At 70.9% G+C, this 230686-nt stretch carries 193 protein-coding genes, 7 tRNA genes and 7 pseudogenes (2 of these 207 cut by a window edge); 133 read left to right on the top strand and 74 right to left on the bottom strand.

Translation table 11 applies throughout. From position 1 onward, the window contains the following. Both ACIO3P_RS30105 and ACIO3P_RS30100 read right to left on the bottom strand, forming a co-directional pair. Positions 1–2178, bottom strand: partial view of a helix-hairpin-helix domain-containing protein gene (locus ACIO3P_RS30105; RefSeq protein ID WP_401854490.1) — the 5' portion only. The gene continues 3 nt to the left of window position 1, outside the view; only the first 2178 of its 2181 coding nucleotides appear in the window; its start codon is at positions 2176–2178; its stop codon lies off the left edge, out of view. Positions 2179–2213: 35 nt separating this feature from the next. Then, the gene (locus ACIO3P_RS30100; protein WP_329824510.1) at positions 2214–3197 is read right to left on the bottom strand and encodes an aldo/keto reductase; all 984 of its coding nucleotides are present in this window, start codon (positions 3195–3197) and stop codon (positions 2214–2216) included. A gap of 204 nt (positions 3198–3401) precedes the next feature. On the opposite strand from ACIO3P_RS30100, the gene ACIO3P_RS30095 reads away from it, so the two are divergent. Continuing rightward, positions 3402–4454, top strand: coding sequence for an LLM class F420-dependent oxidoreductase (locus ACIO3P_RS30095; protein WP_329824509.1), 1053 nt, complete (start codon positions 3402–3404; stop codon positions 4452–4454). A gap of 238 nt (positions 4455–4692) precedes the next feature. Next, positions 4693–5478 (top strand): ferritin-like domain-containing protein, encoded by a 786-nt coding sequence (locus tag ACIO3P_RS30090; protein ID WP_329824508.1) that lies wholly within the window; start codon positions 4693–4695, stop codon positions 5476–5478. Positions 5479–5581: 103 nt separating this feature from the next. On the opposite strand, the gene ACIO3P_RS30085 is transcribed toward ACIO3P_RS30090, so the two are convergent. Continuing rightward, positions 5582–6574: a magnesium and cobalt transport protein CorA gene (locus ACIO3P_RS30085; protein ID WP_329824507.1), complete on the bottom strand. Its 993-nt coding sequence runs from the start codon at positions 6572–6574 to the stop codon at positions 5582–5584. Positions 6575–6659: 85 nt separating this feature from the next. On the opposite strand from ACIO3P_RS30085, the gene ACIO3P_RS30080 reads away from it, so the two are divergent. The 4 genes from ACIO3P_RS30080 (at position 6660) to mshC (ending at position 10353) form a co-directional block, all read left to right on the top strand. Beyond that, entirely contained in the window at positions 6660–7346 is a 687-nt protein-coding gene (locus ACIO3P_RS30080) for a histidine phosphatase family protein (protein ID WP_329824506.1), read from the top strand. Positions 7347–7466: 120 nt separating this feature from the next. Beyond that, positions 7467–8057, top strand: coding sequence for a DUF3090 domain-containing protein (locus ACIO3P_RS30075; RefSeq protein ID WP_329824505.1), 591 nt, complete (start codon positions 7467–7469; stop codon positions 8055–8057). Continuing rightward, positions 8021–8986, top strand: coding sequence for an SCO1664 family protein (locus ACIO3P_RS30070; RefSeq protein WP_401854223.1), 966 nt, complete (start codon positions 8021–8023; stop codon positions 8984–8986). The genes ACIO3P_RS30075 and ACIO3P_RS30070 overlap by 37 nt, the downstream gene beginning before the upstream one ends. Before the next feature lie 137 nt (positions 8987–9123). Beyond that, entirely contained in the window at positions 9124–10353 is a 1230-nt protein-coding gene (gene mshC, locus ACIO3P_RS30065; protein ID WP_329824503.1) for a cysteine--1-D-myo-inosityl 2-amino-2-deoxy-alpha-D-glucopyranoside ligase, read from the top strand. 122 nt (positions 10354–10475) lie between these two features. On the opposite strand, the gene ACIO3P_RS30060 is transcribed toward mshC, so the two are convergent. Further along, positions 10476–11558 (bottom strand): PAC2 family protein, encoded by a 1083-nt coding sequence (locus tag ACIO3P_RS30060; RefSeq protein WP_401854225.1) that lies wholly within the window; start codon positions 11556–11558, stop codon positions 10476–10478. 306 nt (positions 11559–11864) lie between these two features. On the opposite strand from ACIO3P_RS30060, the gene ACIO3P_RS30055 reads away from it, so the two are divergent. The 5 genes from ACIO3P_RS30055 to ACIO3P_RS30035 are packed head-to-tail and all read left to right on the top strand — an operon-like array spanning position 11865 to position 17726. Next, the gene (locus ACIO3P_RS30055) at positions 11865–13184 is read left to right on the top strand and encodes an enolase C-terminal domain-like protein (protein WP_401792943.1); all 1320 of its coding nucleotides are present in this window, start codon (positions 11865–11867) and stop codon (positions 13182–13184) included. Next, the gene (locus ACIO3P_RS30050) at positions 13181–13957 is read left to right on the top strand and encodes an SDR family oxidoreductase (RefSeq protein WP_329824500.1); all 777 of its coding nucleotides are present in this window, start codon (positions 13181–13183) and stop codon (positions 13955–13957) included. The genes ACIO3P_RS30055 and ACIO3P_RS30050 overlap by 4 nt, the downstream gene beginning before the upstream one ends. Before the next feature lie 48 nt (positions 13958–14005). Beyond that, positions 14006–15082, top strand: coding sequence for a sugar ABC transporter substrate-binding protein (locus tag ACIO3P_RS30045; protein WP_329824499.1), 1077 nt, complete (start codon positions 14006–14008; stop codon positions 15080–15082). A gap of 2 nt (positions 15083–15084) precedes the next feature. After that, positions 15085–16701 (top strand): sugar ABC transporter ATP-binding protein, encoded by a 1617-nt coding sequence (locus ACIO3P_RS30040; protein WP_401854229.1) that lies wholly within the window; start codon positions 15085–15087, stop codon positions 16699–16701. After that, entirely contained in the window at positions 16698–17726 is a 1029-nt protein-coding gene (locus tag ACIO3P_RS30035) for an ABC transporter permease (RefSeq protein ID WP_329824497.1), read from the top strand. Before ACIO3P_RS30040 ends, ACIO3P_RS30035 begins: the two co-directional genes overlap by 4 nt. Before the next feature lie 24 nt (positions 17727–17750). Here the strand turns inward: ACIO3P_RS30035 and ACIO3P_RS30030 are convergent, their stop codons facing one another. The 5 genes from ACIO3P_RS30030 to ACIO3P_RS30010 all read right to left on the bottom strand — a co-directional run bounded on the left by ACIO3P_RS30030 (position 17751) and on the right by ACIO3P_RS30010 (position 23619). Next, on the bottom strand, positions 17751–18422 hold the full coding sequence (locus ACIO3P_RS30030; protein WP_329824496.1) for a FadR/GntR family transcriptional regulator: 672 nt from the start codon (positions 18420–18422) through the stop codon (positions 17751–17753). 154 nt (positions 18423–18576) lie between these two features. After that, positions 18577–20187 carry a glycerol-3-phosphate dehydrogenase/oxidase gene (locus ACIO3P_RS30025; protein ID WP_329824495.1) on the bottom strand — a complete coding sequence of 537 codons (1611 nt, stop codon included), beginning with the start codon at positions 20185–20187 and terminating at the stop codon, positions 18577–18579. A 54-nt stretch (positions 20188–20241) separates the two neighbouring features. Next, on the bottom strand, positions 20242–21789 hold the full coding sequence (gene glpK / locus ACIO3P_RS30020) for a glycerol kinase GlpK (RefSeq protein ID WP_401854233.1): 1548 nt from the start codon (positions 21787–21789) through the stop codon (positions 20242–20244). A gap of 46 nt (positions 21790–21835) precedes the next feature. Then, positions 21836–22627, bottom strand: coding sequence for an MIP/aquaporin family protein (locus ACIO3P_RS30015; protein WP_329824493.1), 792 nt, complete (start codon positions 22625–22627; stop codon positions 21836–21838). Positions 22628–22854: 227 nt separating this feature from the next. Next, the gene (locus tag ACIO3P_RS30010) at positions 22855–23619 is read right to left on the bottom strand and encodes an IclR family transcriptional regulator (RefSeq protein ID WP_329824492.1); all 765 of its coding nucleotides are present in this window, start codon (positions 23617–23619) and stop codon (positions 22855–22857) included. A 237-nt stretch (positions 23620–23856) separates the two neighbouring features. Here ACIO3P_RS30010 and metH point away from each other — a divergent pair, with 237 nt between their 5' ends. The 3 genes from metH (at position 23857) to ACIO3P_RS29995 (ending at position 30385) form a co-directional block, all read left to right on the top strand. Continuing rightward, entirely contained in the window at positions 23857–27366 is a 3510-nt protein-coding gene (gene metH / locus ACIO3P_RS30005; RefSeq protein ID WP_401854235.1) for a methionine synthase, read from the top strand. 214 nt (positions 27367–27580) lie between these two features. Then, complete coding sequence (locus ACIO3P_RS30000; protein WP_401854238.1) at positions 27581–28294, top strand: HAD family hydrolase; 714 nt, start codon at positions 27581–27583, stop codon at positions 28292–28294. Between the two features lie 492 nt (positions 28295–28786). After that, a complete protein-coding gene (locus tag ACIO3P_RS29995) occupies positions 28787–30385 on the top strand; it encodes an ABC transporter substrate-binding protein (RefSeq protein ID WP_401792969.1) in 1599 nt (532 codons plus the stop codon). A 96-nt stretch (positions 30386–30481) separates the two neighbouring features. On the opposite strand, the gene ACIO3P_RS29990 is transcribed toward ACIO3P_RS29995, so the two are convergent. Together ACIO3P_RS29990 and ACIO3P_RS29985 are read right to left on the bottom strand one after the other, a co-directional pair. Further along, positions 30482–31153, bottom strand: coding sequence for a response regulator transcription factor (locus ACIO3P_RS29990; RefSeq protein ID WP_329824488.1), 672 nt, complete (start codon positions 31151–31153; stop codon positions 30482–30484). A 54-nt stretch (positions 31154–31207) separates the two neighbouring features. After that, a complete protein-coding gene (locus ACIO3P_RS29985) occupies positions 31208–32104 on the bottom strand; it encodes a PD-(D/E)XK nuclease family protein (RefSeq protein WP_329824661.1) in 897 nt (298 codons plus the stop codon). 94 nt (positions 32105–32198) lie between these two features. On the opposite strand from ACIO3P_RS29985, the gene ACIO3P_RS29980 reads away from it, so the two are divergent. The 3 genes from ACIO3P_RS29980 (at position 32199) to ACIO3P_RS29970 (ending at position 35476) form a co-directional block, all read left to right on the top strand. Beyond that, a complete protein-coding gene (locus tag ACIO3P_RS29980) occupies positions 32199–33407 on the top strand; it encodes a site-2 protease family protein (protein WP_329824660.1) in 1209 nt (402 codons plus the stop codon). Positions 33408–33795: 388 nt separating this feature from the next. Next, positions 33796–34701 carry a tRNA (adenine-N1)-methyltransferase gene (locus ACIO3P_RS29975; protein ID WP_329824487.1) on the top strand — a complete coding sequence of 302 codons (906 nt, stop codon included), beginning with the start codon at positions 33796–33798 and terminating at the stop codon, positions 34699–34701. A gap of 181 nt (positions 34702–34882) precedes the next feature. Beyond that, a complete protein-coding gene (locus ACIO3P_RS29970) occupies positions 34883–35476 on the top strand; it encodes a hypothetical protein (protein ID WP_329824486.1) in 594 nt (197 codons plus the stop codon). A 33-nt stretch (positions 35477–35509) separates the two neighbouring features. Here ACIO3P_RS29970 and ACIO3P_RS29965 read toward each other — a convergent pair whose 3' ends face one another. After that, a complete protein-coding gene (locus ACIO3P_RS29965; RefSeq protein ID WP_329824485.1) occupies positions 35510–35830 on the bottom strand; it encodes a ferredoxin in 321 nt (106 codons plus the stop codon). A 254-nt stretch (positions 35831–36084) separates the two neighbouring features. Here ACIO3P_RS29965 and arc point away from each other — a divergent pair, with 254 nt between their 5' ends. The 5 genes from arc (at position 36085) to prcA (ending at position 41865) form a co-directional block, all read left to right on the top strand. Next, complete coding sequence (gene arc / locus ACIO3P_RS29960) at positions 36085–37851, top strand: proteasome ATPase (protein ID WP_329824484.1); 1767 nt, start codon at positions 36085–36087, stop codon at positions 37849–37851. A gap of 261 nt (positions 37852–38112) precedes the next feature. Further along, positions 38113–39624, top strand: a complete 1512-nt coding sequence (gene dop, locus ACIO3P_RS29955; RefSeq protein ID WP_399294800.1) for a depupylase/deamidase Dop — start codon at positions 38113–38115, stop codon at positions 39622–39624. Positions 39625–39758: 134 nt separating this feature from the next. Beyond that, entirely contained in the window at positions 39759–39977 is a 219-nt protein-coding gene (locus ACIO3P_RS29950; protein ID WP_030754525.1) for a ubiquitin-like protein Pup, read from the top strand. Between the two features lie 141 nt (positions 39978–40118). Continuing rightward, positions 40119–40964 carry a proteasome subunit beta gene (prcB, locus tag ACIO3P_RS29945; protein ID WP_329824483.1) on the top strand — a complete coding sequence of 282 codons (846 nt, stop codon included), beginning with the start codon at positions 40119–40121 and terminating at the stop codon, positions 40962–40964. 55 nt (positions 40965–41019) lie between these two features. Next, complete coding sequence (gene prcA / locus ACIO3P_RS29940) at positions 41020–41865, top strand: proteasome subunit alpha (RefSeq protein ID WP_329824482.1); 846 nt, start codon at positions 41020–41022, stop codon at positions 41863–41865. A 63-nt stretch (positions 41866–41928) separates the two neighbouring features. Here prcA and ACIO3P_RS29935 read toward each other — a convergent pair whose 3' ends face one another. Further along, the gene (locus ACIO3P_RS29935) at positions 41929–42966 is read right to left on the bottom strand and encodes a LacI family DNA-binding transcriptional regulator (protein WP_401854240.1); all 1038 of its coding nucleotides are present in this window, start codon (positions 42964–42966) and stop codon (positions 41929–41931) included. 136 nt (positions 42967–43102) lie between these two features. On the opposite strand from ACIO3P_RS29935, the gene ACIO3P_RS29930 reads away from it, so the two are divergent. From ACIO3P_RS29930 to ACIO3P_RS29880, 11 genes are all read left to right on the top strand, one after another. Then, on the top strand, positions 43103–44377 hold the full coding sequence (locus ACIO3P_RS29930; RefSeq protein WP_401854241.1) for an MFS transporter: 1275 nt from the start codon (positions 43103–43105) through the stop codon (positions 44375–44377). Positions 44378–44386: 9 nt separating this feature from the next. Then, a complete protein-coding gene (gene pafA, locus ACIO3P_RS29925; protein ID WP_329824479.1) occupies positions 44387–45748 on the top strand; it encodes a Pup--protein ligase in 1362 nt (453 codons plus the stop codon). Positions 45749–45877: 129 nt separating this feature from the next. Beyond that, complete coding sequence (locus ACIO3P_RS29920; RefSeq protein ID WP_329824478.1) at positions 45878–46816, top strand: FKBP-type peptidyl-prolyl cis-trans isomerase; 939 nt, start codon at positions 45878–45880, stop codon at positions 46814–46816. Positions 46817–46861: 45 nt separating this feature from the next. Beyond that, positions 46862–47233 carry an FKBP-type peptidyl-prolyl cis-trans isomerase gene (locus tag ACIO3P_RS29915; RefSeq protein WP_329824477.1) on the top strand — a complete coding sequence of 124 codons (372 nt, stop codon included), beginning with the start codon at positions 46862–46864 and terminating at the stop codon, positions 47231–47233. Between the two features lie 162 nt (positions 47234–47395). Continuing rightward, positions 47396–48352 carry a WYL domain-containing protein gene (locus ACIO3P_RS29910; protein ID WP_329824476.1) on the top strand — a complete coding sequence of 319 codons (957 nt, stop codon included), beginning with the start codon at positions 47396–47398 and terminating at the stop codon, positions 48350–48352. 16 nt (positions 48353–48368) lie between these two features. Beyond that, entirely contained in the window at positions 48369–49325 is a 957-nt protein-coding gene (locus ACIO3P_RS29905; RefSeq protein ID WP_329824475.1) for a WYL domain-containing protein, read from the top strand. A gap of 60 nt (positions 49326–49385) precedes the next feature. Beyond that, on the top strand, positions 49386–49667 hold the full coding sequence (locus ACIO3P_RS29900; RefSeq protein ID WP_329824474.1) for a hypothetical protein: 282 nt from the start codon (positions 49386–49388) through the stop codon (positions 49665–49667). A 5-nt stretch (positions 49668–49672) separates the two neighbouring features. After that, complete coding sequence (locus ACIO3P_RS29895) at positions 49673–49870, top strand: hypothetical protein (protein WP_401792988.1); 198 nt, start codon at positions 49673–49675, stop codon at positions 49868–49870. A 257-nt stretch (positions 49871–50127) separates the two neighbouring features. Further along, positions 50128–50418 (top strand): Sec-independent protein translocase subunit TatA, encoded by a 291-nt coding sequence (tatA, locus tag ACIO3P_RS29890; protein ID WP_329824472.1) that lies wholly within the window; start codon positions 50128–50130, stop codon positions 50416–50418. Between the two features lie 63 nt (positions 50419–50481). Continuing rightward, complete coding sequence (tatC, locus tag ACIO3P_RS29885; RefSeq protein ID WP_329824471.1) at positions 50482–51435, top strand: twin-arginine translocase subunit TatC; 954 nt, start codon at positions 50482–50484, stop codon at positions 51433–51435. 83 nt (positions 51436–51518) lie between these two features. Then, a complete protein-coding gene (locus ACIO3P_RS29880; RefSeq protein WP_329824470.1) occupies positions 51519–54347 on the top strand; it encodes a DEAD/DEAH box helicase in 2829 nt (942 codons plus the stop codon). Between the two features lie 76 nt (positions 54348–54423). Here ACIO3P_RS29880 and ACIO3P_RS29875 read toward each other — a convergent pair whose 3' ends face one another. Next, complete coding sequence (locus ACIO3P_RS29875) at positions 54424–55074, bottom strand: fasciclin domain-containing protein (protein ID WP_401792996.1); 651 nt, start codon at positions 55072–55074, stop codon at positions 54424–54426. 109 nt (positions 55075–55183) lie between these two features. Next, complete coding sequence (locus ACIO3P_RS29870) at positions 55184–56806, bottom strand: molybdopterin-dependent oxidoreductase (protein WP_401854245.1); 1623 nt, start codon at positions 56804–56806, stop codon at positions 55184–55186. Between the two features lie 233 nt (positions 56807–57039). Between ACIO3P_RS29870 and ACIO3P_RS29865 the strand changes: the two genes are divergently transcribed. Genes ACIO3P_RS29865 through ACIO3P_RS29845 form a run of 5 tightly spaced genes read left to right on the top strand, consistent with a single transcriptional unit; the run spans position 57040 to position 62603 of the window. Further along, positions 57040–58359: an NAD(P)/FAD-dependent oxidoreductase gene (locus ACIO3P_RS29865; RefSeq protein ID WP_401854247.1), complete on the top strand. Its 1320-nt coding sequence runs from the start codon at positions 57040–57042 to the stop codon at positions 58357–58359. Beyond that, on the top strand, positions 58353–59138 hold the full coding sequence (locus ACIO3P_RS29860; protein WP_401854249.1) for a DUF1365 domain-containing protein: 786 nt from the start codon (positions 58353–58355) through the stop codon (positions 59136–59138). The genes ACIO3P_RS29865 and ACIO3P_RS29860 overlap by 7 nt, the downstream gene beginning before the upstream one ends. Continuing rightward, complete coding sequence (locus ACIO3P_RS29855; protein ID WP_401854252.1) at positions 59135–60442, top strand: class I SAM-dependent methyltransferase; 1308 nt, start codon at positions 59135–59137, stop codon at positions 60440–60442. The genes ACIO3P_RS29860 and ACIO3P_RS29855 overlap by 4 nt, the downstream gene beginning before the upstream one ends. Beyond that, entirely contained in the window at positions 60439–61785 is a 1347-nt protein-coding gene (locus tag ACIO3P_RS29850) for a class I SAM-dependent methyltransferase (protein ID WP_401854255.1), read from the top strand. Before ACIO3P_RS29855 ends, ACIO3P_RS29850 begins: the two co-directional genes overlap by 4 nt. Next, positions 61782–62603: a DUF1295 domain-containing protein gene (locus ACIO3P_RS29845; RefSeq protein ID WP_401854257.1), complete on the top strand. Its 822-nt coding sequence runs from the start codon at positions 61782–61784 to the stop codon at positions 62601–62603. The genes ACIO3P_RS29850 and ACIO3P_RS29845 overlap by 4 nt, the downstream gene beginning before the upstream one ends. 95 nt (positions 62604–62698) lie before the next feature. Here ACIO3P_RS29845 and ACIO3P_RS29840 read toward each other — a convergent pair whose 3' ends face one another. From ACIO3P_RS29840 to ACIO3P_RS29825, 4 genes are all read right to left on the bottom strand, one after another. Next, positions 62699–63454, bottom strand: coding sequence for an anti-sigma factor (locus ACIO3P_RS29840; protein ID WP_329824462.1), 756 nt, complete (start codon positions 63452–63454; stop codon positions 62699–62701). Continuing rightward, positions 63451–64035: a sigma-70 family RNA polymerase sigma factor gene (locus ACIO3P_RS29835; RefSeq protein ID WP_329824461.1), complete on the bottom strand. Its 585-nt coding sequence runs from the start codon at positions 64033–64035 to the stop codon at positions 63451–63453. The genes ACIO3P_RS29840 and ACIO3P_RS29835 overlap by 4 nt, the downstream gene beginning before the upstream one ends. Positions 64036–64282: 247 nt before the next feature. After that, positions 64283–65131 carry a siderophore-interacting protein gene (locus ACIO3P_RS29830; protein WP_329824460.1) on the bottom strand — a complete coding sequence of 283 codons (849 nt, stop codon included), beginning with the start codon at positions 65129–65131 and terminating at the stop codon, positions 64283–64285. A gap of 52 nt (positions 65132–65183) precedes the next feature. Next, on the bottom strand, positions 65184–66089 hold the full coding sequence (locus ACIO3P_RS29825; protein ID WP_401854494.1) for a 5'-3' exonuclease H3TH domain-containing protein: 906 nt from the start codon (positions 66087–66089) through the stop codon (positions 65184–65186). Positions 66090–66383: 294 nt separating this feature from the next. Here ACIO3P_RS29825 and ACIO3P_RS29820 point away from each other — a divergent pair, with 294 nt between their 5' ends. From ACIO3P_RS29820 to ACIO3P_RS29810, 3 genes are all read left to right on the top strand, one after another. After that, on the top strand, positions 66384–67562 hold the full coding sequence (locus tag ACIO3P_RS29820) for a glycine betaine/L-proline ABC transporter ATP-binding protein (RefSeq protein WP_401854260.1): 1179 nt from the start codon (positions 66384–66386) through the stop codon (positions 67560–67562). Further along, on the top strand, positions 67555–70173 hold the full coding sequence (locus ACIO3P_RS29815; RefSeq protein ID WP_329824458.1) for an ABC transporter permease/substrate binding protein: 2619 nt from the start codon (positions 67555–67557) through the stop codon (positions 70171–70173). Before ACIO3P_RS29820 ends, ACIO3P_RS29815 begins: the two co-directional genes overlap by 8 nt. Positions 70174–70338: 165 nt before the next feature. After that, complete coding sequence (locus ACIO3P_RS29810) at positions 70339–70884, top strand: helix-turn-helix domain-containing protein (RefSeq protein WP_329824457.1); 546 nt, start codon at positions 70339–70341, stop codon at positions 70882–70884. 21 nt (positions 70885–70905) lie between these two features. Here the strand turns inward: ACIO3P_RS29810 and ACIO3P_RS29805 are convergent, their stop codons facing one another. Next, complete coding sequence (locus ACIO3P_RS29805; RefSeq protein ID WP_401854262.1) at positions 70906–72072, bottom strand: TDT family transporter; 1167 nt, start codon at positions 72070–72072, stop codon at positions 70906–70908. Between the two features lie 70 nt (positions 72073–72142). Here ACIO3P_RS29805 and ACIO3P_RS29800 point away from each other — a divergent pair, with 70 nt between their 5' ends. Then, complete coding sequence (locus ACIO3P_RS29800) at positions 72143–73090, top strand: LysR family transcriptional regulator (protein WP_401854264.1); 948 nt, start codon at positions 72143–72145, stop codon at positions 73088–73090. Here ACIO3P_RS29800 and ACIO3P_RS29795 read toward each other — a convergent pair. The 3 genes from ACIO3P_RS29795 to ACIO3P_RS29785 all read right to left on the bottom strand — a co-directional run bounded on the left by ACIO3P_RS29795 (position 73046) and on the right by ACIO3P_RS29785 (position 76302). Further along, positions 73046–73810: a gamma-glutamyl-gamma-aminobutyrate hydrolase family protein gene (locus ACIO3P_RS29795; RefSeq protein ID WP_401854267.1), complete on the bottom strand. Its 765-nt coding sequence runs from the start codon at positions 73808–73810 to the stop codon at positions 73046–73048. The two genes, ACIO3P_RS29800 and ACIO3P_RS29795, sit on opposite strands and share 45 nt — an antisense overlap. Before the next feature lie 86 nt (positions 73811–73896). Further along, a complete protein-coding gene (gene eat / locus ACIO3P_RS29790) occupies positions 73897–75366 on the bottom strand; it encodes an ethanolamine permease (protein WP_329824453.1) in 1470 nt (489 codons plus the stop codon). Between the two features lie 204 nt (positions 75367–75570). Beyond that, entirely contained in the window at positions 75571–76302 is a 732-nt protein-coding gene (locus ACIO3P_RS29785) for a FadR/GntR family transcriptional regulator (RefSeq protein ID WP_401854496.1), read from the bottom strand. 99 nt (positions 76303–76401) lie between these two features. Here ACIO3P_RS29785 and ACIO3P_RS29780 point away from each other — a divergent pair, with 99 nt between their 5' ends. From ACIO3P_RS29780 to ACIO3P_RS29765, 4 genes are read left to right on the top strand one after another with little or no spacing between them, the layout of a single operon-like run. Beyond that, positions 76402–77766, top strand: coding sequence for a glutamine synthetase family protein (locus tag ACIO3P_RS29780; RefSeq protein WP_401854269.1), 1365 nt, complete (start codon positions 76402–76404; stop codon positions 77764–77766). Between the two features lie 13 nt (positions 77767–77779). Further along, positions 77780–79168, top strand: a complete 1389-nt coding sequence (locus ACIO3P_RS29775; RefSeq protein ID WP_401854272.1) for an aldehyde dehydrogenase family protein — start codon at positions 77780–77782, stop codon at positions 79166–79168. Positions 79169–79173: 5 nt separating this feature from the next. After that, positions 79174–79983, top strand: a complete 810-nt coding sequence (locus ACIO3P_RS29770) for a 3-oxoacyl-ACP reductase (protein ID WP_401854274.1) — start codon at positions 79174–79176, stop codon at positions 79981–79983. Positions 79984–80001: 18 nt separating this feature from the next. Continuing rightward, positions 80002–80163 carry a DUF2510 domain-containing protein gene (locus ACIO3P_RS29765; protein ID WP_329824449.1) on the top strand — a complete coding sequence of 54 codons (162 nt, stop codon included), beginning with the start codon at positions 80002–80004 and terminating at the stop codon, positions 80161–80163. A gap of 2 nt (positions 80164–80165) precedes the next feature. Here the strand turns inward: ACIO3P_RS29765 and ACIO3P_RS29760 are convergent, their stop codons facing one another. Beyond that, positions 80166–81380 (bottom strand): amino acid deaminase/aldolase, encoded by a 1215-nt coding sequence (locus ACIO3P_RS29760; RefSeq protein WP_401854276.1) that lies wholly within the window; start codon positions 81378–81380, stop codon positions 80166–80168. A 197-nt stretch (positions 81381–81577) separates the two neighbouring features. Between ACIO3P_RS29760 and ACIO3P_RS29755 the strand changes: the two genes are divergently transcribed. Both ACIO3P_RS29755 and mycP read left to right on the top strand, forming a co-directional pair. Next, on the top strand, positions 81578–83332 hold the full coding sequence (locus tag ACIO3P_RS29755; RefSeq protein ID WP_401854278.1) for a hypothetical protein: 1755 nt from the start codon (positions 81578–81580) through the stop codon (positions 83330–83332). A 55-nt stretch (positions 83333–83387) separates the two neighbouring features. Further along, positions 83388–84596, top strand: a complete 1209-nt coding sequence (mycP, locus tag ACIO3P_RS29750) for a type VII secretion-associated serine protease mycosin (RefSeq protein ID WP_401854280.1) — start codon at positions 83388–83390, stop codon at positions 84594–84596. Positions 84597–84617: 21 nt separating this feature from the next. On the opposite strand, the gene ACIO3P_RS29745 is transcribed toward mycP, so the two are convergent. Beyond that, positions 84618–85319, bottom strand: coding sequence for a serine hydrolase (locus ACIO3P_RS29745; RefSeq protein ID WP_329824445.1), 702 nt, complete (start codon positions 85317–85319; stop codon positions 84618–84620). A 41-nt stretch (positions 85320–85360) separates the two neighbouring features. On the opposite strand from ACIO3P_RS29745, the gene ACIO3P_RS29740 reads away from it, so the two are divergent. Further along, entirely contained in the window at positions 85361–86092 is a 732-nt protein-coding gene (locus ACIO3P_RS29740; RefSeq protein WP_401854282.1) for an SseB family protein, read from the top strand. A gap of 7 nt (positions 86093–86099) precedes the next feature. On the opposite strand, the gene ACIO3P_RS29735 is transcribed toward ACIO3P_RS29740, so the two are convergent. Further along, positions 86100–86480 (bottom strand): DUF1844 domain-containing protein, encoded by a 381-nt coding sequence (locus ACIO3P_RS29735; protein WP_329824443.1) that lies wholly within the window; start codon positions 86478–86480, stop codon positions 86100–86102. Between the two features lie 364 nt (positions 86481–86844). On the opposite strand from ACIO3P_RS29735, the gene infC reads away from it, so the two are divergent. The 10 genes and pseudogenes from infC to ACIO3P_RS29685 all read left to right on the top strand — a co-directional run bounded on the left by infC (position 86845) and on the right by ACIO3P_RS29685 (position 98547). After that, positions 86845–87519 carry a translation initiation factor IF-3 gene (infC, locus tag ACIO3P_RS29730; RefSeq protein ID WP_329824442.1) on the top strand — a complete coding sequence of 225 codons (675 nt, stop codon included), beginning with the start codon at positions 86845–86847 and terminating at the stop codon, positions 87517–87519. A gap of 130 nt (positions 87520–87649) precedes the next feature. Beyond that, complete coding sequence (gene rpmI, locus ACIO3P_RS29725) at positions 87650–87844, top strand: 50S ribosomal protein L35 (protein WP_003947156.1); 195 nt, start codon at positions 87650–87652, stop codon at positions 87842–87844. Between the two features lie 102 nt (positions 87845–87946). After that, entirely contained in the window at positions 87947–88333 is a 387-nt protein-coding gene (rplT, locus tag ACIO3P_RS29720; protein WP_041991468.1) for a 50S ribosomal protein L20, read from the top strand. Between the two features lie 241 nt (positions 88334–88574). After that, a complete protein-coding gene (locus tag ACIO3P_RS29715) occupies positions 88575–89414 on the top strand; it encodes an RNA methyltransferase (RefSeq protein WP_329824441.1) in 840 nt (279 codons plus the stop codon). A gap of 83 nt (positions 89415–89497) precedes the next feature. After that, complete coding sequence (locus ACIO3P_RS29710) at positions 89498–90697, top strand: ATP-binding protein (RefSeq protein ID WP_401854285.1); 1200 nt, start codon at positions 89498–89500, stop codon at positions 90695–90697. A 150-nt stretch (positions 90698–90847) separates the two neighbouring features. Further along, a complete protein-coding gene (gene pheS / locus ACIO3P_RS29705) occupies positions 90848–91975 on the top strand; it encodes a phenylalanine--tRNA ligase subunit alpha (RefSeq protein WP_329824439.1) in 1128 nt (375 codons plus the stop codon). Beyond that, a complete protein-coding gene (gene pheT, locus ACIO3P_RS29700; protein ID WP_401854287.1) occupies positions 91975–94503 on the top strand; it encodes a phenylalanine--tRNA ligase subunit beta in 2529 nt (842 codons plus the stop codon). Before pheS ends, pheT begins: the two co-directional genes overlap by 1 nt. A 399-nt stretch (positions 94504–94902) precedes the next feature. Next, positions 94903–95835: pseudogene (locus tag ACIO3P_RS29695) on the top strand (PP2C family protein-serine/threonine phosphatase); the annotation flags it as partial. Positions 95836–96586: 751 nt separating this feature from the next. Then, positions 96587–97927 (top strand): transcriptional regulator, encoded by a 1341-nt coding sequence (locus ACIO3P_RS29690; protein ID WP_329824437.1) that lies wholly within the window; start codon positions 96587–96589, stop codon positions 97925–97927. 86 nt (positions 97928–98013) lie between these two features. Further along, positions 98014–98547 carry an NUDIX hydrolase gene (locus ACIO3P_RS29685; protein ID WP_329824436.1) on the top strand — a complete coding sequence of 178 codons (534 nt, stop codon included), beginning with the start codon at positions 98014–98016 and terminating at the stop codon, positions 98545–98547. Between the two features lie 40 nt (positions 98548–98587). Here the strand turns inward: ACIO3P_RS29685 and ACIO3P_RS29680 are convergent, their stop codons facing one another. Both ACIO3P_RS29680 and ACIO3P_RS29675 read right to left on the bottom strand, forming a co-directional pair. Then, the gene (locus ACIO3P_RS29680) at positions 98588–98845 is read right to left on the bottom strand and encodes a hypothetical protein (protein ID WP_329824435.1); all 258 of its coding nucleotides are present in this window, start codon (positions 98843–98845) and stop codon (positions 98588–98590) included. A 154-nt stretch (positions 98846–98999) separates the two neighbouring features. Beyond that, a complete protein-coding gene (locus tag ACIO3P_RS29675) occupies positions 99000–99860 on the bottom strand; it encodes a 3-hydroxybutyryl-CoA dehydrogenase (RefSeq protein WP_329824656.1) in 861 nt (286 codons plus the stop codon). 307 nt (positions 99861–100167) lie between these two features. Here ACIO3P_RS29675 and ACIO3P_RS29670 point away from each other — a divergent pair, with 307 nt between their 5' ends. Further along, a complete protein-coding gene (locus tag ACIO3P_RS29670; RefSeq protein ID WP_401854501.1) occupies positions 100168–101454 on the top strand; it encodes a glycoside hydrolase family 10 protein in 1287 nt (428 codons plus the stop codon). Here the strand turns inward: ACIO3P_RS29670 and ACIO3P_RS29665 are convergent. Further along, the gene (locus ACIO3P_RS29665; protein WP_401854289.1) at positions 101437–102405 is read right to left on the bottom strand and encodes a DMT family transporter; all 969 of its coding nucleotides are present in this window, start codon (positions 102403–102405) and stop codon (positions 101437–101439) included. The two genes, ACIO3P_RS29670 and ACIO3P_RS29665, sit on opposite strands and share 18 nt — an antisense overlap. Between ACIO3P_RS29665 and ACIO3P_RS29660 the strand changes: the two genes are divergently transcribed. Then, the gene (locus ACIO3P_RS29660; RefSeq protein ID WP_401854292.1) at positions 102404–103846 is read left to right on the top strand and encodes a PLP-dependent aminotransferase family protein; all 1443 of its coding nucleotides are present in this window, start codon (positions 102404–102406) and stop codon (positions 103844–103846) included. The two genes, ACIO3P_RS29665 and ACIO3P_RS29660, sit on opposite strands and share 2 nt — an antisense overlap. 160 nt (positions 103847–104006) lie before the next feature. Continuing rightward, positions 104007–104582 carry a histidine phosphatase family protein gene (locus ACIO3P_RS29655; protein WP_329824432.1) on the top strand — a complete coding sequence of 192 codons (576 nt, stop codon included), beginning with the start codon at positions 104007–104009 and terminating at the stop codon, positions 104580–104582. A 28-nt stretch (positions 104583–104610) separates the two neighbouring features. Here ACIO3P_RS29655 and recQ read toward each other — a convergent pair whose 3' ends face one another. Then, positions 104611–106533, bottom strand: a complete 1923-nt coding sequence (gene recQ, locus ACIO3P_RS29650; RefSeq protein ID WP_401854294.1) for a DNA helicase RecQ — start codon at positions 106531–106533, stop codon at positions 104611–104613. A 219-nt stretch (positions 106534–106752) separates the two neighbouring features. Here recQ and ACIO3P_RS29645 point away from each other — a divergent pair, with 219 nt between their 5' ends. Further along, a complete protein-coding gene (locus ACIO3P_RS29645; protein ID WP_329824430.1) occupies positions 106753–107529 on the top strand; it encodes a VOC family protein in 777 nt (258 codons plus the stop codon). A 53-nt stretch (positions 107530–107582) separates the two neighbouring features. On the opposite strand, the gene ACIO3P_RS29640 is transcribed toward ACIO3P_RS29645, so the two are convergent. Next, positions 107583–107774: a DUF1059 domain-containing protein gene (locus ACIO3P_RS29640; RefSeq protein WP_329824429.1), complete on the bottom strand. Its 192-nt coding sequence runs from the start codon at positions 107772–107774 to the stop codon at positions 107583–107585. 224 nt (positions 107775–107998) lie between these two features. Between ACIO3P_RS29640 and ACIO3P_RS29635 the strand changes: the two genes are divergently transcribed. Both ACIO3P_RS29635 and ACIO3P_RS29630 read left to right on the top strand, forming a co-directional pair. Next, positions 107999–109264 carry a glycosyltransferase family 4 protein gene (locus tag ACIO3P_RS29635; protein ID WP_401854297.1) on the top strand — a complete coding sequence of 422 codons (1266 nt, stop codon included), beginning with the start codon at positions 107999–108001 and terminating at the stop codon, positions 109262–109264. Beyond that, complete coding sequence (locus ACIO3P_RS29630; RefSeq protein ID WP_401854300.1) at positions 109261–110175, top strand: transferase; 915 nt, start codon at positions 109261–109263, stop codon at positions 110173–110175. The genes ACIO3P_RS29635 and ACIO3P_RS29630 overlap by 4 nt, the downstream gene beginning before the upstream one ends. A 109-nt stretch (positions 110176–110284) precedes the next feature. Here ACIO3P_RS29630 and ACIO3P_RS29625 read toward each other — a convergent pair whose 3' ends face one another. The 3 genes from ACIO3P_RS29625 to ACIO3P_RS29615 all read right to left on the bottom strand — a co-directional run bounded on the left by ACIO3P_RS29625 (position 110285) and on the right by ACIO3P_RS29615 (position 115488). Continuing rightward, positions 110285–112504, bottom strand: coding sequence for an NADP-dependent isocitrate dehydrogenase (locus ACIO3P_RS29625; protein ID WP_329824426.1), 2220 nt, complete (start codon positions 112502–112504; stop codon positions 110285–110287). Between the two features lie 151 nt (positions 112505–112655). Further along, positions 112656–114269 (bottom strand): VWA domain-containing protein, encoded by a 1614-nt coding sequence (locus tag ACIO3P_RS29620; protein ID WP_401854303.1) that lies wholly within the window; start codon positions 114267–114269, stop codon positions 112656–112658. 19 nt (positions 114270–114288) lie between these two features. Beyond that, on the bottom strand, positions 114289–115488 hold the full coding sequence (locus ACIO3P_RS29615; RefSeq protein WP_401854504.1) for an AAA family ATPase: 1200 nt from the start codon (positions 115486–115488) through the stop codon (positions 114289–114291). 185 nt (positions 115489–115673) lie between these two features. On the opposite strand from ACIO3P_RS29615, the gene ACIO3P_RS29610 reads away from it, so the two are divergent. From ACIO3P_RS29610 to ACIO3P_RS29575, 8 genes and pseudogenes are all read left to right on the top strand, one after another. Then, positions 115674–116027, top strand: a complete 354-nt coding sequence (locus tag ACIO3P_RS29610) for a hypothetical protein (protein ID WP_401854304.1) — start codon at positions 115674–115676, stop codon at positions 116025–116027. A gap of 802 nt (positions 116028–116829) precedes the next feature. Then, positions 116830–117264, top strand: a complete 435-nt coding sequence (locus ACIO3P_RS29605; protein WP_401854305.1) for a hypothetical protein — start codon at positions 116830–116832, stop codon at positions 117262–117264. Then, positions 117264–117440, top strand: a pseudogene (locus tag ACIO3P_RS29600) (recombinase family protein); the annotation flags it as partial. The gene ACIO3P_RS29605 and the pseudogene ACIO3P_RS29600, both read left to right, overlap by 1 nt. A gap of 55 nt (positions 117441–117495) precedes the next feature. Further along, positions 117496–117666 (top strand): annotated as a pseudogene (locus ACIO3P_RS29595) (winged helix-turn-helix transcriptional regulator); the annotation flags it as partial. A gap of 94 nt (positions 117667–117760) precedes the next feature. Next, the gene (locus tag ACIO3P_RS29590; protein ID WP_401854306.1) at positions 117761–118687 is read left to right on the top strand and encodes a helix-turn-helix domain-containing protein; all 927 of its coding nucleotides are present in this window, start codon (positions 117761–117763) and stop codon (positions 118685–118687) included. A 298-nt stretch (positions 118688–118985) separates the two neighbouring features. Then, the gene (locus tag ACIO3P_RS29585) at positions 118986–120233 is read left to right on the top strand and encodes an MFS transporter (protein ID WP_401854308.1); all 1248 of its coding nucleotides are present in this window, start codon (positions 118986–118988) and stop codon (positions 120231–120233) included. A 39-nt stretch (positions 120234–120272) separates the two neighbouring features. Beyond that, the gene (locus ACIO3P_RS29580; RefSeq protein ID WP_401854311.1) at positions 120273–120893 is read left to right on the top strand and encodes an NAD-dependent epimerase/dehydratase family protein; all 621 of its coding nucleotides are present in this window, start codon (positions 120273–120275) and stop codon (positions 120891–120893) included. A gap of 15 nt (positions 120894–120908) precedes the next feature. After that, positions 120909–121244, top strand: a complete 336-nt coding sequence (locus ACIO3P_RS29575; RefSeq protein ID WP_401854312.1) for an oxidoreductase — start codon at positions 120909–120911, stop codon at positions 121242–121244. A 97-nt stretch (positions 121245–121341) separates the two neighbouring features. Here ACIO3P_RS29575 and ACIO3P_RS29570 read toward each other — a convergent pair. Next, a pseudogene (locus tag ACIO3P_RS29570) lies at positions 121342–121747 on the bottom strand (Tn3 family transposase); the annotation flags it as partial. Positions 121748–121948: 201 nt separating this feature from the next. Here ACIO3P_RS29570 and ACIO3P_RS29565 point away from each other — a divergent pair. Next, positions 121949–122293, top strand: coding sequence for a hypothetical protein (locus ACIO3P_RS29565; RefSeq protein WP_401854314.1), 345 nt, complete (start codon positions 121949–121951; stop codon positions 122291–122293). Positions 122294–122816: 523 nt separating this feature from the next. Here ACIO3P_RS29565 and ACIO3P_RS29560 read toward each other — a convergent pair. From ACIO3P_RS29560 to ACIO3P_RS29550, 3 genes are all read right to left on the bottom strand, one after another. Next, positions 122817–124877: a Shedu anti-phage system protein SduA domain-containing protein gene (locus tag ACIO3P_RS29560; protein ID WP_401854316.1), complete on the bottom strand. Its 2061-nt coding sequence runs from the start codon at positions 124875–124877 to the stop codon at positions 122817–122819. 158 nt (positions 124878–125035) lie between these two features. Then, positions 125036–127759 (bottom strand): dsDNA nuclease domain-containing protein, encoded by a 2724-nt coding sequence (locus ACIO3P_RS29555; protein WP_401854318.1) that lies wholly within the window; start codon positions 127757–127759, stop codon positions 125036–125038. A gap of 189 nt (positions 127760–127948) precedes the next feature. Then, complete coding sequence (locus tag ACIO3P_RS29550) at positions 127949–129061, bottom strand: hypothetical protein (protein WP_401854319.1); 1113 nt, start codon at positions 129059–129061, stop codon at positions 127949–127951. A gap of 488 nt (positions 129062–129549) precedes the next feature. Between ACIO3P_RS29550 and ACIO3P_RS29545 the strand changes: the two genes are divergently transcribed. From ACIO3P_RS29545 to ACIO3P_RS29525, 5 genes are all read left to right on the top strand, one after another. Next, positions 129550–130974 carry a hypothetical protein gene (locus ACIO3P_RS29545; RefSeq protein WP_401854320.1) on the top strand — a complete coding sequence of 475 codons (1425 nt, stop codon included), beginning with the start codon at positions 129550–129552 and terminating at the stop codon, positions 130972–130974. Further along, the gene (locus ACIO3P_RS29540; protein WP_329824422.1) at positions 130971–131789 is read left to right on the top strand and encodes a hypothetical protein; all 819 of its coding nucleotides are present in this window, start codon (positions 130971–130973) and stop codon (positions 131787–131789) included. The genes ACIO3P_RS29545 and ACIO3P_RS29540 overlap by 4 nt, the downstream gene beginning before the upstream one ends. A 23-nt stretch (positions 131790–131812) precedes the next feature. Continuing rightward, positions 131813–136273: a hypothetical protein gene (locus ACIO3P_RS29535; protein ID WP_329824421.1), complete on the top strand. Its 4461-nt coding sequence runs from the start codon at positions 131813–131815 to the stop codon at positions 136271–136273. Continuing rightward, positions 136270–137418, top strand: coding sequence for a Wadjet anti-phage system protein JetD domain-containing protein (locus ACIO3P_RS29530; protein WP_329824420.1), 1149 nt, complete (start codon positions 136270–136272; stop codon positions 137416–137418). Before ACIO3P_RS29535 ends, ACIO3P_RS29530 begins: the two co-directional genes overlap by 4 nt. Positions 137419–138653: 1235 nt before the next feature. Next, a complete protein-coding gene (locus ACIO3P_RS29525; protein ID WP_401854507.1) occupies positions 138654–138812 on the top strand; it encodes a viroplasmin family protein in 159 nt (52 codons plus the stop codon). Positions 138813–139246: 434 nt separating this feature from the next. On the opposite strand, the pseudogene ACIO3P_RS29520 reads toward ACIO3P_RS29525, so the two are convergent. The 7 genes and pseudogenes from ACIO3P_RS29520 to ACIO3P_RS29490 form a co-directional block, all read right to left on the bottom strand. Further along, positions 139247–139696 (bottom strand): annotated as a pseudogene (locus ACIO3P_RS29520) (TniQ family protein); the annotation flags it as partial. A gap of 14 nt (positions 139697–139710) precedes the next feature. After that, a complete protein-coding gene (locus ACIO3P_RS29515; RefSeq protein WP_401854324.1) occupies positions 139711–140994 on the bottom strand; it encodes a TniB family NTP-binding protein in 1284 nt (427 codons plus the stop codon). Continuing rightward, positions 140991–143279: a transposase gene (locus ACIO3P_RS29510; RefSeq protein WP_401854327.1), complete on the bottom strand. Its 2289-nt coding sequence runs from the start codon at positions 143277–143279 to the stop codon at positions 140991–140993. Before ACIO3P_RS29510 ends, ACIO3P_RS29515 begins: the two co-directional genes overlap by 4 nt. Next, entirely contained in the window at positions 143279–143920 is a 642-nt protein-coding gene (locus ACIO3P_RS29505) for a TnsA-like heteromeric transposase endonuclease subunit (protein ID WP_329824416.1), read from the bottom strand. The genes ACIO3P_RS29510 and ACIO3P_RS29505 overlap by 1 nt, the downstream gene beginning before the upstream one ends. A gap of 323 nt (positions 143921–144243) precedes the next feature. Continuing rightward, positions 144244–144392, bottom strand: a pseudogene (locus ACIO3P_RS29500) (IS5/IS1182 family transposase); the annotation flags it as partial. Positions 144393–144614: 222 nt separating this feature from the next. Further along, entirely contained in the window at positions 144615–146675 is a 2061-nt protein-coding gene (locus tag ACIO3P_RS29495) for a serine/threonine-protein kinase (RefSeq protein ID WP_401854329.1), read from the bottom strand. An 11-nt stretch (positions 146676–146686) separates the two neighbouring features. Further along, a pseudogene (locus ACIO3P_RS29490) lies at positions 146687–147061 on the bottom strand (hypothetical protein); the annotation flags it as partial. Positions 147062–147399: 338 nt separating this feature from the next. Here ACIO3P_RS29490 and ACIO3P_RS29485 point away from each other — a divergent pair. Both ACIO3P_RS29485 and ACIO3P_RS29480 read left to right on the top strand, forming a co-directional pair. Then, positions 147400–147837, top strand: coding sequence for a hypothetical protein (locus tag ACIO3P_RS29485; RefSeq protein ID WP_401854332.1), 438 nt, complete (start codon positions 147400–147402; stop codon positions 147835–147837). After that, positions 147838–151188, top strand: a complete 3351-nt coding sequence (locus ACIO3P_RS29480) for a hypothetical protein (protein ID WP_401854334.1) — start codon at positions 147838–147840, stop codon at positions 151186–151188. A gap of 246 nt (positions 151189–151434) precedes the next feature. Here the strand turns inward: ACIO3P_RS29480 and ACIO3P_RS29475 are convergent, their stop codons facing one another. The 4 genes from ACIO3P_RS29475 to ACIO3P_RS29460 form a co-directional block, all read right to left on the bottom strand. Beyond that, positions 151435–152907, bottom strand: a complete 1473-nt coding sequence (locus ACIO3P_RS29475) for a UvrD-helicase domain-containing protein (RefSeq protein ID WP_401854337.1) — start codon at positions 152905–152907, stop codon at positions 151435–151437. Positions 152908–153132: 225 nt separating this feature from the next. Continuing rightward, a complete protein-coding gene (locus ACIO3P_RS29470; protein WP_316735422.1) occupies positions 153133–153393 on the bottom strand; it encodes a helix-turn-helix transcriptional regulator in 261 nt (86 codons plus the stop codon). A 923-nt stretch (positions 153394–154316) separates the two neighbouring features. Next, positions 154317–155297: an NADPH:quinone reductase gene (locus tag ACIO3P_RS29465; RefSeq protein ID WP_401854339.1), complete on the bottom strand. Its 981-nt coding sequence runs from the start codon at positions 155295–155297 to the stop codon at positions 154317–154319. A gap of 20 nt (positions 155298–155317) precedes the next feature. Then, positions 155318–155896: a PadR family transcriptional regulator gene (locus ACIO3P_RS29460; protein WP_401854341.1), complete on the bottom strand. Its 579-nt coding sequence runs from the start codon at positions 155894–155896 to the stop codon at positions 155318–155320. A 126-nt stretch (positions 155897–156022) separates the two neighbouring features. Between ACIO3P_RS29460 and ACIO3P_RS29455 the strand changes: the two genes are divergently transcribed. The 6 genes from ACIO3P_RS29455 to ACIO3P_RS29430 all read left to right on the top strand — a co-directional run bounded on the left by ACIO3P_RS29455 (position 156023) and on the right by ACIO3P_RS29430 (position 161714). Further along, on the top strand, positions 156023–156415 hold the full coding sequence (locus tag ACIO3P_RS29455; protein ID WP_401854344.1) for an ester cyclase: 393 nt from the start codon (positions 156023–156025) through the stop codon (positions 156413–156415). A gap of 449 nt (positions 156416–156864) precedes the next feature. Next, entirely contained in the window at positions 156865–157893 is a 1029-nt protein-coding gene (gene argC / locus ACIO3P_RS29450; RefSeq protein ID WP_401854346.1) for an N-acetyl-gamma-glutamyl-phosphate reductase, read from the top strand. Continuing rightward, positions 157890–159044 (top strand): bifunctional glutamate N-acetyltransferase/amino-acid acetyltransferase ArgJ, encoded by a 1155-nt coding sequence (gene argJ, locus ACIO3P_RS29445; protein ID WP_329824411.1) that lies wholly within the window; start codon positions 157890–157892, stop codon positions 159042–159044. Before argC ends, argJ begins: the two co-directional genes overlap by 4 nt. Further along, positions 159041–159970 carry an acetylglutamate kinase gene (gene argB, locus ACIO3P_RS29440; RefSeq protein ID WP_329824410.1) on the top strand — a complete coding sequence of 310 codons (930 nt, stop codon included), beginning with the start codon at positions 159041–159043 and terminating at the stop codon, positions 159968–159970. Before argJ ends, argB begins: the two co-directional genes overlap by 4 nt. Continuing rightward, the gene (locus ACIO3P_RS29435) at positions 159967–161154 is read left to right on the top strand and encodes an acetylornithine transaminase (protein WP_329824409.1); all 1188 of its coding nucleotides are present in this window, start codon (positions 159967–159969) and stop codon (positions 161152–161154) included. Before argB ends, ACIO3P_RS29435 begins: the two co-directional genes overlap by 4 nt. A gap of 23 nt (positions 161155–161177) precedes the next feature. Then, complete coding sequence (locus tag ACIO3P_RS29430) at positions 161178–161714, top strand: arginine repressor (RefSeq protein WP_329824408.1); 537 nt, start codon at positions 161178–161180, stop codon at positions 161712–161714. A gap of 121 nt (positions 161715–161835) precedes the next feature. On the opposite strand, the gene ACIO3P_RS29425 is transcribed toward ACIO3P_RS29430, so the two are convergent. The 6 genes from ACIO3P_RS29425 to ACIO3P_RS29400 form a co-directional block, all read right to left on the bottom strand. Further along, a complete protein-coding gene (locus tag ACIO3P_RS29425) occupies positions 161836–162609 on the bottom strand; it encodes an FAD:protein FMN transferase (RefSeq protein ID WP_401854349.1) in 774 nt (257 codons plus the stop codon). Further along, positions 162609–163502: an FMN-binding protein gene (locus ACIO3P_RS29420; RefSeq protein ID WP_401854351.1), complete on the bottom strand. Its 894-nt coding sequence runs from the start codon at positions 163500–163502 to the stop codon at positions 162609–162611. Before ACIO3P_RS29420 ends, ACIO3P_RS29425 begins: the two co-directional genes overlap by 1 nt. Positions 163503–163510: 8 nt before the next feature. Then, positions 163511–164878 (bottom strand): ferredoxin reductase family protein, encoded by a 1368-nt coding sequence (locus tag ACIO3P_RS29415; protein WP_329824653.1) that lies wholly within the window; start codon positions 164876–164878, stop codon positions 163511–163513. Positions 164879–164972: 94 nt separating this feature from the next. Next, entirely contained in the window at positions 164973–165767 is a 795-nt protein-coding gene (locus tag ACIO3P_RS29410; protein ID WP_329824405.1) for a L,D-transpeptidase family protein, read from the bottom strand. Between the two features lie 52 nt (positions 165768–165819). After that, positions 165820–166440, bottom strand: coding sequence for a pyridoxamine 5'-phosphate oxidase family protein (locus ACIO3P_RS29405; RefSeq protein WP_329824404.1), 621 nt, complete (start codon positions 166438–166440; stop codon positions 165820–165822). 138 nt (positions 166441–166578) lie between these two features. Continuing rightward, positions 166579–167523 (bottom strand): hypothetical protein, encoded by a 945-nt coding sequence (locus ACIO3P_RS29400; RefSeq protein WP_401854354.1) that lies wholly within the window; start codon positions 167521–167523, stop codon positions 166579–166581. A 218-nt stretch (positions 167524–167741) separates the two neighbouring features. On the opposite strand from ACIO3P_RS29400, the gene ACIO3P_RS29395 reads away from it, so the two are divergent. Together ACIO3P_RS29395 and argH are read left to right on the top strand one after the other, a co-directional pair. Beyond that, positions 167742–168935, top strand: a complete 1194-nt coding sequence (locus tag ACIO3P_RS29395; protein WP_329821466.1) for an argininosuccinate synthase — start codon at positions 167742–167744, stop codon at positions 168933–168935. Positions 168936–169064: 129 nt separating this feature from the next. Then, positions 169065–170495 carry an argininosuccinate lyase gene (gene argH / locus ACIO3P_RS29390; RefSeq protein ID WP_401854356.1) on the top strand — a complete coding sequence of 477 codons (1431 nt, stop codon included), beginning with the start codon at positions 169065–169067 and terminating at the stop codon, positions 170493–170495. Between the two features lie 39 nt (positions 170496–170534). Here argH and ACIO3P_RS29385 read toward each other — a convergent pair whose 3' ends face one another. Further along, positions 170535–171044, bottom strand: coding sequence for an HAD domain-containing protein (locus tag ACIO3P_RS29385; protein WP_401854359.1), 510 nt, complete (start codon positions 171042–171044; stop codon positions 170535–170537). A 71-nt stretch (positions 171045–171115) separates the two neighbouring features. Between ACIO3P_RS29385 and ACIO3P_RS29380 the strand changes: the two genes are divergently transcribed. Further along, the gene (locus ACIO3P_RS29380; RefSeq protein WP_401793085.1) at positions 171116–171664 is read left to right on the top strand and encodes a TetR/AcrR family transcriptional regulator; all 549 of its coding nucleotides are present in this window, start codon (positions 171116–171118) and stop codon (positions 171662–171664) included. Beyond that, a complete protein-coding gene (locus ACIO3P_RS29375) occupies positions 171661–173205 on the top strand; it encodes an MFS transporter (protein WP_401854361.1) in 1545 nt (514 codons plus the stop codon). Before ACIO3P_RS29380 ends, ACIO3P_RS29375 begins: the two co-directional genes overlap by 4 nt. Before the next feature lie 21 nt (positions 173206–173226). Here the strand turns inward: ACIO3P_RS29375 and ACIO3P_RS29370 are convergent, their stop codons facing one another. Beyond that, complete coding sequence (locus tag ACIO3P_RS29370; RefSeq protein WP_329821467.1) at positions 173227–173856, bottom strand: lysophospholipid acyltransferase family protein; 630 nt, start codon at positions 173854–173856, stop codon at positions 173227–173229. A gap of 280 nt (positions 173857–174136) precedes the next feature. Here ACIO3P_RS29370 and ACIO3P_RS29365 point away from each other — a divergent pair, with 280 nt between their 5' ends. The 3 genes from ACIO3P_RS29365 to ACIO3P_RS29355 all read left to right on the top strand — a co-directional run bounded on the left by ACIO3P_RS29365 (position 174137) and on the right by ACIO3P_RS29355 (position 176481). Continuing rightward, positions 174137–175288: a glycerophosphodiester phosphodiesterase gene (locus ACIO3P_RS29365; RefSeq protein ID WP_401854362.1), complete on the top strand. Its 1152-nt coding sequence runs from the start codon at positions 174137–174139 to the stop codon at positions 175286–175288. 74 nt (positions 175289–175362) lie between these two features. Further along, positions 175363–175941: a sigma-70 family RNA polymerase sigma factor gene (locus ACIO3P_RS29360; protein ID WP_329821460.1), complete on the top strand. Its 579-nt coding sequence runs from the start codon at positions 175363–175365 to the stop codon at positions 175939–175941. A gap of 36 nt (positions 175942–175977) precedes the next feature. After that, positions 175978–176481 (top strand): GNAT family N-acetyltransferase, encoded by a 504-nt coding sequence (locus ACIO3P_RS29355; RefSeq protein WP_329821459.1) that lies wholly within the window; start codon positions 175978–175980, stop codon positions 176479–176481. A gap of 96 nt (positions 176482–176577) precedes the next feature. Here ACIO3P_RS29355 and ACIO3P_RS29350 read toward each other — a convergent pair whose 3' ends face one another. Both ACIO3P_RS29350 and ACIO3P_RS29345 read right to left on the bottom strand, forming a co-directional pair. Further along, the gene (locus tag ACIO3P_RS29350; RefSeq protein ID WP_329821458.1) at positions 176578–177009 is read right to left on the bottom strand and encodes a hypothetical protein; all 432 of its coding nucleotides are present in this window, start codon (positions 177007–177009) and stop codon (positions 176578–176580) included. A gap of 4 nt (positions 177010–177013) precedes the next feature. Further along, the gene (locus ACIO3P_RS29345) at positions 177014–177373 is read right to left on the bottom strand and encodes a hypothetical protein (protein ID WP_401854365.1); all 360 of its coding nucleotides are present in this window, start codon (positions 177371–177373) and stop codon (positions 177014–177016) included. 604 nt (positions 177374–177977) lie between these two features. Here ACIO3P_RS29345 and ACIO3P_RS29340 point away from each other — a divergent pair. The 8 genes from ACIO3P_RS29340 (at position 177978) to ACIO3P_RS29305 (ending at position 189091) form a co-directional block, all read left to right on the top strand. Then, the gene (locus ACIO3P_RS29340) at positions 177978–179060 is read left to right on the top strand and encodes a methionine ABC transporter ATP-binding protein (protein ID WP_401854367.1); all 1083 of its coding nucleotides are present in this window, start codon (positions 177978–177980) and stop codon (positions 179058–179060) included. Next, on the top strand, positions 179057–179728 hold the full coding sequence (locus ACIO3P_RS29335; protein ID WP_329821455.1) for a methionine ABC transporter permease: 672 nt from the start codon (positions 179057–179059) through the stop codon (positions 179726–179728). Before ACIO3P_RS29340 ends, ACIO3P_RS29335 begins: the two co-directional genes overlap by 4 nt. A 77-nt stretch (positions 179729–179805) precedes the next feature. Next, positions 179806–180669: a MetQ/NlpA family ABC transporter substrate-binding protein gene (locus ACIO3P_RS29330; protein WP_329821454.1), complete on the top strand. Its 864-nt coding sequence runs from the start codon at positions 179806–179808 to the stop codon at positions 180667–180669. Between the two features lie 106 nt (positions 180670–180775). Further along, positions 180776–181453, top strand: coding sequence for a GNAT family N-acetyltransferase (locus tag ACIO3P_RS29325; protein ID WP_401793379.1), 678 nt, complete (start codon positions 180776–180778; stop codon positions 181451–181453). A gap of 160 nt (positions 181454–181613) precedes the next feature. Continuing rightward, positions 181614–182834, top strand: coding sequence for a precorrin-6y C5,15-methyltransferase (decarboxylating) subunit CbiE (gene cbiE / locus ACIO3P_RS29320; protein WP_329821452.1), 1221 nt, complete (start codon positions 181614–181616; stop codon positions 182832–182834). 348 nt (positions 182835–183182) lie between these two features. Continuing rightward, positions 183183–186587, top strand: coding sequence for a nicotinate-nucleotide--dimethylbenzimidazole phosphoribosyltransferase (cobT, locus tag ACIO3P_RS29315; RefSeq protein ID WP_401854369.1), 3405 nt, complete (start codon positions 183183–183185; stop codon positions 186585–186587). Between the two features lie 396 nt (positions 186588–186983). Next, entirely contained in the window at positions 186984–188207 is a 1224-nt protein-coding gene (cobA, locus tag ACIO3P_RS29310) for a uroporphyrinogen-III C-methyltransferase (RefSeq protein WP_329821634.1), read from the top strand. Between the two features lie 65 nt (positions 188208–188272). After that, positions 188273–189091, top strand: coding sequence for an RNA methyltransferase (locus ACIO3P_RS29305; protein WP_329821635.1), 819 nt, complete (start codon positions 188273–188275; stop codon positions 189089–189091). 67 nt (positions 189092–189158) lie between these two features. Here ACIO3P_RS29305 and ACIO3P_RS29300 read toward each other — a convergent pair whose 3' ends face one another. Then, positions 189159–190427 (bottom strand): serine/threonine-protein kinase, encoded by a 1269-nt coding sequence (locus ACIO3P_RS29300; RefSeq protein ID WP_329821681.1) that lies wholly within the window; start codon positions 190425–190427, stop codon positions 189159–189161. Between the two features lie 629 nt (positions 190428–191056). Between ACIO3P_RS29300 and ACIO3P_RS29295 the strand changes: the two genes are divergently transcribed. The 3 genes from ACIO3P_RS29295 (at position 191057) to ACIO3P_RS29285 (ending at position 193007) form a co-directional block, all read left to right on the top strand. Beyond that, positions 191057–191263, top strand: a complete 207-nt coding sequence (locus ACIO3P_RS29295) for a hypothetical protein (RefSeq protein WP_329821636.1) — start codon at positions 191057–191059, stop codon at positions 191261–191263. Between the two features lie 311 nt (positions 191264–191574). Further along, positions 191575–192618 carry a phosphotransferase gene (locus tag ACIO3P_RS29290; RefSeq protein WP_401854371.1) on the top strand — a complete coding sequence of 348 codons (1044 nt, stop codon included), beginning with the start codon at positions 191575–191577 and terminating at the stop codon, positions 192616–192618. 77 nt (positions 192619–192695) lie between these two features. Next, entirely contained in the window at positions 192696–193007 is a 312-nt protein-coding gene (locus tag ACIO3P_RS29285; protein WP_401793112.1) for a zf-TFIIB domain-containing protein, read from the top strand. Between the two features lie 52 nt (positions 193008–193059). Here ACIO3P_RS29285 and ACIO3P_RS29280 read toward each other — a convergent pair. The 5 genes from ACIO3P_RS29280 to ACIO3P_RS29260 all read right to left on the bottom strand — a co-directional run bounded on the left by ACIO3P_RS29280 (position 193060) and on the right by ACIO3P_RS29260 (position 193571). Continuing rightward, positions 193060–193134, bottom strand: a tRNA-Val gene (locus ACIO3P_RS29280). 88 nt (positions 193135–193222) lie between these two features. Continuing rightward, positions 193223–193294, bottom strand: a tRNA-Val gene (locus ACIO3P_RS29275). A 21-nt stretch (positions 193295–193315) separates the two neighbouring features. After that, a tRNA-Val gene (locus ACIO3P_RS29270) sits at positions 193316–193387 on the bottom strand. A gap of 1 nt (position 193388) precedes the next feature. Next, a tRNA-Cys gene (locus ACIO3P_RS29265) sits at positions 193389–193462 on the bottom strand. Positions 193463–193498: 36 nt separating this feature from the next. Then, positions 193499–193571: transfer RNA gene (locus tag ACIO3P_RS29260), tRNA-Gly, on the bottom strand. 158 nt (positions 193572–193729) lie between these two features. Here ACIO3P_RS29260 and ACIO3P_RS29255 point away from each other — a divergent pair. From ACIO3P_RS29255 to ACIO3P_RS29245, 3 genes are read left to right on the top strand one after another with little or no spacing between them, the layout of a single operon-like run. Then, positions 193730–194851, top strand: coding sequence for a chorismate-binding protein (locus tag ACIO3P_RS29255; protein ID WP_329821639.1), 1122 nt, complete (start codon positions 193730–193732; stop codon positions 194849–194851). After that, on the top strand, positions 194851–195672 hold the full coding sequence (locus ACIO3P_RS29250) for an aminodeoxychorismate lyase (protein WP_329821640.1): 822 nt from the start codon (positions 194851–194853) through the stop codon (positions 195670–195672). Before ACIO3P_RS29255 ends, ACIO3P_RS29250 begins: the two co-directional genes overlap by 1 nt. A gap of 49 nt (positions 195673–195721) precedes the next feature. Then, on the top strand, positions 195722–196561 hold the full coding sequence (locus ACIO3P_RS29245; protein WP_329821641.1) for a GNAT family N-acetyltransferase: 840 nt from the start codon (positions 195722–195724) through the stop codon (positions 196559–196561). A gap of 15 nt (positions 196562–196576) precedes the next feature. Here ACIO3P_RS29245 and ACIO3P_RS29240 read toward each other — a convergent pair whose 3' ends face one another. Then, complete coding sequence (locus ACIO3P_RS29240) at positions 196577–197095, bottom strand: DsbA family protein (RefSeq protein WP_401854375.1); 519 nt, start codon at positions 197093–197095, stop codon at positions 196577–196579. 212 nt (positions 197096–197307) lie between these two features. On the opposite strand from ACIO3P_RS29240, the gene ACIO3P_RS29235 reads away from it, so the two are divergent. Together ACIO3P_RS29235 and ACIO3P_RS29230 are read left to right on the top strand one after the other, a co-directional pair. Further along, positions 197308–197766 carry a hypothetical protein gene (locus ACIO3P_RS29235; protein WP_329821643.1) on the top strand — a complete coding sequence of 153 codons (459 nt, stop codon included), beginning with the start codon at positions 197308–197310 and terminating at the stop codon, positions 197764–197766. 176 nt (positions 197767–197942) lie between these two features. Continuing rightward, positions 197943–198095 carry a hypothetical protein gene (locus tag ACIO3P_RS29230; protein WP_329821645.1) on the top strand — a complete coding sequence of 51 codons (153 nt, stop codon included), beginning with the start codon at positions 197943–197945 and terminating at the stop codon, positions 198093–198095. Between the two features lie 3 nt (positions 198096–198098). Here the strand turns inward: ACIO3P_RS29230 and ACIO3P_RS29225 are convergent, their stop codons facing one another. Both ACIO3P_RS29225 and ACIO3P_RS29220 read right to left on the bottom strand, forming a co-directional pair. Next, entirely contained in the window at positions 198099–198668 is a 570-nt protein-coding gene (locus ACIO3P_RS29225; RefSeq protein ID WP_329821646.1) for a CGNR zinc finger domain-containing protein, read from the bottom strand. Positions 198669–198874: 206 nt separating this feature from the next. Further along, positions 198875–199288 carry an SsgA family sporulation/cell division regulator gene (locus tag ACIO3P_RS29220; RefSeq protein ID WP_003959770.1) on the bottom strand — a complete coding sequence of 138 codons (414 nt, stop codon included), beginning with the start codon at positions 199286–199288 and terminating at the stop codon, positions 198875–198877. A gap of 190 nt (positions 199289–199478) precedes the next feature. On the opposite strand from ACIO3P_RS29220, the gene ACIO3P_RS29215 reads away from it, so the two are divergent. Both ACIO3P_RS29215 and ACIO3P_RS29210 read left to right on the top strand, forming a co-directional pair. Beyond that, positions 199479–199949, top strand: a complete 471-nt coding sequence (locus tag ACIO3P_RS29215; RefSeq protein ID WP_329821647.1) for a TIGR02611 family protein — start codon at positions 199479–199481, stop codon at positions 199947–199949. Positions 199950–200003: 54 nt separating this feature from the next. Continuing rightward, positions 200004–200075 (top strand) — tRNA-Val (locus tag ACIO3P_RS29210). Positions 200076–200159: 84 nt separating this feature from the next. On the opposite strand, the gene ACIO3P_RS29205 is transcribed toward ACIO3P_RS29210, so the two are convergent. Beyond that, positions 200160–202670, bottom strand: coding sequence for an SCO7613 C-terminal domain-containing membrane protein (locus tag ACIO3P_RS29205; RefSeq protein ID WP_401854377.1), 2511 nt, complete (start codon positions 202668–202670; stop codon positions 200160–200162). 123 nt (positions 202671–202793) lie between these two features. On the opposite strand from ACIO3P_RS29205, the gene ACIO3P_RS29200 reads away from it, so the two are divergent. Further along, a tRNA-Val gene (locus tag ACIO3P_RS29200) sits at positions 202794–202865 on the top strand. A gap of 59 nt (positions 202866–202924) precedes the next feature. Here ACIO3P_RS29200 and ACIO3P_RS29195 read toward each other — a convergent pair. After that, positions 202925–203761 carry a 3'-5' exonuclease gene (locus tag ACIO3P_RS29195; protein WP_329821650.1) on the bottom strand — a complete coding sequence of 279 codons (837 nt, stop codon included), beginning with the start codon at positions 203759–203761 and terminating at the stop codon, positions 202925–202927. 256 nt (positions 203762–204017) lie between these two features. Between ACIO3P_RS29195 and thrS the strand changes: the two genes are divergently transcribed. Further along, positions 204018–205994 (top strand): threonine--tRNA ligase, encoded by a 1977-nt coding sequence (gene thrS, locus ACIO3P_RS29190; RefSeq protein WP_329821651.1) that lies wholly within the window; start codon positions 204018–204020, stop codon positions 205992–205994. A 31-nt stretch (positions 205995–206025) separates the two neighbouring features. Here thrS and ACIO3P_RS29185 read toward each other — a convergent pair whose 3' ends face one another. Next, positions 206026–206691 carry a potassium channel family protein gene (locus tag ACIO3P_RS29185; protein WP_401854380.1) on the bottom strand — a complete coding sequence of 222 codons (666 nt, stop codon included), beginning with the start codon at positions 206689–206691 and terminating at the stop codon, positions 206026–206028. Between the two features lie 66 nt (positions 206692–206757). Between ACIO3P_RS29185 and ACIO3P_RS29180 the strand changes: the two genes are divergently transcribed. Beyond that, a complete protein-coding gene (locus ACIO3P_RS29180) occupies positions 206758–207321 on the top strand; it encodes an HIT domain-containing protein (RefSeq protein ID WP_329821654.1) in 564 nt (187 codons plus the stop codon). A gap of 69 nt (positions 207322–207390) precedes the next feature. On the opposite strand, the gene ACIO3P_RS29175 is transcribed toward ACIO3P_RS29180, so the two are convergent. After that, entirely contained in the window at positions 207391–209046 is a 1656-nt protein-coding gene (locus tag ACIO3P_RS29175) for a hypothetical protein (protein ID WP_329821655.1), read from the bottom strand. A 222-nt stretch (positions 209047–209268) separates the two neighbouring features. After that, on the bottom strand, positions 209269–211485 hold the full coding sequence (locus tag ACIO3P_RS29170) for an elongation factor G-like protein EF-G2 (protein ID WP_401854383.1): 2217 nt from the start codon (positions 211483–211485) through the stop codon (positions 209269–209271). A gap of 268 nt (positions 211486–211753) precedes the next feature. Between ACIO3P_RS29170 and pgsA the strand changes: the two genes are divergently transcribed. The 18 genes from pgsA (at position 211754) to ACIO3P_RS29080 (ending at position 230100) form a co-directional block, all read left to right on the top strand. Next, a complete protein-coding gene (pgsA, locus tag ACIO3P_RS29165; RefSeq protein WP_329821682.1) occupies positions 211754–212458 on the top strand; it encodes a phosphatidylinositol phosphate synthase in 705 nt (234 codons plus the stop codon). Beyond that, entirely contained in the window at positions 212455–213360 is a 906-nt protein-coding gene (locus tag ACIO3P_RS29160) for a phosphatidylinositol mannoside acyltransferase (protein WP_329821657.1), read from the top strand. Before pgsA ends, ACIO3P_RS29160 begins: the two co-directional genes overlap by 4 nt. Continuing rightward, a complete protein-coding gene (locus tag ACIO3P_RS29155) occupies positions 213357–214517 on the top strand; it encodes a glycosyltransferase family 4 protein (protein ID WP_329821658.1) in 1161 nt (386 codons plus the stop codon). Before ACIO3P_RS29160 ends, ACIO3P_RS29155 begins: the two co-directional genes overlap by 4 nt. Before the next feature lie 330 nt (positions 214518–214847). Continuing rightward, a complete protein-coding gene (locus ACIO3P_RS29150; RefSeq protein ID WP_401854511.1) occupies positions 214848–215399 on the top strand; it encodes a hypothetical protein in 552 nt (183 codons plus the stop codon). Positions 215400–215491: 92 nt separating this feature from the next. Then, positions 215492–216394 (top strand): pyridoxal 5'-phosphate synthase lyase subunit PdxS, encoded by a 903-nt coding sequence (gene pdxS, locus ACIO3P_RS29145; protein ID WP_329821660.1) that lies wholly within the window; start codon positions 215492–215494, stop codon positions 216392–216394. Then, positions 216394–216984 (top strand): pyridoxal 5'-phosphate synthase glutaminase subunit PdxT, encoded by a 591-nt coding sequence (pdxT, locus tag ACIO3P_RS29140; RefSeq protein WP_401854387.1) that lies wholly within the window; start codon positions 216394–216396, stop codon positions 216982–216984. Before pdxS ends, pdxT begins: the two co-directional genes overlap by 1 nt. A gap of 63 nt (positions 216985–217047) precedes the next feature. Further along, positions 217048–217800 carry a YebC/PmpR family DNA-binding transcriptional regulator gene (locus ACIO3P_RS29135; RefSeq protein WP_249951051.1) on the top strand — a complete coding sequence of 251 codons (753 nt, stop codon included), beginning with the start codon at positions 217048–217050 and terminating at the stop codon, positions 217798–217800. Between the two features lie 120 nt (positions 217801–217920). Beyond that, positions 217921–218466, top strand: a complete 546-nt coding sequence (gene ruvC, locus ACIO3P_RS29130) for a crossover junction endodeoxyribonuclease RuvC (RefSeq protein ID WP_329821663.1) — start codon at positions 217921–217923, stop codon at positions 218464–218466. Then, positions 218463–219086 (top strand): Holliday junction branch migration protein RuvA, encoded by a 624-nt coding sequence (ruvA, locus tag ACIO3P_RS29125; RefSeq protein ID WP_329821664.1) that lies wholly within the window; start codon positions 218463–218465, stop codon positions 219084–219086. The genes ruvC and ruvA overlap by 4 nt, the downstream gene beginning before the upstream one ends. A gap of 86 nt (positions 219087–219172) precedes the next feature. Continuing rightward, positions 219173–220240 carry a Holliday junction branch migration DNA helicase RuvB gene (gene ruvB / locus ACIO3P_RS29120; protein WP_329821665.1) on the top strand — a complete coding sequence of 356 codons (1068 nt, stop codon included), beginning with the start codon at positions 219173–219175 and terminating at the stop codon, positions 220238–220240. 164 nt (positions 220241–220404) lie between these two features. Beyond that, complete coding sequence (gene yajC, locus ACIO3P_RS29115) at positions 220405–220920, top strand: preprotein translocase subunit YajC (protein ID WP_401793162.1); 516 nt, start codon at positions 220405–220407, stop codon at positions 220918–220920. 144 nt (positions 220921–221064) lie between these two features. Then, positions 221065–222855, top strand: a complete 1791-nt coding sequence (secD, locus tag ACIO3P_RS29110; RefSeq protein WP_401854391.1) for a protein translocase subunit SecD — start codon at positions 221065–221067, stop codon at positions 222853–222855. 1 nt (position 222856) lies between these two features. Next, positions 222857–223978, top strand: a complete 1122-nt coding sequence (secF, locus tag ACIO3P_RS29105) for a protein translocase subunit SecF (protein WP_329821668.1) — start codon at positions 222857–222859, stop codon at positions 223976–223978. After that, on the top strand, positions 223975–224520 hold the full coding sequence (locus ACIO3P_RS29100; RefSeq protein ID WP_329821669.1) for an adenine phosphoribosyltransferase: 546 nt from the start codon (positions 223975–223977) through the stop codon (positions 224518–224520). Before secF ends, ACIO3P_RS29100 begins: the two co-directional genes overlap by 4 nt. Positions 224521–224702: 182 nt before the next feature. Continuing rightward, positions 224703–227198, top strand: a complete 2496-nt coding sequence (locus tag ACIO3P_RS29095) for a RelA/SpoT family protein (protein ID WP_329821670.1) — start codon at positions 224703–224705, stop codon at positions 227196–227198. Between the two features lie 34 nt (positions 227199–227232). Then, complete coding sequence (locus tag ACIO3P_RS29090; protein WP_329821671.1) at positions 227233–228561, top strand: serine/threonine-protein kinase; 1329 nt, start codon at positions 227233–227235, stop codon at positions 228559–228561. Between the two features lie 11 nt (positions 228562–228572). Next, on the top strand, positions 228573–228974 hold the full coding sequence (locus tag ACIO3P_RS29085; protein WP_329821672.1) for a hypothetical protein: 402 nt from the start codon (positions 228573–228575) through the stop codon (positions 228972–228974). Then, on the top strand, positions 228958–230100 hold the full coding sequence (locus ACIO3P_RS29080) for a caspase family protein (protein WP_401854394.1): 1143 nt from the start codon (positions 228958–228960) through the stop codon (positions 230098–230100). The genes ACIO3P_RS29085 and ACIO3P_RS29080 overlap by 17 nt, the downstream gene beginning before the upstream one ends. 93 nt (positions 230101–230193) lie before the next feature. Here ACIO3P_RS29080 and ACIO3P_RS29075 read toward each other — a convergent pair whose 3' ends face one another. Then, a protein-coding gene (locus ACIO3P_RS29075; RefSeq protein ID WP_401854397.1) for a DUF349 domain-containing protein crosses the window boundary here: on the bottom strand, positions 230194–230686 show its 3' end. It continues 737 nt past the right edge of the window; the window shows 493 of its 1230 coding nt (coding positions 738–1230); its start codon lies off the right edge, out of view; its stop codon occupies positions 230194–230196.

Genomic DNA, 230686 nt, shown 5'->3' with positions numbered 1-230686 from the left:
GCTCGGCTGTGCCGCCGGGGCCAGGAGCGATTCCAACTGGCCGCGCAGCCGGGTGGTGCGGTCCTGGGAGGGGACGTCCGACACCGCCTTCGGGAGAGCCTGGTCGACCCCGTGGACCACGGAGAGATGACGGTCCCCGCGGCTGAAGGCCGTGTAGACCCAGGGACGGCTCAGGCCCTGCGCGGCGTCGCCGGGCAGGACCACGACCGCGGCGGGCCAGCGCATCCCCGCCGCCTGGTGCGCGGTGAGCGCCCAGCCGTGGCGTACGGCGTGCTCCACCCGGTCCTTGGGTACGACGACCGCCGCGCCCCCGCACTCCAGCCGCAGCCCCTCGGCGTCGGCGGAGACCACCGCGCCCTGGAGCGTTCTGCCGGGGGAGGGGACGTACGCGACCCGGTCCCCCGGGTCGAAGCCGCCGAACCGGCCGGGGCCGGGGTTGAGCCGCTGCTTGAGCGCCGCGTTCAGCGCGCGGGTGCCGGCCGAGCCGCCGTGGCCCACCGTGATCACCTGCGTCTGCCCGGCCTCCGTACCGAAGGCGCGTGGTACGGACTCCGCGACGAGCTGGACCGTACGGTGCACCGCCTCGCCCGCGTCCCGCACGGGCACGATCACGACCTCCTTGCCGGGCGCCGCCACCTGGTTCAGCTCGCCGACGCCGATCCCCGACACCAGCTCGCCGATCGGTCCGGGGTCGGGCGTACGGGAGCTGATCCGCGGGCACACCCCGGCGGCCAGCAGATCGGCGAAGACCCGGCCGGCACCCGCCGACCAGAGCACCCCCGGATCGCCGCTGAGCACCAGCCGTCCGCCGTCCGCCAGCGACTCCACCAGCACCGCGGCCGTCTCCACGTCGAGCTGCGGCGCGTCCAGGACCACCAGGAGATCCAGCGCGAACAGGCCGTCCGCGTCCCGCCCCGGGCCCTCGGCGCCGGTGAGCAGTCCGGCGACCGTGACCGCCTCCGCGTCGGGCGCCAGCCGGTCGCGGCCGTTCTCGCTGTGGACCGCGACGACCGCGCGCACCCCGAGCGCGCGGGCCGCCACGGCCAGCGCGACCGGCTCGGCGCGCGCCGCCTCCCCGCCCGAGTGCAGGACGAGCCCGTGGACCGCCACCGCGCGGATCAGCTCGGCCGCCGAAGGTGACGGGGCGCCCGCCGCGGCCTCCTCCCAGGAGGCGTCCTGCCCGGTCCTCGCCAGCCGCGCGAGACCGTCGGCGAGACTGTCCTCCGCCAGCGCGTACCGGTCGAGCCCCAGCAGCACCGGGCCCGGCTCGGCGGCCGGCTCCCCGCCCTCGCCGGCCTCGTCGGGTTCACCCTCGGCCGACTCCTCGGCCTCCGGGGACTCGTCCGCGTCCTCCTCCGGGAACCTCAGCACCACGGAGTCCTCCACCGCGTGCCGTACGGCCCCGTCCGGGTCGGGCACGGAGTGACCGGCCAGCGCGCTCCGTACCGCCGACGCCTCCAGCGCGGTGTGCCCCTGGAGCGCGGCGCGCTCCAGCAGCCAGCTCACCAGGGCGGCGGCCCTGCGCTCGTCACCGGGGCCGCAGGCGGCCCCCAGGAGCGCCCGCGCGAACCCGTCGGCCTGCTCGGGCCGCACCCCGGGCACGGCGAGCAACTGCCAGGGGTTCTCCCGCAGCAGCTCCGGGGCCTGCTCCCCGAGCGCCTCGGAGACCTGGCCCGCCAGCGCCTCGGGCGCGCCGCCCTCCGTGAGCACCGCCCGTACGGCGGAGACGGTCCCGGGAGCCACGGCGCGCGGCTCCTGAGCCTGCGGCTCCACCCGTGAGGGTGGCTGCGGCTGTGACGGGGCCCGGGGGCGGTCAGGGGCGGCGGCGGGCGCCGCCGTACGGAGCAGCGCCGGATCGACCGGCTCGCCGCTCTCCATGGCCCGTACGGCCGCGAGCAGGTCGGCGGCCTGCCCGCTCAGCTTCGCCCCGGCGGCGATGGGCCCGGCCTTCTCGGCCTTCCGCTGCTCGATCCGCTCCCGCAGCTCCCGCTGCGCGGCCAGCTCGGCCTGCGCCTCGGAGACCGCGGCGGCCTCGGCGGCCTCGGCGGCGGTGGCTTCGGTGGCGTCGGCCTCGGGTGCGTCGGCCTCGGTCGCGGAGTCGGCGGCGGCACCCGTATCGGTCGCGGCGGCCTCGCCGTCCGACTCCGTACCGCTCTCGGCGGCAGCGGCGTCGGCCATGGGCCCGGCCTCCTCGGCGGGGTCGCGGTCCGTACTCACAGCGTGCTCCAGTCCTGGTCGGGATAGCGGTGCACGGGCGCCGACACATCGTCGAGCGCCTGGCAGATCTCGTCAGGAAGACTAAGGCTCTCCACTGACAGAGCGGCCGTGAGCTGCTGCGCGTTGCGCGCGCCGATGATCGGCGCCACCACGCCCGGCCGGTCCCTGACCCACGCCAGCGCCACTTCCAGTGTCGTCGTCGCGAGCCCTTCCGCGGCCGTCGCGACCGCGTCGACGATCCGCCCCGCCGCCTCGTCGAGATAGGGCTCGACGAACGGCGCCATCTGCTCGGACGCGCCCCGCGAATCGCTGGGCGTGCTGTGCCGGTACTTGCCCGTGAGCACCCCGCGGCCGAGCGGCGACGACGGCAGCAGCCCCACGCCCAGATCGACCGCGGCGGGCAGCACCTCGCGCTCCACCCCGCGCTGGAGCAGTGAGTACTCCATCTGGGTGCTGGCCAGCCGGGTCCGTATCCCGGGTGAGGCGAGCTGCCAGGTGGCGGCCTTGGCGAGCTGCCAGCCGCAGTAGTTCGACACCCCCGCGTACCGCGCGCGGCCCGTGCTGACCGCGATGTCCAGCGCGTGCAGGGTCTCCTCCAGCGGGGTGTCGCTGTCGAAGGCGTGTATCTGCCAGAGATCCACGTAGTCCGTGCCGAGCCGCTCCAGCGACTCGTCCAGCGCGGCGAGCAGATGCCCGCGCGACCCGTCGAAGCGGCGGTACGGATCGGGCACGCTGCCGGCCTTCGTCGCGATGATCAGATCCCGGCGCGGGACCAGCCGCTCGACGAGCTGACCCAGCAGATATTCGGCCTCCCCGCCGCCGTACACGTCCGCCGTGTCGACCAGCGTTCCGCCCGCCTCCCAGAAGACCTTCAACTGATCGGCGGCGTCATGCTCGTCGGTGTCCCGGCCCCAGGTCAGGGTGCCGAGCCCGATCCGGGACACACGCAGGCCGGTACGGCCGAGATGCCTCTGCTCCATGCGGCTTGAGATTACTGGCCATGGCCCCACGCGGAGAGAGCCTGTGGACAACCCGCCCCCCTGACGGATCCCCGTGTCGCGCGCTAGAGTCCCCGGAACAGGGACGTTACTCATCGGTAATCGCTGATCGGCCGCCGCCCGTCGCACACCGGCGACGGACGCGGCGCCCGGCCACCGGTGATCGCAATCGGCAAAGGAGTGGTTATGCGGCTCGGCATCAACCTCGGCTACTGGGGCGCGGGGATGGACAGCGACAACCTCGCGGTCGCGCAGGAGGCCGACCGGCTCGGCTACGACGTCTGCTGGGCCGCCGAGGCGTACGGCTCCGACGCCCCGACCGTACTGAGCTGGGTCGCCGCGCAGACGGAGTCCATCGACGTCGGCTCCGCCATCCTCCAGATCCCCGCGCGGCAGCCCGCGATGACCGCCATGACGGCGGCCACCCTCGACTCCCTCTCCGGCGGCCGGTTCCGGCTCGGCCTCGGCGTCTCGGGACCGCAGGTCTCCGAGGGCTGGTACGGCGTCAAGTTCGACAAGCCCCTCGCCCGCACCCGCGAGTACGTCGAGATCGTCCGCAAGGCCATGACCCGCGAACGGCTCGCGTACGAGGGCGAGCACTGGACGCTGCCGCTGCCCGGCGGCCCCGGCAAGCCCCTCAAGCTGACCGTGCACCCGGAGCGCGAGCACATCCCGCTCTACATCGCCGCGATCGGCCCCAGGAACCTGGAACAGACCGGCGAGATCGCCGACGGGGCGCTGCTGATCTTCCCCTCCGCCGAGCACCTGGAGGACACGGCGATCCGCCCGCTCCGGGCGGGCCGCGAGAAGGCGGGCCTCACCATGGACGGCTTCGACGTCTGCCCCACCGTGCCGATCGCGGTCGGTGACGACGTCAAGGCCCTGGCCGACGTCTTCCGCCCGTACACCGCCCTCTACGTGGGCGGTATGGGCAGCCGCAAGCAGAACTTCTACAACCAGCTCGCGCGGCGCATGGGGTACGAGAAGGAGGCCACCGAGATCCAGGACACGTACCTCTCCGGCGACAAGGACGGCGCGGCGGCGGCCGTACCGCACGAGCTGATCGACTCGACCACGCTGCTCGGCCCCGTCGAGCGGATCGCCGACCGGATGAGCGCCTACGCCGCCGCGGGCGTCACCACGCTGACCCTCTCGCCGGCCGGCTTCACCCTCGACGAGCGGATCACGGCGCTGCGCGTCGGCACCCAGGCCCTGGAGCGCGCCGGTCTCGTCTCGTAGGCCGGACGAGAGGCCGCGGGGCGAGGTCCGCGGCCGTGGTGGGGGCTCGGAGGTCTTCCCCGCCACGGCCGTCGCCTACTACAACGCGGCCACGCGCGCCCGGTTACGCGCCGGGCGCGCCACCACGCTCCTTCTTTCGGCTCAGTCTTTCGGCTCAGCGGGGCGCCGCTGCTGTTGCCGCCCGTCGCGCGCGCCCGTTGACTCGTTTTGGGCGGACGCCTGCAAGGAGGTGGCAGTGATGCTCTCGGCCCGAAGCCTGTTCCAGGAGATCCTGGACGACGATCGTTCCTTCCGGCTGTTCTGCTCCATCGCGGCCAGCGGCGAGGCCCAGGGCGGCTGGGAGAACGGCCGGATCGCCGCCCTGGTGCCCGAGTCCCTGCGGTACCTCGCCCCGAAGATCACCCGCCACGGCGCCGACGAGGACAAGCACGGCCGGATCTTCCACGCCCTCCTGAAGAAGCGCGGTCTCGAACCGGTCGAGGTCCCGCCCGAGGCCGACTACACCATGCTGCTGGAGGGGCGCGGCATCGGACTCACCCATACGAAGCTGCGCCGTGACGAGACGCTGACCGAGGACGACATCCTCGTGTACCTCGCCCACAGCAGGATCACCGAGCAACGGGCCGCCGAACAGATGGAGATGCTGGTCAGGTACTTCGGTGACCACCCCGAGGTCGGCAAGGCCGTCAGGATGATCCGCGCCGACGAGGACAACCATCTCGCCTACTGCCACGAGGAACTGCTCTGGCTGGCCCGGCGGGGCCACGGCCGCGCCATCCAGCGCGCCCTGCGGGAGTGCGCCCTCGCGGAGATCCAGGTCTACCGCGAGGTGAGTCTCGCGGTGATGGACCGGATGGGCCGGCTGCTCGGCTGGCCGGCGCCGAAGGCCGCGCTGCTCGCCGCCGGTATCCACGCCGCGTACGGGTACGAACGGCTCGTCGGCTGGCGCCGGATGGTCGGCCTCACGATGCCGGAGCGCCGCGACCCGCTGGGCGGCCCCGTGACGCCCGCACCGGCCTTCTGAGCGGCTTACGGGGCCACGGGCGGCCCCGGACACGGTCAGGGGGGCCGCGGCACGGTCAGGGCCCCGCGGACACGGTCAGAGGCGCGGGCGCCCGCGCCTACGGTCAGAGCCAGCCGCGCCGCTTGAACTGCCGGTGCAGTCCGACGACCGCCACCGCCATCAGGGCGACCACCGTCGGGTACGCCCACACGTACCTCAGCTCCGGCATGTGCTTGAAGTTCATGCCGTAGATGCCCGCGACCATCGTCGGTACGGCGGCCATGGCGGCCCACGCCGAGATCTTCCGCATGTCGTCGTTCTGCCGTACGCCCATCTGCGCCAGATGCGCGGACAGGATGTCGGTCAGCAGCCGGTCCAACCCCTCCACCTGCTCGTTCACATGCAGCAGATGGTCGTTGACGTCCCGGAAGAACGGTTGCGCGTGCTCGTGGACGAACGGCACGCCCGCGCCCGCCAGCCGCGCCACGGGGGCCGCCAGCGGCCCGGTGGCCCGGCGGAACTCCAGTACCTGCCGCTTGAAGTTGTAGATCCGCGCCGCGGTCGGCGCCGAGGAGCCCGAGTCCGGGGCGAAGACATCCGCCTCCAGTTCCTCCAGGTCCAACTGGAGTTCGTCGGCGACCTCCACGTAGTGGTCGACGATCGCGTCGCTGACCGCGTACAGCACGGCGGTGGGGCCGTGCTTGAGGACCTCGGGTTCGGCTTCGAGACGCGTGCGGACGGCCGCCAGCGGGGCGCCCTCGCCGTGCCGCACCGTCACCACGAAGGAGTCGCCTATGAAGACCATCAGCTCACCGGTGGTGACGGTGTCGCCCTCCGGCTCGTACACCACCGGCTTGAGCACCACGAAGAGCGAGTCGTCGTAGACCTCCAGCTTGGGACGCTGGTGTGCGTGGAGCGCGTCCTCCACCGCCAGGGGATGCAGCCCGAACTCGCTGCTCACCATGGCGAACTCCCTCTCCGTGGCCTCGTGCAGCCCGAGCCAGAGGAACGCGTCCCCTTCGGCGCGCGCCTCGGCGAGGGCGTCGGAGAAGTCGGCGGGCCCGTCGGTGCGGCGTCCGCCCCGGTAGATGGCGCAGTCCACGATCACGGCGGGCATTCTTCCCTTTTCTGGCGACGGCCGCATCCCCTCGTCCCTCGGGCGGCCCGGTGCGCTGTCGTACCGAGCGCCTACCCTTGCGGACATGGCCACGTTGATCCTCGTACGTCATGGACGGTCCACCGCCAACACCGCGGGGCTGCTCGCCGGCTGGACGCCCGGCATCGCCCTGGACGAGCGGGGCGCCGAGCAGGCCGCCGCGCTGCCCGGGCGGCTCGGGGGCATCCCGCTCGCCGCCGTCGTCAGCAGCCCGCTGCAACGGTGCCGGGAGACCCTCCAGCCGCTGCTGGACGCCCGTCCCGGGCTCGCGGTACGGACCGACGACCGGATCGGCGAGTGCCACTACGGCGACTGGTCGGGGCGCAAGCTGGCCGAGCTGGCCGACGAGCCGCTGATGACGGTCGTGCAGCAGCACCCCTCCGCCGCCGTGTTCCCCGGCGGCGAGTCGATGGCCGCGATGCAGGCGCGCGCCGTCGAGGCGGTCCGGGAGTGGAACGCGCGGATCGACGAGGAGCACGGCGAGGACGCCGTCTTTCTGATGTGCTCGCACGGGGACATCATCAAGGCGCTCGTGGCGGACGCCCTCGGGATGCATCTCGACCTTTTTCAGCGGATCCATGTGGATCCGTGCTCGCTGACCGCCGTCCGTTACACCCGGTTGCGCCCGTTCGTGCTGCGCCTCGGCGACACCGGCGATCTCGCCGGACTGGCGCCGCGCGGGAGCGCGAGCGGTGGCGACGGCGTGGTGGGGGGCGGCGCGGGAGCACCGTGATCGCTCCGCGCAGTAGGGTGGACGGGCCGTCCGAGCGATCCGGGCGGCCCTTCCGGACCTCCGGTCCGCCCCATGCCGTTCCCCATTGCCTTTTCCGACGATTTCCAAGGGAGACAGAACGTGTCCCGTCAGGTGTTCCTCTACGATCCACCGGACCGTTTCGTGGCCGGTACGGTCGGGCTGCCTGGACGCCGTACGTTCTTCCTCCAGGCGTCCGGCGCGGGGCGCGTGACCAGCGTCGCCCTGGAGAAGACGCAGGTGGCCGCACTCGCCGAGCGGATCGATGAACTGCTGGACGAGGTGGTCCGCCGTACCGGCGGCAACGCCCCCGTACCGGCCATGGCGCCCTCGGAGATCAGCGACTCCGCCCCGCTCGACGCCCCCGTGGAGGAGGAGTTCCGGGTCGGCACGATGGCGCTGGCCTGGGACGGCGACGAACAGCGCATGATCGTCGAGGCGCAGGCGCTCGTCGAGCTGGACGCCGACACCGACGAGGATCTCGCCGAGGCCGAGGAGCGGCTGCTCCAGGACGAGGAGAACGGCCCGCCGATGCTCCGGGTCCGGCTCTCCGGCGCCCAGGCCAGGGCCTTCGCCAAGCGCGCCCTGGACGTGGTCAACGCGGGCCGGCCGCCGTGTCCGCTGTGCAGCCTGCCGCTCGACCCGGAAGGACACGTATGCCCGCGCCAGAACGGATACCGGCGGGACGCGTGAGCGCGCCCGCGGCCGGTCCGGCCGCCCCGGGGAAGGCCGGCCACGGTCAGGACGGCCAGACTCCGGACGGGCACGCTCCGGACGGACATGCTCCGGACGGCCAGGCCCCGGACGGGCACGGTCCGTCCGACAAGGACCTGATCGCCCACGGGGAGCTGACCGCACTCGGCCGGATCCGTGAGGCGTCCAACGCCGTGCTGTACTGCTCCGTCTCGCACGAGGGGCGTACGGCCCACTGCGTCTACAAGCCCGTCGCGGGGGAGCAGCCCCTGTGGGACTTCCCCGACGGGACGCTCGCGCAGCGCGAGGTGGCGGCGTACGAGGTCTCCGAGGCGACCGGATGGGGGCTCGTCCCGCCGACGGTGCTGCGCGAAGGGCCATACGGCGAGGGCATGTGCCAGCTCTGGATCGAGCCGGCCGAGGACGACGGCGGCGAGGAGGGGGCGCCGCCCCTGCTGGCCCTCGTCGAGGACGACGAGCCCGGCGACGGCTGGAAGGCCGTCGGGTCCGCCGAGGTGGGCGAGGGCAGGACCGCCCTGCTGGTGCACGCCGACGACGAGCGGCTGCGGCGCCTCGCCGTGCTCGACGCGGTGATCAACAACGGTGACCGCAAGGGCGGCCATCTGCTGCCCGCGCCCGGCGGACGGCTCTACGCCATCGACCACGGCGTCACCTTCAACGTGGACGACAAGCTGCGCACCCTGCTGTGGGGCTGGGCCGGCGAGCCCCTGACCGAGGAGGCGCTGGACGTGCTCGCCCGGCTGGCGGACGCCCTCGCGGACGGCGCGCCCCTCGCCACCCGGCTGGCCGAACTCATCACCCCGGCCGAGACCGACGCCGTACGGTCCAGAATCCGTGAGCTGCGCCACACGGGCCGTCACCCCGAGCCGTCGGGGCAGTGGCCCGCGATCCCGTGGCCGCCCGTGTGACACCGGGGACGGCGCCCCGGGACGCTCCGCGCCCTTCTCCGCGAAGCACGCGGGGACGGATCGCGCAAGAGCGCCCAACCGGCCAACCGCGCGTATCCGGTTCGTATCCGGAAGTTCCGTCCGGTTACGCTCATGACATGCATGCCTGGCCCGCTTCCGAGGTCCCCGCCCTGCCTGGCAAGGGCCGCGACCTCAGGATTCATGACACGTCGACCGATGGCCGAGTCACGCTTGAGCCCGGTCCCGTCGCCCGTATCTACGTCTGCGGCATCACGCCGTACGACGCGACCCACATGGGTCACGCGGCGACCTACAACGCGTTCGACCTCGTGCAGCGCGTGTGGCTCGACACGAAGCGGCAGGTCCACTACGTCCAGAACGTGACCGACGTCGACGATCCGCTGCTGGAGCGGGCGCAGCGCGACGGAGAGGACTGGGTCGGGCTCGCGGAGCGCGAGACGGCGCTCTTCCGGGAGGACATGACCGCCCTGCGGATGCTGCCGCCCCAGCACTACATCGGCGCCGTCGAGGCGATACCGGGCATCGTGCCCCTGGTGGAACGGCTGCGCGACGCCGGCGCGGCGTACGAACTCGAAGGCGACGTCTACTTCTCCGTGGCGGCCGATCCGCACTTCGGCGAGGTCTCCCGGCTGGACACCGAGGCGATGCGGCTGCTTTCGGCCGAGCGCGGCGGCGACCCGGACCGGCCGGGCAAGAAGAACCCCCTCGACCCGATCCTCTGGCTGGCGGCCCGCCCCGGCGAGCCGAGCTGGGACGGCGGCTCCCTGGGCCGCGGCCGGCCAGGCTGGCACATCGAGTGCGTGGCCATCGCCCTCGACCATCTCGGCATGGGCTTCGACGTCCAGGGCGGCGGCAGCGATCTCGCCTTCCCGCACCACGAGATGGGCGCCTCGCACGCGCAGGCCCTCACCGGCGAGCACCCGTTCGCCCGGGCCTATGTGCACGCCGGCATGGTCGCCCTGGACGGCGAGAAGATGTCCAAGTCCAAGGGCAACCTGGTCTTCGTCTCGGCGCTGCGCCGCGACGGCGTGGACCCGGCGGCGATCCGGCTCGCGCTGCTCGCACACCACTACCGCTCCGACTGGGAGTGGACGGACCAGGTCCTCCAGGACGCCGTCGACCGCCTCGCGCGCTGGCGGGCCGCGGTGTCCCGGCCTGACGGGCCTTCGGCCGAGGCGCTGGTCGAAGAGGTCCGCGAGGCACTGGCCGACGATCTGGACGCGCCCACCGCGCTCGCGGCCGTCGACCGCTGGGCGGCGCTCCAGGATGCCACGGGCGGTACGGACGAGGGGGCGCCCGGCGTGGTGTCCCGTACCGTCGACGCCCTGCTGGGCGTCGCGCTCTGACACGTCGTACCACGAGGGAGGGCGGCGCCGACCGGCGCCGCCCTCCCTCGCTCTGTCACCCGGTCTCTGTCACCCGGTCCGCTCCGTAAGCCGGTCCGCTCGGTCACCCGGTCCGGCGGTGGTCAGTCCTCGGACGAATCGTCGTCGTCGCCCTGTTCCCGTTCCTGAGCCGGGCCTTGACCCTGGTCCTGGTCCTGGTCCGGTCCCCGGTCCTGCCCCTGTGCGGAAGGACCCGTGCCCTTGTCCGTGCCGGCCCCGCCGCGCTGCGGTCGCTGCGGACGGGTACGGCCACCGGACGCGTCCCGCAGGAATGACGGCCCGTCACCGCTCTCCGTGGCATGGCCGCCCGGCGCCTGGCCGAGGCCGCCGTCCCTGCGTCGCAGATACCGCTCGAACTCCCGGGCGATGGCCTCGCCGGTGGCCTCCGGAAGCTCCGCGGTGTCCCGCGCCTCCTCCAGCGACTGGACGTACTCCGCCACCTCGCTGTCCTCGGCGGCCAGTTGGTCCACGCCGAGCTGCCAGGCCCGGGCGTCCTCGGACAGTTCGCCCAGCGGGATCCGCAGACCGATCAGGTCCTCCAGGCGGTTGAGGAGCGCCAGCGTCGCCTTGGGGTTGGGCGGCTGCGACACGTAGTGCGGTACCGCGGCCCACAGGCTCACCGCCGGCACGCCCGCGTGCGTGCACGCCTCCTGGAGGATGCCGACGATGCCGGTCGGCCCCTCGTACCGCGTCTCCTCCAGATCCATCGTCCTGGCCAGGTCCGCGTCCGAGGTGACCCCGCTGACCGGCACCGGCCGGGTGTGCGGGGTGTCGCCGAGCAGCGCGCCCAGGATGACCACCATCTCCACGCCCAGCTCATGGGCGAAGCCCAGCAGCTCGTTGCAGAACGAGCGCCAGCGCATGGACGGCTCGATGCCGCGGACCAGTACCAGGTCACGGGGTTTCTCGCCGCCGACACGCACCACGGAGAGCCGGGTGGTCGGCCAGGTGATCTTGCGCAGGCCGCCCTCCAGGAAGACCGTGGGCCGGTTGACCTGGAAGTCGTAGTAGTCCTCGGCGTCGAGCGCCGCGAACACCTCGCCCTTCCACTCCCGGTCCAGATGACCCACCGCTGTGGAGGCGGCGTCGCCCGCGTCGTTCCAGCCCTCGAACGCGGCCACCATGACCGGGTCGATCAGCTCGGGAACCCCCTCGAGCTCGATCACCCAGTGCCTCCTTCCGAAGTTACCTCTTGTACGCACCAACCTTACGGCTTCACCTGTGCCCGCCCGCAGCCCTGTGCACGCTCCGCGCACGGCCGGGTGAACCCGGGGTCTTTCGTCCGGATCTTGCCGGATCCGGCGGAAAACCCTTGCCCGCACCGGGACATGGTGCCGAGAGCGTATCCATTTCCCTCCCGATTCATCCGAGCTGTGGCCGTGAATTGACGCGAGGCTCTGGACGGACGTGCCTCCAGGGCGCTATACATCGGATGACTGAAGAGATCCGATGTTCTTCTCAAAGGGGCGTGCATGAGCCAGACCGTCACGGGGTTCGAGGTACACGACATCCGGTTCCCCACCTCGGAACAGCTCGACGGCTCCGATGCCATGAACCCCGACCCCGACTACTCGGCCGCCTACGTGGTGCTGCGTACCCAGGACGGCACCGAGGGACACGGCTTCTGCTTCACCATCGGGCGCGGCAACGACGTCACCGCCGCCGCCATCGAGGCGCTGCGGCCCTATCTCACCGGCAGACCGGCGCCGCTCACCGCGGGGGACCTCGCCGCCCTCTACTTCGAGCTGACCCACGACTCCCAACTGCGCTGGCTCGGCCCCGAGAAGGGCGTCATGCACATGGCCGCCGGCGCCGTCGTCAACGCCGCCTGGGACCTGGCAGCCAAGAGCGCGAACCTGCCCGTCTGGGAGTTCCTCGCCGCGATGACCCCCGAGGAACTGGTCTCGCTCGTCGACTTCCGCTACCTCACCGACGCCCTGACCCCGGACGACGCGCTGGCCATCCTGCGCGCCGCCGAGCCCGGCCGCGCCGAGCGGGCCGCCCTGCTGCGTACCGACGGCTACCCCGCCTACACCACCTCGCCCGGCTGGCTCGGCTACTCCGACACCAAACTGGTCACCCTCGCGGAGCAGGCCGTCGCCGACGGGTTCGAGCAGATCAAGCTCAAGGTCGGCGGCGATCTGGCCGACGACGTCCGGCGCATGAAGCTGGCCCGCGCGGCCGTCGGCCCCGCCATCCGGATCGCCGTCGACGCCAACCAGCGCTGGGACGTGCCCGAGGCGCTGCGCTGGATGTCCGCCCTCGCCCCGTACGACCCGCACTGGATCGAGGAGCCCACCAGCCCCGACGACATCCTCGGCCACGCCGCCGTACGGGCGGGCCAGCCGGTCAAGGTGGCCACCGGCGAACACGTCGCCAACCGGGTCGTCTTCAAGCAGCTCCTCCAGGCCGGCGCCGTCGACTACGTCCAGATCGACGCGGCCCGCGTCGCCGGCGTCAACGAGAACCTGGCGATCCTGCTGCTCGCCGCCAAGTACGGCGTCCCCGTCTGCCCGCACGCCGGCGGCGTCGGCCTCTGCGAACTCGTCCAGCACCTCGCGATGTTCGACTACGTCGCCGTCTCCGGCAGCCAGGAGGGCCGGGTCATCGAGTACGTCGACCACCTCCACGAACACTTCGCCGACCCCGTGGTGATCGTCTCCGGACGGTACGCCGCCCCCGCGGCGCCCGGCTTCTCCGCCCGGATGCTCCCCGAGTCGATCGCCGCGCACCGCTACCCGGAGGGGCCCGTCTGGCAGGCCCGCCGTACCACCGAGGAGGTCACCTCATGACGGCCGCACGCGACTTCGAGGGGCTCTGCGCCCTGGTGACCGGCGGCGCTTCGGGCATCGGCGCGGCCGTCGCGACCCTGCTCGTGGAGCGCGGCGCCCGGGTCGCCGTACTGGACCGGGAGACGGCCGGGGCACCCGCGGGGACCCTGCCGCTGACGGCCGACGTCACCGACGACGCGGCCGTGAAGGCGGCGGTCGACGCGGCGGCGGCGGAGTTCGGCGCCCTGCACACCCTCGTCTCCAACGCGGGGATCGGCGCCGTCGGCACCGTCGAGGACAACCCCGACGACGAGTGGGGGCGCGTCCTCGACGTCAACGTCCTCGGGATGGTCCGTACCGCCCGGCACGCCCTGCCCCATCTGCGCCGCGCGGTCCCCGGCCGACCCGGCGCGGTCTCCATCACCCACACCTGCTCCATCGCCGCCACGGCGGGGCTGCCCCAGCGCGCCCTGTACTCCGCGAGCAAGGGCGCGGTCCTCTCGCTGACCCTGGCGATGGCCGCCGACCACGTACGGGAGGGCATCCGCGTCAACTGCGTCAACCCCGGTACCGCCGACACGCCCTGGGTCGGCCGGCTGCTCGACCAGGCCCAGGACCCCGCGGCCGAGCGCGCCGCCCTCGAAGCGCGCCAGCCCACGGGACGGCTGGTCGGCGCGGACGAGGTCGCCGCCGCGGTCGCCTACCTCGCGGGACCCGCCGCGGCGGCCGTCACCGGAACGGCGCTCGCGGTCGACGGCGGAATGCAGGGACTCCGCCTGCGCCCCGCCCCCTGAGAACAGCGCATCCCGCACGCACACCGAAGGGACAAGGACGGGACTTCCATGCCGGGACACACCGTGGGGCGCTCCCCACTCCGCAGACCCCGTACGGCCACCACCTCGGCCTGCGCCTTATTACTTGTCGCGGTGGCGGCCCTGACGGGCTGCAATCGCGACCAGGAGGCGGGGAAGGGGAGCGGCGGCACGGTCGGCATCGATCTGCCGCGCAGCGACAGCGACTTCTGGAACTCCTACCAGCAGTACATCGAGAAGGGCGTCAAGGCCGGTGAGGTCAGCGCGCTCCCGCTGACCAACTCGCAGAACGACATCGGGAAGCTCGTCTCCAACGTCCAGGTCTTCACCGACCAGGGGGCCAAGGCCGTCGTCATGGCACCGCAGGACACCGGCGCGATCGCCGAGACGCTGCGGACGCTCGCCGAGAAGAAGATCCCCGTCATCAGCGTCGACACCCGCCCCGACCAGGGCGAGGTCTACATGGTCGTACGGGCCGACAACCGCGCGTACGGCGAGAAGGCATGTCAGTTCCTGGGCGAGCGGCTGAAGGGCAAGGGCAAGGTCGCCGAGTTCCAGGGCGACCTGGCCTCGATCAACGGCCGGGACCGCTCCGAGGCGTTCAAGAGCTGCATGGCCCAGAAGTTCCCCGGTATCCGGGTCTTCGAGCTGGCCACCGAGTGGAAGGGCGATGTCGCCTCCGCCAAGCTCCAGTCCACCCTCGCCGCCCACCCCGACCTGGGCGGCATCTACATGCAGGCCGGCGGCGTCTTCCTCCAGCCCACCCTGGCGCTGCTCGAACAGAAGAAGCTGCTCAAGGCGCCGGACGCGCCCGGACACATCGCGATCGTCTCCAACGACGGCATCCCCGAGGAACTGGACGCCATCCGGGCCGGGAAGATCGACGCCACGGTCTCCCAGCCCGCCGACCTGTACGCGACCTACGCGCTCCACTGGGCGAAGGAGGCGATCGCGGGCAGGACACCCAAGGCCGGGCCGACCGACCACGGCTCCACCGTCATCAAGATCCCCGGCGGCTTCGAGGACCAGCTCCCCGCGCCCCTGGTGACCAAGGAGAACGTGGACGACCCGAAGCTGTGGGCCAATCAGCTCGACGCGGGGGAGTAGCCGTGGCACCGGCAAGCGCATCCCCCGAGGCCACCGGGGCGGCGGCGCCGCCCGCCGTACGGGCCGAGGGCATCGTCAAACGCTTCGGGCCCACCGTCGCGCTCGACGGGGTCGGCATCACGGTCGCCCCCGGCGAGTCGCACGCCCTGGTCGGCCGCAACGGCGCGGGCAAGTCCACCCTGGTCGGCGTCCTGACCGGGGCGCACCGGGCCGACGCGGGCGAGGTGCGCTTCGGCGGCGCGCCCGCGCCCGCCGCCGGGGACACCGCCGCGTGGCGGACCAGGGTCGCCTGCGTCTACCAGAGACCGATGATCGTGCCCGATCTGACCGTCGCCGAGAACCTCTTCCTCAACCACTACGGCCTGGGCGGACCCGGCTCCGGAACCGCCGGACGCCGCCTCATCGACTGGCGCGGACTGCGCCGCCGCGCCCGGGACCTGCTCGCGGAGTACGGCGTCGAGGTCGACCCGGACACCCGCGCCAAGGATCTCCCGGTCGAGCAGCGGCAGTTCGTCGAGATCGCGCGGGCGCTCTCCTTCGGCGCCCGGCTGATCATCCTGGACGAGCCCACCGCGCAGCTCGACGCCCGCGGCATCCAGCGGCTCTTCGTCAAACTCCGCGCACTGCGCGGCCAGGGAGTGGCGTTCCTCTTCATCTCCCACCACCTCCAGGAGGTGTACGACCTGTGCGCCACCGTCACCGTCTACCGGGACGCGCGCCATGTCCTGACCGCCCCGGTCGCCTCCCTCACCCGTACGGAACTGGTGGCCGCGATGACGGGGGACGCCGCGCGCACGGCCGCCGCCCGGCACGCCCGGCGCCCGGACGCACCGGACCCGGCGGCCGGGCCGCCCGTACTGGAGGTCCGGGGACTGGCCCTCGCCGGGGAGTTCGGGCCGCTGGACCTCTCCGTACACCCCGGTGAGGTGCTCGGCGTCGCGGGCGCCGCGGCCGGCGGCACCACCGCGCTCGGCGAGACCCTGGCCGGGATGCGGGCGCCGACCGCGGGGCGGATCGCCGTACACGGCCGTACGGTACGGCCGGGCAGCGTCCCGGACGCGCTGGACGCGGGCATCGGCTACATCCCCGAGGACCGGCACCGCCAGGGCCTGATCCCCGACCGCAGCGTCGCGGAGAACGCCACGCTCACGGTCACCGGCAGGCTCGGCCCGTGGGGGACCGTTCTGCCCGCGCGGACCAGGGAGTTCGCCCAGTCCATGATCGACTCGCTGGACATCAGGACACGCGGCCCCGGCCAGCCGGTCTCCGGCCTGTCGGGCGGCAACCAGCAGAAGGTCGTCGTCGCCCGCGCCCTGGCGCGCGACCCCGGCGCGCTGATCGCCGTACGCCCCACGGCCGGTGTCGACATCAAGTCCAAGGACGCGCTGCTCGGTGTGGTGCGCGGGGTGGCCGACGAGGGCCGCGCCGCCGTGATCATCTCCGACGAGCTGGACGATCTGCGGGTCTGCGACCGGGTGGTCGCGGTGTTCCACGGGCAGGTGGTGGCCTCGTTCGGGAGCGACTGGACCGACCGGGAACTGGTGGCGGCCATGGAAGGCGTGGACGGGACCGACTGCGGCGCCGAGGGCCGTACGGACGACACGGGGGAGCGGGCATGACGCAGACCGTACGGACCGGGGCGGTGGCGCCCGTCGAGGAGACCAGCCCGCTCCACCGGCTCCGGATCATCCGCTGGAGCGACTTCTCCCTCGTGCCGGTGATCCTGGTGCTGATGGTGATCGGCTTCATCGTCTCGCCGGTCTTCCTCACCTCCGGCAACCTGATCAGCGTCGTCCAGCAGTCCTCGGAGCTGAGCCTGCTGGTGCTCGGCCAGGCGCTGATCCTGATCTGCGGCCGGATGGACCTGTCGCTGGAGTCGACGATCGGGATCGCGCCCGTCCTCGCGATGTGGCTGGTGCTCCCCTCGGAGGGCGGCCGCTTCGCCGGGCTGGACCTGCTGCCCGTCTGGGCGGCCGTACCGGTCTGTCTGCTGGCCGGGATGGCCATCGGCGGGATCAACGGCTTCCTCATGCTGAAGCTGCGCGTCAACGGCTTCATCGCCACGCTCGGCATGCTCACCATGCTGCGCGGGCTCCACATCGGGATCACCGAGGGCAAGTCGATCACCGAGGTGCCGGAGTCCTTCCGGTACCTCGGCAAGACCGACTGGCTGGGCGCCCCGGCCGCCGTCTGGATCTGTCTGGCGCTCTTCGCCGTGGGCGGCGCGGCGCTGGCCTGGCTGCGCCACGGGCGGGCGCTGTACGCGATCGGCGGCAACCCGGAGGCGGCGCGCGCCGCCGGGATCCGGGTGGACCGCGTCACCTGGGTCGTGCTGGCGATCGGCGGGCTGCTGGCGGCGTTCGCCGGCATCCTCTACACCGGTCACTACGGCTCGGTCGCGGCCACCCAGGGCAACGGCTGGATCTTCCAGGTCTTCGCGGCGGCGGTCATCGGCGGCATCAGCCTCCGGGGCGGGCGCGGCACGCTCTTCGGCGCGCTGACGGGGGTGCTCACCCTGCAACTCGTGGTCAATGTGATGACGCTCGGGGGTGTGCCGGCGCTCTGGAACCAGTTCCTGAACGGCGCCATCATCATCGTCGCCCTGGTCATCTCGCGCTTCGCGAGCGGCGAGAAGCAGGACTGACCGCCCCTCACGCCCGGTGGGGCGTCAGAGCGTCGACCTGAGCCACATCTCCACGCTCGCGATATGGACCGTGGCCCAGGACCTGGCCGCCTCGGCGTCCCGGTCGCGCAGCGCCGAGAGGATCGCCCGGTGCTCGTGGAGCGTACGGCTGACGGCGTCCTCCTGGGTCAGCCCGCGCCAGATCCTGGCCCGGGTGGTGGGCCCGGAGAGCCCGTCCAGCAGGGAGCAGAGCACCGCGTTGCCGGACTGCCGCACGATCCCGTGGTGGAACTCCAGGTCGGCGGCGACCAGTTCCTCCACCGAGGGCGACGGGCCGAGCGCGTCGAGCTGGGCGTCGAGCGCGTCCAGCTCCTCCGCGGTGATCCGGGTGCTCGCCATCGCGGTGGCGGCCGGTTCGAGTATCCGGCGTACGGCCAGGAATTCCAGCACGGTGTCGTCCCGGTGGAAGTCCACCACGAAGCTGAGCGCCTCCAGCAGGAGCTGGGGGGCCAGGCTGGTCACATACGTACCGTCGCCCTGCCGCACGTCGAGGATACGGATGAGCGACAGCGCCCGTACCGCCTCGCGCAGGGAGTTGCGGGAGAGCCCCAGCTCGGCGGCGAGCTCGCTCTCCTTGGGCAGCCGGTCGCCCGGGCGCAGCGCGCCGGAGACGATCATCCCCTTGATCCGCTCGATGGCCTCGTCGGTGACAGCCATGGGCACCCCTCCATACATCCGATGTATCGGCCCCCATTATGCGTCCCTCAACGCCCGGACGGCGCATGAAAAGGGACGCACCCGGGAAGGATGCGTCCCTCTCTCGTCCACGCGTCGCACGTATGTGCTGATGTGTGGCTGTGTCGCTGTACGGTCAGTCCCGCTTGCCCAGCAGGTCCTCCACCCGGGCGCGGACCTCGTCCGTGTCCAGGCCCCGGATCGTCAGCGTCGTACGCCGGCGCAGTACGTCGTCGACCGTCTCGGCCCACTCGTGGTCCCGGGCGTAGACGACCTGCGCCCAGATCTCCGGGGCGTCCGGGTGGATCCGCTCGGCCAGCTCCGGGTACTCGTTCGCCAGCCGCACGATGTCGAAGGCGAGCGAGCCGTAGTGGGTGGCGAGATGGCGTGCGGTGTCCACGGCCATCGAGGGGCCCGTACCGCCGCCGTCGATCAGCAGCCGGTGCGCGACCGCGTTCGGGTTGGCGATGCCGGGCAGCGGGAGCTTCTTCGGCAGGTGCGAGATCGGCTCCATGCCCTCGCCGAGCGGGTGGCCCGGCAGGGTCGCCAGCTTGTGCATCACCGTACGGCCGATGTGGCGGAAGGTGGTCCACTTGCCGCCCGCGACCGACAGCATGCCGCCGCGGCCCTCGGTCACGACCGTCTCGCGCTTCGCCTTGGAGGTGTCGCCGGGGCCGCCGGGCAGCACGCGCAGGCCCGCGAAGGAGTACGTGATCAGATCGCGCGAGAGCTGCTGGTCGCGGACCGAGAACGCCGCCTCGTCCAGGATCTGGTGGATGTCCTTCTCGTTGACCGCGACGTCCTCGGGCTCGCCCTCGTACTCCTCGTCGGTCGTACCGAGCAGCAGCATGTCCTCCCAGGGGAGGGCGAAGGTGATGCGGTACTTGTCGATGGGGGTCGCCAGCGCGGCCTTCCAGGGGGAGGTCCGCTTGAGGACCAGGTGCGCGCCCTTGGAGAGCCGGATGGAGGGCGCCGCGTCCGGGTTCTCCATCTTCCGCAGGTGGTCGACCCAGGGGCCGGTCGCGTTGAGGACCAGCCGGGCGTTGACGCCGAACTCCGTACCGTCGGTCCTGTCGCGCAGCTCGGCGCCGGTGACCCGGCCCTGGGTGAAGCGCAGCCCGGTGACCGTGGCGTGGTTGAGGACGGTGGCGCCGGAGTCGACGGCGGCGCGGACGGTCATCAGCGCCATCCGCGCGTCGTTCATCTGGTCGTCGCCGTACACGGCCACGGCCTTGAGGTTGTCCGTACGCAGCTCGGGCACGGCCTGGCGGGCCTTGGCCGGGCTGATCACATGGCCGACGCCGTCGCCGAACGCGGAGAGCGCGGAGTAGGCGAAGACGCCCGCGCCGAGCTTGGCGGCGCCGTGCGGGCCGCCGTTGTAGACGGGCAGGTAGAAGGTGAGCGGGTTGGCCAGGTGCGGCGCCACCTGCCGGGACACCGCCCGCCGCTCGAAGTGGTTCTCGGCGACCAGCTTCACCGCGCCGGTCTGGAGGTAGCGCAGACCGCCGTGGAGGAGCTTGGAGGAGGCGGACGAGGTGGCGCCGGCGAAGTCGCCGCCGTCCACCAGGGCCACCCGCAGTCCCGACTGGGAGGCATGCCAGGCGGTGGAGATGCCCAGAATGCCGCCGCCTATCACCAGGAGGTCGTACGTCGCGTTGGACAGTTGTTCCCGGGTTTCGGCACGGCTCGGCAGGGAACCGCCGGCCGGGTGCGTCCCCAGGGCGGGGACGCTGTGCGGGGTGCTCATTCGTAACTCCTCTTCAGCTCGTCCCGGCTTCTCGCGCCGGTGGCTGTTGGTCGGTCAGCTTGCGTCGTCGACGTCGAGCCAGCCCTTGGTCCGCTCGACGGCCTTGAGCCAGCTCTTGTACTCGCGGTCACGGGTGGCCGCGTCCATCCGGGGTGTCCACTCGGCGGCCCGGCGCCAGTTGGCGCGCAGCGCGTCGGTGTCCGGCCAGAAGCCCACGGCCAGTCCCGCGGCGTAGGCGGCGCCGAGGCAGGTGGTCTCGGCGACCATCGGGCGCACCACGGGGGCGTCCAGGACGTCGGAGAGCGTCTGCATCAGCAGGTTGTTGGAGGTCATGCCGCCGTCGACCTTGAGCGAGGTCAGCTCGACGCCGGAGTCCTTGGTCATGGCGTCGCTGATCTCCCGGGTCTGCCACGCCGTGGCCTCCAGCACCGCGCGGGCGATGTGCGCCTTGGTGACGTAGCCGGTGAGACCGGCGATGACACCGCGGGCGTCGGGGCGCCAGTGCGGGGCGAAGAGCCCGGAGAAGGCGGGCACGAAGTACGCGCCGCCGTTGTCCTCGACCGAGGACGCCAGGGTCTCGATCTCGGCCGCGGACTTGATCAGGCCCATCTGGTCGCGCATCCACTGCACCAGCGAGCCGGTGACGGCGATGGAGCCCTCCAGGGCGTACACCGCGGGCTCGTCCCCGATGCGGTAGCCGACCGTGGTCAGCAGGCCGTTGTACGAGTTGACGGGCTTGTTGGCGGTGTTCATCAGCATGAAGGTGCCGGTGCCGTACGTGGACTTGGCCTCGCCCTCGGCGAAACAGGTCTGGCCGAAGAGGGCCGCCTGCTGGTCACCGAGCGCGGAGGCGACCGGGATGCCGTCCAGGACGCCGCCCTTGGCGTGTCCGTACACCTCGGCGGAGGAGCGGATCTCCGGCAGGAGCGCGGCCGGGACCTTCATCGACTCCAGGATCTTGGCGTCCCACTTGAGGGTGTGCAGGTTCATCAGCATCGTGCGGGAGGCGTTGGTGACGTCGGTGACGTGCACACCGCCGTCGCTGCCGCCGGTCAGATTCCAGATGACCCAGGAGTCCATGGTGCCGAAGAGGATGTCGCCGCGCTCGGCGCGCTCGCGCAGCCCCTCGACGTTGTCCAGCAGCCAGCGCGCCTTCGGCCCGGCGAAGTAGCTGGCCAGCGGGAGGCCGGTCTCGCGGCGGAAGCGGTCCTGGCCGACGTTGCGGCCCAGCTCGCGACAGAGCGCGTCGGTACGGGTGTCCTGCCAGACGATGGCGTTGTGGACGGGCTCGCCGGTGTTCTTGTCCCACAGCAGCGTGGTCTCGCGCTGGTTGGTGATGCCGATGGCCTTGACGTCGGCGGAGGTGATCCCGGCCTTCTCGATGGCGCGGGCCACGACCTCCTGGACGTTGGTCCAGATCTCGGTGGCGTTGTGTTCCACCCAGCCCGGCTTGGGGAAGATCTGCTCGTGTTCCTTCTGGTCGACGGAGACGATCCGGCCGTCCCGGTCGAAGACGATGCAGCGGCTCGACGTGGTGCCCTGGTCGATGGCGGCGATGAACGGGCCGGTGCCGTGGGAGGAGGTGGTGTTGGTGTCGCTCACGGTGTCTGCTCCTGCTCGGTTCGAAGAGAAGATTCGAGAAAGCCGCTCACGCGAGGGCCAGGTTGTAGTACCCGCCCGCCAGTACGGCGCCGATCAGCGGGCCGACGACCGGTATCCAGGCGTAGCTCCAGTCCGAGCCCCCCTTGTTGGGCAGGGGCAGGAGCGCGTGCACGATACGGGGGCCGAGGTCGCGCGCCGGGTTGATGGCGTACCCCGTCGGGCCGCCCAGCGAGAGACCGATGGCGACCACGACGAACGAGGTGATCAGCACGCCGAGGGTGCCGAGCCCGTTGCCCGAGTCGTTGAGACCCTGCGTGAGGATCGCGATGACCAGCACGAAGGTGGCGATGATCTCCGTCAGCATGTTCTGCGCCACATTGCGGACCTCGGGGCCCGTGGAGAAGACGCCGAGCACGGGGCCGGCCTTCGGGGCCGTCTTCTGGTCGACGAGCCCTTCGACCGAAGGCTGCGCCGCGAGGATCTCCGGGTCGGTGAGATGGGCCTTGAACTGGCCCAGGTACGCCACCCAGACGAGGAAGGCACCGATCACCGCCCCCAGCATCTGGGAGCCGATGTAGAGGGGCACGTCGCCCCACTTGAGGCCACCCTCGACCGCGAGGCCGACGGTGAGCGCCGGGTTGAGCACGGCCCCGGAGATCGGCGCGGAGAGATACGCGCCGACCATGACGGCGAAGCCCCAGCCGAAGCTGATGGCGACCCATCCCGCGTTCTGCGCCTTGGAGCGCTTGAGCGTGACTGCGGCACACACGCCGCCACCGAGCAGGATCAACAGGGCGGTGCCTGTGACCTCGCCTATGAAGATGTCGTAGTTGGACACCCGAGACTCCTTCGTCCAGGGGGAGGCAAACCTCCGGTTCGCACCAGTGGTCCGCGCCTTCAGATGAGGGCGTTACCCGCCGGTTGGCGCTGTCACACACTAACTCGTATTACCGGTAAGTGTTCGACAATGCCGACCGACGAACGGCAGTTTTCTCCTTCGGGCAACGTGCCGTCAAGGGTGCTGTGGCCGAAACCTCGCTCTATACCGATGATCGGGCATCTCGCTCAGAACCGCCCGGCGCCGATGTCCCGCGAAACGGCGCGGGCGCACTCGCGTACCGCCGTCACCAGCTCCGACCGCACTTCTCCCTCAGGGCAGATCCGTTCCACCGCGCCGGTGATCGCGATCGCCCCGACCGGCATCCTGCGCCGGTCGTGGATGGGCGCCGCGACCGCCGCCACGCCCTCCCAGGTCTCCTCGACGTCGGCGGCCCAGCCGCGCGCCCTGGTCAGATCGAGCACCGCCTCGAACTCCGCCAGACCGGTGATCGTCCGGGGTGTGAAGGCCGTCCGCTCGCTCTCCACGGCCTCGCTGTGCGCCACCGGGTCGTACGCCGAGATGACCTTGCCCAGCGCCGTGGAGTGCATCGGCTGCATGGCCCCCACCTCCAGGACCTGCCGGCTGTCGTCCGGGCGGAAGACGTGGTGGACGATGAGCACGCCCTGCTGGTGCACGACCCCGAGATGGACGCTCTCACCGCTGGAGCGGGCCAGGTCGTCCGTCCAGACCAGGGCGCGGGCCCGCAGCTCGTGCACGTCCAGATAGCTGTTCCCGAGCCGCAGCAGCTCGGCGCCGAGCTGGTAGCGCCCCGACGCGGCGTCCTGCTCGACGAACCCCTCCGCCTGCAGCGTGCGCAGGATCCCGTGCGCCGTCCCCTTGGCCAGCCCCACGGAGGAGGCGATGTCGGACAGACCGAGCCGCCGCTCGCCGCCCGCGAGCAGCCTCAGCATCGCCGCCGCCCGTTCCAGCGACTGGATGTTCTTCGCCATCGGACCCGGACCTCCACTACGTTCGACAATGCTGAACACTATCGGTCGATGCCGACCTTTTCTCTTCGTCGAGAGGATCTGTCAAGACCCGGCACGCCGAATGTTGCAGAGGACAGGATGCCGTCCGCCCGCTGGGACGACGCACCGTGACGAGGCGCGCCCGGCTACGCTGGCCGGGTGTGCCTGCCATCAGCACACGCAGAAGCCGACAGCCGTCGCAGCCCCGGGAGTACTTACATGGCCTCGTCGCCGACCCCCACCACCGACAGCCGGACCCGCACCGCCGCCCTCCGAGAGGCGCTCGCCACCCGTGTGGTGGTGGCCGACGGTGCGATGGGCACGATGCTCCAGGCACAGGATCCGACGATGGAGGACTTCCAGGATCTGGAAGGCTGCAACGAGATCCTCAACGTGACACGCCCGGACATCGTCCGCTCCGTCCACGAGGAGTACTTCGCGGTCGGTGTCGACTGCGTGGAGACCAACACCTTCGGTACGAACTACGCCGCGCTGGCGGAGTACGACATCCCCGAGCGCGTCTTCGAGCTCGCCGAGTCCGGCGCCAGGATCGCCCGTGAGGTGGCCGACGAGTTCACCGCCTCGACCGGACAGCAGCGCTGGATCCTCGGCTCCATGGGCCCCGGCACCAAGCTGCCCACCCTCGGACACGCCCCGTACCTCACGCTCCGCGACGCCTACCAGCAGAACGCCGAGGGCCTGATCTCCGGCGGCGCCGACGCCCTGCTCGTGGAGACCACCCAGGACCTGCTCCAGACCAAGGCCGCCGTCCTCGGCGCCCGCCGCGCCCTGAAGGTCACCGGCGCCGACCTGCCGATCATCTGCTCCGTGACGGTGGAGACCACCGGCACGATGCTGCTCGGCTCCGAGATCGGCGCGGCCCTGACCGCGCTGGAACCGCTCGGCATCGACATGATCGGGCTGAACTGCGCCACCGGTCCCGCCGAGATGAGCGAGCACCTGCGCTACCTCGCCCGGCACTCCCGTATCCCGCTCTCCTGCATGCCCAACGCCGGCCTCCCGGTCCTCGGCAAGAACGGGGCCCACTACCCGCTGTCGCCCGGCGAGCTGGCCGACGCGCAGGAGAACTTCGTCCGCGAGTACGGGATGTCCCTGGTCGGCGGCTGCTGCGGTACGACACCGGAGCACCTGCGCCAGGTCGTCGAGCGGGTACGGGGCGCCGCCCTCACGGAGCGCACCCCGCAGCCCGAGCCGGGCGCCGCCTCGCTCTACCAGACCGTCCCCTTCCGCCAGGACGCCGCGTACCTCGCCATCGGCGAGCGGACGAACGCCAACGGGTCGAAGAAGTTCCGCGAGGCCATGCTGGACGGCCGCTGGGACGACTGCGTGGAGATGGCCCGTGACCAGATCCGCGAGGGCGCCCACCTGCTCGACCTCTGTGTCGACTACGTCGGCCGGGACGGCGTCGCCGACATGGCCGAGCTGGCCGGCCGCTTCGCGACCGCCTCCACCCTGCCGATCGTGCTGGACTCCACCGAACTGCCCGTGCTCCGGGCCGGCCTGGAGAAGCTCGGCGGGCGCGCCGTCATCAACTCGGTCAACTACGAGGACGGCGACGGCCCCGAGTCGCGCTTCACCAAGGTCACCGAGCTGGCGGTCGAGCACGGCGCCGCGCTGATCGCGCTCACCATCGACGAGGAGGGCCAGGCCCGTACCGTCGAGCACAAGGTCGCCATCGCCGAGCGTCTGATCACCGACCTCACCACCACGTGGGGCGTGCACGAGTCGGACATCCTCATCGACTGCCTCACCTTCACCATCTGCACCGGGCAGGAGGAGTCGCGGGGCGACGGCATCGCCACCATCGAGGCGATCCGCGAGCTGAAGAGCCGTCACCCCGACGTCCAGACCACCCTGGGCCTGTCGAACATCTCCTTCGGTCTCAACCCGGCCGCCCGTATCGTGCTCAACTCCGTCTTCCTGGACGAGTGCGTCAAGGCCGGTCTGGACTCCGCGATCGTCCACGCCTCGAAGATCCTGCCCATCGCCCGGCTGGACGAGGAGCAGGTCAAGGTCGCCCACGACCTGATCTACGACCGGCGCGCCGAGGGGTACGACCCGCTCCAGCGGCTCATGGAGCTGTTCGAGGGCGTCAACACCAAGTCCATGAAGGACGGCCGGGCCGAGGAACTCCTCGCCCTGCCGCTGGACGAGCGCCTCCAGCGCCGCATCATCGACGGCGAGAAGAACGGCCTGGAGGCCGACCTGAACGAGGCGCTGGAGACCCGGCCGGCGCTCGACATCGTCAACGACACGCTCCTGGAGGGCATGAAGGTCGTCGGCGAGCTGTTCGGCTCCGGCCAGATGCAGTTGCCGTTCGTCCTCCAGTCCGCCGAGGTCATGAAGACGGCGGTGGCCCATCTGGAGCCGCACATGGAGAAGACGGACGACGACGGCAAGGGCACCATCGTGCTCGCCACCGTCCGCGGCGACGTCCACGACATCGGCAAGAACCTCGTCGACATCATCCTCTCCAACAACGGCTACAACGTGGTCAACCTGGGCATCAAGCAGCCCGTCGCCGCGATCCTGGACGCCGCCGAGGAGCACCGGGCCGATGTCATCGGCATGTCCGGGCTGCTGGTGAAGTCGACCGTGATCATGAAGGAGAACCTGGAGGAGCTGAACCAGCGCAGGATGGCCGCCGACTACCCGGTCATCCTCGGCGGCGCGGCGCTCACCCGGGCCTATGTCGAGCAGGACCTGCACGAGATCTACGAGGGCGAGGTCCGCTACGCGCGGGACGCGTTCGAGGGCCTGCGCCTGATGGACGCGCTGATCGCCGTCAAGCGCGGCGTCCCCGGCGCCACGCTCCCCGAGCTGAAGCAGCGCCGCGTCAAGGCGACCACGAACACCGTGGTGGAGGAGCGCCCCGTGGAGGGCGCGGCCCGCTCGGACGTCTCCGTCGACAATCCCGTGCCCACGCCGCCGTTCTGGGGCACCCGCGTCGTCAAGGGCATCCAGCTCAAGGAGTACGCCTCCTGGCTGGACGAGGGCGCGCTCTTCAAGGGGCAGTGGGGGCTGAAGGAGGCCCGAAAGGGCGGCCCCAGCTACGAGGAACTGGTCGAGAGCGAGGGCCGGCCCCATCTGCGCGGCTGGCTGGACCAGTTGCAGACCAGGAACCTGCTGGAGGCGGCCGTCGTCTACGGCTACTTCCCCTGCGTCTCCAAGGGCGACGACCTCATCCTGCTCGGTGAGGACGGCTCCGAGCGCACCCGCTTCACCTTCCCGCGCCAGCGCCGCGGCCGGCGGCTCTGCCTGGCGGACTTCTTCCGCCCGGAGGAGTCCGGCGAGACGGACGTGGTCGGCCTCCAGGTCGTCACCGTCGGCTCGAAGATCGGCGGCGCGACCGCGGAGCTGTTCGAGGCCAACTCCTACCGCGACTACCTCGAACTGCACGGGCTCTCCGTCCAGCTCGCCGAGGCGCTCGCCGAGTACTGGCACGCCCGGGTCCGCTCCGAGCTGGGCTTCGCCGGTGAGGACCCGGCCGAGGTCGAGGACATGTTCGCCCTGAAGTACCGGGGCGCGCGCTTCTCGCTCGGATACGGTGCCTGCCCGGACCTGGAGGACCGCGCGAAGATCGCGGAGCTGCTGGAGCCCGAGCGGATCGGCGTACAGCTCTCGGAGGAGTTCCAGCTCCACCCCGAGCAGTCCACCGACGCCATCGTCATCCACCACCCCGAGGCGAAGTACTTCAACGCGCGCTGAGCCCGTCGGCCGACGGGCCCATGGGCCGCCGAGCCCATGGGCCCGCGCCGGACCCCGTTTCCTCCCCGCCCGCCCCGGCCGAGGGAAACCGGGCGGCGCGGGGTCCGGACGAGTCGTACACTTGTCGGTCCAGCGCAGGCCGGTCGCCTGTCCCGGCGGGAATCCCCCGTGGGGAAGGTGACCGGCCTTCTCGTCCCTCACGGAGGTGTGCCGGATGACCAGTACGGTCCCCGCGTCCTTGACCCGAACGGCCGAGGGCTCCGCCCTTCAGGCCGTCCTTCTCGACATGGACGGCACCCTGGTCGACACCGAGGGGTTCTGGTGGGACGCGGAGGTCGAGGTCTTCAAGGACCTCGGGCACGTCCTCGACGAGGCATGGCGCGATGTGGTGGTCGGCGGTCCCATGAGCCGCAGCGCGGGCTTCCTGATCGAGGCCACCGGCGCCGACATCACCTTCCCCGAGCTGACCGTCCGGCTCAACGACGCCTTCGAGGACCTCATCGGACGCGGCGTCCCGCTGATGCCGGGCGCGCGCCGGCTGCTCACCGAACTGGCCGCGCACGAGGTGCCCACCGCCCTGGTCTCCGCCTCGCACCGGCGCATCATCGACCGCGTCCTGGTCTCGCTGGGACCGGAGTTCTTCGCCCTCACCGTCGCGGGCGACGAGGTGCCCCGTACGAAGCCGCACCCCGACCCGTATCTGCTCGCCGCGCGCGGCCTGGGCGCCGATCCGGCGCGCTGCGCGGTCATCGAGGACACCGCCACCGGAGTCGCCTCCGCCGAGGCCGCCGGGTGCCGGGTCGTGGCCGTACCGTCCGTGGCGCCGATCGGCCCGGCCGACGGGAGAACCGTCGTGGGCTCTCTCGAAGAGGTGGACCTGGTATTCCTGCGTGCTCTGATGACACACGGAGACCGTCCGGTGCACTGAGCGTCGCCATGAAATGCGCTACGGGAACTGTCGGCATTGGCCTGGATATTTTCCGTCACTTCACGTGGCGCATTCATGATCCCCGCAAAAGGGTGGGGGAGTGACCTTTATCACCTGCGCACTCATCGACAGCGGCGGAAGGTGCTGATCCACGGCCGTCCCCGCTGGGGCTGCCTGTGCCCATGTGTCCCCCTTTGGGGCGGCCCGGAAGAAAGGTGCCCCCGCCCGGATATCGACGCGCCGCTATTTCCGATCACTGTCCGATTGCGATTCCGATCGGCCCGGGTCCGGCATTACCGGCGCGTCCGACTAATCTCGTCGCGAGCACTTCGCCGTATCAACGACGTGTCCCCGACGGCCACCAAGTCGCCATGTACACAGGACCGATCGCCCTGTATCCCGGCCCGATCGCACTGCCCCGACCGGGTGGAACGCGGCGGAGTCTCGTCAGCACCGCTGTATCTCAGTGCCGGATGAGGGAGTACGTCCAGGATGAACCGCAAGACTTTGGCGCTGTCGGCCGCGCTCGGCCTGCTTGTGCCCGTGCTCGCCGGTTGCGGGGGCTCGGACGGTGGCTCCGGCGGCGGGGAGGCCATTGTCGTGGGCACCACGGACCAGTACATCGCCACCAAGGACGGCCCCGCGCCCCTGGACCCGGCCTTCGCGTACGACACCGGCACGTGGAACGTGCTGCGCCAGGTCGTGCAGACGCTGGTCTCCGTCCCGCGCGGCGGCGGCAAGCCGATACCTGACGCGGCGTCCGAATGCGGCTTCACGGACCGGGCGAACGAGAGCTACCGCTGCACGCTGCGCGAGGGGCTCAAGTTCCCCGGGGGTGACGCGATCACCGCCGACGACGTGAAGTTCTCCATCCAGCGCGCCCTGGACATCCAGGACGAGAGCGGTGTGGCCACCCTGCTGGGCAACATCGACACGATGGAGTCCGACGGCGCCCGCAAGATCGTCTTCCACCTCAAGTCGCCGGACGCGACCTTCCCGTACAAGCTCACCACCCCGGTGGCCGGCATCCTCAGCGCCAAGGACTACTCGCCGAAGAAGGTCCGGAAGGGCTTCGAGCTCTCCGGCTCGGGCCCGTACACGCTGAAGACCGAGGTCAAGGGCGACGCGGTCGTCAAGGCCGTCTTCACCAAGAACCCGGACTACAAGGGCAGCGTCAAGCTCCAGAACGACAAGGTCGAGCTGCGGCCCTTCAAGACCCCCGACGACATGGGCAAGGCGCTCGACGCGGGGGACATCGACATGATGACCCGCGCCATGTCGCCCGAGCAGGTCCAGGCACTCGTCGAGAAGCCCAGGGACGACATCCAGCTCACCGAGATGCCGGGTCTGGAGATCCGCTACCTCGCGTTCGACACCGACGACCCGCTCGTGAAGGACAAGGCGGTACGCCAGGCCATGGCGTACATCATCGACCGCGGCCAGATCGTGACCAAGGCGTACGGCGCCATGGCCGAGCCGCTGTACTCGCTCGTCCCGTCCACCGTGGCCACCCACACGAACCCGTTCTTCAACAAGTACGGCGACGGGGACGTGTCCAAGGCGGTGAGCCTGCTGGAGAACGCGGGCGTCACCACGCCGGTGAAGCTGACGCTGAACTACACCACCGACCACTACGGCTCGGCCACGGGCAAGGAGTTCGAGACCCTCAGGGATCAGCTCAACGCCACCAAACTCTTCGATGTCGACATCAAGGGCCATGAGTGGAAGGAGTTCCGGCCGAACGGGCAGAAGGGCGAGTACGCCGTCTACGGCATGGGCTGGTTCCCCGACTTCCCGGACCCGGACACCTACGTCGGCCCCTTCTTCGACAAGCCCAACTTCCTGAACAGCCCGTACGACAACCTGAAGATCCGCACCGAGCTTCTCCCGGAGTCGCGGAGGCAGGCCGACCGCAGCGCGGCCACCAAGGCGTTCGGCCAGATCCAGAACCTCGTCGCCGACGAGGTTCCCGTGCTGCCGCTCTGGCAGGGCAAGCAGTACGTGGCGTCCCGGACCGAGATCTCCGGCGTGGAGTGGGCGGTCAACTCCTCCGCCGAACTCCACCTGTGGGAGCTCGGCCACGGAAACTGATCCTCCGGATCCACCGACGACGAAGGGCTGCCGGGACGACCCGGCAGCCCTTCGCGTATGTCGTGCGGTACGTGTCCTGTGACGCCCGTACGGCCGCTACTGGGCGCCGGGACGCACCAGCCCGCTCTCGTACGCGTACACCGCCGCCTGCACCCGGTCACGCAGGCTCAGCTTCGTCAGCACATGCCCCACATGGGTCTTGACCGTCGTCTCGCTGACGAACAGGTCCGCCGCGATCTCCGCGTTGGACAGCCCACGCGCCACCAGCTTCAGCACCTCGACCTCCCGCTCGGTCAGCGTGTGCAGCGTGTCGGGGACCGGCTCCTCACCCGACGGAAGGTGGTCCGCGTACTTGTCGAGCAGCCGGCGCGTGATGCTCGGCGCGAGCATCGCCTCGCCCGCCGCGACCACCCGGATGGCCTGCACCAGCTCATTGGCGGGCGCGTCCTTCAACAGAAAGCCGCTGGCCCCCGCGCGCAGCGCCTCCACCACGTACTCGTCGAGGTCGAACGTCGTCAGGACCAGCACCTTCGCCGGACCGTCCCGGCCGGGGCCGGTGATCTGGCGGGTCGCCTCCACCCCGTCCATCCGCGGCATCCGGATGTCCATCAGGACCACATCGGGCTGGAGCGCACGGACCTGGTCGATGGCCTGGAGGCCGTCCCCGGCCTCACCGACGACCGCGATGTCCTGCTCGGCCTCCAGGATCATCCGGAAACCGGTGCGCAGCAGTGGCTGGTCGTCGACCAGTAGGACGCGGACAGTCACGGGGCAACTCCTTCAATAGACAGCCCCATTCTGCCCTGACGGCCCCGCCCCGGGTCAGCCGGGCGCGGGTGCCTCCACCGGCGTCTCCACCGGCCGCACACTCAGCGGATAGACCGGAGGCGTACCGCCGAACTCCGGACACACCGCCCGGTGGTCGCACCAGCCGCAGAGCTTCGTGGGCCTGGGCCGCCAGTCGCCGGTCGCCGTGGCCAGCTCGATCGCCTCCCAGAGCGCCAGCAGCTTGCGCTCCACCCGCTCCAGATCCGCCTCCACCGGGTCGTACGTCACGACCTCGCCGCTGCCCAGGTAGACGAGCTGGAGCCGGCGCGGCAGCACCCCCTTCAGCCGCCGCACCACCAGGGCGTAGAACGTCATCTGGAACAGCGCGCCCTCCGCGTACTCCGGACGCGGCGCCTTGCCCGTCTTGTAGTCGACGATCCGCACCTCGCCGGTCGGCGCGACATCCACCCGGTCGATCACCCCGCGCAGCCGCAGCCCCGACTCCAGCTCCGTCTCCACGAACAGCTCACGCTCGGCGGGCTCCAGACGCGTCGGGTCCTCCAGCGAGAACCACCGCTCCACCAGCCGCTCCGCCTGCCCCAGCCACGCCGCCAGCCGCTCGCCCTCCGCATCCTCCGCGAACAGCTCGCCCAGCTCGGGCCTGGCGGTCAGCAGCCGGTCCCACTGACCGGGCACCAGCGCCTTCGCCCGCGGCGCCGTACGCTCCACGGCCGGCGCGTCGAAGAGACGCTCCAGCACCGCGTGCACCAGAGTGCCGCGCGTGGCCGCCTCGCTCGGCTTCTCCGGCAGCTTGTCGATCACCCGGAATCTGTACAGCAGCGGGCACTGCATGAAGTCGCTCGCACGCGACGGTGACAGCGAAGTGGGCGGCTTGCTCGTACTCATGACGCAGACCCTACGGCCCGCCACTGACAGCGAGCCGAATACCATCGACCACAGAGCCACTCGCACCGCATCATCGAGCGAGCGACGCTGCCGACGAAGGGAACCCGTGAAAGAGGACGACGAGAGCGGCGAGGGCAGGATGCCGCAGCCCGGCAAGGGGGACACGGGCCCCGGTGGCAAGCCGCCGCGCCGTGAAGACCCCGGCGGTGGCATTCTCATGGGCCGCCCCTTCGGCGTGCCCGTCTACGTCGCCCCGAGCTGGTTCCTGGTGGCCGCGCTCATCACCTGGATCTTCGGCGGCCAGCTCGAACGGGTCCTGCCGGAACTGGGCAACCTGCGGTACCTGGTCTCCCTGTTCTTCGCGGTCGCGTTCTACGCCTCCGTACTCGTCCACGAACTGGCCCACACCGTCGCGGCGCTCCGCTTCAAGCTGCCCGTGCGCCGGATCCAGCTCCAGTTCTTCGGCGGCGTCTCCGAGATCGAGAAGGAGTCCGAGACACCCGGCCGCGAGTTCGTCCTCGCGTTCGTCGGGCCGCTCCTCTCACTGGTCCTCGCGGGCCTCTTCTACCTCGGCCTGCTGGCCGTGGAGGCCCGCACGGTCCCCGGCGTCCTGCTCGCGGGACTGATGATCTCCAACTTGATCGTCGCCGTCTTCAACCTGCTGCCCGGCCTCCCGCTGGACGGCGGCCGGATGCTGCGCGCGGTCGTCTGGAAGATCACCGGAAAGCCCATGAGCGGCACCATCGCCGCCGCCTGGGTCGGCCGCGCGCTCGCGGTCACGGTCCTCATCGGCCTCCCGCTCCTCACCCGTACGGGTGCACTCGGCACCTCCGCCGCGAACGTCAGCGGCATGGAGACGGTCATGGACGCGCTGCTCGCCGCGATCCTCGCCGCGATCATCTGGACCGGCGCGGGCAACAGCCTGCGGATGGCCAGGCTCCGCGAACACCTCCCCGAACTCCAGGCCCGCGCGCTCACCCGCCGCGCCGTCCCGGTCGAATCCGCCACCCCGCTCTCCGAGGCGCTGCGCCGCGCCAACGAGGCGGGCGCCCGCGCCCTGGTGGTCGTGGACGGCCACGGCGACCCCACGGCCCTCGTACGGGAGTCCGCGATCGTCGGCGTCCCACAGCACCGCCGCCCCTGGGTCGCGGTGAGCGGCCTCGCCCAGGACCTCACAGAGGGCATGAAGGTCCCGGCGGACCTCGCGGGAGAAGCGCTCCTGGAACGCCTCAGGGCGAGCCCGGCGACGGAGTACCTGGTCCTGGAGGAAACGGGCGAGATCTACGGAGTCCTCTCCACGGCCGACGTGGAACGAGCCTTCGTCTCCGCCATGGCCCGGCCCAGCTAGCTTTTGAGGCTCGGTTCGCCTCCGGGGCGCTTTAAGTCGGCGCCGACGGTCGACCGTGCTCGGTTCGTTCGTTCCTCACGAACCTGCGCGCGCTCTCTCTTACGGCGCCGACGCGCCCCTTCGGCTCACTCGCCGCAGGGTCGGGGAGGCGGGCCTATGGCTGGGGCGCCGTTTCCGATCGAGCGCCGACCAGGTGGTGCGGTGCCGGAATCTTCGGCCCGAGTGCGCGCCTGGCCGGCGAGTGAGCCGAAGGGGCGCGCCGCTGTCGAAAGGGAGAGCGCGCGCAGGCCCCGAGGAACGAGGGGCCGAGCACGGTCGACCGTCGACAGTGGCATAAGGCGCCCCGGAGGCGAACCGAGCCCCAAAAAAATACAGCTAAGCTTCGAACATGTCCGAACCGACCGGTGCCGCCCGACGTCGCGGCCCCTTCAAGGTCGGGGACCAGGTTCAGCTCACCGACCCCAAGGGACGCCACTACACCTTCACGCTCGAAGCCGGGAAGAATTTCCACACCCATAAAGGGTCCTTCCCGCACGACGAGCTGATCGGTGCTCCCGAGGGCAGTGTTGTCCGTACCACGGGGAACGTCGCCTATCTCGCGCTGCGCCCCCTGCTCCCCGACTATGTCCTGTCCATGCCCCGCGGTGCCGCCGTGGTCTATCCGAAGGACGCCGGCCAGATCCTGGCCTTCGCCGACATCTTTCCCGGCGCCCGCGTCGTCGAGGCGGGGGTGGGTTCCGGCTCGCTCAGCAGTTTTCTGCTGCGGGTCATCGGCGACCAGGGCATGCTGCACTCGTACGAGCGCCGTGAGGACTTCGCCGAGATCGCACAGCAGAACGTGGAGCGCTACTTCGGCGAGCCGCATCCCGCCTGGACGCTGACGGTCGGTGACCTTCAGGACAATCTGTCGGACACGGATGTCGACCGCGTCATTCTGGACATGCTCGCCCCGTGGGAGTGCGTGGAGGCCGTCTCCAAGGCGCTGGTTCCCGGCGGCATCCTGTGTGCCTATGTCGCGACGACGACGCAACTCGCGCGTACGGTCGAGACGATCAGGGAGTTCGGCACGTTCAACGAGCCCGCCGCCTGGGAGTCGATGATCCGTAACTGGCACGTGGAGGGGCTGGCGGTCCGGCCGGACCACCGGATGATCGGGCACACCGGCTTCCTGGTGACCGCGCGTCGGCTCGCGGACGGTGTGGAGCCGCCGCTGCGCCGCCGCCGTCCCGCCAAGGGCGCGTACGGCGACGACTACAGCGGTCCGGGCAGCGCGAGCGGCGGAGCCGCTCGCTAGACCCCACGTACGACGCTGCCGCCGCCCGGTTCCCGTTCCGTACGGGCAACTGGGCGGCGGCATCTTTACGTTGGGCTTACGCACCCCGCTGTTCCGTCGCCCTGTGACGTGTGGCACGATGCTGACTCCCTCACACACCGTTGGTTACTCACCGGCACCGCCTTCACAGGAGAGACTCCGCGTGCAGATCTCCGACGCTCCGGACCTCGCGCACACCCGGCCCCGACCGATCCACTGGCTGTCGACGGCCACCGCGATGGCTGCCGTCGTGGCGCTGGCGGGGCTGCTTCAGCCGGGGCCCGCCACCGCCTCCCAGACGGACCCGCAGGGGCTGAGAAACGCCTCGGGGCCCGCCGCCGCGGCCCCGCTGCCCGCGCCCGACCCCGCCGACGCCGACTTTCCCCTGGAGTGCGGGGCGGTGCCCTCGGTCGTCGCCCAGAAGGCCACGGGGGATCTCGACGGGGACGGCAGCCCGGAGACCGTGGCGGTGGTCCGCTGCGACGCTGGCCTGGGCACCCCGCCGAGCGGGGTGTACGTGCTGACCAGGGCGGAGGGGGACGCGCCCCGGGTCGTGGCCACCCTGGTGGACCCGGGGGAGAAGTGGACCGTCGGGCCCGATCTCACCGTCCACGACGGTGTGATCCTGGCCACCCTGTTCGGCTACTCGGAGCCTTCCGTGCCGCGCTGCTGCCCCGACGAGGAGGAGCATGTCTCCTGGCAGTGGAAAAATGGCGCGTTCCTGCGCACCGAGCTGCCTGAGGCGCGCAGTAGCTGACCGGTGGCTCCGGGTGTCCGGAGCCGTACGGGATCAGGCCGCGTCCGGTCCGTACACCTCGACCTGGTCCGCCACCCGGCGTACATGGATGCAGTCGCCGGGGCATTCTTTGGCCGAATCCACCACATCGGTCAGAAGCGGCAGCGGTACGCGTGTGGTCGCGCCGGGCGACTGGAGCAGTTCGTCGTCCGCGCTCTTCACGTAGGCCAGGCCGTCGATGTCCAGCTCGAAGACGTCCGGCGCGTACTGGGCACAGATCCCGTCGCCGGTGCAGAGGTCCTGGTCGATCCAGACCTCCAGCGGCTCACCGGTCTCGGTGACGCCTTCGGTGGGAGCCTCCTGCTGCACGGTCATCTCTCCTGCCGTTTTTCTGCGCCGGACGGCACGTGACGGGGTAAGTCGCGCCAGCCCTGACGGGTGTTGAACACTTCGACGATACAACCGGCCGCTTTCCGATGTCCCTGGGTGGGTATTCCCCTGGCGTGAGGGAGAGCGCAAGGGTGAAGATCGGTACCACCCCGACAGTCTTTGTGATCTAGGGGTTTCAATCATCACCCACCCAGGTAGGGTCAGGAAGCGTCCAGCTCCCCTTGGAGGAGGTGAGGACCGTGGCAGCCCACGACGACGACATCAACCGCGGCATCCGGCCCGGGCGGGGGTCCGAAGACCCAGCCGGCCAGGTTGCCTATCTCGAGCAGGAAATCGCCGTCCTGCGACGTAAGCTCGCCGACTCTCCGCGGCATACGAGAATTCTCGAAGAGCGGATCGTCGAGTTGCAGACGAACCTGGCGGGTGTGTCCGCGCAGAACGAGCGGCTCGCCAATACGCTGCGTGAGGCCCGCGACCAGATCGTGGCCCTCAAGGAAGAGGTCGACCGGCTGGCACAGCCGCCCGCCGGTTTCGGTGTCTTCCTGCACAGCAACGAGGACGGCACGGCCGACATTTTCACCGGTGGCCGAAAGCTCCGGGTGAATGTCAGTCCCGGCGTCGAGCTCGATGAGCTGCGGCGTGGCCAGGAAGTCATGCTCAACGAGGCGCTCAATGTGGTCGAGGCCATGGAATTCGAGCGTGCCGGGGACATCGTCACCCTCAAGGAGATCCTTGAGGACGGCGAGCGCGCCCTGGTGATCGGGCACACCGACGAGGAACGTGTGGTGCGGCTCGCCGAGCCGCTTCTGGACATCACCATCCGCCCCGGCGACGCCCTGCTTCTCGAACCGCGCTCCGGCTACGTCTATGAAGTGGTTCCCAAGAGCGAGGTCGAGGAGCTGGTCCTCGAAGAGGTCCCCGACGTCGACTACAACAAGATCGGCGGTCTGGGCGGCCAGATCGAGATGATCAGGGACGCGGTCGAGCTTCCGTACCTCCACCCGGACCTCTTCAAGGAGCACGAACTGAGGCCGCCGAAGGGCATCCTGCTCTACGGTCCGCCCGGTTGCGGCAAGACGCTGATCGCCAAGGCGGTGGCCAACTCCCTCGCGAAGAAGGTCGCCGAGGTGACCGGGCGTCCGGCGGGGAAGAGCTACTTCCTCAACATCAAGGGTCCCGAGCTCCTCAACAAGTACGTCGGTGAGACCGAGCGCCACATCCGCCTGGTCTTCCAGCGTGCCCGGGAGAAGGCGAGCGAGGGTACCCCCGTCATCGTCTTCTTCGACGAGATGGAATCCCTCTTCCGCACCCGTGGGTCCGGTGTCAGCTCGGACGTGGAGAACACCATCGTCCCGCAGCTCCTCGCCGAGATCGACGGGGTGGAGGGCCTGGAGAACGTCATCGTCATCGGCGCCTCCAACCGAGAGGACATGATCGACCCCGCGATCCTGCGGCCCGGCCGGCTCGATGTGAAGATCAAGATCGAGCGTCCGGACGCGGAGGCGGCGAAGGACATCTTCGCGAAGTACCTGACCGCCACACTGCCGCTGCACGTGGACGACATCTCCGAGCACAACGGCTCGAAGGAGGCCGCGGCCCACGGGATGATCCAGTCCGTCGTGGAGCAGATGTACGCGGAGTCCGAGGAGAACCGCTTCCTGGAGGTCACGTACGCCAACGGCGACAAGGAAGTCCTCTACTTCAAGGACTTCAACTCCGGCGCGATGATCCAGAACATCGTGGACCGGGCCAAGAAGATGGCCATCAAGGCTTTCCTCGACCACGACCAGAAGGGCCTTCGGGTCTCCCATCTCCTCCAGGCGTGCGTGGACGAGTTCAAGGAGAACGAGGACCTGCCGAACACCACCAACCCGGACGACTGGGCCCGTATCTCCGGCAAGAAGGGTGAGCGGATCGTCTTCATCCGCACCCTGGTGACCGGAAAGCAGGGCGCGGACACCGGACGCTCGATCGACACGGTGGCGAACACCGGTCAGTACCTGTAGAGCGCGGACCGGCTGCGGATGCCTCGAAGGGCGTCCGCAGCCGGTTGCTTTCCCCGTACCTCCCACCACACCCGCACACCGGGCCAACCACCACACCAGGCCAATGAAGAAAATGATCTCCCCGTCGGCGCGGAGGCGTTCTAGGCTCTTTCGTACCGCCACGTCGCGCAGTGCGGGACCGGGCACCGCACACGCGTCGGAGAGACAGCGGTACTTGAGCGCCGCTCCCGGAGGGGAGCGCCGCCGGGCAAGGAGGGCCGCATGACCGTACGGCGAGTAATGGGCATCGAGACGGAGTACGGCATCTCCGTCCCGGGCCACCCGAACGCCAATGCCATGCTCACCTCGTCCCAGATCGTCAACGCCTACGCGGCGGCGATGCACCGGGCGCGGCGCGCCCGCTGGGACTTCGAGGAGGAGAATCCGCTCCGGGACGCCCGTGGCTTCGACCTCGCCCGCGAGACGGCGGACTCCAGCCAGCTCACCGACGAGGACATCGGTCTGGCCAATGTGATCCTCACGAATGGCGCGCGGCTCTACGTGGACCACGCCCATCCGGAGTACAGCTCTCCCGAGATCACCAACCCGCGGGACGCCGTCCTGTGGGACAAGGCCGGCGAGCGCATCATGGCGGAGGCCGCCGAGCGCGCGGCGCTGCTGCCCGGCGCCCAGCCCATCCATCTGTACAAGAACAACACCGACAACAAGGGCGCGTCCTACGGCACGCACGAGAACTACCTGATGAAGCGGGAGACCCCGTTCTCGGACATCGTGCGCCACCTCACGCCGTTCTTCGTCTCCCGGCAGGTCGTCACGGGCGCGGGCCGGGTCGGGATCGGCCAGGACGGCCACGAGCACGGCTTCCAGATCAGCCAGCGCGCGGACTACTTCGAGGTCGAGGTGGGGCTGGAGACGACCCTCAAGCGCCCGATCATCAACACCCGGGACGAACCGCACTCGGACGCCGAGAAGTACCGCCGGCTGCATGTGATCATCGGCGACGCGAACCTCTCGGAGATCTCCACCTATCTCAAGCTGGGCACGACCTCGCTGGTCCTCTCCATGATCGAGGACGGCTTCATCAACGTCGACCTGGCCGTGGACCAGCCGGTCCGTACGCTGCACCAGGTCTCGCACGACCCCACCCTCGGCCAGTTGGTCACGCTGCGCAGCGGCCGGACACTCACCGCGGTCCAGCTCCAGATGGAGTACTACGAGCTGGCGAGAAAGTACGTCGAGGAGCGGTACGGGGCCGACGCCGACGAGCAGACCAAGGACGTGCTGGGCCGTTGGGAGGACACGCTCAACCGGCTGGAGAACGATCCGATGAGCCTCTCCGGCGAGCTGGACTGGATCACCAAGCGTGAGGTCCTGGAGGGCTACCGCCGCAGGGACGGCCTGGACTGGGACGCGGCACGGCTGCACCTCGTGGACCTCCAGTACGCCGACGTACGCCCCGAGAAGGGCCTGTACAACCGTCTGGCGGCCCGCGGCAAGATGCGGCGCCTGCTGGACGACCAGGATGTCGAGCGGGCCAGGACCAAGCCTCCTGAGGACACCAGGGCGTACTTCCGGGGCCGCTGTCTGGAGCAGTACGCCGACGACGTGGCCGCGGCATCCTGGGACTCGGTCATCTTCGACCTGCCCGGCCGTGACTCGCTGCAGCGGGTGCCCACGCTGGAGCCGCTGCGGGGCACGCGCAACCACGTCAAGGAGCTGCTCGACCGCTGCCGTACGGCGGAGGAGCTGGTCCAGGTGCTGTCCGGAGGCTGAAACGGTCCCGGCGGGGGAATGATCAGAGTGGCCCCCATACGTTGGCACAAGTGCGGGGCCGATGTCCGACCCTCCTTGTAGGGTCGGATCTTGTAGGTCACATCCAGCGGGGCGAACCGAGCGGGGTGAGGGTTATGGCGACCAAGGACACCGGCGGCGGACAGCAGAAGGCGACGCGTTCCACGGAGGAGACCGAGGAGCAGGCGCAGGAAGCGCAGGCATCCGAGGACCTCAAGGAGCGCCAGGAGAAGCTGTCGGACGACGTGGACTCCGTCCTCGACGAGATCGACGACGTGCTCGAAGAGAACGCCGAGGATTTCGTGCGGTCCTTCGTCCAAAAGGGCGGTCAGTAGGCTCCGTTGTCCGTCCCCGGGGCCTCCGGCGAAAGCCGGTCGCACCGGGGCGGATGACCGGCGACGGCGCGGGTAAGGTCCGTGCACAGATCTAAGATCGGCCCGGTCCGAGCGGGCCGCCGCCCATCCGGAAGGAAACGTGTGGAAGCCAACCCTCGTACCACCGGGCGTCTGCCGGCAGCCTTCCTGACGCCCGGCTCGTCCTCGTTCATGGATTTCCTCTCCCACCAGTCGCCGGACATCCTGCCGGGCAAGCGGGTCCTGCCGCCCGTGCAGGGCGCCGTCGAGGCACCGCACGGCACGACGATCGTCGCCGTGACCTTTCCCGGTGGGGTGATCCTCGCCGGTGACCGGCGGGCGGTCATGGGGAACATGATCGCGCAGCGCGACATCGAGAAGGTCTTCCCGGCCGACGAGTACTCGGCCGTGGGCATCGCGGGCACCGCCGGCCTCGCCGTGGAGATGGTCAAGCTCTTCCAGCTCGAACTGGAGCACTTCGAGAAGGTCGAAGGGGCGCAGCTCTCGCTGGAGGGCAAGGCCAACCGGCTCTCCACGATGATCCGCGGCAATCTCGCCATGGCGATGCAGGGCCTGGCCGTCGTCCCGATCTTCGCCGGGTGGGACGTGGAGCGCGGGAAGGGGCGCATCTTCTCGTACGACGTGACGGGTGGCCGCTCCGAGGAGCGGGGCTACGCGTCCACGGGCTCCGGTTCCGTCTTCGCCCGCGGGTCGATGAAGAAGCTCTACCACGAGGATCTGACGGAGCAGCAGGCGTGCACCCTGGTCGTCCAGGCGCTGTACGACGCGGCGGACGACGACTCCGCGACAGGCGGCCCCGACGTGGCCCGGCGGATCTATCCGATCGTCACCGTCATCACCGAAGAAGGCTTCCGGAGGATGGCCGACGACGAATCCGCCGAGATCGCCCGGTCGATCCTGGAGCGCCGACTCGAACAGCCCGACGGCCCGCGCGCCGCGCTGCTCTGACGCCGCTGCTCTCTTCTGAACAAACATGTCACTGACAGAAAGGGACGGATAGCCGGTGTCGACGCCGTTCTATGTCTCACCCCAGCAGGCCATGGCCGACCGGGCGGAATACGCCCGCAAGGGCATCGCCCGCGGTCGCAGCCTGGTAGTGCTCCAGTACGCCGACGGCATTGTCTTCGTCGGCGAGAACCCGTCCCGAGCGCTCCACAAGTTCAGCGAGATCTACGACCGGATCGGCTTCGCCGCCGCCGGCAAGTACAACGAGTACGAGAATCTGCGCATCGGCGGCGTCCGCTACGCGGATCTGCGCGGATACACCTATGACCGTGACGATGTGACGGCCCGTGGTCTCGCCAACGTCTATGCCCAGACGCTCGGCACGATCTTCTCCAGCTCCGCCGAGAAGCCCTACGAGGTCGAGCTGGTCGTCGCCGAGGTGGGCGCCACGGCGGACGGGGACCAGATCTACCGGCTGCCGCACGACGGTTCGATCGTCGACGAGCACGGCTCGGTCGCGGTCGGCGGCAGTTCCGAGCAGATCAGCACCTTCCTCGATCAGCGGCACAGCGACGGCATGTCGCTCGCCGAGGCGCTGAAGCTGGCCGTGCAGGCGCTGTCCCGGGACACCAACGGCGGCGAGCGGGAGATCCCCGCCGAGCGGCTGGAGGTCGCCGTCCTGGACCGTACGAGACCACAGCAGCGCAAGTTCAAGCGGATCGTCGGCCGGCAGCTCTCCCGCCTGCTGGAGGCGGACGGAGCGGCCTCGACCCCGACGGACGCGCCGTCGGACACCGAGGAGCCCGACGGCGCGACCCCGGTCGCGGCGGACGACGCCCCGGACACGGACGCCTCCGACAAGCCGGATGCCTCCGACAAGCCGGACGGCACCGGCAAGAAGTAACCGTTCCGCTCCTGCCCCGGACCGCTCACGCGCTCCGGGGCGCGGGCGTGCCGGGGCCGGGGCTCAGGGCCCGTCGGCGGTCGGTGGGGCCGGGGCCGTGGAGCCCCGGACCACCAGCGTGACCGGCAGGTCGCCGGTCTCCGGACGCTGCCCGTCCAGGACGCGCAGCAGCGCCGCCATCCCGCGCCGCCCCACCTGCTCCGCGGGCAGCCGTACGGTGGTCAGCTCCGGCTCCACCGCCCTCGCCAGGGCCAGATCGTCGAAGCCGGTGACGGAGATGTCCTCGGGGACGCGCAGCCCGAGCCGCCGTACCGCCTTGCAGGCCCCCGCCGCCAGGACGTCGCCGTCGCAGACCAGGGCCGTGGGGCGGGGCCCCGGCGCCGCGAGGGCGCGCTCGGCGGCCGCCCGGCCCGCGTCGACCTCCAGGGGCGCGGAGACCGTCGTCACGACCGCGTCCGGCACGTTCCCCACCGCCGCGGCGATGGCCTCGGCGCGTACCCGGAAGGTCCAGGAGTCGACGGCGGACGCGAGATGGACCAGCCGCCGGTGGCCGAGGCCGAGAAGATGCTCCGCCACCCGGCGCATGCCGTCGGCGATGTCGACATTCACCCGGGCGGCGGCGCCCGGCGCCGCGGGATCGCTGTCGAGCATCACCAGCGGCAGGTCCGCGCCGTCCGTGCCGCTGATCGCGTCGAGCGCGGCGGTCGCCATCGAGGAGGCGATCACCCCGTCCAGCGCGGCCCGCGCCGAGGCGAAGGGGTCCCTGGCGGGGCCCATCCCCTCGGGCGAGGGGTACAGGACGACCCCGAAGCCGTGCTCGGCGGCGACCTCGGCCGCGCCGGTGTAGACGCGGGCGAAGAAATCGTTGGTGAGCGCGGGGACGACCAGGAGCGCCGTCCTGGTCGTCCCCATGCGGAGATTGCGGGCGGCGAGATTGGGCCGGTAGCCGAGTTCGCGGGACGCCTCCCTGACGACGCCGGCGGTCCGCTCCGAGACCCTGCCCCGCCACTTGTCGCCGAGGACCAGCGAGACGGTGGCCTGGGACACGCCCGCGGCCCGGGCCACGTCCCTGCTGGTGGGCCTGGCCGAGTGCTCTGTCATGACTGCCGTTCTCCGACGCGGGCGGGAATCGCGGTGGACCCGCGCACTGCGCACATGGTACGTATGAGCCCAGACGTTATACGTAAAACCCGGCGTGCCGGGAAACGGGTGAACAGGGAAGCGGGGAGAGGCGGCCATGGCCGACGGAGCCACCGGGTACGCAGACATCATCAAGGCGCCGCATGCCGCGCGGCTGCTCACCGGCACACTCGTGGGGCGGCTGCCGAACGCCACGGCCCCCATCGCGATCGTCCTGCTCGTCCGGGCGGGCGGCGGCAGCTACAGCCTCGCCGGAGCTCTCGCGGCGGTCTACGGCATCAGCAACGCGGTGGGTCAGCCGCTCCTCGGCCGCGCCGTCGACCTGTACGGCCAGCCCCGGATCCAGCTCCCCGCCGCCCTCGTGTCGGCCCTGGGCGCCGTCCTGCTCGTCGTCGCGGGCACCAGCGGCGACGGCCCGGTCCTCGCGTACGCCGCCGTGGCGGTCTCCGGGCTGTTCACCCCGCCGCTGGAAGGCGGACTGCGGGCGCTGTGGCCCAGCGTCCTCGGCGGCGAGGAGCGGGTGCACCGGGCGTACGCGATGGACGCGATCGCCCAGGAGATCATGTTCACGGTCGGGCCGCTGCTCGTCACCCTGCTGGTCGCACTCTGGTCCCCGGCCGCCGCGCTGCTCGTCATCAACGCGATCGGCGTGCTCGGCGCGCTCTCCGTCGTCCTGTCCGAGCCCTCCCGCGCCTGGCGCTCCGCACCCCGTGAGGCGCACTGGCTCGGAGCCCTGCGCTCGCCGGGACTGCTCGCCCTGCTGGGCGCGTTCCTCTTCATCGGGATGGCCCTCGGCTCCATCACCGTCGCGGCGGTCGCGTACGCCGACGACCAGGGCCGCGAGTCGGTCTACGGCTGGCTGATGGCCGCCCTGGGCCTGGGCGCGCTGGTCGGCGGACTCGTGTACGGCGCCCGCCGGTGGACCAACACCCCCGAACGCAGGCTGCTCTCCATCACCGCCCTGCTCGCCCTCTGCTACCTGCCGCTGATGCTCACCCCCGGCGTCCTCGCCATGACCGCGCTCGCCGCCCTCGCCGGTGTCTTCCTCGCCCCCGCCCTCGCCTGCGCCTTCGTCGTCGTGGACCGGCACGCGCCCCACGGCACCGTCACCGAGGCGTTCTCCTGGCTCGTGACGACCTTCGGCGTCGGCGCCTCGCTCGGAACGGCCGTGGCGGGCCCGGCCGTGGAGATCGGCGGTACGTCCACCAGCTTCGGGGTGGCGGGGGCCGCGGGCACCGTCGCGCTGCTGGTCCTGCTGGCCACACAGCGGGTCCTCGCACGTCCCGGCGGTGCGCCCGACGACACCGTTCCGACGGAAAATGATCCAAGCGGTGCGGTCGAACCCGGTTTCAGCTCAGGTCATCAGGCGTAATGTTCAGACATGGACCGCCGCATTTTCGGGCTGGAGAACGAGTACGGCGTCACGTGCACGTTCAGGGGACAGCGCCGACTGTCACCTGACGAAGTGGCGCGCTACCTCTTCCGCCGTGTTGTGTCATGGGGCCGCAGCAGCAATGTCTTCCTGCGGAACGGCGCCCGCCTCTACCTCGACGTGGGATCGCATCCGGAATACGCGACACCCGAATGCGACAACGTGACCGAACTGGTCACGCATGACAAGGCAGGCGAGCGCATTCTCGAGGGCCTGCTCGTCGACGCCGAACGCCGCCTGCACGAGGAGGGAATCGCGGGCGACGTCTATCTCTTCAAGAACAACACCGACTCGGCGGGAAACTCCTACGGCTGCCACGAGAATTACCTCGTCGCCCGCCACGGGGAGTTCTCCCGGCTCGCGGACATTCTCATCCCCTTCCTCGTCACCCGTCAGCTCCTCTGCGGCGCGGGCAAGGTGCTCCAGACCCCGCGGGGCGCCGTCTACTGCGTCAGCCAGCGCGCCGAGCACATCTGGGAGGGCGTCAGCTCCGCGACGACCCGCTCCCGTCCGATCATCAACACCCGGGACGAGCCGCACGCCGACGCGGAGCGCTACCGCCGGCTCCATGTCATCGTCGGCGACTCGAACATGTCCGAGACGACCATGCTGCTCAAGGTCGGCGCCACCGATCTCGTGCTGCGCATGATCGAGGCGGGCACGGTGATGCGCGACCTCACCCTGGAGAACCCGATCAGGGCGATCCGCGAGGTCAGCCACGACCTCACCGGGCAGCGCAAGGTCCGCCTGGCGAGCGGCCGGGAAGCCTCCGCCCTGGAGGTCCAGCGGGAGTACTACGAGAAGGCCGTGGACTTCGTGGACCGCCGGGGCATCCGCACCGGCACCGTGGAGCAGGTCCTCGAACTGTGGGGCCGTACGCTCGACGCGATCGAGGCCGAGGATCTCGACCGGATCGGCACGGAGATCGACTGGGTCATGAAGTACCAGCTCATCGAGAGGTACCGGGCCAAGCACAACATGACCATGTCGCATCCCCGGGTCGCGCAGATAGACCTCGCCTACCACGACATCCACCGTCGCCGCGGGCTCTATTACCTGTTGGAGAAGAAGGGCCAGGCCGCCCGTATCTGCAACGACATGAAGATCTTCGAAGGCAAGTCCGTGCCTCCGCAGACCACCAGGGCCCGACTGCGCGGCGATTTCATCCGCCGCGCCCAGGAGCAGCGCAGGGACTTCACGGTCGACTGGGTGCATCTCAAGCTCAATGACCAGGCACAGCGCACGGTGCTCTGCAAAGACCCGTTCCGGTCGGTGGACGAACGGGTGGAAAAGCTCATCGCCGGTATGTGAGCGTTTCCGTCAACCGGTGGCTGACACGCAGTGGTGGAATGCGGCGCGGGCCCCGTACGTATCGCGTACGGGGCCCCTGTCACGCCCTACAGTGGGCAGCTACTGTGCCGTCTGAGATCTGAGGAACACGTGCGCCGACTTGCCGGCCTGATCGTCGTCCCCTTGCTGCTGTTGTCGACAGCGGCCTGCGGTGGCGACGGAGGCTCCGACTCCACCTCGTCCAAGAACGGACTCCCCGCGATCAGCGAGGGCGCCAAGTTCGGACAGAAGCCGACCCTCGACAAGGGGGAGGGGGATCCGCCGAAGAAGCTGACGGTCGATGTCCTCAAGGAGGGTGACGGCGCGAAGGTCGAGAAGGGCGACGCGGTCCAGGTCAACTACCTGGGCCAGGCATGGAACTCGACCAAGCCCTTCGACAACAGCTTCGACCGGAAGCAGCCGTTCGACCTGACGCTCGGCGCCGGCATGGTCATCAAGGGCTGGGACCAGGGCCTCGAAGGCCAGAAGGTCGGCAGCCGCGTCGAGCTGGGGATCCCCCCGGAGCTGGGATACGGCGCGCAGGGCCAGGGCGACATCAAGCCGAACTCCACGCTGGTCTTCGTCGTCGACATCCTGAAGGCCACCAAGGTCCCCACCTCGGCCAAGGGCACCGCGGTCCCGCAGGACGACAAGGCGCTGCCGCAGGTCGGCACCAACGACGACGGCAAGGAGCCGAAGGTCACGATCCCCAAGGGGACCGACCCGCCGAAGAAGCTGGTCTCCGACTACGTGCTGGAGAGCAAGGGCGACGTCGTCAAGGACTCCGACACCGTCGTACTGAACTACTCGGCGTACCTCTGGAAGGACGCCAAGCAGTTCGACAGCACGTACAAGACCGGCCGCACCACGACGTTCCCGCTGCCGCAGCTCACGCTGAAGGGCCTCAAGACGGGCATCGTCGACAAGAAGGTGGGCAGCAGGGTCCTCATCGTGATCCCGCCGGACCAGGCTTTCGGCAACCAGGAGCAGCAGGGGATCCCGAAGAACTCCACGCTGGTCTTCGCCGTGGACATCCTCGCGAAGGTGTAAGACTGTCCCGGTTGTGCCGTTCATCATTTAGAGGAGCAGTTTCACGTGAGCATCGAGAAGCCCGAGATCGACTTCCCGGGCGGCGAGCCGCCGGCCGACCTGGAGATCAAGGACATCTGGGAGGGTGACGGCGAGGTCGCCACGGCGGGTGCCAATGTCAAGGTCCACTACGTCGGTGTGGCCTTCTCGACCGGCGAGGAGTTCGACTCCTCCTGGAACCGCAGCGGTCCGCTTCCGTTCACGCTCGGCGCCGGTCAGGTCATCGCGGGCTGGGACCAGGGCGTGCAGGGGATGAGGGTCGGCGGACGCCGTCAGCTCACCATCCCCCCGCACCTCGCGTACGGCGACCGTGGCGCGGGCGCCCGCATCGCCCCGGGCGAGACGCTGATCTTCGTCTGCGACCTGGTCTCCGTCTGATACGGAACGGTCCGGCCCCAGGGCGTGTTTCGAAACGCGCCCCAGCCGGGTCCACCGAGGGTCCATGCCGTACGGCATGGACCCTCGGCTTTGCCGCGACACCCCGGGACGGTACGGTCAGCGGGCGGAGGCGGCACGATCAATGAGGGGTGCGAGGCGTCGATGGCCATTGCCAAGGCCGAGCGGCTGATGAATCTGGCGCTGTGTCTGCTCGGGACCCGGCGGCCGCTCAGCAAGCGCGAACTGCGTGGCTCCATCGAGGCGTACCTGGAAGCCGGCACCGACGAATCCTTCAACCGGATGTTCGAGCGGGACAAGGACGACCTCCGCGAACTCGGCCTGGTCATCGAGACGGTGGAGAACCTCGACGGCGAGACCGGCTACCTGGCCCGGCGCGACAGCAACCGGCTGCCCCCCATCACCCTCGACGCCGAGGAGGCCGCGGCCCTCGGCCTGGCCGCCAAGGTCTGGCAGCAGGCGCGGCTGGCCGGCGCGGCGAGCGGCGCCCTCCAGAAGCTGCGCGCCGCCGGGATGCCCGAGGCCGAGGACAGTTACGAGGCCCACCACGGCGCCCTCGAACCCCGTATCCCCGTCCACGAGGCCGCCTTCGAGCCGCTGATGCTCGCCTGCCGCGACCGGCGCCCCGTCTCCTTCGACTACCGCAAGGCCAACGCGGCCCGCGCCGAACAGCGCCAGGTCGAGCCGTGGACGCTGGAGTGCTGGCGCGGACACTGGTACCTGGCCGGCTGGGACCGCGACCGCGGCGCCGAGCGGGTCTTCCGGCTCTCCCGGATCTCCGGCCGGGTCCGCTCACGCGTCGGCACGTTCGGCGCGCCCGTACCCGACGTGGTGACCGTGCGCGAGACCGTGGAGAGCTGGGCGGGGGAGACCGCGACGCGCTCCGCGCTGATCAGGCTCCGCTCCGGCTGCGGCTACCCGCTGCGCTCCCGGGCGCTGTCCACCCGGGAAGTGGCCGACGGCTGGGACGAGCTGGAGATCCCGTACGGACACGGCCTGGACGCCTGGCTGGTGGAGTTCGGCCCGGACGTGGTCGTACTGGAGCCCGCGGATCTGCGGGCCGATGTCCTGGACCGGCTGCGCGCCGTGGCCAAGGGCTGAGAGGGGCTCGGACACCGTGGCAGTCAACGCGATCGACCAGACCCGGCGGATGCTCTCGCTGGTGACCTATCTGCGGGAGCGCCCCGGCGCCCATGTCGGCGACGTGGCCCGCGCGTTCGGGATCAGCGAGGACGAGCTGATCTCCGACCTCGATGTCCTGCCCATGTGCGGTACGAGCTTCCGCGGCGGCGACCTGCTGGACATCGACACCGACGGCGACCGCATCTGGTGGCACAACCCGGACGATGTCGCCGAGCCGCTGCGGCTCGCCGCCGACGAGGCGACGGCGCTGCTCGTCGCGGCCCGCGCGGTCGCCACCCTGCCGGGGCTGCGCGAGGGCGACCGGCAGGCGCTGCTGCGCGCCACCGCCAAGCTGGAGACGGCGGCCGGCGAGGCCGCGGGTGCCAGCTCCCGGCTCTCGGTGACCTTCGAGTCCGAGGGCGGTGTGTTCGCCGAGGTCGACCGGGCCATCTCCGAGCGGCGCCGGCTGTGGCTGCGGTACTACTCCCCGGCGCGGGACGAGCTGACGGAGCGCGAGGTCGACCCCATCCGGCTCTTCGCCGTGGGCCACACCTACATGGAGGCATGGTGCCGGCTCTCCGAGGCGCGGCGTACGTTCCGGCTCGACCGGGTGGCCGAGATCCGGCTGCTGGACGCCCCGGCCGCGCCCCCGGAGCTGGAGCTGCGGGATCTGTCGGAGGGGCTGGTGCAGCCGTCGGCCGAGGACCCCGAGGTGATCGTCGAGGTGGGCCCCGGCGGCCGGTGGGTCGCCGAGTACTACCCGCACGACAGCGCGGTGGAGCTGCCCGACGGAGGGCTGCGGATCACGCTGCGGACCCCGGTACCGGCCTCGCTGCGGCGGCTCGCGCTGCGGCTCGGCGGTGACGGGCGGATCGTCGCCCCGCCGGAGCTGGCGGACAGCGCGCGGCGGGCCGCCGCCGAGGCGCTGGCGGCGTACGAGCTCCACGACTGACCCGGCGGGCCGGACCGAACGGGCGAGAGCGAACGGCTGAGGACAAGGAGAAAGGGAAATATGTCGGCAATGTCTGGGCCGTCTGGTTTTTCGACGGTGGTCCCGGTCCTCTTCAAAGCGGCCTGCCCCGAGTGCCGGGCCGCCTTCGAACTGTCGGCGGGCGCGCTGCGCCTGGCGATCGGGGCCAGCCGGCGCACCACCTTCTACTCCTTCGTCTGCCCCGAGTGCGAGGCCCCGGTCCGCAAGCCCGCGGGCGAACGCATCATCGAACTCCTCACGGGCGGCGGGGTGCGGACGATGCGTCTGCACTCCACGCTCCAGGACCTGCCGGGAACGGTCTGAACACCATGCTCTGGCCCATGATCGCCATCGCCCTGGGTTTCCTCGGGACCGCCGTGCTCGGCGTCCTGGCCGTCCGGGTCTTCCTCGAAGCGCGGCGGCTCGCCCGCCAGGTCGCCACCACCACGGAGCGGATCAGCCTCGCCGCCGAGGAGCTGGAACGGTCCGCGACGCGGCTCGCCGCCACCGGTGACGCACTGCGATAGGGCCTCCCGTTCGGATCCGGCTTGATCAGAACGGAGGACCCCGGTCCCCACGCCCCCTGCTCAGCGCGATTCCGGAGAGGTACGCTGCACGATGTGGCCCGGGCAGCGAGGCGTGGGCCGCAGCGCTTGACGTACGCACGGGGATTGCCCTCTGTTCACCCCCGCGCGTTACGATCGCTGGGCAACCCGTCGGACACACGTCCGGCCCTATCCACGCAGGCCCGTTCCGTGCCGCCTCGGTGAGAAGGTAAAGACTTATGCTGTTCGGAAAGATCGGTGCCCCCGAGATCATTCTCATCCTCGTCGTGGTCATCCTCCTGTTCGGCGCCAAGAAGCTTCCCGACATGGCACGTTCGCTCGGCAAGTCGGCCCGCATCCTCAAGAGCGAGGCCAAGGCCATGAAGTCCGAGGGACAGCAGACCGCCCCGGCCGAGCCTCCGAACGACCCCGCTCAGGACCAGACCGCGCCCCGTACGATCCAGGCATTCCCCGGCGACGTGACGAACGCGCGCCCGGTGAACGAGCCCACGGACTCGACCAAGCGCTGACACCACCTGGGCCGGAGCGGGCACTGCCACGAGGCGGCCCGCCGCACGAGATGAGGACGTGGGTTGCTGAAGTCCGCCCGCAAGAAGGAGACGGACCCCGAGGGGCGGATGCCGCTGGTCGAGCATCTGCGCGAGCTGCGCAACCGGCTCGTCAAGGCGCTCATCGGCATCGTCGCCGTGACCATCGTCGCGGCCTTCTCCTACAAGGAGATCATCGAGTTCTTCACCGACCCGGTGCTGAAGTCGGTCGGATGTTCCGTGAGCTTCACCGACCTCGCCAAGCAGGAAGGGGGCACCTGCGCCCGGATCGTCCTCAACGGTCTGGTGACGCCCTTCACCCTCGCCCTCAAGGTCTCCCTGACGGCCGGTGTCGTCCTGGCCTCGCCGATCTGGCTCTACCAGCTCTGGGCGTTCATCGCGCCCGGGCTCCACAGGAACGAGAAGAAGTACTCCCTCGGCTTCGTCGCCGCGGGGTTCCCGCTCTTCCTGGCCGGTGGCTTCTTCGCGTACAAGACGCTGCCCACCATGGCGAGGGTCCTCCTCGACTTCTCGCCCGCCAACCTGGACAACCAGCTCCCGCTCGACGATCTGCTCGACCTGATCACGCGCATGGTGGTCGTCTTCGGCCTCTCCTTCGAGCTGCCGCTCCTCCTCGTGATGCTCAACTTCGGCGGAGTGATCAGCGGCAAGCGGATGGCCGGCTGGTGGCGCGGCATGATCATGGGCATCACGGTCTTCGCGGCGGTCGCCACCCCGAGCACCGACCCGGTCAGCATGCTCGGCCTGGCCGTACCGATCTGGGTGCTCTACTTCTTCGCCACCGGCATCTCCTTGATCAACGACCGCCGCAAGGCGGCGCGCGACGCGGCGGGCCCCGGTGACGACGAGGCGTCGGACCTGGACCTGACGCCCGAGGCCATCGGCGAGATCGAACCCGTCTCGACCCGGCCCGCGCTCCCCGAACAGTCGGACGGCGCCCGGAACAACCGGGTGAACGGGTACGACGACATCACCTGACCGGGGTCGGCGGAGCGGTGCCGCCCAAAGACGATTAAAGATCGGGCTGACTGTCAGAGGTGGCGGGTAGGCTCGACCGCAAGATGACAGAGGACCTCTCACCAGCCGAGCGCTACGCCGCCGCCCGGATCCGCGCCGCGGAACGGGCCACGGCGCTCACGCCCTTCCGCGAGATGTACGAATTCGGTCTGGACCCGTTCCAGATCGAGGCATGCCAGGCCCTGGAGGCGGGGAAGGGCGTGCTCGTCGCGGCGCCCACCGGCTCGGGCAAGACGATCGTCGGCGAGTTCGCCGTGCACCTCGCCCTGGCCGAGGGCCGTAAATGCTTCTACACGACCCCGATCAAGGCGCTCTCCAACCAGAAGTACGCCGACCTCGCCAAGCGGTACGGGTCCGACAAGGTCGGCCTGCTCACCGGTGACAACAGTGTGAACGCGGACGCGCCGGTGGTCGTCATGACCACCGAGGTCCTGCGCAACATGCTCTACGCGAACTCCCGGGCGCTCGTCGGCCTCGGCTATGTGGTGATGGACGAGGTCCACTACCTCTCCGACCGCTTCCGCGGCGCCGTCTGGGAAGAGGTGATCATCCACCTCCCCGCCTCCGTCACCCTCGTCTCGCTCTCGGCCACCGTGTCGAACGCGGAGGAGTTCGGTGACTGGCTGGACACCGTACGGGGCGACACCGAAGTGATCGTCTCCGAGCAGCGGCCCGTACCGCTGTGGCAGCACGTGATGGCCGGCCGCCGGATGTACGACCTCTTCGAGGAGGAGACCGACCACGGCGGCCGAGGCGTCGCCAAGCGCGAGGTCAGCCCGGACCTTGTCCGGCTGGCCCGGATGGAGAACCAGCGCACGTACAACCCGCGCGACCGCCGCCGCGGCAAGATGGTCCGTGAGGCGGACCGGGAGCGCGAGCGCCGCCAGCGCAGCCGTATCTGGACGCCGAGCCGGCCCGAGGTCATCGAGCGGCTGGACGCGGAGGGGCTGCTCCCCGCGATCACCTTCATCTTCAGCCGGGCCGGCTGCGCGGCCGCCGTACAGCAGTGCATGTACGCGGGCCTGCGGCTCAACACCGACGAGGCGCGCCGCCGGGTCCGGGAGATCGTCGAGGAGCGTACGGCCTCCATCCCCGGCGAGGACCTGCACGTCCTCGGCTACTACGAGTTCCTGGAGGGCCTGGAGCGGGGCATCGCCGCGCACCACGCGGGCATGCTGCCCACCTTCAAGGAGATCGTGGAGGAGCTGTTCGTCCGCGGTCTGGTCAAGGCCGTCTTCGCCACGGAGACACTGGCCCTCGGCATCAACATGCCCGCCAGGTCCGTGGTGCTGGAGAAGCTCGTCAAGTGGAACGGCGAGCAGCACGCCGACATCACCCCCGGTGAGTACACCCAGCTCACCGGGCGGGCCGGACGCCGGGGCATCGACGTCGAGGGCCACGCGGTGGTGCTCTGGCAGCGCGGCATGGACCCGGGCGCGCTTGCCGGGCTCGCCGGGACCCGTACGTATCCGCTGCGCTCCAGCTTCCGGCCCTCGTACAACATGGCCGTCAACCTCGTGCAGCAGTTCGGCCGGCACCGGTCGCGCGAGCTGCTGGAGACCTCCTTCGCCCAGTTCCAGGCCGACCGGTCCGTCGTCGGGATCTCCCGGCAGGTCCAGCGCAACGAGGAGGGCCTGGAGGGGTACCGGGCGGGGATGACCTGTCACCTCGGGGACTTCGAGGAGTACGCGCGGATGCGCCGCGACCTCAAGGACCGCGAGACGGAGCTGGCCAAGCAGGGCGTCGCACAGCGCAGGGCCGCCGCGGCCACCTCGCTGGAGCGGCTCAAGCCGGGCGACGTCATCCATGTCCCGACGGGCAAGTTCGCCGGCCTCGCGCTCGTGCTGGAGCCGGGACTTCCCGCGGGGCGCGCCAACGGGCACCGCGGCTTCGACTACCAGGAAGGCCCGCGTCCGCTCGTCCTGACCGCCGAGCGCCAGGTCAAGCGGCTGGCGGCGATGGACTTCCCGGTGCCCGTGGAGGCGCTGGAGCGGATGCGGATCCCCAAGTCGTTCAACGCGCGCTCGCCGCAGTCGCGCCGCGATCTGGCGTCCGCGCTGCGTACGAAGGCCGGGCACATCGTGCCCGAGCGGCACCGCAAGCAGCGGGCGACGGCGGCCGACGACCGGGAGATCTCCCGGCTCCGTACGGAGCTGCGCGCCCACCCGTGCCACGGCTGCGACGAGCGCGAGGACCACGCCCGCTGGGCCGAGCGCTACCACCGGCTCCAGCGGGACACCCGCCAGTTGGAGCGCAGGATCGAGGGCCGGACGAACACCATCGCCCGCACCTTCGACCGGATCGTCGCGCTCCTGACCGAGCTGGACTATCTGCGCGCCGACGAGGTCACCGAGCACGGCAAGCGGCTGGCCAGGCTCTACGGCGAGCTGGACCTCCTCGCCAGCGAGTGCCTGCGGGACCGGGTGTGGGAGGGGCTCTCCCCGGCCGAGCTGGCCGCCTGCGTCTCCGCGCTGGTCTACGAGGCCCGGCAGGCCGACGACGCGGTGGCGCCGAAGCTCCCGGCGGGCGACGCGAAGACCGCGCTGGCCGAGATGGTCCGTATCTGGGGCCGGCTCGACGCCCTGGAGGAAGACCTGAAGATCAGCCAGACGGAGGGCGTGGGCCAGCGTGAGCCGGACCTCGGCTTCGCCTGGCCGGTCCACATGTGGGCCTCCGGCAAGGGGCTCGACGAGGTGCTGCGCGAGGCGGAGATGCCGGCCGGTGACTTCGTGCGCTGGTGCAAGCAGGTCATCGACGTCCTCGGCCAGATCGCGGCGGCGGCCCCCCGGGAGGACAGCACGGTCGCGAAGAACGCCCGCAAGGCGGTCGACGCGGTGCGGCGTGGAGTGGTGGCGTACAGCTCGGTCGGCTGACGGCGGAGCGCCGCGGGCCCGCACCCCTCTCGGGGGTGCGGGCCCGCGCCATGCCCGCCGTTCGGCAGGGACCGGATCACATCTTCGGCATCAGGACCGTGTCGACGATGTAGACCGTGGCGTTGGAGGTCGGCACGTTGCCGCAGACGACCTTCGACGTGTCGTTCACGGTGTAGGACTCGCCCGAGCCGGCCGTGGTCAGCGTGGACTTCTCCAGGGTCGGGAAGGTGCCGCTCTCCAGCGCCTTCGGGTCCAGCTTCTCGCCCACCACGTGGTACGTGAGGATCTTGGTCAGCATGGCCTTGTCGGCGAGGACCTTGTCCAGGTCGGCCTTGGGGATCTTGGCGAACGCCTCGTTGGTCGGCGCGAAGACGGTGATGTCCTTGGCGTTGTTCAGGGTGTCGACCAGACCTGCCTCCTTCACCGCGGTGACCAGGGTGGAGAGGTCGGGGTTGTTCGAGGCGGCGGTGGCCACCGGGTCCTTCGACATGCCGTCGAAGGAGCCCGCGCCGGACTTCGGCACGGAGGCGCACGCCGTGCCGAAGGGCTGGTCGCCGGTGCCCGCCGCGTTGTCCGCCGGGGTCTCGGCCGTCTCGGTGGCGGCGGAGGCCGCGTCCGACGACTTGGTGTCCTTGCTGTCGTCGCTGGAGCAGGCGGTGAGGGCGAGCGGGAGTACTGCGGCGCCGACGAGGGCGATGGCGGCGCGCTGGAAACGGGTGGCGTTCATGGTGGATCTCCTTGGGAAAGGCGGTGCTCGCCGGAGTGCGGGCACAGGGGGGTAGGGACAGGGGTGAAGTGGCTTGTGGAGTGCGGTGGGACGGCCGTGCGGACGGCGGTCAGGTGACCGCGACGACCACCGAGTGCCAGCCGGTCGCCCCGTTGGGGACGGTGCCGACGCGTTTGCCGGTCTGGGTGTAGCCGTCCTGGTCGGTGGCGCGGACCTCAAGGGTGTGGTTGCCGGTGGTGGCGGGCCACTCCCAGACCCACTGGCGCCAGGTGTCGCGGGTGTCCTGGGCCGCCAGCCGCGCCGTGTGCCAGGGGCCGCCGTCGACCCGTACCTCCACCCGGGCGATGCCCCGGTGCTGAGCCCAGGCGACCCCGGCGACCGGGACCGTGCCGGGTTTGGGGCTGGCGAAGGGGCGCGGGGTGTCGATCCGTGACTCGGTCTTGATCGGTGCTTCCTGCGACCAGCTCCGCTTCACCCAGTACGCGTCGTAGTCGGCGAACGTGGTCAGCTCCAGGTCCTGGATCCACTTGCAGGCCGATACGTAGCCGTACAGTCCGGGCACCACCATCCGGACCGGGAAGCCGTGGTCGAAGGGGAGCGGCTCACCGTTCATCCCGACGGCGAGCAGCGCGTCCCGGCCGTCCATGACCGTCTCGACCGGGGAGCCGATGGTCATGCCGTCCACCGAGCGGGACACGAGCTGGTCGGCGGGACCGCCCTTCGAGGGCGGCCGTACGCCCGCCTCGCGCAGCAGGTCCGCCAGGCGTACGCCGATCCAGCGGGCGTTGCCCACGTACGGGCCGCCCACCTCGTTGGAGACACAGGTCAGCGTGATGTCCCGCTCGATCAGCTCGCGCCTGAGCAGATCGTCGAAGGTGACAGTGAGGGGGCGGGTGACCCCCTTGCCGTGGATCTTCAGCCGCCAGCCGGTGGCATCGACCCGCGGCACCACCAGCGCGGTGTCCACCCGGTAGAAGTCCTTGCTGGGCGTCGTGAACGGGCTGAGACCGCGGATCCTCAGATCCGCGTCCGCCGGTACGGGACGGGCCGGGGAGGCCGGCGGCGGCAGGACGACGTCCTTGCGCGAGGCGACGGCGCCGGCCGAACCCGACGCGTTGAGCCCGCGTCCCAGCGCGCCCGCCCCGGCCGATGCCGCCACCGCCGCCGTCGCGGCGATCACGAAGCGACGCCGGTCGAACGTACCGTCCGTTCCGCCGGCCGCGGGGGACGGACGGAGCGCGAGGGCGCCGGCCAGCAGGTAGAGCACCCCGCAGGCCACCACCGCGCCCACGAGTGAGGGCAGCGCGTCGACGGGGCCGCCGCCGGGACGGCTCACCGCCGCCACCGCGCCGATCGCCCCGAAGACCAGCACCGCCGCGGAGCCCGCCCGCCGGTGGTGCAGCGCGAAGACACCGACCGTCATCGCGAGGAGCGCCAGGACGATCACGATGCCGAGCTGGAGCACCAGCTTGTCGTTGGTCCCGAAGTTCCGTACGGCGAAGTCCTTGAGCCACGGGGGAGTGCGGTCGATGAACGCGCCGCCCACCGCCGTCACGGGACTCGCCTCGGGCCGGACCGCCGCCGCGGCCAGCTCCGCCACGGCCAGCGCGGAGAAACCCGCGATCAGCCCGCCGAGCGCGCCGAGGCCGCGGTGCAGCAGGCGCGCTGTCGGACCGTCGTGCTGACGGGCCTCTGGTTCCGGCACTTTCCGATCTTCGCTCACACCGGCCATTCGGCACCGGAAGCAAGGCGGATTGGTCGGACACCCGAAGGAATGAAAAAAAGTACCGCCGACGGCAGGACAGGCCCCGGAACAGGGCGTCCTCTCCGAAAGATCGCGCCGCGCACCAATCCCCGGCCCGCGCCGCCCCGAATGCCGGGTGAGGAAGGGCCGCGCGCAGCACCTGGGCGCGAGGCCCGGATCGCCGGACGAGGGCGATCGACGCACCAGGGCGAGGGAGCAGCATGAGCGGGGAACGTCGGCGTACCGCCGTGGTGGGCGGCGGGGTGGCGGGGCTGACCGCCGCGTACGTCCTGCGGGACGCGCACGAGGTGTCGCTGTACGAGGCGGACGACCGGCTCGGCGGCCACGCGCACACCCATGAGATCCGCTCGGCCGACGGCCGGGCGCACCACGTCGACTCCGGCTTCATCGTCCACAACGCGCGCACCTATCCGCATCTGCTGCGGCTCTTCGGGGAGCTGGACGTGGCGACCCAGGAATCCAGCATGAGCATGTCGGTCCGGTGCGACGGCTGCGGGCTGGAGTACGCGGGGGCCCGCGGCGCCGCCGGTCTCTTCGCCCAGCCGCGCAACGCGCTCAGCCCGCGCTATCTGCGGCTGCTCACCGAGGTGCCCCGCTTCCACCGGGCGGCCCGCCGGCTGCTCGCCGCCGAGGACGCCGTACGGAGCGGGGAGGTCGGGGGAGAGAGGAGGGACGGGGAGGTCGGGGGAGACGGGCGGACGCTCGGTGAGTTCGTCGCGGAGGGCCGCTTCTCGCCGTACTTCCTCTCCCACTTCCTGACCCCGCTGGTCTCCTGCGTCTGGTCCTGCGACGCCCGGACCGCGTTGCGCTACCCCGCCCGGTACCTCTTCCGCTTCCTGGCCCACCACGGGCTGCTGACGATCTCGGGCTCGCCGGTCTGGCGGACGGTCACCGGCGGTTCGCGCGCCTATGTCGACCGCGTCGGCGAACGGCTCACCGCCGTCCGCACCGCCACCCCCGTACGGTCCGTACGCCGCCACGCCGACGGCGTCGAGCTGACCACCGGGGACGGCACCACCCGGCGGTACGACGCGGTGGTCATCGCCGTCCACCCCGACCAGGCGCTGCGGCTGCTCGCCGACGCCACCGAGGACGAGCGCAGGGTGCTCGGGGCGTTCCCGTACTCCCGTAACGCCACGCAGTTGCACACCGACACCGGGGTGCTGCCGCGCAGCGCGGGCGCCCGCGCCTGCTGGAACTATCTGATGCCCGCCTGCGACGCGGGCGCCGACGCCGTACGGGTCAGCTACGACATGAACCGGCTCCAGCGGCTGGACGCCCCCGAGACCTATGTGGTCACCCTGAACGGCGCGGACCGCGTCGCCCAGGACCGGGTGCTCGCCCGCATGGTCTACGAACACCCGGTCCACACCCCTGAGTCGGTCGCCGCCCAGCGCGAACTGCCCGCGCTCAGCGGCCCGGTCACCGCGTACGCCGGCGCCTACCACGGCTGGGGGTTCCACGAGGACGGCTGTCGCGCCGGCGTGGCGGCGGCCGAGGCCCTGGGGGTGACATGGTGACCACCGGACCCGGCGCCCGCGCCACCCCGCCGGCCTCCGTCGCGCCCGCCTCCGCCGTACCCGCGCTCTACACCTGCGACGTCCGCCATGTCAGGACCGCGCCGCGCCGCTACAGCCTGGGCCTGCGCACCTACATGTGGCTGATCGACCCCGACCGGCCGCCGCGGCTGCCCCGGCCGCTGCGCCCCCTCGCCCGCTTCGACCCACGCGACCACTTCGGCGGGACCCGGCCCACCATCCGCGCCGGGCTGACGACGTTCCTCGCCGCCGAGGGCGTCGACCTGGCCGGCGGCCGGGTGACGATGCTCGCCCACGCCCGGGTCCTCGGACATGTCTTCAACCCGCTCAGCCTCTTCTGGTGCCACCGCGCCGACGGCACCCCGCTGTGCGTCGTCGCCGAGGTCCACAACACCTACGGCGAGCGCCACTGCTATCTGCTGCGCCCCGACACCACCGGGACGGCCACCGTGGACAAGGAGTTCTACGTCTCGCCGTTCTTCCCGGTCGACGGCGGCTACACCATGCGCCTCCCCGAACCGGACGAGCGGCTGCGGCTGACCATCCGTCTGGAGCGCCCCGAGGGCAGCCCGTTCACCGCGACCGTACGGGGCGAACGCCGCCCCGCCACCGCCGGGAACCTGGTGCGCGCCGCTCTGCGCCATCCCTGGTCCACCGCCGTCGTCTCCGCCGGCATCCGCTTCCACGGCATCCGCCTCCGCCTGCGCGGGCTGCCCGTCCAGCCGCGTCCCCGTCACCAGCCCCAGGAGGGTCTTCAGTGAGCGTCTCCGTCTCCCCGGCTTCCGCCCCGTCCCCCGGCGCTCCCGGTTCCCCCCGCCCCGCCGCCCCGGCGCCCGCCCCCGACCCCGACCCGCGGCGCTGGCCCGATGTGGCGGCCCTGCCGCGCGCCTCGTCGCTCCGTACGGCCGTGGCGGAACGGCTCGTCCGGCACGCCTTCGGCCGGCTCCCGCTGCGCGTACGGTTCGACGGCGGCGCGACGATCGGCCTCGGCGGCCCGCTGATGGAGATCCACGATGCCCGCGCCTTCCACCGCCGGATCGGCGCGGGCGGCCTGATCGGCTTCGGCGAGTCCTACATGGCCGGCGAATGGGACGCCCCCGACCTGGTCGGCGTGCTGACCGTCATGGCCGAACGCCTCGCCGAACTCGTCCCCCGGCCGCTCCAGAGGCTCCGCGCGCTCTGGGCGCCCCGGCAGCCCGCCGCGCAGCGCAACACCCCCGAGGGCTCGCGCGACAACATCAGCCGCCACTACGACCTCTCCAACGACCTCTTCGCGCTCTTCCTCGACGACACCCTCTCGTACTCCTCGGCCCTCTTCCGCGGCTTCCCCGCCGACCGCTCGCTGCTCGCCGCCGCCCAGCACCGCAAGATCGACCGGCTGCTGGACGAGGCCGGGGTCGGCCCCGGCACCTCGCTGCTGGAGATCGGCACCGGCTGGGGCGAACTGGCGCTGCGCGCCGCGGCCCGCGGCGCCCGCGTCCGTACCGTCACCCTCTCGGGAGAACAGTGCGCGCTGGCCCGCGAACGGATCCGCGAGGCCGGTCAGGAGGACCGCGTCTCCGTCGAACTGTGCGACTACCGCCTCGTGGAGGGCGTCTTCGACGCCGTCGTCAGCGTCGAGATGATCGAGGCCGTCGGCGCCGAGTTCTGGCCCGAGTACTTCATGACCCTGGACCGGCTCCTCGCCCCCGGCGGCCGGATCGCCCTCCAGGCGATCACCATGCCGCACGACCGGATGCTCGCCACCCGCGACACCCACACCTGGATCCAGAAGTACATCTTCCCCGGCGGCTTCTGCCCCTCCGTCGAGGCGATCGAACAGATCACCGCCGACCGCACCGCCCTGCGCGTGACCGACCGCGACACCTTCGGCCCGCACTACGCGGAGACGCTGCGGCTGTGGCGCGAACGCTTCACCGAACAGGCCGAACGGGTCGACGCGCTCGGCTTCGACGCCGTCTTCCGCCGGCTGTGGACCTTCTACCTCGCCTACTCGGAAGCGGGCTTCCGCTCCGGCTACCTCGATGTGCAGCAGATGCTGCTGACCAAGGAGACCTCCCGATGACCTCCACCCGGAAGGCCCCCCTCCCGGTGCCCGCGCCGCCCACCGGCGCCGCCCCGCGCCTCCACGCCCTCGCCGGACAGCTCCTCGGCGGCCGGCTGCCGCTGCGGCTGCGCGCCTGGGACGGCTCCGTCGCCGGGCCAGCGGACGCGCCCGTCGTGGTGATCCGCAACCGCCGCGCCCTTCGCCGGCTGCTCTGGCAGCCCGACGAACTCGGTCTCGCCCAGGCGTACATCACCGGCGAGCTGGACATCGAGGGGGAACTCGCCGACGGGCTGCGCACCCTCGGGAGCGCCGTGCGCGACCGGGGCCCGCGCCCCTCCCGGCTCACCGCCGCCGACCGCGTCAGGGCGGCCCGTACCGCGCTGAGCCTCGGCGCCGTCGGGGTGCGCCCGCCCGCGCCCGCCGCGCAGGCCCGGCTCACCGGCTCCGTGCACAGCAGGGCCAGGGACCGGGCGGCGATCAGCCACCACTACGACCTCTCCAACGACTTCTACGCGCTGCTGCTCGACGAGACGATGGCGTACTCCTGCGGCTACTGGACCGGCGAAGGACCCGGTTACGGGGCCGCCGACGCCCAGCGCGACAAGCTGGAGCTGATCTGCCGCAAGCTCGCGCTGGTACCCGGCGCGCGGCTGCTGGACATCGGCTGCGGCTGGGGATCGCTCACCCTGTACGCGGCCGAGGAGTTCAAGGCCCGGGTCACCGCCGTCACGCTCGCCGCCGAACAGGCCTCGTACGTCCGGGCCCAGGTCACTGCCCGGGGGCTGGAGGAGCTGGTCGAGGTACGGCTGTGCGACTACCGCGACATCGAGGGCGGCGGCCACGACGCCGTGTCCAGCGTCGAGATGGGCGAGCACGTCGGCGACGCCGAGTACCCCGCCTTCACCGCGCTGCTGCACCGGATGGTCAGGCCCGGCGGCCGGGTCCTCGTCCAGCAGATGTCGCGCGCCGCCACGGCCCCCGGCGGCGGTGCCTTCATCGAGTCGTACATCGCCCCCGACATGCACATGCGCCCGCTGGGGGACACCGTGTCGCTGCTGGAGGGGGCGGGCCTTGAGGTACGGGCCGTGGAGGCGATGCGCGAGCACTACGTCCGGACGATCCGGGCCTGGCACCGCACGCTGGAGGAGCGCTGGGACGAGTTCGCCGCGCTGGTCGGTCTCCAGACCGCCCGGGTCTGGCGGCTCTACCTGGCCGGTTCCGCGCTCGCCTTCGAGGAGCGCCGGATGGGCGTGGACCAGATCCTCGCCGTACGGCCGACGGCCACGGGGGAGAGCGGGATGCCCGCGGGCGGCCCGGCCGGAGCGCTCCGGGAGTGGTACCAGGGCGGTGTGCCGCGGTGAACGGCTACCCGTGGGCCGCGTTCGGGGAGGGGGTCGGCGCCGCCGCGGCGACGGCCCTCGCCGTCATGCTCGTCACCTTCGCGCTCGCCCTCGTCAAAGGGATGCACCGGATCGTGGACATCGCCTGGGGCCTCGCCTTCACGGCCGTCGCGCTCGTCTCGTACGCCGTGTCGGCCGGTGACGGCGGCGACGGGACACGGCGGCTGCTGATCACCGTCCTGACCGCCGTGTGGGGGCTGCGCCTGGCCGCCCATATCGCCGCGCGCGGCCGGGGCCACGGCGAGGACGCGCGGTACGAGGCGATGCTCGCCCGCGCGCCCGGCGACCGGAACCTGTACGCCCTGCGCATGGTCTATCTGCTCCAGGGCGCCCTGGTCGTGCTGGTCGCGCTGCCCGTGCTGGCCGCGCCGTACGTGGCGGGACCGCTCGGCCCGGTCGCGTACGCGGGCTGCGCGCTCTGGCTGGTCGGGCTGGTCTTCGAGGCGGTGGGGGACCGGCAGCTCGCCCGGTTCAAGGCCGATCCCGTGCACCGGGGGCGCATCATGGACCGCGGGCTGTGGAGCTGGACCCGGCACCCCAACTACTTCGGGGACTTCTGCGTGTGGTGGGGGCTCTTCCTGATCGTCTGCGACGAACCGGTGGCCGCCGCCGCGACCGTGGCCGGCCCCGTGGTGATGAGCCTGCTGCTGATCAAGGGGAGCGGGAAGCGTCTGCTGGAACGTCATATGGCGGACCGTCCTGGCTTCGCCGAGTACACCGCCCGTACGAGTGGTTTCTTCCCGCTGCCGCCGAAGAGGCCCCGGGCCGGCGCGCGCTGACCCGACGGGCGCCGACTGACCGGCCGGCGCCTGTCGGCGGTGGATCGGGCGGGGCCGCAAGGTCATGGCCCGCGGCTCCGCCCGATCCGCCGCCCTCACGCGGCCGGGAAGTTCATCAGGGCCAGCGGGGTGGAGGTGGGCTGCTCGGAGCCGCCCGCCGGTTCCACCGTGATGCCCATGCCGGACGCGCCGTCCACCGGCCCGTCCATCAGTACGGAGGCGGAGCCGGTCGCGGGGTTCAGCAGCCCCGCGGCGCGCATCGTGCCGCCGTCGTTGTACCAGAGCTCGTAGACCTTGCCGCTGGGCGGTTTCGGCATCCCGGTGGCGACGAACGCAGCCCGGTCCCGGGCACGGGAGACGATCACGCTCCCCGTCGCGCCGTTCGTCAGACCGCCCGTGGCGACCTGGGCGTCCGGGGCCGCGAGGACGGCGGTCAGTTCCTCGGAGTGCCGCTGCGCCGCCCGTGCCTCCTGGCGCGCGTCCCGCGCCTCCTGGTTCTGCCAGACCGCGACCCCGCCGAGCCCCGCCACGGCGGCCAGACACGCGGCCAGGGCGAAGCGGGAGAGCGCGCGGCCACGGCCGCCGCCGCCGGACCGGGCCTGACGGTGGGTCACCTTCGGTGGGTCCTGACGCTCGGCGGCGATCCGCCGGAGCACCTGCTCCTTGAGCGCGGGCGGCGGGGTCACGGCCACGGCCCGGCCCAGCCGGGCGGCGGTCGCCGAGAGTTCCCGTACCTCCTGGGAGCACGCGTGGCACGCCTCCAGATGGCGTTCGAACTCGGCGCGCTCCTCCGGGGCCAGGGCGTGCAGCGCGTACGCGCCGGTCAGCGTGTGGAGATCCGCAGTGGTCATGCGTTCACCCCCAAGCAGTCGCGCAGCCGGATGAGCCCGTCGCGCAATCGGGTCTTGACCGTGCCCAGCGGCACCGAGAGCAACTCGGCGACTTCCCGGTAGGCCAGGCCCTGGTAGTACGCCAGTGTGACGGACTGGCGCTGGAGTTCGGTGAGAGTCCGCAGACAGCGGCGCACCTGCTCGCGTTCGAAACTGGCCTCCACCTGCTCGGTGACCTCGTCGAAGGCGGGCGTACGGTCGAGCAGCGCGGCCCGGTGCTCCCGGTCGCTGGACGCCTGCGCCGAGCGCACCCGGTCCACCGCGCGGCGGTGCGCGAGGGTCAGCACCCAGGTCATGGCGCTGCCGCGGGACGGCTGGAAACGGGTGGCCGTCCGCCAGACCTCCAGCAGGACCTCCTGCGCCACCTCCTCCGACTGGGCCGGATCGCGCAGCACGCTGCGCACCAGGCCCAGTACGGGTCCGCAGACCTGGTCGTACACCCGGGAGAACGCCTCCTGGTCGCCCCTGGCCACCTGGCTCAGCAATTCCTGAAGATCGGGCCCCGCCGAAGCGGGGCCGCCGATGTGTACGGCTTCTTTCACGCGGCTTTCCTCCACGGTGCGCACATGCGTGCGAGCTTCCATTCGTGCTGGTCGGCGAGTGGTCCGAACAGACTCCACCATGGATTCGGAGCCGGGGTGCCCGCGGATTGGTCCGGCCCGCACCGAAGTGGCTGCCGAGACAGGTCTCGGCAGCCACTTCAAGAAGGTCGTACAGGGAACGTCCACGGGCCCCGGTACGGGCGGACCGCCCGTACCGGGCCCGTGGACGGAGCCCGGCGGTGGTGCGTCAGGCCGCGGGGCGCTGCTCCTGCTCCTTCTCCACCTGCTCGTTCCACTCGCGCTTGACGGCGCGCCACGCCTCGTCGGTCTGGCCGAGCCGCCAGTACCCCGAGATCGACAGCCGCTCGCGCGGTATGTTCCGCTCCAGCCGGAGGTGGCGGCGCAGCTCCTTCACGAAACCCGCCTCGCCGTGGACGAAGGCCAGGACATCGCCGGGCGGGAAGTCGAGCGCGCGCACGGCGGCGGTCAGCGCCTCGCCCACCGGGCGGGAGCCGCGGTGCAGCCAGGTGATCCCGACCCCGTCCGGTGTCGCGATCTTCTGCTCCTCCTCGGGGCCCGGGATCTCCACGAACGCGTGCACCACGGCCCCGGGCGCCACCCGCTCCAGGGACGCGGCGATCGCCGGCAGCGCGCTCTCGTCGCCGACCAGCAGATGCCAGTCGGCTGCCGGGTCCGGCGCGTAGAGGCCGCCGGGCCCCAGCAGTCGTACCGTCTCGCCCGGCTGCGCACGCGCCGCCCACGGGCCGGCCAGCCCCTCGTCGCCGTGGACCACGAAGTCGATGGCCAGCTCCAGGGCGGCCGGGTCCCAGGCGCGCACCGTGTACGTACGGTTCAGGGGCCACTGGTCGCGGGGGAACTCCGCCCGGATCCGGTCCATGTCGAACGGCTCCGGGTAGGTCACGCCGTCCGGGGTGAAGAGCACCTTGACGTAGTGGTCCGTGAACTCCCCGGCCCGCACCGAGGCCAGCCCCTCGCCCCCCAGGACCACACGCACCATGTGCGGGGTGATCCATTCGGTGCGCAGGACCTGTCCCTCATGGACCTTCGGTGCTTGGCGGGCCGGCTGTTCTGCCACGGCGGTCTCCCTCGACTCCACGACGCTTAGGCTTACCTAAGTAAGCTAACACTCACCGTGGAAGTGTGGCGAGCAGACGTTGCAGCGCCCCGCCCAGACCCCACCGCGTGGCCAGCGCGTCGACCATGGCCGGATCGCGCGGTCCCGCGGGCAGCGCCGGGTCGAACTCCGGCAGCGGGACGTCCCCGGCGACCCGGACCACCGTGGGCGCGACCGCCACGTACTCCCGCGCCCCGTCCAGCCGCTTGCGCTGCGACGGGGTGAGCCGGGAGGACGGGTCGTCGACCGCCGCCATGATCCCGGCGAGATCGCCGTAGGCGTCCAGCAGCTTGGCCGCGGTCTTCTCGCCGATTCCCGGTACGCCGGGCAGCCCGTCGCTCGGGTCGCCGCGCAGCAGCGCCAGATCGACGTATCCGGCGCCGTCCACCCCGTACTTCTCGCGCAGCGCCGCCTCATCCATGAGCTGCAGCGTCCCCACGCCCTTGACCGGGTAGAGCACCCGTACGCCCCGGGAGTCGTCGATGAGCTGGAAGAGGTCCCGGTCGCCCGTGACGATGTCGACGGGGCCCGCGGCGCGGCCCGCGAGCGTGCCGATCACGTCGTCCGCCTCGTACCCCGCGACACCCACGCGCGCGATGCCCAGCGCGTCGAGGACCGCCTCGATCACCGGGACCTGCGGACCCAGGGTGTCCGGGGTCTCCTCCTCGTCGGGCCCCTCGGGGCGCTCCTGGGCCACCCGGTGCGCCTTGTACGAGGGGATCAGCTCCACCCGCCAGGCGGGCCGCCAGTCGGCGTCCATGCAGGCGACCAGGTCGTCCGGATGGTGGTCCTGGACCAGCCGGGCGATGAAGTCGAGCAGACCGCGCACCGCGTTGACCGGCGTGCCGTCCGGGGCCCGTACGGAGTCGGGGACCCCGAAGTAGGCGCGGAAGTAGAGGGAGGCGGTGTCCAGGAGCATCAGGCGTCGTGTCACACCCCCGATGATGCCCTGTACCACTGACAGTGCCGGTTCGCGCCGGTCCGTGACCGGGCGGCCGGGTGCGAAAGGGGGTTTTGCGCCGATCCGCTTGTGATCTTGTGTGACCTGTGTCACTTAATTGTTTGCCTTGTGTAAGGACGGGCAGGCGCGCTCCCGGAGCCAGCCAGAGGGCGATTTCACGCATCGTCCCCGGTGGACGGACCGAATCCGCCCGCTCCACGGCCCGCCCGCGGGGGTGACGGGCCGTTTTTCCGTTCAAACCGTGAGGTGTATGTGACCAGGCTGCAAGCCGATCACCTGTACAAGGTATTCGGCAGACGACCGGACGAAGCCGTGACGAAGCTCAAGAACGGTACGGACCGTGACGAGCTCCGCGCCGACGGTACGACCGCAGCGGTGATCGACGCCTCGTTCTCGGTCGAGCCCGGCCAGATATTCGTGGTGATGGGTCTCTCGGGATCCGGCAAGTCCACGCTGCTGCGCATGCTGAACGGACTCCTGGAGCCCACCTCGGGCCAGGTGCTCTTCGACGGCCAGGACCTGACCGCCCTGCCCCCCGCCGAACTGCGGCACGTCCGTTCCACCAAGATCAGCATGGTCTTCCAGCACTTCGCGCTCTTCCCGCACCGCAGCGTTCTGGAGAACGCCGGATACGGACTCGAAGTGCAGGGCGTGCCCCGCGCGGAGCGCGAGAAGCGCGCCGCCGAGGCCCTGGAGATGACCGGTCTGGGCGGCTGGGAGAAGTCCTGGCCCGACGAGCTGTCCGGCGGCATGCAGCAGCGTGTCGGCCTGGCCCGCGCGCTCGCCACCGACGCCGATCTGCTGCTGATGGACGAGTCCTTCAGCGCGCTCGACCCGCTGATCCGCCGCGACATGCAGGATCAGCTCCTCGAACTCCAGAAACGGCTCAAGAAGACCATCGTGTTCATCACCCACGACCTCAACGAGGCCATGCGCCTCGGTGACCGGATCGCGGTCATGCGCGACGGGGAGATCGTCCAGCTCGGCAGCGCCGAGGACATCCTCGTCACCCCGGCCAACGACTACGTCGCCTCCTTCACCCAGGACGTCGACCGCTCCCGGGTGCTCACCGCGGGCGCCATCATGGCCGACCCGGAGACCGCCTTCGGCACCGTCACGGACGGCGGCAAGGAGCTGCGCGACGCCCAGGACATCCTGGCCGCCGCGCCCGCCACCGTCACCGAGTCCACCCCGATCATCGAGCTGTTCACCCCCTGCTCGACCAGTGGGGTGGCCGTCGCCGTCGTCGACGACGAGGGCACCCTCGTCGGCGTCGTCCCGCGCTCGCGGCTGCTCGCCGTCCTCGGCGAGCCGATGACCCCCGCCGACGCGCTCGCCCCGGTCGCCACGGACAAGAACGTCGAGTCCACGGCCGCCAAGGGTGCGGCTGTCAAGGGCACCGGTACGGACAAGGCGGTCGCCAGTGCCTAGGCTGCCCCTCGGTGACTGGGTCGACAGCGCTGTCGACTTCCTTCAGAACCACTTCGCCTGGCTGTTCGACGCGATCGGCTGGGTCGTCTCACACCTGTACGACGCCATCAACGCCGTACTCTCCGCGCCGGAGCCGCTGCTCCTCGCGGGGATCTTCGCCGTGCTCGCCTGGTGGATGCGGAGCCTCAGCGCCGGTCTCCTCGCCTTCGTCGGCTTCGCGCTCATCGACTCGATGGAGCTGTGGGCCGAGGCGATGGAGACGCTCTCGCTGGTGCTGGTCGCGACCATCGTGGTGCTGGCCATCGCGATGCCGCTCGGCATCTGGGCGGCGCGCTCCAAGACGGTCAGCTCGCTGATCCGTCCGGTGCTCGACCTGATGCAGACCATGCCCGCCATGGTCTACCTGATCCCCGGTGTCGTCTTCTTCGGCATCGGCGCGGTGCCCGGCATCATCGCCACGATCATCTTCGCCCTGCCGCCCGGCGTCCGGATGACCGAGCTGGGCATCCGGCAGGTCGACGCGGAGCTGGTCGAGGCCGCCGAGGCGTTCGGCACCACGCCCCGTAACACCCTGCTGCGGGTCCAGCTCCCGCTGGCCCTCCAGACGATCATGGCGGGCATCAACCAGGTCATCATGCTGGGCCTGTCCATGGTGGTCATCGCGGGCATGGTCGGCGGTGGCGGGCTCGGTGGCGCCGTCTACCGCGCGCTCGGCAACATCGACGTCGGCCTCGGCTTCGAGGCGGGCCTCTCCGTCGTGATCCTCGCCGTCTACCTGGACCGGATCACCGGCGCGCTCAGCCTCCAGGTCTCCCCGGTCGGCCGCCGCATCCTGGCCAAGGCCAAGGAGGCCGCGGGCGGTCTGAAGATCTGGCAGCACCGTCCGCAGCCCGTCGTCGCGATCGCGGGCGTACTCGTCCTCGCGCTCGTCGCGGGCGGCATCGGCCTCTTCGGCGGCTCCTCGTCGTCCACCTCGAACGACGCCGGCAACGTGGGCCAGGGCAAGAAGATCAGCATGGGGTACATCCCCTGGGACGAGGGCATCGCCTCCACGTTCCTGTGGAAGGAGCTGCTGGAGCAGCGCGGCTACGAGGTCGACGCACGGCAGTACGAGGCGGGATCGCTCTACACCGGCCAGGCCAACGGCCAGATAGACATCCAGACCGACTCCTGGCTGCCGGTCACCCACGCGTCCTACTGGGCCAAGTACAAGGACGACCTGGAGGACATGGGGGCCTGGTACGACAAGACCTCCCTGGAGCTCTCCGTTCCCTCGTACGTGAAGGGCGTCAACTCCCTGGCGGACCTCAAGGGCAAGAGCTCCACGTTCAAGGGCCGCATCATCGGCATCGAGCCGAGCGCGGGCGAGATGGGCCTCCTCAAGGACAAGGTCCTCAAGGCGTACGGTCTCGACAAGGAGTACAAGCTGGTCGACGGCTCCACGTCGGGCATGCTCGCGGAGCTGAAGCGCGCGTACGCCAAGAAGGAGCCCGTCGTCGTGGTGCTCTGGTCGCCGCACTGGGCGTACGACACGTACGACCTCACCAAGCTGGCCGACCCGAAGAAGGCGTTCGGCGCGGAGAGCGACGGCGTCCACACGCTGGCCCGCAAGGGCTTCTCCGAGGACAACCCGCAGGTCGGCTCCTGGCTCAAGAACTTCAAGATGGACGAGAAGCAGCTCACCAGTCTTGAGGCCGAGATCCAGAAGGCCGGCCAGGGCAAGGAGCAGGACGCCGTACGGACCTGGCTCAAGGCCAACCCCGGTCTCGCCGACAAGTGGACCCCGGTCGAGAAGTCCGGTGCGTCGGGCAAAGGCGAGACCGAGCGCGCCCTGAACGTCGCGTGGTTCCCGTGGGAGGAGGACATCGCCGCCACGTACCTGTGGAAGGCGGTCCTGGAGGAGCGCGGCTACAAGGTCAACCTGAAGCAGTTCGAACTCGGCCCGATGTACGAGGCGATGTCCCGGGGCCAGATCGACGTGCAGTTCGACGCGTGGCTGCCGAACGCGCAGAAACGGTACTGGGACAAGTACAAGAACGACCTCACCCAGCTCGGTTCCTGGTACGGGCCCACCACCCGTGAGGTCGCCGTTCCCTCGTACGTCAAGGGCGTCGAGTCCCTGGACGACCTGAAGGGCCGCGGCGGCGATTTCCAGGGCCGGATCGTCGGGATCGAGCCCGGCACCGAGCAGATGAACGTCCTCAAGGAGGACGTGGTGCCCGGGTACGGCCTCGGCGGGGAGTACAAGGTCGTCGACAGCTCCACGCCCGGCATGCTCGCCGAGCTGAAGCGCGCGTACGCCAAGAAGGAGCCGATCGCCGTTTCCCTGTGGAGCCCGCACTGGGCCTACAAGGAGTACGAGCTGACCAAGCTCAAGGACCCGAAGAAGGCATTCGGTGACGGTGACCGGCTCACCACCGTCGCGCACAAGAGCTTCACCGGGAACTATCCGCAGCTCACGAAGTGGTTCAAGAACTTCAAGCTGAGCGAGGAGCAGCTCTCCGGCCTGGAGAACGAGATCCAGAAGGCCGGTACGGGACACGAGGAGGAAGCCGTGAAGACCTGGATGGGTGAGAATCCGGGCATCGCGGACAAGATGGCCCCGGTGTAGCCGGAAGGCATCACAGAGGTTGACCCGGAAGGGTGGGTGTCGCACCGCGCGACACCCACCCTTCCGGCGTTTCCGTTCCGTCTCTGCCGCGCGCATCATGGAGGACAGCTCTTGTAGGGGCGTCAACTCTGAGAGGATGACGATCCGGTCGGGAGGGAGCCAGTCATGGACGACAAGGAAGCGCTCAGGGTGGGCGCCGCCGTCCGCAGGCGGCGCAGGTCCCTCGGCCTGACCCTGGCGGCGGTCGCGGGCCGCAGCGGGCTGTCCGTGCCCTTCCTCAGCCAGATCGAGAACGAACGGGCCAGGCCGAGCACCCGCTCCCTCGACCGGGTCGCCGAGGCCCTGGAGACCACCCCCGCGCAGCTCCACGCCGCCGCCGACTCCGCCCGTACGGTCGATGTCGTCCGGGCGGCGGAGCCCGGCCCCGGCGTACGGCGCGTGGTGCGCGGCGGGCACCAGCTCAACGCCAAGGAGTTCACCGGCGAGCAGGACACCGGCCGGGAGTACATGCACCGTAACGACGAGGTCATGTACATCGCCGACGGCGCCGCCGAGGTGGAGGCGGAGGGCCGCGCCTACCGGCTGGAGCGCGGCGACACGCTGTACCTCTCCGGTGGCGTACGGCACCGGTGGCGCGCCACCGAACCCGGCACCCGCATCCTGGTCGTCGCCGTGGCGGAGGACGTCGACGCCACCTTCGACCGGCGCTGAGCCCCGGACGGCCGTACGGGGTCACACGGCGCGCACCGGCTCCGGCGCGGGCGCCTCGGGCGCCCCCGGCAGGGCCCCGCCGAGCAGCCCGCGCACCGTGCACCACGCGGCGACCGCCCAGGCCGTCACCAGCAGCGCGAACAGCCCCACGGCCAGCCACGAGAGCGCCACCAGCCCCGTGTGGCGCGCCAGCCCCGCCGCGCCCGTCACACACGTGCCGACCGGGAAGGTGAAGGCCCACCACGTCATCGTGAACCGCATCCCGCGCCGGGCGGCCCGTACCACCAGCGCCGCGGCGAGCGCCAGCCACAGCAGCGCGAACCCCATCACCGGCACCCCGTACACCACGGCGAACGCGGACAGCGCGGCCGCGTACGGGGCGCCGACCGCCGAGGGCGCCACCTCCGCGAGCCGGCCCACGGCGGTGGTCGACTGGCCCAGCGGGCCGAGCACCAGGAAGAGCGCCGGGGTCAGCGCGAGCGGCAGCGGACCGTGCACCACCAGCCGGGCGAAGACCAGCGGCAGCATCATCAGCGTGGCCAGCAGACTCAGCCCGAACAGCGCGTAACAGCCGAACAGCAGCGCCGCACGCCCCTGACCCGCCGGGAGGTACGGCACCAGCGACGGGCCCACCGCCGCCGAGACCATCGGGGCGACCACCGGCAGCAGCCACACCGGCGACGCGTCGGCGGCGGCCGGCCGGTGTCGTACGGCCATCAGGTACGGGATCCCCACCGCGACCACGAGGCCGAGCAGCGTCCCCGCGCCGAACAGCACCGCGTCCACGGCGAGCGCCGCCCGCTCGCCCAGCACGTCGCGGCCCACGGCGAGCGTCGCGGCGCCGACGGCCAGCAGCGCCATCGCGAGACAGCCGTGGAACGGGGCCACGGCCGGGTCGAGGAGATGCGCGCGCGCCTGGTCGCGGTGGTGCAGCCAGTGGCCGGCGCGGGCGGTCAGGACCGCGGCGAGCGCCACCACCGACAGCGCCCACACCGCCACCCAGACCGCCCGCGGCACCGGCAGGGCCGGCGGCAGGGCGGCGCCCGCGGTCGCGACGATCGCGGTGCCCATCACCGTCGCGTACCAGTTGGGCCCGAGATGGCGCAGCGCGGGGCGCCGGGCACCGGGCAGGGCACCACCGGGCAGGGCGCCGGGGACGGGGCGGACGGGGTGCGCGAGGACGGCCATACGCCCAGCGTCCCGCCCGGCCACGGCCCCCACCAGCCCCGCTCTCCCTATGGGGACATAACCTGGACTTATGTCCGAAGACCCGCTCGCCGCCCCGCTCTCGCACCGGGTGCCCGACCTCGGCGCGCTGGAGCTGCTGCTTGCCGTCGCCCGGCTGGGCAGCCTCGGCCGGGCCGCCCGGGAGGTGGGCATCAGCCAGCCCGCCGCGAGCAGCCGGATCCGGGCGATGGAGCGACAGCTCGGGGTGGCGCTGGTCGACCGCTCACCGCGCGGTTCGCGGCTGACCGACGCGGGCACCCTGGTCACCGACTGGGCCCGGCGGGTCGTGGAGGCCGCCGAAGCCTTCGACGCGGGCGCGCAGGCGCTGCGGGACCGCAGGGACTCCCGGCTGCGCGTCGCCGCCAGCATGACGATCGCCGAGTATCTGCTGCCGCGCTGGCTGATAGCGCTGCGCCGGGCCCGTCCCGACACCGCCGTCTCGCTGCACGCGGGCAACTCCGTCGCCGTCGCCGAGCGGCTGCTGAGCCATGAGGCGGATCTCGGCTTCGTGGAGGGGCTGGCCACGCCCGAGGGGCTGGACTCCGTGGTCATCGGCCATGACCGGCTGCTGGTAGTGACGGCGCCCGGTCATCCGTGGGCCCGCCGCAGGAACCCGCTCGAACCGGCCGAACTGGCCGGGACGCCGCTGATCCTGCGGGAGCCGGGCTCCGGTACCCGCCAGGTGCTGGACGCGGCGCTGAGCGCGTACGGAGGCCCGGCCAGGCCGCTGCTCGAACTGGCCTCCACCACCGCGCTGAAGGCCGCCGCCGTCAGCGGGGAGGGCCCCTGCGTGCTGAGCGAGCTGGCGGTCGGCGAGGAACTGGCCGCGCGCCGGCTGGTCCGGGTGCCGGTGGCGGGCGTACGGCTCCGCCGTGACCTGCGGGCGGTCTGGCCGGCCGGCGCCCGCCCGGCCGGGCCCGCGCGCGATCTGCTGTCACTGACGCGCGGCGCCGCCCCCGACCCGCCCGTCGGGCTCTGAGGCGGCCTGGAGCGAGGCGGCCCGCACCGAGGCGCCCCGGTCGGAGGCGGCCCGGACCAGCCAGGACATCACACGGGTGTCCTCGCCCATCTCGGGGTGCCACTGGACGCCCAGCACCGGCCGCGGTTCCGGCAGCTCGACCGCCTCGACCGTGCCGTCGGCGGCGAACGCCGAGACCGTCAGCCCCGCACCGAGCTGGTCCACCGTCTGGTGGTGGTGCGTCGGTACGGCGAACTCCTCCGGCACCAGTTCCCCGTAACGGGTGAACGGCACCGGCTTCACCGGGTGGGAGCCGAAGGAGCCGACGACCGGGGAGCTGTGCCCGTCCACGTGCTGGACGAGCGTCCCGCCCAGCGCCACGTTGAGGAGCTGCATGCCCCGGCAGATCCCCAGCAGCGGGGTGCCGGAGGCCAGCGCCGCCTCGATCAGGGCCAGCTCCCACGCGTCCCGCTCCAGGGCGGGCGGCCCGGTGCGGGGGTCGGTCTCGGCCCCGTACCGCACGGGCTGTACGTCGGGGCCGCCCGCGATCACCACCCCGTCGAGCCGGGCCACCACCGAGGCCGCCGCCTCCGGGGCGTCCGGCGGGAGCATCACGGCCGTACCGCCGGAGCGCTGGACGAGCCGGGGGTAGCCGGCGGGCAGCAGCGCCGCCGGCAGCTCCCAGATGCCCCAGGCGGTGGACTCCTCCAGATAGGTGCTGATGCCGATGAGCGGCTTCACTGTGCCTCCGTGCGGGTGGTTCGTGTGCGGGTGGCGCTGGTACGGGCGGGTGCCGGTGCGGCGGCTCGGGTGCGGGCCGGTCGTGGTCAGCCGCGTTCGAGTTCGGCCTCGGCGGCGGCGAGCGCCGCGAACTCCTCCTCGGGGGCCGCGGCGACCAGCCGGTGCCGACTGTAGAAGGTGAAGTAGGCGAGGGCGACGACATAGACGCCCAGCGCGATGAACGCGGCGTCCTTGTCCACCAGGAACGTCGCCACCAGCGCGGACAGCGCGAGCACGAGGGCGACGCCCGAGGTCAGCATGCCGCCGGGGGTCCGGTACGGGCGGGGCAGACCGGGCTCCCGGCGGCGCAGCACGAGGTGCGAGAGGGCCATCAGCGCGTACGAGATGGTGGCGCCGAACACCGCCACGTTGAGCATCCGCCCGCCGTCGCCGGTGGACGCCGCGAGCGCGAACCCGATCGCGCCGGGGATCAACAGACCCGGATAGGGGGCTTTGCGGCTGCTGGTGAGGGAGAGGAATCGTGGCAGGTATCCGGCGCGGGAGAGCGCGAAGAGCTGCCGGGACCCGGCGTAGATGAGCGAGAAGAAGGAGGCGACGAGACCGGCGAGACCCGCGTAGTTCACGAACCGGCTGAGGGCGGTCGGCTCGCCGTCCCCCTGGAGCGCGACCACCAGCGGGTTGCCCGCCTCCTGGATGGCCGCCGAGCCCCGGGCGCCCGTCGCGGCGAAGAAGGTGAGGAGGGCGAGCAGCACCAGCACACCCATGGAGATCGACAGCGCCTTGGGCATCGAACGCACCGGGTCCTTGGCCTCCTCGGCGGCCAGCGGTACCCCCTCGACCCCCAGGAAGAACCACATGCCGAACGGGAAGGCCGCCCAGATGCCCAGCACGCCGTACGGCAGCCAGGAGGTGGAGCCGAAGGCGTCCGGGTCGGCGGGGATGTCGTTGAGGCCACCGGCGTCGAACTCGGTGAACGCGCCGACCGCGAAGATCAGCAGCGCCGCCACGGCGACGGCGGTCACGACGAGGCTGAAGCGCAGCGCCTCGCCGACGCCCCAGAGATGGATCCCGATGAAGATCACGAAGCAGGCCAGATAGACCGGCCAGCCGGCCGTCAGACCGAAGAGACGGAGGGACTCGACATACTCACCGATGAAGATGGAGATCGCGGCCGGCGCCAGGATGTACTCGATGAGGATGGCCGTGCCGGTGAGAAAGCCGCCCCAGGTGCCCAGCGCGCGCCGGGCGAAGCCGTAACCGCCGCCCGCCGTGGGCAGGATGGCGGACAGTTCGGCGAGCGAGAAGACCAGACAGGCGTACATCACGCCCATGAGGAGGGTGGCGATGGCCAGACCGCCGAAGCCGCCCTCGGAGAGGCCGATGTTCCATCCCGAGAAGTCCCCGGAGACGACGTAGGCGACGCCCAGACCGGTGAGCAGCAGCCAGCCCGCGCTGCCCCGGCGCAGCGCGCGCCGCTGGAGGTAGTCGCTCTCCGGGGGAGCGGCGCCGTCCGCCACGCCGGCCGGTGGGGTGCGCGAGTCCGTGCCTTCGGACATGATCGGCTCCTGCCTCGGGTAAGGGTGCGAGGTAATGGTGTGGGGCCATACCATTGCCGTCGTAACGGCCGCGCGCAAGACCCGTGCGTTAAACGGCTGTTACGGATCGGCCCCGAGGCCGATCCGCGCGTCGGGCCGCGCGTCGGGCCGCGCGTCGGACCGCGTGTCGGGCCGGGGGGCGCTCGGAGGCCGCCTCGCGGGCCCTCAGGTCAGGAAGCCCCGCAGCAGCGCCGCCGTACCGCCGCAGTGCTCGCGCGCGATCTCGCGCGCCCCGTCCGCGTCCCCGTCCAGCACCGCCCCGACCAGTGCCGTGTGCTGCCGCTGCGAGTGCTCCAGATTCCGTACGAGCAGCGGGATGCAGTCCAGCAGATCGTTCACCCCCGCCCGCACGGCCGCGTACTGCGCGGTCAGCGTGGCGGACCCGGACAGCTCGGCGAGCGTGAGATGCAGCAGCGTGTCCAGCCTGCGGTACTCCGCGAGCGGCGCCTCGTGCGTCGCGGCCAGCGCCGTACGCAGCCGCTCCGCCTGCTCGCCGGTCAGCCCGTGCGCCGCGCAGAGCCCCGCCGCTCCGACCTCCAGCACCTCGCGGAAGCGCAGCACGTCCTCGATGTCCACGGCCGCCCCGCGCCGCCGCAGCTCCTCCTCGGCGCCCAGCGCGGGCGCGTCGGGGCGGGGGCGTACGAACGTCCCGCCGTACCGGCCGCGCCGGCTCTCCAGCAGCCCCTGGTCCTGGAGGACCTTGAGCACCTCGCGCAGGGTGACCCGGCTGATCCCCAGCCGGTCCGCCAGCTCCCGCTCGGCGGGCAGCCGCTCCCCGGCCGCGACCAGCCCCAGCCTGACGACCTGGAGGATCTGCTCCAACGCCTCCTCGAACCCGTTCCCGGCCCGCACGGGCCGCAGTACCGGAGTGAGCGGGTCCGCGTCGGACGGGTCCATCGGCTCGTTCTTCCTCGCCACGTCGCCGTTGCCCCTTCCCAACCAAAGGTCTTCAGGCATACCTTATGCCTTCCGGCTGACCGAAGGAGGAGCAATCCCGTGGCAGACCGCACACCCCCGCTCTCCATCGAGGAACTGCGTGTCCTCGTCGAGAGCGGTGAGATCGACACAGTTGTCCTGGCCTTCCCCGACATGCAGGGCCGGCTCCAGGGCAAGCGGTTCGCCGCGCCCTTCTTCCTCGACGACGTCCTGGAGAACGGCACGGAGGGCTGCAACTACCTCCTCGCCGTCGACACCGACATGAACACCGTCGACGGATACGCGATGTCCTCCTGGGAACGCGGCTACGGCGACTTCGCCATGCGCCCCGACCTCTCCACCCTGCGCCGCGTCCCCTGGAACGAGGGCACGGCGATGCTCGTCGCCGACCTCGCCTGGCACGACGGCTCACCCGTCGTCGCCGCGCCCCGCCAGATCCTCCGCCGCCAACTGGAACGCCTCGCCGGCCACGGCTACACGGCGCACGTCGGCACGGAGCTGGAGTTCATCGTCTTCAAGGACACCTTCGAAGAGGCATGGGACAGCGGCTACCGCGGCCTGACCCCCGCCAACCAGTACAACGTCGACTACTCCGTCCTCGGCACCGGCCGCGTCGAACCCCTGCTGCGCCGTATCCGCAACGAGATGGCCACCGCGGGACTCACCGTCGAATCGGCCAAGGGCGAGTGCAACCCCGGCCAGCACGAGATCGCCTTCAAGTACGACGAGGCCCTCGTCACCTGCGACCAGCACGCCATCTACAAGACCGGCGCCAAGGAGATCGCCTCCCAGGAAGGCGTCTCGCTCACCTTCATGGCCAAGTTCAACGAGCGCGAGGGCAACTCCTGCCACATCCATCTCTCGCTCCAGGACGAACACGGCACCAACGCCATGGCCGGGGACGGACCCGGCGGCATGTCGCCCCTGATGCGCCACTTCCTGGCCGGACAACTCGCCGCGCTGCGCGACTTCTCCCTGCTGTACGCGCCCACCGTCAACGCGTACAAACGCTTCCAGCCCGGCTCGTTCGCCCCCACCGCCGTCGCCTGGGGCTACGACAACCGCACCTGCTCGCTGCGCGTCGTCGGCCACGGCCGCTCCCTGCGCTTCGAGAACCGGCTGCCCGGAGGGGACGTCAACCCGCACCTCGCCGTCGCCGGACTCGTCGCTGCGGGGATTTACGGCATCGAGAACGAACTGGAACTCCCCGAGGCGTGCGCCGGAAACGCCTACGCGGCCGAGTACCCCCACGTCCCCACCACCCTCGCCGAGGCCGCCGCGCTCTGGGAGAACAGCCCCATCGCCCACGCCGCCTTCGGCGAGGAGGTGGTGGCGCACTACAGCAACATGGCGCGCGTCGAGGTGGACGCCTTCAACGCCGCGGTGACCGACTGGGAGCTTCGCCGCTCCTTCGAACGTCTGTGAGGAACGACCACCCGTGAGCAACGACGTGCAGGAAGACCACGCCGCCGTACACCAGATCCTCAACCCCGCCACCGGGGAGACCATCGCGGCGATCGCCGCGACCACCGTCGAACAGGTCGACACGGCGGTACGGCGCGCCGCCGCCGCCCAGCGCGGATGGGCGGCGGCGGCCCCGGCCGACCGCGCCCGGCTGCTGCGCCGCTTCGCGACCGTCGTCGACGCCCACACGGAGGAACTGGCCCGGCTGGAGGTCCGCGAGGCGGGCCACACCCTCGGCAACGCCCGCTGGGAGGCGGGCAACGTCCGCGATCTCCTGGACTACAGCGCCGGGGGAGTGGAGCGGCTGACCGGACGTCAGATCCCGGTCGCGGGCGGCCTCGACATCACCCTGCTGGAACCGCTCGGCGTGATCGGGGTGATCGCCCCCTGGAACTTCCCCATGCCGATCGCCGCCTGGGGCACGGCCCCCGCGCTCGCCGCCGGCAACGCCGTCCTCCTCAAACCCGCCGAGACCACTCCGCTCACCGCCCTGCGCCTGGCCGAACTCGCCCTGGAGGCCGGGCTCCCCGAGCATCTCTTCCAGGTCCTGCCCGGCGCGGGCGCCGTCGCGGGCAACGCGCTGGTCGAACACCCCGGGGTCGCCAAGATCGTCTTCACCGGCTCCACCCGGGTCGGCCGGCAGATCATGGCGAGGAGCAGCGCCCTGATGAAGCGCGTGACCCTCGAACTCGGCGGCAAGAGCCCCAACATCGTCTTCGCCGACTCCGACCTCGAACAGGCCGCGGCCTCCGCCCCGATGGCCTTCCTCGACAACGCCGGCCAGGACTGCTGCGCCCGCAGCCGCATCCTCGTCCAGCGCGAGGTCCACGACCGGTTCCTCGAACTCCTCTCCTCCGCCGTCGCCTCGGTCGTCGTCGGTGACCCCTCCGACGAGAAGACCCAGATGGGCCCGCTGATCTCGGCCCTGCAACGGGAGCGCGTCAGGGCGTACGTCCCCGACACCGCGCAGGCCATCCGGGGCACCGCACCCGAAGGACCCGGCTTCTGGTTCGCGCCGACCGTCCTCACCGACGCGGCCCCGGACTCCGCGGTCGCCACCGAGGAGGTCTTCGGCCCCGTCGCCGTCGTCCTGCCCTTCGAGGACGAGGCCGACGCCGTCCGCCTCGCCAACGCCACCGACTACGGCCTCGCCGGATCGATCTGGACCCGGGACGTCGGCCGCGCCCTGCGCGTCTCGCGCGCCGTCGCCGCGGGCAATCTCTCCGTCAACTCCCACAGCGCCGTCCGCTACGCCACCCCCTTCGGCGGCTACAAACAGTCCGGAATCGGCCGGGAGCTGGGCCCCGACGCTCTCGCCGCCTTCACCGAAACCAAGAACGTCTTCCTCAGCACGGAGGTCTGAGCGCCATGACCACTCCCACGACCGACCCGACCGACCCGACCGACTTCGTCTGCCGCCGCCTGGTCGGCCGTACCGCCGTCATCACCGGAGCCGCCAGCGGTATCGGTCTCGCCACCGCGCGCCGCCTCGCCTCCGAGGGGGCGCACATCGTCTGCGGCGACATCGACGAGACCGCGGGCAAGGCCGTCGCCGAAGCGGTCGGCGGCACCTTCGTACGCGTCGACGTCACCGACGCCGAGGAGGTCGAGGCGCTGTTCCGGGCCGCCCACGACACCTACGGCAGCGTCGACATCGCCTTCAACAACGCGGGCATCTCGCCGCCCGACGACGACTCGATCCTCACCACGGGACTGGAGGCATGGAAGCGGGTCCAGGAGGTCAACCTCACCTCCGTGTACCTCTGCTGCAAGGCCGCCCTCCCCTACATGCGCCGCCAGGGCCGCGGCTCCATCATCAACACCGCCTCCTTCGTCGCCCGGATGGGCGCGGCGACCTCCCAGATCTCGTACACCGCCTCCAAGGGCGGCGTCCTCGCCATGTCCCGCGAGCTGGGCGTGCAGTTCGCCCGTGAGGGGATCCGGGTGAACGCGCTCTGCCCGGGGCCGGTCAACACCCCGCTCCTCCAGGAGCTGTTCGCGAAGGACCCGGAGCGCGCCGCGCGCCGGCTCGTGCACATCCCGCTGGGCCGGTTCGCCGAGGCGGAGGAGATCGCGGCGGCCGTCGCCTTCCTCGCCAGCGACGACTCGTCCTTCGTGAACGCCACCGACTTCCTGGTCGACGGCGGCATCTCGGGCGCGTACGTCACCCCCCTGTAGGCCGCACAGGCTGGGCCGATGGCCATGACGACCCCGCCGGTCCGGTATCCCGACCAGCACGTCCCGTCCACCGAACGCCGGTGGAACGGGACCGCCTGGACGGCGCACACCCGCCCGCTCGGCGCGTCGCGCGCGTCCCCAGGGACACCCGGTGGGTCCGGCGGGCGGGGGAGCCCCTGAGGTCAGAGAAAGGTGCGGCCCTCGCCCCGGTACGTGGGCACGGACGCCACCACGCGGTCGCCCTCGACCAGCCGCAGGGTGTCGAACCGCTCGCACAACTCCCCGGCCTTGGCGTGCCGGAACCACACCTTGTCGCCGATCAGCAGATCGTCGGCCGCCGCCCCGAGCAGTGGGGTCTGCACCTCGCCGGGCCCCTCCTGCGGGTCGTAACGCAGCCCCTCCGGGAGGTACGGGACGGGCAGCCGGTCGGCGCCCGCCGCGCCCGACGCCGGGTAGCCGCCGCCCAGCACCGTCACCACACCGACGCCCGGCCTGCGCACCACGGGCTGGGCGAACAGCGCCGCCGGACGGCCCGTGAACGAGGTGTAGTTGTCGAAGAGCCGCGGCACGTAGAGGCCCGAGCCCGCCGCGATCTCCGTCACCGCGTCCTCCGCGGCCGTGTGCTGGACACTGCCCGTGCCTCCGCCGTTGACGAACTCCAGGTCGGGCGCGACGGCCCGTACGGCGCGCACCACCGCGGCGCGCCGCTCGGCCAGTTCCCCGCGGGCGACGGACTGCATCAGCCGGATGACGCGCGAGCGCACCGGCCGGCCCGCCAGGGCGTCCCCGACCCCGGCCACATGTCCCTCGTACGCCATGAGTCCGACCAGCCGGAATCCGGGGCGCCGGGCTATCGACCTGGCCAGCTCGGCCAGTTGGGCCGGCTCGCTCAGCGGGGATCGCAGGGCGCCGATCCTGATCCGGCCGCCCAACAGCCGCAGGGCCGTGTCCAGTTCCAGACAGACCCTCACTTCCTCCCGGCCGCCTTCGCGCGCGGCGTCGATCAGATCGAGATGGGCCGGGTCGTCGATCATCACCGTGACGGCGGCGGCGAGTTTGGGGTCCGCGGCGAGTTCGGCGTAGGCGGCGCGGTCGGCCGACGGATAGGCGAGGAGCACGTCGTCGAAGCCCGACCGGGCCAGCCACAGCGACTCCGCCAGTGTGAACGACATGATCCCCGCGAAGCCGTCCCTGCTCAGCACCCGCTCCAACAGGGCACGGCAGCGCACCGACTTGCTCGCCACCCGCAGCGGCTTGCCGCCCGCCCGCCGGACGAGGTCGTCGGCGTTGGCGTCGAAGGCGTCGAGATCGACCAGCGCGAGCGGCGCGTCGAGGTGGGCGGTCGCCCGGTCGTACCGGGCGCGGTCGGTGGCGCGCGGGGGTGGGGACGGAGTCATGGACCGAGCTTGCCAGAGCGGATTACCGCGCGGTAGGGGGATGATCTGGGCAGATCACCCCGGGCCTTCGCGGACGTTCCCGCGGGGTGCTCTCCAGCCCGTAGAGTGACGCACACACCGCGTCGAACGGGCCCGCGCCGTACGTCCGGTAGCGGTGTGGGGCGGTTCAGGTCTGCATGGGTGTCACAGGGGGTCGGATGAGCACGGAGGCACCACGGGCTCCCATCCCGCCCCGCCCCACGGCACCTCCGCGCGTACCCGCCCAGTCGGCCGGCCATGGCCAGGACACTCCGGAAGGCCGGCAGGCGCCGTCCACGGACGCCGCCGCAGCAGCCGCTCCTCCGTCCGCCCAGGCCCCCGCCGCCTCCGCCACGCCCGCCGCCTCCGCCGCGCCCGCTGCCGCGAACCCGTCCGCGGGCGGGGCACGGTCCGGCGCACCCTCCCCGGTCCTGCCGTACGGCGACGTACGGTTCACCGCCGGCGGGCTCGCGCCGTACGGCCCCCGGCCGTCGGGCGGCGGGTACTTCAGCCGCGAGCGCGGTACCGCCGCCGCCCCGCCGCCCCCGCCCCGTACCGAGGCCCCCGTACCGGCGCCCGCCCGGCCGCTGCCCCCGGCCGCGGCACCGGCCCCCGAGCCGAAGCGCGCACCGGAGCGCGAGCCGGAGCCCGCGCGGACGCCCGAGCCGAAGCCTGAACCCAAGCCCGCGCCGGCGGCTGCCCCGGTGGCCGCCCCGGTGGCCGAGACGCCCGCCGTCCCGCGCCCCGCTCCGGCCCCCGCGGTCCCGCGCCCCGCCGAACCCCCGCGTGCCGACGAGCGCGTCGCCGAGCGGCGCCCCGCCGCCTCGGTGCAGGCGCCCCCGCCGCCCGCCGCCCCGCCCTTCCCGGCGCCTCCCGTCGGCCCCGGCCCCGGCCTCCCGTCGGCGAGCGGCACCACGCCCCGGACCACCCCCGTCCCGCCGACCGGCCTCCCGCGCCCCGCCGCCTCGAACAGCCCGTTCCCCACCCCGTTCCTGATCTCCGGCTCGCGCGCCCCCTACGCGCCGCCCGTCCCGGCCGCGCCCCCGGCCGTACCGCCGCGACCGGCCCGTCCCCCGGCGATGCCGTCCGCCCCGGCCGCGCCGACGGTGTTCCCGTGGGCCGCCGGACCCGCCGGTACGCCCTCGGAGAGCACCGCGCGGCTGCGTCCCGTTCCCGTACGCCGCCCGGCCAGGGCGGCCGCCGCCGTGGCCTGCGTGGTCCTCGGGGTCGGCCTCATCGGAGGCGCCGTCACCGGGAGCTGGCTGACCGGGGACTCGGCTGCGGAACCGGCCGCCAGGGACGACTTCGCCGTCGCACGCGGCCTCTGGCACAGCGTCCCCGTGGACACGCTCTTCCCGCGCACCCTCAAGGGCGACGGCGCGGGACCCGGCGCCGCCGACCGGCGGTGGACCCGGATCGGCGTCGCGCCCGACAGCGGCTGCGCCGGCGCGCTGGACCCCCTGCTGGAGCGGGTGCTGCGCCCCCTGGGCTGCTCACGGGTCGTGCGCGCCACCTACGTCGACGCGACCTCCAGCAGCGTCACCACCGTCGGGCTGGTCTTCACCCAGGGCGACGCGAACGCCATGGCGGCCCTGCGCACCCGCTTCCGGGTCGACGACCTCACCGAACGCACCGATCTGATGCCCCGTACGTACCCGGTCGAGGGCACCGTCGCCGGGACGTTCGGTGACGCGCAGCGTGCGAGCTGGACGGTGAACGTCCTCACCGAGGTCCCCGTCGTCGTGTTCGCCGTCTCCGGCTTCGCCGACGGGCGCCCGGTCGCCTCCCCCCAGCCCGCCGACCACGCCATGGTCAACGGCGCCACGACCCCGGCCGCACAAGCCGGTCTCGGACATGAGGCGAAAGGCGTCGCCGACCGTATAGAACGCGGGCTGCGCACAGCAGTCGACGCCGGCACGGTGGCACCCCGTTGACCCCTACGGGACACGGATCACCGGTGCCCACGAGAACGCGGAGGACCCGGAACCCATGACGTCGAAGACCGCCGCGACCAGGCGCGCGCGCCGCCACCGGATCGCCGCCGTCCTCACCGCCGCGTCCGTCCTGCTGCTCCCCGCGACCCCGGCGCACGCCGACGCGATCCGGGCCCAGCAGTGGGCGCTCGACGCGATGCACACCGAACAGGCGTGGCGCCACTCGCAGGGCACCGGCGTCACCGTCGCGGTCCTGGACACCGGCGTGGACGACACCCACCCGGACCTCTCCGGGCAGGTACTGCCCGGCAAGGACCTGATCGGCTTCGGCGCGCGCAGCGGCGACCGCTCCTGGGCCCGGCACGGTACGGCCATGGCCGGCATCATCGCGGGACACGGCCACGGAACCGGCCGCACCGACGGGGTGCTCGGCATCGCGCCCGAGTCGAAGATCCTTCCCGTACGGGTCATCCTGGAGGGCAGCGACCCGGCCCGCGCGAAGGCCCGCGCCTCCAAGGGCGGCGCCCTCGCCGAAGGCATCCGCTGGGCCGCCGACCAGGGCGCCGACGTCATCAACCTGTCCCTCGGCGACGACAGCGAGTCGGCCCATCCCGAACCGGCCGAGGACGCGGCCGTCCAGTACGCCCTGTCCCGGGGCGCGGTCGTCGTCGCCTCGGCGGGCAACGGCGGCGAGAAGGGCGACCACATCTCGTACCCCGCGGCCTACCCCGGGGTGATCGCCGTGACCGCCGTCGACGAGTACGGCACGCACGCGGCCTTCTCCACCCGGCGCTGGTACGCCACGGTCAGCGCGCCCGGCGTCGATGTCGTCATCGCCGACCCCGACCGCCGCTACTACGAGGGCTGGGGCACCAGCGCCGCCGCCGCGTTCGTCTCCGGCGCCGTCGCCCTCGTCCGCTCCGCCTACCCCGACCTCACCCCCGCGCAGATCAAGAAGCTCCTCGCCGACACCGCGCGCGACGCCCCGTCGAGCGGCCGCGACGACGCCCGGGGGTACGGCTTCGTCGACCCGGCCGCCGCGATCGAGGCGGGCGCGAAACTGTCCCGTACGGACCTCAAGAGCCAGTCCGCGGGGTTCGGCAAGCACTACTTCGGCAGCGGCCCCGACATCGCCGACGAGAACACGGACCCCGCCGTCTGGCTGGCCCCGGCCGCCGGTGCCGCCGGCGCCGTACTGCTGGCGGGCGCCGTGCTGCTCTGGCGGGGATCGGGCCGGCGCATCGGCATCGGACGCTGGCGCTGAGACAGCCGTACGCGGCCCGCCTCAGCCGCGCCGGACCCCCGTGATCCGGCGCACCGCGTCGACGGCGGCCTCCTCGACCCGGGCGATGCCCTCCTCCTTCGAAGCGTGGCCGTCGGACAGGACCGCCAACAGGCAGCCGTCCACCCGCCCCACGGAGTGGACGACCCACAGGCCGCTCTCCGTTCTGGGCAGCCAACCGTTCTTCAGAGCCACGCCGTCACCACAGCGGCTGGTCGCACTCGTCCGGGCTCCGGCGCCGCGCGCCGCCGACACGCCCCAGTCCTGCCCCGGCACCACCCGCCCCATCAGCCCCGCCAGATAGCGGCGCGACCGCAGGTCCAGCGGCGCGTCCGGCCGGGCGTCCGCGTCGAAGACCGCCTTCAGAAGGGTGAGCTGATCGCCCGCCGTGGTCCGCGTCAGCCCCCACGCCGGGGCCGCGGCGGTCCGCACCATGCCGAGTCGCGCATGCGCCGCGTCCAGCCCCGGTACGCCTCCGGCCGCCGCCCGCAGCGCCGTCGCCGCCTCGTTGTCGCTGCGCTCGATCATGGCCTCCGCGAGGCGCTCCTCGCCGGGGGCCGGCCACCGGCCCGCGTCCCGCGCCCGCAGCAGCAGGGCGGCGAGCACCGCGACCTTCACCACACTGGCGGTCACATACGTACGGTCCGCGCCGTACATGGCCTCGCACCCATCCGCCATGTCGTACACCGCCACCGAGAGATCCACCCGAGGACGGTACGCCCCGGCCGACGCTCTAGGCTCGTCCCGTGGCGCTCAAGAACATCCCTGACCCCGGTTTCTCCGACGACGACGGCACCGCCGACCCCGCCCTGACGGCGGCCCTCGCCGCCTGGGCCGAGGACCGCGCGGCCCACGGTCCCGTGCTGGCGGCGCTGCGTACGTCACGGCTGCTGGTGCCCATCGTGGCTGTCCTTGGGGAGGTCGAGGAGGACGAGAACGGTTTGCGCCGGGAGAAGACCAGCGACATGGCCGTGCCCACCCTCCGGGCCGGTGACCGGCGTGCTCTGCCCGCCTTCACCTCCGTCGAGGCGCTGGCCCGCTGGGACCCCGGGGCCAGGCCCGTCGCCGTACCGCTGCACCAGGCGCTCCAGGCCGCCGCGCACGAGCGGGCCGACACGGTCGTGCTCGACCTCGCCGGCCCCGTCCCGTACGAGATCACCGGGCCCGCCCTGCTGGCCCTCGCCGAGGGGCGCCCGGGCACCGGCCCGCTCGACGACCCCGCCGTGACCGCGGCGGTACGGGCCGCCGTGGCCGCGGAGCCCGCGGTGGTACGGGCGTATCTCGGCCCCGGCAGCGCGGACGGCACCGTCGCCCTCCTGCTGGACCCGGCCACGTCCCCGGCGGAGGCGGCCCGCAGCGTCGCGCGCGCCCTCGCGGACGACGACGTACTGAGGGCCCGCCTGGTGCGGGGCCTCGACCTGGCGGTGCTGCCGGCCGAGGCCACCCCACCGGGCGAGCCCCTGTACGTACGCGCCTAGAGCTTGGTCAGCCGTAGACCGGGCCCGTGTACTTCTCGCCCGGGCCCTGGCCCGGCTCGTCCGGTACGACCGACGCCTCGCGGAAGGCGAGCTGGAGCGACTTCAGTCCGTCGCGCAGCGGCGCCGCGTGGAACGAGCTGATCTCCGTCGTGCTCGCGTCCATCAGCCCGGCCAGCGCGTGGACCAGCTTGCGGGCCTCGTCCAGGTCCTTGTGCTCGTCGCCCTCCTCGGTCAGACCGAGCTTCACGGCCGCCGCGCTCATCAGGTTCACCGCGACCGTGACGATCACCTCGACGGCGGGGACTTCCGCGATGTCGCGGGCCATGGCGTCGTAGCCGGGTGATTCCGGGGCCGCCGGGGTGGACTGGGGGGAGGTCGCGTCGCTCATGCCCCACACGATAGGCCCACGCCGGGACCGCGCCGTGTGCGGGAGCGGCGGGGAGACACAGGGTTAGCGGGAGGCCCCGGGGGGTGCTAACCTTGTGTAACGACCGGCCGGTCACTTGTGTGTCCGGCCCACAAGTGGAGGCTCCGATCTCCCACCTGGCTGCCCCTTGAGGGCGGCGGGTCACCGGTCAGGTGGTGCCCATCGTTCCGTACGGACGATGGAACCGCCCGATGCGCCCCGTGGTACGTACGCGGCGGTGCTCCGGTATTCGAGGAGCTCCTGCCTGTGTGCCGTCCGGGGCATTTTTGCTGTGCCGCCGCGGTTGGTCTGAAACAGACGTTACGCGGCTGTCTGCCAGACAGTCGTGTGGTGCTACCGAGGAGGATCCATCAGCGCCGAGCCCCGCATCAACGACCGGATTCGCGTTCCCGAAGTGCGACTTGTCGGTCCCAGTGGCGAGCAGGTGGGCATTGTCCCGCTCGCCAAGGCCCTGGAGCTCGCACAGGAGTACGACCTGGACCTGGTCGAGGTCGCGGCGAACGCCCGTCCGCCCGTGTGCAAGCTCATGGACTACGGGAAGTTCAAGTACGAGTCGGCCATGAAGGCCCGTGAGGCGCGCAAGAACCAGGCGCACACGGTCATCAAGGAGATGAAGCTCCGGCCGAAGATCGACCCGCACGACTATGACACCAAGAAGGGTCACGTCGTCCGGTTCCTCAAGCAGGGTGACAAGGTCAAGATCACGATCATGTTCCGTGGTCGTGAGCAGTCCCGTCCGGAACTGGGCTTCCGACTGCTCCAGCGACTGGCTTCCGACGTCGAGGAGCTCGGCTTCATCGAGTCGAACCCGAAGCAGGACGGCCGGAACATGATCATGGTTCTTGGTCCGCACAAGAAGAAGACCGAGGCCATGGCCGAGGCCCGTGAGGCGCAGGCGGCCCGCAAGGCGGAGCGCCAGGGCCACACGCCCGAGGAGTCGGCCGACGAGAGTGTCGAGGCTCCGGCCGAGACCCCCGTCGAGGCATCTTCCGAGGTGTGATCCGTGGGGGCGCCACCCAGGCGGCCCCCGGCTCCGCTCGGAACCACACACCAGAGATCTGACGCTCCCGCGCGCCGGTCCAGAAGTCCGGACCGGCTGGGAGCGCCACTGACGAGGAGAGAACGGCGCTATGCCGAAGAACAAGTCGCACAGCGGTGCCAGCAAGCGCTTCAAGATCACCGGCTCCGGCAAGGTGCTGCGCGAGCGGGCCGGCAAGCGCCACCTGCTCGAGCACAAGTCGTCAAGGCTGACGCGTCGCCTCACCGGCAACGCCGAGATGGCCCCGGGCGACGCCAAGAAGATCAAGAAGCTTCTCGGCAAGTGATGTCGCCGCCCCCGGTGACCGGGGGCGCGGCAACAGGACCGGGACCTATTCGTTTCCGGGCCGTGTGAGTCCAACCACGGCCCCGCTACAAGGAGTCAACACGTGGCACGCGTCAAGCGGGCAGTCAACGCCCACAAGAAGCGCCGGGCAATCCTCGAAGCGGCCAGCGGTTACCGCGGCCAGCGTTCGCGCCTGTACCGGAAGGCGAAGGAGCAGGTCACCCACTCCCTCGTCTACAACTACAACGACCGCAAGAAGCGCAAGGGCGACTTCCGTCAGCTCTGGATCCAGCGGATCAACGCCGCTGCCCGTGCCAACGGCATCACCTACAACCGCTTCATCCAGGGTCTGAAGGCCGCCAACGTCGAGGTGGACCGCAAGATCCTCGCCGAGCTGGCCGTCAACGACACCAACGCGTTCGCCGCGCTGGTCGAGGTCGCCCAGAAGGCGCTCCCCAGCGACGTCAACGCCCCGAAGGCCGCGGCCTAAGAGCCGAGAGGCTCTTCACCGGCCCGCGCCCTTCCCGCCGGACCCGCAGGCACACCGCCTGCGGGTCCGGCGTGTTCCCGGGCCTCTCCCGCGCACGCCGCCGGGCCGCCGTACGGGACCCGCCCGTACCGCCGTACTCCCTGACCGCCGTACGGGACCGCCCGGCCCCCTGCGCCCCCCGTGCCGCCGGACGAGACCGCCCGTACTCCCGTACCGCCAGACGAGAAGCGAGCCGCCGCCCATGGGCACCCCCGAGCTGATCTCCCCGCGTTCCCCCCGTGTCACGGCCGCGCGCAGGCTCGCCAAGCGTGCCTTCCGCGGCAAGGAACGCCGGTTCATCGCCGAGGGGCCGCAGGCCGTACGTGAGGCGGTGGCCCACCGCGGGGCCGGCGGGGAGCCCACGCTCGTCGAGCTGTTCACCACCGCCGAGGCCGCCGAGCGGTACGCCGACATCGTCGACGCGGCCCGCGCCACCGGTGCCCGGGTGCACTTCGCCCCCGACACCGTCCTCGCCGAGGTCTCCCAGACCGTCACCCCGCAGGGGCTGCTCGGCGTCTGCCGCTTCCTGGACACGCCGTTCGCGGACGTCCTCGCCGCGGGGCCCCGGCTCGTCGCCGTCCTGGCCCATGTCCGCGACCCCGGCAACGCCGGTACGGTGCTGCGCTGCGCGGACGCCGCGGGGGCCGACGCCGTCGTCCTCACCGACGCCTCCGTCGACCTGTACAACCCCAAGTCCGTCCGCGCGTCGGCCGGCTCGCTCTTCCATCTGCCGGTCGTCGTCGGTGTCCCCGTGGAGCAGGCGGTACGCGGCCTCCAGGGCGCCGGGGTGCGCATCCTGGCCGCCGACGGGGCGGGCGAGGACGACCTCGACGACGAGCTGGACGCGGGCACCATGGCCGGGCCCACCGCCTGGGTCTTCGGCAACGAGGCGTGGGGGCTGCCGGCCGAGACCCGCGCGCTGGCGGACGCCGTCGTGCGGGTGCCGATCCACGGAAAGGCCGAGAGCTTGAACCTCGCGACCGCCGCGGCCGTATGTCTCTATGCCTCAGCGCGTGCCCAGCGCGTCCGCGGTATGCGCTGAGGGGGTCCGCCCGGTCACGGTCAGCTAGTAGTGTTGCGTGCTCGGGGACCCACTGAGCTACCCGGAAGAGGTGGGGTGCGGGGATGACCGTCGGGGCGAGCCGACCCGCAGGGGTCCAGGGAGCCTTACCGGCCGCGTTCGGTGCCGGCGCCGGGGAAGCGGGCGGCGTGCCCGCGGCGGACCCCGGTGATCCGGCGGACGACCACGCCGGCATCCCGGACGGAGCGGGGCTGGACCCCGACGAGCTCCCCGACGGGCTGATCGTCGCGGACGAGACCGGCCGCGTCGTCTGCTTCAACGCCGCCGCCGCGCGGATCACCGCCGTCGACCGCTCCGCCGCCCTCGGCCGCCCCGTGGACCGGGCGCTGCCGCTGGAGGACCTCAAGGGCCGCCGCTGGTGGGCGCTGACCGACCCGTACGGCGGCCTCGCCACCCGGACAGGACAGCCGGAGCGCAACCTGCTGCTCCCCGGCGGCCGGGAGGTCCTGGTCTCCGCCCGCTACGTCCGCGCGTACCCCACGGGCCCCGTCCGCAAGCTGGTGATCTGTGTCCGGGGCACGGAGGCCCGCCGCCGTACGGAGCTGAGCCATGCCGAGCTGATCGCCACCGTCGCCCACGAGCTGCGCTCGCCGCTGACCTCCGTCAAGGGGTTCACGGCGACCCTGCTCGCCAAGTGGGAGCGGTTCACCGACGACCAGAAGCGGCTGATGCTGGAGACCGTCGACGCCGACGCGAACCGGGTCACCCGGCTGATCGCCGAACTGCTCGACATCTCCCGGATCGACTCGGGCCGCCTGGAGGTGCGCCGTCAGCCCGTCGACATCGGCGCGGCCGTCGGCCGGCACGTCCAGTCGCACACCGCCTCGGGACAGTCGCCCGACCGTTTCCTGGTACGGATAGAACAGCCGCTGCCCGATCTGTGGGCGGATCCGGACAAGATCGACCAGGTGCTCGGCAACCTGCTGGAAAACGCGGTGCGCCACGGTGAGGGAACCGTCACCATCGAGGTGGCGCCCGCGCGGATCGAACACGCGGCGGAGAGCGAGAAGGGAACGGCCGTCACCGTGTGCGACGAAGGACCCGGCATCCCCGAGGAGTCGATGCAGCGCGTCTTCACCCGCTTCTGGCGGGGCAGCAAACGCGGCGGGACGGGGCTGGGCCTCTACATCGTCAAGGGCATCGTCGAGGCGCACGGCGGCACCATCACCGTGGGCCGCGGCCCCGGCGGCGGCGCGCGGTTCCGATTTATCCTGCCCGTCGGCGCTCCGGCCTACCTCTCCTGACGGTCTCCCGACCGCACCGGAGACCCCGGCCGGGCCGCCCGCGGGCCAATCCACCGTCGTACGACCCTTTAGACTCGGCTTTTGGCACCTTCACGCCCTCAGTGATCGAGCAGGGTCGTTTCGCCAAGCCAATCGGAAGTACGGGAAGAGATGTCCGCACCCAACAAGTCGTACGACCCGGTCGAGGTCGAGGCACTGAAACCGGAGCAGATCGAGCGCCTGCGGGACGAGGCGCTCGCCGCCTTCGCCGCCGCCGGTGACCTCGACGCGCTCGCCCACGCGAAGACCGCGCACACCGGGTCCACCTCGCCGCTCTCCCTCGCCAACCGGGAGATCGGCGCGCTGCCGCCGCAGGCCAAGGCCGAGGCGGGCAAGCGCGTGGGCCAGGCCCGCGCCGCCGTCGGCCGGGCCCTCGCCGCCCGCCAGACCGAGCTGGAGGCCGAGCGCGACGCCCGGGTGCTGGTCGAGGAGGCGGTGGACGTCACACTGCCGTACGACCGCACCCCGGCCGGCGCCCGCCACCCGCTCACCACCTTCATGGAGCGGGTCGCCGACGTCTTCGTGGCCATGGGGTACGAGGTCGCCGAGGGGCCCGAGGCCGAGGCCGAGTGGTTCAACTTCGACGCCCTCAACTTCGTGCCCGACCACCCGGCGCGCCAGATGCAGGACACCTTCTTCGTCGCGGGCCCCGAGGGCACCACCGGTGACGAGTCCGGTGTGGTGCTCCGTACGCACACCTCGCCGGTCCAGGCCCGCGCCCTGATCGACCGCGAACCGCCCGTCTACATCGTCTGCCCCGGGCGGGTCTACCGCACCGACGAGCTGGACGCCACGCACACCCCGGTCTTCCACCAGATCGAGCTGCTCGCCGTCGACGAGGGCCTGACCATGGCCGACCTCAAGGGCACCCTGGACCACATGGTGCAGGCGCTCTTCGGCCCGGACATGAAGACCCGGCTCCGCCCGAACTTCTTCCCGTTCACCGAGCCGTCCGCCGAGATGGACATGGTCTGCTACGTCTGCCGCGGCGCGTCCGTCGGCGACCCCGACCGGCCCTGCCGCACCTGCGGCAGCGAGGGCTGGATCGAGCTGGGCGGCTGCGGCATGGTCAACCCCAAGGTGCTCACCGCCTGCGGCGTCGACCCCAAGAAGTACAGCGGATTCGCCTTCGGGTTCGGCATCGAACGGATGCTGATGTTCCGCCACAACGTCGAAGACATGCGAGACATGGTCGAGGGTGACGTCCGGTTCACCCGGCCGTTCGGGATGGAGATCTGATGCGCGTCCCGCTTTCCTGGCTGCGGGAGTACGTCGACCTGCCGACGACGGAGACCGGCCGTGACGTACAGGCCCGGCTCGTCTCCGCCGGTCTGGAGGTCGAGACCGTCGAGCAGCTCGGCGGCGGCCTCAAGGGCCCCCTCGTCGTCGGCAAGGTCCTCACCATCGAGGAACTGGAGGGCTTCAAGAAGCCCATCCGCTTCTGCACCGTCGACGTCGGCACCGCCAACGGCACCGGCGCACCGCAGGAGATCGTCTGCGGCGCCCGTAACTTCGCCGTCGGCGACAAGGTCGTGGTCGTGCTGCCCGGCGCCGTCCTCCCCGGCGACTTCGCGATCGCCGCGCGCAAGACGTACGGCAGGACCTCGCACGGCATGATCTGTTCCGGCGACGAGCTGGGCATGGGCGACGACGGCTCGGGCGGCATCATCGTCCTGCCGCCGGAGTACGAGCCGGGCACCGACGCCATCGCGCTCCTGGAGCTGGTGGACGAGGTCCTGGACATCGCGGTCACCCCCGACCGCGGCTACTGCCTCTCGCTGCGCGGCGTCGCCCGCGAGACCGCCATCGCGTACGGCCTGCCGCTGCGCGACCCGGCGCTGCTCGACGTCCCCGCGCCGAACGCGTACGGCCACCCCGTGAAGATCGCCGACCCGATGGGCTGCGACCGCTTCACCGCGCGTACGGTCACCGGTCTCGACCCCGAGGCCCGGTCCCCGATCTGGCTGAGCCGCCGCCTCCAGAAGGCCGGCATGCGGCCGATCTCGCTCGCGGTCGACATCACCAACTACGTGATGCTGGAGCTGGGCCAGCCGCTGCACGCCTACGACCGGACCCGGCTCGAAGGCCCGATCGGCGTGCGCCGTGCCGAGGCCGGCGAGAAGATCACCACGCTCGACGGGGTGCAGCGCGTCCTGGACGCCCAGGACCTGGTCATCACCGACGACCGCGGGCCGATCGGCCTCGCGGGCGTGATGGGCGGTGCCCACACCGAGATCGCCGATGTCGTCACCGACGCCGAGACCGGCGCCGTGCACGGCACGACCGAGGTCGTCATCGAGGCCGCGCACTTCGACGCGATCACCATCGCCCGCACCGCGCGCCGCCACAAGCTGCCCTCCGAGGCGTCCAAGCGCTTCGAGCGCGGCGTCGACCCGGAGGCCACCGCCGCCGCCGCGCAGCGCACCGTCGACCTGCTGGTCCTCCTCGCGGGCGGCTCCGCGGAGGCCGGGGTCACCGAGGTCGTCGCGCCCTCCGCGCCGCACACCATCACCATGCCCGCCGACCACCCCGACCGCGTCGCGGGTGTCGGCTACGGCAGGGAGACCGTCGTACGACGCCTCCAGGAGGTCGGCTGCGACGTGTACGGGCAGGACGAGCTGATCGTCACCGTCCCGTCCTGGCGCCCCGACCTCGGCGAGCCCAACGACCTCGCCGAGGAGGTCATCCGCCTGGAGGGGTACGAGAACCTGCCCTCCACGCTGCCGACCCCGCCGTCCGGCCGCGGGCTCACCGAGCGGCAGCGGCTGCACCGCCGCGTCGGCCGCGCCCTGGCCGGCGCCGGCTACGTCGAGGCGCTGAACTACCCGTTCACCGGCGAGGCCGTCCTCGACGCGTTCGGCCTCCCGGCCGACGACGACCGGCGCCGTACGGTCACCCTCGTCAACCCGCTCTCCGACGAGGAGCCCGCGCTGCGCACCACGCTGCTGCCCGGACTCCTCACCGCGCTGCGCCGCAACGACGGCCGGGGCTCGCACGACCTCGCGCTCTTCGAGACCGGGCTGGTCTTCCGGCCGACCGGCGAGGAGACCGTACCGGTACGGCTGCCCGTCGACCGGCGGCCCACCGACGAGGAGATCGCCTCCCTCGACGCCGCGCTGCCGCGCCAGCCGCGCCACGCCGCGGTCGTCCTGTCCGGCGCGCGCGAGCAGGCCGGCTGGTGGGGCAAGGGCACCCGGGCGAACTGGGCGGACGCCGTCGAGGCGGCCCGCACCGTCGCCCGGGAGGCCGGCGTCGAGCTCGCCGTACGGGCCGACCGCCACGAGCCGTGGCACCCCGGCCGCTGCGCCGCGCTGTTCGCGACCGTGGACGGCACGGAGACGCTCGTCGGGCACGCCGGTGAGCTGCACCCGCGCGTCGTCAAGGCGCTCGGGCTGCCGGAGCGCACCAGCGCCATGGAGATCGAGCTGGACCTGCTGGAGCGCGCGGGCACCGGCGTGCTCCAGGCGCCGCGCATCTCCACCTACCCGGTGGCCACCCAGGACGTGGCGCTGGTCGTCGCGGACGACGTGCCCGCCGGTGACGTGGAGCGGGCGCTGCACGAGGGGGCGGGCGAACTCCTGGAGTCGCTGCGGCTGTTCGACGTCTTCTCCGGCGAGCAGGTCGGCGCGGGGAACAAGTCCCTCGCGTACGCCCTGCGCTTCCGCGCCACCGACCGCACGCTGACGGTCGAGGAGGCCACGGCGGCCCGTGACGCGGCCGTCGCGCTCGCCGCCGAGCGGACCGGGGCGGTACTGCGGGGAGCGTAACCGCCTGTCGCGAAGGGTCTTTCGGCCTTTCGTTCGACAGATCGTGAAGCCCCTGAGGGGCGCGTCCGGGTCTCCGGACGCGCCCCTCACTCATTTGAGTGAGAACCCTCGGCGGGTCGCGCCATCGGCGGCCAGTGATCGACACAATCGATCCGGCCGCGACGGTCGACGTACGCCCAACGGCTGAGTGGCCGGACGGCCGAGGGGGGCCGACGTATGAATCGGACCAGTGCAGAAAAGCAGACAACCGAGGAGGAGACCGCCTCCTGGGGTTTCGTGGAGTGCGCGATCCCCGGCGGTCTGCTCGCGCTGGTGATCACCTGGGAGCTGACGCGCCCGCCCTCGGAGCGCGACACGCTCCTTCCCCGCATCGTGACCTGCGTGGCCTTCGTCCTGGTGATGGCCTACCTCGTCATGCGGGTACGGCGCCGCGCCGCCCGGGAACTGCTCCAGGTACGCGCCGTGGCGCGCGCCGCGCAGGAGGTCCTGCTGCGCCCGCTGCCGTCCCGGCTCGACGGGCTCGCGCTCCATGCCCGCCAGCTCTCCGCCTCGCGCGGCGCCGACGTGGGCGGTGACCTGTACGAGGTGATGGCGACCACCCACGGGGTGCGCGTGGTCATCGGGGACGTACGCGGCCACGGGCTGCCCGCCATCGGGGCGGTGGCCGCCGTCCTCGGCAGCTTCCGCGAGGCCGCCCACGACGAGAACGGGCTCGACGGCGTCCTGCGCAGACTCGACCGGGCCCACCAGCGCCATCTGCGGGAGCTGGCGCGGCGGGAGCCGGACTGCGAGGCGGCGCTCCGGGTGGCCCTGCTCGCCCAAGCGGCCGCCGCCACGGAGGAGGCGAGCGCGAGCGCGGCCGAGGTCGCCGAGGCGTGCCGGGCCGCCCACCGGATGGCGGCGGCGGACGCGGCGGACGCCGCGGAGGAGTTCGTCACCGTCCTGCTGCTGGAGATCGGCCCCGACGCGGAGATCCGCGCCCTCAACTGCGGCCATCCCTGGCCCTACCGGCTCGGCGCCGGCGCGGAACCGCTCGCCTGCGGGGAGCCGTTACCGCCGCTGGGCGCCGTACCGCTGCCGGCGGAGCTCACCCCGTACCGGTGCGGACGGCTGCTGCCGGGCGAGGCGCTGTTCCTGCACACCGACGGCGCGGAGGACGCGCGGGACGCGCAGGGGCGCTTCTTCGGCCTCAAGGAGGCGCTGGCGGAGGCGGCTTCGTCCACCACGCTGACGCCCGCGGCGGTGGTACGGCAGGTGCACGCGGCGCTGCTGCGGCACACCGGCGGGCGGATCACCGACGACATGGCGCTGCTGGTGCTGCGCAACGACCGGGTGGACGGCTCCCCGTGCGCGACGGCCGGACGGCAGTCGGGGCCCGTCGACCACTCCGGCGCCGACCGGAGCGGGGCCGACCGGACCGGCGTGGAGCGGGCCGGTCCGGACAGAAGGATCACCGACGGGCCGCGCGCGCCCGACGGTCTCCTCCCCCCGGACCCGCTGCCCCCCGGTCCTGACACCGCGCCCCCACCGCAGGAGCCGCCACCGGTCAACGGCCAGGCGCCGCCGGGCTGTCGCGCCGTACTGGAGGAACGCACACGGGTGCCGACGCAGTCCGGTGACCCGGCGCTGCGCCGTACCCGTCCGGCTCCATCCCGTCCCTAGCACCCCTCCCGGCGCCAGAAGTCGCTGTCGTCCGTGACCGGACCCGTCTCCCACTCAGGAGCACCCCGCCCGTGGTGTGAGGGAACCACCGGCGCGGTGTCCGTGTCGTCCGTCCCGCCGTGGAGTGTCGGGCAGGTCGGCGGGACGGACGACACGGTTGCGGGCCGCCGCACTTGACGAGGGGGAGCCGGCGGCCCGGCCGCCTCCTTGGTGAGGACACTCAGTCAACCCGCCCCGCCCGCCCGGCGGCAGAGCGCACACGGTGCGAATCCGGGCACTCCGTTCACACCCCGTGCGTTTCCCGTTCCGTCCTGACGAGCACATCCGAAGTAGCGTCACCCGCCCCTCTCGGGGCCTCCCGCAGGCGGGAGTTCGGATTTATTTCGTCTAGGCTGGAACGGCCGAGTCTCCGGAGGGGCACATGCAGCCCAACACTCTGCTCGATTCCCTGCTCGACGAGGCGGGCATCTCCCATGCCGGCCTCGCCGCCCGCGTCAACCAGGCGGGCCGTACGAGGGGCCTCGCGCTGCGGTACGAACACACCGCCGTGTCCCGCTGGCTGAAGGGCCAGCGGCCACGTGGCCAGGTGCCCGACCTGATCTGCGCGGTGCTCAGCGACCGGCTGCGCAGACCGCTCACCCTGGACGACATCGGGTTCGGCGTGGCGGGGGAGTCACCCGTACCGCACGCCACCCCGCTCTCCGGCTTCGTGGAGCGCGCCGCCGCGCTGTGGCGCAGTGACGAGCAGCAGCGCCCGCACATAGTGGGCGCCCCCGCCGTCACCGGCACGCCCGCCGTGATGCCCGTCTGGGAGTGGGAGAACCCGCCGGAGGACTCCGACGTGTCCCGCGCGGGCGGTACGAAGGTCGGTCCCGCAGACATCAAGCTGCTGCGGTCCGCCCGTGCGCACTACGAGCTGATGTACCGGCGGGCGGGCGGTGTCGCGACCCGGGCCAGGATCGTCCGCTTCCTCAACGCCGAGACCGCGCCGCTGCTGCGCGGCGGTTACAGCGACGCGCTGGGGCGCCAGCTCCACCGCGCCACCGGCGGGCTGGTCGCGGTGGCCGGTATCTGCGCGTACGACTCCGACGCCCACGGCCTGGCGCAGCGCTACTTCCACCAGGCGCTGCGGCTGGCCAAGGCCAGCGGCGACCGGGGGCTCGGCGCGTACGTGATCGCGCTGCTCGTCAACCAGTCGCTGTTCATGGGGGAGTACCGCCAGGCCGTGGCGTTCGCGGAGGCGGCGCTGCGGACCGCCGGGCGCCAGATCACCCCCGCGCTCGCCGCCGATCTCTACGCGATGCAGGCCAAGTCGTACGCGCATCTGGGGGACGCGGGCGCGGCGCTCGGCTGCATCCGGCGGGCGGAGTCCGAGGCGGAGCGCATCAGTCCGGGGCACGAACCGGACGAGACGGGCTACGTCCAACCGGGCCTGGTCAACGTACAGGTGGCTGAGGCGCTCCTCAGTCTGGGGGAGCTCGCCGCCGCGCGGGTGCACGCGACGGCGGCCGTGGACACACCGGCGCACGACCGCGGCCGGGTCCACCGGCTCGCGATGCTCAGCCACATCGAACTGCGGCAGGGCGAGGCCGACCGGGCCGCGAGAACAGCGGCCGAGATGGCGGAGCGGGCCAGAGGAATGGAGTCCCAGCGGCTGCGCGACCGCTTGCGCCAGGTACGTGAACAGCTTGTGGCCAGCGGCTCTTCCGAAGCCGAGGACACCGCGGAACTGATCGCAGGGGCGCTGCGCGTTCCTCTGTGAGCCCCCTGTTGAGCCCCCCGCGCTTTCCCCGGGTCGGGCGTCGCTGCTGCGATATTGCCATCAACTTGTCGGAAGGTGGCAGAAACGTGCAGTGGACGAAGTTAAACGAGCAGACGGTGTACGAGAATCGGTGGTTCCGGGTCAATCTCGCCGACGTCAAACTCCCCGACGGCCGGCATCTGGACCACTTCCTCATCCGGCTCCGCCCGGTCGCGGTGGCGACCGTGGTCAACTCCGCCAACGAGGTGCTGATGCTCTGGAGGCACCGCTTCATCACCGATAGCTGGGGCTGGGAACTCGCGGCGGGAGTCGTCGAGGACGGCGAGGACATCAAGACCGCGGCGGCACGGGAGATGGAGGAGGAGACCGGCTGGCGCCCGGGACCTCTCCGGCATCTCCTGACCGTCGAGCCCTCCAACGGCCTCAGCGACGCGCGGCACCACATGTACTGGGCGGAGGACGCGACGTACATCGGTCACCCGGAGGACGACTTCGAGTCCTCGCGCCGGGAGTGGGTACCGCTCAAGCTGGTGCCGGACATGATCGCCCGGGGCGAGATCCCGGCCGCCAACATGACGGCCGGGCTGCTGATGCTCCACCACTTGAGGCTGGGCCAGTGAGGTTCCGGTCCAGCAAGGGGCCAGGGACCCGCTAGCACCCCTAGCGGCCCAGGGTCTGCCAGACCGCCACCGCGAGCGCTCCGAGTGAGCAGAGCGCCGCCACGGCGGGCAGCGGCCACCTGGAGTGTTCCAGAGCGGCCACGCGCGCGGCCAGATCGGCCACATCCTTGTCGGTCTGGTCGTTGCGGTGGGCCAGTAGTGCCATCCTGCCCTCGGTTCTGGCAAGGCCGACGTCGAGGCTGCGACGTAACTCCGCGCGCTCCTGGCCGACCACGGAATGGTCGGATTCGGTGGTCACGATTTCCGCTCCTGTTCGGGAGAGTGGTTCCACGATTCGGTTGCCCAGCCACGGCGGGTACTGGCTAAGCGGAATCGAGTCAACTCCCCCTGGGCGGCGGGCATCAGGGTGTACGGGAGTCATATGCGCGCACCCTTCGCACACTCCGTGTGAATCAGGTGTACGAGTAGAAGCCCGCACCCGTCTTACGGCCCAGCCGCCCCGCGTCCACCATCCGCTGGAGCAGCGGGGACGCCGCGTACAACGGCTCCTTGTACTCGGCGTACATCGAGTCCGCGACCGACGCCACGGTGTCCAGACCGATCAGATCGGCGAGCTTGAGCGGGCCCATCGGATGGGCACAGCCCATCTCCATCCCGTTGTCGATGTCCTCGCGGCTCGCGATGCCCGACTCGAACATCCGGATCGCGGCGAGCAGATACGGAATGAGCAGCGCGTTCACCACGAAGCCCGAGCGGTCCTGCGCGCGGATCGCGTGCTTGCCCAGGACGCCCTCGACGACGGTCTCGGCGCGCCGGATCGTCTCCTCGGAGGTCGTCAGCGCGGGGATCAGCTCGACGAGCTGCTGCACGGGGGCCGGGTTGAAGAAGTGGATTCCGATCACCTGGTCGGGGCGCGAGGTCGCGACGGCCAGCTTGACCAGTGGGATGGAGGAGGTGTTGGAGGCCAGGATCGCGTCGGGACGCGTCACCACCTGGTCGAGCACCTGGAAGATCTCCGTCTTGACCTGCTCGTTCTCGACGACGGCCTCGATGACGAGATCGCGGTCGGCGAACTCCCCGAGATCCGTGGTGAAGCTCAGCCTGCCGAGCGCCGCGTCGCGCTCCTCCTCGCTGATCTTGCCGCGTTCCGCGGCCTTCGCCAGGGAGTTCTGCAGCCGGGTCCGGCCGATCTCCAGCGCCTCGCCGGTGGTCTCGGCGACCATGACCTCCAGGCCGCTGCGCGCGGCGACCTCCGCGATGCCTGCGCCCATCTGGCCGCAGCCCACCACTCCGACGCGGGCGATATCGGTCAGGGTGTCGGTCACATCGTGCCTTTCTCCGGTCCATGTCCGTGCAGGTCCCCCGTGTGATTCCGGCGCCTGCCCCGGGAACAGGACGTTACTCCGACAGCGGATGCGCGTGACGGCCCGGGGCGGGCATGCTCGGCGGGTGACCGCACCGCTCATCTCCGTGGTGGTGCGGTCGAGGGCCGGGTACGACACACGACAGGGCGAGGGACGGCGTATGGCACACGACGAGCCGGGACACGGTACGGCGGGAGACGGTACGACGGGACAGGCCGCCGTGAGGGAGGGCGCCAGGGACGGCATGAGCGACGGCATGACAGGGCAGGACCGGCGGCCGGGCACGGGCCCCCTCGGGCGGCGCGGGTTCGTGGCCGCCGCGGCCGGGGTGGCGGCCTCCCTGCTGACCGCGGGCGACACCGCCCTCGCCACCGCGGCCGTACCGGGGCAGGGAGCCGCCGGGCACCACGCCCCGCGCCCCGCGCTGCGCGGCATGTGGGTGGCGAGCGTCGCCAACCGTGACTGGCCCTCGAAGCCCGGGCTGTCGGCCGACCGCCAGCGGACCGAACTGCTCCAGCACCTCGACACGGCGGCGGCCCGCAGGCTCAACGCCGTCGTCTTCCAGGTCAGGCCCACGGCCGACGCGCTGTGGCCCTCGCCGTACGAGCCCTGGTCGCAGTACCTGACCGGAACGCAGGGCAAGGACCCCGGCTGGGACCCGCTGGGCACGGCGGTACGGGAGGCCCACGCGCGCGGGCTCGAACTGCACGCCTGGTTCAACCCGTACCGCGTCGCCAATCACACCGACCCGGCCCGGCTGAGCGCGAAGCACCCCGCCCGGGTCCACCCCGGCTGGGTCCTGCCGTACGGCGGGAAGCTCTACTACAACCCGGGCCTGCCCGAGGTCCGGAAGTTCGTCCAGGACGCCATGATGGACGCCGTCGAGCGGTACGACATCGACGCCGTGCACTGGGACGACTACTTCTATCCGTACCCGGTGGCCGGACAGGTCTTCGCGGACGACGCGGCCTACGAGCGGTACGGGGCGGACTTCCCCGACAGGGCGGCCTGGCGGCGCGACAACACCGACCGGCTGGTGCGCGAGACGGCCGAGCGGATCAAGAAGACCAAGAAGAACGTGCGCTTCGGGATCAGCCCCTTCGGGGTCTGGCGCAACGCCGCCACCGACCCGCTCGGCTCCGACACCAGGGCGGGCGTGCAGACGTACGACGATCTGCACGCCGACACCCGCGGCTGGGTCCGCAAGGGCTGGATCGACTACATCGCCCCGCAGCTCTACTGGAACATCGGCTACGCCGCCGCCGACTACGCGAAGCTGCTGCGCTGGTGGGACGCGACCGTACGGGGGACGGGCGTCGACCTGTACATCGGTGAGGCCCTGTACAAGGCGGGCGACCCGGCCCAGCCCGCCGCCTGGCAGGACCCCGCCGAGCTGTCCCGCCATCTCACGCTGGCGAAGGACTTCGCCGGGGTACGGGGCCACTGCTACTTCTCCGCGAAGGAGGTCGGCGCCGATCCGATCGGCGCGATGACGCGGGTGGTGACCGACCACTACGGCAAGCGGTCAGCGCTCATGAAGTGAGGCCGCGGCGCCGGGTGCCGGCCGGGCGGAGCGCTGCGTCACCGCGATGCAGACCAGCACCGCCACGGCCGCCACCGGAGCCGCGGGGGAGAGGTGTTCACCGAGCAGCAGCACCGACCAGAGCAGGGTCAGCACCGGCTGCGCGAGCTGGAGCTGACTGGCCCGCGCGATCCCGATCGCCGCCATGCCCCGGTACCAGACGTACATCCCGAAGAAGGTGGAGACCAGCGCCACCCAGACCACGCCGATCACCCCGTGCGCCGTCAGCCGCACCGGCTCGTACGACAGCGCCACCGCGCCGCCCGCCAGCGAGAGCGGCAGCGCGCCGATCAGCGCCCAGCCGATCACCTGCCAGCCCGGCATCTCCCGGGCCAGCCTGCCGCCCTCCGTGTAGCCCGCCGCGCACACCAGCAGCGCGCCGAAGAGATACAGATCGCCCGTGGACAGCGCGCCCCCGCTCTGCTGGACCGTGAAGGCGATCACCACGGCCGCCCCGGCGACCGCCGCCACCCAGAAGGTACGGGAGGGCCGGCTGCCCCTGCGGAGCACCGAGAAGGCGGCCGTGGTGAGCGGCAGCAGCCCGACCACCACGGCGGCGTGCGAGGTGGTGGAGGTCTCCAGCGCGAGCGTCGTGAGGAGCGGGAACCCCGCCACGACCCCGAGGACGACCACCGCGAGCCCGCCCCGGTGGCGGCGCGCGGGGACCGGGACGCGCAGCGCCAGCAGACAGCCCCCCGCGAGGAGCGCGGCGAGCACGCTGCGGACGGCGACCAGGGACCAGGGGCCGAAGCTCTCCAGGCCCCACACGGTGGACGGGAAGGTGAGGGAGAAGGCGACGACGCCCAGCGCGGCGAGGAGGGTGCCCCGCTCGGTACGCGGGCCGGCGAGGGGCGGGGATCCGGTGGTGACCGCTATCGCGGTACGTCGAGTAGCGCTATTCTCTGCTGTCATGCATGAGCGTAGCAGCGTGGCGGAGCTGGCACATTCCCTGAAGCAGGAGCTGAACCGCTACTCACCGGGTGGAAAGCTGCCGTCGAGCCGAGAGCTGATCGAGCGCTACCGGGTCTCGCCAGTGACGGTCTCTCGCGCCCTCGCCCGGCTCACCGCCGAGGGCCTGGTCGTCACCCGCCCCGGCGCCGGAGCCTTCCGCGCCCCCGAACGCCCCGCCCCGACCAGGACCGGCGACACCTCCTGGCAGGAGGTCACCCTCAGCGCGGACACCCCGGCCGGCGGCGTACCGCGCGCCGTCGACGCCTCGGGCGTCCTGATCACCCTCGCCGTGCCGCCGCCCGGCGTCATCGAGCTGACCGGCGGCTATCTGCACCCCACGCTCCAGCCCGAGGCCGCGATGGCCGCCGCCCTCGCCCGCGCGGGCCGCCGCCCCGGCGTCTGGGGCCGGCCGCCCGTCGACGGACTGCCCGAACTGCGCGAATGGTTCGCCCGGTCCATCGCCCCGACCTGCGGCACCGCCGAGATCCTGATCACGGCGGGCGGCCAGAGCGCGCTCACCACCGCGCTGCGCGCGCTCGCCCCGCCCGGCGCCCCCGTCCTCGTGGAGTCGCCCACCTACCCCGGGATGCTGGCGATCGCCCGCGCCGCCGGGCTGCGCCCCGTCCCCGTACCGGTCGATCCGGACGGGGTGAGGACCGACCTGCTCGCCGCCGCCTTCCGGGCCAGCGGCGCCAAGGTCTTCGTCTGCCAGCCGCACTTCCAGAACCCGACCGGCGCCGTACTCGCCCCGGAGCGCAGGCCCGAGGTGCTGCGGATCGCCCGGGAGGCCGGGGCCTTCGTGATCGAGGACGACTTCGCGCGCCGGATGGCGCACGCGGACGCGGGCCCGCTGCCCCCGCCGCTCGCCGCCACCGACCCCGACGGCATCGTCGTCCATGCCTGCTCGCTCACCAAGGTGACCTCGCCGAGCCTGCGCGTCGGCGCCCTCGCGGCCCGGGGGCCCGTCCTGGAACGGCTGCGCGCCATCCATGTCGTGGACACCTTCTTCGTACCGCGCCCGCTCCAGGAAGCCGCCCTGGAACTGGTGGGCTCCGCCGCCTGGCCCCGTCTGCTCCGCACCGTGGCCACCGAGCTGAAGAACCGCAGGGACACCCTGACCGCCGCGCTGCGCACCACCCTGCCCGAACTGGGCCTGGCGCACATCCCGGCCGGTGGCTACCACCTCTGGCTCCGCCTCCCGGACGGCACCGACGAGGCCGCCGTCGTCGCCGCGGCCCTGCGCGCGGGCGTCGCGGTCGCGCCCGGCCGCCCGTACTTCGGCGCCGAACCGCCCGCCCCGCACCTGCGGCTGAGCTTCGCCGCGCCGGCCGGCGCAGCCGAGATCACCGAGGGGGTACGCCGGCTCCGTACGGCCTGCGACGAGACCCTCGGCCGCGCCTGACCCCACGCCGTGCCCGACCGACAGACCGGAGGGGCGTGCGCTCGCGCGGACGACCGGCGCGTGACCGCTGTGTGACAGGGCGGGAACAGGGAAGCACCCTCTCCCGATCCCGGGCTGCAACCCCTTGACCGGTACCGCTTTCCGCTCCACGATCGCGGCCATGAGTGTTCGGGTCACCATGGTCGCCGCGGCGCGCAGCGCGGACCTCTACGACGAGCGCTTCGAGGACGACCGCCCCCTCGACCGGGCCGGCTGGCACGAGATGCAGCGCGTCGCCCACACCCTCATCCCGCTCGCCGCCGCCGACCTCCGCTACTGCTCACCCACCCCGCGCAGCCGCGCCACCGGCGACGCCCTCGGCTTCGCGCCGCTCGCCCAACCGGCCCTGCGCGACTGCGGCATGGGGCGCTGGCGCGGCTACACCCTCGCCGAGGTGATGGCCCGCGAACCGGCCGGCGTCGACGCCTGGCTCGCCGACCCGCGCGGCGCCCCGCACGGCGGCGAGCCGCTGCTCACCTTCATCTCGCGGATAGGCGGCTGGCTGGACACCCGCCCGGCCGAGGACGTCGCGGCGATCGTCGCGGTCGCCGAACCGGCCGTCGTCCGGGCGGCGCTGGTCTACGCGCTGAACGCGCCGCCCCGTACCTACTGGTACGTGGACGTCCGCCCCCTCTCGACGGTCACCCTGACCGGCACGCCGGGCCGCTGGAACCTGCGGCTCGACACCGGCGCCTGAGCCGCCTGCCGGGGTACGGACCGGTGGCTCACGCCGTGCCCAGCGTCTCCAGGATCTGCTCCCCGTACTTCGCCAGCTTGTTCTCGCCGACCCCGGTCACCGTGCCCAGCTCCGCCAGCGTCGACGGCGCCAGGAGCGCGATCTCGCGCAGCGTCGCGTCATGGAAGATGACGTACGCGGGCACGCCCTGCTCCTTCGCCGAGGCGCCCCGCCAGGCGCGCAGCGACTCGAAGACCGGCACGGCCTCCTCCGGCAGATCCACCGGCGCGGAACGCTGCTTGGACGACTTCTCCGCGCGCGCGGGCCGCGCCGCCTTCTCGGGCTCGCGCCGCAGCATGACCGGCCGCCGGCCGCCCAGCACCTCGCCGCTCTCCTCCGTCAGCACCAGCGTCCCGTAGTCGCCCTCCACGGCGATCAGCCCCTGCGCCAGCAACTGCCGCGCCACCCCGCGCCATTCGGCCTCGCGCAGCTCCGTACCGATACCGAAGACGCTCAGCGCGTCATGGTCGAACTGGATGACCTTGGCGGTCTTCTTGCCCAGCAGGATGTCGGTGATCTGCCCGGCGCCGAACTTCTGGTTGCGCTCGCGCTTCAGCCGGACGACCGTCGACAGCAGCTTCTGCGCGGGGACCGTACCGTCCCAGGACTCCGTGGGCGTCAGACAGGTGTCGCAGTTGCCGCACGCGGTGGACTTCTGCCCGAAGTACGCGAGAAGCTGCACCCGGCGGCACTCGACCGTCTCGCACAGCGCCAGCATCGCGTCCACATGGGCGCCGAGGCGCCGCCGGTGCGCCTCGTCGCCCTCCGAGGTGTCGATCATCTTCCGCTGCTGGACCACGTCCTGGAGCCCGTACGCGAGCCACGCCGTGGACGGCAGCCCGTCACGCCCGGCGCGCCCGGTCTCCTGGTAGTACCCCTCCACGGACTTCGGCAGGTCGAGATGGGCGACGAAGCGCACGTCCGGCTTGTCGATGCCCATCCCGAAGGCGATCGTCGCCACCATCACCAGTCCCTCCTCCCGCAGGAAGCGTGACTGGTTCTCCGCCCGCGTACGGGTGTCGAGCCCCGCGTGGTACGGCAGGGCCGCGATCCCGTTCTTCACCAGGAACTCGGCGGTCTTCTCGACCGACGCCCGCGAGAGGCAGTAGACGATCCCCGCGTCGCCCTCGTGCTCGGCGCGCAGAAGCTGGAGGAGCTGGCGCTTGGGGTCGTTCTTCGGCGCGATGCGGTACTGGATGTTGGGCCGGTCGAAGCTCGCGACGAAGTGCCGGGCGTCCTGGAGCTTCAGCCGGGAGGCGATCTCCGTGTGCGTGGCCTCCGTGGCGGTCGCGGTCAGCGCGATCCTGGGCACATCGGGCCAGCGCTCGTGGAGCGAGGAGAGGGCGAGGTAGTCGGGGCGGAAGTCGTGGCCCCACTGGGCGACGCAGTGCGCCTCGTCGATGGCGAAGAGGGAGATCGTGCCGCGCTCCAGCAGCCGTACCGTCGCCTCGACCCGCAGCCGCTCCGGCGCGAGGTAGAGCAGATCCAGCTCACCGGCGAGGAACTCGGCCTCCACGAGGCGCCGTTCGTCGAAGTCCTGGGTGGAGTTGAGGAACCCGGCCCGCACACCGAGCGCCCGCAGCGCGTCGACCTGGTCCTGCATGAGCGCGATCAACGGGGACACGACGACCCCGACGCCCTTCCGTACGAGGGCCGGGATCTGGTAGCAGAGCGACTTGCCGCCACCGGTCGGCATGAGGACCAGCGCGTCACCGCCGGAGACCACATGCTCGATGATCTCCTGCTGGCTCCCGCGGAACGAGTCGTAACCGAAGACGCGGCGCAGCACCTCCAGCGCCTCTCCCGCCCCGGGACCGGTGCCCGCGCCGGTCCCCGGATCCGTCGTGGGATCGGCCTCCGGGCGGGTCTCGGTGCCGGTCTCGGGAACGGTGGCGGAATCGGGAGCGCTCATCCGCCGATTCTACGAGGCCCCACCGACAGCGGTCGGCCGGATCCGGCGGATCCCACCCGATCCGGGCGGCTCGGCCGGTCCCTGGGGCGGGACACCCCGGGGCGGGATATAGGACACGACCTGGCCTGTACCCGATCTAGCGTCGAACGCGCAGCACATCGGAAGAACCCGCAGCCCATCGACGCGCAGCCCGTCGAAGAACGGCAGAAGGAGCCCATCATGAGCCAGGTCACGACCAACCAGCCGCTCGGCACCCCGACGTGGATCGACCTGGACGTCCCGGACATCGAGGCGGCCGAGGCGTTCTACGGAGCCGTGTTCGGCTGGGAGTTCAGCGCGCCGGGCGCCGGAGGGTACGTCCTCGCCCTGCTGCGCGGCAGCCGGGTCGCGGGGCTCCGCCCGGTCCCCGCAGCGGCGTCGCCCGGGCCGGCCCTCTGGCGCGTCCACCTCGCCACCGACGACTGCGACGCCACCGCGCGGCGCGTCACGGAGGCGGGCGGCACGGTCACCGCGGGCCCGCTGGACAAGGGGGAGCAGGGCAGGGCCGCCCTCGCGGTCGATCCGGGCGGCGCCGCGTTCGGCCTCTGGCAGGGCGGCGCGCTGCCCGGCTGCGAGATCGTCAACGAGCCGGGGAGCCTGCTGCGCAACGACCTGACGACGCCGGATCCCGCCCCCGTACGGGAGTTCTACACGAAGGTCTTCGACTTCACCCTGGACGGGAACGAGGACATGGCCGACGCGGACTTCACCTTCCTGCGCCGCCCCGACGGCCACGAGATCGGCGGGATCCTGGGCGTTCCGGACGCGCCGGGCGCCGCCTGGGGGACCCTCTTCGAGGTCGCGGACGCGGACGCGGCGGTGGGGCGCGCGGTGGCGGCGGGAGGCACCTCGAAGGGCGCCGAGGACACCCTGTACGCGCGGATGGCGGAGATCACCGACCCGTTCGGGTCGGTGATCCACGTAGGGGCGAGGCCCTCGGCCGCTCCGTCGAGCTGACCGCGGGCCCCGGGTCGGGGATGTGCTGTGGACGGGGGCGGGGCCGGTCCGGGTCAGGCGTGCTGGGGCATCTCGTCCTTCAGCGCCGCCCGGATCTGCTGCCGCAGCTCGGGGTTGTCCTCATGGCCGTGCACGGAGACGGCGTGCTCACTGGCGGCGCGGACCACCTCGTTCTCCTCACCGGTGATGGCGAGCGAGCACTGGGTCTCGCTCGGGAAATCCCGGCAGTCGGCTACTTTGCGCATGACGCACCTCCTCCCCTCCAGTATCCGGCGGCCCCGCCGAGGACGCTTCCCGGAGCCGGAGCCGGAGCCGGAGCCGGAGCCGGAGCCGGAGCCGGAGCCGTCCGACGACGGCGCCCGGAGCCACCCGGCGCGCGGGTGTCCGGCCGCGTCACGGTAAGCAAACGGCTGGCAAACGAAGCGGCAACGCAGACAACCGGTATCCCGTTATGACGGTCTTCGTTCGTATGAAGATCTCTTTACTCATTCACAACGCCTACGGGATCGGGGGGACCATCACGACCACGTACAACCTGGCCCGTTCGCTCGCCGACCGGCACGAGGTGGAGATCATCTCCGTGTTCCGGCACCGCGAGGACCCGAACCTCACGCTGGACCCACGGGTCACCCTGCGTCCCCTGGTCGACCTCCGCGTCGAGCAGGACCACCCGGCCTTCTCGCGCCCCGCGAAGGTCTACCCGTCCTCGGAGTACCGCTACGGGCAGTACAGCGAACTGACCGACGAGCGCATAGGCGCCTGCCTGGCGGAGCTGGACTCCGACGCCGTGATCGGCACCCGCCCCGGGCTCAACGTCCACATCGCGCTCCAGGCCCCCGAACGCACCCTGCGGATCGGGCAGGAGCACCTGACCCTGGACAACCATTCCCCCCGGCTGCGCAAGGCCCTGCGCCGCGCCTACCCCCGGCTCGACGCGCTGACCACCGTCACCGAGGCCGACGCCGACGCCTACCGGCGCAAGATGCGGCTGCCGGGGGTACGGGTGGAGGCGCTGCCCAACAGCGTCCCCGATCCGACCCTGCCGCCGGCCGACGGCGAAGCCCGCGTCGTGGTCGCCGCGGGCCGGCTCGTCCCGGTCAAGCGGTACGACCTGATCATCGAGGCGTTCGCCCAGGTGGCGGCCCGCCACCCCGACTGGCGGCTGCGCGTCTACGGCGGCGGCGAGGAACAGGCCCGGCTGCGCGGACTCATCGACGGCCTCGGTCTGCACGACAACGTTTTCCTCATGGGCTCCGCCACCCCCATGGAGGCCGAGTGGGTCAAGGGCTCCATAGGCGTGATGGCCTCCAACTTCGAACCGTTCGGCATGACGATCGTCGAGGCGATGCGCTGCGGCCTGCCCGTCGTCGCCACCGACTGCCCCTACGGCCCCGCCGAGATCATCCGGGACGGCGTCGACGGAACGCTGGTGCCGGTCGGCGACCGGGACGCCCTGGCCGCCGCGCTGCTCGCGCTCACCGGCGACGACGAACGGCGCCGCCGGATGGGCCGCGCGGCCCTGGAGAACTCCCGGCGCTACGCCCCGGGCCCCGTCGTCGCCCAGGCCGAGCGGCTGCTCGACGACCTCGCCGCGGCGCGCCGGGGCGAGGCACCGGGGACCCCGTCGGCGCGCCGCCCGGTCCGCGCGCTGATCAGCGGAGGTTACGCGGCCAAGGACAGCGCCCGCGTCATGGCCGGCGCGGCCCTCAGAACCGTACGGAAGACAGGCCGATGACCACGACGGAACACGCCCCGCCCGCCGAGCCCGCCCGGCCCGCGGGACTGCCCCGGCTCACCCCGCCCGTCGAGCGGCCCCGCGCCGACTGCACGGTGGACGCCACGGGCCGGATCACCTGGAACGTCCACCTGACGGTGCCCGCCGGCGCCCGCCCCCGGCTGCTGCTGCGGCTGCGCCCCAAGAAGGGGCAGCCCGAGACGGTCCGGCACCTCCTCGACCTGGAACCGGCGGGACCCGACCGGCTGCGGGCCGTCCTGGACCCGGAGCCGGTGCTCGCCGAGGGCCGCTGGGACGCGTATGTCGTACCCGCGTCGGGCGACCACCAGGAGGTGCGGCAGCGGCTGCTCCCCGGGCTGCGGGACCTGCGCGCGCTGGTGGACGGCCGCCCGGCAGGGCGGACCGCGTCACCGCTGGCCGTCCGCATCCCGTACGCCACGGCGGACCGCTACCTCGCGGTACGGAGCTGGCTGCGCCGGGGCCACGCCGAGGCGGCCGGGGTCCGCGTCAGCGGCCACACCCTGACCGTACGGGCGCGGCTGTACGGCGCCGGTCCCGCGGCCGGGACCACGGTCCTGCTGCGCCGCCGGGGCGAGGACGACACGGCCCTGCGGATCGAGCCCCGCGCCGAGGACGGCCGGGACGGCGAGGACACCGACGACGGCGAGGACTTCTCCTTCACCGTCGACTACCGGGACCTGCTGAACGCGGGCGGGTCGGGCCACGAGGTGTGGGACCTCTACGTGGAGCGGCCCGGGGGAGCGCCCCTGATCCGGATGGGCCGGCTGCTGGACGACGTGGCGGAGCGCAAGAAGATCTTCGTCTACACGGCCGCCAGGCTGGGCGGCGCGACCGTACGGCCGTACTACACGCTCGACAACGACCTCTCGGTGGAGGTGACGGGCGACTGAGCGCGTTACGCGACCGCCCCGGCCGGGCGTCGAAGCCGGGCCGGGGCGGTGCCGTACGCGAGGGGAACGCGCCGTACACCGGGGAAGGTGCCGTACGCGAGGGGTGGCGTCAGCCGAGGGTGGCGATCGCCTGGTTGAAGGTCTTCGACGGGCGCATGACCGCCGTGGCCTTCTCCGCGTCGGGCCGGTAGTAGCCACCGATCTCGGCGGCCGAGCCCTGTACCGCGATCAGCTCGTCGACGATCGTGGACTCCTGCTCGGTCAGCGTCTTGGCGAGTGCGCCGAACGCCTCAGCGAGCTGCGCGTCGTCCGTCTGCTTCGCCAGCTCCTGGGCCCAGTACAGCGCCAGGTAGAAGTGGCTGCCACGGTTGTCGATGCCGCCGACCTTGCGGCTGGGCGACTTGTCCTCGTTGAGGAACGAGCCGGTCGCACGGTCGAGGGTGTCGGCGAGGACCTGGGCGCGCGGATTGTCCGTCGTCTGCGCGAGGTGCTCGAAGCTGACCGCCAGCGCGAGGAACTCGCCCAGGCTGTCCCAGCGCAGGTAGTTCTCCCGCACGAGCTGCTGCACGTGCTTGGGCGCGGAACCGCCGGCGCCGGTCTCGAAGAGGCCACCGCCGTTCATCAGCGGGACGACCGAGAGCATCTTGGCGCTCGTGCCCAGCTCCAGGATCGGGAACAGGTCGGTCAGGTAGTCGCGCAGCACATTGCCGGTGACGGAGATGGTGTCCTCGCCCCGCCGGATGCGCTCCAGCGAGAACGCGGTCGCCTCGACCGGCGTCATGATCTCGATGTCGAGCCCGTCGGTGTCGTGCTCCGGCAGGTACGCCTTGACCTTCGCGATCAGGTTCGCGTCGTGCGCGCGCCCCTCGTCCAGCCAGAACACGGCCGGGTTCCCGGTCGCGCGGGCGCGGCTGACGGCGAGCTTGACCCAGTCCTGGATGGGCAGGTCCTTGGTCTGGCACATGCGGAAGATGTCACCGGCGGCGACCGGCTGCTCCAGCACGGCCTCGCCGGCCTCGTTCACGACGCGCACGGTGCCCGCGGCGGCGATCTCGAAGGTCTTGTCGTGGCTGCCGTACTCCTCGGCCTTCTGCGCCATCAGACCGACGTTGGGCACCGAGCCCATCGTCGACGGGTCGAAGGCGCCGTTGGCGCGGCAGTCGTCGATGACGACCTGGTAGATGCCGGCGTAGCTGCTGTCCGGGAGGACGGCGAGCGTGTCGGCCTCGGCGCCGTCCGGGCCCCACATGTGGCCGGAGGTGCGGATCATGGCCGGCATGGAGGCGTCGACGATGACGTCGCTCGGGACGTGCAGGTTGGTGATGCCGCGGTCGGAGTCGACCATCGCGAGCTCGGGGCCCTCGGCCAGCTCTGCGGTGAAGGACGCCGCGATCTCCGCGCCCTCGGGCAGCGACTCCAGGCCCTTGAGGATGCCGCCCAGACCGTCGTTCGGGGTCAGGCCGGCCGCGGCGAGCGTCGCGCCGTGCGCGGCGAACGTCTTCGGGAAGAAGGCGCGTACGACATGGCCGAAGATGATCGGGTCGGAGACCTTCATCATCGTGGCCTTCAGGTGCACGGAGAAGAGCACGCCCTCGGCCTTGGCACGGGCGATCTGCGCCGAGACGAACGCGCGCAGCGCCGCGACCCGCAGCACCGACGCGTCCACGACCTCGCCCGCGAGGACCGGCACGGAGTCGCGCAGCACGGTGGTGGAGCCGTCCTCGCCCACCAGCTCGATACGGAGCGAACCGGCCTCGGCGACGACCGCGGACTTCTCCGTGGAGCGGAAGTCGTCGGCGCCCATGGTCGCCACGTTCGTCTTCGAGTCGGCCGTCCAGGCGCCCATGCGGTGCGGGTGCGCCTTGGCGTAGTTCTTCACGGAGGCGGGGGCGCGGCGGTCGGAGTTGCCCTCGCGCAGCACCGGGTTGACGGCGCTGCCCTTCACCTTGTCGTACCGCGCGCGGATGTCCTTCTCCTGGTCCGACTTGGGGTCGTCCGGGTAGTCCGGCAGCGCGTAGCCCTGCGCCTGCAGCTCCGCGACCGCGGCCTTGAGCTGCGGGATCGACGCCGAGATGTTCGGCAGCTTGATGATGTTGGCCTCAGGGGTCCCGGCCAGCTCACCCAGCTCGGCGAGCGCGTCATCGACGCGCTGGCCCTCCTGGAGCCACTCGGGGAAGCCCGCGATGATCCGTCCCGCCAGCGAGATGTCGCGGGTTTCCACCGAGACCCCGGCCGTCGAGGCGTACGCCTCGACCACGGGCAGGAACGAATACGTCGCCAGGGCCGGGGCCTCGTCGGTGTGCGTATAGATGATGGTCGAGTCAGTCACCGGTGCTCCGCTCCACGTCTGCAACATACGTCTGCAACATTGCTCGACATCAAGATATCTCCTGGCCGCTCTCCGGGGCACAGGGCCCCGGCCACCACGTTCCGTGGCGACGATCCGCCCGTCGGGTCACGTCCGGTCACATCCGGTCACGTCAGATCACGCGGAAGAGGTCGGCGGCGGCATGGACGTCGGTGAGGTCGTCGATCGACCGGAGGTTGTCGCACAGCACGTCCAGGACCGAATCGGCCTCCGCTGCGCGCGGGGCGCCGATGGCCAGGCCGAAGACGCGGAAGCCCAGCCGGTGCTTGGCGTCGTTCCAGCCGCGCATCCACTCCTCGGTGACCCCGCACTCGTCGTCGGTGATCATCACGATGTCGCCGCGGGTGCGGGCCGCGTCGTCGAACTCCTCCGCCAGCAGCGCGGCGGCGGCGCTCAGCGGCGTCTGGTAGCTGGTGCCGCCGCCGAGGAAGGTCTCAGCGAAGTCGAGCACCTCCGCGATACGGGCTTCCCGGCCGGCCGGGAAGCGGCAGACCCGGATCCTGTCGGCGGCGGAGAACAGGATGCCGACGAAGTCACGCCTGGCCTCGCGGGCCTGATCCAGCAGCGCCAGGGCGCACGCCTTGGCCCACGCCTCCCGGGTGACTCCACCGGGCCCCGACACGTACATGGAGTGCGAGGTGTCCACGCACGCGATGACGGCGCCCCGGCCGGTCGCCTGCTCCCCCTGGCTGTCGTAGAGCATCAGCTCCCCGGCGGCGTAGCGCGTCGCGAACACCGCACGCAGCTCGGGCAGGCCGAGGTTGGCCAGCTCGGAGGGGATGACGCGGGAGAGGTCGTCGCCGAGCGTGACGCCGACCAGCTCCCCGGTGGTGTTCTCCACCTTGCGGGCGCGCTCACCGCCGGCCATCTGCCGGAACCGGCCGATCAGCTCGGCCCACTCCGCGAGACGGCTGGTGCGCAGCCGCTCGGCGAGCCGGGCGCGCTGGTCGAACGGCATCCGCTCCAGCTCGCCGGGGGCGACCCCCCATGCCCGCATCAGCGCGGCCTCCTCCCGTACCGCCTCGGCGGCCTTCACCGCCGCGTTCCGCGCGGCGGTACGGATCCCGGGGGCCGCAGCCCCCGCGAGGGCCCGCGCGGCGTCCTGGGCGGCCTGCCGCGCGGCTGCCTCGGCCGCTGTGACCGCCTGTTGTACGGCGTCGGCGGCCGGGGCCGGTACGGTGCCGTCCTCCGCGGCCTCGTCGGCGGCCCGCCGGAGCGCCTCGTCCACGGCGCTCGCCGCGTTCTCGGCGGCCCGCTGGGCCTGCCGCGCCCGCTCGGCCTGGTCCTGGTCCCCCTGGGAGCGCTCCAGCATCCGGCGCAGCGCGGCGGCCTGGGCGAGCACGGCCATGGCGGCGGCGTAGGGGTCACCGGCCGTCTCCCGGCGCAGCTCGGCGAACTCCGGTGACTCCACCAGCGAGGCGATGATCCGGTGGTTGACCAGCCGGGTGGGGTCCATCTCCGCGCGTTCGCGCAACCGCGGGGCGACCTTGTAGGCGGCCAGGAACGCGTCGGTCAGGAGGTCGGCGGTGCGCTCGTGGCGCTCGTCCAGCTCCGCGGCCAGCTCGCGCAGGGCGGCCGACTGCTCGTAGGTGTCGCGCCAGGTGATCCGGTCGAAGCGGTCCGCGACCACGGCCGTGGTGTACCGCTCGGGAGCGGCGGCGGACCGGCCCACCCACTTCCCGGCCCGAACCGCCAGCTCGTCGAGCGTGCTCGGTGTCGTGTCCATGGTCCTGATCCCCCGGTGTTCAGAGCTGCGCCTGCACCATGCTCGCGTCCATCCCGAGGGCCTCGGTGAGAACGCGGGCACGGACGGCGCGCTGGCGGCCGACGACCCGGTCGATGGCGGCGGTGGAGCGGCCGGCGCTCGCCGCCTCCTCGCGCAGTTTCTCCAGCCGTTTCCCCGCCATGGCGAGCTTGTTGTGGGCCTTCTTGATGACCCACTCGCTCAGCGCCTCGCGGGACTGCCCGGCCATGGCGTCGAGCTGGGCCTCCAGCTCCTCGACGGTGTCGGCCAGGTCGAGCGCCTCCTTGGCGTCCGGGTTGACCAGGTGCAGCACCTCGCGCTCGACGGCCGGGCGCTCGGCGGGGGAGTCCCACAGCACATGGGTGAGTACCGACAGGTCGGTCTCGCCGACCGCCGGGCGGCCGTCGAGGTACGCGGACGCCTGGAGCAGGCCCACAGCCTGCCGCCAGCGGCGGTCGGAGGCGACGAGTTCCTTGCGGCGCAGGGCGGCCCGCAGCGTACAGACCGCGTCCACGATCGCGTCGGGGACGTCCACGGCCGGGACGGCCTCGGCCACGGCGTGCTGTAACGCGGCCAGCTCGACGGTGGTCCGGACCGGCGCCGCCGGGCGGCTGACGGCGGAGCGGACCAGCGCGGCGAAGTTCGAGGGGTCCGCGAGATACCCGACCTCGATCCGCACCAGCAGCCGGTCGTAGATCGCGGCCGTGTCCTCTCCGCCGGGCAGTTCGTTGCTCGCCGTGATCGCCCCGATCAGGGGGCAGCGGATGGGTGCGCCGCCGTTCTCGGGATGGTAGATCCGCTCGTTGAGGTAGCCCAGCGTCTCGTTCAGCGCCGCCGTGGAGCACTTGAATATCTCGTCGATGAACGCGATGTGCGCGGTCGTGGCGCGGCCGTCGTAGACCTGCCGGTACTCGCCCCTGGCCAGCGCGGCGACGTCGATGGGACCGAACATCCTCGTCGGCGCGGTGAACTTCGACAGAAGGATCTCCCAGTAGGCCGCCCCCTCGACCCGGCCCGTGAGCTCCCGGGCCATCTCGGACTTCGCCGTTCCGGGCGGGCCGAGCACCAGCGAGTGCTGCCCGGCCAGCAGCGTCACCAGCAGCGTCCGCACCACGTCGGCCCGCTCGTAGAAACGGTCCGACACCTCGTCACCGATCGCCCGCAGCCGCTCGGCCGTGTCCTGCGCGTCCTGTGCGTCCATGTACAACTCCGTGCCGGTGATGCCCTGTTGGGCGGACGGGATGGCCCTTTGCCCGAGCAAGATAACGCGGCCACCGGGAAGGCCCTCGGGGGTGCGCGCGCCCTCGGCGGACCGGTCGGCGACCTCGGCGGACCGGTACGGGTCCATGGATGAGACGTTGCGCTTCAGTTGGCGGGTTGTGCGTGATGGCTGGCGGGCAAGGTAATGCCTATGTCGACCCGGAGGCGGCCCACAAAACCTTGGTGCGGCATGACCTGACCGTTCCTTACGCTGAAGTGATGGACTCTGTGCAGGTCAGGCCGGTGCAAGGGAACGATCTCCCGTTGGCCGAACGTGCTTCGGCGGTGACGTTCTTCGAGGCGGAGGAGGGCACCAGGCGGGTCAGCGATCCGGAAGTCGAGCCACGTTCGGCGGTCGCCTCAAAGCAGTGGATTGACCGGATGCGCTTTTTCCTGAGTGTCGATCCACAAGGGTGCTGGGTCGCGGTGGAGGCGGATGCCGGCGCCGATAGAGCAGTCGGGTTCGCCGGCCGTCCGTGACGCCCCAACTGCCCGCCAGAACCTCCATCGGGGCGAAGCCGCAAGGGCCTCCGCTCGTCTGTGACGGAAGCGCAACGTCTCAGCCCACGAGACGTTGCGCTTCGGTCAGCGGGAGCTGTGCGGTGGTTGGCGGGCACGGTAACGCCCTCGATGAGTGATGAGCGCGGTTTCATGAGAACTGTTCGCGGGGTGCTGGCGGTGGCGGTGTTCTGGTGGCATGGACGCCGTATTCCGTACGGGAGGCGTCGAGTCCTCCGTGGTCTGGTCTCATGTGTGCACGCTTGACGGTCTGTGTGCTCCGTACGCCCTGCCGGAAGGGGCGGTACACCAGATGGACAGCAGTTCGGGCTGGGCACGCCGGTGGACCGCCACATGGAAGACCGGCAAGGCTGATGTTGTCTGCCCGGTGAAGGATCTGGCCGGGGCGCCGGTGTTGTCGTCCGTTCCGCTGCGGCGGTGCGGCCCCACGACCGGCCGCACCGCTCCGACCCGGCATGCGGAACCCGCCTCGACCATCCGGCGCTGACTCCACGGCAGCCGTCCCCACCGGTACTCGATCTCCAGCAGCGCATTCTCGCCATGCTCGATGTCACCCAGCCCGCAGCCACCGCGTCCCCATACTTCAACGACCTGAGGATGCTCAGTGCACTGGCCCGCATCACATGGCCGGCAGCCAGGCCGACCACCCCCGGAATCCCAGCCGAACTCGCGGACCAGCACGTGAACCGGCAGGCGTCAGGCCCACCGCGACATCCGCCACAAAGTCGATGTGCCTGCGAATGCGGCAGGCAGTGTCGAAGCCATGCGCGACGTCGCTCGTCGGCTGGTCGACATCGGCGTCTGCCGACTCGCATCGATTGCCGATGATCTCAACATCACCCAGCTCGGCCTGGACGTCGTGGATGACCTCCGCCAGCAGAGGGCCAGCCGACCTGCACGAGCGGCTGATCTTCGCCTAGCGATGATTCAGTGGCTTTACGGACATTACCTGGACGGCAGCACACCCCAGGTCGCTGAAGATTTCCTCACCTCGGACCGCTCGTACTTCGCAGGCCAACCGTTCTCCTCCACCGAGATCGTTCAGGTCGTTGTTTACCTGAGCGAGAAGGGCCTGGTTGAGGGCCGCACCATCGACCAAAGCGTTCACTTGATCCAGCCCCGCCTGACGGCCAAGGGCGTGGACCGCGCAGAAAGCGGGAAGCCAGTGTCCGAGTTCGGCCTCGGGGAACATCGGTAATCTCGTCCACCTCCAGCCGCCTCCACCCGCTCCAGCGCCCGAAGTTCGGCGAACTGCTGACGTACGCGCGGCCGGGGGACACCGTGCACATCTCCGAGATGTTCCGCCTCGTGCGCGGAAACCAGCACATCCTCGATGTCCTCGAAGTCCTTCACCGCGACCAGCTCGCCCTGCGCATCCACGACGGCGCGTTCTCCGCCATGGACCTCACCGCCCGCCACCCGCGCACCGGACGGACTGATCACTCGCACCGCTTACGCCGAAGTGCCTCCGCGCGTGGAGTACGAGCTCACCCCGCTGGGGCGCGGCCTCCACGAGATCGTCAGCTCGCTGATCGGCTGGGCCGCCGACCACCACGATGAGATCCGCGCCCACCACGACCAGGCTGCCGCTGGCGCCTGAGCCCCGGGGCCACCGCTGCGAGCAGTTCCGGGGGGTTCCGGCAGGACCCCCCGGAACCGTTCGCTTCCGCTGAAACCGGCTCTACGGTTAAGTCATGAGCACCAAGGACGAGGTGCGGGAGTTCCTGATCTCGCGTCGCGCGAACATCACCCCGCAGCAAGCGGGCCTGCCCGACGATGGCGGGGAGCGGCGTGTCCCGGGCCTGCGACGCGAAGAGGTCGCGCAGCTCGCCGGCGTCAGCCTTGACTACTACACCCGCCTGGAGCGCGGGAACATCCGGGGAGCCTCGCAGAGTGTGCTGAACGCGGTGGCGAAGGCGCTGCGGATGACCGAGGTGGAACGGGAGTACCTGTTCGACCTGGCCCGCGCACTCCCGGCGAGCGCGGCCGCGCGCAGCGGGACGCCGGCCGCGGCGTCGGTGCGGACCTCGGTCCGTCGGGTGCTCGACAGCATGGCGTTTCCCGCAATCGTTCAGAACCCCCAGCAGGAAGTCATCGAGGCGAACCCGGTGGGCCGGGCCATGTTCGCCCCGGTCTTCGACACCATCGGAGGGCCGAACTTCGCCCGGTTCGTCTTCCTCGACCCGCGCGCCCGCGACTTCTATGTCGACTGGCCACTGGCCTGCCGTACGTCAGCGGCGATCACCAGGTTCGAGGCCGGACGCGATCCTCTGAACGAAGATCTCACCGCGTTGATCGGTGAGCTGTCCGCCCGTAGTCCGCACTTCCGCCGGGAGTGGGCGCGGCGGGACGTGCACGAGCACCGCACCGGCGTGAAGGCGTTCCGCCACCCCGAGGTCGGGCTGGTGGAGGTCGCGTTCGACGTGCTCGAGATGCCCGGTGAAGCAGGCTTGAAGATCACCACGTACAGCCCGCCGCCGGGCACGGAGACGGCTGAGAAGTTCTCCCTGCTGGCCAGCCTGGCCGCGACCCACGACGCCGCCCATCCGCCGCAGGCCGGTTCCGAGGCCCCCCGGACGCAGGCAGGATCCCTGCCGCCGCCAACGGCACGCAACGACTGACCCTCACCCCCTCGCAGACCGGGACGTACGCGACGACGTCCGGACCACCACCACCGCGTCGGCCGAAGCCGGCCGACGTGCGGATACGCCGGTTCGCGGCCGCATCGTCATGCCCGGAGGAGCGGGGCGAATTATGCAGGCATGTCAGTAATTCGCCATGCAGGCGTGCCACGACTTCACGACACGGGACGCTGCGGCGCTTTGCCGCCTTGGGCCGGTACTGACCAGGTCAAGGCTCTCGAAAGCACCAACCATCGCAGTCCCGCACCACGATCGAGATCCCCTATGGAGATGTTGTATGACCGCGCGCGGACCAGTCCTCCGGACCCCCGCCACCGAACGCACCAGCGACCTTGTTGAGCCGGGCAGGGCGCGCCTGCCGCTGGTCGTGTACGTACTGGCCCTGGGCACATTCTTGATGGCCACCACGGAGTTCGTCGTCGCCGGCCTGCTGCCTGAGATCGTCGGCGACGTGCAGGTGAGCGTGGCCCAGGCCGGGCTGATGGTCACCGTGTTCGCGGTCGGAATGATCGTCGGTGCACCGCTGACGGCCATGCTGACCCTGCGGCTGCCGCGGAGGCTGACGCTTCTCGGCGCCCTGGGCGTCTTCGCCGTGGGCCATCTCATCGTCGCCCTCAGCTCCAGCTTCACCGTGCTGCTGGCGGCCAGGTTCCTGACCGCGGTGGCGACCGGGGCGTTCTGGGCGGTGGCCAACGTGGTGGCCGCCCAGGCCGCCGGTCCCGCCGCAAGCTCGCGGGCACTGGGTGTCGTGGGCGCCGGCGCGATGCTCGCCAACGTCGTCGGAGTGCCGCTGGGGGCCTTCGCCGGGCAGCTCGTGGGCTGGCGGGGGCCGTTCTGGGCCCTTGCCGTCCTCGGCGTGGCCGCCATGGCGGTCATCGCCCGCCAGGTCCCCCAGGAAGCCGGCGCCGACACCGGCCAGCCCGTCTCGGTCCGCTCCGAGCTGGCCGCCGTGCGCTCCGGCCGCCTGTGGCTGACACTGGCGGCCTGCGCGACCACGACCGGCGGAGTGCTGGCGACATACACCTACATATCGCCGCTGCTGACCGACCGGACCCACCTGTCATCCGCGCTCGTGCCGCTGGTCCTGGTCGGTTTCGGTGCCGGGGCCCTGGTCGGCTTCCTCATCGGAGGCCGTCTGGGCGATCGCCGCCCGTACACGACGATGATCGCGGCACCGGCCGTGACCACGGTCCTGCTGCTGGCCATCACCCTGCTGGCGGGGCACGCCGCGCCGACGATCGCGCTGGTCGCCCTGCTCGGACTGTTCGGGCTCGGCGCGAACCCGGTCCTCATCGCCCTGGCCGTCCGCTTCGCGGGCCGGGCCCCCAGCCTGGGATCGGCCCTGACCGTGTCGGCCTTCAACCTCGGCACCGCCCTCGGATCCTGGGGTGCGGGACTCACTCTCACTTCACCGCTGGGAGCCACCGGACCAGCCACGATGGGCATGGTCGTCGCCGCACTCACCCTGCTCCCCGCCATCACCATCGCGCTCACCCAGAGCCGCCCGGCGCCCTCTCGCCTCTAGACCACCAGCCCACACGTAAGCCACCGCAAGGAGCACGTCATGCGCGTCGTCGTCATCGGAGGAAGCGGACACATCGGAACCTTCCTCGTTCCCCGGCTCGTCCAGGCAGGCCACGAGGTCATCAACATCAGCCGGGGCACCAGCACCGCCTACGCCACAGACCTCGCGTGGCAGCAGGTGCGCCAGGTCGTCGCCGACCGGCGGCAGCAGGACAGTGAGGGCACCTTCGGCGACACGGTGACCGCGCTGAACGCGGACGTCGTCGTCGACCTGGTCTGCTTCACCCTCGAATCGGCCACCGCACTGGTCGAGTCCCTGCGCGGCGAGGTCGGGCACCTGCTGCACTGCGGCTCGCTCTTCCGCTACGGTCCGACCGTCAAGTACCCCATTCACGAGGGCGGCGGGACCGAGGCGATCGACGAATACGGCCGCCAGAAGGAGGCCATCGCACGGATGCTCATCGCCGAGACCGCCGCTGGCGGCCTCGCGACCACCTCGATCCACCCGGGGCACATCGTGGGCCCTGGCTGGCTGCCCATCAACCCCCTCGGCAACACCGATGTGAGCGCGTGGCACCGGATCTCGTCCGGCACCCCGCTGCGGGTGCCCAGCCAGGGCGGCGACACGATGCACCACGTCCACGCCGACGACGTCGCGTAGCTGTTCCAGCTCGCAGTGGAGAATCCCGCCACCGCCGGCGGCGAGGACTTCCACGCCGTGGCCCCGTCGGCGCTGACCGTTCGCGGCTACACCGGCATCGCCGGCGGCTGGTTCGGTCAGCCCGGCGAGATCGACCCGATCACCTGGGACCAGTTCCACGAGGAGACCACCGAGGCGTTCGCCCAGCACAGCCGGGATCACCTCCACCGCAGCCACTACCTCAGCATCGACAAGCCGAAGAGCCTGCTCGGCTACGCTCCGCGCTACGAGCCGGAGGCCGCAGTCCTGGAGTCCGTCCGGTGGCTGATCGGCCACGGTGACCTCACAGTGGCCCAGCCACTCACGGTCTAACCCCAGAAACCGACAGCCGCCCCCTGCCTGCCTCGGGCCGCCGCTCGTCCAGGCCACGGGCGAAGCTCCGGCACGCAGAGCCTGGCCGCGCAGGTGCCTACACGTCTTGGCCGTCGTCGTCTTCGTCGAGCTCCGGGGTCTCCGGGTCCCGCAGCGGGCGCAGGGCACCGGCAGCCGGGGCGGAGGTGGTGAAGCTGTAGCGGCCGAGCACGTTCAGGTTGCGGTGCTTGAGCGGGGACAGCCGGGCGATGTCCTCGTCGCGGATCTCGTGGCCCTCGGCGCGGAGCCGGGCGACGGCGGCGTCGATGCAGCGGGTGGTCCACAGCACAATGGCGTTGAGGACCAGGCCGAGCGCGCCGAGCCGGTCCTCCATCCCGGTAGGTGTCGTCGACCGGATCGACCACCCGCAGCAGGTGCTCGGTCTTGGCGATCCGCCCGTACTCAGCGAACGCCGCAGGTCGATCTTCGGGAGCATCTTCTCGACCCGTTTGCGCAGCCAGGTCAGCGACTTGGGCTCGCCGAGCGCGCCGAGCTTGTCGACGTTCAGCTTCACCCGCCCGGCGACCTTTCCAGGAAGCCCAGCGGCACCACCGACCGGTGTGCTAGCCGACCATGATCGTTCTCAGCGCCAACCGCTGTACCGATGTTCCCCGAGGCCGGAGTTCCTCAACCCGTCGCAGTCCCCCAGCGGCCCGAACTTCCACGTGAAGATCGACGGGTCACAGAACGTTACGGTCGGAACGCGGAGCAACTTCACGCGGAACAACACTTCGGGCATTGATCCTGCAGTGCTTGCTCAACTCGTTCACTTCGCGACGGTGGCTCGGCAGAGCCTGCCCAGCTCGGGCTTGGACGAACAGCAGCAGGTCGTGGCGGAGCAGCTGTCGCAGGAGCTGGAGGAGGAAGCCGCCGGCGAGGCGCCGGACCGGGGGCGTCTGCGGAGGCTGGGCGATCGCTTGACCGAGGCGCTGACGCCGACTGCGGAAACCGCACTCGGCGGCATGGTGACGGCCCTGGGGCAGCAGGCAATCGCCGCGATTTCCGGCTGAGCATGCTGGCCGGTCCCAGGTGACGGGACCTCGGCTCGGGCAGGTCAAGCACAACCCGCCAGCTCAAGAACAACCCCGCCAACTGAAGTGCAACGTCTCAATGGATGTGACCGAGAACTTTAGTTGGCGAATCATGGTTCTGAGAGGCGCAGGTCGGGAGCGAGTGGAGACTTCTTGTTGGCGAATCATGAGAGGGATAGTTGGCGGATCATGATTGGGTCCGTTCACTCTCCGTGACAGGTAGCAGTTCTACCGGCGATGACATCGGTGAGGCGAATGTCCTGGTTAGCTGATCTTCCGGCCGTACGCGCTGAAGGCAGGGCCTCCTGGTGGCTCGAGGTGAGACCCCAGTCCCCGCGCCGGTGACCACATCGCTTCTGTGAGCGGTTTGCGCGTGTTGCCGCTTGGCCCGCGACTAACAGGATGAGGGCCCCGTCGCGGGCCCTCCGAAACGTCCTGCTCGTGCGACGTCTTGTGGTCCCAATCGCCTTGGTGTTTCCGCTTGGATGCCGTCAGCTGTGTCTCAGCGGTCCTCCACGATGAAGCAGGCCCGTTGGTAGAGCTCGTCGAATGTGATGACTTCGACGTCCTGGATGGATCGCCTGTACTGCTCGAAGGAGGTGATCTTCTCCGGGTTCACCGAGCCGCGATCGGTGAACTCGCTGAGGTTACCGATCACCAGCACTTGTCGGGGGCGGACGGTGGAGATCTCGATGTCGGTCGGGGCGCCGTCGTCCTCGTAGAGCTTGTGCAGCTCTCCGGTGACCAGGCGTAGGGCCTTGTGAGCGGTCTTCTGTACCTGCGCCACTGCGCCGACGACGTCCTTTGAGACCTGGTAAACGTCCGGAGGCCGGTACGGCGTGCTGGCCAGCAGGGGCGTCATATGGGTCTTGATTTCGCAGAGCAGCAGGCTGCTGATGAAGCCCTTGGAGCGCATGACGGCGTCACTGCGCTTTCCCGCCCCGGTGAAGATGTTTGCACCGGTCGTGATGCGCTCCAGCTTCCCGTCGTTCAGAGGTTCGCAGGCCACGAGGTTGAGCCCGTACCCAAAGATCCAGGGATTCTCTTCGAAGAGGCCTTGCCAGACTGCCTCTGGCCCTGCAGTCTGTTGGCGCTCCCGGTCGAAGTACTCCGGATCGGTCAGGAGTTGGCGGAATCGATCGAGTTGCGCCTTGCGGTTGCTGATCAGCCGGATGTCCTTCTCCGTGAGTGCGCCGCCGACGGCTGTCCTGACGGCTTCGAGGAGCGTCGTGCGGTCTTGGTCGGCCAGGAGCCGAGCCAACTCGGCTTCGTCGCCGACGACCAGCCGCAGGCTGCTGCTCTCAGGGATGTCTAGTCCGACGCAGCTCTGGAGGAAGCGGATGACCTTCCAAAAGCTTTCGTGGACATCGCTGGTGTCGACGAGTGCCTTGACGATCTGAGGGGCCTCGGTGCCAGGTATCGCTTCCATGGCTGCTGTCTTCGCAGTCTTGGTCTTGTCCTTTTTCCACAGTTTGATCCTGGGCGAAAGGAGGCCGTCCTTGTTGATGAGGGTGACATGGCACAGCGTGGCCACCTGCGGCCGGTCGTCGAGGAGGAAATCCGTGATCAGGCGGCCTCTGCGTGTGTCGTAGAAGTAGGGGAGCCCTTGACCGCGAATCTCGAGATCTGAGAAGTCCTGCGCCGTGACGTCGAACTCTGTGGACAGCAGGCCGATGCGGAGACGCCGTAGGACAGGGAGAGCGGGCTCGGCTGTCTGGTACCTCCAGTCTGGTGAGACGGCCGGCAGCGGCCCCATGTCGCCTTCGATCACCAGGGTCTGGACGTCCTTGCGCTGGAGACGGGTGAGTACGGCTTCCAGTCGTTGCCAGACCGCGTTGGTGACCGCCTCCGTAAATGCAGGCCGGAGCACGGAGGGCACGGTGAGGACTGCCTCGTACGTGGCGTCCGTCCATCCGTCACCGGGAATGGGGTGGAAGAAGCCGCCGTCGCGGCGCAGCGTCAGTACAGCCGCGCGAAGCAGGTCTCGGGCGACTTCCTCGCCGTCACGGTCGAGGAGGCTGTAGACCTGTCCGAGGACGAGGTCGAGTTTGCCGGTGTCATCGTCATCGAGCGGCAGTGAGACTAGCGGACCTGTGGCCGGTGCGGGGGCTGACGCGTAGACCGGCCGCCCCGATATGAACTTGAAGGGGCGGAGGGTCCAGCCGTCCGGACCGAGGAGGCGATTCAGCTTCACGACGCGTTGGGATGAGTGGTCAACGTCGGGGTGCACCTCGGGGTGCACGGACCGCGCCAGGAAGGCGAGAAGAACCTCGTCAGGGCCGTCGAGGAGTTGGAACTGGGGGTATTCGAAGACCCAGTCGTCAGACCAGTCGAGTGGGTTGTTGATCCGGTGCTGGATGATGTCTTCGCGTGCCGTCGTGAACCGGGAGTCCGTCGACGCCAGCCTGTCGAGGTCGTACAGGGATTCCAGGAAGTCGATCTCGTCGAGCTTTCCCCACCAGGGGCCGCCCTCACCGCACAGGTAGTCGAAGATGCCGCGTCGCGTGAGCGTCGTGATCCTCTGCGTGCTCTGTGGTGCCGGGGAGGCGGCGAACTGCGTCATGCCCCCCAGGATGGATGTCCGTCGACTCACCCGGCAGGCGATTGAACATCCTGGGTCTCTTTCAGACGTACGCAATCCGCTTTCTGAGCATGATCGTTTGGATCGGGTTAGGGGGACATGAACTCCGGCTAGCGCCCGGCATAGCCGGAACCGGGACGTCAACGCGCGGGCGGTCGTTGCCGGGCAGCGAGCGCTTCGATGATCGCCTTCTGACGGCAGAAGTCGGCGGCTTGCTCCGGGGTGGGCTCGTAGCCGGAAAGGCTGTCGATCTCTGCGAGAGCTGCTGGGATGTCGCTGGTGTAAGCGAGAGTGACCGCCCGGTGCGAACGCAGGCCGAAGATCAGTTCTGGCAGATTATGCGTTTCTGCCATAGGCAGGAGTTGACGTTCGAGGATATTCAGGGCCTGCTGCATCCTGCCAGCGTTGACCAGGATGTCAACGACTTCCTGGCCGGAGTCGACTGCCTGGCGCCAAGCACCGGTGATCGAGTACAGCTTCCATGCGGGAATGGCCACGACGGTCTCGGGGCCGCTAGCTACGCCTTGGCGCCGGCGGGACTTGACTGACAGGGAGAAACAGTCGGCGAGCCGCTTGTAGTCGTCGGGTGAGTCGCTGGCGTGGAGCCGTTCCTGCAGGGCGGCGATCGGCCCGTCGAGGTCGTCGAGACTGAGTCCCAGATACGCGCGGTACGCCTCGGCCACCTGTTGTGCCACCACGTCGGCACGGTCGAACTCGTCGGCGTGGTAAAGAGCTTGGGCAAAGCTGTAGCGCAGGGCCCGTTCCTCTGCAGATTCGCTCTCCACTTGCCGGAGGCCGGTGGTGAAAGCCTCCGTCAGGCGACGTACGTCCTTGTCATGGCCGTAGACGATGAACTGGCGGGCGGCCAGCAAAGCACTCTCCCGCGGGCCGATGCCGCTGTCGCCGTTCACGGCAAGTCGTTCCATGGCGCTCACGTGGCGGGCGCATGCCTGCCAGTCGCCGTCATAGTAGGCCCAGGTGACCAGCGTGTTGTGGGCTTCGAAGCGGATGACAGTGTCCCGGGCCAAGTCTTCGGCGGCATCCGCGACCGCGGCGCGGATCTCGCGGGGATAGCCGCTCTCGTAGAAGCCCTCCTCCGAGGCGAGGTCGAGTAGTTCTTCAACCCTGCCTGTCTCGGTCAGCAGGCGCATCCACCGGCCGAGCTGAGGGAGCCCACGCTGCCCTTCCAGCATCTGCAGGAGGGCGTCGCGGACCCTATGGGTGACGCCATTGGGCAGATCGTCTGCGGCGGAAGAGGCCACGGGGCGGACCGCGTCGTGCAGGGTGACCCGGCCGTCAGCGAAGTCCTGCGTGAACCTGCGGGCGGCCAGGTCACGTACAGCCCTCGCTGCGTGAGCGGGCCGCAGGCCGGCCACCTCCGCGAGCCGCTGGAGCTCTGCGACGGCTAGGGGGACTTCCGCGATCGCCAGGAGCGCCGCGACGGTGCGTGCACGCAGTTCCAGGAGGGCGAAGGCTTCTTCCAGAATCCGTTCCTGGGCGGTGCCGGTGGTGTGGGTCTGGGCCTGTAGGGCGTCGCAGAAGGCAGTCCCGTCCCCGGCGTACGCGGTGGACGTCAGATACGCGGAGTTGAGCACGTACAGCGGCAGGCCTGCGGTGAGGGCGAGGACGCGCTGCACAGTGCCATAGTCCACAACGCAGTCTTCGGCGGCGAAGACCGCGGCGACGGTGTCGATGCTCCAGCCCGCCAGCGCCTCGGCGGTAATGCCGAGATGGGCGGCAAGCGGGATCTGCTCCGGCCTGGGGTGGCCGAGCAGAATCAGCCGGGCCGTCGGTAGGGTCCCAACCAGCATCCGCACCTCGTCGGGGGTGAGCTGGTGGACGTTGTCGACGACCACGGCGATCATGGTCCCCGCCTGGGCCAGCCGGGCGTGCACGGCGCGCAGCACGGCGATGCCATCGGCGGCCGGCAGGGTTTCGGCCTCCGGCTGGGACAGATGCCGGGCAGCCAACTCCTGAGCCAGGGCGCCCGGCACGGAGGCCGACGGGATGCCCGCGACGTCGAAGTAGGTGACCGGATGCGGGCAGTGCGTGGCGGCGTGCGCCGCCCATGTCGTCTTGCCAGCCCCGGAGAACCCGACCACCAGCCGCACCGGCTCCTCACTCGCGAGGTCCGGCTCCCCGTCGTGCGGCCGGTAGACACCGGGTAGCTGCGGGAAGGCCTGCAGCTCCTCGACGAACTGCTCGTACAACTGCGGCAGTTTGGTCGCGGCGAACTCCTGGCCGTGGGCTCCGGTGCACGCGTATTGCACGCGGGCGGCGAGCTTCCACACCAAGGTCGCGGCGCTCAGCGACCCGAAAGGGAGCCGCTCGGCCTGCGCGGTGCACCAGTCGAGCAGGTCCGCCAGGTCGCGGCCCGGCACGGGCAGCCACCTCTCCGCCGGGTGTGGCCTTTCCGGTCCAACGAGCGCGACGTCTGCAGGCCAGGGAGCTTGCTGTGTCCTGGCGAGTAGGTCTGGGCCCAGGGCTGCGTTGGTAACGACGATCAGCCAAGGAGTGCCAGCACGTCGACCTGCGGTGTGTTCGGCACGGATGCCGTCGAACTGCTCAACCGCGCCTCGCACGTCACCCCACGTCAGGTTGCCCTCGCGAGTCTTGACCTGTATGTACAGATGCCGGTCGTCGAACACGATCTCGACATCCTCGTCGCGTTCAACTCGCAGCAGTTGCGCTTGGGCCTCCCGCAGACGCAGCAGGCACCCGGCCGCGTATAGATGCTGGTAGGTAAAACCCCGATGCGTCGAGGTGATGCGCCGAAGCTGCTCGCCGTTGAGGACGTCAGTAGCCTCGCGAACACCCGGCGACCCGGCAGCCGGGGCTGCACGGCGCGTTCCGTCTCCCTGCACCACACCAGGGTAGTTGCCCGCACCGACAGCGACGCACGCCGAACGAGACAAGGCGTTCACCGGGACAAGAGGCCCGGCTGCGACCCCGGCCCTGCGGCTGCGTGAGGCCCTGGCCGCGGTTGGCGCCTCCAACGGCCGGCATCGCGGTGTGCACCGGTTCTGCGTTCGCGGGGTCGGTGCACCGCGCGTCTAGCGTCGCTGGCAGCGATTCCGTAGCTCAGCGATGATTGCCCTCTCGTGCGTGTTGAGATCCCCGTCGACGGCGGCGACCCTTTCGGCGGCGCAGACAACGTCACTGAGATCCCCAGGCTCGGCGTCGATGCGGTGCCATACCTCGTCCGGGTCGATGTTGACTACGCTGGCGAGTTGCTCGTCATCGACCTGATGCCGTTCCCGGGCAAGCCGCGTCAGCTGCTGGAATAGCAGGCTCTCGGCGTCAGCGAGCTTGCCGTCCGCGTTGATGACGAGCCACGCGACCCACAGCATCAGCCGTGGGTGCCGCGTACGTCGGATCAAAGTGTCGGCGAGCTCGATCACCTCCGCCTCGTCACGAAACACGGATTTGGCATAGCGTCCCGCAGCCAAGGTCGTGTAGCGGTTCACGAGGACGGTCAGGGGGATCCCGACGCCGGGGATGCCGAATGTGATGATGTTGCGTTGCAGCAGGTGTTTTCCGACAAACGGAAGGCTTTTCGCGGTGGCAAGGACCGGGCCGGAGTAGTACTTCTTGAGGACTTGACGGACCAGGTCGGGGACGAACTTCATGCTGGTGCGCGCGACTTCGCCGGACTTTACGCCGATTGCAACCCGGACGATTTTCATCATGTCTTCGGGATCGTCCACGTCCAGGGGAATCCGGTAGATCACCGCAATGTCATAGGCCAGGCGCATTTGCAGTTGGGTGATGTATGTCAGGTCAACCATGAAGGTGACGAGACCGGCCGGAACAGTGGCGGGGCTGGCGCCACCCAACGACCCGATGGTCGCGGCGATCGTCCCGTTGTAGAGGCTGGAGGTGATCCCGCCTTCAATCATCGCATTCTTTGCCGCCAGCTTGATTTGCTGCCCGACGATACCGTCCGCAGGCACACCTCTGTACTTCTGCTGGAAGTACTCCCAGGTGGCTTTCTCAGCGTATGACCGCAGCGCTTGAGCGCAGAGTTTCGTGAACCAGCCGCCCGACTTGATGTCGCCCGCGCTCAGCCCTTCGACGAACTCCCGCAGTTTGGCGCGCTCTTGTTCGACAGCTTCGCGGTCGGCATCGTCGTCGGCGGTCGCGGAGCCGGGCAGCACTTCGGTCACAGCGGATCTCCTCCCAGGTGGTTCAGCGACCTGCAAGGTTGCCAGATATGGGCAGAGGAGCGGTGGCACCCGCACGATTCCACCGCTCCTCGTTGTGCGGGGTCAGGTTCGACGTCGTCGGGTGAGGTCGGGGACTGCCGTATGGCCGGCCAACTGGTCTCTCAGGTTTCTGTTGGTCTCCTTGAGCCGGTGGTTCTCGATCTCCAGGACTTGGACGGTCCGGGCCATGAGTTGCAGTTGAGTGCGCAGGTCGTCGCGTTCGGCGCGGACTCGGGCCAGGTCCTGCTGCTTGGCCGCGCGGGCCTGGGCGGTTTAGGACGCCACCGGCAGGAGGGGATCGTGGGCCTTGACCAGGCTGAGAAAACCCGAGTTCGGAGTAGTCGTACATGGTTAGTGTGTCAACTGTGCGAGATGAGACCTGGGAGCCTGCTGTCACGGTTGACGAGGGACTCAGCCGCAGAGCGAAGGCGTTGGCATGTACCGCCCCGTTGCACGAGCTCGACGCCCGTAAGGGCATGATCGACTGGGCCGAGGCGAAGACCTATCTGATGGCGGAGATCGCTCTGTACACCATCGACCAGGTCGCGATCACCATGGACTTCGACACGGGCGCCAGTCACCAGCACATCGTGGACCGAGTCCAGCGGTTTGTCGCGCGGCAGGCGTCGCAGCGCCCCGCCAAGGAGCACGCGCGGGTCACGGCCTGGGTGCTGGAGAGTCTGATCAATGTCGGGGACGTGGATCGCGCGTTCCGCCGCCCGTACGGGGCAGTGGACGCCGACGGCGTCTACCGCGTGCACACGTTCGACTTCAAGCTCATCGAGGAGCGCAGGGACGCCACGGGCAAGCTGTACCTGCGTGCCTCGCACGAGGCTCTGAACGTCCTGGTCGGCGCCCTGGACACCGACGTCGAGTCCGCCCAGGTCGCCGCCGAGGTGAAACTCGACAACCTGATCAGGCGGGGCCAGCTGGCAGACGCCAAGCAGGTCGCCGAGCAGGCGCGTATCCGTACGATCCAGTACGGGGAGATGATCCGGGTCCAGCTGGACGCCACCAAGCGCAACGTGCAGGCGGTGGACTGGCAGGAGAAGGTCCCGAAATTGCTCGACGACGCGCTCGCCCACGTCGAGGAACGGGTCAAGGCCGAGCGGGCGATCGCGAAGTACATGGCCGAGGCACGCGACGAGTCGGAGGAGCCCGTGCGCAAGAGTCGGGCGGCGGAACTCGTCGAAGTCGTCGAGGACTGCGTACGACGCCACATCAAGCTCCACACCCACCTCATGGGAGCCCGGGACCTGTTCCGGGAGCAGCAGGATCGCCAGCAGTTCGCCGACACTCCCCAGCGCCAGACCCTCGACCTGTACGGCCACCTCCTCACGCCTGCTCTCGACCTGCCGGTCACTGATGTCTCCGGATTAGCCGACCGATACTTCACGGATTCCTCGGGCCCGGTCGTCCGCGATCTTCCGGACCTGGCCACCCTCGTTCCCCTGCTGCTGCGCCCGGCACCGGAGCGCACGCGGTTCGCGGGAGAAGTCCTCGAACCCGACCTGGAGACGTTGGAAGAGCAGAAGCGCTTCACTGACCGCCAGTGGGAACAGGCCAACGCGCTCCTCGACCTGCCGGACGAAGTACGCACGCTGTCCGATCTTCTAGACGAAGCGGCAGCCCTCGACCCCGAGCTTCCCGAACTCGTAGCACTCCTGGCGTTGCACGCGTACAGTCCGCAAACCGGAACAGCCCTGCGCCGCGGAGATCCCCGGGTCCTGGTGGCCGTGCACGCCGACGTCGGCCTGGACAGTCAGGGCTTCGAGGGAGATGACCTGCTCATCACCACGGCACGGCTCGTGGACTCGGCCACGGCCGACGGCCCGGAACCGACCACGAAGAACACCGGAGGCGACAACCGATGAGCGGGGTCCTCGGCACCTACAGCGAGCACGACGCGGAGGAGGCGGCACGGCTCGTCGGATACGGCCTTCGCCCCAGGCTGCGTCCGCACCGGGACGCCGACTACGCGGCCCTCGTCCGCCGCTATGACGAGGAACCGGCGTTCGAGCAACTCGTGAGAAGGAGCGCGGCAGGCCTCGGGCTGCGGGTCATCGGAATCACCCAGCGTGCCGGTGCCGTCTTCGGGGCTCTGCCGGGCTCGGTGTTCGAGACCAAACTCGATCACTACGCACGGCAGGCGCGCCAGGCCCATCAGCGAGAGGCAGAGCGGGTGCTGCACGGCATCGCCCACCTGGCCATCGCCGCCTGCTGTTTCCCGCGGCCCGAGGACCTCGCCGACGACGGCTATGTCGGCCAGGCCACGGTTCCGACGGTGGACCAACTGGTACGTCACGCGTGCCAGGAACTATCCGAGCGTGTGGCCGGATCGGAGGAGAACAGCGACCCCATGACCGACGCCCTCGAACTGGAGCGTGCCTGGCGCGTGTACTTGCGCAGACCCGAGGCCGGCTCGACCAGCGACGGCCGCGTCGCCCCGCCGTCCACCGAGGCCATCGTGGGCAAGGCCCTTCGCTACCTGGTCGACCAGGGCATGTTGACCGAGACCGAGGACGACGAGCGCCCGGTCAAGGTCTACCGCACGACCAGCCGCTACCAACTCCAGGTCCGCGAACTGGCAGGCGTCCAGGCGTACGACGAGTTGCTGCGCCTAGGTGCCCCCGCAGGACCGGCTGCCGCAGGCATCGTGCGGGTTTCCGATTCCGGCACGCTGTACTGACGGGCTCGGGCATGCAAAACGCGATGAACTACGAGCTCTCCCGGATCCGCCTCTGCTCGGTCGGCCCCGCGGGCGCACGGTTCCAGGATGTGACTCTGGACCTCAGCGGTGCCGGCCGTCCGGTCGCCCAGGAGCAGGCGGATCTGTTCGATTCCGTGACGCAAACACTGCGTCCGTCGCCCGCCAGCGTGCTCTTCCTCGAGAACGGCGGCGGCAAGTCCGTGCTTCTCAAGCTGGTGTTCTCGGTGCTGCTCCCGGGGCGGGGCCTCGTGAAGGGGGCCGACGACCCCCGCCTCCTCGACAACTACGTGCTGGCCCAGGACGTCTCACACGTCGCTCTCGAATGGACGCACGCGGTGAACGGCCGGTCCCTTGTCACTGGCAAGGCGATGGCGTGGAAGAACCAGACAGTCTCCAAGGCCGCCGACAACCTCCAGGAGGGGTGGTACTACTTCTACCCCACCGAGACGCTGGCCCTGGACACCCTGCCGATCACCGACGGCGGACGCCGCTATTTGTCCTTCGACTCCTACCGCAATGAACTGCTCGAACTCAGTGACGAGGACCCCCGTCTGGGACTCGACTGGCCGAAGTCCCAAACCGACTGGACGGAGCGTCTGGCGAAGGTCGGCATCGATTCCGAACTCTTCCGCTACCAGCGGGTGATGAACAAGGGCGAGGGTGAGGCGGTACGCGCGTTCGACCTCGACTCGGACGCGAGCTTCGTCGACTTCCTGCTCAAAGCCGTGATCAAGCAGGACAGCCTGACCGAGTTGGCCAAGCTGGTGTCCCAGCACCTGGACAAGCTCGCCCGGAGGCGGAGCCTGTTGCTGGAGCAGGAGTTCGTGGAGCACACAGTCGAACTCCACGCACCGCTAATCGAGATGTCACGCGCGGAGGCCGAAGCACGGAAGCACGTCCAGCAGGCCGAGGAGGGCCTGGTGAAGTTCGCCGGGCAGCTCAAGCGTCGCGTCCAGGACGACGACACCCGCCTGGGGAAACTGGAGCAGGAGGCGACCCGTCTCGCACGGGAACGGGACGACGCCGCGCGCTTGGCCAAGCGGTGGAGCGCGACCGTGGCCGAGCAGCGACTCAGCCTTGCCGCGATGCGTCTGGAGGAGGCCAGGGCTCTTGTCGCGCGGGCGTCCACGGAGCGGGACGATGCCAACGCCCTGACAGCAGGATGGCAGGCGACGGCCGTCGTACTGCGCCATCAGGAGAAGACCGGCGAGGCGACCCGGCTTCGTGAGCTGGTCAACGCAGGCGAGAAACAGGCCCGCCCTGCCTTCGAGGCGCGTGAGCAGGCCGCCAGGGCATTTGCCGCCGGGCTCTCGGCCCTCGTCCGCAAAGCCGGAACCCGGGCACGCGATGAGGAGGACGCGGCGCGTCAACGTGACGAGGCCGAGGCGAAAGTCCGCGGCGAGCGAGAGGAGTCGCTCAAGGCCGCGACCGCAGCGGAGGCCGAGCGGCAGAGCCTCGTCCAGCGTATGGAGGCGGTCCGTGCAGACGCCCAGCAGGCCGTGGCCGACGGACTGGCAGCCGACACGGAGGCGCTGCCGCAGGCCGCCCAGGACGCACAGCACGCTCTCGAAGCCGCACGCAAAAAGGTCGACGCGCTGACAGAGGAGGCGGAAGCGCTCGCCGAGGAACACATCGAGGTCCAGCGGCTCCTGGACGAGGCGAAGGAGAACGAGGGGAAGGCACGTCAGTCTGCCGAACGCCTCCAGGACAGGCTGGACCAGGCCACGGGTCCCAAGACGGTACTGGAATCCGAGCCACGGCTGACCGAGCTCCTCGACGGCGAACGAGTCGACCTCGACCAGGACGCGCACCTCCTGGTCGAGCGTCTTGCCGGAGCGATCGCCGAAGACGAACGGGAACACGTTGCGCTGCGGATCGAGGAAGCCCGCGACGAGCAAGCCCGGCTGGCCCTGGCCGATGGGCGGCTGCTGCCTCCGCCGGCCGTCGTGACCGAAGCCTGCCGGATCCTGAGGGGCCGGCAGATCGACGCCTGGCCGGGCTGGGAACATCTTGCGGACTACCCCCAGCGCAAGCGCGAGGAGTTCATAGCCAGGGCTCCCCATCTCGTCAGCGGCGTCCTGCTGAACTCCGGTGGTGATGTGAGTGAGGCCCGTGACATCCTCGCCGCGCTGACACCCCAGCCCACCGCTTACGTTGCCGTGGGCACCAGCGAGGCGCTCGAATCCCTACAGGCGGGGCAACCGGACGGCGTCGCGTTCACCCTCCCCTTCCATCCCGCGCTGTACGACCACGACGCAGCCGAAACCGAACACCGGGCCGTTGAGGAGCGGTGCTCCCAACGGATACAGCGCCTCGCCGAGGTCGTGGCCTCCAAAAGCAGGGATGAGGAACTCAGGCACCGGATCGCCACATGGCGGGAGAGCTACCCGCCTGGTGCCCTCGCAGCCCTATCGGAAACGGCTGCTGTGGCCGCCGATGATCTCGTCACGGCGGAGAAACTCACAGCCGACCGACGGCGCGGCGTCACCGACCTGGTCAAGCGGCAGAAACGGAACCGGACAGCGCAACGCACGGCCGCGAGCGAGCGGGACCGTTTGACCGCGGTGAGCGGCAGACTCGACGACATCGCCCAACGACTGACCCAGATCCCGGGATGGTCGGACCTTGCCCGTGCCGCCGAAGTACGACGAGATCAGCAGAACGAAGCGGCTGACCAAGCCCTGATTGCTGCGGACGAACACCGCCGTCTGGCGAAAGAGCACAGGAACACAGCCGGTGAACAACTCCGGATCAAGGAAGACGCGCTCAAGGAACGGGCGGCACTGCCCGGCGCGCAAGGTGTCCCTGACGAGGCGGATACTCCACACGAGCCCATTGCTCTGCTGCGCAACACCTACAAGACCGCATCCGACAACTACGAGAAAGCCGATGTGCCGGACGAGTTGCGCCGAAGTCTCATCCGGGCGGAGGCGGAGGAAACGGAGGCCAGCGACGAGTACTCCACGCTGGACGATGCTCCTCGTGACCAGGCCCACGGACTCCTGCTGACTCCGGAGGCCTCCGACGCGACCACCCGCGCACAAGCCCTACGGCGCGCGGGCCGTAGGCAGAAGGCGGCCGAAGAGGCGGTCGGGAAGGCCCAACTCGCCCAAGGACAGCAGGAGAACGCCCTCAAAGAACGGGAGAGCGAATTCCGGGTGTTCGTTTCGGAGAGCGTGGCCCCCATGCCCCTGGAGCGGCAGCCCCGCGACATCACCGCATGTCAGGAAGCGGTCGAGGAAGCCCGCTCGAAGCAGTCGGTCGCCGTGGACGCGGAGGCTTCGGTGACCTCCCTGCACACAGCGGCCGTCCTGGCATGGGAGGCGGCGAAGGACACCGCCAAGGAGTTCACCATCCTGGCGGAAACCCTCGCGGTTCTTACTCCCGAGGAAGCCGCCGACGAGCCGTTCGCGGATGACGCCGCTGCGGCACGCCACGAGCACCGCCGACTCGACCATGCTAGGAACACAGCCCGGGACGATCTGGCCAGACATGAGCGGAATCTGCGCAAGGCGATCGAGAGGCTGAAGAAGCATGCGGGCGCCGACAAGTACGACTCCCTGAACATCCCCGTCCGTCGCCAGATCCTGATCCTCCCGCCCGAGGAACTGACCGCCCAGGCACGCGGCTGGGACATCCCCCTCACCTCGCGGCTGCGGAGCCTCACCGACGACCTGAACCAGATCAGCAGACACCGGCAAGTGATCATCGATCACCTCAAGGGCGAGGTTGACAAGGCCCTGGCCGTCCTGCGGTCGGCACAGCGCCTGTCCGCGCTACCGCGCTCCCTCGCCGAGTGGGCCGGGCAGGAGTTCATCCAGTTCAACTTCGACAGGCTCAGCGACGAACTACTCACGGCCCACCTGGGACAGGTGGTCGACGAGGCTGCCGCCGGCGTCACCGGCGACGGACGCAAGACGCGGCGCGACGGTCTCTCCCTGCTGCTGCGTGGCGTGCACACAGCCGTCCCCAAGGGATTCCGGGTGTACATACTCAAGCCCGACAAGGTCCTGCGAACGGAGCGCGTACGGGTGTCCAAGGTCAAGGAGATCTTCTCCGGCGGCCAGGAACTCACTGCCGCCATCCTCCTGTACTGCACGATGGCGGCCTTGCGAGCCAACGCCAAGGGCCGCAGACGCGACCGCCACGCAGGCGTCCTCTTCCTCGACAACCCCATCGGACGGGCCAACGCCGACTACCTGCTCGACCTGCAACGATCGGTGGCGGAGGCGCTCGGAGTCCAACTCGTCTACACCACAGGACTCTTCGACGAGAACGCGCTGGGACAGTTCCCCCTGATCATCCGGCTGCGCAACGACGCCGACCTGAGGGCCGCGCGCAAGTACCTGGTCGTGGACGAACTAATCCGCAACCACCTCGACCGTCTCCCTCCCACGGACGGCACCGGACGTCTGTCCGCCGCCAGGGTCTTCACGCGCGACGCGGAAGGTGCCGGAGAATGACGCGGGAGACACCGACTGACGCGACCGCACTGCGCCGACGGGAACGTGAACTCCTCGCGCTCCTGCGACAGTGGGCCAAGGACAACAAGCGCAGAGCCGACACCAAGACGCAGATCCCGCTGGACGCCGTACTGAAGGCCTTCCGGACCATCCGCAACCGCAATCCCGAAGGAGAGTTCGAGCCGGCGGTGCTCGACGGCTGTCTGAAAGTCCTCGAACAGAATGGTCTGATCAAGGCTTTCCAGGACAGGACTCCCGAGACGGTATCCCTGCCGGTCAGTATTTGGCTCCTGCCCGAGGACCGTCCCGTCCGTACCGAAGAACCGATGCCACGCTGGCATCACGAACTGAGCTGGCTCGCCCGAGAATGGCAGCGAGCCACTCCCAAGCAGCGGACCGCCTACACAGCCCTCAACCTGTGGCGCAAGAGTGACCCGGACCTGTTCGCCATACCGATCCGCGAGCGCGCCCTGGAGATCTTCGGCACCTTCGGCTCCGAGGCAGACTTCCCCATGCCCGAGAAGACCTTCGACGAGCTGAAGTCCGGGCCCCTTTTCTCCGATCCGGACCGGCTCGACGAGGTCATCCGAACCTTCCGGCCGCCCCCACCGCTGCTCACGGAAACCTTCCCCCTGGAGGAAGCGGATGGCCGGTACTGGCGGGTCGGCACCGGTGACGTCCTGCTCGTTGTCGAGAACTCGACCACCTGGTGGTCCCTCGTTAAGTGCCTTCCCGAACAGCACCGCCTCGGATATGTCGCGTGGGGACTGGGCGGCACCTTCCGAGCCTCAGTCCGGGCCATCACTGCGGAGCACCGCATCTCGGAGATCCGCTACTTCGGCGACCTGGACCTCAGCGGTGTACGCATTCCGCTGAAGGCCTCCCACACGGCATCGCAACTCGGTCTGCCCGCCGTGCAGCCCACCGAAAAGCTGTACGAAGTGCTATTGGACCTGGGGCGGCCCCGTAACGCCAAGGAGGCTCCGGCCAGTGCGGCGGAGGCCACACAACTGGCGAGCTGGCTTCCCGCACAACACCGCGCGGATACCGTGGGACTTCTCATGGAAGGCAAACGACTCGCTCAAGAATGGGTCGGGTATCGCTACCTGCAACGAAATGCGGACTGGTACGCGGACGTTCGCTGACGGATCCGGACCCTGCGGTACTTCGTACCGTCTGAGTTTCTCCCGCATGACTGGGGGATCTCAGATGCGGATTACCCGGGGTGTGACCGGCCGTCAGAAAGTCTCGCCAGGGACTCTGCACAGCAATAATCGATCTTCACGGTCGATCGCGGCCAGCGCGGCGCGGCGCGACTTCTCCCGGAATGCGGTCCTCATGCCTGGAGCGTCCACCAGGATCGACGTATACGCTCTTGCTGGGCAGGAAGTGGTACTGCTCCCTCTCCGTGACGCGTGCGAGCCCTGCCTGTAACGCTGTGACCAGAATTCTTGGTTGGTAATCATGGTCCGAACCATGCAGGTAAGGAGCCCCTGGAGAATTATGGTTGGTAGATCTTGAGAAGGTTAGTTGGCGGATAGTGATAGCTGGTGTTTACTGCGCGTGAGTGCCAGGCTGTTCGTTGAGCATTGGTGATCTGCCTGCGCCCGAGTCGATGTCCTGGCCCAACTGTTGGGCATATTCGGCGAGGCGTTTCCTCAGGTCGGCGTAGTGTCGAAAAATATCTGGCCGGACGAGGTTGTACCAGGTAGTGTTGCGACGCAGAGCCCATTCGCGTTGGACGTGTTGGGGCTGTTCGGCTTCAATGGGGCGCGGGGCGAAGAGATGCTCGCCTTGTGTGACCTGTACCCAGATGAATGCAGAGGCGTCCTGGCGTTTACGGTCGCCGACCGCCGGTCGAATGGGGCCCGGGATGGGTGGTAACTCGCTGACCAGGGCGTCCCATTCGTCAGGAGGAAGAGCCCAGTCCCTGAGTGCCTCACGGCGGCGCTGGTAGTCGATGAGTGGTCGGTGGGGTGCTCGGAGTTCGGCGCTGAGCTCGCGGAGGACTCGTTCGAATTCGGCCGGGTTGCGTCCTGCGCGCTCCCAGCGTTGGAAGTCGGTGTTGGATCTGAACCGCACGCGGTCCGGGGCGATGCCGAGGTAGGTCGCGGCCTCATCGAGCGGTCCGCCTATGGCCCACTGGACGAGCCGGACTGCAGCGGTTCGACGCAAGACCTTCGGGGCGATTCCGGCAATGGATGCGAAGTATTTTTCATACCAGTCCGGCTCCAGGTATGCCGGGATGTGTTCTGGTCGGTAGTCGTCCCGCAGCGGTGCTCGCAGTCCTTGCGGGCCGCCGATTTTGCGGTAGGTGCGTGTCGATGGCTCTGCCGCGTCTCGGAATCGTCGAGAGCATGATTCTTCATGGCGGGCGTAGATGCGCACCCAGGGCGTGCGTGTCGGCCGTTCTCCGGGGGTGTGGACGAGTTGGGAAAGGTGCTCGGACAGATCGTCTGCTTCGAGCAAGGAGTGTGCGGCGCGTAGGAGTCCGGCACAGGCGATCGGATCACGGGGCGGTACATCGCGCAAGCGATAGTGCTGCAGACCGTTGCTGGTACTCGAATTCCCTGAAGTGGAGTGGACGTACGCGGTCACATGCCCGGCGAGGGTGGTGTCGAGAAGATGCTGCCCTACTGGCCAAGTAGTGGCGATCAGTGCGGTGGCCAGCCGGAGATCCGTGAAGTACTCGGATGCGTCCGCGGCCTGAGACGGCGGCTCCAGGCGGGCAAGCAGGGACTGCTGGAAGCGGAGGATGCCTGGTGTTGGGTGTGGCCGAAGGCAGGGATCCGTAGTAACTCGCTGATCGAGTCTGCCGCCGCAGGCGCGGGACTTTCGTTTCTGCGTTGAGGTGTCGATCGTCCACCGGCATTGCGCTGGGTGCAGGGTGTGATCGTTGGCCCGCTCAATCAGGCGCCCTGATATGACGCGCGGCTGCCCACAGTGCGGGCAGCTTGCTTCCAGATAGGTCTGGTGTTCCACGCAGCTGAAGACAAAGGGCAGGTGCCAAAGCTTGCGCCAGGGGCCGCCGTGGAGTTGTTGGGCCGGGGTGCAGTCGCCCGCCAGGCAGGTGGGGCAATACCGTGGGGAGCCGACGAAGAGCCAAGGGTCCGGCCTCTTCGGTCCCGGCCCGGGCACGGACGACCAGGCGATGGGGGGATACCGGTCTCGCCACTGTGTCAGTGTTAGTGCCGACACTTCCTCGGCTGTCTGGCGGGTCAGTCGGGCAAATCCTTGTGCCTCCGGCCCGGTGAGATTCAGCAGCAGACTGCCTGGGATGTGAGTAGCTTGGACGCGATCGGTCCAGCCCGCCGCACGGATCAGTTGCAGAGGCGGGAGGCTGAGGCGATGCCCTAGCCGAAGCAGGTAGCTGACAAGGGACTCTCCTGAGGCAGGTTCGAGACTCCGCGGCAGTGGATGCATCGTGGCTTCGCCCGTCAGGCGCCTGTGCGGGCGGCTGGGCCAGCGTCATCGAAGACGGTGTTCCGAGGGCGCTTCGCCGGCGTGGTCTTCTTGTCAGCGGTCGGCGGGGCGGCCGGGATCACGGGCTCGTCCGGCGCCTGTTCGGGCGCGTCCCGTCGGAGCGTGATCTCGTCCAGCAGGCTTTCGTCGATCAGTTCTTTCCCGGACTCCATGGCCTCTTGAGCACCGTCTTCGAGCAGGCGCCCCAGCAGGCCGATGACACCGCCGGTGCGGCGCATCAAATACTCCGGCATGGCGCCGCCGGTGAGCATGCCCCCCTTCGCGTTGAGAAGCCGCAGGTGCTGCTCGATTCCCTCCAGATGATCGACGAAGGCCTGGATTTGCTTCGGGGTGGTGTAGCGGAAGCGGTCGATCTCGATGAGCTCGAAGCGGTGCTCGGTCTGGGTGATCTCCAAGCCGTGGATGCAAGTCGACTCCAGCTGCGCCAATTCCCATTGCCGGGTCTTCTTGTTCCACGTGGCCTCGCGAAGCAGCCCGGTGCCGGGGATGTTGACGCCGGTCAGGATCAGGGTGACGTCCAGGCTCATGAAGGCCCGCATCAAGTCGAGGACGTCCTGATCGTCGGCTCTGTGCATTCGTAGCCGACTGATGTCGTCCAGGATCAGCGCTTTGACGCCGTGGTCGTGGAGGGAATCGGCGACCTGCCGTACCAGTTCCGGCAGCGTGGCCGACTTGCGTGTCTGGGCCCGGAAGAAGCCCAGGATCGATGCGCAAAGGCTCTTCGGGGTCGCGGTCACCGGGGTCGAGACATAGAGGACGGGAGCATGTAGGTCCCGAGTGCCCGGCACAGCCCCAGGGTTGAGAGAGCTGTGCAGTTCCAGCCACTGGTCTTCGAAGACGGCCGCGGATGAGCAGACAGACGCGGTCTTTCCGTAGTTGCCCCAGCCGCTGATCATGACGCCGGCGCGTGTTGGGTCGTTCTTCTTCCTCGTGTTGCCGCTCAACCGGCGCCGGATCAGCCTGCCGACCTTGTCGTGCATGGGGGTGTCCTGCAGCGGGAGGTTCGCGTTCGTCAGCTCTCGGTAGAGGTCGTAGTCGTACTGGCGGCTCCCGGAAAGCATTGACCACTGCTTCGGCGAGATTACGGATGCAGGGACGAGCAGATCGCAGTGGGTGCGGTAGTGCTGCCAGCCGGCGTAGGTGTCAAGGGATGGGCGGCTGCCCAGGATCAACTCGGCGATCCTGGCTCGTGAAGGCAGGCCCTCCACCGAATTGTCGTGAGAGAGAGCTTGGGTCACGTGTCGTCCTCCTGGACAGTTGTGTCGGCTTCCGCGCCGTCGGGAGGCGGGAGCCGGAACATGCGGCGCCGGTTCAGGGCTGCGTGCAGCGTTGCTGGAGCGGCGGGCCTGGTGCCGGCGAGTGCTTCTTCGCGTCGCCGACGGCGGTCGGCGTCGACCGCGTGGTCGATCGTGCGAGCGTGCTCGGCCCAGGCCCCAGGCATCTCGGCCGGAGCTTGCTCGTCTGCGGGGGGCAGTGCGGCGGGGCGGTCGGCCGCCGCGGCCTGTGCTCGGGTGATCTCGCGGGCCTGGGCGACGCGCTGCTTCTTTCCGGCCTTCTTCTTGGCCTGGCTGGGCCACTGGTCAACGGGGGTGACCGAGCCGAGGATCCCGAGCAGGTGCTCCAGGAGCTCACTCTCCGAGTGGATCCTGATGTTGTTCGCCTTGACGTGTGCCAGAAGGGCGCCTGCGGTCTTGTCTGAGAAAGCGGGGATCTCTCCGTCGGGAGGCAGTCCTCGCCAGCGCAGGATGTGCCAGGTCTCATGGTCGGCGTCGTCCTGGAGGAACACCTGCCGGCGGTCCCTTCGGTCGCTGCGGACCACCCATTGGCGCGCGTGCTTGCCGCCTCGGGCAGAGGGCTGCTGGAAACGCGGCTCGTCGAGGACCGGGTCGTGATACCAAAGCCCGAGGATCTTCACTCCCCGCCGGGGATGGATCTTCACGTGGTGCTTGCGCAGGACGTTGTAGTAGAAGCTCGGTTCGGGGAAGTCCAGGTCGAATCCACCCTGTTCCATCGCCGCGGCGAACAGCGTGTTTGGGCTGTGATCTTCGCCCGGTGCCCAACTCGGGGCGTATTCGCCGAGTTTGCGGTTCTGCCAGATCTGGACGATCCAGGTCGCGATGATGTGCTCGGCCTGTGCGAGCGTGAGGCCCGCATCGCGTTCCGGGTCGGCCCCGCGGTCCGCGACATCACCGCCGGTGAAACCCAGCAGGTGCTCGAAGAGCATGGTCTGGACGGTGAGGAACTGGCGCTCGACCGCGAACTTGTCGGTCTGGCGCAGGACGCGGGCAGGAAGGATCCGGCAGCCGATCTCCCGCTCGGCCTCCACCAGGTCGTGGTTCTTGTAGGGGCCGCCATGGTCCGTGGTAACCGTCTCCGGGGCGAAGAACGGCAGAGCGGCGACCCGGTGCCCGGTGAACTCGGCGATAACGTCGGCCGGAACCCCGGCGTAGGGCCCTTCCATGTCCTCACCCCAGCCGTCCCGCATCGGAAGCGGCAGCATTACGTCCCGCAGCAGCATCGCGACATCGACCGAGGTGTCGGACTGCAGCGTCAGCCGGAAGGCCGGCAGCCCGTGAGTGTAGAGGTCGAGCGCGAGGGTGAGCGTCGCGGTGACCGCGTCGCCGAACACGGTCTCGCGCAGCTTCACCGGTATCGGGGTCGAGTCCAGCACCAGAACCTGGCCCGGCCGGTGGACCACCATCCGGCCGGAGACTCCGGCCTCCGCGGCTGCCTCGGCGGTCCGTCCGTAGCGAGGCCGGGCTCCGCCGGGCCCGAACCACTCCTCCCAGACGGTCGCGAACGTCCAGCGGGAAGGGATCTTCTTGGTCGGGAAGGTCGGGAACCGCTCGCGCATGTACTGGTGCATCAACCGGTGTCTGGCGGCCCAGCTCAGGCTGGCGCGTTCGCGGCACTCGGCCTTGACGGCGAAGATCGCCTCCCGGACCTCTTCGGTGATGCTGCGGTGCCCGCTGCGTCGCCGTGTCCAGCGCCCGTCGGCGCAGGCCAACAGGAGACTGTCACCCGACAGTCCCGACAGACGCATCAGTGTCCGGTAGCTGAGGTGCTGCAGGCCGAGCCGGACCGCTTCCGGGCGGGGCATCGCCTTCATCTCCGCAGCCTTCGCGTAGCGGCGCTGGGTCAGCGTCGTGAGGTCCGGGTTGTAGGCAGGCCGGGGCTCACCTGGCACGGCCCGAGCCGGGTGGCCCTCCCGGAACCCCGTCTCGGCTTCCAGCACGTGCGCAGCCCTCAACCGGGCCCGCTCCAGCTGGTCCTTTGTCAGGTCGGCCAGGGTCCTCGGCTGCTGGGCGACTGGCGACGGGTGCCCCGACGCTTCGGCTTCCGGCAAGAGCCGCAGGTCGGGATGGTTGAGGAGCCAGCGGAACGAGCGGGTCTCCGTGCGGCCGTCGTCATCCGTAAGGACGAGCCGACCGTACTGACCGTGGACGTCTTCGATTGTCCACTCGACGCCGTTGAGCGCGACCCGCCTTCCCGGCGCGATCTGCAAGAAGCCCATGGTTGCCATCACACCGCCCAGATCAGCGAGCTGTCCCGCAAAGGACTGCCCAGGTCAACGCCGAGCTCGCGTTGCCAGAGCAGCCGGACGATGTGCGCCCGGCCAACGGACGGCACGCTGGTCGAGTCCGCCAGCTCGCAGAACGGCATCACCCGTTCCTGTTGACCGCCTATAGCGGTGAGCAGCTGGTCCCGTATGCCGAGCAGGTCCCTGGCCGGCCGCCGGCGCGAAGACAGGTGATCAAGGACGCTCCAGACATGCGGGCGCCAGCCCGCGATCACCGAGTACCGCCAGCCGCAGGCGGCAGCCACTTCCCTGGCCGCCGCGAACTTCAGCGCGTCCTCTTCCTTGATCAGCTCCATCGGCCGGACGTCCAGCAGCCACATCCCGCCGTCGATCACGGCCAGGAAGTCCGGGATGTGCCATGCCTGCCCGCCCGTATGCTCGAAGTCCAGCCGGAACGGCTGCGACAGCACCTCCGATGCCCTCAAGAAGTCCAGCGCGACCAGCAGCCGCATCTCCTCCAGCGACTCGAAGCCGTGCGTCCTGCCCGTTGACGCCATCACCTCAAGCCCGGGGCGGTGCCGCTGCTTCGCCCGCCACGTGAACCCCCGCATCGGGCGGGACGACAGCACCGGTACGTGAGCCATATCCCGGATTGGCCAGCAGACCGTGCCCTTGCTCACCTGCCATGTCGAGCTCCACCGACGTACCCAGTCATCCCCGAGCCTCAGCCGATCCCGTAGCCCGACGTCCCCGTCGTACGCCACTACAAGTTGGTTTAGATGACTTGCATCCGACGGGATCTTCGCAATCGTTGCCTCGCCCACTCACCCAGAGCAGCACCACTCGACCGGCCATGCGCACGCTTCTTCGGTACTGACTGCAACGCAGCGTTACGGGAGCAAGCGTGACCGAGAATTGTAGTTGGCGAATCATGGCCTGAGATGAGCTGGTTAGAGGGCATGGACAATTCCATGATGTCGCGCAGGTCGTGCCTGGCGGTCGGCCGAAGTCCAGGCCCCTGCCACGGTGCTCGAAGGGCCAGGCCGCCAGCACCGGCTCGATCAACTCCCAGCGAGCATCAAACAGACCACTCGGATACGCGCGACGTTTCGTCATCGCGTCGGCGTACCCGCTGAACTGGGGCGTGCGCCTCCGCCCCGCGGAGGCGCAAAGCTGGGATTGTTTGCCGGCCTTGTGTTCAGGCCTTCAGGAGGGACTCGAGTTTTTAGTGTTCGACCTCTGGTAGGGAGCCGGGGGCGGCGACGGCTTGGACCGCGCTGCTCACGTCGTGGCTAGATTGAATCGCATGAACACCGCGCCGACTGCCGCCGCACCGGTCTACTGCTGGGCGATGGCCGCGCGAATCCGGTGGTCGACGCGGAAGTCGTGCGCCAGGTGGCCGAAGTGCGTCACGCACTCCGAGTGCTGTCGCAGCATCGCCGCCACCGAGCTGGCGGCGTCCCCGCTCAGGGTCGTCCACCAGGAGAAGCCATCGGCCTGGCCGCTCTGGTCGTCTAGGAGAGGGATCCATTCGAACGCGCCACCGCAGCACGCTTCCAGGAGATCGAGCTCCCTCGCCCAGGCCGCCTCCTTGGCGATACCGGCCAGCCACCTGACGGTGGCGCCGAGTTCCTCGGAACCGTGGGAGACGTCCGAACCGAAGAGCGTCGCCATCGCGGACACGACCTCGACCGCACGAGCGGCGTCGGCCAACAGATCCGCCATGATCGAGGCGAGGGGGACCTTGATCAGCACGTCGAAGTAGAGAGCCGCGTCGTCGGGATGCGTAGCGGCCAGCGTCAGGAGGTCCGACCCCGCACCCGTCGACCCGGCGAACAGTTCCCGCTGGAGGTGCTCGCCGCGTAGCGCAACGGGCTCCGCCGGCTCGTCCAGCTCTTGCGCGACGAAATTGAGGAAGGCGGACACCGTGGCCGGGCGTCGCTCCGGGTCCCTTTGGGTCGCCTCCCGGACGATCGCACGCCAGGGGCCCGATTTGGGGAGCAACGGGACGTTCACGAGGGGCATCTCGCCCGTGACGGCCCATCCGATGAGCTGTCCCAGGCTGTAGATATCGGCGGTGGGGCCCACGTGGTGGGCGTCGTTGTAGTGCTCAGGGGCCGCGAAACCCTCGGAGCCGAGGAAGACCCCCACGCGGGTGCGCTGCGGATCGGTGGTCTGGCCCAGGGGCCGCCGCACGATCCCCCAGTCCGCCAGGACCCAGCGGCCCTTCAGGCGCAGGACGTTGGCCGGCTTGATGTCCCGGTGGATCCATCCCTCACGGTGCGCCACCGCGAGGACCGAGCAGAGGGATTCCAGCAGCTCCCGCAGGGCCGCATCATCGGAGAATTCCTCCCGGCAGCTCTCGGCGGTGGCCTCCGCGTACGGCATGACGAACCAGGTGTACTTGGGATCGAAGTCCAGGATCGGCATCGCGTGCGGGTTCCCGATCAGGCTGCGCCCGAATTCGATCTCTCGCTTCATGCGGGCAACTTGACGGCCGGGCGGGTACTTGTCCTTAAGCTTCTTGAGGATGACGACCTTGCCGCTGGGCTTGTGCACCGCCTTGAAGACGTCTGCCTGGCCGCCGTCGGCGAGGGGTAGCCGTTCACACGCGTAGTCCTTGCGCTCGCCCCGTCTGGAGGGGCTGAGCAGCTCTCCGGTGCGTGGCGCGACCAGCGGCTTGCCAGCGATCTCCTCCAGTTCCCCAGCTTCCGAGAAAAGGGTGATCCGGTCACTCGTGTGAGCGATGGCATCCGCGAGGCTCGCCGAAGCCGGCGGGTTCGCGTCTACTGGCCGCCGGGGAGCGACGACGTTCTGGAAGACCTCTGCGGGATCGAACCCCTCGGCGAGGTACTGAAGCACCTCGCGCTGGTCCTCGGGCAGCAGTGGCTGGAAGGCGTCGAACTGCGCCCTGTCCGTGATGGTGCGGATGGCCTCCAGGGTCTGGCCGTCGATGCCCAGCGCTGAGAGGTCGGTGGCGGAGAACCGAGCGAAGAGAGTCATGGGAGCGTGGGAGGCTGGCCGCGAAGTGACCAGCCGCTCCATGGCCGCGACGTCCCGCACCTCCAGGCTTCCCATCGCGGAGTTCACGGAGACGAGTCGGGTGGCGGCCCACTGCAGGGCCTCGTCGTGTGGCAGCACCTTGAGGAGGAGAAAGGTCTCACTTCCGTCGTCGGGCGCGAGGAGCACGCCCCGCCAGAAGGCCGTGATGCGTATCGTCCTCATCCGCGGATCACGGGCCATGCGCGCGACGGACAACCCCAGCCCCTTGTCCGCGTACAGCTCGGCCACCGTCAGCGACTGGAACTTGGCCATTGCCTTGCGAACCCCGGCCCGGACGGGCTTGTCCAGATGCTCGTAGTCGGTCCAGAAGGTGTGCACGACGGCGAGCTGCGGCAAGGCTAAGTCTCCTACGCGAGAGGCTGGTTGTCCGGCTCCTCAGCGTATCGCCCGGGCGTCGCCCGGAGGCCGTTCGTCCCCTCCGGGCGCGCGTACGTCCGCCCCTTCCATGCCGGGCCCCGGCCCCGGTAGTGCAGCACCACCGAGTCCACTGTCATCACGAGATATAGGAACGCGGTGAACGGCAGCAGCGGAGCGATCCACAGCGGCTGACGGTAGTAGCGGAGCATCGGCACCTCCATCACCGCCCAAGCCGTCACCGCGTTCCCGCTCTGGACGCTGGCTACCAAGGCCGCCGGTGGCGCCAGATAGACGAACACGAGACCCGCGATGTTCTGAGCGCATCCCGCCTGCTTCATCACGAACGCCGAGTTCGACACCCTCCGCGCCATCGATGAACGCTTCACCGAGCAGCTCAAGAGCAACGGCGTCGAGGTAGAACAGGTCACAGCCCTCGGGGTGCTGCATGGACACTTTCCCGTGACAGGCTTCGACGCTGCTTACCTGACTATCAATCAGATGACTGCGAGACTCTGCTCCGCAGCCAGCAAGAAGGCGTAGAGGCCGCCCTTCCCTGATCACGCGCGTCAAACCCCGGACCTCGGTGTCCAGGCCGCCGAGAGATGTCGAACCCCGGGCTGTGGATGAGCATGAGGCGAACGAGGACGGGGTCGACGGAGTTGAATCCGGAAGGAGTGTCAGTGGGTAGCAGTACCGTCGGAGCATGACTGCATGGCCGCCAATTGATCGTGACGATCTTCGCAAGGCGCGTGGTGACGCGGGCTTCGATACCGTCCTCCCGCTGCTGATCCGGCGCTTGATAGCCGAGACCGCAAGCGGCTTGGAATCGCTGGACATGCCCGGCGGCTCCGGCACTGCCGTCGGCGGTTTCGACGGCATCGTCACTGCGTCGGGACCGTCGGCGTTCGTGCCCGAGGGAACTTCGGTGTGGGAGTTGTCTGTTGGCGGCGGCAACAGCAAGGCCGAGGATGACTACGAGAAGAGGATCAAAGGTCCGAAGGGGCTCGCGACCCAAGACGTGACCTACGTGGAAGTCGTCCTCGACACGTGGAGAGATGCCCGAACCTGGTCCGCGCGCCACACCGAGGACGGTCGGTGGCGGGAGGTACGCGGGTACAACCTCGACGGGATCGACCTCTAGTTGGAGCAAGCGCCCGCCACCACGGCATGGCTTGCTGACCGGCTGGGGAAGGCGCAGCCGGGCGTGCGGTCTCTGGAATCGTGGTGGACTGACATCTGGCTCCGATCGACGCGCATCCCACTGGACCGGGTGGTGGTGCTGGCAGGAAGAGAGAAGGCAGCCGCCGACTTCAGTGCCCTGCTCTCCACTGGGCGGTCGGTGATCACGCTGGGCGGCGATCTGCGCCCCGACGAAGTCTGCGCCTTCGTTGCCGCTGCCCTAGAACAGGAAGGCATCCTGGGGGCCACTCAGGTGGGGGCGAGGGTCCTGTTCGTTTCCGACAAGCACGGTATCGAGCAACTGGTCACGCAGCGCCAGCCCTTGATTTTGGTCCTCGCGGATCCGGCCCTCGCACGGGACATTCCACAGCAGCAGCCTCACCAGCTCGTGTGGGCGGCGATGCCCGGCGCCCCATGCAACGTGAAGGTGCCCAGGCTCCACAGCCAGGTCATCGAGTCCCTGCTGCTCTCCAACGGCATGCCGAGTGAGCGTGCGGCCCGGCTCGGCGCGCTCGGTCGCCGCAGCCTGCTCGCGCTGCGGCGAGCCCTGGCCCACCACCCGGAGCCACTCACACCGGAACGGGCCTCGACTCTCGATGTGGTCCGCCGACGGCTGCTCCTGCTGAATTCCTGGAACGGGGACAATCGGGAAGACCGCCGTGTGGTTGGACAGTGCTCGGGACTTGAATACGAAGGGTTGCAGGAGCGGGCCCGGGAGTTTGCTGCCGGTTCCGACATCCCTTTCCTCGGCCACCAGGAAGGCATCTGGCACGTGCTCGCCGCCGAGGATGCTTGGGCCTTGCTCGGTACATCCCTCACCAGCGACGACCTCCAATTCTTCCGAACGGCAGTCTTGGAGGTACTGACTGAAACGGACCCAACCCTCGACCTAGACCGTGGCGAGCGGTGGAAGGCCGGCGTGATGGGCGTGAGACGGTCCTTCTCACACACCCTTCGCGCAGGGCTCGCCCAGTCGCTCGCCCTCCTGGGCACCCTGGGCGCGGACCTACGAGGCCCCGAAGGTGTCACGGGAGATCGATGGGCACGGCTGCTGGTTCGTGATCTGCTGAAGCAGGCCAACGCTGATGACACGTACAGCCTGTGGCGTTCCCTGGGCGATGTGCTCACCTTGCTGGCTGAGGCTGCTCCGGAGGAGTTCATAGAGACGTTGGGCGAGGGCCTTAGTGGCACCAAGCCTCTTCACGTTGCCATGTTCACCGACAACCAGCCTGACACCTTGGGGCTTGGATCCAGATCTCCACATACAGAGTTTCTGTGGTCTTTGGAGATCCTGGCATGGTCTCCGGAGCACTTCGACGACGCAGTCGACGTACTGACTGCGCTGGCTGTCTTGGACCCGGGCGGCCGGCTCTCGAATCGTCCCCTCGCGAGTCTGGTGGGGGTTCTCAGCGCGTGGGCTCCCAATACGACCGTCCACGCCGAGGACCGCATCAGAGTGATCCGACGGCTGGTGCGGAGGCAGCCGGCACTCGGCCGCAAGTTGCTCCTCCACCTCATTCCTGACAGCCACGCTGTGCAGATGAGCCATCCTGGTCCGCGTTTCCGTGACTGGAAAAGGGACAGCGTCGTCACCCCGCATGATCGATGGAGTGTTACCACCACCGTAGTCGACCTGCTCCTTGACGAACTCAACGCCGCCCCTGAGCTGTATGCCGACCTGATCGGCAAAATCGATGTTCTCCCTTCCAGACACCGCACTGAGGTCGCGCGACGGCTGACTGAGCTGGCCGGCGACCTGGAAGATGACGATCAGCGTGCGGTTTTCCACCGGGCACTGCGCGATCAGGTCGCCCGGCACCAGGAGTATGCGGACACCGCGTGGGCCCTTCCCGCGGACGAGCTTCGCCCCCTCCAAGCCGCGTGCGAAGCGCTTGAGCCTCGGAATCCGGTGAAGCGGTACGCATGGTTGTTCCAATCCGGCTGGATCACGCTTGGCGACATCAGGCGCCGTGACGACCTCGCTGCCTACGACGCGGAACTCCTCGCCAGGCGGGCCGCTGCGGTCGGGGAGACAGTCGCGAACGGAGGTTTGGCGGCTCTCGTCGAGCTTGCCTCCGCAACCGAGTTCGCCGACCTGGTGGGCATCGCTCTTGCAGAGCACTCCGAGGACCATGACCAGGAGTTGCTGTCGTGGCTTGAGGAGGACGCCTCACCAGCCAAGGAGGTCGCGGCTGGGTACATGCGCCGGCGCATGTGGACCCAGGGGAATGATCTCCGCGACAGGCTTCTTACTCTCACAGAGGTTCCGCATGTTCAGGCAGTGATCCTGCGGCTCGCCCCAGAACCAGCCGCCGCGTGGTCCAAGCTCGCTGAACTCAGTCCGGAAGTAGCAGAACATTATTGGCGTGAGTTCTCCTACTTCGGGCTCGGCTCCAACTTCCCGCGAGCGCTTGATGCGGCCCGGTCGCTGCTGGATGCAGGCCGTCCTGCAGCCGCGCTGGACCTGATCCTCCTCTACGACAGGGAAGGGGACACTCCAGAGGCCGCCGAGACTGTCGTCACCGGGCTTGAAAACCTCATCGCAGCTAGGTTGAGCGATCCTGAGATCGGGCGACTCAGTTCACGATTCCAGGATCTATTTGCGCTGCTGGCACGGCACTGCGAGCAGGTCGGGCGTCAACGCATCCTCAGTCTGGAGTGGCAACTCTTGCCTGCGCTCGGATTCGACGCTAAAGCTCCAATCCTCCACAAGACGCTGGTCGAGGACCCTGAGGCGTTCGCGGATTTGGTGACGTGGTCCTTCCGCCCCAGCACCACTTCCGAGGAAGATACGGTAGATGCCGTAGAACAGGAGAATAGACGCAATGTCGCGAACCATGCCTACCGAGCCCTTCACGCTTTGCGAACGTGTCCAGGACTTACGGCCGACGGAACCCTCGACCCGGTTGTACTGCGCACGTGGGTTATGGCGGCACGGGCGGAACTGGCTGCCAGGGATCGCGCCAGGGTAGGTGACGTGCAGATCGGTCAGGTCCTTGCTTTCGCCCCGCGCGACCAGGGCGACTTGCAGGTTCCGGAAGCTGTCCGAGACCTACTTGAAGAGATCAATAGCAGCGATCTCGAAAGAGGTCTCAGTATTGGTATCTACAACAAGCAAGGTGTGACCAGCCGGGGACTCCTGGATGGCGGAGTTCAAGAGACGGAGTTGGCCCGGTCCTTCCGGGAGCAGGCCGAACGCGCACGCGAGTGGCCGCGAACAAGGAAGTTGCTTAAGGGGCTTGCGGAGTCGTACGAAGCAGACGCTCGGCGGGAAGACCAAGAGGCAGAGCGACGCCATCAGGGCTTGGAGTAGGCCTTGCCACCAGGACCCGATGCGAAAGCGCAGGCCGACGCCGCTCATTGAGTGCGGCTATCAGCACGGTCGCTCTGCGGGAAAAACGAGCTTGTCGTACCTGGTGGCTACGGCCTGGTGGCGATCGATACCGCACTCAACCGCGTGCCGCTGCTTGTAGTCATCTGGACCGAAGGGTACAGATTCTGCTCGGCCACGCCGTCGCTACGTTACGCCGTGACTCTGACATGGCCTGATGCCAGGGGTTCATTTCGGGTTATCGGGATGCTGGCTAACCCAGGCCAAGCCCGATGGGTCGAGGTGACGTCGGGCGCGGGTGACGGCAACGTAGGCCAAGCGGGCTTCCGCCTCATCGATGGCTCCCGGAATGGGGCGCCCAGAGGCATCGATGTCGTCAGTGTCGGGCGGTGGGGTGAAGTCGGGGGCGATGCGTACCCGGGCCCACTCCCGGCCCTTGGCTTTGTGCACGGTGGAGACGGTGACCTGGGCGTGGTCTTCAGGAACAAGTCGGCCAACGGCTAGGAGGATCGCCTCTGGGCCGTGTTCGTCGACCAGGTTCGCGAATGGCTGCAGGTCGCTGCCAGCGGGGTCGTGCTCGGCGTAGTCACGCAAGGCTGCCCAGGTGGTGAACAGCACGAGTTCGGGGTGGTGGGTGCGCCGGCCTTGAATGAGGTCGTGGGCAGCCTGAGCGAGGCCTCGCAACGACGCGCCCCCTCCGACCAGTGCTGGAAGGACGCCTTCCTTCAAGAGATTGAGAATCTCACTGATCGCCCCGATGTTGGTGCGGCACAAGACCGCATCGGGGTGGCCGAGTTGTGGGCCGACCGAGGTGGAGATGTCGGCGGATCCGGTGAGCTGGATCGGGGCCTTGCTGATCGTGAGCCAGCGGTTGGCTTCGTCGGCGAGGTCAGGACCGAAGCGGAATGAGCGGGTGAGGGTGAGGTGACGGGCGTCGAAGTCAGCCATCACGTCACGGGCACCGCGCCAGCCGTAGATCGCCTGGGCCGAGTCGCCGACCATCACGATCTGCGAGCGCTCTTGCTGCGCGAGGACGATCTGCTCGACCACGCTGTTGGTGTCCTGGGCTTCATCCAACAAGAGGTAGTCGCCGTTCAGGACGGGGTCTGTCAGGGCCCACATTTTCAGGTAGTGGTCGTGTTCGAAGCGCACTGTACCTGCCTGGGGGGACTGTAGGTCCGCCCAAGCTTTCATCGCGTACGGAAGGATGAGATCGGCTAGTTCCGCATGAGCCTCTTCAGTCTCAAGGCCCCGTAGACGTGGAACGTGATGGTGGGCCAGTTCCCGGTCGGCGGACTGGCAATAGCGTGCCACCGCCCGCAGGCTCGTGTTGGACAGGGTTGACGGGGGTAGATCCTGGCCTTGGATACGGGCGGGGGCGTGTAGCCCCAGATCCTGTCCGACCTGCCAGCCAGGCCTGCGCGGGCTGTTGAGACGGTCCCGGTAGCGGTAGCCGAGGGCGGCATAAGCCAGGGAGTGAGCAGTCTTACAAGCCACGGTCGCGGGGAACCGACTGGCGGCGTCCAACGCGATGGCACGGTTGAAGGCGATATAGCGGCCGCGGCGACCAGGCGCCTGCTCCGCGAGGAAGGCCAGCGTAGAGGTTTTGCCAGTACCCGCTCCGGCCTGGATAGCGAGCGGTTCACCACTGGTGAATGCCTCAGCAGCGGCAGACTGTTCTTCGGTGGGGGCGAAAGACATGGATGAGCTCTCCGGAAGGGGTAGCAGCCCACTCGTCGGAGCGGGCGAACCGTGGAGACCTGCCTTGAAGCAGGTGCCGGAGTAAAAGTGCCAACAGACACGCTCATCAGCCGCGCACGCGCCGCACTATCCCCTCGATGCGGTGATGACTGCGCGACAACCGACCGAATCTGGAACTGACGTACGAGACGGCAATCCCTTTCGAGTGCCGTCGATCGCTGTAGGTCAGCTCGCTGAGCCAGGCGGATCGTGAGGGGCGCACAGCGGATCGAGGAGCTCGCCCAACGGAACGGAGAAGGCGTGGGCAAGGGCGTGCCAGGTAGCTAGTGAGCCGACAGTGCGACCCTGTTCGATCTCGATCAGAGTGCGGCGGGATAGGCCACTGTGGGCGGCAAGTTGGTCATAACTCCAGCCCTGCTCCGCGCGCCGACGGGCGAGGGACTGCCGCAGTGCCGTCGGGTCGGGATCCGGCGGCGGGGAGATCATCACCCGACCATCCGACGGTGCAGACCACTGCCCTGGCAGTGTAGACCTCTGCCCTATTTGTGCGGGTATCGAGGCGTCCCCGCCAGGGCATAGGTCTGCACTACCGTGTCCGCGCTCCGGGCCGCCATTGACGGGGGACTCGGCTTCGTCGAATACGGCTTGGAGGGACCGATGAACACCGCCCTGCCTTCACGTGCTTGGACGCTGAGAATCAGCAGTCCAGCTGGGCGGCCAGTGCTCACGTGCAGCGCCTGCTTGCTCCGAGGACCGGCTGCGGTAGGCGTCAGCGTTCAGGCGATTCGTCAGCATCTTGCCCGTCACTTGCAGCAGGTCCAGCTGCCACCGCACCTGCGTACCTGCCAGTGTCGCGAAAAGTGCTGCGCATGGCACCGGCGCGTGGGGCCGTGTGCCGGTCCGCTGCGGCTACTGCTCATCCGTGCGGACCAGGGGCGAACTTGGCATCTTGCTGATACGTGCGGTGCCTGCGCCATGGCCATTCCTCAAGCAGCTACCGTCCCTGAGCCTGCTGCTCCGAGGGTCGTGTTCGCTAGTCGGTCGATTTCGGTAGATGTCCCATCGGTGGAGCATCCCAATGAGTCTGGTGAGTGGGTGGAGGAGCACTGACGTCGGACGGGGCTGCCCTCGGTCGACTACTGAGGCCCTGGAGCGGTTGTCGTCGGCGCAGCATTCCCGTAGATCGGTGACAGGCTTAGTCGATCCTGTAGCCCGGCGTCCCTGTGATTGAGACTGAGCAGCCGATCTGGCGGACTGAGCACATGACCTGGCGGAGCTGGGCAGGCAGATTTTGCCGGTCAGGGCGTTACCGCTGTTGTCGCCGACGACCATGGCGATGTGGGACATGAGGGTGGTGTCTGTGGCGCCATGCCAGTGCGCAACCGCGTTGACAGCGAACCCGGTCGTTTCTACGGGATGGTGAGCAGGATGCGGCCGTGGCCAGCGCCGGCGTCGACGTGGTCGTGGGCTTTGGCGATGTCGTCCAGCGGGTAGCGGTCGCGGACGTCGACGGTGAGGGCGCCGACGGCGGCTGCGGAGGTGAGGTCGCGGGCGGCCTGACGCTTGGCCTCGGCAGGGAAGTCGTCGCTGCCGAGCAGTCGCAGGGTGACGTTGTTGAACAGCAGGGGCCAGAAGGGGATCTCGGTGCGGTCCGCGCGGGTGGCGTAGGCGGCGATGACGGCCTCGTTGGCGGCGACGGCGTTGTCGAGGTCGGCGTTCTCGGACAGCGCGACCTCGACGATGCGGTCGACGCCCCGTGGCGCGTACGAGCGGATGGCCGCTGCGGGGTCGCCGGTGTCCAGGGCGACGGCGTGGGCGGCGACGGCCGGGTCGACGTGGTCGAGGTCCGTGGTTCGGCGGACGGTGGCGATCACGGTGGCGCCGGCCCAGTGGGCGAGCTGGGCGGCCAGTGAGCCGACGCCGCCGAGAACTCCGTGGACCAGGACCAGCTGGCCGTCGACCGGGCCGTCGGCGAAGACGGTGCGGTGGGCGGTGATACCGGAGATGCCGAGGCTCGCGCCCAGCTCGTCGCTGAGGTGGTCGGGTAGCGGGACGGCCAGATCCGCAGGGACGACGGTGTACTGGGCGGCCGTGCCGAAGGGGCGGTAGGACTGGGCCCCGTACACCCAGACTCGTTGCCCGACGCGGCGGGCGTCGACTCCGGCGCCCACGGTGTCGATGACTCCGGCGGCGTCGCTGTGCGGGATCACCCGCGGGAAGGGCATGGACGAGCCGAGCCAGCCGCGCCGCTTCTTGGTGTCGCCGGGGTTGACGCCCGAGACGGTGATGCGGACGCGGACCTCGCCGGGGCCGGGGACGGGATCAGGGAGTTCACCGACGTGCAGGACATCGGCGGCGGGTCCCTGGTCGTCGTACCAGGAAGCAAGCAAGGGGGTACCTCCGTGGACAGTCAGCTCGCGGGAGCGGCGGGCGCATGCGGATCGCTCTCGGTGCATCCGGTGTCGAATGCGGGCGGTTCCTCCCCGAGGGTCTCGCGCAGCCAGGTCCGTTCGGCGCGACTGGTGGCGCGGGCGGTGAGCAGCATGCCCCGCCGGTAGGGGTCGGCGACCTCCTCGGCACGCAGGGGCCGCTCGTTGTCGTAGAAGAAGCTCGCCGGTTCTTCCAGGAACTCCAGCCGTCTGCGCAGCACCGCGTGCCGTTCGGCCACGTCGGGCAGGTGGGAGAGGAATGCCAGGACGACGTAGAACCGGGTGAAGTCGGTGATCTCGTGGTCGGCGGGCTTGCGCAGGCCCTGAAGCATTTCGGCCCGCCCGGCCGCGGTCGGGCTGAGCACGTACCGGGCCGCCCCCGCGGCCGGGTCGGCGCGCCGCACGATCAAACCCGCCCTGGTCAGACGATTGATCGCCGGATACAGGCTGCCGTCACTGACCGGCCGCGTATAGCCGGTCAGCTGTGAGATGCGGCGGCGCAGCTCGTGTCCAGGCAGGGGTCCCTCGGCGAGGAAGCCGAGTATCGCGAGTTCCAGCATGAGTCCATCTTCGCACGCGAACATCGAATCGATGTGGACATCGATTCGATATTACGCTCGCAGGTACCCGCCCAAACGTCTCTGGAGAGGCACAGCAAGATGCCATCGCAGTCCACCGAGTCAGTGATGAACCGTTTCGTCGAGTTCATCAACACGGGCAACGAGGATCTCGCCCGCGAGGTCATTTCTCCGGACGCGGTGTTCCATGCACCCAGCCACCCGGAACCGCTGCGGGGGCCCGATGGGTACATGGAAGTCCTCGGGATGATGCGCAGCGCCTTCCCGGACGTCCAGTGGACGCTGGAGGAGACGGTCACCGAAGGTGAAACGGTCGCCGCGCGGTTCACCATGCGGGGAACTCACGACGGTGAATTCTTCGGGATCCCGGCGAGCGGCAACAAGATCTCGGCGCAGGCCATGAACTTCTACTATCTGGCCGACGGCCGGATCGTCGGCGAACGGGGGCAGCCCGACCTCCTTGGGGTGATGCAGCAGATCGGTGCCGTACCGGGGCCGTGAGCCCAGTCGCGCTGGGTACCTTTTCGCGCGCTCCGGCACAGCGGAGCCATCTCTCACTGGCGTGGCTTCACGTGAAGACCGCGCAGTGGAGAGACGGGGCCGCCGCCCTGCCCGGCATCTGAGCTGATCGGACCCGCCAGGTCAGATGCTCAGCCGCCAGATCGGCTGCACAGTCACAGTGATGCGCCATGACGGTCTGGCCCAGATAGCTTGAATTCGATGGGATCGTCGCCTCGCTCAGCCGGAGTGGCATCGCTTGGCCAACGGTGAGGAGGCTTCTTCGGTATCGGCCGCAACGCAGCGTTACGAGACCGAGAGGTGCCAACTAGCGTGCTCCGTGTGCCAACTAAAACTCTCGGTCACAATGGACACCTGCCCCCGCGGGACATCTCATTGCATAAAACTGCATCGCTACGTATAGTCATGCCATCACTGAGGAGGGCTTTTCGATGGCTGTACGTGCAGCGGTGGCAGGGGCGAGCGGATACGCGGGCGGGGAACTGCTCCGTCTGCTCCTCACCCACCCCGGGATCGAGATCGGGGCCCTCACCGGCAACTCCAACGCGGGACAGCGGCTCGGCGGGCTCCAGCCGCATCTGCTTCCCCTGGCCGAGCGTGTCCTCGCACCCACCACCGCCGAGGTGCTCGCGGGTCACGAGGTGGTCTTCCTCGCGCTTCCGCACGGGCAGTCGGCGGCCGTCGCCGAGCAGCTCGGCGACGAGGTCCTCGTCATCGACATGGGCGCCGACTTCCGGCTGAAGGACGCCGCCGACTGGGAGCGGTTCTACGGCTCCGCGCACGCCGGGACCTGGCCCTACGGCCTCCCGGAGCTGCCGGGCGCCCGCGCCGCGCTGGAGGGGTCCAAGCGCGTCGCGGTGCCCGGCTGCTACCCCACGGCCGTCTCGCTCGCGCTCTTCCCCGCGTACGCCGCCGGACTCGTGGAGCCCGAGGCCGTGATCACCGCCGCCTCGGGCACCTCGGGCGCCGGCAAGGCCGCCAAGCCGCATCTGCTCGGCTCCGAGGTCATGGGCTCCATGACCCCGTACGGCGTCGGCGGCGGCCACCGGCACACCCCCGAGATGATCCAGAACCTCAGCGCCGCCGCGGGCGAGCGGGTCACCGTCTCCTTCACGCCCACCCTCGCGCCCATGCCGCGCGGCATCCTCGCCACCTGCTCCGCCAGAGCGAGGCCCGGCACCACCGCCCAGGACGTGCACGACGCGTACGAGAAGGCGTACGCCGACGAGCCCTTCGTACACCTGCTCCCCGAGGGCCGGTGGCCCGCCACCGCCTCCGTGTACGGCTCCAACGCCACCCAGCTCCAGGTCGCGTACGACGAGGCCGCGGGACGCGTCATCGCCGTCAGCGCCATCGACAACCTCACCAAGGGCACCGCCGGCGGCGCGGTGCAGAGCATGAACATCGCCCTCGGACTCCCCGAGTCCACCGGACTGACCACGATCGGAGTGGCACCGTGAGCGTCACCGCAGCGAAGGGATTCACGGCGGCGGGCATCGCCGCCGGGATCAAGGAGAACGGCGGACCCGACCTGGCCCTCGTGGTCAACAACGGTCCGCGCCGCGCCGCCGCGGGCGTCTTCACCTCCAACCGCGTCAAGGCCGCCCCCGTCCTCTGGTCCGAGCAGGTCCTCAAGGGCGGCACCGTCTCCGCCGTCGTCCTCAACTCCGGCGGCGCCAACGCCTGTACGGGACCCCAGGGCTTCCAGGACACCCACGCCACCGCCGAGCACGCCGCCGAGGTCCTGGGCGGCCACAGCGCCGGGGAGATCGCCGTCGCCTCGACCGGTCTGATCGGGCTGCTGCTGCCCATGGACAAGCTGCTGCCCGGCATCGGGGCGGCGGCCGGGGCCCTCTCCGAGCACGGCGGCGAGAAGGCCGCCATCGCCATCAAGACCACCGACACCGTCCACAAGACGGCGGTCGCCGGCGGCGAGGGCTGGACCGTCGGCGGCATGGCCAAGGGCGCGGGCATGCTCGCCCCCGGCCTCGCCACCATGCTCGTCGTCCTCACCACCGACGCCGATGTCGAGACGGCCGCGCTGGACACCGCGCTGCGCGCCGCCACCCGTACCACCTTCGACCGGGTCGACTCCGACGGCTGCATGTCCACCAACGACACCGTGCTGCTGCTCGCCTCCGGCGCCTCCGGGGTCACCCCCGGGTACGACGCGTTCGCTGAGGCCGTCCGTACGGTCTGCGCCGATCTGGCCCGGCAGCTCATCGGGGACGCGGAGGGCGCCTCCAAGGACATCCGCATCGAGGTGATCAACGCCGCGACCGAGGACGACGCCGTCGAGGTGGGCCGCTCCATCGCCCGTAACAACCTCCTCAAGTGCGCCATCCACGGCGAGGACCCCAACTGGGGCCGGGTGCTCTCCGCGATCGGCACGACCGGCGCCGCCTTCGAGCCCGACCGGCTCAACGTGGCCATCAACGACGTCTGGGTCTGCAAGAACGGCTCCGTCGGCGAGGACCGCGACCTGGTCGACATGCGCTACCGCGAGGTCCGTATCACCGCGGACCTGTCCGCCGGTACGGACACGGCCGTCATCTGGGCCAACGACCTCACCGCCGAGTACGTCCACGAGAACAGCGCGTACAGCTCATGAGCACCCGCAAGCACACCGCGCTGCCCAAGGCGCAGATCCTCATCGAGGCGCTGCCCTGGCTCACCCGGCACAACGGGAAGATCGTCGTCATCAAGTTCGGCGGCAACGCCATGGTCGACGAGGACCTGAAGGCCGCCTTCGCCCAGGACGTCGTCTTCCTGCGGCAGTCGGGGCTCAGGCCGGTCGTCGTGCACGGCGGCGGCCCCCAGATCAGCGCCCAGCTCGACCGGCACGGCCTGGTCAGCGAGTTCAAGGCCGGGCTGCGCGTCACCACGCCCGAGGCGATGGACGTCGTACGGATGGTCCTCGCCGGGCAGGTGCAGCGCGAGCTGGTCGGGCTGCTCAACCAGCACGGCCCGCTCGCCGTCGGCATGACCGGCGAGGACGCGCACACCATCTCCGCCGTCCAGCACCGGCCGCTGATCGACGGCGAACCGGTCGACATCGGCCGGGTCGGTGAGATCACCGCGATCGACACCGGCGCCATCGAGGCGCTGCTCGGCGACGGCCGGATCCCGGTCATCTCCTCCGTGGCGCGCGGCGCCGACGACGGCCAGGTCTACAACGTCAACGCGGACACCGCCGCCGCCGCGCTGGCCGCCGCGCTCGGCGCCGAGACGCTGATGGTCCTCACCGACGTGGAGGGCCTGTACGAGGACTGGCCGAACAGCGACGACGTGATCAGCAGGCTCACCGCCACCGAGTTGGAGACCCTGCTGCCCGAGCTGTCCAGCGGCATGGTGCCCAAGATGGAAGGGTGCCTGTTCGCCGTACGCAACGGCGTCACCACGGCACGCGTGCTCGACGGCAGGGTCCCGCACTCGATCCTGCTGGAGATCTTCACCGACGAGGGAATCGGCACCATGGTCGTGCCCGACGCGCGGGACAACGGAACGACGACCACCGAGGGAAGGGGAGCGAAGTGACCGGCAACCAGGAGCTGACCCGGCGCTGGCAGGGCGTCATGGCCGACAACTACGGAACGCCGGGACTCTCCCTCGTCCGCGGTGAGGGCGCCCGGGTCTGGGACGCCGACGGCACCGCGTACACCGACTTCGTCGGCGGCATCGCGGTGAACGCGCTCGGCCACGGACACCCCGCGGTCGTGGAGGCCGTCTCCCGCCAGATCGCCGCCCTCGGCCATGTCTCCAACCTCTACGTCGCCGAGCCGCCCGTCGCCCTCGCCGAGCGGCTGATTCAGCTCTCAGGACGCCCGGGACGGGTCTTCTTCTGCAACTCCGGCGCCGAGGCCAACGAGGCCGCCTTCAAGATCGGCCGGCTGACGGGCCGCCCCCACATGGTCGCCACCGACGGCGGCTTCCACGGCCGGACGATGGGCGCCCTCGCGCTCACCGGCCAGCCCGCGAAGCAGACCCCCTTCCTCCCGCTGCCCGGCGAGGTCACCCACGTGCCGTACGGAGACGCCGACGCCCTGCGCGCCGCCGTCACCGAACGGACGGCGTTCGTGATCATCGAGCCGATCCAGGGCGAGAACGGCGTGGTCGTCCCGCCCAAGGGCTATCTGGAGGCCGCCCGGGAGATCACCCGCGCCACCGGCACCCTGCTGGTCCTGGACGAGGTGCAGACGGGTATCGGGCGGACCGGCGGCTGGTTCGAGCACCAGGCGCACCAGGGCGTCGAGCCCGATGTCGTCACCCTCGCCAAGGGCCTCGGCGGCGGACTGCCGCTCGGCGCGGCCCTCGCCTTCGGGGACGCCGCCGACCTGCTCAAGCCCGGCCAGCACGGTACGACGTTCGGCGGCAACCCGGTCGCCTGCGCCGCCGGACTCGCCGTGCTCGACACGCTCGCCGCCGACGGACGCCTCGACCAGGTGAAGCGGCTCGGCGAGAAACTGCGCGACGGGGTCGAGGGTCTGGGCCACCCGCTCGTCTCCCATGTCCGCGGCTCGGGACTGCTGCTGGGTATCGTGCTCACCGGGCCGCTCGCGCCGACGGTGCAACAGGCGGCCCAGGGTGCCGGTTTCCTGGTGAACGCCCCCGCCCCCGACGTCGTACGTCTGATGCCTCCCCTGATCATCGGCGACAGCGAGGTGGACGCGTTCCTGGAAGCCCTGCCGGGCATCCTCGACGACGCGCACGGGGACGGATGATCCTGAGAAATGAGACGACGACGATGACCGACGCCCAGGAAGCAGAGCACGGCGGGCCGTCCGTGCCGCAGACCAGAACAGCCCGCCACCGCCGGATCGTCGACATCCTCAACCGGCAGCCGGTGCGCTCCCAGAGCCAACTGGCGAAACTGCTCGCGGACGACGGGCTGAGCGTCACACAGGCGACGCTCTCCCGCGACCTGGACGAACTGGGCGCCGTCAAGATCCGTAACACCAACGGCGAACTGATCTACGCGGTCCCCAGCGAGGGCGGCTTCCGCACCCCGCACGCCCCGCTGGGGGGATCGGCGAAGGAGGAGCGGATGCGCCGCCTCGCCGGTGAACTCCTCATCTCCGCCGAGGCATCCGCCAACCTCGTGGTCCTGCGTACGCCTCCGGGCGCGGCCCAGTTCCTCGCCTCCGCCATCGACCAGGCCGAACTGAGCGACATCCTGGGCACGATCGCGGGCGACGACACCCTGATGCTGATCAGCCGCGACCCGGCCGGCGGCCAAGCGCTGGCGGACCACCTGCTGAAGCTGGCGCAGAACGACCGCTGAGCGCCGCGGGTCTCACCCTCCAACGTCTCACTCTCCAACGGCCGTACGGGCGGCCCGGGTTGTCCCCCGGGCCGCCCGTACGACGCTTCGGCGGCCCCGTACGACGCTTCGGCGCCGCCGCTCAGACCCCCACCGTCGCGACATGCCGGTGGAAGCCGCTCGTCGCCCAGGTGTCGCCGTACGGGGTGACCGCGAAGCCCTCGGTGCCCGGCAGGGACTCCAGCCACTCCCTCGCCCGGTCGCCCATCGCGTACGCGGCCGTCGCCCGGGTGTCCGCCACCGTCACGCCCTCCTGGCAGGCCACGGTGACCGAGGCAAGGCCGCCCGCCGGGGCCTCGCCCGTGTGCGGGTCCAGGACGTGGCAGCCGCGCTCCGCCGGGCCCGAGGTGGCCACGCCCAGGCCCTGGTGGGTCTCCACCACCGTGGCCAGTTCACCGGGGTGCAGCGGGTCGGCGATGCCCACCCGCCAGGGGCCGCCCACCAGTTGGATGTCGCCGCCGCCGTTGAGGCAGACCGAGGCCGCCCCGGACGAGGCGATCATCCGGGCCGCCCGCTCCACCGCCCAGCCCTTCACCAGCCCCGTCGGGTCGACACCGCCCGCATAGCCGGGGGTGAACCAGCCGCCGCTCTCGCGCTCGGCCTCCGCGCACAGGTCGAGCACCTCCACGACCTCCGTCAGACAACCCGAGAGCGTCAGCTCACCCCGGTTCAGCCGCGAGATCTGGCTGTCGGGGCGGTACGTCGAGAAGATCTCGTCCGCCCGGTGCAGCGAGGCCACCGCCGCCTGAAGCCCCGCTCGTACCCGCGGCCGGTCCCGTACCCCACGGATGTCGAACGAGAAGACCGTGCCCATCGACTCCTCGACATGGCGCAGCCGCACCCCTTCGGGCGCCATCAGAGGCCCGCCTTGTCGAGCGCGCTCTGGAGCGAATCCTGGTAGCCCTTGCTGGTGTAGCTGGCGCCGGACACGGCGTCGACCTGTGCGCTCTGCGCGGTGACCGCCGCCTGGTTCAGCTTCGGTACGGCACCGGCGGTGATCGACTTGCTGCGCGCGTCCGCGGAGGGAGCCTGGACCGCGTCGGACGCGGTGACCCTCCCGTCGGCGACGGTGATCTGGACCTGGACCGTGCCGTACTGGGTGTCGACCGGGTTGCCGAGGACGGTCTTCGGGGCGGTGGGCGCCCCTCCCGTAGCCGCGCCGGTGTCGGCGCCCGCGTCCGCACCCGCGTCCGCGCCGGTACCCGCTCCGGTGTCCGCGCCCGCGCCGGGGCCGCTCGCGTCGGCCGAGCCGCTGCCCGCGCCCCCGCCCGTGGAGCCCGTGGCGCCCGCACCGCCCGTGGCGCCCGCACCCGCCTTGTCCAGGGCGCTCTGGAGCGATTCCTGGTAGCCCTTGCTGGTGTAGCTGGCGCCCGTCACGGCGTCGATCTGCGCGCTCTGCGCCGCGACCGCCGCCTGGTTCAGCTTCGGTACGGCGTCGGCCGTGATCGACTTGCTGCGCGCGTCGGCGCCCGGTGCCTGCACCGCCTCGGCCTGGGTGATCTTCCCGCCGGCCATGGTGAGCCGCACCTGCACCGGCCCGTACTGGGTGTTCACGGCGTCCCCGAGCAGTGGCTGTGCGCCCGTGGCGCCCGCCGCCCCCGCCGACGCGCCGGCGGCCGCGCCGGGCGGCGCCGTCGCCCCGACCACCGAGGACCCGCCGGGCTGCTTCAGCGCGAGCAGCAGCACTATGCCCGACGCGGTCGCGGCGACACCGATCATGATCCGCCGTAGCGGATGCTTCCTCTTCACCGGCTGCCTCACATTTCGAAGGACTCGTGATGGATGCGCCGGGCGGGCACGCCCGCCTCGCGCAGTGCTTCGTACGATTGACGGGCGAGCCCGGCGGGCCCGCACATGTACACGTCGTGGTCGTCGATGTCCGGCAGCAGTTCGCGCAGCCGCTGCGGAGTGATCTCGGGCCTGACCCCGTCGGGGCCGTTGACCGCGTACAGCAGCCGCGCCCCGCGCGCCGAGGCGATCTGGCGCAGCTCGCTCCACAGCGCCAGGTCCTCGGTCTTGCTGGCCCGGTAGAGCAGGGTCAGATCGCCGGGCTCACCGGGCAGTGTCTCGAACAGCGCCCGCATCGGGGTGATCCCCGCGCCGCCCGCGATCATCAGCACCTTCTCCTGGCTGCGCCGGCCCGCGGTCAGCGCGCCGTACGGGCCCTCCGCCCAGATCCGGGTGCCCGGCTCCAGCCGGGCCAGGGCCTCGCTGTGCTCGCCGTTGGCCTTGACGGTGATCCGCAGCAGATCCGGCCGAGGCGGCGCCGACAGGGAGTACGGGTTGGAGCTCCAGCGCAGCCCGTCCGTGAGGAACCGCCAGCGGAAGAACTGGCCCGGCTGCGCGCCGATCCGGTGCAGCCGCCGCCCGGTGATCAGTACGGAGACCACACCGGGCGCCTCGTACACCGTCGAGTCGACCCGCATCCGGTGGCGCATGTTGAGCCGGACCGGGGTCAGGACGCGGTACCAGAACAGCAGGGCGCCGGCCGTGGCGTACAGCACGTACCAGACGGTCCGCGCGGTCGGGTTGCCGACGAACTCGGCGCCGGTGGCGAGCTGGTGCCAGAACGTCAGGTACACCGCGACATAGGTGAGGAGATGCAGGTAGTACCAGGTCTCGTAGCGCACCTTGCGGCGCACCGTCCCGGCCGAGACGAAGCCGACCAGGATCAGGAGCACCGTCCCGATCGTCGCCTCGATCATCCGCGGGAACTCGGTGATCACACTGATGGTCTGCGCCACGATCGGGCTGTTCGCCTGGACCGCGTACCCCCACACCGTGAGCACGACATGGACGATCACCAGGCTCACCGCGTACCGGCCGGCCACCGCGTGCCAGCGCGCCACCCGGTCGGAGCCCACCCGCCGCTCCAGCGCGGGCACCCGCGCCATCAGCAGCACCACGATCGCGATCAGATAGCCGCCCAGCAGCCCGGTGAGCCGGCCGCCGCCGATCAGCCACTCGGCCAGCGCCATGTGGACGACCGCGGTGTTCTGCCACCACAGCGCCATGACGGCCGCCGCGCCCGCCCAGCACATCACCAGCAGGGGCAGCGCGCCCGACCGCTGGGGGCTGATCGCGCGCATGGTCTGCCGTCTGGCGGCCCGACCGTTGTGCATCATCGCCACGGAACTGCACCTCAACTCTCCTCCGTGTCCGCCGATACGGATTTGAATGACGGCGGGTTCAAAGAAGAGGGGCCGTGGCGCGACGAGTTCAATCTTTGGTGGTTCCTCCGAACCGGGTGACGGAGGTCAGTGCGGTCGGCCCGTCGACCGTGCCGATCGCGATGTGCGGGGCACGCCCCGGGTCGGCCCAGGCCAGCACGGACCGCATCGCGTCGGCCGGTACGGAGACACAACCGGCCGTCGCGCCCGCGCCGTTGACGTGCAGGAAGATCCCGGCGCCCCGGCCGCGCACCGGACGGTCGTAGTTGAAGCCGATGACCATGCCGTGGGCATACTGCTCCGTGTAGTCCGCCATCCGCTCGGCCTCGGCGGCCCGGCAGTCCGCCGGCAGCCCCTCCACCCACCGGTTGTAGTCACGGGAGTCGTTGTCCTGGCACCACCAGGACGACCCGGTCACGGGCCGGTAGGAGTACGCGGTCCCGGCGGGCGCCGGGGCGATCCCGAACGCGTACGGCAGGTCGTACACCCCGGTCGGGGTGGTGGAGGTGCCCTGCCGGCGGCTGTCGCCCTCGGTGAGCCCGCCGGAACCGAAGCGCGCGGCGGCGGAGCCGGCGGCCACCCACCGGCCGTCCCGCCGGTCCCACCAGGTGAGCCGGCCGGTGGTCGAGCCGGTGTCGGGCGCCTCGGCGGTGAGGAGCTGGCTGCCGCCACCGGTGTCCGCCATCCGCTCGGGCAGCGGGGTGTCGACGGGCCGGTCCGTGCGGGCGGCGGCCGTGCCGGTGACCAGGGTGAGGAGGGTGACGGCGGCGAGGACGACGGCGGCGCGAGCGGTACGGGTGCTACGGGCCGTACGAGCAGGACGAGTGCTACGAGCGGTGCGCATGGCCGGACCGTACGTGCCAGGTCCGCCCCCCGTCCTCCCGGAAGCCGCCGCGCTAGGCCGAACGCAGCCCGGATTCAGCCGGCCGGTCGGCGAGGTCCGTCCGCGGGGGCAGGGGCATCGGCAGCGCGGGGAGCCCGTCCAGGCTCACCGGGACGTGCTCCTTCTGCGCGCAGTACGCGGCGAACTCCTCGTCGGACTTCCGCCCGAAGTGCTCGGCGTGCTGCGTGCGCTCCTCGCGGTACTCCATGAAGGGGACGGCGAATCCGCACGCGTCGGCGATCCGCACGGCGTGGATGACGATGATCGCGCGGGCGGCCGGTCCGTCGGCGTCCGCGAAGTACGGGATGTACGTGGCCCAGCGCGGGTCGTCACGGAAGACCGGCTCGCCCCGGCCGTGCACCCGCAGCACCTTGGGCGGCCCGGTGAAGGCGCACCACATCAGGGTGATGCGGCCGTTCTCCCGGAGATGGGCGATGGTCTCGGCGCCACTGCCGCCGAAGTCGAGATAGGCCAGGGTCAGCTCGTCGACCACGACGAGGGTCCCGGCGCGCCCTTTGGGCGAGAGGTTGACGTGGCCGTCGTCCGCCAGCGGTGCGGTGGCGGTGAAGAAAACGGGCTGGTCCTCGATGAAGGCGCGGATTCTGCCGTCGATCCGTTCATAGCGTTTCCCCATACGGGCGATTATCGCTCCGCACCCGTACGGACGCCGAGACGCCGGGAGCGCGGGGATGCCGGAAACGCCGTCGCCACTCGTCAGCGGCAACGGCGTTCCCGGTCAGACCGGTCGGTCCACGGTCAGTGGGTCAGTGGGTCAGTTCAGGGTGCAGGGGGCGAGCGCGTCCAGTCCGGCGGGCTTCTCGGCGGTGCGGCCGATGGCGGTGGCCATGCGGTTGATGGTGGCGACGCGCTTGTCCTCCAGCGGGCCGAGGATCGCGTTCTGTACGAAGTTGGGGCCGCCCTGGCCGACGGTGTCGGTGATCCGCTGGTTGGCCTCCGCGATCTGGGTGTTCAGCAGGGCGAGGTTACGGTCGATCTCGGCCTGGGCGGAGGCGGGGATCGCGGGCAGCGAGCCGGCGACGTCGGGGCAGTTCACCGTACCCGCGGCGCCCGCGTCCCCGGCTCCGGCGTCCCCGGCGCCCGCGTCACCGGCACCGGCATCCCCGGCTCCGGCGTCACCAGCACCGGCATCTCCGGCACCCGCATCTCCGGCTCCGGCGTCACCAGCGCCCGCGTCTCCAGCGCCCGCGTCCCCGGCACCGGCATCTCCAGCCCCGGCGTCCCCGGCACCCGCGTCACCGGCGCCGGCGTCCCCCGCCCCGCCGCCCGCCGCGTTCAGGGTGCAGGGGGCGAGCGCGTCCAGTCCGGCGGGCTTCTCGGCGGTGCGGCCGATGGCGGTGGCCATGCGGTTGATGGTGGCGACGCGCTTGTCCTCCAGCGGGCCGAGGATCGCGTTCTGTACGAAGTTGGGGCCGCCCTGGCCGACCGTGTCGACGAGCCGCTTGTTCGCCTCCGCGATCTGGGTGTCGAGGAGGGCGAGGTTACGGTCGATCTCGGCCTGGGCCGAGGCCGGGATCGCGGGCAGCGAGCCGGCGACGGCCGGGCAGCTCACCGTGCCCGGCGAACCGGCCGCCGTACTGCTGTCGCCCTCCCCGGCCAAGGCGTTACCGGCGATCACGGCACCGGACAGGACGACCGCGGCGGCGCCGCCGGCGATGAGCACACGGCGCTTGTTGTACTTCGGAAGAGCCCTGGACATGCGGAAACCTCACTCGGATAAGGGTGGGGTGGGAGTCGTCCGGTGAGTGGCCGGACGGCTCGACCTCGGTTCGTACAACGCGGCGCCTGCGTTCGGTGAGGTGTACGAGGCGAGGGCGCGCGCCGTTCAAACATCACTCCAATCTCATCGAGATTGACGAATCATACGGACGGGTGCATAGTTATGCCTGTCAGTGAATGCACCGTAAGGAGAAACCCGTGACCGAGCGCGTCGTACTCGCCTACTCGGGCGGCCTGGACACCTCCGTCGCCATCGGCTGGATCGCCGAGGAGACGGGCGCCGAGGTCATCGCCGTTGCCGTGGACGTCGGCCAGGGCGGCGAGGACCTGGACGTCATCCGCAAGCGCGCGCTCGCCTGCGGTGCGGTGGAAGCCGAGGTCGCGGACGCCAAGGACGAGTTCGCCGAGGAGTACTGCCTCCCGGCGATCAAGGCCAACGCCCTCTACATGGACCGGTACCCGCTGGTCTCCGCCCTCTCCCGCCCGACGATCGTCAAGCACCTCGTCGCCGCCGCCCAGAAGCACGGCGCGGGCATCGTCGCCCACGGCTGCACCGGCAAGGGCAACGACCAGGTGCGGTTCGAGGCCGGTATCACCGCGCTCGGCCCGGACCTGAAGTGCATCGCCCCGGTCCGCGACTACGCGATGACCCGGGACAAGGCGATCGCCTTCTGCGAGGAGAAGAACCTCCCGATCGCGACCACCAAGAAGTCCCCGTACTCCATCGACCAGAACGTCTTCGGGCGCGCCGTCGAGACGGGCTTCCTGGAGGACATCTGGAACGGCCCGATCGAGGACGTGTACGAGTACACCTCGAACCCGGCCACGCCGCGCGAGGCCGACGAGGTGATCATCTCCTTCAAGGAGGGCGTCCCCGTCGCGATCGACGGCAAGCCCGTCACCGTCCTCCAGGCCATCCAGCAGCTCAACGAGCGGGCCGGAGCCCAGGGCATCGGCCGGATCGACATGGTCGAGGACCGGCTCGTCGGGATCAAGTCCCGGGAGATCTACGAGGCGCCCGGCGCCATCGCGCTGATCACCGCGCACCAGGAGCTGGAGAACGTCACGGTCGAGCGCGAGCTGGCCCGCTACAAGCGGCAGGTCGAGCAGCGCTGGGGCGAGATCGTCTACGACGGCCTGTGGTTCTCCCCGCTCAAGCGCGCCCTGGACGGCTTCATCAACGAGGCCAACCAGCACGTCACCGGCGACATCCGGATGACGCTGCACGGCGGCCGCGCCGTCGTCACCGGCCGGAAGTCGGACGAGTCGCTGTACGACTTCAACCTGGCCACCTACGACTCGGGCGACACGTTCGACCAGTCCAAGGCCCAGGGCTTCATCGAGATCTTCGGCCTCTCCTCCAAGATCGCCGCCCGGCGCGACCTCGCCTGACCCGCGCCCGTACGACGGCCGCCTCCCCTTCCTCCGCCGCGGGGGAGGCGGCCGTACTTCCTCCACGCTTCACGTTCGCGTTCCATGCTTCACGTTCGAGGCTTCACGAACCCTCCAAGGAGTTCAGCAGTGAGCAGCAACAACGGTGACGTCCGGCTCTGGGGCGGACGCTTCGCCGACGGTCCCTCGGACGCGCTGGCGGCTCTGTCGGCGTCGGTCCACTTCGACTGGCGGCTCGCGCCGTACGACATCGCCGGGTCCCGCGCCCACGCCCGCGTGCTCCACAAGGCGGGGCTGCTCACCGCCGACGAACTGACCCGCATGATCGCCGGTCTCGACCAGCTCGAAGCGGATGTCGCCGACGGCTCGTTCACCGGCACCGTCGCCGACGAGGACGTCCACACCGCGCTGGAGCGCGGGCTGCTGGAGCGCCTCGGCGCCGACCTCGGCGGCAAGCTGCGCGCCGGCCGCTCCCGCAACGACCAGGTCGCCACGCTCTTCCGGATGTACCTGCGCGACCACGCGCGGATCGTCGGCGGGCTGATCGCCGACCTCCAGGACGCGCTGGTCGGTCTCGCCGAGGCCAACCCGGACGTCGCCATGCCCGGCCGTACGCACCTCCAGCACGCCCAGCCCGTCCTCTTCGCGCACCATGTGCTGGCGCATGTGCAGTCGCTGTCCCGGGACGCGGAGCGGCTGCGGCAGTGGGACAAGCGCACGGCGGTCTCCCCGTACGGCTCCGGCGCGCTGGCCGGTTCCTCGCTCGGGCTCGACCCCGAGGCGGTCGCCGCCGACCTGGGCTTCGAGCGCGGCTCCGTGGGCAACTCGATCGACGGCACCGCCTCGCGCGACTTCGTGGCCGAGTTCGCCTTCATCACCGCGATGATCGGCGTCAACCTGTCGCGGATCGCGGAGGAGATCATCCTCTGGAACACGAAGGAGTTCTCCTTCGTCACCCTGCACGACGCGTTCTCCACCGGCTCGTCGATCATGCCGCAGAAGAAGAACCCGGACATCGCGGAGCTGGCGCGCGGCAAGTCGGGTCGGCTCATCGGCAATCTGACCGGGCTGCTCGCCACGCTGAAGGCGCTGCCCCTCGCGTACAACCGCGATCTCCAGGAGGACAAGGAGCCGGTCTTCGACTCCTGCGACCAGTTGGAGGTCCTTCTCCCCGCCTTCACCGGCATGATGGCCACGCTGACCGTCAACCGGACCCGGATGGAGGAGCTGGCCCCCGCCGGTTTCTCGCTCGCCACGGACATCGCGGAGTGGCTGGTCCGCCAGGGCGTGCCGTTCCGGGTGGCGCACGAGGTCGCGGGGGAGTGCGTCAAGGAGTGCGAGTCCCTCGGTATCGAGCTGGACGAGCTGACGGACGAGCAGTTCGCGAAGATCTCCGCGCATCTCACCCCGGACGTCCGCTCGGTGCTCAACGTGGCGGGCTCGCTGGCCTCCCGCAACGGCCGGGGCGGCACGGCCCCCTCCGCAGTGGCCGTCCAGCTCGCGGAGGTCAAGGCGGACCTGGTGATACAGCACGCCTGGGCCACCGCCAAGAAGCAGTAGCAGGAAGCAGTAGCGGGAAGAGAAGGAAGCAAGCAAGCTCTACAGCGCCGTCGCCCAGCGCGCGAGCGCGTCGAAGTCCGGCCGGGTCAGTCCGATGCCGGGGTCGACGCGCAGCAGCAGGGCGGCGGCGAGGTGTTCCCGCTCCACCCACTCGCGGTCGTACGACGTGATCTCGTCGTCGATCCAGGCGAACGGCCGCCCGGCCGCGTACTCCAGGACGTACCGCGTCTTCCAGAAGGTCCCGCGAGGGGCCTTTCCGTGCGTTTCGGGCCAGCCGATGTACGGCAGCTCCGGCAGCCCGAGCCGCGGCCCGATCCACTCGTTGGCGTCGCCCTCCCAGGTCGTGGCCCAGACCAGTTCGTAGCGGTCGGCGAGGGCCAGCAGCTCCGCGCCGTGGCCGGGGTTGAGCAGCACGGACAGCGGCTGCGGATACGGCCAGGCCGCCGGGCGCATCACATGCCTGGTGTAGCCGCGCGGGGGCCGCGCGTCCGCCAGGGCGTCGTACGGATTGAGCGGACCGTCGACATCGATCAGCAGCAGCGGTTTCATCCACCCCACCTCTCTGGTAGATCATCGTATTGAATGAGACGTTGATGTCTCATTCGGGTTATGGTTGCCTCATGACCATGGATCGCGACCAGGTGCTGCGTACCGCGGCGGCCCTGCTCACCCGCAAGGCGACCGCCACCATGGACGAGGTCGCCCGCGCCGCCGGCATCGGGCGCGCGACCCTCCACCGGCACTTCGCCGGACGGGACGCGCTGATCAAGGCGCTGGAGGCGCTGGGCCTCCAGGAGCTGGAGACCGCGCTCGACGGCGCCGGGATCGACGAGGGCCCCGCGGACGAGGCGCTGCGCCGGCTCGTCGCGCGGGTCGAGCCCTCCGCCGGGCTCCTCGCCTTCCTCGTCACCGAGAACCAGCTCTTCGAGGGTGAGGTCAACGAGGGCTGGGACCGGATCGACGCCCGGTTCTCCGCGCTCTTCCGGCGCGGACAGGAGGAGGGCCACTTCCGGATCGACCTCAGCCCCGCCTGGCTGACCGAGGCGCTGTACGGGCTCATCGGCGCCGGCGCCTGGGCGATCCACGACGGCCGGGTCGCCGCCAAGGACTTCCAGTACATGATCGTCGAGTTGCTGCTCGGCGGAGCGCGACGGAGCGTGGACACATGATCAGCACCCACCCGGCGGCGGAAGCCGAGTTCCGGCCCCGCCCGGGTCGCTGGATCGCGCTCGCCGTGCTCGTTCTCGCGGTGCTCCTGGTGGCCGTCGACGCGACCGTGCTCGGCCTCGCCACCCCCTTCCTCAGCGAGGACCTCAAGCCGTCCGGCACCCAGCTCCTGTGGATCGGCGACATCTACTCCTTCGTCATCGCGGGCCTGCTGGTCTCGATGGGCAGCCTCGGCGACCGCATCGGCCGCAAGAAGCTGCTGCTGACGGGCGCGGTCGCGTTCGGCGGTATCTCCGTGCTCAACGCCTACGCGTCCAGCCCGGAGATGATGATCGTGGCGCGGGCGCTGCTGGGGGTCGCGGGCGCGACCCTGATGCCGGCCACGCTCGCCCTGATCCGTAATCTCTTCCACGATCCCCGGGAGCGCAGTCTCGCCGTGGGCATCTGGGGCGCGATGGCGTCGGCCGGCGCGGCGGTCGGCCCGGTCGTCGGCGGCTTCCTGCTGGAGCACTTCTGGTGGGGCTCGGTCTTCCTGATCAACCTGCCGGTGATGGCGGTGCTCGTACTCGTCGGCATCCGCACGCTCCCCGAGTCGAAGGATCCGGCCCCCGGCCCCTGGGACCTGCTGAGCGTGGCGCTCTCACTCATCGGCGTCGTCGGCGTCGTGTACGCGATCAAGGAGGTCGCGGCGCACGGGGCGGGCTGGGGCGTCGCGGTCATCGCGGTGGCCGGCGTGGCCGCGCTGTACTGGTTCGTACGGCGCCAGCTCACCCTGCCCACCCCGCTGCTGGACGTACGCCTCTTCCACCACCGGGGCTTCTCCGGCGCCGTACTGGCCGATCTGCTGACGATCCTCGGCCTGTCCGGGCTGGTCTTCTTCCTGTCGCAGTTCCTCCAACTGGTCCAGGGACGCAGCCCGCTGGAGGCCGGACTCGCCGAACTCCCCGCGGCGGTCGGCGCGGTGACGACCGGGCTGCTCGCCGGCCGGGCCGCGCGCCGGTTCTCCGTACGGGCGGTGGTGGCCGGCGGCCTGGCGGCGATCGGTGTGCCCCTCGCCGTGATGACCGGGCTGAGCCAGTCCACGGGCTATCCGCTGCTGGGCACCGTGCTGCTGCTCGTCGGGGCCGGCGCGGGCTTCTCCTTCACCGTCACCGCGGACGTGATCCTCTCCAGCGTCCCCAAGGAGCAGGCGGGTTCGGCCTCCGCGGTCTCGGAGACGGCGTACGAACTGGGCGCGGCGCTCGGTATCGCGCTGCTCGGCTCCATCGTCACCGGCGTCTACCGGGACTTCCCCACGCCCCCCGGCATCCCCGCGGACACGGCAGCGGCGGCCCACCAGTCGCTGGGCGGCGCGGTGGACGCGGCGGCCACCCTGCCGGGCCCGGGCGGCACGGAGCTGCTCGCCGCGGCCCAGGGCGCGTTCGTCGACGGCCTGCGCCTGGCGTCGGGCCTCGGCGCGGCGGTGCTGCTGGCGACGGCGGCGGCCGCCTGGTTCCTGCTGAAGGGCCAGAAGCTGGCGGAGGGGGTGATTCCCGAGGAGTGAGGGAGTGAAGGAGGGAGGGCGCTACGCGGCCTTGGCCTTCGTGGCGTACATGTCCACGTACTCCTGGCCCGACAACTCCATGACCTCGGTCATCACCGAGTCCGTCACCGCGCGCAGCACATAGCGGTCGCGGTCCATGCCCTCGTACCGGGAGAACTCCATCGGCTTGCCGAAGCGCACCGTCACCTTGCCGGAGCGCGGCATGCCCGAGCCGTTCGGCTGGAGCTTGTCCGTGCCGATCATCGCGAACGGGACCACCGGGGCGCCCGTCATCAGCGTGAGCCGCGCGATCCCCGTACGCCCCCGGTAGAGGCGGCCGTCGGGGGAGCGGGTGCCCTCCGGGTAGATGCCGAAGAGCTGGCCGCGCTCCAGCACCCGGCGGCCGGTCATCAGCGCGGCGACACCGCCCCGGCCGCCGTCCCGGTCGACCGGGATCATGCCGACACCGGTGAAGAACCAGGCCATCAGCTTGCCCTTGAGCCCCTTGCCCGTGACGTACTCGTCCTTGCCGATGAAGAAGACCTGACGGTCGCAGACCAGCGGCAGGATCATCGAGTCGATGAAGGTGAGGTGGTTCCCGGCGAGGATGACGGGGCCGCTCCGCGGGATGTTCTCGGCGCCCTCCACCCTCGTACGGAACATCAGGCGCATGACCGGTCCGAGCAGTGCCTTGATGAGGGCGAAGCGGGACAACGGGTCCTCCGGTGTCGTGGTGCGGTTGTTGGACGGCCGAGTAAATCCATGCAGGTGAGTACGGTACTCGCGGCTCAGGGGGAGCGCACATCGGGTTCACGGAGTGGATACGCACTGTTGACCTGTGTTTCCGCCACGTTCGCACCACGGTCTCCCGTACGACGGGGACGGCCGCCTACGCTCAGGCGTCGTTCGGCAGGCGCGGACCTCGCCGGGACACCACATCGAAGGAGCGTTCATGACACAGGGTGCGCGGAACACGCCCGGACGGCGGTCCGTACTGGGCGCGGCGGTGCTCGGCTCGGCGGCCGTGGCGCTGCCCACCGCGGCGGACGCGGCCGAGCGGGGACGGGGCGGCCACGGGCCGTCGAAGCCGGCCCTGCCCGTGCCCACGATCGTCGGCCACCGCGGGGCCAGCGGCTACCGCCCCGAGCACACCCTCGGCTCGTACCAGCACGCCCTCGACCTCGGCGCGCACGTCATCGAGCAGGACCTCGTGCCCACCAAGGACGGGCACCTGGTGTGCCGTCACGAGAACGACATCACGGCCACCACCGATGTCGCCGACCACCTGGAGTTCGCGGACCGCAAGGCCACCAAGTCCGTCGACGGGGTCAGCCTCACCGGCTGGTTCACCGAGGACTTCACCCTCGCCGAGCTGAAGACCCTGCGCGCCAAGGAGCGCATCCCCGGCGTGCGCCAGCACAACACCCTCTACGACGGCCGCTGGACGATCCCCACCTTCGAGGAGGTGCTGCGCTGGGCCGACGAGCAGGGCCGCCGCCTCGGCCGCACCGTCTGGCTCTACACCGAGACCAAGCACCCCACCTACTTCCGCGGTCTCGGCCTCGGCCTGGAGGAGCCCTTCGCGAAGCTGCTCCGCAAGTACCGGCGTGACCGCGCCGACTCCGCGATCTTCCTCCAGTCCTTCGAGCCGAGCAGCATGCGGCGGATGGCGAAGCTGGTCGACTCCCCGCGCGTCGTCCTGCTCGACGCGGCGGCCACCCGCCCCTGGGACTTCACGGTCGCGGGCGACCCGCGCACGGTCGCCGATCTGGTCACGCCCGAGGGGCTGAAGTGGATGGCGTCCTTCGCGCAGGGCATCGGCCCGACGCTCGACCTGGTCATCCCGAAGGACGCCGCGGGCAAGCTCGGGAAGCCCACCACGCTCGTACGGGACGCCCACGCCCAGGGACTGATCCTGCACCCGTACACGCTCCGCAACGAGAACGCCTTCCTGCCCGCCGACTTCCGGCGCGGCACGGACCCGAACGCGTACGGCGACGCCTTCGGCGCCCTCAGGGCCTACTTCGAGCAGGGCATCGACGGGATCTTCACCGACAACCCGGACACCGGTCTGCTCGCGCGGGCGGACTTCGTCAGCCGCTGAGCCGGCATCCCCCGGTCGGGTGATCGCCCGGCCGGGGAGCAACCATCCCCCACCGCCCGGACGTCCCGCCGGACATGACGCCAGTCCGTGCCACCCGGCCCCTCCGCGTACCCCGTCCTCCGCAGCCCGAGGCGCAGCACCCGCCGGATCTCGTCCGGGCGCTGCTGCCCCTCGTCCGTGCCGAGGCGGCGGCGGAGGCGCCGGCGGCCGGGGTCGAGGCGGGCGATCTCGAACAGGGCGCCTGGGTACGGCTGCTGGAGCGGCCGGCCAGGGCGGGGACGCCCGGCGATCCCGCGCGCTGGGTGCGCGACGTCGTACGGGCGGAGGCGCGCCGCGCCCGGCGCACCGCCGCCAGGGAACGGGTGTACCGCCACGAACCCGCCGCCGACGCCGAGACGGACCCCGAACGGATCGCGCTGCGCACCGACTGGAACCGGGCGGTGCACGCGGCGGTCGGGCGCACACCGGGCCGCTGCCCCGGCGTGCTGACGGCGATGCTGTCGGCGAAGGACCTCACCTACCGGGAGATGGCCGGTGAGTTGGGTATGTCACAGGGCAGTTTGGGCCCCTTGCGATCGAGATGCCTGGGATGCCTGCGCAGAATGCTGGCGGCGGAGGTTGCGGCTCCTGAACGTGGGGGAAAGGAGCGGTAGACACCGGCGGACCAAGTGAGCGGGAGGCATGCACACATGGGCATGAGCGTGACCATCTCAGCGGCGAGTGCGCAGGACGCGGAGCAGATCCTGAAGCTCCAGTACCTCTGCTATCAGAACGAGGCCGAGCTGTACGGCGACTACACCATCGAGCCGCTCACCCAGACGCTCGACGACCTGAGGGCCGAACTCGACGGTGGGCACGGCCTGGTGGCGCGCCTCGGCGACGAGGTGGTGGCCTCGGTACGGGGCAGCGTGGACGCGGACGGCACGGCCAGGATCGCCAAACTCATCGTCCATCCGCGGCTGCGCAGGCACGGCCTCGGCGGGCGGCTGCTCGACGCCATAGAGGTCCACTTCGCGGCGGAGCCGGCCGCGCAGCGCTTCCAGCTCTTCACCGGCCACCGCAACGAGGGCAATCTGCGGCTCTACCGCAGCCGCGGGTACGCGCCGGTGGCGACGGAGCAGGTCGGCCCGAAGCTGCGGCTCGTCAGGCTGGAGAAGGTGGCGGCCGACCGGGTGTACGTGGCCAGCGCCTGAGGTGAGGGCGGAATCCTCCTCGTCCGCCGCACACCGGCGGGGGGCCGGCCGGGGGATTCCGCTTCTCGAAACCCGCTCCTCGAACACCCTCCGGGGTCAGCCCCGCGCGGACGCCCGCTTCCGCAGCCACGCGATGCCCGTGACCGGCAGCAGCACCGGGATGAAGAGATAGCCCATCCCGTAGTCCGACCAGACGGTGGTGTCCGGGAAGGCCGAGGGATCGGCCAGCGTCCACGTCCCCACCGTCAGGACGCCGACGAGTTCGGCGGCGCAGCACACCAGGGCCGCCCTGCGCGCCGACTCACCGCCGCGCACGAGGGTGTACGTGATGAAGGCGTAGACGAAGGCCGCCACGGCGGAGAGCGAGTACGCCAGCGGCGCGTGGTCGAACTCGGTGGCGATCTGGTAGACCGACCGCGAGACGGCGCCCACGGACATCACCCCGTACAGCCAGACCAGCAGCAGGCCGGGGCCCTTGACCAGCCGGCTTCCTCGCGCCCCGGACGTCCGTGGCACCTCGGTGGTCATCGGGTCAGCCTCCCCAGATGTCGTGGAGCCGCACTTCCAGCACGGCCAGGACGACCGCCCCGGCGGCGACCGTCACCGAACCCCAGCGGGTCCGCTCACCCAACGACAGAAAACCCGCCGCGGGCACTGCCAGCAGGGCGCCCAGCAGATACGAGACGAAGATGACCGAGCCCTCGTCGGCCTTCTCCCCGCGCGCGAGCTGCACGATCCCCACCACGCACTGGATCAGCGCCAGCAGGGACACCACGGCCATGCCGATGAAGTGCCAGTCCTTGGTGGGCTGGTCGCGGTAGGCGGCGTGACCGCACCAGGCGGCGAGGACGAGCGCGGTCACGGAGACCGCGACCGTCAGGGCGACAAGCATGGGCCCGAGGGTATTACGGCGCAAAAGACCCCCTGCGGGCACCCCCGGGCCCGTGTCCGCCCGCCCGCGCGCGGGCGCCGTCAGGACCGTGGCCTTGACCACAGCGGACAGCGGCCGTACGTCGCCCACCCACCGCTCGCGGATCCGGCCCCGCCCGCCCCTGTCGCCGTATCCGAGCAGGTCAGACCCGATGGAGCGGTGACACCCGAGGTCAGGCGAGCGATCGGGCCCGCAGGTGCCGCGGCCACCGAACTGTCCGTATGGTGCGACAAATCATTCCGCTATACGGACACCTGCCCGACGGGCGTCCTGATGTCTGTTTTACTTGCCGCATGACCACGACGAGCTACCGCGACCCCGCGACCGAGGCGATCACGACGCCCGGTGCTCGTTGTCTGTGTCGAATGTGCTCCTTCTGAGGGCCCCCGCCTGAGCCTCGCGCCCCGAAGCGAGACCCGGCCTCCTCGCGCGCCCGCGCCCGGTAGGGCCTGTCCCCGCACGCGCCGCGCCCCGGTCACCCACCGCGCCGGCGTGCGCGCGGCACCGACGAATGCCTCGTGCCCGGCGTACCCCGCCGCGCACTCGACAGTGACGGAAACCTCCTGTGATCACTACTTCGGGCCTGACCAAGGTCTACCGGTCCGCGCAGTCGCGCGGCCGTGAGGTCACCGCGCTCGACGGCGTCGACCTGCACGTCCGCGAGGGCGAGGTCTTCGGTGTCGTGGGCCGCAGCGGCGCCGGCAAATCCTCGCTGATCCGCTGCGTCAACCTCCTCGAACGCCCCACCGCCGGCACGGTCACCGTCGACGGCCAGGACCTCACCGCGCTCGCCGGGCGTGGCCGCAGGGCCGGCAAGGAGCTGCGCCGCGCGCGCAGCTCGATCGGCATGGTCTTCCAGCACTTCAACCTGCTGTCCTCCCGCACCGTCCAGGACAACATCGAACTCCCGCTGGAGATCCTCGGCGTCTCCGGCCAGGAGCGCGGTCGCCGCGCCCTGGAACTGCTCGACCTCGTCGGGCTCGCCGACAAGGCCAAGACGTACCCCACCCAGCTCTCCGGCGGCCAGAAGCAGCGCGTCGGCATCGCCCGCGCGCTGGCCGGCAACCCGAAGGTGCTCCTCTCCGACGAGGCGACCAGCGCCCTCGACCCGGAGACCACCCGCTCCATCCTCCAGCTCCTGCGCGACCTCAACCAGCGGCTCGGTCTGACCGTCCTGCTCATCACCCACGAGATGGAGGTCGTGAAGGCGATCTGCGACTCCGCGGCGCTGATGAGCCAGGGCCGGATCGTCGAGTCCGGCACGGTCGGCGAACTGCTCGCCACCCCCGGCTCCCAGCTCGCCCAGGAGCTGTTCCCGGTGGGCGGCGCGCCCGCGGGCCCCGGCCGTACGGTCATCGACGTCACCTTCCAGGGCGAGGCCGCCTCCCAGCCGGTGATCTCGCAGCTCTCCCGTACGTACAACATCGACATATCGATCCTGGGTGCCGCGATGGACACCGTCGGCGGACGCCAGATCGGCCGGATGCGGATCGAACTGCCCGGCACGTACGAGGAGAACGTCGTCCCGGTCGGCTTCCTGCGTGAGCAGGGCCTCCACGCGGAGGTCGTCGACCCCGAAGCGCCCGCACGCGGTTCCGTACCCGCTCCGGCCAAGACCCTCGCCCCGGTGAAGGAAGATGCCAAGTGACCTGGTCGGAAATGCAGCCCCTGCTCTCCCAGGGGACCATCGACACCCTCTACATGGTGCTGTGGTCCGCGCTCGTCACCATCGCCGGCGGACTGCCCCTCGGCATCCTGCTGGTCCTCACCGACAAGGGCGGACTGCTCCAGAACACGGCGGTCAACAAGGTCGTCGGCGTGATCGTGAACATCGGCCGCTCGCTGCCGTTCATGATCCTGCTGATCGCGCTGATCCCGTTCACCACCCTGGTCGTGGGCACCTTCATCGGTCCCACCGCGATGATCGTGCCCCTGGCGATCGGCGCCATCCCCTTCTTCGCGCGCCTCGTCGAGACGGCGATCCGCGAGGTCGACCACGGGCTGGTCGAGGCCGTCCAGGCGATGGGCGGCTCGATCCCCACGATCGTCCGCAAGGTCCTGCTCCCGCAGGCCCTGCCCTCCCTCGTCTCCGCCGTCACCACCACCCTCATCGTCCTCATCGGCTACTCGGCGATGGCGGGCGCGGTCGGCGGTGAGGGGCTCGGCTCCAAGGCCGTCACCTACGGCTTCCAGCGCTTCGAGAACGGCTTCATGATCGCCACGGTCGTGGTGCTGATCGCGATCGTCACCGTGATCCAGCTCCTGGGCGACGGCGCCGTACGGCTGCTGGCCCGCCGCGGCCGTACCGCCTCCTGAACCCACCGACCTCCCTCAACGGCCCGCACTCCTTGTCCGGGCCACGTCACCCGCATCACCGGAAAGAGGCACTCTTCGTGCGTACCACCCTCAAGATCACCGCGACCGCGGCCGTCACCACGGCCCTCGCCCTCGGCCTCAGCGCCTGCGGCACCTCCTCGGACCCGGGCGGCGGCGCCGCCGCGGCCGGAGCCTCCGCCGACCCCGCGAAGCCGCTGGTCGTCGCCGCGTCCCCGACGCCGCACGCCGACATCCTGAACTTCGTCCAGAAGAACCTGGCGGAGAAGGCGGGCCTCAAGCTGGAGGTCAAGGAGTTCACGGACTACGTCCTGCCGAACACCGCCACCCAGAGCGGCGAGGTCGACGCCAACTTCTTCCAGCACAAGCCGTACCTCGACGACTTCAACAAGAAGAAGGGCACCGACATCGTGCCCGTCGTCAACGTCGAGCTGGAACCCCTCGGCCTCTACTCCAAGAAGGTCAAGGACCTCAAGAGCCTCAAGGCCGGCCAGACCGTCGCCATCCCCAACGACACCACCAACGAGGGCCGCGCGCTCAAGCTGCTCGCCGACAACGGTCTGATCACCCTGAAGGACGGCGTCGGCACCGACGCCAACCTCTCCTCCGTCAAGGACGCGAAGGGCCTCACCTTCAAGGAGCTGGAGGCCGCCACCCTGCCGCGCGCCCTGAACGATGTCGACGCCGCCGTCATCAACGGCAACTACGCCATCGAGGCCAAGCTCAAGCCCGCCGAGGACTCCCTCGCCCTGGAGAAGGCCGACGGCAACCCGTACGCCAACTTCCTCGCCGTCAAGCGCGGCAACGAGAAGGACCCGCGCGTCGAGAAGCTCGCGAAGCTCCTCAACTCGGACGAGGTCAAGAAGTACATCGACGACACCTACGACGGCTCGGTCATCGCCTCCTTCGGCGCGGCCAAGTAGCCACAGCGGTAACGTCCTTGTCCGTGCCCGCCCCGCACACACGCGTCGTGTGCGGGGCACACGCATCCGTGAGGACCCGGCCATGCGCATCCCGTCCGGATGCTGCATGCTGTGCATTTACGGCGGACAGAGGCATGGAGCTCGCATGACTACCACCTTTCCGGACGTTTCCATCAGCACGGAGCGGTTGGTGCTGCGCCCCTACGAACTCGCTGACATCCCGGCGCACATCGAGATGATGAACGACGAGATGGTCACGGCCTGGACCTCCGTGCCCCATCCGTACACCGACAAGGACGCCGAGGTGTGGGTCCGCAGAATCGCCCCCAACGAACGCCGCACGGGACGCGGGATCGCCTTCGCCGTCCATGAGTTCCTCACCCAGCGGCTCGTCGGCGTCGTCCGGCTGCGCAACACCAACTGGCGCGCACGCGCCACCGAGGCGTCCTACGTGACCGGACCCTGGGCTCGGGGCGAGGGATACGCCACCGAAGCGATGCTCGCGGTCGCCCAGTGGCTCTTCCGCGACCTGCGGTTCGAACGCATCGAAGTGCGCACCGCCGCCGACAACACCGCCTCCCAGCAGGTCGCGCAGAAGATCGGCTGCATCAGCGAGGGCGTCCTGCGCAACGCCTGGATAGCCCGCTCGCAGACCGAGGACGGCGGCTGGACCGACATCCGCACCGACCTCATCGTCTGGAGCCTCCTCCCCGAGGACCTCGAAGGCATCGGCGAGCAGATGGCCGACGCGGGCGGCTACGCCTCCTTCCCCGACTGGCGCTGACCTCTTCCCCGTACTTCGGCCCCTCCGCCCGGCCGCCGTTCCACCACGCCAGGTACTCTCACCGTGCCTCGTCGTGCCCGGCCCCAGGGCGGTCCGTACGAAGCGGCACCCTCGCGCGATCCACCGCCCCACCCGCGACAACCCCGGGAGACTGACGACGATGGCCGACCGCGTCACGGTGATCGGCTGGGACGGCTCGCCCCTCACCGCCGCAGCCAGGTCCGCCCTCTCGGCCGCCACCCTGGTGGCCGGTGCCGCCCACCATCTCGCCCTCCCCGAAGTACCCGCCGGCGCCGAGCGCATCAGACTCGGCTCCATCGACCTGGCCGCCCGCAGGATCGCGGGACACCGCGGCACCGCCGTCGTCCTCGCCGACGGCGACCCCGGCTTCTTCGGCGTCGTACGCACCCTGCGCGCCCCCGAACACGGCCTGGAGGTCGAGGTCGTCCCCGCGGTCTCCGCCGTGGCCGCCGCCTTCTCCCGGGCCGGCATGGCCTGGGACGACGCCCAGATCGTCGTCGCCCACCGCCGTACGCTGCGCCGCGCCGTCAACGTCGTCCGCGCGCACACCAAGGTCGCCGTCCTCACCTCCCCGGGCGCGGGCCCCGCCGAACTCGCCCTGCTCCTCGACGGCGTCCACCGCACCTTCGTCATCTGCGAGGAACTGGGCACCGACCGCGAACAGGTCACCGTCCTCACCTCCGACAAGGCCGCCGACCACGTCTGGCGCGACCCGAACGTCGTCATCGTCATCGGCGGCATCGGCACCGCGCCCGCCCCCTCCGGCGGCTGGATCGCCGGCCGCGACCCCGGCTACCCGCCGGAGCGCCGCGGTTGGGCGCTGCCCGGCGAGGAGTACGGCATCAACCTCGACGAGGGCGAGTCCACCTGGCTGCGCGCCGCCCAACTCGCCCGGATCGGCGCCCGCACCGGCGACCTGATCTGGGACATCGGCTCCGGCAGCGGGGCGCTCGCCGCCGAGGCGGCCCGCTTCGGCGCGGCCGTGATCGCCGTCGACGACGAACCCGGGGCCTGCGCCAGCACGGCCGCCGCCGCCCGCCGCGCCGGCGTCCAGCTCCAGGTCGTCCAGGGCCGGGCCCCCCACGTACTGGAACGGCTCCCCGAACCCGATGTCGTACGGATCGGGGGCGGCGGCGTCGATGTCGTCATCGCCTGCGCCGACCGCCGGCCCGAGCGGATCGTCACCCACGCCGCCACCAGGGACGAGGCCGAGGCCGTCGGAACGGCCTTGGCCGGAGGGGGATATGAGGTGGAGTGCGCCCTCCTCCAGTCCGTCGCACTCGACACCGGAGGCTGGACCGAACGCGAGCGCTCCGTCGTCTTCCTGGTCTCGGGACGGCGCCAGGACCTCTCCCCATGACCCTGCCGCGCCCCTCCGCGAGGTAGGCTGGCCGATCGTTGTACCGCTGCCGGTCGTTCGTCGCTTCGTTCGTCAATGTCCGGAAAAGGGGCCCGTTTTAGGCCCTGATGTGGTACAGCGGAGACCGGGGGGACGCGCGACGTGGCGCAGTCCACAGCGGGCCGCGGCGGATCCCCGCCACGGCTGGGCAAGCCCGCGGGAAGCCGTGACACCACGGAGGGACCGCGGGTCGATTCGTGCCGCGCGGCGCCCACGCTCGTTGTTCCTGACGGGCGCCGGACACAGGCCGCGGATCGGGCGCCCCGGTGGAAGGGCCGAAGGAGCGGAAACAATGGGCGAGGGGTACGCATGACTGACACCGGCCAGGTCCCGGGCGAGGGACTGCCGGAGAACGCAGGCATGGTGGAGCAGCCGGGCGTACCCGCTCCCGGCACGTACACCTACCTGACCCCCTCCGAGCCCGCCACCGAGGACGAAGACCTGCTGCTGATGCCGAGTTCGCAGGGCGGCTGGAGCGACCCCCAGGTCGTCCCCGCTGACCCGCACGCCGCCTACGCCACACCGGAGGGGTACGCGGCCCCGGAGGGCTACGCCGCCGCGCCCCAGCAGGCGTACGGGGTCCCCGAGGGCTACGCCGCCCCGGAGACGTACGCCGCCGCACCCGAGACGTACGCGCCCGCCGACCCGTACGCCACCGCGCCCGAGGGCTATGCCGTCCCGGAGGAGTACGCCGCCGCGCAGGTGCCCGTCCAGCAGCAAGTGCCTCCCATAGAACAGCCGGCGCCGATGACGGAGCCGGTGTCACAGATCCAGGCCCAGGTCCCGCCGGGGACACCTGAGGCGTACGAGGCCCCCGCGGAGCCCGAACCGCAGGAGCAGCAGCCCCCGGTCGCGGCCGCCCCGCCCGAGCAGCCCGCGCCGGAGGAGCCCGCGGCCGAGGTGCCGCAGGCACCGCACCAGCCGGACGCGCACGAGGCCGGCGGCCGGGACTCCGGCTCGGTCGACCTGAACGGCGTACGCGTCCCGCCGCCCGCCGCGGCCCCCGCGCCCGCTGCGGCCCCGCCGCGCCGCCCGCTCCACATGGGCCCGCCGGTGCCCGACCCGACGGGCGGCGTGGTCCGCTCGCTCGCCGACCGCGGCCCGGCCGGCGCGCCGACCCAGGCCGTCCGCGTACGCCCCCGCACCCAGACGCCGCCCACGGCCCCCGAGCCGGAGACGCCCGCCGTGGCCGAGGCGGCACCGGAGGCGCCCGCGGAAACGGTCGCCCCTGAACCGGAACCCCAGCAGGAGCCGGAGCCCCAGCCCGAGCCGGTCGTGGTGGCGCAGGCCCCGGAGCTCCAGGAAACCCCCGAGCCGGAACCGCAACCCGAGCCGGTGGCGGCCGAGGAGCCCCCGGCCCCGGCCCCGGAACCGGAGCCCCAACCCCAGCCTGTGGCGGAGCCGGAGCCCGTCGCCCCCGAGCCGGAGCCCGCGGCCGAGCCCGCCGCCGTCGCCCCCGAGCCGGAACCGCAACCCGAGCCGGAGGCCGAACCGATCACCCCTGAGCCCGCGGCCGAAGTACCGGAGCCCGAGCCGGTGGCCGACGAAGCTCCCGCACCCGCACCCGCACCCGCACCCGCACCCGTCGCGGAGCCGGACCCGGAGCCCGTACCGGAACCCGAGCCGGTCGCAGCGGTGACCCCCGAACCGCCCCAGGAGCCGGAGCCGCAGCCCGAGCCGACGGCCGAGGAAGCCCCCGCACCCGCACCCGTAGCGGAGCCGGACCCGGAACCCACCCCCGTGGCGGAACCCACCCCCGTGGCGGAACCCACCCCCGTGGCGGAGCCGACCCCCGTAGCGGAGCCGACCCCCGAGCCGATCCCCGACCCCGTAGCGGTAACGGCCTCCCCCGAACCCGAACCCGCACCCGCCCCGGAGCCCACCCCGGAGCCGGAACTCGCCCCGGAGTCGGCCGCGCAGGAGATCCACGACGATCACGAGGCGCAGGAAGAGAAAGGCCAGGAGGGCACAGCGGAGGGCACAGCGGCCCCGTCCGGCTACGACGACGCCGAGCGCGACGCCGTCCTCCGCGTGATGCGCGAACGCCGCGACATCCGCAACGGCTTCCGCTCCGACCCGATCCCGCACGAGGTACTGCTCCGCGTCCTGGAAGCCGCGCACACCGCGCCCAGCGTGGGCCACTCGCAGCCCTGGGACTTCGTCGTCATCCGCTCCGCAGAGACCCGGCGGTCCATGCACGAACTGGCACAGCGTCAGCGCGACGCCTACGCCAAGTCGCTGCCCAAGGGCCGGGCCAAGCAGTTCAAGGAACTGAAGATCGAGGCCATCCTCGACACCCCGGTGAACATCGTCGTCACCGCGGACCCGACCCGCGGCGGCCGGCACACTCTGGGCCGCCACACCCAGCCGCAGATGGCCCCGTACTCCTCCGCGCTCGCCGTGGAGAACTTCTGGCTCGCCTCCCGCGCCGAGGGCCTGGGCGTCGGCTGGGTCAGCTTCTTCGACGAGCGCGAGATGGTCCGCGTCCTGGGCCTGCCGGAACACCTCGAAGTCGTGGCGTACCTGTGCGTCGGATACGTCGACGAGTTCCCCGAGGAGCCCGAACTGATGCAGGCGGGCTGGTCGAAGCGCCGCCCCCTGTCCTGGGTCGTCCACGAGGAGACGTACGGCCGCCGCGCCCTGCCGGGCGAGGAGCCGCACGACCTGCTCCAGGAGACCGTCGCCGGAATCCGCCCGCTGGACGCCAAGGCGCTGGGGGAGGCGTGGGAGCGCCAGAAACGGATGACGAAGCCGGCCGGCGCGCTCGGCATGCTGGAGATCATCTCGGCACAGCTCAGCGGCCTCTCCCGGCTCTGCCCGCCCCCCATCCCCGAACCGGCCGCCGTCGCTGTCTTCGCGGGCGACCACGGGGTGCACGCGCAGGGGGTGACCCCGTGGCCGCAGGAGGTCACCGGCCAGATGGTCGCCAACTTCCTGGCCGGCGGCGCCGTGTGCAACGCGTTCGCGACCCAGGTCGGCGCGGAGGTCTGCGTCGTGGACGTGGGCGTCGTGGGCGACTTCCCGGCGACCCCGGGCCTGCTGCCCCGCAAGGTCCGCGCGGGCACGGGCGACTTCACGACCGGCCCCGCGATGAGCCGCGACGAGGTCCTCGCCGCGATCGAGGTGGGCATCGAAACGGCCCGTGACCTGGTGGCGGCGGGTAACAAGGCGCTGCTCACCGGTGAGATGGGCATCGCCAACACCACGGTTTCGGCCGCGCTGATCTGCGTCTACACCGGACAGGACCCGGCGGAGGTCACCGGCAGGGGCACGGGCATCAACGACGAGATGCACGCCCGCAAGGTCGACGTGGTCCGCCGCGCCCTCGACCTCCACCAGCCCGACCCGGCCGACCCGATCGGCGTCCTCGCGGCCGTCGGCGGCCTGGAACACGCGGCGCTGGTCGGCTTCCTGCTGGGCGGCGCGTCGATGCGTACGCCGGTGATCCTGGACGGCGTCAGCGCGGGCGCTGCGGCACTGGTCGCCCGCGCGATCGCCCCGGAGGCCCTGGCGGCCTGCATCGCCGGCCACCGCAGCGCGGAGCCGGGCCACGTGGCGGCCCTGAACAAGCTCGGCCTGCGCCCCCTGGTCGACCTGGACCTCCGCCTCGGCGAGGGCACGGGCGCGCTGCTGGCCCTGCCGGTGATCCAGAGCGCGGCACGGGCGATGCACGAGGTGGCAACGTTCGACTCGGCAGGAGTGACGGAGAAGTAAGCCGCACGGCCCTCCCTCCCCGACCGGCGACGGAGGGCCGTGGTCGCCCACCGGAGGGAGGGGGTCGGGGTCGGAGGAGGTGCGTGTCCGGACACTAAAGCGTGATTTGTGCCGCACAAGGCCCGCACTCCTTCCATCGACCCGCACGCGGCGTAAATCATGCCGTCCGGACATGTACCTCCGGAGGCCCCGGCACCCGTCACCCAGCCACGCACAGCGGGACCGCACAGCAGGACCGCACAGCGGGCCGACCCACGACCGCCCACGACCCCGCCGCGTAAGCTGGACCCACCCCAAAACGCCACCTCAGCCCACCTCACCCACCGCCCACCTCACCCACCGCCCACCTCACCCGCACCTTCGTCACGTCCCGCCGCCCGAGGAGCCCGCGCCCACATGGCCCAGCACGCCGACCACCCCGCCTACCCCGTAGGACTCCGCCTCTCCGGGCGGCGCGTCGTTGTCGTCGGCGGAGGCCAGGTCGCGCAGCGCAGGCTCCCGTCGCTCATCGCCGCGGGCGCCGACATCGTGCTGGTCTCGCCCTCGGCGAAGCCGTCCGTCGAGGCCATGGCGGCGGCCGGCGAGATCCGCTGGGAGCGGCGGCGGTACGAGGAGGGCGACCTCGCGGGCGCCTGGTACGCGCTCGTCGCCTCCAGCGACCCCGAGGCCAACCGCACCGCCTCCGCCGAGGCCGAGCGCGACCGGGTCTGGTGCGTACGCAGCGACGACGCGGAGGCGGCCACCGCCTGGACCCCCGCGACCGGCCGCAGCGAGGGCGTCACCGTCGCCGTGCTCACCGGGCGCGACCCGCGCCGCTCCGCCGCCGTGCGCGACGCCATCGTCGAGGGCCTGCGCGACGGCACGCTCGCCGCGCCGCACCACCGCACCCGTACCCCCGGTGTCGCCCTCGTCGGCGGCGGCCCCGGCGACCCCGACCTGATCACCGTGCGGGGCCGCCGGCTGCTCGCCGAGGCGGACGTCGTCATCGCCGACCGGCTCGGCCCGCGCGACCTGCTGGACGAACTGCCGCCGCACGTCGAGGTGATCGACGCCGCGAAGATCCCGTACGGCCGTTTCATGGCCCAGGAGGCCATCAACGCCGCCCTGATCGAGCACGCCAAGGCGGGCAAGGCCGTCGTCCGGCTCAAGGGCGGCGACCCGTTCGTCTTCGGCCGGGGCATGGAGGAGGCGCACGCGCTCGCCGCCGCCGGCATCGCGTGCACGGTCGTGCCCGGCATCTCCAGTTCCATCAGCGTCCCCGGCGCCGCCGGGATCCCCGTCACGCACCGCGGTGTCGCCCATGAGTTCACCGTCGTCAGCGGCCATGTCGCCCCGGACGACGACCGGTCGCTGGTCGACTGGGCCGCACTCGCCCGGCTGCGCGGCACGCTTGTCCTGCTGATGGGCGTCGACAAGATCGGTTCCATCGCGCGGGCCCTGATCGAGCACGGCAAGGCCCCCGAGACCCCCGTCGCGCTGGTCCAGGAGGGCACGACGGCCGCCCAGCGGCGCGTGGACGCCACGCTCGCGACGGTGGGGGAGGTCGTACGGGCCGAAGAAGTACGCCCCCCGGCCGTCATCGTCATCGGCGACGTGGTCGCACTGGGCAACGGCCACTGACAAGGCCCCACCCCACTCCCACCCCACCCGCACCCACCCCGTACAGGACAGGGCACGAGCACCCCGTGGCTGAACTCATCACCGTCGAGGACCCCGAAGACCCCCGCCTGCACGACTACACCGGCCTGACCGACGTCGAACTGCGGCGGCGGCGCGAGCCCGCCGAGGGTCTGTTCATCGCGGAGGGCGAGAAGGTCATCCGCCGGGCCGGGCAGGCCGGCTACGCCATGCGGTCGATGCTGCTCTCCGCCAAGTGGGTCGACACCATGCGCGACGTCATCGACGCGGCACCGGCACCGGTCTACGCGGTCAGCCCCGAACTCGCCGAGCGGGTCACCGGCTACCACGTGCACCGCGGCGCCCTCGCCTCCATGGCGCGCAAGCCGCTGCCCGCGGTGGCCGACGTGCTCCGTACGGCCCGCCGCGTCGCCGTCATGGAGGCGGTGAACGACCACACCAACATCGGCGCGATCTTCCGGAGCGCCGCCGCGCTCGGTATGGACGCCGTGCTGCTCTCCCCGGACTGCGCGGACCCGCTCTACCGGCGCTCGGTGAAGGTGTCGATGGGGGCGGTGTTCTCCGTGCCGTACGCCCGGCTGGAGGGCTGGCCCAGGGCGCTGGACACCGTACGGGGAGCGGGGTTCCGGCTGCTGGCGCTCACTCCCGACGAGCGGGCGGTCCCGATGGACGCCGCGGCGCCGCACCGGATGGAGCGGGTCGCGCTGATGCTCGGCGCGGAGGGCGACGGTCTGTCGCGGCGGGCGCTGGACTCGGCCGACGCCTGGGTCCGTATCCCGATGGCGCACGGCGTGGACTCGCTGAACGTGGGGGCCGCCGCGGCGGTCGCCTTCTACGCGGTCACGACGGGCCGCCCGGAGAACTGACCAGCCCCGCACATACCGACGGCCCGCACACACCGGCGGCCCGCACACCCCGACGTCCCGCGCCCCTTCAGAGCTGCTGCGCCGCCGCGATCCCCAGCGCGACGATGAGCGTCACGACGACGAAGACGATCAGCCGCTGCCGCAGCAGCCGCGGGTTCGCGGGCCGCAGCTTGGACGACCGCGTCCGGGGTCCCGCGGCGGGCCGGCCGTTCGTCCGGGCCGCTCCCCGGGACGGGTCCCGGGGCCGAGGGGGCCGGGTGGAGCCCGATCGCCCGCCGGAGGAGCCCGTCCGGCCGGGCGTTCCGCCGGTACGGGAGGGGACAGCGCCGCCGTTACGGGAGGCGCCGCCGGGACGCGGCCCGGAGCCGTCCGGCACGCCGGGCGCGCCCGCCCGGCCCTGCGAGCCGCGCGCGACCTCCCGCTCCGTGTACCGCTCCGTCAGTCCGCCCCCCGCCGGTTCCTGACCGCCGCGCGTCCGCTGCACGGGCGGCCGGCTGTCGATGAGCCCCTGCGCCTCCCGCGCGGCGATCTCCTTGAGCCGCATGGAGAGCTGGAGCGTGCTGGGGCGGTCCTCCGGATCCTTCGCCAGGCAGGCCCGTACGAGCGGCGCGAGGGAGTCGGGCACGCCGTGGAGGTGCGCCTCCTCGTGGACCACCCGGTAGAGCATGACCTCGGAGCTGCCGTGCCCGAAGGGCGAGTCGGCGGTCGCCGCGTACGCCAGCGTGGCGCCCAGCGAGAAGACGTCGGTGGCGGGGGTGACGGCGGCGCCACGCACCTGTTCGGGCGCGAGGAAGCCGGGCGACCCGACCGCCGTCCCGACATGGGTCAGGGTGGACGCGCCGGTGGCCCAGGCGATGCCGAAGTCGATGATGCGCGGGCCCTTGGGGGAGAGCAGGATGTTCGACGGCTTCAGGTCGCGGTGCACGACCCCGGCCTCGTGGACGGCGACCAGACCTTCGGAGAGCGCGGCGCCCACCGAGGCGACGTCCGCCGCGAGCAGCGGGCCCTCCTCGTTGACCTTGTCGTGGAGGGAGGGGCCGGGTACGTACTGGGTGGCGAACCAGGGGCGGTCGGCGTCCAGGTCGGCGGCGACCAGCCGGGCCGTACAGCCGCCGCGGATGCGCCGCGCGGCGGAGACCTCGCGGGCGAACCGCGACCGGAACTCCTGGTCCTCCGCCAGGTCGGGCCGGATCACCTTCAGCGCGACCCGCTGGCCGCGCCGGTCGGATCCGAGGTAGACGACGCCCATGCCGCCCGCCCCGAGCCGTCGGTGCAGTCTGAACGAGCCGACGACACGCGGGTCCTCGCGCCGGAGCCGCATCATCGCCATGTCCATCCCCGCTGCCCGGTCGTCCGTGTGACGTGGCACAGCTTACGTACCTGTGCCCGGGTGCGCTCATAGGCCGCGCCCTCGCGCACCGACCGATTGTCAGTGCGGCGCGGCAGAATTGAAGAAAAGTCAGTGATCGGACCCACCGCGCGGCCCGGCCGGTGCCCCTCCCAAGGGTCGTACACACCAAGGGAATTGGGGGGAACGGATGTACGGGGCGGGCGGCGTTCCGCCGGGGAGCGGCGGACGTGAGAGAAGTCACCAGAAGTGGATCAGTCCGGCACCGGGACGGCCAGGGGCGGCCAGGGGACGGCCGGGACGGCCGGGACGGCCAGCGGACGGCCAGAGGAGGCCCAGGGCGAGCGCGCGCCTCATCCTTCCGGGCGAGAGGCCGGTCCTCCGTAAGGCATCGCGGATCATCCCCTCCGGGAAGACCCCAACTCCCGGCACCCGCTCTCCACCCTGGGGAGTACGCCGCCGGTGCACGGCTCATCCTCCGGGAGGCCCGGCAATAGGTACGCGGGCATGACGCCCCGACATCCAGGTGTCCCTAATCTTGAGATCAAGCGGCGGGTGAGGAACTCGTCCCCCGAGGTCGGACACTCGCCGCTGTCGAATCGAACAGGAGAAGGACCATGGCGGACACGGCAGCGCGGGCAATGATCCGCACGCAGGGACGTAAGGCGTACGCCGCGTTCGGCACCCGCCCGTCCGGTACGCGCCACCCCCTGGTGGCGACGGCCATGGTCCTTCCCCTGGCGGCCCTGCTCGTCGTCGTCTTCGGCGGCTGGGAAGCAGTGGTCACACAAGCGTCGTCCGTGGGCGTGATGCTGGGGCGCTGAGCGGCGCCCCGGACCCGGGAGAGCGGCCCGGGTCGGGGACATCCGGCCAACAACCCCGTGGGGACGGGGGTGCGGCGGACGGCAGCGGTGGGCCGGTTAGCTGGGGAGCTGACCGGCCATCGCGCTTTTCCCGTACGGGAACGCCTCGCCGCCCGACGGCGAGGCGACGACGGAGGCTCCACGCCCGACGGCGAGGCGACGTACGCTCCACGTCCGACACCCTCGACACCCCCACACCCCCACACCTCCAACACCTCCAACACCTCCAAGACCTCTGACAGGCATTCGCCTGCACATCGCCGGGGACCACCGTGACCACATCCGTCGTCCGCGCGCTCGGCCGCGTGGCCCGCGACGCGGCCCACCCCGCCGGGCCCCCCACGCCCGACCCGGCGTCCGCCCCCTGCCCTACCTGCCCTACCTGCCGCGCCTGCCGACAGAGCGTCACCGTGCTCGCGGACCGGCCCGACGGAACCGTCGTACGGCACGGCGAGGCCGTCGCCAAGGCGCACGCCGACGGTACGGACCCCGCCGAACACCGCGTCAGGCTCGCCGTCGCCGCGCACCCCCGGCTCGCCGGGATCCTGCTGCCGCCGCTCCCGGTGGACGCCGAGGACGTGGACGGCCGGCCGGTCACCGCCTGGCCCTACGGGACGCCCGTCGACCCCGCGGACCCCGATGCCGCCCCCTGGGAGCAGGCCGGGACGCTCCTGGCCCGGCTGCACTCCGTGCCGCCCGCAGACCTGGCCGATTTGGCCGGTTCCACGGACCGACCCCGGCCGGACCTCCGGGGCCTGCCCGTCATGCGCGGCCCCGCCAAGGCCGCCCGCGCCCTGGCCCGGCTGCGCGCCGCCGGCCCGCACCCCGCCGCCGTACCCGTGCGGCAGGCATGGGAACAACTCCCCGCCTGGGCCCGTGGCGAGGCGCCGGCGCCGGGTCCGTACGCCCTGTGCCACGGCGATCTCCACCTCGGCCAGCTCGTACGCCACCCCGCCCCCGAAGGGCCCTGGCTCCTGATCGACGTGGACGACCTCGGACTCGGCGCCCCCGCCTGGGACTTGGCCCGCCCCGCCGCCTGGTACGCCACCGGGCTGCTGCCCCCGGAGCCCTGGCAGCGGTTCCTCGGCGCCTATCGCGCCGCGCGCGGCCCCGCCGTGCCCGCGGACCCCGCCGCCGATCCCTGGCCGGCCCTGGACATCGCCGCCCGCGCCCTCACCGTGCAGACCGCGGCGCTCGCCGTCGTCAAGTCGGTCGCGGAGGACCGGGAACCGGACGAGGTGGAGCTCCTGATGATCGACGCCTGTGCCCGGATCGCGGGCCTCGCAACCGGTTTGGGGCCAGAGGCGTCGTCATAGGGTGAACGGACGGTCGTCGGGAGCGTGTTCCCATGATTTCCCGCGATGCCGGACGAACGACGAGGAGCGATTCGACCATGCAGTGTCCCAAGTGCCGTGCGGCGATGCACACGTACAACCGCAATGGTGTCCAGATAGAACAGTGCAGCGGTTGCCGGGGGATCTTCCTCGACTACGGCGAGCTGGAGTCCCTGACCCGCCTGGAGTCGCAGTGGGCGCAGCAGGCGCCGCCCGTACAGCAGGCCCCGCCGCCGCAGGCGTACCCGGCCGCTCCCGCCCCCGCCTGGGGCGCCCCGCAGCCCGGCGGCCACTACGGAGGTCACCACGGGGGTCACCACGGCGGGCATCACCGGAACAAGGGCTTCGGACGGATGCTCTTCTCGTCCTGACGACGGGCCGACGACGGAGCCCCCGGTCGCCGTGGCGACCGGGGGCTCCGGGTGGTGCGCGATACTGGGATTGAACCAGTGACCTCTTCCGTGTCAGGGAAGCGCTCTCCCGCTGAGCTAATCGCGCGGGTGCCGTGCTGCTGGTACTGCGTGTGCGTGCGGTACATGTACGGCGTGTGCATGTACCGCGGTGTGTCTGCACTGCTGTGACTGCGTGCGCGATACTGGGATTGAACCAGTGACCTCTTCCGTGTCAGGGAAGCGCTCTCCCGCTGAGCTAATCGCGCGGGTGATCCCGAAGGATCCAGTGGACGATACTGGGATTGAACCAGTGACCTCTTCCGTGTCAGGGAAGCGCTCTCCCGCTGAGCTAATCGTCCTTGGAGGTGGAGACGGGATTTGAACCCGTGTAGACGGCTTTGCAGGCCGTTGCCTCGCCTCTCGGCCACTCCACCAGGAGTGTGGGGGTTCCGGAGAACACCCCACCATCGAGCGGACGACCAGGTTCGAACTGGCGACCTCAACCTTGGCAAGGTTGCGCTCTACCAACTGAGCTACGTCCGCGTGCCGTTTCCCGGGCCCGTCTGCGCGGCCCGGCGACGTGTTGAACTCTAGCGGATTCCGGGGCCAGCACAAAAACGCGTTTCCGCAGCGTGACGCGGTACGTTCGCCGCGCGTTCGGCCCGGAGCCGCCCGGCGGCGCCTGTTCTAGACTCGCAAACGTGCACGACCTCGCTCCTCTGGCCCGCTTCGGCGGCCTCGTCGCCTCCGGTCTGCGGGACGTCACCCACGATCCGGAAGCGCTCGACTCCGCCGGATTCTGGGCCGTCGCCGCGGACTTCGAGGGCGGTGTCACCTGCGCCCGTTTCGACGACATACGGCACGAGCCCGTGCCCGCACCGGTCCCCGGACGGTGGCGGGGCCCCGGCGCCGGTGACTGGACGTCGTCCCTCGACCGCGCCGCGTACACGAAGGGCGTGCGCCGGATCCGCGAGTACATCGCGGCGGGCGACGTCTACCAGGCCAATCTCTGCCGCGTCCTGACCGCCCCGCTGCCCGGGTCCGCCGCGGCCGATCCCGCCTCCGCCGACGTCGACGCGCTCACCGCCCTGCTCGCCCGCGACAACCCGGCCCCGTACGCCGGGACGATCCGGCTGCCCGCGCACGGCGTGGAGATCGCCACCGCCTCGCCCGAGCTGTATCTGCGCCGCGACGGCCGCACCGTCGAGTCGGGTCCGATCAAGGGCACCGGGCGGACCGCGGCGGACCTGCTGGAGAAGGACCACGCCGAGAACGTGATGATCGTGGACCTCGTCCGCAACGACCTGGGACGCGTCTGCGCCGGCGGATCCGTGACCGTCCCCGCCCTCTGCGCCCTCGAACCCCACCCGGGTCTGGTCCATCTCGTCTCGACCGTACGGGGCGAACTCACCGAGCGGGCCGGGTGGCCCGAGCTGCTCGCCGCCACGTTCCCGCCCGGCTCGGTCACCGGCGCCCCCAAGTCCAGCGCGCTGACGATCATCGAGGAGCTGGAGACCGCCCCGCGCGGCCCCTACTGCGGCGGCATCGGCTGGGTCGACGCCGACCGGGGCACGGCCGCGCTGGCCGTCGGGATCCGTACGTTCTGGATCGACCGCGCCACGCACCCCCGCCCCGTCCTGTGCTTCGGCGCGGGCGCCGGGATCACCTGGGGCTCCGACCCGGAGGGGGAGTGGGCCGAGACCGAGCTGAAGGCGTCCCGGCTGCTCGCGATAGCGTCGGGGACGTACCGGCCCGGAGCCGACGACTCCGGTACGGCCGGGGGCGGCGCCGGTGCGACAGCGACCAGCGGAAGGACCGTGTGATGAGGATCTGGGTCAACGGCGCACTGCACCCGGCCGACGCCGCCCGGGTGTCCGTGCTCGACCATGGACTGACCGTCGGCGACGGCGTCTTCGAGACGGTCAAGGCCGTCCGGGGCCGCCCCTTCGCCCTCACCCGCCATCTGCGCCGGCTGGCCCGCTCCGCGCACGGGCTCGGCCTGCCGGAACCCGATCTGGACGAGGTGCGGCGCGCCTGTACGGCCGTCCTCGACGCCAACCCGACGGAACTGGGCCGGCTGCGCGTCACGTACACCGGGGGAGTCTCCCCGCTCGGCTCCGACCGCGGCGACGCGGGCGCCACCCTGGTCGTCGCCCTCGGCGAGTCGGAGCGCCGCCCCGACACCACCGCCGCCGTCACCGTCCCCTGGACCCGGAACGAACGCGGCGCGCTGACCGGGCTCAAGACCACGTCGTACGGGGAGAACGTCGTCGCGCTCGCCCGCGCCCGCGAGCGGGGCGCCAGCGAGGCGCTCTTCGCCAACACCACCGGCGCGCTCTGCGAGGGCACCGGCTCCAACGTCTTCGTCGTCCTCGACGGCGTGCTCCACACCCCGCCCCTCACGTCCGGCTGTCTGGCCGGCATCACCCGCGAACTGGCCGTCGAGTGGTGCGGCGCCCGCGAGACGGATCTGCCCTTCGACGCCCTGGAGCACGCGGAGGAGATCTTCCTGACCTCGACACTCCGCGACGTCCAGGCCGTCCACCGCGTCGACGACCGCGCCCTCGGCTCCGCCCCGGGGCCAGTGACCGGCAAGGCGATGCGCGTCTTCGAGGAGCGGTCAGGCGCCGATCTCGACCCGTGAGCCGCAAATCGGGTGACGCGTAGGCGCCCCCGAGGGTAGAACTCCCCTGATGACCACCACCCTGCGGCCCACCGGACCGCTTCAACAGGCCGACGACGGCACGAAGTCACGCTCCTACGAGGTCTGCGTGAACGGCCGCCCCGCGGGCGCGGTCGAGATCGCCACGGACCCCGGCTTCGCCCACCGGGCCGGCATCGTCCGCTCCCTCCGGATCGACGGGCCCGACCGCCGCCGCGGCCGGGCCACCGTCGCCGTGCTCGCCGCCGAGGAGGTGCTGCGCGGCTGGGGCTGCGACCAGTCGCAGGCGCTCGTACCGGCCGACGCCGAGGCCGCGCTGCACCTGGCGGAGACCCTCGGATACACCGAACGCAGCCGCAACATGGACAAGGAACTCCTCCCCGGACCGGCCGCGCTCCCCGAGGGCGTCGAGGGCCGCCCCATGACCGAGGCGGAGTACGAGGCGTGGCGCGCCCGCTCCGTCGGTGACTTCGCCCGGAGCTGGACCGACCGCGGCGTACCGCCGGATCAGGCCCTCGCCAAGTCGGAGGCCAGCCACCGCGAGAACCTCCCCCAGGGGCTCGCCACCCCGGGCGTCTCGTTCACCGTCCTCGCCCACGAGGGCGCCGCCGTGGGCCATGTCTGGGTCGCGCCGCGCGAGGTGCGACCCGGCCGGCCCGGCTCGTACGTGTACGACGTGGAGGTGGCCGAGGAGCAGCGCGGCAAGGGGTACGGCCGCGCCCTGATGCTGCTCGCCGAGCGGGTCGCCCTGGAGGCGGGGCCGCCCCTGCTGGGGCTGCACGTCTTCACGACCAACACGCCCGCGCTACGGCTCTACACCTCGCTCGGGTACCGGACGACGCAGCGCAACCTCGTCCGGCCGCTCCTCTGACCGTCCGACGGCCCCTTACGGCGTCCCGTCGGCCAGCAGCCGGTCGGCGATCGCCTCGACGCGCTCCCGCAGCCCCTCCTGGCTCTTGCCGCCGTCGAGCCGCTCCCCGTCGATGACATACGTGGGCGTACCGGTCACCCCGATCGCCTTGCCCTCGGCCTGGTCGGCGTCGACGGCCAGCAGATGGCGGCCGTCGATCAGGGCGGTGTCGAACTCCTCTGCGTCCAGCCTCAGTTCGCGCGCCACCTCCAGCAGGAACGGCTCACCTCGGGCGGCCAGCTCCCCGCTGCCCGCCAGGACGGCCTCCACGTACGGCCAGCCGCCGCCCTGTTCGGCGGCCTCCTCGGCGGCCTGGGCGGCGGCGTACGCGTGCCGGTGCTTCTCCAGCGGGAAGTGCCGCAGCCGTACGTCCAGCCGGTCGCCGTAGCGGGCACGCAGCGCGCGTACGTCCTCCAGGGCGCGGTCGCAGTCGGGGCACTGGAGTTCGCACCAGAGGTCGAGGACGACGGGGCGCGGGGTGGTGGAGTCGTTCATGGCCCCAGTCTTCCAGCAGGCGGGACCGCCCGTGCCCGAGGGCGGTTCTCGTCCCCGGGGCACGGCGGACCGGGACCTGGGGAGGACATCGCCCCCGAGATCTCCCCCAGATCCGCCGGTCGGGGCTCCGCACCGTGGCCCCGACCCCGGTGCCAGGTGCAGGATGGAGGGAGACGAGTTCGGCCGTTGACGTGCGATGCCTGGAGGACCCGATGATTGCCGAGACCATTTGCTCCGCGGTGTCAGCAGCGGGCCTGGGCATCGCCGTGATCACGGCGTACCGCAAGCGGTTCCTCGCCGCGACCCGTATCGCCGCGTACGCGCTGGTCCCGGTCGCCCTGGTGATGACGGGCGTCGTGCAGTGGGCGGCCGGTACCGCCTTCAGCCCGGTCGCCTGGGCGGGCTTCGGGGTGCTCGGGGTGGCGTGGGTGCTCCTCATGACGACCCGCGCGGTCGAGCGGCGCGGCGGCGGTACGCGCAAGGAGCGCAGAGCGGCGGCGAAGGCGGCCAGGGGCGCCGCCGTCGAGCCCGGCGCCTCCGCGCCCTCCCTGGGCGCAGGCGCCCGCCCCGTGGAGCGGCCCAAGGCGAAGCCGGGGACCGCGGCGGGGACCACGGGGTCCGGTGACGACTTCAGCGACATCGAGGCGATCCTGAAGAAGCACGGCATCTGACCCTCCCGGTAGGCCCGGTAGACCCGGGCGCCCCGGAGGGTGCCCGGCAGCATGCCAGGTCCGCGCGGATCCTGTGGGGGTTCCGGGCCTTTTTCCACGGAATATGATGAACTCCCGGGCCGATCACGGGTGGTTGGTCATCGGCCGGGTTCGCGGTGAGCCATGATCGCCCCGAGATGCTCGATAGCTCACGGGGTGAGAACCCCGCCCCCACCGAGGAGCCGCGCGGCTGTCTGTTCGCGCTCTCCCAACCGCCGTTGATGATCTTTCTGACGGTGATCGGCGCGCTGCTGCTGATGGCCGCGGTGCACGATCTGTTCCTGCTGTGACGTTCAGCCCGCCGCTTCCTTGCGGCGTGCCCGGTACGCCGCCACGTGCAGTCGGTTGCCGCAGGTGCGGCTGTCGCAGTAACGGCGGGAGCGGTTGCGCGACAGGTCGACGAACGCGTGCCCGCAGTCCGGGGCCTCGCAGCGGCGCAGTCTGTCCTGCTCGCCCGCCACGACCATGAAGGCCAGCGCCATGCCGCAGTCGGCCGTGAGGTGGTCCGCGACCGAGGCGCCCGGCGCGAAGTAGTGCACGTGCCAGTCGTAGCCGTCGTGATCCGTGAGCTGCGGAGTCGTCCCCGCGGCGGCCACCAGTTGATTGATCAGATCGGCCGCGGCCCGCGCGTCGGTCGTCGCGAACACCTCCGTGAAGCGGGCCCGTACCTCCCGTACGGCCCGCAGATCCCGCTCGCCGAGGTCGCCCACGCCGCTGATGTTGTGGTTCCGTACGAAGTCGTACAGCGCCTCGACGTCCGCGAGCCGGTCCGCCGCGTCCTCGCCCGAGCCGGCCTCCGGCGCGGTGTTCACCAGATCGACGACCGTGTCGAGGGCGATCCGGGTGTCGTGTGGAATCAGCACGGTCCGCTCCCTGGCCTGCCGCGGGCCGGTGCCCGCCGAACCCGGACGACTTTAGACCGTCCGGGACCGGTGTGACGCCAGACATACGCGCCGGCGCCCGCGCCGCGGTGGGTTCCGCGGCGCGGGCGCCGGTGTCCTCCGTATGCGGTTGTCCGCGCGGCGCCGTCTCCCCGAGTCGGACGGCGCCGTGCAGCCCTCTGCCTGGCTCAGCTTTCGGCCAGGATGTGGGAGAGCTCCGTGTCGAGATCGAAGTGACGATGCTCGGTGCCTGGTGGCACCGCGGCGTCGGTCCTCTTGAGGAACGACTCCAGGGCCCGCGCCGGGGCCTCCAGCAGGGCTTCGCCCTCCGGGGAGCTCAGAGCGATGCAGACGACGCCCTGACCGTGGCTGCGGGACGGCCAGACGCGGACGTCGCCGGTGCCGGTGGGCCGGTGCAGCCCCTCGGCGAGAAGGTCGCGGGCGAAGACCCACTCGACCGTCTCTTCGGCTCCGGTGTGGAAGGTGGCGTGCACGGCATAGGGATCGGCCGTGTCATACCGCAGGCCCGCGGGTACAGGCAGTGAGGACTCGCTCGATACAACGAGGCGCAGGTGCAGCTCGCAGCTGACCGTGGTGTTCATAAGCGCCAGGGCCTTTCGCTCAGTGTGCGCTCGGGGATTCGCACGTCGGCGAAATCGACATGCCACCTACGGTGCCGTTGTAAACCCCTCTGTCTGTTTTGTGATCCTTCAGGTAGCTCGTACGGCGGTGTGCTACTTCGAGTCATACCGCCATTCCAGTGATCCGTTCGATTCCGGTACCTTGGGACTCATGCACGCGCAGAGTCACGAGCGGGACCAGGCTGTCGCCCCGGTGGCGACCCGGCCCGCCACGGGGGATACGACGGCGGACGGGACGGACGCGCCGGAGCGGGCGCTGGGCTCCCGCGCGCCGCGCTTCGTCAAGGCGTCCAGGCCACTCCATCTGAGCTGGCAGGTCGGCGTCTTCCTGGCCGGTCTCGCGGTGGTCGCCGCGGGCGTCGCCATGCTGGTGCTGCCCGGCCCCGGCTGGGTGGTGATCTTCGCCGGACTGGCGATCTGGGCGACCGAGTTCGTCTGGGCCCAGCTCGTCCTGCGCTGGACCCGGCGCAAGGTCAGGGAAGCGGCCCAGAAGGCCCTCGACCCCAAGGTCAGGCGCCGCAACATCATCCTCACGAGCGTCGGCCTGGTGATCTTCGGCGTGCTCGCGGGGATCTACCTCTGGAAGTTCGGCATCGTCCTGCCGTGGAAGATCGACCAGTGACCGGTGACGCGTCCAGGGACGCCCCTGACATGGGGTAGCGTATGCCCTGCGCCCGGGCGATTAGCTCAGTGGGAGAGCGCTTCGTTCACACCGAAGAGGTCACTGGTTCGAACCCAGTATCGCCCACCCGGAACCGAGGTCCCGACGACGGAAACGTCGTCGGGACCTCGGTCGTTTCCGGCCGTGGGGCGCGCCCCACGGCCGGGGGCCTCAGCGCATCCGGCCCAGGCTGCGGCGCACCCGGCGCGCGTCCCGCAGCCGCTGCTCGTACGTGGCGCCCACCCCCAGGAGCAGCAGCCCCGCCAGGGCCGGCGGCAGCCAGCGCGGCAGCGCGCCCACCACCTGCACCACGTACGGGGCCAGCTCGTGCAGCGCGACCAGCGCCAGCACCGCCCCGCCCAGCACCAACGGCGCCCGCAGCCTCAGCCGGGCCCCGGCCAGCGTCAGCGCCAGCGCGGCGAGCCCCAGCAGCAGCGGGCGCGCCCAGTGCGGGTCGCCCCACGCGGCCAGCAGGCTCGGCGCGAGCGTCGCCGCCAGCCCCGGCCCGTACGCCGTCCACGAGGACGCCGCCGGGTCCCGGCGCCGCCGTACCGCCCCCACGGCCAGCGCGGCCACCGTCACCGGCAGCGTGTACGCCTCGGGGACCGACACTCCGGACGCGCCCAGCCGTACCCAGGTCGCCGCGACGAAGAGCGCCGTCGCCGCGTAGCCGGCCACCCGGCGCCGCTCGACGCGTACCGCCGTACCCGCCGCGATCACGCCGCCCAGCGCGAGCACCAGCGCCAGCACCGGGAGACTCCCCAGGGCGAGCCCGGCCGCGAGCAGCCCGGCGGCGCCGCCCGTGATCTCGACCGGCACCGCCACCGGGTGCTCGCGCAGCCGCGCGCCGAGCAGCGCCACCGCCGCCGGTACGGCCAGGACCGTCACCGCGACGGTCGCGACGGGCAGCCCGGCCGCCGCCGACCCCGCGACCACCAGGGCCGTCGTGAGGCCGACACAGACGCAGGCGAGGAGCGCGCGCACCGGCTCCCCGAGCGCCGGGCCCTCGCTCCCGTCCCGGCCCTGTACCGGCCCGGACCGCAGTGCCACGGCCGCCGCGGCGAAGAGCGCCGACAGCGTCACGAGCACGGTCAGCGTCGCCGGCCGGGTCGCGAGGGAGAGCGGCGCCACCGAGGCCGCGCCCGCCGACGCGACGATCAGCGCGGTGAGCGCACCGGCCGTGCCCATCGGCCCCCGTGGCCGGACGGCCAGTGCCAGCGCCACCGCCGTCAGGACCAGCGGGACGACCAGCGCCACCGCGTAGGGCAGGTCCCACACGATCGGCACCACCAGCACGGTGGCCCAGCCGAGCACCCCCGCACCGCACAGCGCCGCCGTACGCGACCGCCGCACATCGGTGACCGGCACGATGTCCGGCGCGAGACGCGGCAGCAGGCGGTACGCGAAGAACAGCGTCCCGGCGGCCGTCGCCAGCACCAGCGGCGCCGTGAGCTGCCAGGACGACGCGAGACGCACCCCGAGCGCCGCCCGCGTCCCGTCGGGCACACCCGACCAGATCTCCGTGACCCGGGTCGCCCCGCCCAGCAGCGTGGCCACGACCGAGGGCAGAGCCCAGGGCAGCGAGACGGCCGTCACCGCACCGCCCGCCGCACCGAGCCCCTGGCGCACGCGACGCGGCAGCCGGGTCCGTACCAGCGCCAACAGCCCGACGGCGCAGAGCAGATACCCGAGGACGGCCCAGCCCGCCGGCACGACCGTACGCAGTGGACCGCCCACCGCGACGACCAGGGCGAGCCCCGCCCCGGCCGCGCACACGAAGGCGGCCTCCGGCGCCCGCCGGGCCACGAACAGCCCGAGCGCCGCGCCGGTGAGCAGCAGTAGGGCGGGTTCGGCCATCGCGGCAGGGGTCCCCGCGTCCACCGAGGACCAGGCGGCCAGGAACAGCGCCACACCCGCGGTCGTGAACGCGGCGGCGACCACCAGGCCACGCGCGGCCCTCCGCGAGGGGTGCCGCGCCGGGTTCGCCGTGCGGCGCGGGAGCGGCCACAGCGCGACCGCCGTGTCCAGGACGGCCGTCGCCAGCAGCGCCCACGCCACGGTCGACATCGTCCAGCCGCCCGCCACCGACCAGAGGAGGAGCGGGAGTTGGGCCGTCACCACCGCGGCGGGCAGCGGGCCGCGCAAACCGCCGAGCAGCGCCCCGTACCCACCCCAGAGCGCGGCGAGCACGGCACAGGCGACGGCCGTGTAGCGGAGCCCGTCCACTCCGGACAGCGCCACGGCGTGGAGCGCGTACGCGTCGAGCACCGTCAGCACCAGCCCGAACGCCGCCACGGCCTCGGCGGTCGAGGAGAGCCCCCGGCGCAGCAGCACGGCGGGAACGGCGAGCGCGGCGAGGGTGATCACCGTCAGCACCGCCGAGCGCCCGCCGATGCCGAGATGGCCCCAGCTCACCAGGGTGAAGGCGGTCGCGGCGACCGTCAGCAGCACTCCGCCGAGGGTGAGCAGCACGTTCTGCGCGCTCGGCGGAGCGGCCGCGGGGGAGGCGGGGGAGGCGGTGGAAGCGGTGGCGTGGGTGGCCGGGGGCGGGGCGGCGGGCCGGGCCAGTACGGTCACCAGATACGAGCGGCGCGTCAGCAACTGGCCTCTGCGCGTCTCCATCCGGTGCAATTCCTGGTCGATGAGCGCCAGTTCCCGGGCGGGATGCGGAACGTTCTCCATACGACGGAGTGTGGTCCGGGACACAGTCCCTGCCATGGGCGCGGCTACTCAGATCGTGGCCTGAGTACCTCGGGTCCGGTTTGAAGGAAGGCCGCCGGGGCCTGTATGGTTCAGGTCGTTCCCGGGCGATTAGCTCAGTGGGAGAGCGCTTCGTTCACACCGAAGAGGTCACTGGTTCGAACCCAGTATCGCCCACCGGGAAAGGCCGGTCCGTCGCTGACGGACCGGCCTTCGCGTGTGTCCGGCGGACCGGATCAGACGGCGGCGGCGGGCAGTTCGGGGCGGAGCGGCCACGCGGGGTCCGACGCGCCCTCGCCGGCGCCGCGCGAGAACCACGCCTGGGGTCCCCGTGTCTGCGTCGCGTGCCAGACGGCCTGGAGCGTGTGCAGCTCCTGGGGCGAGAGGCGCTCCATCCGGGCCGCGAACCGGCGCCCGATCGCCCGCACCAGCTCCAGCGCCGACAGGGCCGACGCCGCGGCCATCACGGCCGGAGTGACCGGCGCGGACGGACCGGCCGGGGCGGGCGGCAAGGCCGACCAGGTGGACCAGGCCGGCTCGGTCAGCTCCTCGTCCGTCCCGTCGGGCGCCCCGTCCACCCCGTCCGTCCCCACCGCGTACTGGGCGCAGAGCTCGGTGAGATCGCGGCCGCCCTTGCGGTAGCGGTCGAGATGCCGGTCGAGGACCAGCGGATCCAGCACGCACAGCGACACGTTCTCCAGCCGGCGGCCGAGGGACGAGGCGCGATGGCGCCGCAGCTCCCGGTCGAGGAGGGTCAGACCGAACGGCGCGTTCATCACCACCAGCGGCCTGCCCGCCTTGCACTGCTCGGCCAGCGCCCTGGACACCTCCTCCACCACGGGCGCCGGCCAGCGGCCGTTGCGGTGCAGGAAGTTCTCGGTCAGGCCGTGCGCCTCGGTGGCCCCGGGCGGCACGGGCACCCCGGGGTCGACCAGCCAGCGCCGCACTCTCGGCCGTATCCCCGTCATGTCCTGGACGATCAGCGCGGCCGAAACGATCCGGTCCTTCTCCGCGTCCACCCCCGTCGTCCCGGTGCCGAACGCGGCCAGCGGACCCTCGTACCAACATGTCATTCCCGAACTCCCCGAGCCTCTCGAACTGCTCACGCGGTGGCGAATCGTGCGCCACCGCCCCCGAATCGGTAATACCCGGACAGGTCGCGCGATACGCGCCGTGTCCGGCCATCGCCATACGGTGACGGGTGGGGCGCCCGGGGCCGCCGGGAGCCGTCCCGGTAAACCGTTTCGCGGGCCGCCCGCCCGGCTCGGTACGATGCGCAGTGCGTACGCCATGCGCAGGGTGCGCACCCCACGAGTCAGGAGAAGACCGGTGTCAGACGTCCGTGTGATCATCCAACGCGATTCCGAGCGGGAAGAGCGCGTGGTGACGACGGGCACTACGGCGGCCGAACTCTTCCCCGGTGAGCGCACCGTCGTGGCCGCCCGGGTGGACGGTGAGCTGAAGGACCTCGCGTACGCGATCGGCGAGGGCGAGGTCGTCGAGCCCGTCGAGATCTCCTCCGAGGACGGCCTGAACATCCTGCGCCACTCCACCGCGCATGTCATGGCGCAGGCCGTGCAGGAGCTGCACCCCGACGCCAAGCTGGGCATCGGCCCGCCGGTCAAGGACGGCTTCTACTACGACTTCGACGTCGAGACCCCCTTCACCCCCGATGACCTCAAGGCCATCGAGAAGAAGATGCAGGAGATCCAGAAGCGCGGACAGCGCTTCTCGCGCCGGGTCGTCACGGACGAGGCGGCGCGCGAGGAGCTGGCGGACGAGCCGTACAAGCTGGAGCTCATCGGCATCAAGGGCGCGGCCTCGACCGACGACGGCGCGGACGTCGAGGTGGGCGGCGGCGAGCTGACCATCTACGACAACCTGGACGCCAAGACCGGCGAGCTGTGCTGGAAGGACCTCTGCCGCGGCCCGCACCTGCCGACCACCCGGAACATCCCGGCGTTCAAGCTGATGCGGAACGCCGCCGCCTACTGGCGCGGCAGCGAGAAGAACCCGATGCTCCAGCGCATCTACGGCACCGCGTGGCCGTCGAAGGAGGAGCTGAAGGCGCATCTGGAGTTCCTCGCCGAGGCCGAGAAGCGCGACCACCGCAAGCTCGGCAACGAGCTGGACCTTTTCTCCTTCCCCGACGAGGTCGGCTCCGGCCTCGCCGTCTTCCACCCCAAGGGCGGCATCATCCGCCGGGCCATGGAGGACTACTCGCGCCGCCGGCACGAGGAGGAGGGGTACGAGTTCGTCTACACGCCCCACGCCACCAAGGGGAAGCTCTTCGAGAAGTCCGGGCACCTGGACTGGTACGCCGACGGCATGTACCCGCCCATGCAGCTCGACGAGGGCGTGGACTACTACCTCAAGCCCATGAACTGCCCCATGCACAACCTGATCTTCGACGCCCGTGGCCGCTCCTACCGTGAGCTGCCGCTGCGGCTCTTCGAGTTCGGGACGGTCTACCGGTACGAGAAGTCCGGCGTCGTGCACGGCCTGACCCGGGCCCGCGGCTTCACCCAGGACGACGCGCACATCTACTGCACCCGCGAGCAGATGGCGGACGAGCTCGACTCGACGCTGACCTTCGTGCTCAACCTGCTGCGCGACTACGGGCTGACCGACTTCTACCTGGAGCTGTCCACCAAGGACCCCGAGAAGTTCGTCGGCACGGACGAGGCGTGGGAGGAGGCCACCGAGACGCTGCGCGAGGTGGCCGAGAAGCAGGGGCTGCCGCTGGTCCCCGACCCGGGCGGCGCCGCGTTCTACGGCCCGAAGATCTCGGTGCAGGCACGCGACGCGATCGGCCGTACCTGGCAGATGTCGACCGTGCAGCTCGACTTCAACCTGCCGGAGCGCTTCGACCTGGAGTACACCTCGCCGGACGGCTCCAAGCAGCGCCCGGTCATGATCCACCGCGCGCTCTTCGGGTCGATCGAGCGGTTCTTCGCGGTGCTGCTGGAGCACTACGCGGGCGCGTTCCCGGTCTGGCTGGCGCCGGTGCAGGCGGTCGGCATCCCGATCGGTGAGGCGCACGTCGAGTACCTCCAGGACTTCGCGAAGGCGGCGAAGGCCAAGGGGCTGCGGGTCGAGGTGGACGCGTCCTCCGACCGGATGCAGAAGAAGATCAGGAACCACCAGAAGCTGAAGGTCCCGTTCATGATCCTCGTGGGGGACGAGGACATGAACGCGGGCACGGTCTCGTTCCGCTACCGCGACGGCTCGCAGGAGAACGGCGTACCGCGCGACGAGGCGCTGGCGAAGCTCCTCGACGTGGTGGAGCGTCGCGTCCAGGTGTGACCCACTCGTGGCGGAGGCCCCCGGAGGCGCGTCAGCGCTCCGGGGGCCTTTCCTTGTCCTCCCGGCCGAAGACCTGGATCAGCCAGGACGAGAACGACCCGGTGACCGCCCCCAGCAGCGCCAGCCCGCACACCATCAGAAAGACCGCGTACAGCCGGCCGAGCGGCGTCACCGGTGCCACATCGCCGTAGCCGACCGTGGTGATCGCCGAACAGGCCCACCACACGGAGTCCCCGAAGGTACGGATCGTGGCACCAGGAGCGCCGCGCTCCTGCTGGTAGACGGCGAGGGCGGCGGCGAAGGAGAGCAGGGTCGCGGTGATGCCCGCGTACAGCATCACCCGTCCGTACAGGCTCAGCCGGGGGCGGTCGCGCCGCCGCTGGATCGCCATGTACGTGTTCACGATCCGCAGCGGTCGCAGCAGCGGCAGCACCACCACGACCGTGTCCAGCCAGTGCGTCCGTACGAAGCGCGCGCCCTGGCCGCTGAGGACCAGCCGCACGCCGTAGTCCACCACGAAGGCCGCCCAGATCAGCAGGGACAGCACCAGCGCGAGGTTCCGCCAGAACGGGTCGGGGCCCTGGGCGAGGACGCGTACCGCGTAGCAGGCGAGGAAGAGCGGCGAGGCCACGAGCAGCGGCAGCTCCGTACGCCGCTCCCAGCCGCGCAGCCGTTCGGTGCGGTGGTGGACATGCATCGGCCCAGCATCGCCGGGCGGCGGCCGGTGCGGGCCCGGCGACACGCCTCGCACGGGCGAAGTCATATGCTGCACAGCATGACGAGTGAGCCGGAGCAGCAGATCGGAGTGGGGACCCAGGACGCGTTCCAGCGCCTGTGGACGCCCCATCGGATGGCCTACATCCAGGGTGAGAACAAGCCCACCGGGCCGGGCGCCGAGGACGGCTGTCCCTTCTGCTCCATCCCGTCCAAATCCGACGAGGACGGGCTGGTCATCGCGCGCGGCGAGCGCGTGTACGCCGTGCTCAACCTCTACCCGTACAACGGCGGCCACCTGATGGTCGTCCCCTTCCGCCACGTCGCCGACTACACGGAGCTGGACGAGGCGGAGACGGCCGAGCTGGGGCTGCTCACCCAGCGGGCGATGACCGCGCTCCGCGCCGCGTCCGGGGCCCACGGCTTCAACATCGGGATGAACCAGGGGGTTTCGGCGGGCGCCGGGATCGCCGCGCATCTCCACCAGCACGTGGTGCCGCGCTGGGGCGGCGACACCAACTTCATGCCCGTCGTCGGCCACACGAGGGTGCTGCCGCAGCTCCTGGCGGACACCCGCGCGATGCTGGCCGACGCCTGGCCGACCGGCTCGTAGACGCCGTCCTGAGCGCCCGCCCCGTCCTGAGCGCCCGCCCCGGCTCTCCGGGGCGGGCGCCTTCGGGTTCTACGCGTCGTACGCGTCGATCTTCTTCGGCGACGGGTCCTGCACCGCACCTATCAGCGACGACGACCGGTTGCTGAAGCGCTCGGTGTCCACCCCGTGCTCGTCCAGCACCCGCATCGCCGCGTTGTGCGCCACCCGCAGGACCGGGGTGGCGGCGCGCATCGCGTCGTCGGCCATGAAGCGGTGGTGCCACGGCTGGTCGGCCCAGGCGTGCCGCATGCCGAACGGCTCGGGCAGGCTGAGCTTGCCGCCGAGGAAGTCCAGGACCGGCGGATACCAGGTGAACGGGGCGCGCACCGCGAGCCTGACCGCCTCACGCGGCTCGACCAGCGGCAGATTCCTCGACGTGGTCTCCCAGAACCGTACGGTCTTGGGGCGCGTGACGCTCTTCGGCGACGGCTTCGCGAAGAACAGCGAGTGCACGGGACCCAGCGCGTACCCCGAGACCTCGATGCGCAGCGTCTCGTGGAGCACCGTCACCGAGATCATCATCGTGATGACCAACTGGCTCTCCCAGAGGGTGAACTGCACCCCCAGGTAGTGCCGGTTCCCGCTGCCGAACTGCTGGTGGTTGCAGATCCGCTGTATCTCGTGGCTCTTGACCTGGAACGCCTCCACCTCCGGGCCCCCGGGCCAGGAGACCGATCCCGCGCCCTCGCCGATCGGTGACACGATCCAGTGCTTGACCGAAGGCGTCGGGAAACCACCGGAGTTGAGGGGGCCGCGCTCCAGCAGCTTCATCTGGTCGTGGATCGCCCGTATCACGTCGTAGCTGCGGAACTGGTGGATCTCCTTGCCCGCCACCTTGGGGACCAGCTCCTCCGCGAGCTGCCAGCTTCCCCAGCGGGTGCCCATGCCGAGTATCCCCTTGGGACCGGCGTAGAAGACCACGTTCGAGCGCTGCTCGGCGCTCAGCTTCTCCAGGCCCTGGCGCAGCACCTCCCGCGAGGTGTCGCCGGGGTTCCCCGGGACGGCCTCGGGGATCTTGGCGCCGGTGCCGCCGCCCGAGAGCAGGCTCTCCCAGCGGGCCCGCAGATCCTTGGCGGTCGCCTCGCAGATCTGCTTGGCGAGCAGCCAGCCGATGACCGGGGCGACGACCATGCCGCGCAGATACCAGTTCAGTACGCCGTCGAGGGGCAGCTTGATCAGGACGATCACCGCCAGTACGGCGACGGCCGTCAGCAGGGCGCCGCCGATCGCGCCGGCCCGCCGGTCCTTGGCCCCCGCCAGGGTGCGGCGCAACTGGAACACGCCGAGCCAGATCAGCAGCCCGGGCAGGAAGAGCAGCCCGAGGAGCGCGGTCACCGCCGTGAGCTTCTTGTCCCGCTCCTTGCGGATGTGGTTCGCCGCGAGGCAGTGCTCGACCACGGCCTGCGGGTCCATGCCGAAGGACTGGATGATCGGGCCCCGGCCGCCGCCCAGCGTTCTGAGCTGCACGGCCCGGGCGAACGCCTCGCCCAGATTCGGCTCGAAGAGCGAGAACTTGCCTTTGGTCACACCCGACTTGTGCCAGTCGTTGTCGGCCTTGGAGATCTCTTCGAGCGGACTGTCCCGGTACGCGGCCGAGGCGAGGGCGAACGTCGCCGCCGTACCCCCGGCCGCTCCCTGGAGCGGAACCTGTGCCCCCGGGCTGAAGTCGAATAGATCGTCCGCCACTGCCGCCCCCTCGCCGCAAGGATTCGCTGCCGCGGCCTCTTCCCGGCCCGCGCGCCCCGCACACCTGCTGGAGCTGGGCACCCCAGCGTAACGGTGCGACGCCGCCCGCGTCATGGGACTGGCTGTCTTTCGCCAACCGGCATCAAGCGCCCGCCCACCGGGTATGAGGCGCCGTCGAACGGGTGGGCGGACACCCCCTGTTGACCGACCGGGTGGCAGGCCCTACACCGTGCTCTCCTCGCGGGCGAGCTGACGGTCCGCCACCGCCTGCGGCATCGGCTCGTGGCGGGCGTACGCGCGACTGAAGCGGCCGGCGCCGTGCGCGAGCGAGCGCAGGTCCACCGCGTACCGCCCGATCTCCAGCTCGGGCACCTCGGCCCGTACCAAGGTCCTTCCGGGACCGGCCTGTTCGGTGCCCACGACCCGCCCCCGCCGCCCCGACAGATCGCTCATGACCGGCCCCACGTACTCGTCGGGGACCAGCACCGCCACCTCGGCGACCGGCTCCAGCAGATGGATCGCCGCCCCGTCCGCCGCCTCCCGCAGGGCCAGCGCGCCCGCCGTCTGGAACGCGGCGTCCGAGGAGTCCACCGAGTGGGCCTTCCCGTCGAGCAGCGTCACCCGGATGTCGACCAGCGGATGGCCGGCCGCGACCCCGCGCGCGGCCTGCGCCCGTACGCCCTTCTCGACGGAGGGGATGAACTGCCGGGGGACCGCCCCGCCCACCACCTTGTCGACGAACTCGACACCGGACCCGGCGGGCAGCGGCTCCACCTCGATCTCGCAGATCGCGAACTGCCCGTGGCCGCCGGACTGCTTCACATGCCGGCCGCGCCCCGTGGCGCTCGCGCCGAACGTCTCGCGCAGCGCGACCCTGAACGGCACGGCGTCGACCTGGACCCCGTACCGGCCGCGCAGCCGGTCCAGCGCCACGTCCCGGTGCGCCTCGCCCAGGCACCAGAGCACCACCTGATGGGTGTCCGGGTTCTGTTCGAGCCGCATCGTCGGGTCCTCCGCCACCAGCCGGGCGAGCCCCTGGGACAGCCGGTCCTCGTCCGCCTTGCTGTGCGCCCGCACGGCCAGCGGCAGCAGCGGGTCCGGCATGGTCCACGCCTCCATCAGCAGCGGATCGTCCTTCGCGGAGAGCGTGTCCCCGGTCTCGGCGCGCGACAGCTTCCCCACGCACGCGAGATCGCCCGCCACACAGTGCGCCAGCACCCGCTGCTGCTTGCCGAACGGCGAGGAGAGCGAGCCGACCCGCTCCTCCACGTCGTGGTCCTCGTGCCCCCGGTCGGTGAGCCCGTGCCCGGACACGTGCACCGTCTCGTCGGGACGCAGGGTCCCCGAGAAGACCCGTACGAGAGAGATCCGGCCCACATAGGGGTCGGAGGCGGTTTTGACGACCTCGGCGACCAGTGGCCCCCGGGGGTCGCAGCAGATCTCCGGGCGCGGGGCGCCGAGCGGCGTGGTGACGGCGGGCGCCGGGCGCTCCAGCGGGGTCGGGAAACCGCCGGTGACCAGTTCGAGCAGCTCGACCGTGCCCAGCCCCTGCCGGGCGCCGGGCGGCGCGGGCGCCGCCGCGAGCACCGGATGGAACACCCCGCGCGTCACGGCCTTCTCCAGGTCCTCCATCAGCGTCTTGACGTCGACCTCGTCCCCGCCCAGATAGCGGTCCATGAGGGTCTCGTCCTCGCTCTCGGCGATGATCCCCTCGATCAGCCGGCCCCTGGCCTCCGCGATCTCCGGGAGCCGCGCGGGCTCCGGCGGGCCCACCCGCCGCTCCCCGGAGGAGTAGTCGAAGATCTTCTGCGAGAGCAGCCCCACGAGCCCGGTGGCCGGCGCGTGCCCGTCGGGGCCCTCCGCGCCGTGCACCGGCAGATAGAGCGGCAGTACGGCGTCGGGGTCGTCCCCGCCGAAGATCCGCGCGCACAGCCGCGTCATCTCGTCGAAGCCGGTGCGCGCCGTGTCGAGATGCGTGACCACGATGGCGCGCGGCATCCCGACCGCCGCGCACTCCTCCCACACGGCCCGGGTCGCCCCCGCCACCGCGTCCGCCTCCTGCGCCGCCGACACCACGAAAAGGGCCGCGTCCGCGGCGCGCAGACCGGCCCTGAGCTCCCCGACGAAATCGGCGTAGCCGGGGGTGTCCAGCAGATTTATCTTGTACCCGCCCCACTCCACCGGGACGAGCGAGAGCTGTACGGAGCGCTGCTGGCGGTGCTCGATCTCGTCGTAGTCGGAGACCGTCGCACCGTCCTCGACCCGGCCCGCCCGGTTCACGGCCCCCGCGGTGAGCGCCAGGGCCTCGACGAGGGTGGTCTTCCCCGAGCCGCTGTGGCCCACCAGCACCACGTTCCGTACGGACGCGGGCCGGTCGGCCGCCGTCGCCCTGCCGGCGGCCCCGGGGTGTGTCCGTTCCTTGTCGGCTTTGTCGCCCATGACTGCTGCCTCCCGATCGGTTCCACCGGGCGCGCCGGTGAGGAGCGCGCCGGTGAGGGGACGGAGAGAAGCGGGCCGGGGGAGCCGCGGGGCAGCTCCGGCGATGCCCGCGGTGGTCCTTCGAGCTTCGCACTCCCGCCATGGCGCGTCCATACGTCGTACGACGCGGCATGGCCCGGGTGCCCGGCGGTACGGGTCGGCGGTCGTGGCTACGATGGGCCAGCCGACGGCCGCAGGGGTCCTCGGCCCACCGAACCTCGGGAAGGCCATGCTGAACAAGTACGCGCGTGCATTCTTCACGCGTGTCCTCACACCGTTCGCGGCGTTTCTGCTCCGTCGCGGAGTCACTCCGGACGCGGTCACGCTCATCGGCACGGCCGGAGTGATGGCGGGTGCGCTGGTCTTCTTCCCCCGCGGGGAGTTCTTCTGGGGCACGATCGTCATCACCCTCTTCGTCTTCTCCGACCTCGTCGACGGCAACATGGCGCGCCAGGCGGGCATCTCCAGCCGCTGGGGGGCCTTCCTCGACTCGACCCTCGACCGGGTCGCGGACGGCGCGATCTTCGCCGGCTTCGCGCTCTGGTACGCGGGCGACGGTGACAACACCGCGCTGTGCGCGGTCGCCATCTTCTGCCTCGCCAGCGGCCAGGTCGTGTCGTACACGAAGGCCAGGGGCGAGTCCATCGGGCTGCCGGTGGCGGTCAACGGGCTGATCGAGCGCGCCGAACGGCTGGTCATCTCCCTCGTCGCGGCCGGCCTCGCCGGGCTGCACGCCTTCGGCGTCCCCGGTATCGACATCCTGCTGCCGATCGCGCTGTGGATCGTCGCCGTGGGCAGCCTCGTCACCCTCGGCCAGCGGGTGGTGACCGTACGCCGTGAGTCCGCCGAGGCCGACGCCGCCGCGGCGGCCGGACCCGACGGGACCGACCACGCGGGGACCGACCACGCCCGGGGGAGTGGAGCCTCGTCATGAGCGCGGCGAGCGACAAGCTGACCGACGCGCTGTACGGACTCGGCTGGAGCACGGTCAAGAAGCTGCCCGAACCCGTGGCCAACGCCCTCGGCAGGACCCTCGCCGACACCGTGTGGAAACGGCGCGGCAAGAGCGTGCTGCGGCTGGAGTCCAATCTGGCGCGGGTCGTGCCCGACGCCGGACCCGAACGGCTCGCCGCGCTCTCCCAGGCCGGCATGCGCTCGTACATGCGGTACTGGATGGAGTCGTTCCGGCTGCCGGCCTGGAGCACGGAACGCGTCCGCGACGGCGTCGAGATCAAGGACATCGACCGGCTCTTCGACGGACTCACCACCGGGCGCGGCGTCATCCTGGCGCTGCCCCACATGGCCAACTGGGACCTGGCGGGCGCCTGGCTCACCCGGGCCCGCGACGTCCCGTTCACCACCGTCGCCGAGCGGCTCAAGCCCGAGACGCTGTACGACCGGTTCGTCGCCTACCGCGAGAGCCTGGGCATGGAAGTCCTGCCGCACACCGGCGGCGCCGCCTTCGGCACCCTGGCCCGGCGGCTGCGCGCCGGCGGACTCGTCGCCCTCGTCGCCGACCGCGACCTGTCGTCGTCCGGTGTCGAGGTCGACTTCTTCGGGGACACCGCCCGGATGCCCGCGGGCCCCGCGCTGCTGGCGCAGCAGACCGGGGCGCTGCTGCTGCCCGTCTCGCTGTGGTTCGACGACACCCGGGTGATGCGGGGGCAGGTCTTCCCGCCCGTCGCCGTACCGGAGACAGGCACACGCGCCGAAAAGACGTCTGTGATGACACAGGCGGTGGCCGACGCCTTCGCCACGGGAATCGCCGAACACCCGGAGGACTGGCACATGCTGCAACGGCTGTGGGTCGCCGACCTGGACCGGGGGCCCGAGTGAAGATCGGCATCGTCTGCCCGTACTCCTGGGACGTACCGGGCGGCGTCCAGTTCCACATCAGGGACCTCGCGGAACACCTCATCCGGCTCGGGCACGACGTGTCCGTGCTGGCCCCCGCCGACGACGAGACACCCCTCCCGCCGTACGTCGTCTCGGCGGGCCGCGCCGTGCCCGTCCCGTACAACGGCTCGGTCGCCCGCCTCAACTTCGGCTTCCTGTCGGCGGCGCGGGTACGGCGCTGGCTGCACGACGGCACGTTCGACGTCATCCACATCCACGAACCCGCCTCGCCGTCGCTGGGGCTGCTGAGCTGCTGGGCGGCGCAGGGGCCGATCGTCGCGACGTTCCACACCTCCAACCCGCGCTCGCGCGCCATGATCGCGGCGTACCCGATTCTCCAGCCCGCGCTGGAGAAGATCAGCGCGCGGATCGCGGTGAGCGAGTACGCGCGGCGCACGCTGGTGGAACACCTCGGCGGCGACGCCGTGGTCATCCCCAACGGTGTCGACGTCGACTTCTTCGCCGGGGCCGAGGCCGAACCGGCCTGGCAGGGCGGCACGATCGGCTTCATAGGACGCATCGACGAACCGCGCAAGGGGCTGCCGGTGCTGATGCGGGCCCTCCCGAAGATCCTCGACGTCCACCCGGAGGCCCGGCTGCTGGTCGCGGGGCGCGGGGACGAGAAGGAGGCGGTGGAATCCCTGCCGAAGGAGATGCGCCGCCGCGTCGAGTTCCTCGGGATGGTCAGCGACGAGGACAAGGCGCGGCTGCTGCGCAGCGTCGACCTGTACGTCGCGCCCAACACCGGCGGCGAGAGCTTCGGCATCATCCTCGTGGAGGCGCTGTCGGCGGGCGCGGCCGTCCTGGCGAGCGACCTGGACGCGTTCGCCCAGGTCCTGGACCACGGGTCGGCGGGCGAACTGTTCACCAACGAGGACGCGGACGCGCTCGCGGGCGCGGCGGTACGGCTGCTCGGCGACCCGGACCGCCGCGCGGAGCTGCGCGCCCGGGGCAGCGCGCATGTACGGCGCTTCGACTGGTCGACGGTCGGCGCGGACATCCTCGCGGTGTACGAGACGGTGACGGACGGGGCGGCGTCGGTGGCGGCGGACGAACGGACGGGGCTTCGGGCGCGGTTCGGGCTGGCTCGGGACTAGGGCGCCTTCCGGCGGGGCGCGGTTGGGTGCGGTTTGCCTCCGGCGGGGGCGGGGCGCCGTCCGGCGGGGGTTCGGGTGCGGGTCGCCGTTCGGCGGGGGTGGCGGTGCCGGTGCGCGTGCGGGGGCCGGGGCCCGGGGCCTCCGGAGGTGCGTGTCCGGACGGCATGATTTACGCCGCCGTGCGGGTGAGTGGGACAACTGCGGGAGCGTGAGCGGCACAAATCACGCTTTAGTGTCCGGACACGCACCTCCTCCGACCCCGAACCCCTCCTGCCGGTGGGTGTCTCCGATGCCGTCCGAGGGTGAGATGGGTGGGCGGGTCCGCGTAATCTGCCGTGCGTGACCACCTTCGTCTGGATCGCCGTCGCCGTTGTCGCGATCGCGCTCTATCTCAGTTGGACCGCCGGCCGCCTCGACCGTCTGCACACCCGGATCGACGCCGCCCGGGCCGCCCTCGACGCCCAACTGCTGCGGCGTGCCTCGGTCACCCAGGAGTTGGCCACCTCCGGTGTGCTCGATCCGGCTGCCTCGATCGTGCTGTACCAGGCGGCGCACGCCGCGCGGCAGGCCGAGGAGGAGCAGCGGGAGGTGGCCGAGAGCGAGTTGAGCCAGGCGTTGCGGGCCGTGTTCGGGGAGGCCGCCCAGGTGGAGGCCGTACGGGAGGCGCCCGGTGGTGAGGACGCCGCCGGGGAGCTCGCCGCGGCGGTGCGGCGGGTGCCGATGGCGCGGCGGTTCCACAACGACGCCGTACGGGCCGCGCGGGCGCTGCGGCGCCACCGTACGGTGCGCTGGTTCCGGCTCGCGGGGCACGCGCCGTTCCCGCTGGCCTTCGAGATGGACGACGAGCCGCCCGTCGCGCTGGCCGACCGGCCGGGGTCCTGAACGATCCACCGGCTTCCCATTGGCCCTTGCTGTGGACTGGTCCCGGGGCGTTCTCTGGAGATCCCCCGTCGTACGAGTCAGTGAGGTCGCCCGTGTCCACCACCGCCCAGAACCCCGAGACCGGCACCGCGCGCGTCAAGCGCGGCATGGCCGAACAGCTCAAGGGCGGTGTGATCATGGATGTGGTCACGCCGGAGCAGGCGAAGATCGCCGAGGACGCCGGCGCGGTCGCCGTGATGGCGCTGGAGCGGGTGCCCGCCGACATCCGCAAGGACGGCGGCGTCGCGCGGATGTCCGACCCCGACATGATCGAGGGGATCATCGGCGCGGTCTCGATCCCGGTCATGGCGAAGTCGCGTATCGGCCACTTCGTGGAGGCCCAGGTGCTCCAGTCGCTGGGCGTGGACTACATCGACGAGTCGGAGGTGCTGACCCCCGCCGACGAGGTCAACCACTCGGACAAGTGGGCGTTCACGACCCCCTTCGTCTGTGGTGCCACCAACCTCGGTGAGGCGCTGCGCCGGATCGCCGAGGGCGCGGCCATGATCCGTTCGAAGGGCGAGGCCGGGACGGGCAATGTCGTCGAGGCGGTCAGGCACCTGCGGCAGATCAAGAACGAGATCGCCAGGCTGCGCGGCTACGACAACAACGAGCTGTACGCCGCCGCCAAGGAGTTGCGCGCCCCGTACGAGATCGTCAAGGAGGTCGCCGAGCTGGGCAAGCTGCCGGTGGTCCTCTTCTCCGCGGGCGGTGTCGCCACCCCCGCCGACGCGGCGCTGATGCGCCAGCTCGGCGCGGAGGGCGTCTTCGTGGGCTCCGGCATCTTCAAGTCGGGCGACCCGGCCAAGCGTGCCGCGGCGATCGTCAAGGCCACCACGTTCTACGACGACCCGAAGATCATCGCGGAGGCGTCGCGCGACCTGGGTGAGGCCATGGTCGGCATCAACTGCGACACGCTGCCCGAGGCCGAGCGCTACGCGAACCGCGGCTGGTGATGAGCGCCCCCGCGATCGGCGTCCTGGCGCTCCAGGGGGACGTCCGGGAGCATCTGGCCGCCCTGGCCGCGGCGGGAGCCGTGGCCAGGACGGTCCGGCGGCCCGAGGAGCTGGCCGAGGTCGAGGGCCTGGTGATCCCGGGCGGTGAGTCCACCACGATGTCCAAACTGGCGGCGCTCTTCGGCATGCTGGAGCCGCTGCGTGCCCGGGTGGCGGCCGGGATGCCGGTGTACGGCACCTGCGCCGGGATGATCATGCTCGCCGAGAAGATCCTCGACCCGCGGTCGGGCCAGGAGACGGTCGGCGGCATCGACATGATCGTGCGGCGCAACGCCTTCGGCCGGCAGAACGAGTCCTTCGAGGCGGCCGTGGAGGTCGCCGGGGTCGAAGGCGGGCCGGTGGAGGGCGTCTTCATCCGGGCCCCGTGGGTCGAGTCGGTGGGGGCCGAGGTCCAGGTGCTCGCCGAGTACGGGGGCCATGTGGTCGCCGTACGGCAGGGTTCCGCGCTGGCGACGTCCTTCCACCCCGAACTGACGGGCGACCACCGCCTGCACCGTTTCTTCACCGACATGGTGCGCTCCGTACAGTGACCTCCGCCCGGTAGGATCGCTGCCGAACGGGAGCAGTACCGGTTACGCGAAGGAGACAGGCAGATGTCCGGCCACTCTAAATGGGCTACGACGAAGCACAAGAAGGCCGTGATCGATGCCAAGCGCGGCAAGCTCTTCGCGAAGCTGATCAAGAACATCGAGGTCGCGGCGCGGACCGGCGGCGCGGACGTCGACGGCAACCCGACTCTCTTCGACGCCATCCAGAAGGCCAAGAAGAGTTCGGTCCCGAACAAGAACATCGACTCGGCCGTCAAGCGCGGCGCCGGCCTGGAGGCCGGTGGCGCCGACTACGAGACGATCATGTACGAGGGATACGGCCCGAACGGTGTCGCGGTGCTCATCGAGTGCCTCACCGACAACCGCAACCGCGCCGCCTCCGACGTACGCGTCGCGATGACCCGCAACGGCGGCTCGATGGCCGACCCCGGCTCCGTCTCGTACCTCTTCAACCGCAAGGGCGTCGTGATCGTCCCCAAGGGTGAGCTGGGCGAGGACGACGTGCTGGGCGCGGTGCTGGACGCGGGCGCCGAAGAGGTCAACGACCTCGGCGAGTCCTTCGAGGTGCTCAGCGAGGCCACCGACCTGGTCGCGGTCCGTACCGCGCTCCAGGAGGCGGGCATCGACTACGACTCGGCGGACGCCAACTTCGTCCCGACCATGCAGGTCGAGCTGGACGAAGAGGGCGCGCGCAAGATCTTCAAGCTGATCGACGCCCTTGAGGACAGCGACGACGTCCAGAACGTCTTCGCCAACTTCGACGTCTCGGACGACGTGATGGAGAAGGTCGACGCCTGACCCCGCCCTTCGCACCCCCCTCCTCGATGTCGGTCCGGTCCGTTGTCAGTGCCGACCGATACTGTCTGATCAGGGCTTCTCCCCTCGGGGAGAACGCATGACCGAGAGAGTGGGGGCGCGATGCGGGTGCTGGGTGTGGACCCCGGGCTGACGCGGTGCGGGATCGGCGTCGTCGAGGGCGTCGCGGGACGGCCGCTGACGATGCTGGGTGTCGGCGTGGTGCGTACGCCCTCCGACGAGGAGATCGGCCCGCGTCTCGTCGCCATCGAGCAGGGCATCGACGCCTGGCTGGACGAGTACCGGCCCGAGCGCGTCGCCGTGGAGCGGGTGTTCGCCCAGCACAACGTGCGTACGGTCATGGGCACCGCCCAGGCCAGCGCGGTCGCCATGCTCTGCGCCTCGCGCCGCGGCATCCCCGTCGCCCTGCACACCCCCAGCGAGGTCAAGGCCGCCGTCACCGGCAGCGGCCGGGCCGACAAGGCGCAGGTCGGCGCGATGGTCACCCGGCTGCTGCGGCTCGCAGCGCCGCCCAAACCGGCCGACGCTGCGGACGCCCTCGCCCTCGCCATCTGCCACATCTGGCGCGCCCCCGCCATGAACCGCCTCCAGCAGGCCCAGGCGGCGGCCCGTCCCTCCCGTATCCCCGTCCGGAAGGTCACGCGATGATCGCCTTCGTCAGCGGCCCCGTCGCCGCCCTCGCCCCGACGACCGCGGTCATCGAGGTCGGCGGCATCGGCATGGCCGTCCAGTGCGCCCCCGGCACCCTCGCGGCGCTGCGCGTCGGCCAGGACGCCAGACTGGCCACCTCGCTGGTCGTCAGGGAGGACTCCCTCACGCTGTACGGCTTCGCGGACGACGACGAACGCCAGGTGTTCGAGCTGCTCCAGACCGCAAGCGGCGTCGGCCCCCGGCTCGCCCAGGCGATGCTCGCGGTGCACAGCCCCGACGCGCTGCGCCTCGCCGTCTCCACCGGCGACGAGAAGGCGCTGACGGCCGTCCCCGGCATCGGCAAGAAGGGCGCCCAGAAGCTGCTGCTGGAGCTGAAGGACCGGCTCGGCGCGCCGCGGGGCGTCACCGTGGGGCGGCAGGCGGGGGCGGCGGCAGCGGCCTCCTGGAGCGACCAGCTCCACGCCGCGCTCATCGGCCTGGGATACGCCGGACGCGAGGCCGAGGAAGCGGTCGCCCAGGTCACCCCGGAGGCCGAGGCGGCCCTCGCGGAGGGCTCCCAGCCCCCCGTGCCCCGGCTGCTGCGCTCCGCGCTCCAGAGCCTCAACCGCACACGGTGAGCCCGCCGGGGCCCGCCCTGCCCCGGCCCTCGCCGTACTCCATTCGGGCCGTTCTCGTACGCGCCCTCTTCCCGAGGTGAGACTGAGTGAACTGGGACGACACCGCCGACGACGCGGCCGAGCGGCTGGTCGGTGCCTCCGCGGACGGTGAGGACCAGGCCGTCGAAGCGGCGCTGCGGCCCAAGTCGCTGGACGAGTTCGTCGGGCAGGAGCGGGTACGGGTCCAGCTCGACCTGGTGCTCAAGGCGGCGCTCGCGCGCGGCGCCACCGCCGACCACGTGCTGCTCTCCGGGGCGCCGGGGCTCGGCAAGACGACCCTCTCGATGATCATCGCGGCCGAGATGAACGCCCCGATCCGCATCACCTCCGGCCCGGCGATCCAGCACGCGGGCGATCTCGCCGCGATCCTCTCCTCCCTCCAGGAGGGGGAGGTGCTGTTCCTCGACGAGATCCACCGCATGTCCCGGCCCGCCGAGGAGATGCTCTACATGGCGATGGAGGACTTCCGGGTCGACGTGATCGTCGGCAAGGGCCCGGGCGCCACCGCCATCCCGCTGGAGCTGCCGCCCTTCACCCTGGTCGGCGCCACCACCCGGGCCGGACTGCTGCCGCCCCCGCTGCGCGACCGCTTCGGCTTCACCGGCCACATGGAGTTCTACGAGAGCGTCGAACTGGAGCGCGTCATCCACCGCTCCGCCCAGCTCCTGGACCTGGAGATAGACGCCGAAGGGGCCGCGGAGATCGCCGGACGCTCCCGGGGCACCCCCCGTATCGCCAACCGGCTGCTGCGCCGCGTACGGGACTACACCCAGGTCAAGGCGGACGGGCGGATCACCCGTGAGGTGGCGGAGGTGGCCCTCGCCGTGTACGAGGTCGACGCGCGCGGCCTCGACCGGCTCGACCGCGCCGTGCTCCAGGCGCTGCTCAAACTCTTCGGCGGCGGGCCCGTGGGGCTGTCGACCCTGGCGGTCGCCGTGGGGGAGGAGCGCGAGACGGTCGAAGAGGTCGCCGAGCCCTTTCTCGTACGGGAAGGACTGCTCGCCCGTACGCCGCGCGGCCGGGTCGCGACCCCCGCGGCATGGGCGCACCTCGGGCTCGTCCCGCCCCAGCAGGCGCCCGGCGCGACCGGACAACCCGGCCTGTTCGGGGCGTGACGGCATGAACACGCGCACGGCAGGAACCTCGGTGCGACGCTGGGCGTTGTTCCAACGAAGCGGACTCGCTTAGACTCCGCCGATGCCGCCCTTCCGGAGCGGCATGCCCACCCCCGTATATCAGGCCGCTCGACAGCGCGGTCGTGCGAAGGAAGTTCCCTCCCGTGAGTCTCGTGACCCTTCTCCCCTTCATCGTGCTCATCGGGGCCATGTTCCTGATGACCCGGTCCGCCAAGAAGAAGCAGCAGGCCGCCGCGCAGATGCGCGACGAGATGCAGCCCGGCACCGGCATCCGCACCATCGGGGGCATGTACGCCACCGTCAAGGAGGTGCACGCTGACATGGTCCTCCTGGAGGTGGCTCCCGGCGTTCACGCCGTCTACGCGAAGAACGCCATCGGCGCGGTGCTGGACGACGACGAGTACAACCGCATCGTGCACGGCGACGACGCGAGCGACTCCGACACGCCCGTCGTGCCCGACGACGCCTCCTCGCTGACCGGTCCCGCCGACACCGACTCCTCGGACGAGGCCAGGATCGACCTCGGCAAGAAGCCCGAGGGGACCACGGACGCCGAGCCCGCCGACGCCACGACCGAGGCGAAGGCCGACGAGAAGGCCGAGAGCAAGGCCGAGAACAAGGCCGAGGGCACGACCGACGGCGAGTCGGGCGCGAAGTAGCCGGGTCCGCGCCGACCGGCCGCACAACGGCCGCCGGCGACTCACGGTCGCGCTGATCACTGCGGGGGCAGGTCCCCACAACACTTCGTGGCCGCTCCGGCGCACACCCGGCGTGGGGGCGGTTGGACAGGGAGAAACGAGAAGGTGGCAGCACCTAATAAGGGCCGAAGGCAAGCGGGGTCCCCAGGCAGGCCAGGGCGCACCCTGGCGCTGTTCCTGATTGCCATGGTGGCCCTCACGGGCGGGATGTTCTGGTCCGGCCATGTCACGCCACGTCTGGGGATCGACCTCGCGGGCGGCACCAGCATCACGCTCCAGGCGAAGAACACGCCGGGCAAGCCGAACGCGATCAACAAGACCAACATGGACACCGCCGTCAGCATCATCGAGCGGCGTGTCAACGGTCTTGGCGTCTCGGAGGCCGAGGTTCAGACCCAGGGCGACGAGAACATCATCGTCAACATCCCCCGGGGCACGAACGAGAAGCAGGCCCGTGAGCAGGTCGGCACCACCGCCCAGCTCTACTTCCGGCCGGTGCTGACCGTCGCCGCCGGGAGCCCGACGACCCCGCAGCCCTCGGGCAGCGGCTCGCCGAGCGCCGCTCCCTCCTCCTCGACCAGTGCCTCGACCGGCGACAAGGAGGGCGACAAGGCCGACGGCGCCGACTCGGCGGCGTCGCCCAAGGCGTCCGCCACCTCCCAGGGCCGGGCCGTGATGGACGCGCTGAAGGCGGATGCCTCGCCTTCGCCCGACGCCTCCGCCTCGGACAAGTCGTCGGACAAGAAGAACGAGTCCCCCGCCCCCTCCGCGAGCGCCTCCAGCGACCCGGCCACCGCCGCCCTGGAGAAGAAGTTCACGGAGCTGGACTGCACCAAGAAGACCGCGCGCACCGAGGTCAACCAGAGCTCGGCGCCCAAGGACACGATCGTCGCCTGCGGCCAGAACTCCGGCGGCGAGTGGGAGAAGTACGTCCTCGGCCCGGCCGAGCTGGAAGGCACGGACGTCGACGACGCCAAGGGCGTGCTCGACCAGCAGCGTGGCATGTGGATCGTCACGATGGACTTCACCGGCGCCGGCACGAAGAAGTTCCAGTCGATCACCGGCAAGCTCTCGCAGCAGCAGGCGCCGATGAACCAGTTCGCCATCGTCCTCGACGGCAACGTGGTCTCCGCGCCCTCGGTGAGCCAGACGCTCGGCAGCAGCGCCGAGATCTCCGGCAGCTTCACCCAGCAGTCAGCCCAGGACCTGGGCAACATCCTCTCGTACGGCGCGCTGCCCCTGACCTTCCAGGAGCAGTCCGTCACGACGGTCACCGCCGCGCTCGGCGGTGAGCAGCTCGAAGCCGGTCTGATCGCCGGCGCGATCGGCCTCGCCCTGGTCGTCATCTACCTGGTGGCGTACTACCGAGGTCTCTCCGCGATCGCCATCCTCAGCCTCGGCGCCTCCGGCATCATGACGTACACGATCATGTCGCTCCTCGGCCCGGGCATCGGCTTCGCGCTGAACCTGCCCGCGGTCTGCGGCGCCATCGTCGCCATCGGTATCACCGCGGACTCGTTCATCGTGTACTTCGAACGCATCCGGGACGAGATCCGCGAGGGCCGTACGCTCCGCCCGGCCGTCGAGAGGGCCTGGCCGCGCGCCCGGCGCACGATCCTCGTCTCCGACTTCGTGTCGTTCCTCGCCGCCGCGGTGCTGTTCCTCGTCACCGTCGGCAAGGTCCAGGGCTTCGCGTTCACCCTCGGTCTGACCACGCTCCTCGACGTGGTCGTGGTGTTCTTCTTCACCAAGCCCGTGATGACGCTCCTGGCCCGTACGAAGTTCTTCTCCAGCGGCCACCCGTGGTCCGGTCTGGACCCGACGCGCCTCGGCGCCAAGCCGCCGCTGCGCCGTACCCGCCGTGTCAGCGCCCCCACCGACCCGAAGGAGGCGTGAGATGTCCCGACTCGGCGATCTCGGCGCCCGGCTCTACCGAGGCGAAGTCGGGTACGACTTCATCGGGAAGCGCAAGATCTGGTACGGAATCTCGATCCTGATCACCATCACGGCCATCGCGGCCCTGGCGGTGCGCGGGCTCAACATGGGCATCGAGTTCAAGGGCGGTGCCGTCTTCACCATCCCGAGCACGAGCATCTCGGAGGTCCAGGCCCGCGAGGACGCGCAGAAGGCGTCCGGGCACGACGCGATCGTCCAGAAGCTCGGCAACGGCGGCATGCGGATCCAGGTCACGGAGCTGGACACCAAGCAGGCCGACGCCGTGAAGACCCAGCTCGCCAAGGACCTGAAGGTCGACGAGGCGAAGATCAACGCGGACCTGGTCGGCCCGAGCTGGGGCGCGACCATCGCCAACAAGGCGTGGATGGGTCTCGGGATCTTCATGGTCCTGGTGGTGATCTATCTGGCGATCGCCTTCGAATGGCGGATGGCGGTCGCCGCGCTCATCGCCCTGATCCACGACCTCACGATCACCGTCGGGGTCTACACACTGGTCGGCTTCGAGGTCACCCCGGGTACGGTGATCGGTCTGCTGACCATTCTCGGTTACTCCCTCTACGACACGGTCGTCGTCTTCGACAGCCTCAAGGAGGGGGCCACCGGGATCACCAAGCAGAGCCGCTGGACCTACAGCGAGATCGCCAACCGGTCGATCAACAGCACGCTGGTGCGTTCCATCAACACCACCGTGGTGGCGCTGCTGCCCGTCGGCGCGCTGCTCTTCATCGGCGGCGGCTTCCTCGGCGCCGGCATGCTGAACGACATCTCGCTCTCGCTCTTCGTCGGCCTCGCCGCCGGCGCGTACTCCTCGATCTTCATCGCCACGCCGCTCGTCGCCGACCTGAAGGAACGCGACCCGCAGATCAAGGCGCTGAAGAAGCGGGTGCTCGCCAAGCGCGCGGCCGCCGCGGCCAAGGGTGAGCAGGCCGACGGTTCCGCCGACGGTGACGGTGACGACAACGCGGAGGACGGTGCCCCCGGCACCGCCGCCACGGCCGCCGTGGCAGGTCCGCGCGGTCGCGGTGGCCGCGGCCGTCCCTCGGGATCGGGGAGGCGTCGATGACCGACACCAGTACGCGGGAGCTGCTGCTCAGCCGCATCCGTGACGTGGCGGACTATCCGAAGCCGGGCGTGGTGTTCAAGGACATCACCCCGCTGCTGGCCGACCCCAAGGCGTTCACGGCGCTGACCGACGCGCTCGCCGACCTGTGCGTACGGTTCGGTGCGACGAAGATCGTCGGCCTGGAGGCGCGCGGCTTCATCCTGGCCGCCCCCGTGGCGGTCCGGGCGGGCGTCGGGTTCATCCCCGTACGCAAGGCCGGCAAGCTCCCCGGCGCGACGCTCTCGCAGTCGTACGACCTGGAGTACGGCTCCGCGGAGATCGAGGTCCACGCCGAGGACCTGGAGCACGGAGACCGTGTCCTCGTCATCGACGACGTCCTCGCCACCGGCGGTACGGCCGAGGCGTCCCTGGAGCTGGTCCGGCGGGCCGGCGCCGAGGTCGTGGGCGTCGCGGTCCTCATGGAGCTGGGCTTCCTGGGCGGCCGGGAGCGGCTGGTACCCGCGCTCGACGGCGCCCCGCTGGAGGCCCTGATCACGCTCTGATCAGCCACGGAACCCAGGTTCCCGGCGGTATGGAAACACAGCAGGACGGGCACCCGCGCACCATCGGGTGCCCGTTCCGCGTTCCGCGGAGCCCGGCCTCGGGGCGAGAGGGGCGCCCGAGGTCGATACCATGGAACCTCCGGGCCTGACCGGGGGACCTGGGATCCGCACGAGGAGCGCTCTTGCCAGACGAGGTCCAGCCACTGGCCGCCGCGACGCCCGACCACCCCGCCGACCGGGCCGCCGCAAGCTCCGGCACGCCGCAGGACAAGGCGCCGGCCGCCGCTCGGCCCCCCGTGGAGCCCGCGCCGCCCGAGCGCCCCGCCGTGCCCGTGAGCGCGCCCAAGCCGGGTGCCACGGCCGCGCCGCGCTCCGGGGGGTCGTCGAACCGGGTGAGGGCCCGTCTCGCGCGGCTGGGGGTCCAGCGCTCCTCGCCGTACAACCCCGTCCTGGAGCCGCTGCTGCGGACCGTACGGGGGAACGACCCCAAGATCGAGACCGCGACGCTGCGCCAGATCGAGAGCGCCTACCAGGTCGCCGAGCGCTGGCACCGCGGGCAGAAGCGCAAGAGCGGCGATCCGTACATCACGCATCCCCTCGCGGTCACCACGATCCTCGCCGAGCTGGGCATGGACCCCGCCACCCTGATGGCCGGCCTGCTGCACGACACGGTGGAGGACACCGAGTACGGCCTCGACACCCTGCGCCGCGACTTCGGCGACCAGGTCGCGCTCCTCGTCGACGGGGTCACCAAGCTCGACAAGGTCAAGTTCGGCGAGGCCGCGCAGGCCGAGACCGTACGCAAGATGGTCGTCGCCATGGCCAAGGACCCGCGCGTCCTGGTCATCAAGCTCGCCGACCGGCTGCACAACATGCGCACCATGCGCTACCTCAAGCGGGAGAAGCAGGAGAAGAAGGCCCGCGAGACGCTGGAGATCTACGCGCCCCTGGCCCACCGGCTGGGCATGAACACCATCAAGTGGGAGCTGGAGGACCTCGCCTTCGCGATCCTCTACCCCAAGATGTACGACGAGATCGTCCGGCTGGTCGCCGAGCGCGCCCCCAAGCGCGACGAATACCTGGCCATAGTGACCGACGAGGTCCAGTCCGACCTGCGCGCGGCCCGGATCAAGGCCACCGTCACCGGACGGCCGAAGCACTACTACAGCGTGTACCAGAAGATGATCGTCCGCGGCCGGGACTTCGCGGAGATCTACGACCTGGTGGGCATCCGGGTCCTCGTCGACACGGTCCGTGACTGCTACGCGGCGCTCGGCACCGTCCACGCGCGGTGGAATCCGGTCCCCGGCCGGTTCAAGGACTACATCGCGATGCCCAAGTTCAACATGTACCAGTCGCTGCACACGACGGTCATCGGGCCCAACGGCAAGCCGGTCGAACTCCAGATCCGTACGTTCGACATGCACCGCCGCGCCGAGTACGGCATCGCCGCGCACTGGAAGTACAAGCAGGAGGCCGTCGCGGGCGCCTCCAAGGTCCGCACGGACGTCCCGAGGAGCGCGGGCCGGGGCGCCAACCAGGACACCGTCAACGACATGGCGTGGCTGCGCCAGCTCCTGGACTGGCAGAAGGAGACGGAGGACCCCAGCGAGTTCCTGGAGTCGCTCCGCTTCGACCTCTCGCGCAACGAGGTCTTCGTCTTCACGCCCAAGGGCGACGTCATAGCGCTGCCGGCCGGCGCCACCCCCGTCGACTTCGCGTACGCCGTCCACACGGAGGTCGGCCACCGCACCATAGGGGCGCGGGTCAACGGGCGGCTCGTCCCGCTCGAATCGACCCTCGACAACGGCGACCTGGTCGAGGTCTTCACCTCCAAGGCGTCCGGGGCGGGCCCCTCGCGCGACTGGCTCGGCTTCGTCAAGTCGCCGCGGGCCAGGAACAAGATCCGCGCCTGGTTCTCCAAGGAGCGCCGCGACGAGGCGATCGAGCAGGGCAAGGACGCCATCGCGCGGGCCATGCGCAAACAGAACCTGCCGATCCAGCGCATTCTCACCGGGGACTCCCTGGTCACGCTCGCGCACGAGATGCGCTACCCCGACATCTCGTCCCTGTACGCGGCGATCGGCGAGGGCCATGTGGCCGCGCAGGGCGTCGTACAGAAGCTGGTCCAGGCCCTCGGCGGCGAGGAGGCCGCCAACGAGGACATCGCGGAGAACTCCCCGCCCTCCCACAGCCGCGGCAAGCGCCGCTCCAACGCCGACCCCGGTGTGGTCGTCAAGGGCGTCGACGACGTCTGGGTGAAGCTCGCCCGCTGCTGTACGCCCGTCCCCGGCGACCCGATCATCGGCTTCGTCACCCGGGGCAGTGGCATCTCCGTGCACCGCGCCGACTGCGTCAACGTGGACGCGCTCTCCCAGCAGCCCGAGCGGATCAAGGAGGTCGAGTGGGCGCCCACCCAGTCCTCGGTCTTCCTGGTCGCCATCCAGGTCGAGGCGCTGGACCGCTCGCGGCTCCTGTCGGATGTCACCCGGGTCCTCTCCGACCAGCACGTCAACATCCTCTCCGCCGCCGTCCAGACCTCCCGCGACCGGGTCGCCACCTCGCGCTTCACCTTCGAGATGGGTGACCCGAAGCATCTGGGCCACGTACTGAAGGCCGTACGCGGCGTGGAGGGCGTCTACGACGTCTACCGCGTCACCTCGGCCCGCAGGCCCTGAGCGGGACGGACCAGGGGCCGGAGGGGGACCGGAGATGGGTGACGGAGTACTGATCGCGGGCCGCTACCGGCGGGTGGGGCTGCTCGGCCGGGGCGGCATGGGCGCGGTGTACGAGGCGGAGGACACCAAGCTCGGCCGGCGCGTGGCCGTCAAGGTGCTCTCCGCGATCGGGGGCCTCTCGCGGGACGAGACGGTGCTCAGACGCTTCGTGCAGGAGGCCCGCGCCCTCGCCAGGATCGACCACCCGGGCGTGGTGACCCTCTACGACGAAGGGCTCCACGAAGGCACCCCGTTCCTCGTCATGCAACTGCTCGACGGGGTGGACCTCGCGCGGCTCGTCCAGGAGGCCGGGCCCTTACCACCGGACGTGGTGTGCTGCGTGGCCGCCGGCATGGCCCGGGCCCTCGGCGCGGCGCACGAGGCCGGAGTGCTGCACCGCGACGTGAAACCCACGAACGTCGGCATCACCAGTGGGGGCCGGGTCGTCCTCCAGGACTTCGGGCTGGCCCGGCTGGCGGGGGAGTCCGCCATCACCCGGCTCACGGGTTTCGTGGGCACACCGCAGTTCATGGCGCCCGAGATCATCCGGGGCGCGCCACCCGGCCGGACCGCCGATCTCTACGGTCTGGGCGCCTGCGCCTACCTGATGATGACGGGACAGGTGCCGTTCGGCGGTGACCTGTCGGTCGGCGCCGTGGTGGAGCACGCCATAGGCGCGGGCATTCCCCGGCTGGAGCATCGCAGGGACCTCCCGTACCCGCGCGAGCTCAGAGCCCTGGTGGACCGCCTGTGCGCCCAGGAGGCCGCCCTGCGGCCCCAGTCGGCCGAGGAGGTCGCGCTGCTGCTCGCCCGGCTGGAGGGCGAAGGACAGGCGGCCCTGGGCGAACTGGTCGCCGCTCGGCTCAGGGACACTGCCGTCGAGCAGGTGTTCGACCCCCGATCGATGGGCGCCGTCCCGGACGGGGTGCCCGCCCCCGAGGGTTCGCCCGCCCCGACCGGGGCCCCCGAGTACGGCTGGGACGACGCCGCCGTACCCACGCAGCGCGCCGGGACCGAGGACCCCTTCCGGCCGCTGACGCTCAGCGACACCACCCGCCGCATGGTGCTGGGCAGCATGACCCCGCAGGACGCCGCCTCCCGGCTGCGCGAAGCGGTCACCCTCGTCCTGCGCGGCCGGCTCCAGGAGGCCGTGCAGATGCTCACGGCCATCACCCAGGTCTGCCTGTCGTCGCTCGGCCCCGGGCATCCGACGACCCTGGCCTGCCAGTACTGGCAGGCGGTCTGCCTGGCGAGGCTCGGGGCGGGCGGGCCCGCGCTGGAACTCTTCCAGCGGGTGAACACCCACATCGACCAGGAGAAATGAGGACGGGGAAGATGCCTGCATACGAGGTCCGGGTCACCGGAGCCGCGGACGGCGAGGGCCCGGAGGCCGAGCTGCGCTCGCTGCTGAGCTGGCTGACGGAGGACGAAACCCTCGACCGGGACGTACGAGGCACGGTCCGCGGCCGGGAACCGCTCGCCCCCGGCCACATGGGCACCGGGTTCGACCTGCTGCAACTCGCCGTCGGCACCGCCGTCTCCACCGCCTCGCTCGTCGTCTCCGTACTCCAGTGGCGGACCTCCCGCCGGCACGCGGCGCCCGCCGTCGTGCTGCGCCGCGGCGGTGTCGAGGCCGAACTGTCGGAGGAGGCCGCGGCCGACCCCGAGACCCTGCGGCGCGTCGTCGAACTGCTCGACCGGGCGGAGGAGACCGGCGGCGATGGTGGGACTGCCTGACCCGGCGGCGTCCAGAGCCGTCCTCATCGGTACGGCCGCCTACCGGCATCTGCCGGCGCTGAGCCCGGTCGAGGCGAACATCACCGACCTGGCCGCCGTCCTCTGCGACGCCACGGTGTGGGGGCTGCCCGAGCAGCACTGCGTGACGGTCACCGATCCGCAGAGCGCCTCGGCGATGCTCGACCCCGTGCACCAGGCGGCGGAGCAGGCCCTGGACACCCTCGTCGTGTACTTCGCGGGACACGGCATGCGGGACTCCGAATCCGCCGACCTCTATCTGGGGCTCGTCGGATCCCGCGAGAACACCGGCTACACGGCCGTCGCGTACCAGCATGTGCGGACCGCCCTGCGCACCGCCCGCGCCCGGCGCAAGATCGTCGTCCTCGACTGCTGCTTCAGCGGCCGGGCGGCCCGTACGCTCGCCGCCGGGGACGAGGTCCTCGCGGCCCAGGCCGCCGTGGACGGCGCCTTCGTCCTCACCGCGTCACCACGCGACCGGGTGGCGCTCGCCCCCGACGGGGAGCGCCACACCGCCTTCACCGGCGAGATGCTGACGCTGCTGCGTGACGGCATCGAGGACGGCCCCGAACTGATCGATCTGGACACGCTCCACCGCGTACTCGAAGAGCGCCTCCGGGCGAAGAACCGGCCGCTGCCGCAGCGCTCCCAGGAGAACGGCGTCGGCCGGCTGCCGCTGGCCCGTAACCGCGCCCGCGCCGCCCGCCATGTCCCGGCGGGCCCCGTACTCGCCACCGACGTACGGGCCGCCATGGTGGCCGCGGGGCTGGGCGTCGCCCGGATGCTGCGCGCCGCCGGACGGAGCCGGGACGCGCTGCCCGTGCTGCGGCTGGCACTGCAGGAACAAGTGCCGGACGGGGAACGGAACCTGCTGGCCGTTCAGCTCGAACTCTCCGACATGCTCGCCGAGAACGGCCAGACCCGCGAGGCCATCGAGGTGCTGGAGCAGGCGTTCCAGCAGGTGCACAAGATCTACGGCCCCGACGCCCTGCTGGTCTGCCGCCGCCTCGCCGATCTGCTCCAGGAGTCGGGCAACCACATCCAGGCATGCGAGGTGCTCAAGCACGCGCTCGAACTCGCCGAGGACCAACTGCGCGTCCCGGACTGACCGACCCGCCGTGCACGGACAGAGGGCGGCCCGGCGGTGGAATCCACCGCCGGGCCGCCCTCCGCGTATCGCCGCGCTGTGCCGCGCCGGCTCTCAGCCGCCGAACTCCTGGAGGCCCTTGAGCGCCTGGTCCAGCAGCGCCTGCCGGCCCTCCAGCTCACGGGCCAGCTTGTCGGCCTTCGCGTTGTTGCCCGCCGCGCGCGCCGTGTCGATCTGCTTGCGCAGCTTGTCGACGGCCGCCTGGAGCTGCCCCGTCAGACCGGCGGCCCGCGCACGGGCCTCCGGGTTCGTCCGGCGCCACTCGTTCTCCTCGGACTCCTGGAGCGCCCGCTCCACCGTGTGCATCCGGGCCTCGACCTTGGGCCTGGCGTCGCGCGGTACGTGACCGATGGCCTCCCAGCGCTCGTTCAGCGCGCGGAAGGCCGCCCGGGCCGCCTTGAGGTCCGTGACCGGCAGCAGCCGCTCGGCCTCGACCGCCAGCTCCTCCTTGAGCTTCAGGTTCTCCGTCTGCTCGGCGTCGCGCTCGGCGAAGACCTCGCCGCGCGCCGCGAAGAAGACGTCCTGAGCGCCGCGGAAGCGGTTCCAC

It is taken from the genome of Streptomyces sp. NPDC087310 (assembly GCF_044744405.1).
Taxonomy (GTDB): Bacteria; Actinomycetota; Actinomycetes; order Streptomycetales; family Streptomycetaceae; genus Streptomyces.
Note: the sequence above shows the minus strand (reverse complement) of the source record. Positions and strands in the feature narration are given on the sequence as shown.

Excerpts from the sequence above, each read along its gene's own strand:
- ACIO3P_RS30100 (WP_329824510.1), bottom strand. The coding sequence starts at position 3,197 with ATGGAGCAGAGGCATCTCGGCCGTACCGGCCTGCGTGTGTCCCGGATC.
- ACIO3P_RS30095 (WP_329824509.1), top strand. The coding sequence starts at position 3,402 with ATGCGGCTCGGCATCAACCTCGGCTACTGGGGCGCGGGGATGGACAGC.
- ACIO3P_RS30090 (WP_329824508.1), top strand. The coding sequence starts at position 4,693 with ATGCTCTCGGCCCGAAGCCTGTTCCAGGAGATCCTGGACGACGATCGT.
- ACIO3P_RS30085 (WP_329824507.1), bottom strand. The coding sequence starts at position 6,574 with ATGCCCGCCGTGATCGTGGACTGCGCCATCTACCGGGGCGGACGCCGC.
- ACIO3P_RS30080 (WP_329824506.1), top strand. The coding sequence starts at position 6,660 with ATGGCCACGTTGATCCTCGTACGTCATGGACGGTCCACCGCCAACACC.
- ACIO3P_RS30070 (WP_401854223.1), top strand. The coding sequence starts at position 8,021 with ATGCCCGCGCCAGAACGGATACCGGCGGGACGCGTGAGCGCGCCCGCG.
- mshC (WP_329824503.1), top strand. The coding sequence starts at position 9,124 with ATGCATGCCTGGCCCGCTTCCGAGGTCCCCGCCCTGCCTGGCAAGGGC.
- ACIO3P_RS30055 (WP_401792943.1), top strand. The coding sequence starts at position 11,865 with ATGAGCCAGACCGTCACGGGGTTCGAGGTACACGACATCCGGTTCCCC.
- ACIO3P_RS30050 (WP_329824500.1), top strand. The coding sequence starts at position 13,181 with ATGACGGCCGCACGCGACTTCGAGGGGCTCTGCGCCCTGGTGACCGGC.
- ACIO3P_RS30045 (WP_329824499.1), top strand. The coding sequence starts at position 14,006 with ATGCCGGGACACACCGTGGGGCGCTCCCCACTCCGCAGACCCCGTACG.
- ACIO3P_RS30035 (WP_329824497.1), top strand. The coding sequence starts at position 16,698 with ATGACGCAGACCGTACGGACCGGGGCGGTGGCGCCCGTCGAGGAGACC.
- ACIO3P_RS30030 (WP_329824496.1), bottom strand. The coding sequence starts at position 18,422 with ATGGCTGTCACCGACGAGGCCATCGAGCGGATCAAGGGGATGATCGTC.
- ACIO3P_RS30025 (WP_329824495.1), bottom strand. The coding sequence starts at position 20,187 with ATGAGCACCCCGCACAGCGTCCCCGCCCTGGGGACGCACCCGGCCGGC.
- ACIO3P_RS30010 (WP_329824492.1), bottom strand. The coding sequence starts at position 23,619 with ATGGCGAAGAACATCCAGTCGCTGGAACGGGCGGCGGCGATGCTGAGG.
- metH (WP_401854235.1), top strand. The coding sequence starts at position 23,857 with ATGGCCTCGTCGCCGACCCCCACCACCGACAGCCGGACCCGCACCGCC.
- ACIO3P_RS30000 (WP_401854238.1), top strand. The coding sequence starts at position 27,581 with ATGACCAGTACGGTCCCCGCGTCCTTGACCCGAACGGCCGAGGGCTCC.
- ACIO3P_RS29995 (WP_401792969.1), top strand. The coding sequence starts at position 28,787 with ATGAACCGCAAGACTTTGGCGCTGTCGGCCGCGCTCGGCCTGCTTGTG.
- ACIO3P_RS29985 (WP_329824661.1), bottom strand. The coding sequence starts at position 32,104 with ATGGTATTCGGCTCGCTGTCAGTGGCGGGCCGTAGGGTCTGCGTCATG.
- ACIO3P_RS29980 (WP_329824660.1), top strand. The coding sequence starts at position 32,199 with ATGCCGCAGCCCGGCAAGGGGGACACGGGCCCCGGTGGCAAGCCGCCG.
- ACIO3P_RS29975 (WP_329824487.1), top strand. The coding sequence starts at position 33,796 with ATGTCCGAACCGACCGGTGCCGCCCGACGTCGCGGCCCCTTCAAGGTC.
- ACIO3P_RS29965 (WP_329824485.1), bottom strand. The coding sequence starts at position 35,830 with ATGACCGTGCAGCAGGAGGCTCCCACCGAAGGCGTCACCGAGACCGGT.
- dop (WP_399294800.1), top strand. The coding sequence starts at position 38,113 with ATGACCGTACGGCGAGTAATGGGCATCGAGACGGAGTACGGCATCTCC.
- ACIO3P_RS29950 (WP_030754525.1), top strand. The coding sequence starts at position 39,759 with ATGGCGACCAAGGACACCGGCGGCGGACAGCAGAAGGCGACGCGTTCC.
- ACIO3P_RS29935 (WP_401854240.1), bottom strand. The coding sequence starts at position 42,966 with ATGACAGAGCACTCGGCCAGGCCCACCAGCAGGGACGTGGCCCGGGCC.
- ACIO3P_RS29930 (WP_401854241.1), top strand. The coding sequence starts at position 43,103 with ATGGCCGACGGAGCCACCGGGTACGCAGACATCATCAAGGCGCCGCAT.
- pafA (WP_329824479.1), top strand. The coding sequence starts at position 44,387 with ATGGACCGCCGCATTTTCGGGCTGGAGAACGAGTACGGCGTCACGTGC.
- ACIO3P_RS29910 (WP_329824476.1), top strand. The coding sequence starts at position 47,396 with ATGGCCATTGCCAAGGCCGAGCGGCTGATGAATCTGGCGCTGTGTCTG.
- ACIO3P_RS29900 (WP_329824474.1), top strand. The coding sequence starts at position 49,386 with ATGTCGGCAATGTCTGGGCCGTCTGGTTTTTCGACGGTGGTCCCGGTC.
- ACIO3P_RS29895 (WP_401792988.1), top strand. The coding sequence starts at position 49,673 with ATGCTCTGGCCCATGATCGCCATCGCCCTGGGTTTCCTCGGGACCGCC.
- tatA (WP_329824472.1), top strand. The coding sequence starts at position 50,128 with ATGCTGTTCGGAAAGATCGGTGCCCCCGAGATCATTCTCATCCTCGTC.
- ACIO3P_RS29880 (WP_329824470.1), top strand. The coding sequence starts at position 51,519 with ATGACAGAGGACCTCTCACCAGCCGAGCGCTACGCCGCCGCCCGGATC.
- ACIO3P_RS29875 (WP_401792996.1), bottom strand. The coding sequence starts at position 55,074 with ATGAACGCCACCCGTTTCCAGCGCGCCGCCATCGCCCTCGTCGGCGCC.
- ACIO3P_RS29870 (WP_401854245.1), bottom strand. The coding sequence starts at position 56,806 with ATGGCCGGTGTGAGCGAAGATCGGAAAGTGCCGGAACCAGAGGCCCGT.
- ACIO3P_RS29865 (WP_401854247.1), top strand. The coding sequence starts at position 57,040 with ATGAGCGGGGAACGTCGGCGTACCGCCGTGGTGGGCGGCGGGGTGGCG.
- ACIO3P_RS29860 (WP_401854249.1), top strand. The coding sequence starts at position 58,353 with ATGGTGACCACCGGACCCGGCGCCCGCGCCACCCCGCCGGCCTCCGTC.
- ACIO3P_RS29850 (WP_401854255.1), top strand. The coding sequence starts at position 60,439 with ATGACCTCCACCCGGAAGGCCCCCCTCCCGGTGCCCGCGCCGCCCACC.
- ACIO3P_RS29840 (WP_329824462.1), bottom strand. The coding sequence starts at position 63,454 with ATGACCACTGCGGATCTCCACACGCTGACCGGCGCGTACGCGCTGCAC.
- ACIO3P_RS29825 (WP_401854494.1), bottom strand. The coding sequence starts at position 66,089 with ATGCTCCTGGACACCGCCTCCCTCTACTTCCGCGCCTACTTCGGGGTC.
- ACIO3P_RS29810 (WP_329824457.1), top strand. The coding sequence starts at position 70,339 with ATGGACGACAAGGAAGCGCTCAGGGTGGGCGCCGCCGTCCGCAGGCGG.
- ACIO3P_RS29805 (WP_401854262.1), bottom strand. The coding sequence starts at position 72,072 with ATGGCCGTCCTCGCGCACCCCGTCCGCCCCGTCCCCGGCGCCCTGCCC.
- ACIO3P_RS29800 (WP_401854264.1), top strand. The coding sequence starts at position 72,143 with ATGTCCGAAGACCCGCTCGCCGCCCCGCTCTCGCACCGGGTGCCCGAC.
- eat (WP_329824453.1), bottom strand. The coding sequence starts at position 75,366 with ATGTCCGAAGGCACGGACTCGCGCACCCCACCGGCCGGCGTGGCGGAC.
- ACIO3P_RS29785 (WP_401854496.1), bottom strand. The coding sequence starts at position 76,302 with ATGGACCCGTCCGACGCGGACCCGCTCACTCCGGTACTGCGGCCCGTG.
- ACIO3P_RS29770 (WP_401854274.1), top strand. The coding sequence starts at position 79,174 with ATGACCACTCCCACGACCGACCCGACCGACCCGACCGACTTCGTCTGC.
- ACIO3P_RS29765 (WP_329824449.1), top strand. The coding sequence starts at position 80,002 with ATGGCCATGACGACCCCGCCGGTCCGGTATCCCGACCAGCACGTCCCG.
- ACIO3P_RS29760 (WP_401854276.1), bottom strand. The coding sequence starts at position 81,380 with ATGACTCCGTCCCCACCCCCGCGCGCCACCGACCGCGCCCGGTACGAC.
- ACIO3P_RS29755 (WP_401854278.1), top strand. The coding sequence starts at position 81,578 with ATGAGCACGGAGGCACCACGGGCTCCCATCCCGCCCCGCCCCACGGCA.
- mycP (WP_401854280.1), top strand. The coding sequence starts at position 83,388 with ATGACGTCGAAGACCGCCGCGACCAGGCGCGCGCGCCGCCACCGGATC.
- ACIO3P_RS29735 (WP_329824443.1), bottom strand. The coding sequence starts at position 86,480 with ATGAGCGACGCGACCTCCCCCCAGTCCACCCCGGCGGCCCCGGAATCA.
- rpmI (WP_003947156.1), top strand. The coding sequence starts at position 87,650 with ATGCCGAAGAACAAGTCGCACAGCGGTGCCAGCAAGCGCTTCAAGATC.
- ACIO3P_RS29715 (WP_329824441.1), top strand. The coding sequence starts at position 88,575 with ATGGGCACCCCCGAGCTGATCTCCCCGCGTTCCCCCCGTGTCACGGCC.
- ACIO3P_RS29710 (WP_401854285.1), top strand. The coding sequence starts at position 89,498 with ATGACCGTCGGGGCGAGCCGACCCGCAGGGGTCCAGGGAGCCTTACCG.
- pheS (WP_329824439.1), top strand. The coding sequence starts at position 90,848 with ATGTCCGCACCCAACAAGTCGTACGACCCGGTCGAGGTCGAGGCACTG.
- pheT (WP_401854287.1), top strand. The coding sequence starts at position 91,975 with ATGCGCGTCCCGCTTTCCTGGCTGCGGGAGTACGTCGACCTGCCGACG.
- ACIO3P_RS29690 (WP_329824437.1), top strand. The coding sequence starts at position 96,587 with ATGCAGCCCAACACTCTGCTCGATTCCCTGCTCGACGAGGCGGGCATC.
- ACIO3P_RS29670 (WP_401854501.1), top strand. The coding sequence starts at position 100,168 with ATGACAGGGCAGGACCGGCGGCCGGGCACGGGCCCCCTCGGGCGGCGC.
- ACIO3P_RS29660 (WP_401854292.1), top strand. The coding sequence starts at position 102,404 with ATGCATGAGCGTAGCAGCGTGGCGGAGCTGGCACATTCCCTGAAGCAG.
- ACIO3P_RS29665 (WP_401854289.1), bottom strand. The coding sequence starts at position 102,405 with ATGACAGCAGAGAATAGCGCTACTCGACGTACCGCGATAGCGGTCACC.
- ACIO3P_RS29655 (WP_329824432.1), top strand. The coding sequence starts at position 104,007 with ATGAGTGTTCGGGTCACCATGGTCGCCGCGGCGCGCAGCGCGGACCTC.
- recQ (WP_401854294.1), bottom strand. The coding sequence starts at position 106,533 with ATGAGCGCTCCCGATTCCGCCACCGTTCCCGAGACCGGCACCGAGACC.
- ACIO3P_RS29645 (WP_329824430.1), top strand. The coding sequence starts at position 106,753 with ATGAGCCAGGTCACGACCAACCAGCCGCTCGGCACCCCGACGTGGATC.
- ACIO3P_RS29640 (WP_329824429.1), bottom strand. The coding sequence starts at position 107,774 with ATGCGCAAAGTAGCCGACTGCCGGGATTTCCCGAGCGAGACCCAGTGC.
- ACIO3P_RS29635 (WP_401854297.1), top strand. The coding sequence starts at position 107,999 with ATGAAGATCTCTTTACTCATTCACAACGCCTACGGGATCGGGGGGACC.
- ACIO3P_RS29630 (WP_401854300.1), top strand. The coding sequence starts at position 109,261 with ATGACCACGACGGAACACGCCCCGCCCGCCGAGCCCGCCCGGCCCGCG.
- ACIO3P_RS29620 (WP_401854303.1), bottom strand. The coding sequence starts at position 114,269 with ATGGACACGACACCGAGCACGCTCGACGAGCTGGCGGTTCGGGCCGGG.
- ACIO3P_RS29615 (WP_401854504.1), bottom strand. The coding sequence starts at position 115,488 with ATGGACGCACAGGACGCGCAGGACACGGCCGAGCGGCTGCGGGCGATC.
- ACIO3P_RS29610 (WP_401854304.1), top strand. The coding sequence starts at position 115,674 with ATGGCTGGCGGGCAAGGTAATGCCTATGTCGACCCGGAGGCGGCCCAC.
- ACIO3P_RS29605 (WP_401854305.1), top strand. The coding sequence starts at position 116,830 with ATGCGCGACGTCGCTCGTCGGCTGGTCGACATCGGCGTCTGCCGACTC.
- ACIO3P_RS29590 (WP_401854306.1), top strand. The coding sequence starts at position 117,761 with ATGAGCACCAAGGACGAGGTGCGGGAGTTCCTGATCTCGCGTCGCGCG.
- ACIO3P_RS29585 (WP_401854308.1), top strand. The coding sequence starts at position 118,986 with ATGACCGCGCGCGGACCAGTCCTCCGGACCCCCGCCACCGAACGCACC.
- ACIO3P_RS29580 (WP_401854311.1), top strand. The coding sequence starts at position 120,273 with ATGCGCGTCGTCGTCATCGGAGGAAGCGGACACATCGGAACCTTCCTC.
- ACIO3P_RS29560 (WP_401854316.1), bottom strand. The coding sequence starts at position 124,877 with ATGACGCAGTTCGCCGCCTCCCCGGCACCACAGAGCACGCAGAGGATC.
- ACIO3P_RS29540 (WP_329824422.1), top strand. The coding sequence starts at position 130,971 with ATGAGCGGGGTCCTCGGCACCTACAGCGAGCACGACGCGGAGGAGGCG.
- ACIO3P_RS29535 (WP_329824421.1), top strand. The coding sequence starts at position 131,813 with ATGAACTACGAGCTCTCCCGGATCCGCCTCTGCTCGGTCGGCCCCGCG.
- ACIO3P_RS29530 (WP_329824420.1), top strand. The coding sequence starts at position 136,270 with ATGACGCGGGAGACACCGACTGACGCGACCGCACTGCGCCGACGGGAA.
- ACIO3P_RS29525 (WP_401854507.1), top strand. The coding sequence starts at position 138,654 with ATGCGCACCCAGGGCGTGCGTGTCGGCCGTTCTCCGGGGGTGTGGACG.
- ACIO3P_RS29510 (WP_401854327.1), bottom strand. The coding sequence starts at position 143,279 with ATGGCAACCATGGGCTTCTTGCAGATCGCGCCGGGAAGGCGGGTCGCG.
- ACIO3P_RS29505 (WP_329824416.1), bottom strand. The coding sequence starts at position 143,920 with ATGGCTCACGTACCGGTGCTGTCGTCCCGCCCGATGCGGGGGTTCACG.
- ACIO3P_RS29485 (WP_401854332.1), top strand. The coding sequence starts at position 147,400 with ATGACTGCATGGCCGCCAATTGATCGTGACGATCTTCGCAAGGCGCGT.
- ACIO3P_RS29475 (WP_401854337.1), bottom strand. The coding sequence starts at position 152,907 with ATGTCTTTCGCCCCCACCGAAGAACAGTCTGCCGCTGCTGAGGCATTC.
- ACIO3P_RS29470 (WP_316735422.1), bottom strand. The coding sequence starts at position 153,393 with ATGATCTCCCCGCCGCCGGATCCCGACCCGACGGCACTGCGGCAGTCC.
- ACIO3P_RS29460 (WP_401854341.1), bottom strand. The coding sequence starts at position 155,896 with ATGCTGGAACTCGCGATACTCGGCTTCCTCGCCGAGGGACCCCTGCCT.
- ACIO3P_RS29455 (WP_401854344.1), top strand. The coding sequence starts at position 156,023 with ATGAACCGTTTCGTCGAGTTCATCAACACGGGCAACGAGGATCTCGCC.
- argC (WP_401854346.1), top strand. The coding sequence starts at position 156,865 with ATGGCTGTACGTGCAGCGGTGGCAGGGGCGAGCGGATACGCGGGCGGG.
- argB (WP_329824410.1), top strand. The coding sequence starts at position 159,041 with ATGAGCACCCGCAAGCACACCGCGCTGCCCAAGGCGCAGATCCTCATC.
- ACIO3P_RS29430 (WP_329824408.1), top strand. The coding sequence starts at position 161,178 with ATGACCGACGCCCAGGAAGCAGAGCACGGCGGGCCGTCCGTGCCGCAG.
- ACIO3P_RS29425 (WP_401854349.1), bottom strand. The coding sequence starts at position 162,609 with ATGGCGCCCGAAGGGGTGCGGCTGCGCCATGTCGAGGAGTCGATGGGC.
- ACIO3P_RS29415 (WP_329824653.1), bottom strand. The coding sequence starts at position 164,878 with ATGATGCACAACGGTCGGGCCGCCAGACGGCAGACCATGCGCGCGATC.
- ACIO3P_RS29410 (WP_329824405.1), bottom strand. The coding sequence starts at position 165,767 with ATGCGCACCGCTCGTAGCACTCGTCCTGCTCGTACGGCCCGTAGCACC.
- ACIO3P_RS29405 (WP_329824404.1), bottom strand. The coding sequence starts at position 166,440 with ATGGGGAAACGCTATGAACGGATCGACGGCAGAATCCGCGCCTTCATC.
- ACIO3P_RS29400 (WP_401854354.1), bottom strand. The coding sequence starts at position 167,523 with ATGTCCAGGGCTCTTCCGAAGTACAACAAGCGCCGTGTGCTCATCGCC.
- ACIO3P_RS29385 (WP_401854359.1), bottom strand. The coding sequence starts at position 171,044 with ATGAAACCGCTGCTGCTGATCGATGTCGACGGTCCGCTCAATCCGTAC.
- ACIO3P_RS29380 (WP_401793085.1), top strand. The coding sequence starts at position 171,116 with ATGACCATGGATCGCGACCAGGTGCTGCGTACCGCGGCGGCCCTGCTC.
- ACIO3P_RS29375 (WP_401854361.1), top strand. The coding sequence starts at position 171,661 with ATGATCAGCACCCACCCGGCGGCGGAAGCCGAGTTCCGGCCCCGCCCG.
- ACIO3P_RS29370 (WP_329821467.1), bottom strand. The coding sequence starts at position 173,856 with ATGCGCCTGATGTTCCGTACGAGGGTGGAGGGCGCCGAGAACATCCCG.
- ACIO3P_RS29365 (WP_401854362.1), top strand. The coding sequence starts at position 174,137 with ATGACACAGGGTGCGCGGAACACGCCCGGACGGCGGTCCGTACTGGGC.
- ACIO3P_RS29360 (WP_329821460.1), top strand. The coding sequence starts at position 175,363 with ATGACGCCAGTCCGTGCCACCCGGCCCCTCCGCGTACCCCGTCCTCCG.
- ACIO3P_RS29355 (WP_329821459.1), top strand. The coding sequence starts at position 175,978 with ATGGGCATGAGCGTGACCATCTCAGCGGCGAGTGCGCAGGACGCGGAG.
- ACIO3P_RS29350 (WP_329821458.1), bottom strand. The coding sequence starts at position 177,009 with ATGACCACCGAGGTGCCACGGACGTCCGGGGCGCGAGGAAGCCGGCTG.
- ACIO3P_RS29345 (WP_401854365.1), bottom strand. The coding sequence starts at position 177,373 with ATGCTTGTCGCCCTGACGGTCGCGGTCTCCGTGACCGCGCTCGTCCTC.
- ACIO3P_RS29325 (WP_401793379.1), top strand. The coding sequence starts at position 180,776 with ATGCTGTGCATTTACGGCGGACAGAGGCATGGAGCTCGCATGACTACC.
- cbiE (WP_329821452.1), top strand. The coding sequence starts at position 181,614 with ATGGCCGACCGCGTCACGGTGATCGGCTGGGACGGCTCGCCCCTCACC.
- cobT (WP_401854369.1), top strand. The coding sequence starts at position 183,183 with ATGACTGACACCGGCCAGGTCCCGGGCGAGGGACTGCCGGAGAACGCA.
- cobA (WP_329821634.1), top strand. The coding sequence starts at position 186,984 with ATGGCCCAGCACGCCGACCACCCCGCCTACCCCGTAGGACTCCGCCTC.
- ACIO3P_RS29300 (WP_329821681.1), bottom strand. The coding sequence starts at position 190,427 with ATGGACATGGCGATGATGCGGCTCCGGCGCGAGGACCCGCGTGTCGTC.
- ACIO3P_RS29295 (WP_329821636.1), top strand. The coding sequence starts at position 191,057 with ATGGCGGACACGGCAGCGCGGGCAATGATCCGCACGCAGGGACGTAAG.
- ACIO3P_RS29285 (WP_401793112.1), top strand. The coding sequence starts at position 192,696 with ATGCAGTGTCCCAAGTGCCGTGCGGCGATGCACACGTACAACCGCAAT.
- ACIO3P_RS29250 (WP_329821640.1), top strand. The coding sequence starts at position 194,851 with ATGAGGATCTGGGTCAACGGCGCACTGCACCCGGCCGACGCCGCCCGG.
- ACIO3P_RS29245 (WP_329821641.1), top strand. The coding sequence starts at position 195,722 with ATGACCACCACCCTGCGGCCCACCGGACCGCTTCAACAGGCCGACGAC.
- ACIO3P_RS29240 (WP_401854375.1), bottom strand. The coding sequence starts at position 197,095 with ATGAACGACTCCACCACCCCGCGCCCCGTCGTCCTCGACCTCTGGTGC.
- ACIO3P_RS29235 (WP_329821643.1), top strand. The coding sequence starts at position 197,308 with ATGATTGCCGAGACCATTTGCTCCGCGGTGTCAGCAGCGGGCCTGGGC.
- ACIO3P_RS29230 (WP_329821645.1), top strand. The coding sequence starts at position 197,943 with ATGCTCGATAGCTCACGGGGTGAGAACCCCGCCCCCACCGAGGAGCCG.
- ACIO3P_RS29220 (WP_003959770.1), bottom strand. The coding sequence starts at position 199,288 with ATGAACACCACGGTCAGCTGCGAGCTGCACCTGCGCCTCGTTGTATCG.
- ACIO3P_RS29215 (WP_329821647.1), top strand. The coding sequence starts at position 199,479 with ATGCACGCGCAGAGTCACGAGCGGGACCAGGCTGTCGCCCCGGTGGCG.
- ACIO3P_RS29205 (WP_401854377.1), bottom strand. The coding sequence starts at position 202,670 with ATGGAGAACGTTCCGCATCCCGCCCGGGAACTGGCGCTCATCGACCAG.
- ACIO3P_RS29195 (WP_329821650.1), bottom strand. The coding sequence starts at position 203,761 with ATGACATGTTGGTACGAGGGTCCGCTGGCCGCGTTCGGCACCGGGACG.
- ACIO3P_RS29185 (WP_401854380.1), bottom strand. The coding sequence starts at position 206,691 with ATGCATGTCCACCACCGCACCGAACGGCTGCGCGGCTGGGAGCGGCGT.
- ACIO3P_RS29180 (WP_329821654.1), top strand. The coding sequence starts at position 206,758 with ATGCTGCACAGCATGACGAGTGAGCCGGAGCAGCAGATCGGAGTGGGG.
- ACIO3P_RS29170 (WP_401854383.1), bottom strand. The coding sequence starts at position 211,485 with ATGGGCGACAAAGCCGACAAGGAACGGACACACCCCGGGGCCGCCGGC.
- pgsA (WP_329821682.1), top strand. The coding sequence starts at position 211,754 with ATGCTGAACAAGTACGCGCGTGCATTCTTCACGCGTGTCCTCACACCG.
- ACIO3P_RS29160 (WP_329821657.1), top strand. The coding sequence starts at position 212,455 with ATGAGCGCGGCGAGCGACAAGCTGACCGACGCGCTGTACGGACTCGGC.
- pdxT (WP_401854387.1), top strand. The coding sequence starts at position 216,394 with ATGAGCGCCCCCGCGATCGGCGTCCTGGCGCTCCAGGGGGACGTCCGG.
- ACIO3P_RS29135 (WP_249951051.1), top strand. The coding sequence starts at position 217,048 with ATGTCCGGCCACTCTAAATGGGCTACGACGAAGCACAAGAAGGCCGTG.
- ruvC (WP_329821663.1), top strand. The coding sequence starts at position 217,921 with ATGCGGGTGCTGGGTGTGGACCCCGGGCTGACGCGGTGCGGGATCGGC.
- ruvA (WP_329821664.1), top strand. The coding sequence starts at position 218,463 with ATGATCGCCTTCGTCAGCGGCCCCGTCGCCGCCCTCGCCCCGACGACC.
- secF (WP_329821668.1), top strand. The coding sequence starts at position 222,857 with ATGTCCCGACTCGGCGATCTCGGCGCCCGGCTCTACCGAGGCGAAGTC.
- ACIO3P_RS29100 (WP_329821669.1), top strand. The coding sequence starts at position 223,975 with ATGACCGACACCAGTACGCGGGAGCTGCTGCTCAGCCGCATCCGTGAC.
- ACIO3P_RS29090 (WP_329821671.1), top strand. The coding sequence starts at position 227,233 with ATGGGTGACGGAGTACTGATCGCGGGCCGCTACCGGCGGGTGGGGCTG.
- ACIO3P_RS29085 (WP_329821672.1), top strand. The coding sequence starts at position 228,573 with ATGCCTGCATACGAGGTCCGGGTCACCGGAGCCGCGGACGGCGAGGGC.
- ACIO3P_RS29080 (WP_401854394.1), top strand. The coding sequence starts at position 228,958 with ATGGTGGGACTGCCTGACCCGGCGGCGTCCAGAGCCGTCCTCATCGGT.